This is a genomic window from Thalassospira sp. A40-3, from assembly GCF_015871485.1.
GTDB lineage: Bacteria > Pseudomonadota > Alphaproteobacteria > Rhodospirillales > Thalassospiraceae > Thalassospira > Thalassospira tepidiphila.
Map to the genome: position 1 here is coordinate 182,501 of NZ_CP065428.1, position 230,686 is coordinate 413,186.

Annotated in this window: 206 protein-coding genes, 3 tRNA genes, 2 rRNA genes and 2 riboswitches (2 of these 213 cut by a window edge); of the genes, 81 read left to right on the plus strand and 130 right to left on the minus strand. The window is 55.6% G+C overall.

The features are described from left to right. The 6 genes from IT893_RS00810 to IT893_RS00835 all read left to right on the plus strand — a co-directional run. Nucleotides 1–31, plus strand: a tRNA-Ile gene (locus IT893_RS00810) (it extends 46 nt beyond the left edge of the window). A 55-nt stretch (nucleotides 32–86) separates the two neighbouring features. Next, nucleotides 87–162 (plus strand) — tRNA-Ala (locus tag IT893_RS00815). A gap of 382 nt (nucleotides 163–544) precedes the next feature. Next, a 23S ribosomal RNA gene (locus tag IT893_RS00820) occupies nucleotides 545–3,290 on the plus strand. Nucleotides 3,291–3,427: 137 nt separating this feature from the next. After that, nucleotides 3,428–3,542: ribosomal RNA gene (rrf, locus tag IT893_RS00825) — 5S ribosomal RNA — on the plus strand. Between the two features lie 107 nt (nucleotides 3,543–3,649). Beyond that, nucleotides 3,650–3,726 (plus strand) — tRNA-Met (locus IT893_RS00830). 383 nt (nucleotides 3,727–4,109) lie between these two features. After that, nucleotides 4,110–5,087 (plus strand): MBL fold metallo-hydrolase, encoded by a 978-nt coding sequence (locus IT893_RS00835; protein WP_197146529.1) that lies wholly within the window; start codon nucleotides 4,110–4,112, stop codon nucleotides 5,085–5,087. A gap of 75 nt (nucleotides 5,088–5,162) precedes the next feature. Here IT893_RS00835 and IT893_RS00840 read toward each other — a convergent pair whose 3' ends face one another. From IT893_RS00840 to IT893_RS00855, 4 genes are all read right to left on the minus strand, one after another. Continuing rightward, the gene (locus tag IT893_RS00840; RefSeq protein WP_197146530.1) at nucleotides 5,163–7,724 is read right to left on the minus strand and encodes an FAD-dependent oxidoreductase; all 2,562 of its coding nucleotides are present in this window, start codon (nucleotides 7,722–7,724) and stop codon (nucleotides 5,163–5,165) included. 94 nt (nucleotides 7,725–7,818) lie between these two features. Continuing rightward, nucleotides 7,819–8,676 carry a formyltetrahydrofolate deformylase gene (gene purU, locus IT893_RS00845; protein ID WP_008889668.1) on the minus strand — a complete coding sequence of 286 codons (858 nt, stop codon included), beginning with the start codon at nucleotides 8,674–8,676 and terminating at the stop codon, nucleotides 7,819–7,821. A gap of 35 nt (nucleotides 8,677–8,711) precedes the next feature. Next, nucleotides 8,712–9,647: an electron transfer flavoprotein subunit alpha/FixB family protein gene (locus IT893_RS00850; protein WP_197146531.1), complete on the minus strand. Its 936-nt coding sequence runs from the start codon at nucleotides 9,645–9,647 to the stop codon at nucleotides 8,712–8,714. Between the two features lie 20 nt (nucleotides 9,648–9,667). After that, nucleotides 9,668–10,417: an electron transfer flavoprotein subunit beta/FixA family protein gene (locus tag IT893_RS00855; protein ID WP_197147624.1), complete on the minus strand. Its 750-nt coding sequence runs from the start codon at nucleotides 10,415–10,417 to the stop codon at nucleotides 9,668–9,670. Nucleotides 10,418–10,834: 417 nt separating this feature from the next. Between IT893_RS00855 and IT893_RS00860 the strand changes: the two genes are divergently transcribed. After that, on the plus strand, nucleotides 10,835–11,884 hold the full coding sequence (locus IT893_RS00860; RefSeq protein WP_063089291.1) for a GlxA family transcriptional regulator: 1,050 nt from the start codon (nucleotides 10,835–10,837) through the stop codon (nucleotides 11,882–11,884). A gap of 73 nt (nucleotides 11,885–11,957) precedes the next feature. Here IT893_RS00860 and IT893_RS00865 read toward each other — a convergent pair whose 3' ends face one another. Together IT893_RS00865 and IT893_RS00870 are read right to left on the minus strand one after the other, a co-directional pair. Continuing rightward, nucleotides 11,958–13,091: a hybrid-cluster NAD(P)-dependent oxidoreductase gene (locus tag IT893_RS00865; RefSeq protein ID WP_197146532.1), complete on the minus strand. Its 1,134-nt coding sequence runs from the start codon at nucleotides 13,089–13,091 to the stop codon at nucleotides 11,958–11,960. Beyond that, complete coding sequence (locus tag IT893_RS00870) at nucleotides 13,088–14,359, minus strand: SRPBCC family protein (RefSeq protein ID WP_197146533.1); 1,272 nt, start codon at nucleotides 14,357–14,359, stop codon at nucleotides 13,088–13,090. The genes IT893_RS00865 and IT893_RS00870 overlap by 4 nt, the downstream gene beginning before the upstream one ends. Nucleotides 14,360–15,017: 658 nt before the next feature. Here IT893_RS00870 and IT893_RS00875 point away from each other — a divergent pair. Beyond that, on the plus strand, nucleotides 15,018–15,950 hold the full coding sequence (locus IT893_RS00875; RefSeq protein ID WP_197146534.1) for an L-lactate dehydrogenase: 933 nt from the start codon (nucleotides 15,018–15,020) through the stop codon (nucleotides 15,948–15,950). A 9-nt stretch (nucleotides 15,951–15,959) separates the two neighbouring features. Here the strand turns inward: IT893_RS00875 and IT893_RS00880 are convergent, their stop codons facing one another. Next, complete coding sequence (locus IT893_RS00880) at nucleotides 15,960–16,997, minus strand: GlxA family transcriptional regulator (RefSeq protein ID WP_197146535.1); 1,038 nt, start codon at nucleotides 16,995–16,997, stop codon at nucleotides 15,960–15,962. 13 nt (nucleotides 16,998–17,010) lie between these two features. Here IT893_RS00880 and IT893_RS00885 point away from each other — a divergent pair, with 13 nt between their 5' ends. The 4 genes from IT893_RS00885 to IT893_RS00900 all read left to right on the plus strand — a co-directional run bounded on the left by IT893_RS00885 (nucleotide 17,011) and on the right by IT893_RS00900 (nucleotide 22,519). Further along, nucleotides 17,011–17,958 carry a 3-keto-5-aminohexanoate cleavage protein gene (locus IT893_RS00885; protein ID WP_252724030.1) on the plus strand — a complete coding sequence of 316 codons (948 nt, stop codon included), beginning with the start codon at nucleotides 17,011–17,013 and terminating at the stop codon, nucleotides 17,956–17,958. Then, nucleotides 17,958–19,409 (plus strand): carnitine 3-dehydrogenase, encoded by a 1,452-nt coding sequence (locus IT893_RS00890; RefSeq protein WP_197146536.1) that lies wholly within the window; start codon nucleotides 17,958–17,960, stop codon nucleotides 19,407–19,409. Before IT893_RS00885 ends, IT893_RS00890 begins: the two co-directional genes overlap by 1 nt. A gap of 127 nt (nucleotides 19,410–19,536) precedes the next feature. Further along, on the plus strand, nucleotides 19,537–20,481 hold the full coding sequence (locus IT893_RS00895) for an alpha/beta hydrolase (RefSeq protein WP_157097750.1): 945 nt from the start codon (nucleotides 19,537–19,539) through the stop codon (nucleotides 20,479–20,481). Between the two features lie 214 nt (nucleotides 20,482–20,695). Further along, on the plus strand, nucleotides 20,696–22,519 hold the full coding sequence (locus IT893_RS00900) for an autotransporter outer membrane beta-barrel domain-containing protein (RefSeq protein ID WP_197146537.1): 1,824 nt from the start codon (nucleotides 20,696–20,698) through the stop codon (nucleotides 22,517–22,519). 81 nt (nucleotides 22,520–22,600) lie between these two features. Here IT893_RS00900 and IT893_RS00905 read toward each other — a convergent pair whose 3' ends face one another. From IT893_RS00905 to IT893_RS00925, 5 genes are all read right to left on the minus strand, one after another. After that, a complete protein-coding gene (locus tag IT893_RS00905) occupies nucleotides 22,601–24,607 on the minus strand; it encodes a CocE/NonD family hydrolase (RefSeq protein WP_197146538.1) in 2,007 nt (668 codons plus the stop codon). Between the two features lie 92 nt (nucleotides 24,608–24,699). Beyond that, a complete protein-coding gene (locus IT893_RS00910) occupies nucleotides 24,700–26,331 on the minus strand; it encodes an ABC transporter ATP-binding protein (RefSeq protein WP_008889681.1) in 1,632 nt (543 codons plus the stop codon). Further along, nucleotides 26,324–27,151 carry an ABC transporter permease gene (locus tag IT893_RS00915; protein ID WP_008889682.1) on the minus strand — a complete coding sequence of 276 codons (828 nt, stop codon included), beginning with the start codon at nucleotides 27,149–27,151 and terminating at the stop codon, nucleotides 26,324–26,326. The genes IT893_RS00910 and IT893_RS00915 overlap by 8 nt, the downstream gene beginning before the upstream one ends. Then, a complete protein-coding gene (locus IT893_RS00920; RefSeq protein WP_008889683.1) occupies nucleotides 27,148–28,155 on the minus strand; it encodes an ABC transporter permease in 1,008 nt (335 codons plus the stop codon). Before IT893_RS00920 ends, IT893_RS00915 begins: the two co-directional genes overlap by 4 nt. Nucleotides 28,156–28,351: 196 nt before the next feature. Beyond that, nucleotides 28,352–29,941, minus strand: coding sequence for an ABC transporter substrate-binding protein (locus tag IT893_RS00925; protein WP_197146539.1), 1,590 nt, complete (start codon nucleotides 29,939–29,941; stop codon nucleotides 28,352–28,354). Nucleotides 29,942–30,801: 860 nt separating this feature from the next. Here IT893_RS00925 and IT893_RS00930 point away from each other — a divergent pair. Both IT893_RS00930 and IT893_RS00935 read left to right on the plus strand, forming a co-directional pair. Beyond that, nucleotides 30,802–31,215 carry a universal stress protein gene (locus IT893_RS00930; protein WP_063089282.1) on the plus strand — a complete coding sequence of 138 codons (414 nt, stop codon included), beginning with the start codon at nucleotides 30,802–30,804 and terminating at the stop codon, nucleotides 31,213–31,215. A 64-nt stretch (nucleotides 31,216–31,279) separates the two neighbouring features. Beyond that, nucleotides 31,280–32,950 (plus strand): BCCT family transporter, encoded by a 1,671-nt coding sequence (locus tag IT893_RS00935; protein WP_008889687.1) that lies wholly within the window; start codon nucleotides 31,280–31,282, stop codon nucleotides 32,948–32,950. A gap of 134 nt (nucleotides 32,951–33,084) precedes the next feature. Here the strand turns inward: IT893_RS00935 and IT893_RS00940 are convergent, their stop codons facing one another. Then, nucleotides 33,085–33,543 carry an META domain-containing protein gene (locus IT893_RS00940; protein WP_197146540.1) on the minus strand — a complete coding sequence of 153 codons (459 nt, stop codon included), beginning with the start codon at nucleotides 33,541–33,543 and terminating at the stop codon, nucleotides 33,085–33,087. 233 nt (nucleotides 33,544–33,776) lie between these two features. Here IT893_RS00940 and IT893_RS00945 point away from each other — a divergent pair, with 233 nt between their 5' ends. The 6 genes from IT893_RS00945 to IT893_RS00970 all read left to right on the plus strand — a co-directional run bounded on the left by IT893_RS00945 (nucleotide 33,777) and on the right by IT893_RS00970 (nucleotide 39,337). After that, on the plus strand, nucleotides 33,777–34,772 hold the full coding sequence (locus IT893_RS00945; protein WP_252724031.1) for an Ldh family oxidoreductase: 996 nt from the start codon (nucleotides 33,777–33,779) through the stop codon (nucleotides 34,770–34,772). A gap of 304 nt (nucleotides 34,773–35,076) precedes the next feature. Further along, nucleotides 35,077–35,922, plus strand: a complete 846-nt coding sequence (gene phnC, locus IT893_RS00950) for a phosphonate ABC transporter ATP-binding protein (RefSeq protein ID WP_008889690.1) — start codon at nucleotides 35,077–35,079, stop codon at nucleotides 35,920–35,922. A 70-nt stretch (nucleotides 35,923–35,992) separates the two neighbouring features. Beyond that, on the plus strand, nucleotides 35,993–37,009 hold the full coding sequence (phnD, locus tag IT893_RS00955) for a phosphonate ABC transporter substrate-binding protein (protein ID WP_008889691.1): 1,017 nt from the start codon (nucleotides 35,993–35,995) through the stop codon (nucleotides 37,007–37,009). A 68-nt stretch (nucleotides 37,010–37,077) separates the two neighbouring features. Next, the gene (gene phnE / locus IT893_RS00960; protein ID WP_008889692.1) at nucleotides 37,078–37,890 is read left to right on the plus strand and encodes a phosphonate ABC transporter, permease protein PhnE; all 813 of its coding nucleotides are present in this window, start codon (nucleotides 37,078–37,080) and stop codon (nucleotides 37,888–37,890) included. A gap of 2 nt (nucleotides 37,891–37,892) precedes the next feature. After that, nucleotides 37,893–38,540 (plus strand): chloramphenicol acetyltransferase, encoded by a 648-nt coding sequence (locus IT893_RS00965; RefSeq protein ID WP_197146542.1) that lies wholly within the window; start codon nucleotides 37,893–37,895, stop codon nucleotides 38,538–38,540. Nucleotides 38,541–38,569: 29 nt separating this feature from the next. Further along, entirely contained in the window at nucleotides 38,570–39,337 is a 768-nt protein-coding gene (locus IT893_RS00970; protein ID WP_252724032.1) for a DUF1045 domain-containing protein, read from the plus strand. 48 nt (nucleotides 39,338–39,385) lie between these two features. Here IT893_RS00970 and phnN read toward each other — a convergent pair whose 3' ends face one another. Genes phnN through phnG form a run of 8 tightly spaced genes read right to left on the minus strand, consistent with a single transcriptional unit; the run spans nucleotide 39,386 to nucleotide 45,817 of the window. Next, complete coding sequence (gene phnN / locus IT893_RS00975; RefSeq protein ID WP_197146543.1) at nucleotides 39,386–39,946, minus strand: phosphonate metabolism protein/1,5-bisphosphokinase (PRPP-forming) PhnN; 561 nt, start codon at nucleotides 39,944–39,946, stop codon at nucleotides 39,386–39,388. Between the two features lie 41 nt (nucleotides 39,947–39,987). Then, nucleotides 39,988–41,130, minus strand: a complete 1,143-nt coding sequence (locus IT893_RS00980; protein ID WP_197146544.1) for an alpha-D-ribose 1-methylphosphonate 5-triphosphate diphosphatase — start codon at nucleotides 41,128–41,130, stop codon at nucleotides 39,988–39,990. Then, a complete protein-coding gene (gene phnL / locus IT893_RS00985) occupies nucleotides 41,123–41,827 on the minus strand; it encodes a phosphonate C-P lyase system protein PhnL (protein WP_215907634.1) in 705 nt (234 codons plus the stop codon). Before phnL ends, IT893_RS00980 begins: the two co-directional genes overlap by 8 nt. Before the next feature lie 14 nt (nucleotides 41,828–41,841). Then, nucleotides 41,842–42,615 (minus strand): phosphonate C-P lyase system protein PhnK, encoded by a 774-nt coding sequence (gene phnK / locus IT893_RS00990; protein WP_197147628.1) that lies wholly within the window; start codon nucleotides 42,613–42,615, stop codon nucleotides 41,842–41,844. 8 nt (nucleotides 42,616–42,623) lie between these two features. After that, nucleotides 42,624–43,550 carry an alpha-D-ribose 1-methylphosphonate 5-phosphate C-P-lyase PhnJ gene (locus tag IT893_RS00995; RefSeq protein WP_197146545.1) on the minus strand — a complete coding sequence of 309 codons (927 nt, stop codon included), beginning with the start codon at nucleotides 43,548–43,550 and terminating at the stop codon, nucleotides 42,624–42,626. A gap of 4 nt (nucleotides 43,551–43,554) precedes the next feature. Then, nucleotides 43,555–44,688 carry a carbon-phosphorus lyase complex subunit PhnI gene (locus IT893_RS01000; protein WP_064781256.1) on the minus strand — a complete coding sequence of 378 codons (1,134 nt, stop codon included), beginning with the start codon at nucleotides 44,686–44,688 and terminating at the stop codon, nucleotides 43,555–43,557. Between the two features lie 2 nt (nucleotides 44,689–44,690). Then, nucleotides 44,691–45,320 (minus strand): phosphonate C-P lyase system protein PhnH, encoded by a 630-nt coding sequence (gene phnH, locus IT893_RS01005; RefSeq protein WP_197146546.1) that lies wholly within the window; start codon nucleotides 45,318–45,320, stop codon nucleotides 44,691–44,693. Further along, the gene (gene phnG / locus IT893_RS01010) at nucleotides 45,317–45,817 is read right to left on the minus strand and encodes a phosphonate C-P lyase system protein PhnG (RefSeq protein ID WP_197146547.1); all 501 of its coding nucleotides are present in this window, start codon (nucleotides 45,815–45,817) and stop codon (nucleotides 45,317–45,319) included. Before phnG ends, phnH begins: the two co-directional genes overlap by 4 nt. Before the next feature lie 133 nt (nucleotides 45,818–45,950). Here phnG and phnF point away from each other — a divergent pair, with 133 nt between their 5' ends. Continuing rightward, on the plus strand, nucleotides 45,951–46,664 hold the full coding sequence (phnF, locus tag IT893_RS01015; RefSeq protein WP_008889703.1) for a phosphonate metabolism transcriptional regulator PhnF: 714 nt from the start codon (nucleotides 45,951–45,953) through the stop codon (nucleotides 46,662–46,664). Between the two features lie 25 nt (nucleotides 46,665–46,689). Here phnF and IT893_RS01020 read toward each other — a convergent pair whose 3' ends face one another. Further along, nucleotides 46,690–47,325: a trimeric intracellular cation channel family protein gene (locus tag IT893_RS01020; protein WP_063089269.1), complete on the minus strand. Its 636-nt coding sequence runs from the start codon at nucleotides 47,323–47,325 to the stop codon at nucleotides 46,690–46,692. Beyond that, nucleotides 47,322–48,302 carry a LysR family transcriptional regulator gene (locus tag IT893_RS01025; RefSeq protein WP_197146548.1) on the minus strand — a complete coding sequence of 327 codons (981 nt, stop codon included), beginning with the start codon at nucleotides 48,300–48,302 and terminating at the stop codon, nucleotides 47,322–47,324. The genes IT893_RS01020 and IT893_RS01025 overlap by 4 nt, the downstream gene beginning before the upstream one ends. Nucleotides 48,303–48,406: 104 nt before the next feature. On the opposite strand from IT893_RS01025, the gene pcaH reads away from it, so the two are divergent. The 4 genes from pcaH to map all read left to right on the plus strand — a co-directional run bounded on the left by pcaH (nucleotide 48,407) and on the right by map (nucleotide 52,416). Next, on the plus strand, nucleotides 48,407–49,120 hold the full coding sequence (gene pcaH, locus IT893_RS01030) for a protocatechuate 3,4-dioxygenase subunit beta (protein ID WP_120225792.1): 714 nt from the start codon (nucleotides 48,407–48,409) through the stop codon (nucleotides 49,118–49,120). A gap of 3 nt (nucleotides 49,121–49,123) precedes the next feature. Next, nucleotides 49,124–49,753, plus strand: a complete 630-nt coding sequence (gene pcaG, locus IT893_RS01035; protein ID WP_197146549.1) for a protocatechuate 3,4-dioxygenase subunit alpha — start codon at nucleotides 49,124–49,126, stop codon at nucleotides 49,751–49,753. 194 nt (nucleotides 49,754–49,947) lie between these two features. Continuing rightward, on the plus strand, nucleotides 49,948–51,618 hold the full coding sequence (locus tag IT893_RS01040) for a GGDEF domain-containing protein (RefSeq protein WP_197146550.1): 1,671 nt from the start codon (nucleotides 49,948–49,950) through the stop codon (nucleotides 51,616–51,618). A 48-nt stretch (nucleotides 51,619–51,666) separates the two neighbouring features. Further along, nucleotides 51,667–52,416: a type I methionyl aminopeptidase gene (map, locus tag IT893_RS01045; protein WP_064781250.1), complete on the plus strand. Its 750-nt coding sequence runs from the start codon at nucleotides 51,667–51,669 to the stop codon at nucleotides 52,414–52,416. Nucleotides 52,417–52,526: 110 nt separating this feature from the next. Here map and IT893_RS01050 read toward each other — a convergent pair whose 3' ends face one another. Both IT893_RS01050 and IT893_RS01055 read right to left on the minus strand, forming a co-directional pair. Then, nucleotides 52,527–54,719, minus strand: a complete 2,193-nt coding sequence (locus IT893_RS01050) for a malate synthase G (protein ID WP_197146551.1) — start codon at nucleotides 54,717–54,719, stop codon at nucleotides 52,527–52,529. Nucleotides 54,720–54,923: 204 nt separating this feature from the next. Beyond that, nucleotides 54,924–56,339 carry an MFS transporter gene (locus IT893_RS01055; RefSeq protein WP_197146552.1) on the minus strand — a complete coding sequence of 472 codons (1,416 nt, stop codon included), beginning with the start codon at nucleotides 56,337–56,339 and terminating at the stop codon, nucleotides 54,924–54,926. A 443-nt stretch (nucleotides 56,340–56,782) separates the two neighbouring features. Here IT893_RS01055 and IT893_RS01060 point away from each other — a divergent pair, with 443 nt between their 5' ends. Together IT893_RS01060 and IT893_RS01065 are read left to right on the plus strand one after the other, a co-directional pair. Beyond that, complete coding sequence (locus tag IT893_RS01060) at nucleotides 56,783–57,736, plus strand: TAXI family TRAP transporter solute-binding subunit (RefSeq protein WP_252724134.1); 954 nt, start codon at nucleotides 56,783–56,785, stop codon at nucleotides 57,734–57,736. A gap of 74 nt (nucleotides 57,737–57,810) precedes the next feature. Beyond that, a complete protein-coding gene (locus IT893_RS01065; RefSeq protein WP_197146554.1) occupies nucleotides 57,811–59,577 on the plus strand; it encodes a TRAP transporter fused permease subunit in 1,767 nt (588 codons plus the stop codon). A gap of 68 nt (nucleotides 59,578–59,645) precedes the next feature. Here the strand turns inward: IT893_RS01065 and IT893_RS01070 are convergent, their stop codons facing one another. The 4 genes from IT893_RS01070 to IT893_RS01085 form a co-directional block, all read right to left on the minus strand. Further along, nucleotides 59,646–59,837, minus strand: a complete 192-nt coding sequence (locus IT893_RS01070) for a PLDc N-terminal domain-containing protein (protein ID WP_008889714.1) — start codon at nucleotides 59,835–59,837, stop codon at nucleotides 59,646–59,648. A 121-nt stretch (nucleotides 59,838–59,958) separates the two neighbouring features. After that, the gene (locus tag IT893_RS01075) at nucleotides 59,959–61,143 is read right to left on the minus strand and encodes an NAD(P)/FAD-dependent oxidoreductase (protein WP_252724033.1); all 1,185 of its coding nucleotides are present in this window, start codon (nucleotides 61,141–61,143) and stop codon (nucleotides 59,959–59,961) included. Between the two features lie 82 nt (nucleotides 61,144–61,225). Continuing rightward, on the minus strand, nucleotides 61,226–62,332 hold the full coding sequence (locus IT893_RS01080) for a GGDEF domain-containing protein (RefSeq protein ID WP_252724034.1): 1,107 nt from the start codon (nucleotides 62,330–62,332) through the stop codon (nucleotides 61,226–61,228). A gap of 156 nt (nucleotides 62,333–62,488) precedes the next feature. Next, nucleotides 62,489–63,505 (minus strand): GGDEF domain-containing protein, encoded by a 1,017-nt coding sequence (locus IT893_RS01085; RefSeq protein ID WP_197146556.1) that lies wholly within the window; start codon nucleotides 63,503–63,505, stop codon nucleotides 62,489–62,491. A 208-nt stretch (nucleotides 63,506–63,713) separates the two neighbouring features. Here IT893_RS01085 and IT893_RS01090 point away from each other — a divergent pair, with 208 nt between their 5' ends. Then, complete coding sequence (locus tag IT893_RS01090) at nucleotides 63,714–64,673, plus strand: hypothetical protein (RefSeq protein WP_197146557.1); 960 nt, start codon at nucleotides 63,714–63,716, stop codon at nucleotides 64,671–64,673. Between the two features lie 80 nt (nucleotides 64,674–64,753). Here the strand turns inward: IT893_RS01090 and IT893_RS01095 are convergent, their stop codons facing one another. Next, a complete protein-coding gene (locus IT893_RS01095; protein WP_008889719.1) occupies nucleotides 64,754–65,431 on the minus strand; it encodes a D-lyxose/D-mannose family sugar isomerase in 678 nt (225 codons plus the stop codon). A gap of 236 nt (nucleotides 65,432–65,667) precedes the next feature. Here IT893_RS01095 and IT893_RS01100 point away from each other — a divergent pair, with 236 nt between their 5' ends. Genes IT893_RS01100 through IT893_RS01110 form a run of 3 tightly spaced genes read left to right on the plus strand, consistent with a single transcriptional unit; the run spans nucleotide 65,668 to nucleotide 68,087 of the window. Beyond that, entirely contained in the window at nucleotides 65,668–66,402 is a 735-nt protein-coding gene (locus IT893_RS01100) for an SIMPL domain-containing protein (RefSeq protein WP_197146558.1), read from the plus strand. 48 nt (nucleotides 66,403–66,450) lie between these two features. Then, nucleotides 66,451–67,194, plus strand: coding sequence for an rRNA large subunit pseudouridine synthase E (locus IT893_RS01105; RefSeq protein ID WP_252724035.1), 744 nt, complete (start codon nucleotides 66,451–66,453; stop codon nucleotides 67,192–67,194). A gap of 5 nt (nucleotides 67,195–67,199) precedes the next feature. Continuing rightward, the gene (locus tag IT893_RS01110) at nucleotides 67,200–68,087 is read left to right on the plus strand and encodes a 23S rRNA (adenine(2030)-N(6))-methyltransferase RlmJ (protein WP_197146560.1); all 888 of its coding nucleotides are present in this window, start codon (nucleotides 67,200–67,202) and stop codon (nucleotides 68,085–68,087) included. A 79-nt stretch (nucleotides 68,088–68,166) separates the two neighbouring features. Here the strand turns inward: IT893_RS01110 and IT893_RS01115 are convergent, their stop codons facing one another. Both IT893_RS01115 and IT893_RS01120 read right to left on the minus strand, forming a co-directional pair. After that, on the minus strand, nucleotides 68,167–68,871 hold the full coding sequence (locus tag IT893_RS01115; protein WP_063089256.1) for a ChrR family anti-sigma-E factor: 705 nt from the start codon (nucleotides 68,869–68,871) through the stop codon (nucleotides 68,167–68,169). Next, the gene (locus IT893_RS01120) at nucleotides 68,868–69,458 is read right to left on the minus strand and encodes a sigma-70 family RNA polymerase sigma factor (RefSeq protein WP_063089255.1); all 591 of its coding nucleotides are present in this window, start codon (nucleotides 69,456–69,458) and stop codon (nucleotides 68,868–68,870) included. Before IT893_RS01120 ends, IT893_RS01115 begins: the two co-directional genes overlap by 4 nt. A gap of 224 nt (nucleotides 69,459–69,682) precedes the next feature. On the opposite strand from IT893_RS01120, the gene IT893_RS01125 reads away from it, so the two are divergent. From IT893_RS01125 to IT893_RS01145, 5 genes are all read left to right on the plus strand, one after another. Then, a complete protein-coding gene (locus IT893_RS01125) occupies nucleotides 69,683–71,026 on the plus strand; it encodes an NAD(P)/FAD-dependent oxidoreductase (RefSeq protein WP_197146561.1) in 1,344 nt (447 codons plus the stop codon). Next, the gene (locus IT893_RS01130; protein ID WP_197146562.1) at nucleotides 71,023–71,856 is read left to right on the plus strand and encodes a DUF1365 domain-containing protein; all 834 of its coding nucleotides are present in this window, start codon (nucleotides 71,023–71,025) and stop codon (nucleotides 71,854–71,856) included. Before IT893_RS01125 ends, IT893_RS01130 begins: the two co-directional genes overlap by 4 nt. A gap of 5 nt (nucleotides 71,857–71,861) precedes the next feature. After that, nucleotides 71,862–73,139 (plus strand): cyclopropane-fatty-acyl-phospholipid synthase family protein, encoded by a 1,278-nt coding sequence (locus IT893_RS01135; RefSeq protein ID WP_197146563.1) that lies wholly within the window; start codon nucleotides 71,862–71,864, stop codon nucleotides 73,137–73,139. After that, nucleotides 73,126–74,466, plus strand: a complete 1,341-nt coding sequence (locus tag IT893_RS01140; RefSeq protein WP_197146564.1) for an MFS transporter — start codon at nucleotides 73,126–73,128, stop codon at nucleotides 74,464–74,466. The genes IT893_RS01135 and IT893_RS01140 overlap by 14 nt, the downstream gene beginning before the upstream one ends. A gap of 87 nt (nucleotides 74,467–74,553) precedes the next feature. Further along, nucleotides 74,554–75,045, plus strand: coding sequence for a DUF3833 domain-containing protein (locus IT893_RS01145; RefSeq protein WP_008889729.1), 492 nt, complete (start codon nucleotides 74,554–74,556; stop codon nucleotides 75,043–75,045). Here IT893_RS01145 and IT893_RS01150 read toward each other — a convergent pair. From IT893_RS01150 to IT893_RS01160, 3 genes are read right to left on the minus strand one after another with little or no spacing between them, the layout of a single operon-like run. Further along, entirely contained in the window at nucleotides 75,008–75,454 is a 447-nt protein-coding gene (locus IT893_RS01150) for a nuclear transport factor 2 family protein (protein WP_197146565.1), read from the minus strand. The two genes, IT893_RS01145 and IT893_RS01150, sit on opposite strands and share 38 nt — an antisense overlap. A 2-nt stretch (nucleotides 75,455–75,456) precedes the next feature. Continuing rightward, nucleotides 75,457–76,218: an SDR family oxidoreductase gene (locus tag IT893_RS01155; RefSeq protein ID WP_063089249.1), complete on the minus strand. Its 762-nt coding sequence runs from the start codon at nucleotides 76,216–76,218 to the stop codon at nucleotides 75,457–75,459. Beyond that, nucleotides 76,215–77,021 (minus strand): DUF6134 family protein, encoded by an 807-nt coding sequence (locus IT893_RS01160; protein ID WP_252724036.1) that lies wholly within the window; start codon nucleotides 77,019–77,021, stop codon nucleotides 76,215–76,217. Before IT893_RS01160 ends, IT893_RS01155 begins: the two co-directional genes overlap by 4 nt. A gap of 137 nt (nucleotides 77,022–77,158) precedes the next feature. On the opposite strand from IT893_RS01160, the gene IT893_RS01165 reads away from it, so the two are divergent. Then, nucleotides 77,159–77,962: an RluA family pseudouridine synthase gene (locus IT893_RS01165; protein ID WP_197146566.1), complete on the plus strand. Its 804-nt coding sequence runs from the start codon at nucleotides 77,159–77,161 to the stop codon at nucleotides 77,960–77,962. Here IT893_RS01165 and IT893_RS01170 read toward each other — a convergent pair. The 10 genes from IT893_RS01170 to IT893_RS01215 form a co-directional block, all read right to left on the minus strand. After that, nucleotides 77,909–78,835 (minus strand): AEC family transporter, encoded by a 927-nt coding sequence (locus tag IT893_RS01170; RefSeq protein WP_064781233.1) that lies wholly within the window; start codon nucleotides 78,833–78,835, stop codon nucleotides 77,909–77,911. The genes IT893_RS01165 and IT893_RS01170 overlap by 54 nt on opposite strands. Nucleotides 78,836–78,891: 56 nt before the next feature. Next, on the minus strand, nucleotides 78,892–79,338 hold the full coding sequence (locus tag IT893_RS01175; RefSeq protein ID WP_197146567.1) for a methylglyoxal synthase: 447 nt from the start codon (nucleotides 79,336–79,338) through the stop codon (nucleotides 78,892–78,894). Nucleotides 79,339–79,527: 189 nt separating this feature from the next. Then, nucleotides 79,528–80,934 carry a dihydrolipoyl dehydrogenase gene (gene lpdA / locus IT893_RS01180; protein WP_064781232.1) on the minus strand — a complete coding sequence of 469 codons (1,407 nt, stop codon included), beginning with the start codon at nucleotides 80,932–80,934 and terminating at the stop codon, nucleotides 79,528–79,530. Between the two features lie 24 nt (nucleotides 80,935–80,958). Continuing rightward, entirely contained in the window at nucleotides 80,959–82,233 is a 1,275-nt protein-coding gene (odhB, locus tag IT893_RS01185; protein WP_063089369.1) for a 2-oxoglutarate dehydrogenase complex dihydrolipoyllysine-residue succinyltransferase, read from the minus strand. Between the two features lie 105 nt (nucleotides 82,234–82,338). Next, the gene (locus IT893_RS01190) at nucleotides 82,339–85,251 is read right to left on the minus strand and encodes a 2-oxoglutarate dehydrogenase E1 component (protein ID WP_008889738.1); all 2,913 of its coding nucleotides are present in this window, start codon (nucleotides 85,249–85,251) and stop codon (nucleotides 82,339–82,341) included. Between the two features lie 70 nt (nucleotides 85,252–85,321). Beyond that, entirely contained in the window at nucleotides 85,322–86,197 is an 876-nt protein-coding gene (sucD, locus tag IT893_RS01195) for a succinate--CoA ligase subunit alpha (RefSeq protein WP_008889739.1), read from the minus strand. Between the two features lie 2 nt (nucleotides 86,198–86,199). Further along, nucleotides 86,200–87,429: an ADP-forming succinate--CoA ligase subunit beta gene (gene sucC / locus IT893_RS01200; protein WP_255356213.1), complete on the minus strand. Its 1,230-nt coding sequence runs from the start codon at nucleotides 87,427–87,429 to the stop codon at nucleotides 86,200–86,202. A 140-nt stretch (nucleotides 87,430–87,569) separates the two neighbouring features. After that, a complete protein-coding gene (mdh, locus tag IT893_RS01205) occupies nucleotides 87,570–88,520 on the minus strand; it encodes a malate dehydrogenase (RefSeq protein ID WP_008889741.1) in 951 nt (316 codons plus the stop codon). 631 nt (nucleotides 88,521–89,151) lie between these two features. Next, entirely contained in the window at nucleotides 89,152–90,279 is a 1,128-nt protein-coding gene (gene zapE / locus IT893_RS01210) for a cell division protein ZapE (RefSeq protein WP_064781230.1), read from the minus strand. Between the two features lie 97 nt (nucleotides 90,280–90,376). Then, the gene (locus tag IT893_RS01215; protein ID WP_008889743.1) at nucleotides 90,377–91,366 is read right to left on the minus strand and encodes a CorA family divalent cation transporter; all 990 of its coding nucleotides are present in this window, start codon (nucleotides 91,364–91,366) and stop codon (nucleotides 90,377–90,379) included. Nucleotides 91,367–91,585: 219 nt separating this feature from the next. Between IT893_RS01215 and IT893_RS01220 the strand changes: the two genes are divergently transcribed. Next, nucleotides 91,586–94,204: a mechanosensitive ion channel domain-containing protein gene (locus tag IT893_RS01220; RefSeq protein ID WP_197146568.1), complete on the plus strand. Its 2,619-nt coding sequence runs from the start codon at nucleotides 91,586–91,588 to the stop codon at nucleotides 94,202–94,204. 37 nt (nucleotides 94,205–94,241) lie between these two features. Here IT893_RS01220 and IT893_RS01225 read toward each other — a convergent pair whose 3' ends face one another. The 4 genes from IT893_RS01225 to nadA all read right to left on the minus strand — a co-directional run bounded on the left by IT893_RS01225 (nucleotide 94,242) and on the right by nadA (nucleotide 97,577). Then, nucleotides 94,242–95,075, minus strand: a complete 834-nt coding sequence (locus IT893_RS01225; RefSeq protein WP_197146569.1) for an isocitrate lyase/phosphoenolpyruvate mutase family protein — start codon at nucleotides 95,073–95,075, stop codon at nucleotides 94,242–94,244. A 129-nt stretch (nucleotides 95,076–95,204) separates the two neighbouring features. Further along, on the minus strand, nucleotides 95,205–95,630 hold the full coding sequence (locus IT893_RS01230) for an NUDIX domain-containing protein (protein ID WP_252724037.1): 426 nt from the start codon (nucleotides 95,628–95,630) through the stop codon (nucleotides 95,205–95,207). 6 nt (nucleotides 95,631–95,636) lie between these two features. Continuing rightward, entirely contained in the window at nucleotides 95,637–96,476 is an 840-nt protein-coding gene (nadC, locus tag IT893_RS01235; protein ID WP_197146570.1) for a carboxylating nicotinate-nucleotide diphosphorylase, read from the minus strand. A gap of 78 nt (nucleotides 96,477–96,554) precedes the next feature. After that, nucleotides 96,555–97,577 (minus strand): quinolinate synthase NadA, encoded by a 1,023-nt coding sequence (nadA, locus tag IT893_RS01240; protein ID WP_008889748.1) that lies wholly within the window; start codon nucleotides 97,575–97,577, stop codon nucleotides 96,555–96,557. 474 nt (nucleotides 97,578–98,051) lie between these two features. Between nadA and IT893_RS01245 the strand changes: the two genes are divergently transcribed. Continuing rightward, nucleotides 98,052–98,378 carry a hypothetical protein gene (locus tag IT893_RS01245; protein WP_008889749.1) on the plus strand — a complete coding sequence of 109 codons (327 nt, stop codon included), beginning with the start codon at nucleotides 98,052–98,054 and terminating at the stop codon, nucleotides 98,376–98,378. 185 nt (nucleotides 98,379–98,563) lie between these two features. Beyond that, nucleotides 98,564–98,803, plus strand: a complete 240-nt coding sequence (locus IT893_RS01250) for a hypothetical protein (RefSeq protein ID WP_252724038.1) — start codon at nucleotides 98,564–98,566, stop codon at nucleotides 98,801–98,803. A 31-nt stretch (nucleotides 98,804–98,834) separates the two neighbouring features. Here the strand turns inward: IT893_RS01250 and IT893_RS01255 are convergent, their stop codons facing one another. The 7 genes from IT893_RS01255 to fsa form a co-directional block, all read right to left on the minus strand. Beyond that, entirely contained in the window at nucleotides 98,835–100,223 is a 1,389-nt protein-coding gene (locus IT893_RS01255; protein ID WP_197146571.1) for a glutamine synthetase family protein, read from the minus strand. A 68-nt stretch (nucleotides 100,224–100,291) separates the two neighbouring features. Next, nucleotides 100,292–100,783, minus strand: coding sequence for a class I SAM-dependent methyltransferase (locus IT893_RS01260; protein ID WP_197146572.1), 492 nt, complete (start codon nucleotides 100,781–100,783; stop codon nucleotides 100,292–100,294). A gap of 96 nt (nucleotides 100,784–100,879) precedes the next feature. Next, complete coding sequence (locus tag IT893_RS01265) at nucleotides 100,880–101,485, minus strand: glutathione S-transferase family protein (RefSeq protein ID WP_197146573.1); 606 nt, start codon at nucleotides 101,483–101,485, stop codon at nucleotides 100,880–100,882. Between the two features lie 86 nt (nucleotides 101,486–101,571). Continuing rightward, nucleotides 101,572–101,877, minus strand: coding sequence for a YrhK family protein (locus IT893_RS01270; RefSeq protein WP_197146574.1), 306 nt, complete (start codon nucleotides 101,875–101,877; stop codon nucleotides 101,572–101,574). An 86-nt stretch (nucleotides 101,878–101,963) separates the two neighbouring features. Then, complete coding sequence (locus IT893_RS01275) at nucleotides 101,964–102,914, minus strand: tyrosine recombinase XerC (protein ID WP_197146575.1); 951 nt, start codon at nucleotides 102,912–102,914, stop codon at nucleotides 101,964–101,966. Then, on the minus strand, nucleotides 102,893–103,582 hold the full coding sequence (locus IT893_RS01280; RefSeq protein ID WP_008889756.1) for a DUF484 family protein: 690 nt from the start codon (nucleotides 103,580–103,582) through the stop codon (nucleotides 102,893–102,895). Before IT893_RS01280 ends, IT893_RS01275 begins: the two co-directional genes overlap by 22 nt. A gap of 128 nt (nucleotides 103,583–103,710) precedes the next feature. Beyond that, entirely contained in the window at nucleotides 103,711–104,367 is a 657-nt protein-coding gene (fsa, locus tag IT893_RS01285; protein ID WP_008889757.1) for a fructose-6-phosphate aldolase, read from the minus strand. A 170-nt stretch (nucleotides 104,368–104,537) separates the two neighbouring features. Between fsa and IT893_RS01290 the strand changes: the two genes are divergently transcribed. Next, on the plus strand, nucleotides 104,538–106,769 hold the full coding sequence (locus IT893_RS01290; protein ID WP_197146576.1) for a primosomal protein N': 2,232 nt from the start codon (nucleotides 104,538–104,540) through the stop codon (nucleotides 106,767–106,769). A 26-nt stretch (nucleotides 106,770–106,795) separates the two neighbouring features. Here IT893_RS01290 and IT893_RS01295 read toward each other — a convergent pair whose 3' ends face one another. Then, nucleotides 106,796–107,623 carry an ABC transporter substrate-binding protein gene (locus tag IT893_RS01295; RefSeq protein WP_197146577.1) on the minus strand — a complete coding sequence of 276 codons (828 nt, stop codon included), beginning with the start codon at nucleotides 107,621–107,623 and terminating at the stop codon, nucleotides 106,796–106,798. 73 nt (nucleotides 107,624–107,696) lie between these two features. Here IT893_RS01295 and IT893_RS01300 point away from each other — a divergent pair, with 73 nt between their 5' ends. The 6 genes from IT893_RS01300 to atpC all read left to right on the plus strand — a co-directional run bounded on the left by IT893_RS01300 (nucleotide 107,697) and on the right by atpC (nucleotide 113,400). Then, nucleotides 107,697–108,014, plus strand: a complete 318-nt coding sequence (locus IT893_RS01300) for a MazG nucleotide pyrophosphohydrolase domain-containing protein (protein WP_197146578.1) — start codon at nucleotides 107,697–107,699, stop codon at nucleotides 108,012–108,014. Nucleotides 108,015–108,472: 458 nt separating this feature from the next. Then, nucleotides 108,473–109,030, plus strand: coding sequence for a F0F1 ATP synthase subunit delta (locus IT893_RS01305; RefSeq protein WP_040823053.1), 558 nt, complete (start codon nucleotides 108,473–108,475; stop codon nucleotides 109,028–109,030). Next, nucleotides 109,030–110,562 (plus strand): F0F1 ATP synthase subunit alpha, encoded by a 1,533-nt coding sequence (gene atpA, locus IT893_RS01310; protein WP_008889762.1) that lies wholly within the window; start codon nucleotides 109,030–109,032, stop codon nucleotides 110,560–110,562. The genes IT893_RS01305 and atpA overlap by 1 nt, the downstream gene beginning before the upstream one ends. Before the next feature lie 30 nt (nucleotides 110,563–110,592). Further along, nucleotides 110,593–111,483 (plus strand): F0F1 ATP synthase subunit gamma, encoded by an 891-nt coding sequence (locus tag IT893_RS01315; RefSeq protein ID WP_008889763.1) that lies wholly within the window; start codon nucleotides 110,593–110,595, stop codon nucleotides 111,481–111,483. Nucleotides 111,484–111,535: 52 nt separating this feature from the next. After that, complete coding sequence (gene atpD, locus IT893_RS01320) at nucleotides 111,536–112,954, plus strand: F0F1 ATP synthase subunit beta (protein ID WP_008889764.1); 1,419 nt, start codon at nucleotides 111,536–111,538, stop codon at nucleotides 112,952–112,954. A 41-nt stretch (nucleotides 112,955–112,995) separates the two neighbouring features. Beyond that, a complete protein-coding gene (gene atpC, locus IT893_RS01325) occupies nucleotides 112,996–113,400 on the plus strand; it encodes an ATP synthase F1 subunit epsilon (RefSeq protein ID WP_008889765.1) in 405 nt (134 codons plus the stop codon). 102 nt (nucleotides 113,401–113,502) lie between these two features. Here atpC and IT893_RS01330 read toward each other — a convergent pair whose 3' ends face one another. From IT893_RS01330 to IT893_RS01345, 4 genes are all read right to left on the minus strand, one after another. Then, entirely contained in the window at nucleotides 113,503–116,085 is a 2,583-nt protein-coding gene (locus IT893_RS01330) for an ABC transporter permease (RefSeq protein WP_197146579.1), read from the minus strand. Nucleotides 116,086–116,106: 21 nt separating this feature from the next. Beyond that, complete coding sequence (locus IT893_RS01335) at nucleotides 116,107–116,553, minus strand: response regulator (RefSeq protein WP_008889767.1); 447 nt, start codon at nucleotides 116,551–116,553, stop codon at nucleotides 116,107–116,109. Nucleotides 116,554–116,875: 322 nt separating this feature from the next. Then, nucleotides 116,876–118,138, minus strand: coding sequence for a c-type cytochrome biogenesis protein CcmI (gene ccmI, locus IT893_RS01340; protein ID WP_197146580.1), 1,263 nt, complete (start codon nucleotides 118,136–118,138; stop codon nucleotides 116,876–116,878). A 23-nt stretch (nucleotides 118,139–118,161) separates the two neighbouring features. Further along, nucleotides 118,162–120,144 (minus strand): heme lyase CcmF/NrfE family subunit, encoded by a 1,983-nt coding sequence (locus IT893_RS01345; RefSeq protein ID WP_197146581.1) that lies wholly within the window; start codon nucleotides 120,142–120,144, stop codon nucleotides 118,162–118,164. Between the two features lie 224 nt (nucleotides 120,145–120,368). Here IT893_RS01345 and IT893_RS01350 point away from each other — a divergent pair, with 224 nt between their 5' ends. Beyond that, nucleotides 120,369–121,388: a cation diffusion facilitator family transporter gene (locus IT893_RS01350; RefSeq protein WP_008889770.1), complete on the plus strand. Its 1,020-nt coding sequence runs from the start codon at nucleotides 120,369–120,371 to the stop codon at nucleotides 121,386–121,388. A gap of 97 nt (nucleotides 121,389–121,485) precedes the next feature. Here the strand turns inward: IT893_RS01350 and IT893_RS01355 are convergent, their stop codons facing one another. From IT893_RS01355 to IT893_RS01375, 5 genes are all read right to left on the minus strand, one after another. Beyond that, nucleotides 121,486–122,256, minus strand: coding sequence for a PhoH family protein (locus tag IT893_RS01355; protein ID WP_008889771.1), 771 nt, complete (start codon nucleotides 122,254–122,256; stop codon nucleotides 121,486–121,488). A 340-nt stretch (nucleotides 122,257–122,596) separates the two neighbouring features. Beyond that, nucleotides 122,597–123,823: an organoarsenical effux MFS transporter ArsJ gene (arsJ, locus tag IT893_RS01360; protein ID WP_197146582.1), complete on the minus strand. Its 1,227-nt coding sequence runs from the start codon at nucleotides 123,821–123,823 to the stop codon at nucleotides 122,597–122,599. A 4-nt stretch (nucleotides 123,824–123,827) separates the two neighbouring features. After that, the gene (locus tag IT893_RS01365) at nucleotides 123,828–124,853 is read right to left on the minus strand and encodes an ArsJ-associated glyceraldehyde-3-phosphate dehydrogenase (protein ID WP_197146583.1); all 1,026 of its coding nucleotides are present in this window, start codon (nucleotides 124,851–124,853) and stop codon (nucleotides 123,828–123,830) included. A 12-nt stretch (nucleotides 124,854–124,865) separates the two neighbouring features. After that, a complete protein-coding gene (gene arsB / locus IT893_RS01370; RefSeq protein ID WP_197146584.1) occupies nucleotides 124,866–125,897 on the minus strand; it encodes an ACR3 family arsenite efflux transporter in 1,032 nt (343 codons plus the stop codon). Beyond that, nucleotides 125,898–126,242, minus strand: coding sequence for a helix-turn-helix transcriptional regulator (locus tag IT893_RS01375; RefSeq protein WP_197146585.1), 345 nt, complete (start codon nucleotides 126,240–126,242; stop codon nucleotides 125,898–125,900). 161 nt (nucleotides 126,243–126,403) lie between these two features. On the opposite strand from IT893_RS01375, the gene IT893_RS01380 reads away from it, so the two are divergent. The 3 genes from IT893_RS01380 (at nucleotide 126,404) to IT893_RS01390 (ending at nucleotide 129,514) form a co-directional block, all read left to right on the plus strand. Continuing rightward, on the plus strand, nucleotides 126,404–126,727 hold the full coding sequence (locus tag IT893_RS01380) for a helix-turn-helix transcriptional regulator (RefSeq protein ID WP_008889776.1): 324 nt from the start codon (nucleotides 126,404–126,406) through the stop codon (nucleotides 126,725–126,727). A gap of 50 nt (nucleotides 126,728–126,777) precedes the next feature. Beyond that, on the plus strand, nucleotides 126,778–127,815 hold the full coding sequence (locus IT893_RS01385) for a permease (RefSeq protein WP_008889777.1): 1,038 nt from the start codon (nucleotides 126,778–126,780) through the stop codon (nucleotides 127,813–127,815). A 103-nt stretch (nucleotides 127,816–127,918) separates the two neighbouring features. Further along, nucleotides 127,919–129,514, plus strand: a complete 1,596-nt coding sequence (locus IT893_RS01390) for a peptide chain release factor 3 (protein WP_008889778.1) — start codon at nucleotides 127,919–127,921, stop codon at nucleotides 129,512–129,514. A 76-nt stretch (nucleotides 129,515–129,590) separates the two neighbouring features. Here the strand turns inward: IT893_RS01390 and IT893_RS01395 are convergent, their stop codons facing one another. From IT893_RS01395 to IT893_RS01405, 3 genes are all read right to left on the minus strand, one after another. Next, nucleotides 129,591–129,920: an AzlD family protein gene (locus IT893_RS01395; protein WP_197146586.1), complete on the minus strand. Its 330-nt coding sequence runs from the start codon at nucleotides 129,918–129,920 to the stop codon at nucleotides 129,591–129,593. After that, nucleotides 129,917–130,774: an AzlC family ABC transporter permease gene (locus IT893_RS01400; RefSeq protein ID WP_197146587.1), complete on the minus strand. Its 858-nt coding sequence runs from the start codon at nucleotides 130,772–130,774 to the stop codon at nucleotides 129,917–129,919. The genes IT893_RS01395 and IT893_RS01400 overlap by 4 nt, the downstream gene beginning before the upstream one ends. A 173-nt stretch (nucleotides 130,775–130,947) precedes the next feature. Continuing rightward, nucleotides 130,948–131,856: a LysR family transcriptional regulator gene (locus IT893_RS01405; protein ID WP_197146588.1), complete on the minus strand. Its 909-nt coding sequence runs from the start codon at nucleotides 131,854–131,856 to the stop codon at nucleotides 130,948–130,950. Between the two features lie 166 nt (nucleotides 131,857–132,022). On the opposite strand from IT893_RS01405, the gene speB reads away from it, so the two are divergent. Continuing rightward, nucleotides 132,023–133,078 carry an agmatinase gene (gene speB / locus IT893_RS01410; RefSeq protein ID WP_197146589.1) on the plus strand — a complete coding sequence of 352 codons (1,056 nt, stop codon included), beginning with the start codon at nucleotides 132,023–132,025 and terminating at the stop codon, nucleotides 133,076–133,078. A 66-nt stretch (nucleotides 133,079–133,144) separates the two neighbouring features. Here speB and IT893_RS01415 read toward each other — a convergent pair whose 3' ends face one another. Both IT893_RS01415 and IT893_RS01420 read right to left on the minus strand, forming a co-directional pair. After that, nucleotides 133,145–134,053, minus strand: a complete 909-nt coding sequence (locus IT893_RS01415; protein WP_008889783.1) for an AraC family transcriptional regulator — start codon at nucleotides 134,051–134,053, stop codon at nucleotides 133,145–133,147. A 46-nt stretch (nucleotides 134,054–134,099) separates the two neighbouring features. Then, a complete protein-coding gene (locus IT893_RS01420; protein WP_197146590.1) occupies nucleotides 134,100–134,336 on the minus strand; it encodes a hypothetical protein in 237 nt (78 codons plus the stop codon). 88 nt (nucleotides 134,337–134,424) lie between these two features. On the opposite strand from IT893_RS01420, the gene IT893_RS01425 reads away from it, so the two are divergent. The 6 genes from IT893_RS01425 to IT893_RS01450 all read left to right on the plus strand — a co-directional run bounded on the left by IT893_RS01425 (nucleotide 134,425) and on the right by IT893_RS01450 (nucleotide 144,572). After that, nucleotides 134,425–136,536: a methyl-accepting chemotaxis protein gene (locus IT893_RS01425; protein WP_197146591.1), complete on the plus strand. Its 2,112-nt coding sequence runs from the start codon at nucleotides 134,425–134,427 to the stop codon at nucleotides 136,534–136,536. A gap of 343 nt (nucleotides 136,537–136,879) precedes the next feature. After that, nucleotides 136,880–138,049 (plus strand): efflux RND transporter periplasmic adaptor subunit, encoded by a 1,170-nt coding sequence (locus tag IT893_RS01430; protein ID WP_197146592.1) that lies wholly within the window; start codon nucleotides 136,880–136,882, stop codon nucleotides 138,047–138,049. 2 nt (nucleotides 138,050–138,051) lie between these two features. After that, a complete protein-coding gene (locus tag IT893_RS01435) occupies nucleotides 138,052–141,243 on the plus strand; it encodes an efflux RND transporter permease subunit (protein WP_197146593.1) in 3,192 nt (1,063 codons plus the stop codon). Nucleotide 141,244: 1 nt separating this feature from the next. Further along, a complete protein-coding gene (locus IT893_RS01440) occupies nucleotides 141,245–142,696 on the plus strand; it encodes an efflux transporter outer membrane subunit (RefSeq protein ID WP_197146594.1) in 1,452 nt (483 codons plus the stop codon). A 95-nt stretch (nucleotides 142,697–142,791) separates the two neighbouring features. After that, entirely contained in the window at nucleotides 142,792–143,403 is a 612-nt protein-coding gene (locus IT893_RS01445) for an alpha-ketoglutarate-dependent dioxygenase AlkB (protein ID WP_197146595.1), read from the plus strand. A 116-nt stretch (nucleotides 143,404–143,519) separates the two neighbouring features. Beyond that, the gene (locus tag IT893_RS01450) at nucleotides 143,520–144,572 is read left to right on the plus strand and encodes a LacI family DNA-binding transcriptional regulator (protein WP_197146596.1); all 1,053 of its coding nucleotides are present in this window, start codon (nucleotides 143,520–143,522) and stop codon (nucleotides 144,570–144,572) included. Here IT893_RS01450 and IT893_RS01455 read toward each other — a convergent pair. After that, nucleotides 144,554–145,156 (minus strand): DNA-3-methyladenine glycosylase I, encoded by a 603-nt coding sequence (locus tag IT893_RS01455; RefSeq protein ID WP_215907635.1) that lies wholly within the window; start codon nucleotides 145,154–145,156, stop codon nucleotides 144,554–144,556. The two genes, IT893_RS01450 and IT893_RS01455, sit on opposite strands and share 19 nt — an antisense overlap. A 278-nt stretch (nucleotides 145,157–145,434) precedes the next feature. Here IT893_RS01455 and IT893_RS01460 point away from each other — a divergent pair, with 278 nt between their 5' ends. The 3 genes from IT893_RS01460 to folD are packed head-to-tail and all read left to right on the plus strand — an operon-like array spanning nucleotide 145,435 to nucleotide 146,997. Next, on the plus strand, nucleotides 145,435–145,731 hold the full coding sequence (locus IT893_RS01460) for a YggT family protein (protein WP_008889791.1): 297 nt from the start codon (nucleotides 145,435–145,437) through the stop codon (nucleotides 145,729–145,731). Between the two features lie 37 nt (nucleotides 145,732–145,768). Beyond that, nucleotides 145,769–146,101 carry a DUF167 family protein gene (locus IT893_RS01465; protein WP_197146597.1) on the plus strand — a complete coding sequence of 111 codons (333 nt, stop codon included), beginning with the start codon at nucleotides 145,769–145,771 and terminating at the stop codon, nucleotides 146,099–146,101. Then, nucleotides 146,098–146,997, plus strand: coding sequence for a bifunctional methylenetetrahydrofolate dehydrogenase/methenyltetrahydrofolate cyclohydrolase FolD (folD, locus tag IT893_RS01470; protein WP_197146598.1), 900 nt, complete (start codon nucleotides 146,098–146,100; stop codon nucleotides 146,995–146,997). The genes IT893_RS01465 and folD overlap by 4 nt, the downstream gene beginning before the upstream one ends. A 57-nt stretch (nucleotides 146,998–147,054) precedes the next feature. Here the strand turns inward: folD and IT893_RS01475 are convergent, their stop codons facing one another. Further along, nucleotides 147,055–148,977: an SLC13 family permease gene (locus IT893_RS01475; RefSeq protein WP_197146599.1), complete on the minus strand. Its 1,923-nt coding sequence runs from the start codon at nucleotides 148,975–148,977 to the stop codon at nucleotides 147,055–147,057. A 175-nt stretch (nucleotides 148,978–149,152) separates the two neighbouring features. Between IT893_RS01475 and IT893_RS01480 the strand changes: the two genes are divergently transcribed. Next, on the plus strand, nucleotides 149,153–150,397 hold the full coding sequence (locus IT893_RS01480; protein WP_197146600.1) for a winged helix-turn-helix domain-containing protein: 1,245 nt from the start codon (nucleotides 149,153–149,155) through the stop codon (nucleotides 150,395–150,397). Nucleotides 150,398–150,500: 103 nt separating this feature from the next. Here the strand turns inward: IT893_RS01480 and IT893_RS01485 are convergent, their stop codons facing one another. From IT893_RS01485 to IT893_RS01515, 7 genes are all read right to left on the minus strand, one after another. Next, complete coding sequence (locus IT893_RS01485; protein WP_008889797.1) at nucleotides 150,501–151,271, minus strand: SDR family NAD(P)-dependent oxidoreductase; 771 nt, start codon at nucleotides 151,269–151,271, stop codon at nucleotides 150,501–150,503. Between the two features lie 78 nt (nucleotides 151,272–151,349). Beyond that, nucleotides 151,350–152,357 (minus strand): ABC transporter ATP-binding protein, encoded by a 1,008-nt coding sequence (locus IT893_RS01490; protein WP_063089204.1) that lies wholly within the window; start codon nucleotides 152,355–152,357, stop codon nucleotides 151,350–151,352. A 39-nt stretch (nucleotides 152,358–152,396) separates the two neighbouring features. After that, a complete protein-coding gene (locus IT893_RS01495) occupies nucleotides 152,397–153,227 on the minus strand; it encodes a carbohydrate ABC transporter permease (protein ID WP_008889799.1) in 831 nt (276 codons plus the stop codon). Between the two features lie 9 nt (nucleotides 153,228–153,236). Then, the gene (locus tag IT893_RS01500; RefSeq protein WP_008889800.1) at nucleotides 153,237–154,109 is read right to left on the minus strand and encodes a carbohydrate ABC transporter permease; all 873 of its coding nucleotides are present in this window, start codon (nucleotides 154,107–154,109) and stop codon (nucleotides 153,237–153,239) included. 150 nt (nucleotides 154,110–154,259) lie between these two features. Continuing rightward, complete coding sequence (locus IT893_RS01505; RefSeq protein WP_040823061.1) at nucleotides 154,260–155,570, minus strand: sugar ABC transporter substrate-binding protein; 1,311 nt, start codon at nucleotides 155,568–155,570, stop codon at nucleotides 154,260–154,262. 198 nt (nucleotides 155,571–155,768) lie between these two features. Continuing rightward, entirely contained in the window at nucleotides 155,769–156,719 is a 951-nt protein-coding gene (locus IT893_RS01510; RefSeq protein WP_063089203.1) for a sugar-binding transcriptional regulator, read from the minus strand. 189 nt (nucleotides 156,720–156,908) lie between these two features. Then, nucleotides 156,909–157,931: an aspartate-semialdehyde dehydrogenase gene (locus tag IT893_RS01515; protein ID WP_197146601.1), complete on the minus strand. Its 1,023-nt coding sequence runs from the start codon at nucleotides 157,929–157,931 to the stop codon at nucleotides 156,909–156,911. A 702-nt stretch (nucleotides 157,932–158,633) separates the two neighbouring features. Here IT893_RS01515 and IT893_RS01520 point away from each other — a divergent pair. The 4 genes from IT893_RS01520 (at nucleotide 158,634) to sigJ (ending at nucleotide 162,098) form a co-directional block, all read left to right on the plus strand. Further along, nucleotides 158,634–159,869, plus strand: coding sequence for a cyclopropane-fatty-acyl-phospholipid synthase family protein (locus IT893_RS01520; protein WP_252724039.1), 1,236 nt, complete (start codon nucleotides 158,634–158,636; stop codon nucleotides 159,867–159,869). A gap of 244 nt (nucleotides 159,870–160,113) precedes the next feature. After that, entirely contained in the window at nucleotides 160,114–160,524 is a 411-nt protein-coding gene (locus IT893_RS01525; RefSeq protein ID WP_197146602.1) for a hypothetical protein, read from the plus strand. Nucleotides 160,525–160,657: 133 nt separating this feature from the next. Further along, nucleotides 160,658–161,092 (plus strand): carboxymuconolactone decarboxylase family protein, encoded by a 435-nt coding sequence (locus IT893_RS01530; protein WP_197146603.1) that lies wholly within the window; start codon nucleotides 160,658–160,660, stop codon nucleotides 161,090–161,092. Beyond that, nucleotides 161,085–162,098: an RNA polymerase sigma factor SigJ gene (sigJ, locus tag IT893_RS01535; RefSeq protein ID WP_256430789.1), complete on the plus strand. Its 1,014-nt coding sequence runs from the start codon at nucleotides 161,085–161,087 to the stop codon at nucleotides 162,096–162,098. Before IT893_RS01530 ends, sigJ begins: the two co-directional genes overlap by 8 nt. A 56-nt stretch (nucleotides 162,099–162,154) precedes the next feature. On the opposite strand, the gene leuB is transcribed toward sigJ, so the two are convergent. From leuB to ccoN, 20 genes are all read right to left on the minus strand, one after another. Beyond that, nucleotides 162,155–163,258 carry a 3-isopropylmalate dehydrogenase gene (gene leuB, locus IT893_RS01540; RefSeq protein WP_008889808.1) on the minus strand — a complete coding sequence of 368 codons (1,104 nt, stop codon included), beginning with the start codon at nucleotides 163,256–163,258 and terminating at the stop codon, nucleotides 162,155–162,157. A gap of 90 nt (nucleotides 163,259–163,348) precedes the next feature. Then, a complete protein-coding gene (leuD, locus tag IT893_RS01545; protein ID WP_197146604.1) occupies nucleotides 163,349–163,960 on the minus strand; it encodes a 3-isopropylmalate dehydratase small subunit in 612 nt (203 codons plus the stop codon). Nucleotides 163,961–163,964: 4 nt separating this feature from the next. Next, nucleotides 163,965–164,153, minus strand: a complete 189-nt coding sequence (locus tag IT893_RS01550) for a hypothetical protein (RefSeq protein WP_008889810.1) — start codon at nucleotides 164,151–164,153, stop codon at nucleotides 163,965–163,967. Between the two features lie 12 nt (nucleotides 164,154–164,165). Then, on the minus strand, nucleotides 164,166–165,572 hold the full coding sequence (leuC, locus tag IT893_RS01555) for a 3-isopropylmalate dehydratase large subunit (protein ID WP_008889811.1): 1,407 nt from the start codon (nucleotides 165,570–165,572) through the stop codon (nucleotides 164,166–164,168). Nucleotides 165,573–166,117: 545 nt separating this feature from the next. Further along, complete coding sequence (gene rplS, locus IT893_RS01560) at nucleotides 166,118–166,522, minus strand: 50S ribosomal protein L19 (protein ID WP_008889812.1); 405 nt, start codon at nucleotides 166,520–166,522, stop codon at nucleotides 166,118–166,120. Nucleotides 166,523–166,525: 3 nt separating this feature from the next. Further along, nucleotides 166,526–167,242 carry a tRNA (guanosine(37)-N1)-methyltransferase TrmD gene (gene trmD, locus IT893_RS01565; protein WP_008889813.1) on the minus strand — a complete coding sequence of 239 codons (717 nt, stop codon included), beginning with the start codon at nucleotides 167,240–167,242 and terminating at the stop codon, nucleotides 166,526–166,528. Between the two features lie 3 nt (nucleotides 167,243–167,245). Further along, the gene (gene rimM, locus IT893_RS01570) at nucleotides 167,246–167,920 is read right to left on the minus strand and encodes a ribosome maturation factor RimM (RefSeq protein ID WP_063089191.1); all 675 of its coding nucleotides are present in this window, start codon (nucleotides 167,918–167,920) and stop codon (nucleotides 167,246–167,248) included. Between the two features lie 47 nt (nucleotides 167,921–167,967). Beyond that, nucleotides 167,968–168,381: a 30S ribosomal protein S16 gene (gene rpsP, locus IT893_RS01575; protein ID WP_008889815.1), complete on the minus strand. Its 414-nt coding sequence runs from the start codon at nucleotides 168,379–168,381 to the stop codon at nucleotides 167,968–167,970. A 149-nt stretch (nucleotides 168,382–168,530) separates the two neighbouring features. Beyond that, nucleotides 168,531–170,018: a signal recognition particle protein gene (ffh, locus tag IT893_RS01580; RefSeq protein ID WP_063089190.1), complete on the minus strand. Its 1,488-nt coding sequence runs from the start codon at nucleotides 170,016–170,018 to the stop codon at nucleotides 168,531–168,533. Nucleotides 170,019–170,283: 265 nt separating this feature from the next. Continuing rightward, nucleotides 170,284–171,141 carry a pantoate--beta-alanine ligase gene (panC, locus tag IT893_RS01585; RefSeq protein ID WP_197146605.1) on the minus strand — a complete coding sequence of 286 codons (858 nt, stop codon included), beginning with the start codon at nucleotides 171,139–171,141 and terminating at the stop codon, nucleotides 170,284–170,286. A gap of 45 nt (nucleotides 171,142–171,186) precedes the next feature. Next, a complete protein-coding gene (panB, locus tag IT893_RS01590; protein WP_008889818.1) occupies nucleotides 171,187–172,032 on the minus strand; it encodes a 3-methyl-2-oxobutanoate hydroxymethyltransferase in 846 nt (281 codons plus the stop codon). 213 nt (nucleotides 172,033–172,245) lie between these two features. Further along, entirely contained in the window at nucleotides 172,246–172,944 is a 699-nt protein-coding gene (locus IT893_RS01595) for a cyclic nucleotide-binding domain-containing protein (RefSeq protein WP_197146606.1), read from the minus strand. A gap of 79 nt (nucleotides 172,945–173,023) precedes the next feature. Then, nucleotides 173,024–173,212, minus strand: a complete 189-nt coding sequence (gene ccoS, locus IT893_RS01600; protein ID WP_197146607.1) for a cbb3-type cytochrome oxidase assembly protein CcoS — start codon at nucleotides 173,210–173,212, stop codon at nucleotides 173,024–173,026. Nucleotides 173,213–173,216: 4 nt separating this feature from the next. Further along, nucleotides 173,217–175,589 carry a heavy metal translocating P-type ATPase metal-binding domain-containing protein gene (locus IT893_RS01605; RefSeq protein WP_252724041.1) on the minus strand — a complete coding sequence of 791 codons (2,373 nt, stop codon included), beginning with the start codon at nucleotides 175,587–175,589 and terminating at the stop codon, nucleotides 173,217–173,219. A gap of 47 nt (nucleotides 175,590–175,636) precedes the next feature. Further along, on the minus strand, nucleotides 175,637–176,155 hold the full coding sequence (locus IT893_RS01610) for a FixH family protein (RefSeq protein ID WP_197146609.1): 519 nt from the start codon (nucleotides 176,153–176,155) through the stop codon (nucleotides 175,637–175,639). Nucleotides 176,156–176,187: 32 nt separating this feature from the next. Further along, nucleotides 176,188–177,693 (minus strand): cytochrome c oxidase accessory protein CcoG, encoded by a 1,506-nt coding sequence (gene ccoG / locus IT893_RS01615; protein WP_197146610.1) that lies wholly within the window; start codon nucleotides 177,691–177,693, stop codon nucleotides 176,188–176,190. Between the two features lie 300 nt (nucleotides 177,694–177,993). Beyond that, nucleotides 177,994–178,866, minus strand: a complete 873-nt coding sequence (ccoP, locus tag IT893_RS01620; RefSeq protein ID WP_064781177.1) for a cytochrome-c oxidase, cbb3-type subunit III — start codon at nucleotides 178,864–178,866, stop codon at nucleotides 177,994–177,996. Nucleotides 178,867–178,881: 15 nt separating this feature from the next. Then, a complete protein-coding gene (locus IT893_RS01625; protein WP_008889825.1) occupies nucleotides 178,882–179,043 on the minus strand; it encodes a cbb3-type cytochrome c oxidase subunit 3 in 162 nt (53 codons plus the stop codon). A 15-nt stretch (nucleotides 179,044–179,058) separates the two neighbouring features. Next, nucleotides 179,059–179,790, minus strand: a complete 732-nt coding sequence (ccoO, locus tag IT893_RS01630) for a cytochrome-c oxidase, cbb3-type subunit II (RefSeq protein WP_008889826.1) — start codon at nucleotides 179,788–179,790, stop codon at nucleotides 179,059–179,061. Nucleotides 179,791–179,804: 14 nt separating this feature from the next. Continuing rightward, nucleotides 179,805–181,262, minus strand: coding sequence for a cytochrome-c oxidase, cbb3-type subunit I (gene ccoN / locus IT893_RS01635; RefSeq protein WP_008889827.1), 1,458 nt, complete (start codon nucleotides 181,260–181,262; stop codon nucleotides 179,805–179,807). Nucleotides 181,263–181,680: 418 nt separating this feature from the next. Here ccoN and IT893_RS01640 point away from each other — a divergent pair, with 418 nt between their 5' ends. The 3 genes from IT893_RS01640 (at nucleotide 181,681) to pgk (ending at nucleotide 184,481) form a co-directional block, all read left to right on the plus strand. Further along, entirely contained in the window at nucleotides 181,681–182,187 is a 507-nt protein-coding gene (locus IT893_RS01640; protein ID WP_197146611.1) for a hypothetical protein, read from the plus strand. Between the two features lie 100 nt (nucleotides 182,188–182,287). After that, nucleotides 182,288–183,133 carry a diaminopimelate epimerase gene (dapF, locus tag IT893_RS01645; protein ID WP_197146612.1) on the plus strand — a complete coding sequence of 282 codons (846 nt, stop codon included), beginning with the start codon at nucleotides 182,288–182,290 and terminating at the stop codon, nucleotides 183,131–183,133. Nucleotides 183,134–183,284: 151 nt separating this feature from the next. Continuing rightward, entirely contained in the window at nucleotides 183,285–184,481 is a 1,197-nt protein-coding gene (gene pgk / locus IT893_RS01650) for a phosphoglycerate kinase (protein WP_197146613.1), read from the plus strand. Nucleotides 184,482–184,556: 75 nt separating this feature from the next. Here the strand turns inward: pgk and IT893_RS01655 are convergent, their stop codons facing one another. The 10 genes from IT893_RS01655 to gpmI form a co-directional block, all read right to left on the minus strand. Further along, nucleotides 184,557–185,543, minus strand: a complete 987-nt coding sequence (locus tag IT893_RS01655; RefSeq protein ID WP_197146614.1) for a squalene/phytoene synthase family protein — start codon at nucleotides 185,541–185,543, stop codon at nucleotides 184,557–184,559. A gap of 118 nt (nucleotides 185,544–185,661) precedes the next feature. Next, on the minus strand, nucleotides 185,662–186,276 hold the full coding sequence (locus tag IT893_RS01660) for a hypothetical protein (RefSeq protein ID WP_157097741.1): 615 nt from the start codon (nucleotides 186,274–186,276) through the stop codon (nucleotides 185,662–185,664). Between the two features lie 280 nt (nucleotides 186,277–186,556). Beyond that, nucleotides 186,557–187,402, minus strand: coding sequence for an alpha/beta fold hydrolase (locus IT893_RS01665; protein WP_197146615.1), 846 nt, complete (start codon nucleotides 187,400–187,402; stop codon nucleotides 186,557–186,559). A gap of 36 nt (nucleotides 187,403–187,438) precedes the next feature. Next, entirely contained in the window at nucleotides 187,439–188,245 is an 807-nt protein-coding gene (locus IT893_RS01670; RefSeq protein WP_063089173.1) for a methyltransferase domain-containing protein, read from the minus strand. A gap of 120 nt (nucleotides 188,246–188,365) precedes the next feature. Further along, the gene (locus IT893_RS01675; protein WP_008889835.1) at nucleotides 188,366–188,554 is read right to left on the minus strand and encodes a hypothetical protein; all 189 of its coding nucleotides are present in this window, start codon (nucleotides 188,552–188,554) and stop codon (nucleotides 188,366–188,368) included. A 78-nt stretch (nucleotides 188,555–188,632) separates the two neighbouring features. Beyond that, complete coding sequence (locus IT893_RS01680; RefSeq protein WP_008889836.1) at nucleotides 188,633–189,160, minus strand: RNA pyrophosphohydrolase; 528 nt, start codon at nucleotides 189,158–189,160, stop codon at nucleotides 188,633–188,635. 42 nt (nucleotides 189,161–189,202) lie between these two features. Continuing rightward, nucleotides 189,203–190,783 (minus strand): divergent polysaccharide deacetylase family protein, encoded by a 1,581-nt coding sequence (locus tag IT893_RS01685; RefSeq protein WP_252724042.1) that lies wholly within the window; start codon nucleotides 190,781–190,783, stop codon nucleotides 189,203–189,205. 34 nt (nucleotides 190,784–190,817) lie between these two features. Continuing rightward, nucleotides 190,818–192,119: a S41 family peptidase gene (locus tag IT893_RS01690; RefSeq protein WP_064781166.1), complete on the minus strand. Its 1,302-nt coding sequence runs from the start codon at nucleotides 192,117–192,119 to the stop codon at nucleotides 190,818–190,820. Next, nucleotides 192,116–193,459 (minus strand): murein hydrolase activator EnvC, encoded by a 1,344-nt coding sequence (locus IT893_RS01695; protein WP_252724043.1) that lies wholly within the window; start codon nucleotides 193,457–193,459, stop codon nucleotides 192,116–192,118. Before IT893_RS01695 ends, IT893_RS01690 begins: the two co-directional genes overlap by 4 nt. Continuing rightward, the gene (gpmI, locus tag IT893_RS01700) at nucleotides 193,449–195,041 is read right to left on the minus strand and encodes a 2,3-bisphosphoglycerate-independent phosphoglycerate mutase (RefSeq protein WP_197146617.1); all 1,593 of its coding nucleotides are present in this window, start codon (nucleotides 195,039–195,041) and stop codon (nucleotides 193,449–193,451) included. Before gpmI ends, IT893_RS01695 begins: the two co-directional genes overlap by 11 nt. Before the next feature lie 273 nt (nucleotides 195,042–195,314). Continuing rightward, nucleotides 195,315–195,420, plus strand: a riboswitch (glycine riboswitch). 2 nt (nucleotides 195,421–195,422) lie between these two features. After that, nucleotides 195,423–195,544, plus strand: a riboswitch (glycine riboswitch). A gap of 69 nt (nucleotides 195,545–195,613) precedes the next feature. Here gpmI and IT893_RS01705 point away from each other — a divergent pair. Together IT893_RS01705 and IT893_RS01710 are read left to right on the plus strand one after the other, a co-directional pair. Further along, nucleotides 195,614–197,053, plus strand: coding sequence for an L-serine ammonia-lyase (locus IT893_RS01705; protein WP_252724044.1), 1,440 nt, complete (start codon nucleotides 195,614–195,616; stop codon nucleotides 197,051–197,053). Nucleotides 197,054–197,215: 162 nt separating this feature from the next. Continuing rightward, nucleotides 197,216–197,749: a dihydrofolate reductase family protein gene (locus IT893_RS01710; protein ID WP_120225715.1), complete on the plus strand. Its 534-nt coding sequence runs from the start codon at nucleotides 197,216–197,218 to the stop codon at nucleotides 197,747–197,749. Between the two features lie 82 nt (nucleotides 197,750–197,831). On the opposite strand, the gene fabG is transcribed toward IT893_RS01710, so the two are convergent. Continuing rightward, nucleotides 197,832–198,611, minus strand: a complete 780-nt coding sequence (gene fabG / locus IT893_RS01715) for a 3-oxoacyl-ACP reductase FabG (RefSeq protein ID WP_197146618.1) — start codon at nucleotides 198,609–198,611, stop codon at nucleotides 197,832–197,834. Nucleotides 198,612–198,864: 253 nt separating this feature from the next. On the opposite strand from fabG, the gene IT893_RS01720 reads away from it, so the two are divergent. Both IT893_RS01720 and IT893_RS01725 read left to right on the plus strand, forming a co-directional pair. Then, nucleotides 198,865–199,866, plus strand: a complete 1,002-nt coding sequence (locus IT893_RS01720; RefSeq protein WP_197146619.1) for a phosphotransferase enzyme family protein — start codon at nucleotides 198,865–198,867, stop codon at nucleotides 199,864–199,866. After that, entirely contained in the window at nucleotides 199,863–201,197 is a 1,335-nt protein-coding gene (locus IT893_RS01725; protein ID WP_197146620.1) for an aspartate aminotransferase family protein, read from the plus strand. Before IT893_RS01720 ends, IT893_RS01725 begins: the two co-directional genes overlap by 4 nt. Nucleotides 201,198–201,220: 23 nt before the next feature. On the opposite strand, the gene IT893_RS01730 is transcribed toward IT893_RS01725, so the two are convergent. From IT893_RS01730 to IT893_RS01760, 7 genes are all read right to left on the minus strand, one after another. Beyond that, the gene (locus IT893_RS01730) at nucleotides 201,221–201,994 is read right to left on the minus strand and encodes a DeoR/GlpR family DNA-binding transcription regulator (RefSeq protein ID WP_064781160.1); all 774 of its coding nucleotides are present in this window, start codon (nucleotides 201,992–201,994) and stop codon (nucleotides 201,221–201,223) included. A 53-nt stretch (nucleotides 201,995–202,047) separates the two neighbouring features. Next, on the minus strand, nucleotides 202,048–203,856 hold the full coding sequence (locus IT893_RS01735) for a methyl-accepting chemotaxis protein (protein ID WP_197146621.1): 1,809 nt from the start codon (nucleotides 203,854–203,856) through the stop codon (nucleotides 202,048–202,050). 204 nt (nucleotides 203,857–204,060) lie between these two features. Beyond that, nucleotides 204,061–205,824: a methyl-accepting chemotaxis protein gene (locus IT893_RS01740; RefSeq protein ID WP_197146622.1), complete on the minus strand. Its 1,764-nt coding sequence runs from the start codon at nucleotides 205,822–205,824 to the stop codon at nucleotides 204,061–204,063. 214 nt (nucleotides 205,825–206,038) lie between these two features. Beyond that, nucleotides 206,039–206,497, minus strand: a complete 459-nt coding sequence (rlmH, locus tag IT893_RS01745; RefSeq protein WP_120225710.1) for a 23S rRNA (pseudouridine(1915)-N(3))-methyltransferase RlmH — start codon at nucleotides 206,495–206,497, stop codon at nucleotides 206,039–206,041. A gap of 80 nt (nucleotides 206,498–206,577) precedes the next feature. After that, complete coding sequence (rsfS, locus tag IT893_RS01750; protein ID WP_051007601.1) at nucleotides 206,578–206,967, minus strand: ribosome silencing factor; 390 nt, start codon at nucleotides 206,965–206,967, stop codon at nucleotides 206,578–206,580. Between the two features lie 55 nt (nucleotides 206,968–207,022). Beyond that, nucleotides 207,023–207,631, minus strand: a complete 609-nt coding sequence (locus tag IT893_RS01755; RefSeq protein ID WP_040823073.1) for a nicotinate-nucleotide adenylyltransferase — start codon at nucleotides 207,629–207,631, stop codon at nucleotides 207,023–207,025. Continuing rightward, nucleotides 207,628–208,914 carry a glutamate-5-semialdehyde dehydrogenase gene (locus IT893_RS01760; RefSeq protein ID WP_197146623.1) on the minus strand — a complete coding sequence of 429 codons (1,287 nt, stop codon included), beginning with the start codon at nucleotides 208,912–208,914 and terminating at the stop codon, nucleotides 207,628–207,630. The genes IT893_RS01755 and IT893_RS01760 overlap by 4 nt, the downstream gene beginning before the upstream one ends. A 251-nt stretch (nucleotides 208,915–209,165) precedes the next feature. Here IT893_RS01760 and IT893_RS01765 point away from each other — a divergent pair, with 251 nt between their 5' ends. Beyond that, nucleotides 209,166–211,040: an ABC transporter ATP-binding protein/permease gene (locus IT893_RS01765; protein ID WP_120225848.1), complete on the plus strand. Its 1,875-nt coding sequence runs from the start codon at nucleotides 209,166–209,168 to the stop codon at nucleotides 211,038–211,040. A 43-nt stretch (nucleotides 211,041–211,083) separates the two neighbouring features. On the opposite strand, the gene IT893_RS01770 is transcribed toward IT893_RS01765, so the two are convergent. Further along, nucleotides 211,084–212,040, minus strand: a complete 957-nt coding sequence (locus tag IT893_RS01770; protein WP_197146624.1) for an AEC family transporter — start codon at nucleotides 212,038–212,040, stop codon at nucleotides 211,084–211,086. A gap of 100 nt (nucleotides 212,041–212,140) precedes the next feature. Here IT893_RS01770 and IT893_RS01775 point away from each other — a divergent pair, with 100 nt between their 5' ends. Further along, nucleotides 212,141–212,740 carry a DUF4269 domain-containing protein gene (locus tag IT893_RS01775; protein WP_197146625.1) on the plus strand — a complete coding sequence of 200 codons (600 nt, stop codon included), beginning with the start codon at nucleotides 212,141–212,143 and terminating at the stop codon, nucleotides 212,738–212,740. On the opposite strand, the gene IT893_RS01780 is transcribed toward IT893_RS01775, so the two are convergent. Then, the gene (locus tag IT893_RS01780; RefSeq protein ID WP_197146626.1) at nucleotides 212,737–213,186 is read right to left on the minus strand and encodes an MOSC domain-containing protein; all 450 of its coding nucleotides are present in this window, start codon (nucleotides 213,184–213,186) and stop codon (nucleotides 212,737–212,739) included. The two genes, IT893_RS01775 and IT893_RS01780, sit on opposite strands and share 4 nt — an antisense overlap. Next, on the minus strand, nucleotides 213,187–214,833 hold the full coding sequence (nadB, locus tag IT893_RS01785) for an L-aspartate oxidase (RefSeq protein WP_252724045.1): 1,647 nt from the start codon (nucleotides 214,831–214,833) through the stop codon (nucleotides 213,187–213,189). It lies immediately after the preceding gene. Nucleotides 214,834–215,070: 237 nt separating this feature from the next. Here nadB and IT893_RS01790 point away from each other — a divergent pair, with 237 nt between their 5' ends. Then, complete coding sequence (locus IT893_RS01790) at nucleotides 215,071–215,517, plus strand: GFA family protein (protein WP_197146628.1); 447 nt, start codon at nucleotides 215,071–215,073, stop codon at nucleotides 215,515–215,517. Here IT893_RS01790 and IT893_RS01795 read toward each other — a convergent pair. The 8 genes from IT893_RS01795 to IT893_RS01830 form a co-directional block, all read right to left on the minus strand. Continuing rightward, nucleotides 215,508–216,482, minus strand: coding sequence for an SAM-dependent methyltransferase (locus IT893_RS01795; RefSeq protein WP_371810686.1), 975 nt, complete (start codon nucleotides 216,480–216,482; stop codon nucleotides 215,508–215,510). The two genes, IT893_RS01790 and IT893_RS01795, sit on opposite strands and share 10 nt — an antisense overlap. A 94-nt stretch (nucleotides 216,483–216,576) precedes the next feature. Then, nucleotides 216,577–217,878 (minus strand): esterase-like activity of phytase family protein, encoded by a 1,302-nt coding sequence (locus IT893_RS01800; RefSeq protein ID WP_197146629.1) that lies wholly within the window; start codon nucleotides 217,876–217,878, stop codon nucleotides 216,577–216,579. Between the two features lie 166 nt (nucleotides 217,879–218,044). Further along, the gene (locus IT893_RS01805) at nucleotides 218,045–218,650 is read right to left on the minus strand and encodes a flavin reductase family protein (protein WP_197146630.1); all 606 of its coding nucleotides are present in this window, start codon (nucleotides 218,648–218,650) and stop codon (nucleotides 218,045–218,047) included. 78 nt (nucleotides 218,651–218,728) lie between these two features. Next, nucleotides 218,729–220,018 carry an amidohydrolase family protein gene (locus tag IT893_RS01810; RefSeq protein ID WP_197146631.1) on the minus strand — a complete coding sequence of 430 codons (1,290 nt, stop codon included), beginning with the start codon at nucleotides 220,016–220,018 and terminating at the stop codon, nucleotides 218,729–218,731. Between the two features lie 48 nt (nucleotides 220,019–220,066). Continuing rightward, the gene (locus IT893_RS01815) at nucleotides 220,067–221,008 is read right to left on the minus strand and encodes an ABC transporter permease (protein WP_062955907.1); all 942 of its coding nucleotides are present in this window, start codon (nucleotides 221,006–221,008) and stop codon (nucleotides 220,067–220,069) included. A gap of 11 nt (nucleotides 221,009–221,019) precedes the next feature. Then, complete coding sequence (locus IT893_RS01820; RefSeq protein ID WP_197146632.1) at nucleotides 221,020–222,090, minus strand: ABC transporter permease; 1,071 nt, start codon at nucleotides 222,088–222,090, stop codon at nucleotides 221,020–221,022. Then, on the minus strand, nucleotides 222,087–223,703 hold the full coding sequence (locus tag IT893_RS01825; RefSeq protein WP_197146633.1) for an ABC transporter ATP-binding protein: 1,617 nt from the start codon (nucleotides 223,701–223,703) through the stop codon (nucleotides 222,087–222,089). The genes IT893_RS01820 and IT893_RS01825 overlap by 4 nt, the downstream gene beginning before the upstream one ends. Before the next feature lie 131 nt (nucleotides 223,704–223,834). Continuing rightward, a complete protein-coding gene (locus tag IT893_RS01830; RefSeq protein ID WP_197146634.1) occupies nucleotides 223,835–224,842 on the minus strand; it encodes a BMP family protein in 1,008 nt (335 codons plus the stop codon). Nucleotides 224,843–225,319: 477 nt separating this feature from the next. Here IT893_RS01830 and IT893_RS01835 point away from each other — a divergent pair, with 477 nt between their 5' ends. Both IT893_RS01835 and IT893_RS01840 read left to right on the plus strand, forming a co-directional pair. Then, nucleotides 225,320–226,420, plus strand: a complete 1,101-nt coding sequence (locus IT893_RS01835) for a site-specific DNA-methyltransferase (RefSeq protein WP_063089153.1) — start codon at nucleotides 225,320–225,322, stop codon at nucleotides 226,418–226,420. A 141-nt stretch (nucleotides 226,421–226,561) separates the two neighbouring features. Continuing rightward, nucleotides 226,562–226,771: a hypothetical protein gene (locus IT893_RS01840; RefSeq protein ID WP_252724046.1), complete on the plus strand. Its 210-nt coding sequence runs from the start codon at nucleotides 226,562–226,564 to the stop codon at nucleotides 226,769–226,771. Nucleotides 226,772–226,865: 94 nt separating this feature from the next. Here IT893_RS01840 and mutY read toward each other — a convergent pair whose 3' ends face one another. Then, nucleotides 226,866–227,903, minus strand: coding sequence for an A/G-specific adenine glycosylase (gene mutY, locus IT893_RS01845; RefSeq protein WP_252724047.1), 1,038 nt, complete (start codon nucleotides 227,901–227,903; stop codon nucleotides 226,866–226,868). 119 nt (nucleotides 227,904–228,022) lie between these two features. On the opposite strand from mutY, the gene IT893_RS01850 reads away from it, so the two are divergent. From IT893_RS01850 to smc, 3 genes are all read left to right on the plus strand, one after another. Beyond that, nucleotides 228,023–228,634, plus strand: a complete 612-nt coding sequence (locus tag IT893_RS01850) for a DUF721 domain-containing protein (RefSeq protein WP_063089150.1) — start codon at nucleotides 228,023–228,025, stop codon at nucleotides 228,632–228,634. A gap of 232 nt (nucleotides 228,635–228,866) precedes the next feature. Then, nucleotides 228,867–229,463 carry a thioredoxin domain-containing protein gene (locus IT893_RS01855; RefSeq protein ID WP_197146637.1) on the plus strand — a complete coding sequence of 199 codons (597 nt, stop codon included), beginning with the start codon at nucleotides 228,867–228,869 and terminating at the stop codon, nucleotides 229,461–229,463. A 73-nt stretch (nucleotides 229,464–229,536) separates the two neighbouring features. Beyond that, on the plus strand, nucleotides 229,537–230,686 hold the start of the coding sequence (smc, locus tag IT893_RS01860) for a chromosome segregation protein SMC (protein WP_197146638.1). It continues 2,384 nt past the right edge of the window; 1,150 of the gene's 3,534 nt are visible here — the first part of the coding sequence; the start codon lies at nucleotides 229,537–229,539; its stop codon lies off the right edge, out of view.

Consider the following 230,686-nt stretch of genomic DNA (forward strand, 5'->3'; position numbering starts at 1 on the left):
GTCAGAAGTTCAACTCTTCTCAGGCCCACCACTTACAGTGTGTGTCGAAGTACCAACGACTGACTTACAGAGATCCTTCAGAGACTGGGGGTGTAGCTCAGTTGGGAGAGCGCCTGCTTTGCAAGCAGGAGGTCATCGGTTCGATCCCGTTCACCTCCACCAATTCTTTGGTGAAGCGCGCCGCAAAGCGGCTGCGAGAACAGTTGGACGATGAACGTTATCGAATAGTCGACGGTGCCACATGGCAGAGCAGTTGTTTTAGACACTGCGCGCCGGGTTGGCCCTCTTAAATGAGAACGTTGGCGGCGCGCTCTGAATGCCGGATGGCATTCAGTGAGCAAAAAGGGGTTTGGAAGATACGAGATATCTGGCTCGAGAGAGTTAGATGACGAGATGTTTGACATTGTGAATAGGGAATATGAAGAGAACGGATCTTTCCGTTGTGATTTTTTTCGCAACGAAAGAACGTGATCGCGAACTAGTTGTGATGTGGTTTTGCAGGTTTTACCCCTGCGCAAGCCGCAGAACAGTTAGCTGAGGGATCTCTCAAGCATAATAAGGGCATCTGGTGGATGCCTTGGCGTCAAGAGGCGATGAAAGACGTGGCACTCTGCGATAAGCTACGGTGAGCCGAGAGCAGGCTTTGACCCGTAGATTTCTGAATGGGGAAACCCCACCCAATAGGGTGATCCTGTCGTGAATACATAGCGGCAGGAGGCGAACCCGGTGAACTGAAACATCTCAGTAACCGGAGGAAAGGACATCAACCGAGACTTCGCTAGTAGCGGCGAGCGAACGCGAACCAGGCCAGTGGCTTATGCATAAGAACCGGAACGATCTGGAAAGGTCGGCCATAGTGGGTGATAGCCCCGTACGGGTAGAAATTGCATAAGTCCTCGAGTAGGGCGGGACACGTGAAATCCTGTCTGAACATGGGGGGACCACCCTCCAAGCCTAAGTACTCCTTGACGACCGATAGTGTACCAGTACCGTGAGGGAAAGGTGAAAAGCACCCCGATAAGGGGAGTGAAATAGTTCCTGAAACCGGATGCCTACAAGCAGTTGGAGCCTCTTTATGGGGTGACAGCGTACCTCTTGCATAATGGGTCAGCGAGTTAGTCTTACAAGCAAGCTTAAGCCGATAGGTGTAGGCGCAGCGAAAGCGAGTCTTAATAGGGCGATTGAGTTTGTGGGATTAGACCCGAAACCAGGTGATCTAGCCATGAGCAGGTTGAAGGTGATGTAACAGTCACTGGAGGACCGAACCCACGTCTGTTGAAAAAGACGGGGATGACTTGTGGTTAGGGGTGAAAGGCCAATCAAACCTGGAGATAGCTGGTTCTCCGCGAAATCTATTTAGGTAGAGCGTCAGACGAATACCATCGGGGGTAGAGCACTGAATGGGCTAGGGGGCCTTACCGGCTTACCAAACCTAATCAAACTCCGAATACCGATGAGTACTATCTGGCAGACAGACTACGGGTGCTAAGGTCCGTGGTCGAGAGGGAAACAGCCCAGACCGCCAGTTAAGGTCCCAAAGTTGTGGCTAAGTGGGAAAGGATGTAGGACGGCCAAGACAACCAGGACGTTGGCTTAGAAGCAGCCATCGTTTAAAGAAAGCGTAACAGCTCACTGGTCTAAATAAGCTGTCCCGCGCCGAAGATGTACCGGGGCTCAAGCCACACACCGAAACTGCGGACTTGTTCTTTGAACAAGTGGTAGCGGAGCGTTCCGTAAGCCTGTGAAGGTGTGCCGTAAGGCATGCTGGAGGTATCGGAAGCGAGAATGCTGACATGAGTAGCGATAAAGGGAGTGAGAACCTCCCTCGCCGAAAGCCCAAGGGTTCCTGCGCAAGGCCAATCCGCGCAGGGTGAGTCGGCCCCTAAGACGAGGCAGAAATGCGTAGTCGATGGGAAACAGGTTAATATTCCTGTACCCGTGAGAAGTGACGGCCTCTGGAAGTAGTTTTTCCTTATTGGATTGGAGAAGCTGCCAAGGAGGTCCAGGAAATAACTCTCACATATGGACCGTACCCCAAACCGACACAGGTGGGCAGGTTGAATATACCAAGGCGCTTGAGAGAATGGTGTTGAAGGAACTCGGCAAATTGCCCCCGTAACTTCGGGAGAAGGGGGCCCACCGTGAAGGCAACTTTACGGTGGGGGCACAGACTAGGGGGTGGCGACTGTTTACTAAAAACACAGGGCTCTGCGAAGTCGCAAGACGACGTATAGGGTCTGACGCCTGCCCGGTGCCGGAAGGTTAAGAGGAGATGTGCAAGCATTGAATTGAAGCCCCGGTAAACGGCGGCCGTAACTATAACGGTCCTAAGGTAGCGAAATTCCTTGTCGGGTAAGTTCCGACCTGCACGAATGGCGTAACGACTTCCCCACTGTCTCCAACACCAACTCAGCGAAATTGAATTCTCCGTGAAGATGCGGAGTACCCGCGGTCAGACGGAAAGACCCCGTGCACCTTTACTACAGCTTTGCAGTGGTATCAGGATGTGAATGTGCAGAATAGGTGGGAGGCTTTGAAGCCATGGCGCCAGCCATGGTGGAGCCACCTTTGAGATACCACCCTTTTGCTTCCTGATATCTAACCGAGGTCCGTTATCCGGATCCGGGACCCTGCATGGCGGGTAGTTTGACTGGGGCGGTCGCCTCCCAAAGAGTAACGGAGGCGCGCGATGGTAGGCTCAGGCTGGTCGGACATCAGCTTAAGAGTGCAATGGCAAAAGCCTGCCTGACTGCGAGACTGACAAGTCGAGCAGAGACGAAAGTCGGTCATAGTGATCCGGTGGTCCCGCGTGGAAGGGCCATCGCTCAACGGATAAAAGGTACGCCGGGATAACAGGCTGATACTCCCCAAGAGTCCACATCGACGGGAGTGTTTGGCACCTCGATGTCGGCTCATCACATCCTGGGGCTGGAGCAGGTCCCAAGGGTTTGGCTGTTCGCCAATTAAAGTGGTACGTGAGCTGGGTTTAGAACGTCGTGAGACAGTTCGGTCCCTATCTGCCGTGGGCGTAGGATACTTGAGAAGAGCTGTCCCTAGTACGAGAGGACCGGGATGGACGCACCTCTGGTGTACCGGTTGTTCCGCCAGGAGCATCGCCGGGTAGCTAAGTGCGGAAGGGATAACCGCTGAAAGCATCTAAGCGGGAAGCCCCCTTCAAGACTAGGTATCCCTATCAGATCCCTGGAAGACCACCAGGTTGATAGGCTGGGTGTGGAAGCGTGGCAACACGTGAAGCTAACCAGTACTAATTGATCGATCGGCTTGATTGATCCCTCTTGCTACTGATCTGCATATGACTTGCGCAGCGGTAAAACCAGCAAGACCAATACGTCACAACAATAAATAGTTCGCAACTCAACATCACGATCTTACAAAGATCTCCGATCTCTTCGCTGTGTTTGGACGGCCCGGTGGCCATAGCGGCCGGGAACCACCTGATCCCATCCCGAACTCAGAAGTGAAACCAGCCTGCGCCGATGGTACTTTGTCTTAAGGCACGGGAGAGTAGGTCACCGCCGGGCCTTCCAAATACAGCAACTCATATTCCCTATAAACACACCCAAACATCCAACGCCGCATCATCCCAGACGCGGCGTTATCTGTTTAAACAACAGAATACACCCACTGACGCGGGGTGGAGCAGCCCGGTAGCTCGTCAGGCTCATAACCTGAAGGTCGCAGGTTCAAATCCTGCCCCCGCAACCAACATTAATAAAGCTCGCCCTTGTGGCGGGCTTTTTTAATGTTCGATTATCGGGTGCATATGGATTGGAACATCGCAAACAGGCCTATGCCTGTTTGCAGGTTCTTTGCGTAGGCCATAGGCCGGAGCTGAGCGAGCAAAGCGAGCGCTAATCCTGCCCCCGCAACCAATAAAAAAACCCTGCCCCCTTCGGCGGCAGGGTTTTTTATTGCCCGGAGAGTCAGTCTTGGGCCGCCACCGTCTTCCGCTGAACAATGCCAGGTTGCAAGGCGAATTATGTTAGGATCGTGTCGGTCGGGTGCAGGGCGCAAATCCGATGCCCTATTTGCACGTATTAAAGTCAGCGGATCAAAACTCAATGTGATGAAACAGTGGAGGACAGATCATGAAGACGCGTGGAAAATGGGGTGGATTTGCTGCGGGGTTGATTACCGCAGCATTGGTCATCGGTGCATCGGCGAAGGCCCAGACTGTTAAAGTGACCCCGCTTGGCGCGGTTGATGGCGAGTTCTGCCCGCTTGACCGGGCGATGATTTTCGAAGATCCGGATGGTACCCGTATTCTTTACGACACCGGTCGAACGGTGGCCGGGCCATACGACGCGCGATTGGGCGAGATTGATGCGGTATTGCTTAGCCATATGCATGGGGACCACCTTGGTGACCGTCATATCGAGGCGGTGAATGCAACGGAATGCGGCAAGCCATCCTTCCCGGTTGATGTCCGGTCCGTGTCGAACACGGTTCAGATTGCACATGCCAAGGATGCGCTGATCGTAACCGGTAGCGAAATGCCCGGTATTCTGGGACGTAAACTTGAAAGTATCGGGGGTGATCCGGACAAGTCCGTTCTGGTGCGTTTCGGGGCTTCGCGTATGGTCGGTGGTGTGAGCATCACCACGGTTCCGGCGGTGCACAGCAACGGTGTGTCTGGAGACTTCCTGGGTGGGCCGTTGGGCGAGATGCTTAAATCTTCCGGGGTGACGGCGTATGCGGGGCCGCCGACCGGTTATGTCCTGACGTTCTCGAACGGGTTGTCCGTCTATCTGTCAGGTGATACCGGCATCACGGCCGAACAGGATGCTGTGGTGCGCGGTCATTACGGTGCGAAGCTGGTGGTGATGAATATCGGTGATACCTACACCACCGGCCCGACAGAAGCCGCCTATGTGATCAATAACCTGATCATGCCGGCATCGGTTATTCCATCGCACGCCAATGAATGGGCAACGGATGGCGGTAATGTGCGTTCCGGCACCCGGACAGAGGCCTTTATCAACGCAGTGAGTGTTCCAGCCCATGTTCCGTTGAGTGGCAAGACCATGGAATTCGACAGCGCCGGGGTCTGTTCAGCCGGTTGTTAAGCCTTGATCGGTTCGAATATGAAAAAAGGGCGGGAATTTCCCCGCCCTTTTCTGTTCGTATGGCGCGTACGCGATTTAGCTGCGCGGCTTAAGGTTTTCCGGATCGTAGATCGGTTTGTAGCCGATGCCGTAAACTTCGACCGGATAGATCTCGTCCATATAAGACACGTTGAGTCTGCGACCTTCTTGGCAATAGTCCCATGGCAGGTAGGCAAGGGCGATGTTTTTGCCGATGCTTGGACCAAAGGCGATCGAGGTGGTGAAGGAACGACGGCCCAATTCATCAATCAGGGTTTTGCCAGTTTCCGGATCCATTACCGGCAGACGCCCGACCGGATAACGGGCAACACCACTGGCATCAACGTTATCGGTCATGATCAGCGTGCAGAGCATGGCCGGTTGATGATCGCGTTCGCGATATTCGACATGCTTTGCCTTGCCGCGGAAGTCGGCTTCCTTGACCTTGGGGCGGGCAAGGTCGGCTTCAAGCAGGTTGTACTGGGTGTGCAGGTCTGCGTTCTGCAGGCGCAGTGACTTTTCCAGACGGCGTGAGTTGGCATAGGTTTCAACACCGACGGCCAGAACGCCAATGCCGCGCAACGCATCCCAGACAGCCAGGCCGTCTTCATAACGCATGTGAAGTTCCCAGCCCTGTTCGCCGACGTAGGAAATGCGGAAGGCCGAGACGGTCTTGCCGGCAATCTTGATCTGACGGATGGCGGCAAACGGGAAGTTTTCCACATTGAGCGCCTCGGGGTCTTCGACAACCTTTTTAAGGTTTTCACGCGCGTTCGGACCCCAGATGCCGATGGTGGTGAAATCTTCGGTCACATCGGTGATCGTGACATCCCAACCCTTATCCTGGGCGGTGCGGCGCATATAGGTCAGGTCACGCGGGCCAGCATCGGCACCATTGACGAGACGGCAGCGGTCTTCCATGCGGAAAACGGTGAAGTCGGCACGCACCATGCCTTCGTCATCAAGCATGTGGGTATAGATACCCTTGCCGATATTGGCATCCCCACCGATCTTCGCAGCACAAAGCCATTCCATCAGTTCGACGTGATCGGGGCCGGAAATGTCGGTCATGTGGAAATGCGACAGGTTGATGATGCCGCAATCGTCGCTCATGGCCAGTTGTTCTGCGTTCGATACGCGCCAGAAGTGGCGGTTGTCCCATTCATGTTCACGGACCGGCACGCGATCGGCGTATTTTTCAAGCAGGTGCTCGTTGGCGGCATAGCCATGTGCACGTTCCCAGCCGCCCAGTTCCATGAAGTAACCGCCAAGTTCGACTTCGCGCTCGTAGAACGGCGAACGACGAATACCACGGGCATTGGCGAACGGCTCGCGCGGGTGGACCGGCGGGTTGTAGATCTTTTTTGCCGTTTCATAGCAACGGTCGTGGATATACTGTTCATTCAGCTGGAACTTGTTAAAGCGCGAGAAATCGACCGAGGCGTGGTCGATGTGCGTGCGGCCATGGGTCATCCAGTCGGCAATCAGTTTGCCCATGCCCGGTCCGTCTTTAATCCAGATGCCAACCGCATACCAAAGGCCACGCAGGTTCTGGCTTTCACCCATCGATGGGCCGCCGTCGGCCGAGGACTGCAACAGGCCGTTGAACGAGTGGCTTTCGTTAAAGCCAAGCTCGGTCAGGATCGGGGTCAGTTCCATGGCGCGTTCAAGCGGTTCCATGACGTCTTCAAGCTCAAGGTCGCGCTGCGACGGGGACAGACGTGCCTGATCCTTTTCAAGGATGTCGCGCGGATGGACCAGACGCGGGTTTTCCTCATAGTAGTAACCCCATTCGATCTGGCCACCCTCAGTGCTTTTGGGGTCGCCGGTGTCGCGCATATAGGCCGAGTTGCCCTGGTCACGCAGCAACGGATAACCGATTTCAACACCGGTGCCTTCGAACTGGTTGTACGGCCCGAAGAAGGTCAGCGGATGATCAACCGGCATGACGGGAAGGTCTTCGCCGGCCATTTCCGCGATCAGACGGCCCCAGAGACCCGCACAGACAACAACATAATCGGCATGGATCGTGCCGCGTTCGGTGACGACACCCTTGATGCGGCCATCTTCGGTGATCAGTTCAAGCGCCGAGGTGTTGGAGAAGATCTTGAGCTTGCCAGATGCAACGCCCTGATCGATCAGTTTGCCAGCAACGGTTTGGGAGCGCGGAATAACAAGACCGGCATCCGGGTCCCACATCGCACCCATGATCTGGTCTTCTTCGAGAAGCGGGAATTTTTCCTTGGCCTCAGCGGCCGAAATGATTTTGACGTTGGTGCCAAATGCCTTGCCGGAGTCAACGCGGCGTTTGAGTTCGCCCATGCGTTCGTGATCACCAACACGTGCGACTTCCAGACCACCGATGCGCGCGTAATGGCCCATCTTTTCATAGAAATCCATGGAATACATGGTGGTCCAGGTGGTCAGCTGATCATGGCTGGTGGCATAGCAGAAGTCGGATGCGTGTGCCGTCGAGCCGATATCTGTCGGAATGCCCGATTTGTCGATGCCGACAATATCATCCCAGCCATTTTCGATCAGGTGATGCGCCACCGAGGAACCAACAATACCCCCGAGACCGACGATGACGACTTTGGCCTTGCTTGGAAATGCGCTCATTTCTCTCAATCCTTCTTTCCGAGATGTTTGTCAGTGCTCGGCATGGCGAAAACGCGTCAGGGACCGGTCAAAGCCGGCCCCTTTGCGAAGTTTACTACAAAGTGAAGACAACCGTTCGGTGATCGTTAAGCATCACCCTGCCTTCAAGATGGTATTTGACGGCGCGGGCGAGAACCCGGGATTCGATATCGCGGCCAGCCGCGACGAAATCGTCTGCGGACATGGCGTGGTTCACACGTTCGGTTTCCTGTTCAATGATCGGGCCTTCATCAAGATCCGGCGTGACATAGTGTGCGGTCGCCCCGATCAGTTTCACCCCGCGCTCGTAAGCCTGATGATAGGGCTTTGCCCCCTTGAAGCTTGGCAGGAACGAGTGGTGAATGTTGATGATCATGCCATAGAACTGGCTGGAAAGCTCGTTGGTCAGGACCTGCATGTAGCGCGCAAGGACCACCAGTTCAGACTTGGTTTCCTTGATCAGGTCAGCAAGCTTGGCTTCCTGTTCAGCCTTGTTTTCCTTGTTCACCGGCCAGTGGTAGAAGGGAATGCCTTCCTGATCGGCGACCTTGCGGGCATCTTCGTGGTTCGAAACGATAGCCGCAACTTCGGCGTCGAGCCAGCCGACCTTGATTTGGTAAAGAAGGTGCAGCATCGCATGGTCAAATTTCGAAACCATGATGATGATTCTCGGACGGCGTGCAACTTCATCAATCTTGAGCTTCAGGTTAAAACGATCCACCGCCGGGTTCAGCGACAGGGCAACAGATTCCTTGTCGATATCTGCCGGTGTGATGATCGCAACACGCAGGAAGAACTTGTTGGTGTGGCGGTCCCAGAACTGGTTGGACTCGGCGATATTCGCACCGCGCGTGGCCAGAGCAGAGGTAACGGTCGCAACGATGCCCGGCTGATCATCACAGGCAACACGAAGGATATAAGAGGTATCATTCACTGGTTTGGTTCCGTCTTGATGTCTCGTGTTGAATGTTAAAGCTGGTTTTCCAGCTGCGGCAGGATTTCAAACAGATCACCGACAATGCCGTAATCTGCGACCTGGAAGATCGGCGCTTCTTCATCGGTATTAATGGCAACGATGATCTTGGAATCTTTCATACCCGCCAAATGCTGGATCGCACCGGAAATACCACATGCGATATATAGGTCGGGTGCAACGACTTTACCCGTCTGACCAACCTGAAGGTCATTAGGGGCATAGCCCGCATCGACAGCCGCACGCGATGCACCAACAGCAGCACCAAGTTTGTCGGCCAGTGGCGTGATGACGGATTTGAACTTGTCTTCCGAACCAAGGGCACGGCCACCGGAAACAATAATCTTGGCAGAACCCAGTTCCGGCCGATCATTTTCCGACAGAATGTTTTCAAGGAAGGAAGATTTGCCGCTATTTGCACTTCCGGCATCAACCGGCTTGATTTCGGCGGTGCTTTCGCCGGCCTCGGCCGCGCCAAAGCTTGAGGTGCGGATGGTGAGCACTTTCTTGGCGCCTGTGCTTTGCACCACTTCGATGGCGTTGCCGGCATAGATCGGGCGTTTGAAAGTATCGGCGTCGACAACTTCCATGACCTCGGACACCTGCATGACATCAAGCAGGGCAGCAACGCGCGGCAGGATGTTTTTGCCGTTCGCCGTAGCCGCGGCAACGATGGTGTCATAGTCACCCGCAAGCGAGACGATCAGGTCAGCAGCATTTTCGGCAAGATGGTTTGCCAGTGCGTCGCTATCGGCAACCAGAACACTGCGAATACCAGAAAGCTTGGATGCCTGTTCGGCAACGGCACCAACGCTAGCACCCGCGACGAGAATATCAATGTCGCCGCCGATCTGGGTTGCAGCACTCAGGGCCTTTGCGGTCTGTTCGGACAAGGTGGCGTTATCGTGTTCGGCAAAAAGAAGAATAGCCATGATTTCAATCTCCGCCTGGGTCAGATGACGCCAGCTTCATTCTTGAGTTTGTCGGTGAGTTCGGCAACATCGGCAACCTTGATGCCCGCCTTGCGCGTTGCCGGTTCTTCAACCCGGATCAGGCGCAGACGCGGGGCAACGGTAACGCCAAAGTCAGCGGCGGTTTTGCTATCAAGCGGCTTTTTCTTTGCCTTCATGATATTGGGAAGCGACGCATAGCGCGGCTCGTTGAGGCGAAGGTCGGCGGTGACAATTGCCGGCAGGCTGACGCTGATGGCCTGAAGACCGCCATCCACCTCGCGGGTTACCTTGGCGTGATCAGCTGAGAGTTCCAGCTTGGAGGCGAAAGTTGCCTGTGACCAGCCAAGCAGGGCCGAAAGCATCTGCCCGGTCTGGTTGGCATCGTCGTCAATCGCCTGTTTGCCCAGAATGACAAGGCCGGGTTCCTCGGCGTTCACAACACCTTTGAGGATTTTTGCGACGTCAAGCGGCTCAACCGGACCATCAACCGTGACCAGGATCGCGCGATCAGCACCCATGGCAAGGGCGGTGCGCAGGGTTTCCTGTGCCTGTGCCGGACCAATCGAAACGGCGACGATTTCGTCAGCCTGACCGGATTCCTTAAGGCGAATGGCTTCTTCAACCGCGATCTCGTCGAAGGGGTTCATCGACATTTTGACATTGGCAAGGTCGACACCGGAACCGTCCGCCTTGACGCGGATTTTCACGTTGTAGTCGACGACCCGTTTGACCGGTACGAGAACCTTCATCATTTCCCTCTCTGACGAAATCCGGATCAAACAAGTTTTTGGTCCGGGGTGGGTGCCTATTGCAGCAACCCGATTTAAGTTTCAAAGACTGGAAGCGTTACGCGATGCGACACTACCGGAGGCGATATTGAGCGTGGTGCAATTCTGGATGCCGAGTTTCCGGGGTCGGGGCAATTTTGACAGGTTTCTGGCGATCGTTTCGGGGCGCGAATGTACTGTTTGCCGATTTTGGCATCCTGATCGCAATCCGATTGTTGATTCTGCCGTGACCCTGTGTTTCTCTTGCTTAGCCGACATACCCTTCGGTATCATGAAAAGTAATCTGGCGACTTTTTGCGCCAAAAAATAGAATGTTTGCGTCAAAGTGAGATTACCGCTACGACAAAGCCGGTAACCTTGTCTGTATCGGAGGAACCGATGCTCAAGAAGCCTGAAGCACGTGCCCAGACTGCACCGCGTTTAACCGTCGGTTTTATCCTCGCAAAACGCTTTACGTTGTGCGCCTTTGCCAACTTTGTCGATGTTTTGCGCCTTGCAGCAGACGAAGGTGATCGCAGTCGTCCGATCCTGTGTAAATGGACGGTTTTGTCGGACACGATGGACCCGATCACATCAAGTAGCGGGATCGCGGTGCAGCCCAAGGAACGCTTGGGCGATCCACGGCGGTTCAATTATATCGTGGTTGTTGGCGGGCTGATGGATGACGCCGAAAAGCTGAGCCCCGCCTATCAGAAATTCCTGCATGAGGCGGCCGAAGCCGGGGTGCCGCTTGTCGGTGTTTGCACCGGGGTCTTTATGCTGCATGAGGCCGGGCTTCTTGACGGGTATCGTTGCTGTGTAAGTTGGTTCCATCATTCCGAAGTGGTCGAGCAGTTCGAAGGGCTTGATCCGGTTACCGAGCAGATTTTTGTGGTCGACCGTGACCGGTTGACTTGTTCTGGCGGGGTTAGCTCAGCACATCTGGCGGCCTATCTGGTCGATAAGCATGTCGGGCGAGCACAGGCGAACAAAAGCCTGCATATCATGATCATTGATGATGCGCTTCAGGCGGAAAAGCCACAGCCGGGCATTCCACTGGATTTGAAAACGCAGGATCAGATCGTGCAGCGCGCACTTTTGATCATGCAGCAAAATATCGATATGCCGATTTCCGTGCAGGAAATTGCGCGTCGCATGGGCAACAGCAAACGCCAGATCGAACGGCATTTCAGGATGGCTTTGGATACATCGCCCCAGGTGGCGTTCCTTAATATCCGGCTTGATCTGGCCCAGCACCTGATCGAAAAAAGCGACAAGTCTGTCGCCCAGATAGCAGTTGATTGCGGCTTTTGTGATTCTTCGCACCTTAGCCGGATGTTCCGCCGTCGTTATGGTTGTACACCACAGGCCCTGCGTCGCCCGATCCCGGATTCACTGGCCACAAGTGCGATGGTCGAAGACGCACCGCAGCTTGAGGCCGGCGCATAAGAAACGAAAACGCCCTGCTTACTGTGATGGCAAGCAGGGCGTTTGAATTGGTGCGATTAAGATCGCAGAGATATCACATCTCGACCTCGACATCGGAAAGCGGGGTCGAGCAGCAAATCAGGATCTTGCCCTGATCAATTTCGCGCTGACGGATACCGCCACCATGGTTCATGTCGACTTCACCGGAAACCAGTTTGGATTTGCAGGTGCCGCAAATGCCACGCTGACAGGATGACATCGGCATCAGGCCGGCTTCCTTGGCGGCCGACAGAATGGTCATACCCGGGCTGCATTCAACCACGTGGCCGGTCTTGCTGAAGCTGACGCGGAAGGTTTGCTCGCTGATTTCTGGTGCGACGGAGGCGTGTTCTTCGAACGTGCCCGCAGTTTCGGCGCCGAAATCAAAGCTTTCCTCGTAGTACTTGCCCATGTCGAAGCCAGCTTCTTCGAGCATGTGACGCACACCCTCCATGAAGCGGGCAGGGCCGCAGCAAAATACCTTGCGATCCTTGAAGTCGGGCGACATCAGCGACAGCATGGGCAGGCTCAGGCGGCCGGTATACCCGGTCCACTGATGGCTGGCAGACGCGCTGTCGCACGTCAGTGCCACCTTCAGGGTCGGGTTCTGTGCAGCCAGCAGGGCAAGCTCGTCACGGAAAATCAGATCAGACGGCGTACGTGCCGCATGAACGAAATGAAGGTCGGTCGGTTCGGACAGGTCACAGGCGGTACGTGTCATCGACATCATCGGTGTGATGCCGCTGCCAGCCGAAATGAACAACAGCTTTTCTTCGCCCGTGGCATCAGTAGTGAATTCGCCGCCCGGACCGGAAACGTTGATTTCCTTGCCCGGAAGCATGTTGTCATGCAGCCAGTTCGACCCCGGGCCACCCGGAACCCGTTTGACCGTAATTTCAAGACGGTATGGACGCGCTGCCGAAGCCGAGATCGTGTAACAACGGGTAATCATGCCATCGACCGGCAGTTCGAACGTCATGAACTGGCCGGGGTAGAAACGAAACGCGCGCGGTTCACGTGCGGAAAAGACAAAGGTCTTTACGTCGTGCGTTTCCTGACGCACCTGACGGCAAACAAGGACGTCGTCATTTTCCGGGTCCCAAAGCGGGACCCGGGTAACTTCGGTCAGAATTTCTTCGACCGGGGCCTGATCGCCCTTGTTGCTGTCGGTGGTATTCTTGTCGGTCATTCTGCGGCAATCCCGGCTTTGGTCGTTGCGAAGTGATCTTCCAGACGCTTGATATACCAGTCACAGAATGCTTCGACATGCGGTTCGGTAAACTTGGAATAGGGGCCCGGTTCGTATGCAGGTTGTTCGCTGCCAATCTGGGCAAGACGCACAAGGTCTGCATCCTGCTGGTTGGTCATGTTCCACACATGGGTGAGGTTATCAAGCGTGTAATCCTCGTTCTCATGCGCGTCCTTGTGAACCAGCCAGGTGGTCCGGACCAGCGTTTTGTTCGGTGCCAGCGGCAGGACAGAGAAGGTCACGACATGATCAGCCATGAAGTGGTGCCATGAGTTCGGATGTGTCCAGAAGCTGAGCCCGCCAAGTTTGGCATCGGTGAAATTGCCAAGCAGTTTCTTGGAGGCCGATTTTGTATCAAGGGTGTGTGATTCCCCTTCACGCATCAGCGGCAGGCGCATGGTGCGGAAACCAGTCACGCTCGACAATTGATCCTGTTCGGCAGACGGCAGACCGCATGCTTCCCAGCGGGCATGATCATTGGCGATGGTCTGGGTATATTTCGCAACGTCTTCGGAGCGGCGCTGATCAAGTTCATCAGGTGAGAAACCGAAACCGAATTCTGACAGCGGCACGGTCAACTGCGGATGGTTGCCTTCGCAGTGATAGCACTCGCGGTTGTTTTCCATGGTCAGCTTCCAGTTTCCTTCCTCGATCAGTTCGGAAACGTGGGCCACCTTGCAATTGGCAATGTCATGCGGTGCAAGATAGGGTTCCATGACCTTGGCCATTTCCTCGATATCGGCAGGCGCATCCTTGGCAAGACAGATAAAGATCAGGCCTGCAATGGAACGCACATGAACCGATTTGAGACCATGACAGGATTTGTCAAAGCCCGATCCCATGTGCTCAGCAAGGATAAGGTCGCCATCCTCGTTGTAGGTCCAGCCATGATAACGGCAGACGATATTGCCAATTGTGGTTTGGCGTTCGTCGATCAGTTTCGCACCGCGGTGACGGCAAACGTTATGGAAGGCACGAATGCCCATATCATCGCCACGCAGGATCAGGATCGAGGCCCCGCCGATCTCAACCGTGATGCAATCGCCCGGCTCGGGCAGTTCCGGCTCTACGCCAACAAAGATCCAGTGCTGGCCAAAGATCGCTTCCATATCCAGATCCAGAATGTCCTGATCGCTGTAGAACGGCGCTTCAAGGCTTTTGAATGTCTGGCGGCGGGCGACGAGTTTTTGAATGTCAGAAGAATGCATGGTCGGATACCTCGGCTTCTCTCAATGGTATCTGGATGGAATCCTGTGCATGGCTAGCCGTTTGCATCAGGGCGTAAGCATATCACCGATCACATTCGTCGGTGTACAGACAATTGAAACCGGTTGTTTCCGGCCTCGGGCTTATTTCCTGGACGTCTTCAGTGGCTATCTGCGCGCGAGAAAGTTGGTATAGCCGAGGTAACTGACAGTTTTGCATCCGCACAAAATGTGATGGTGCTGAACGCAGGAAACCGTTTGCCGCAAAACCATGGTGGTTGGCACGATTGGTATTCGCACCCAAAAGCGAATACGAACATGGTTTCACGTACAATGTACGTGCCGGTTTGCGGGCCGTCAGTTGCACCCAAAGTCTCCCTCTACTCCGCCGGCAGGTAACCTGCTCTTTGGCACGCCCACGGTAAAGAGTGAGCGATCAGAAAATCTATTTCTAAATGAGGTCGCTAAGGGAGAAAGCATAAGTCAATTGGGCAGTAGTTTTGCGACGCAGTTATCTTTGTCGGGCACACGATACCGGCTAGGTGGCCTTTGTCTGGAGAAATTTCAATGTGCAACAGCAGTTTTCCTCGCTTTTTTTGACGTCAATCGACCGCAATGGCATCATCATGACAACAGACCGTGAAAATTGGGGATTCGGGTGATGAAAGTCGGCATTGTCGGGGCCGGAATGGTCGGAAGTTCGGCGGGCTATGCGCTTGCCGTCATGGGACTCGCAAGTTCGGTGGTTCTGGTTGATCAGAACCACGATCTGGCCGTCGCCCAAGCCGAAGACATTGCGCACGCAGTGCCCTTTCTATCCTCAACAATTGTCGAGGCGGCTGATTATGTCGGTCTTGCCGGGGCATCGGTGATCATCCTTGCCGCCGGGGTCAGTCAGAAACCCGGTGAAAGCAGGCTGGCTTTGCTGGAACGAAACGCCGCCGTTTTCAAGGACGTGGTCGGCAATGTTCTTGCTGTGGCGCCTGACGCAATTCTCCTGATTGCGTCGAACCCGGTTGATATCATGACCCAAATTACGCAACGGATTTCCGGGCTGCCTGCCAACCGCGTGATCGGTTCGGGGACGATCCTTGATACTGCCCGTTTCCGCAGTCTTTTGGGGCGGCATCTGGGCATTTCGCCGCAATCGGTTCATGCCTATGTCCTTGGCGAACATGGCGACAGCGAAGTTCTGGCCTGGTCGAACGCCAAGGTGGGATCGCTTTCACTGGCCGATATTGCTGCCCAAGTTGGTTCTCCGATTACAGAGCATGTGCGTGCCACCATTGATGATGGCGTGCGCAACGCGGCCTATAAAATCATCAAGGGCAAAGGGGCGACCTATTACGGGATCGGGGCCGGATTGGCGCGGATCATCAAGGCGATTGCACAGGATCAGCATGACGTTCTGACCGTATCGTGTGTGACACACGAAATTGTCGGGGTCAAGGATGTTGCCCTGTCCATTCCCCGCGTGGTCGGGGCGCAAGGGATTGAGACCGATCTGATGCCTGAGCTTGTCAGTGCAGAGCGTGACGGCCTTGAAAAAAGTGCACAGCTTTTGAAGGACAGTGTTGAGTCAATCCGGCTGTAACATGGTCTGTTATGTGCCTACGGCGGCAGCAGGTCGACGTTTGCTGCGCATCGCGCGTAATGTCGTGCCAAAGGCCTGCGCATAGGCCCGGCTGAGTGCCGCGTGGCTTTTGAACCCGGTTTGAAGCGCGATGTCGGCAAGCTTCATGTCGGTGGATCGTGCCAGATCACGGGCCCGGCCAAGACGCAGCATTTGATAATACTTCCCCGGTGCCATCTGCAAATTGTCCTGAAAGGCGCGATCCAGACTGCGCAGGGAACACCCGGCGTGGGTCGCAATGGATTTAAGCGCAACCGGCGTTTCGATATGGGCGATCATTTCGGCAACCGCACGCCGGACATGATCCGCGCCCGGACCGTGCAATCGGTCTGCGCCGCGTGCTGATATATTGGGGTCGCCGTGCCTCTGATGGCGGGCGTCATAGACAAACAGATTGCTGACATCAAAGGCAACCGCTGGCCCATATTGCCGCGCAAGGATGTGCAGCATCATTTCCATGACGGTTGAAGCACCCCCGGATGTGATCATCTTGCCGTCTTCGACAAAGCGATCAGTCAATACGGTGACATCGGGGAACTGTTCACGGAACTGATCAAGTTCCTGCCAATGGATGGTTGCCGATTTTCCCGCCAACATGTTGCACGATGCCAGCAACCAGGCGGCGGTATCGACACCAATCACCGTGCGCGCATGTTGCGCAGCATTTTGCAGGCGGGCACGGGTGCGCGACGACAAATGATGCCGCATGTCATAACCCGAAATCACCACAAGATAATCGATATGTGTCGGGTCAGGGATGGCATTGAGGGCTGCCTTCGGCGTGATGACAAGATCACTGGAACTGGTCGCCGGTGATCCATCGATCGTGCAGATATCCCAGCTGATTTGTAGCCCGTTTGGAAGACCTGCGGCCGCGCGTAACGGTTCCAGCGCACTGGCCAGAACCAGATTGGAAAAACCGTCAAACAGGACAAAGACAAATCGGTGATGCGGGTGTGGCATGATCAGAAAAGTAAATGACGGAATATGTAAAATCAATATCGGCAATCGAGATATCCTGATGGCAGAGAATGATTGCAAAAACAGTGAGGCCATCATGCCGCTTTCGATGAACAAGGAAGTCTTCATTACCGCCGCCGTGACCGGTTCAGGCGGCACGCAGGACAAATCCCCGCATGTGCCAAGATCCCCCGAACAGATCGCCAATAGCGCAATTGACGCGGCCAAGGCCGGGGCGGCCGTGGTGCATTGCCATGTGCGTGATCCCGAAACCGGGGCATCGTCACGTGATTTGAAATATTACCGCGAACTGACCGAACGGGTGCGGGCAGCCGATGTCGATGTTGTTCTGAACCTGACCGCTGGCATGGGTGGCGATATCGTCTTTGGCTCGACCGAGGCACCGCTTCCGGTCAATGAAGGCGCGACCGATATGATCGGCGCGTCCGAGCGGATGGCGCATATTGCTGATTGCCTGCCCGAGATTTGCACCCTTGATTGCGGCACCATGAACTTTGCCGAGGCCGATTATGTCATGACCAACACGCCGGGCATGCTGCGCGCCATGGGACAGATGATGACCGACCTTGGCGTCAAGCCCGAGATCGAGGCGTTTGATACCGGCCATCTGTGGTTTGCCAAACAACTGGTGTCCGAAGGCATTCTTGAAAGCCCGGCGCTGGTGCAGCTTTGCATGGGCATTCCGTGGGGTGCGCCAAATGACCTTAATACCTTTATGGCGATGGTGAATAATGTACCGTCCGACTGGAATTGGTCGGCCTTTTCCATCGGGCGCGATCAGATGCCCTATGTTGCGGCATCGGTTCTGGCCGGGGGCAATGTTCGGGTAGGTCTGGAAGACAATATCTACCTGTCGAAAGGGGTGCTTGCCACCAATGCCCAGCTGGTTGAACGCGCGGTTGGTATTGTTGAGGGCATGGGTGCCACCGTGATTGGCCCGGATGCGGTCCGCAAGAAGCTTGGCCTGACCAAGCGGGAGCCACGCTAATGTCCACGAGCTCAAACAAAAAGGCCGCCATCATTGGCGGTGGTGTCATTGGTGGCGGCTGGGTCGCGCGGTTTTTGCTAAATGGCTGGGATGTGGCGGTTTTCGATCCGGATCCGCAGGCCGAACGCAAGATCAACGAAGTTCTGGCAAACGCACGCCGAAGCTTGCCCGCACTTTATGATCGCTCCTTGCCAGACGAGGGCAAACTGACCTTCCATGACGATATGGCAAAGGCCGTGTCTGGGGCGGAATGGATTCAGGAAAGCGTGCCGGAGCAACTTGCGCTTAAGCACAAGATCCTTGCACAAATTCAGGCCCATGCCCCGTCGGATTGCCTGATCGGGTCATCGACGTCGGGCTTTAAGCCAAGCGAGTTGCAGCAAGGATCAATCAAACCCGAACAGATCGTTGTCGCGCATCCATTCAACCCGGTTTATTTGCTGCCCTTGATCGAAGTCGTGCCGTCTGCCGCGACCGACGCTGCGACGCTTGAAGCCGGCTGTGACGTGTTGCGCTCTGTCGGGCTGAAGCCACTTGTCGTGCGCAAGGAAATTGATGCGCATATTGCCGACCGTTTGCTTGAGGCTGTCTGGCGCGAAGGGCTGTGGCTTGTTCATGACGAGGTCGCGACGACCGAGGAAATTGATGACGCCATCCGGTATGGCTTTGGCCTTCGCTGGGCCCAGATGGGCTTGTTTGAAACCTATCGCATTGCGGGGGGCGAGGCCGGGATGGAACATTTCATCGGGCAGTTTGGACCGGCCCTTAAATGGCCGTGGACGAAACTGATGGATGTGCCGGAACTGACCCCGGAATTGACCGCGCGTATTGCGCAGCAATCAGATGATCAGTCCGGTCATATGAGCATCCGTGACCTTGAACGCCTGCGCGATGACAACCTTGTTGGCATGATGCGTGCGCTTAAGAAATCGGGCAGTGGTGCCGGCGGCACGATCAATGATCACGAAGCGTCGCTTCCCGAACCGATGCCGATCAACGATCTTCCGGTAACCGGTGATCGCCAGATCCCGCAAAGCTGGACGGATTATAACGGGCATATGAACGAAGCCCATTATGTTGAGGTCAGTTCACAGGCAAGCGACCGCTTCATGGAATTGGTCGGGGCGGATGCAAATTATATTGCCAGTGGGGGCAGCTATTTCACGGTTGAAACCCATGTCTGCTACCTGCACGAAATCAGTGCAGGCGACCATATCCGTGTGACCACCCAACTGATCAAGGGCGAAGGCAAGAAACTTCATCTTTTCCATCGCCTGCTCAATGATGAGGGTGCGGTTGCGGCAACGATTGAGACCATGTTGTTGCATGTGGACCTTAAAACCCGTCGCACATCCGAGCCTGGTGGCGTGGTGGCAACCAATTTGGCAGAAATGGCAAAACGTCATGCAAGCCTGCCCAAGCCAGATCAGCTTGGTCGTGCAATCGGTTAGTCTAAACGTACGATCCGTTTTGCGTGGAACCAGTTCACAATAACGCTGTGTGATGCCCCTGCAGTCTTTAACTGCGGGGGCATCCGCGTTAGGTTGATCTATCACGTCTTTGACCAAGGATCCGTTGATGGCCAATTCCGATCAGGTTTCCCCCGAAGTGACCTATGACCCGATGCCAGAGGAAGAAGGCATTCGTGCCTTTATCGCCAAATGCGACGGGTTCTATCCGCCCGACGCGGTGGCGGCATCAATCGAACAGCAACGCAGCTGGTACGATGCGCTCTGTGCTGAATTTGCCTTTCCGCATCCCGAAGGCATGCAGGTCGAAGATGACGTGATTGCCGATGTACCGGTGCGCCATTACCGCCCGGCCGATTGCACATCAAACCACAAGATCGTCTATATGCATGGCGGTGGCTTTGTAGTTGGTTCGCGCGACAGCCACGATGCGATTTGTGCGGAAATATCCGAGGCGGCAAAAGCCGAACTGATCGCAATTGATTACCGTCTTGCGCCGGAACATATCTGGCCCGCCCAGCACGAAGATTGCCATCGGGTGACCCAAAGCATCCTGGCATCGGGCAAGAAGATTGTGCTGGTGGGCGACAGTGCGGGTGGCATGCTGGCCGCCGGGATCGCGGTTCGGGCCCGTGAAGAAGGCTTTGGTAACCGCGTCTTGGGGCAGGCATTGATCTATCCGGCCCTTGGCGGTGACTTGAACTGGCCAAGCTATGGCCAGATGGCCAATGCGCCGGGCTTAAGCACCGATGACGTGATTTACTATCGTGATGTGCTGAAGGCACCGATGGATGATCCGTTTGCCCATGCGCTTTCTGTTGATGATCTGCGTGGGCTTCCACCAACCTTTATCACGGCGGCCTATTTTGATCCGCTGCGCGATGATGGGCGCGAATATACCGCCCGCCTTGCCCGTGCGGGCATTTCCGTTCAATACCGTGAAGAGCCGCAAATGATCCATGGCTGGCTGCGGGCCAGGCATATGAGCCCGGGGGCGAAAGCAGCATTCGGGCATCTGTGCAAAGCCATTTCGGACATGCTGGAAACCCCCTAACAGGCCGATTACACCATCTTGGGCCGAAGATGCATACCCGATCAAAAAGAAGCGATACAGGGCGGACAGTTTGCGCGTGCGGGAACCGCGCGTCGTTCGTTATGACCGATAAGATGTTGATCCCAATAAAACTTTGAGTTTATAAGATTCTTATGCAACTCAGTTTTGTCTGCGATTAAGCAGTTTGGGTGCGTAATGGTTCGGGGGGACCTGCATGATCAAATTTGCGAAACTGCAATCATCGCTGCTTTTGGCGATGACCGTCTTTTGCAGCGTTATGATCGGTGATTGGCGTGACGGATTTGCGGCAACGACGACAATCACCTGTTCGGTGGCGGGGTTTAATCCCTCTCAGCCGAACACTCTGCAATACGATCACAGTGCGGGCACCTGCACCCTGACAGCAAATACGATTTCACCCAGCAGCGCCCAATTCGATATCGTCTTCTTCAATCAGATCGGCGGTCCAGAACAGTTCCGAATCGGTACAGGTGCAGCGCATAGTGATACGGCGCATAAAGGCTGTTCCATGGGGAGCTTTACCGCCGCAGCAGGTGCCAACTGCTCTAGCAACCGGTCAGCAGACGGCACCGAAACGGCGACGGTTTTAATTGACGGTGAAAACGGGTCGACGATCCGAATGACCCTCTCCTATACCCTCGCCGGCGGCTTTGGAAACAATTTCACCTACAATAGCGGATCGGTCACAATCACGACTACTGACGCGGCGTCCTCGGAGAGCTCGGCCGCGGCCCGGCGCGCGGTTCAGGGTTCAGTGACGCGGTCTCAATCCGTGATCATCGGACAGAATTTTGGGTCGCGCGTGGCAAATGTGGCAGCTGGCCCATCCGTTGGAACGGTGCCAGCCAATGCCCCGTCGACACAGCAATTCGGCTTTGCTTCTTCGAGCTTGTTCGATGATCCGATGGAAAAGAAAACGCGCACTAACGGAACAACCGTACGCGGACTGGCGATGCTTGCATCCTTTGATACGTCGCGCGTTCTGTCTGCAGCAGAAACATCGGATACACCGACGGATGGAATTGGACAACGCACTTTCATATCAGGCGAAAGTCCGATTACGCTTTGGGGTCACGGGTCCTTTACCGATGTCGAGAACACACGCAACAAAACAAACGAAGACAATCGGTTCGATGGCAGCGTCTGGGGATATAATCTTGGTGCAGACTACCGGTTGTCGCCCGCACTCGTAGCTGGTCTGTCTGTTGGCTATGCCCAGACAGATATTACGACGACCTTTGAAACCGGCACGTATGACGAGGATACCTGGAGCCTTTCCCCCTATGTCATCTACACGCCATCCGATAATCTAATCTTCTCTGCCATCGCGGGCTATGCGTTTGGCGATGTGACCAAGAGCCGCAATACAAGCGTGACAGGCAATACTGACAGCCAGAGCTGGTATATGCAGGTCGATGTCCGCCAAACTTTCCAGCCGATCGCAGATAGCCCGCTCCGCGTGACAGGTGGGCTTGGTGCGTTGACGTCGCGAAATACGCTTGCTGCCTACACCGAAAGTGACGGCAACCGGGTCGAGGAATCCGCAGTTAATACCGTTCAGTTAAAGCCGAATGCCGAGCTGGCTTATTCTTTCCAGATAAGCGAGACATCTCTGACCCCATATGTGAAAGCGGGCTATATTCACGATTTTACCGACCAGACCAACGGCGATGCTGGGGCCTTTGACCTTGGCGGTGGTGTGCGGTTTGCCTCGGTCGGGACAGGTCTGTCGGGGGCAGTCGAGGGCTCCCGCGTGGTCGGGCGTGATGACTACAGCGAATATACGCTGAGCGGTTTGGTTGCTTATGGCATTTCGTTTAGCGGTCGGGACGGAAGCTTTGCCGGAACGGCGTCGCCTTATGTCGGTACCAGCCTGTCTGATAGCGGGACACCTGAAATATCCGCTGGCGCAACGCTGACCGACCTTGATGAAAGATTTTCCAGCAAACTGGATTTCTCCGGCGATCCGGCCACACGCAGCGCTGATATTCTGATCACGCTTGATCTGAAGTTCTGAGTTTTGCGCGATGCTGTTCGCACCATGATCGACCAATTATAAGAAAAGGGCCGGATAACCGGCCCTTTTTCGTGCAGATGGTTACATGAAGTTTCGGGGAATGGTCTTTTCCCAAGTCTTTTCAAAAACCTGTTCACTGCCCTCATAGCCAATCACCCAGGCCGACAGATACCAATTGTCGCGGTCACATGTCAGTTCCGCGTGGCAATCAGTTCGCACCGACCAGTCATCACGTTCCAGATCACAGGTCCAGGCCGCTTCACCCTTAACCGAAGTCGGATCAAGCGGATTGATCGTCCAGGTTTCGCTGCGCACTTGTCGGGTCGACAGGCGCGAATCAGGATGTTCATGAAGACCGGTATCTTCATAGATGCGATAGCGGGTTTCGTTATGCGTCAGATTGCGTTGAACACTCCGTTCTGTCCGGCCCGGTTTGTGTTCGATATATTTCGGCAGCGGATCGGGATTGTCCGGTTCCTTGACCTCAATCTTCTCGTGCGCGCCGAGCAACGGCAGATCAAAAGCAATAGAAGATGGTGATACAGTCAGTCCCGCGTCAAAGGGTGCTGGCAGGATCATCGGCCAATAGGATGTCGACAGTGCAAGCCGCATGCGGTGACCCAGCTTGAAACGATAGCCGCAGGCATCAAGCACAAGCGTGACGGTGACTTTCTGACCGCGCGGCATCGGTTTGGGATCGTTATAATTGGCTTCAAGATCACGATGGGCAAGGTTCAGAACCCCGAACGATACGCGGGTTGCCGTACCATCAGGATGCACATCGACCAGACGTGCGCACAGGTTCGACCAGTCTGCATCGCATTCGACATCAAGACGCAAAACCGGACGGCCCAGAAGGTCAATCTCGGCCTCTAGCGGTGCGGTTTCAAAGACCAGTGATCCGGCGTCATCCGGACGCTGATCAATGGCCATTTCGGCATCGGGTTTCAGCGTGAAATATTCGCCCGATGCGGTTCCGGTATCGAGTGGTGATTTCAAATAGATGTCTGCAGCAGGGGCACTTTCGTCACCTGCCTCGAAGGCGAGCCTGCCGTCATTGACATAGACGGTCTTGGTTTCGGGCTGCGTCCATGTGTCCTTGGCGATCCAGAAGCCCGGATCAAAATCGCGGTGCGGGGCCGGTTTGGGGCCATCAAGGATATAGGCGCGCATCTGCGGCAGCTCGTCGATGCCGTTATCATCACCCCGCAGCCACTTGTTCCACCATTTGATGGCTTCGCCCGTGAAGTCGGCACGCGGCTTTGGCCAGGCGAAATGCGGGTATTTATGTACCCACGGGCCGATCAGGGCCTTCGCGCGATCGGGCATGCCTTCAATCGCGCGCATTGGCGTGTTGCGATAGCCATCAGCCCATCCGGCCAGAACCATCGACGGGATTTTGACGGCATCAAAATCCTCGCAGATCGAGGCATGCTTCCAGAATTCATCGCGGGTCTGGTGTTGAAGCCATTCTTCCAAAAAGAACGGTTCTTCCTTCAGGCGGTGCAGCCACATTGCCCGCCAGTCATCACCCACCAATGCCGGGTCAGGTGAGCGTGACTGATAGGCGAGCATTGTGCCGGCCCATGACAGTTGTGCACCCAAATGACAGCCATTTTTGTAATGAATATCGTCGTTATAGCGGTCGACCGTTGATGCGATGGAAATCACCGCCTTGAGCGCAGGCGGATTAAGAGCAGCAACCTGCAGGCAGTTAAATCCGCCCCAGGAAATCCCCATCATACCGACCGATCCGTTACACCACGGCTGATCTGCAATCCATGCAATCAGCTCACACGCATTGGCCAGTTCAAGTTCGGTATATTCTCCGTCAATCACACCGTCTGATTCACCCGATCCGCGAATATCAATCCGCACGCCGGCAATGCCGGCCTTGGCAAATTCGGGATAGGTCGACTCATCACGTGCACAGGTCCCATCGCCCTTGCGATAGGGCAGAAATTCAAACACCGCCGGAACCGGGTCGTTTTCAGCATTTTCGGGCATCCACATGCGGGCAGCCAATCGGGTGCCGTCTGCGATGGTGATAAAGGTGTTTTCAATAACGGTGAAATTTCGGTCGGACATATTGGGGCGTGGTCCTTTGGAGTGGTTATGTGGGGCTTACTCAAAAAGGCGGCCCATGATCCGGGCCGCCTTTTTTTGTTTTCGCACGGTTTTTAGTGACCGGCACTTTCCATTTTGCGCGTGGCCAGAACTTTTTCCAGCCAGCCGAGTTCCATTTCCGGCACCGACTTCAAAAGAAGGTCGGTGTAATCGTCAAATGGCGGGTTCAGGACCTCGGAGCGTGGGCCGAAATCGACCAGCTTGCCCTGCAGCATCACCGCAACAGAATCGGCAATTGCGCGCACAATTGCGATGTCATGGGTGATGAACAGATAGGACACCTGACGTTCTTTCTGCAGACGTAAAAGCAGGTCAAGAATGCCTTCGGCCACCAGCGGATCAAGGGCCGAGGTCGGCTCGTCACACAGGATCAGTTCTGGCTGTGCGGCCAGGGCACGCGCGATCGCCACACGTTGCTTTTGTCCACCGGAAAGTTCGGCCGGATAGCGGTCATAGAAGGCTTCGCCCATCTCGATTTCATCAAGAAGTTTGATGACTTCCTTTTTGCGTTCCGCACCACGCTTGCCGAAATAGAATTGCAACGGACGACCGATGATCTGCCCGACGGTCTGGCGCGGGTTCATCGCGGTATCCGCCATTTGATAGATCAACTGGATACGTCGCAAATGATCGCGTGACCGGTCCTTTTGGGCGTTGGACAGTTCCTCGTCACCGAATGTGACGCTGCCCTGGAATGGGGGCAGCAAACCGGTGATGACGCGGGCCAGTGTCGATTTACCCGAACCGGATTCCCCCACCACAGCCAGTGTCTGGCCACGCGGCACATGCAGCGATACGTCATGAAGAACCTGAACCCCGTTGCCATAGGCCGCCGAAATGTTTTCAACTTTCAGCAACGCATCGGACTGGTCACGGGCTTCGGTCTGTTTGGTCTGACGCACATTGACAAGCGCCTTGGTATATTCCTGACGCGGGTTTTCAATGATCTGCTGGACCGGGCCATATTCGACGGTTTCACCATTGCGCAGAACCATGATGTCATCGGAAATCTGGGCGACAACGGCCAGATCATGGGTGATGTAAAGGGCGGCGGTGCCGGTCATTTCAATCGCATTCTTGATCGCGGCCAGAACATCAATCTGGGTGGTCACGTCAAGGGCGGTGGTCGGTTCGTCAAAGACAATCAGTTCCGGTTTGGAACACAGTGCCATGGCGGTCATGGCACGCTGCAACTGGCCGCCCGATACCTGATGCGGGAACCGGTTGCCGAAATTCTTGGGGTCAGGAAGACCCAGAATTTCAAACAGATAGTCGGCCCGTTTGCGGGCCTCATCCCGGCTCATCAGGCCGTGTTCGACCGTGGCTTCAATCACCTGATCGCCCAGTTTGTGCGCCGGGTTAAACGATGCCGCAGCCGATTGGGCTACGTAACAGACACGGGCCCCACGGATCTTGCGGATCCCCTTTTTATCAAGCGGCAGGATGTCCTGGCCATCAAGCAGGACTTCACCGCCGGTGATGCGCACACCACCCCGGCCATAGGCCAGTGCCGCAAGGCCGATGGTGGATTTACCCGCACCGGATTCCCCGATCAGGCCAAGGACCTTGCCCTTTTGCAAATCAAAGGACACACCATGGACAATTTCGATATCCATCGGGGCTTCACCCGGCGGGAAGATGGTCGCGCCAATGCGCAGATCGCGTACCGATAAAAGATCAGACATCGCCGCGGCCTCCTTTCAGGCTGGAAGTACGTTTCAGCAACCAGTCGACAACCATGTTGACACAGACAGCAAGGGCCGCAATCGCGCCACCCGGAATAAGGGCGGCCTGAATGCCAAAGATGATGCCGTCCTTGTTGTCCTTGACCATGCCACCCCAGTCGGCGGCGGGCGGTTGAATGCCAAGACCCAGGAAGGAAAGTGTCGACAGGAACAGGATCGAAAACGCGAAACGCAGCCCGAATTCCGCCAGAAGCGGCGAAAGTGTATTAGGCAGAATTTCACGGAAGATGATCCACATCCGGCCTTCACCCCGCAGTTTGGCGGCCTCGACAAATTCCATCACCGCAACATCAAGAGCCACCGCACGGCCCAGACGATAAACACGCGTTGAGTCGAGAATGGCCATCACGGCAATCAGGATGAAGATGTTTTGCGGCAGGACCGCCAGTACCACGAGGGCGAAGATCAGGGTCGGGATCGACATCATCAAATCGTTCAGGCGCGACAGTCCCTGATCAATCGGACCGCCGGAAACAGCGGCCGTGAAGCTCAGGAAAATGCCGATTGAAAACGACAGGATCGATGCCGCAAGCGACACAAACAGGGTTGTCTGTGCACCGTAAATCAGCCGTGACAGAAGATCACGACCCAGGTTATCGGTGCCCAGAAGATAAAGATCACTGGCCGGTTCCCAAACACCCGCAACAATTTCGCGTTCCCCATAGGGCGCGATGAGCGGGGCAAAGACAGCACAGCCAAAAGCAAACAGAATGCCCAGAATTCCGATCCAGGCGGTCAGCGGGATTTCACGTAATCTCATCGCGGATGCCTCAGTCTCGGATTGGCGACAATGGCGACGATATCGGCCACCATATTGAGCAGGATATAGACCGCCGCAAAGATAAGCCCGCAGGCCTGCACGACGGGCATGTCACGTACCGTCACGGCATCAACCATATACTGGCCCATGCCGGGATAGACGAAGACAACTTCGACCACGACAACACCGACCACCAGATAGGCAAGGTTCAGCGCAACCACGTTGACAATCGGGGCGATTGCGTTGGGGGCCGCGTGTTTGACGATCGCCTTGAAGGCGCCAAGGCCTTTCAGCTCGGCCGTTTCCATGTAGGCCGATGACATCACACTGATGATGGCCGCACGGGTCATGCGCATCATATGTGCGAGTACCACCATCACCAGCGTTGCCGTCGGCAGGGCAATGGCGGCCAGTCGTTCTGACCAGCTCATATTGTCATAGACCGTGGACGGGAAGGTCGCGACCCCCATCTGAACGGCAAAGAACACAATCAGGATATAGCCGATGAAGAATTCCGGCAGGGAGATCGCGGCAAGCGACAGAACGTTGATCACGCGATCAGGAATACGGTTGCGATAGTGAACCGCGACCATGCCAAGCCCAACCGCAAGCGGGACCGAAATTGCCGCGGCGAAGAACGCAAGAAACAGCGAGTTGCCAAGGCGCTTGGTGATTTGTTCGGTCACCGGCGCACCACTGGCCCAGCTGTTGCCAAAGTCACCTTGAACTACGCCGCCAAGCCATTCGAAATAGCGCGTGGTAATCGGGCGATCCAGGCCAAGGTCGGCGCGGATATTGGCAATCGCCTGCGGTGTTGCAGACTGACCAAGATAGGTTTCGGCAAAATCGCCCGGAAGGGCTTCGACTCCGGCAAAAATCAGAATTGATACAGCCCAGAGCAACAACAAACTCAAACCCAGACGTTCGGCAATCAACACCGATAGCGGATGGGTTTCTTTCAGTCTGTGTCGCGTGGCTCGTACGCCGGCCAAGGGATTGGCCATGAACACATACTCCCCCTTAATGGCCTGAACGGAAATTCAAGACGGGTGGGACGGCAAAGGATAATTTGCCTCCATCTGGAAATTTCGATCAGACCATGTGTCAAACAAACAGGCGAACAACAAGACGGGGACCACGGTCAAACCAACCGTGATCCCGCAAGTCTTCAATCATCGGGATGCAATGCACCCCGGTTGATTAGCTGTTGATCCACAAACGTGTCGCAACATAACCGTTCGACATGTCGTTCCCGATGTCATCGACAAATCCGGAAACGTTGGTTGTGGTTGCGTTCACGAAGTCATTGAACATCGGCAGGATAAGACCACCGGTGTCACGGACCATCAGTGCCATGTCGTGATACATTTCCTTACGCTTGGCCTGATCAAGTTCAGCACGCGCTTCGAGAAGGATCTTGTCGAAGTCGGTGTTGAAGAAGCGGGTGTCGTTCCAGTCAGCACTCGACAGATAGGCCGTCGAGTACATCTGGTCCTGGGTCGGACGACCACCCCAGTAAGAGGTCGAGAACGGCTGAACGTTCCAGACGTTCGACCAGTAGCCGTCGCCCGGTTCACGTTTGATCTCGATATCGATCCCGGCCTTTTTCGCGGTTTCCTGATAGAGAACCGCCGCATCGACAGCACCTGGGAAGGCGACGTCGGACGTGCGCAGAAGAACCGAACCGTCATGGGCGGACTTCTTGAAGTGGAAGGCCGCCTTGTCCGGATCATAGGAACGCTGTTCGATGCCTTCCGGGAACAGGGCATAGGTTTCGTTGATCGGGAAGTCATTGCCGACCTTGCCGTAACCGCCAAGGATCTTTTCGACCATGGTTTCGCGGTCCATCGCATATTTCAGCGCCAGACGCAGGTCGTTATTGTCAAACGGTGCGGTGTTGCAATGCATGATGAAGACATAGTGGCCACGGCCCGAAGTGGTCTGAATTTCGACATTCGGTGCACGTTTCAGAAGGCCAACGGTCTTGGGATCAACGCGGTTGATGAAGTGAACCTGACCCGATGACAGGGCTGCCATACGTGCGGTCGCATCGTTCATCACGATCATTTCGACGGAATCAACAAAGCCGCGATCGGTGCGCCAGTCGTTTTCGTTTTTCACAAACGTTGCGCGCACGCCGGCTTCGAAGTTGTCGATCTTGAACGGACCGGTACCGATACCGGCATTCGGGTTATCGTAACCGCCACCCGGCTGGATCACGAGGTGATAGTCGCTCAGCAGCAGCGGAAGATCAGCGTTGCCTTCCGAAAGCGTCAGAACAAGATCGCCGCCCTTGTTTTCGATGCCCTTGATCGATCCCAGAACACCCAGTGCGCCGGACTCGGACTTTTCGTCGGTGTGGCGGTTCAGGGTTTTGACAACATCGTCGATGGTCAGTTCGGAGCCGTCATGGAATTCGACACCCTTGCGGATTTTGAACGTCCAGACAGATGCGTCGGCATTCGGTTCCCAGGACTCAGCAAGCGACGGGACGGCAAGGCCGCTGGTCGGGTGCGATTCAACCAGGGTGTCGCCCCAGTTACGGTTCATGGCAAAGGTGAATTGCGAAGAGGATTTTGCCGGATCAATAACGTCGGTCGAAGCCCCGCCCTGAAGGCCAAGTTTCAGATGGCCGCCGCGCTTTGGTTCCTGTGCCATGGCAGCCTTGCCATAGAGGCTTGTGGCAGCGGCAAGGGTCAGGCCGGCGGCCATCGAACGGCCGATGAATTCACGACGGTTCATTTCAGATGCTGTGACGCGTGACGCGAAATACTTGATAGGGTCAGTCATCCCTGTTCCTTCTCTGATGCTTTTGATTTTGCTGAATTATTTAAATGGTGTGGCAGATCCTACCCGCGATTTGGTTGTGCTTGGTTGTGCAGGTTGGGGTGTCGTTCAGACACAAACGGGCATGCAGCATGAAGATGTGCTGTTGCGCCATGGCACCGTTATTGCGCAGTTGATCAACTCCCCCGTTGGCCACAATAATTTTCCCTTTCGGGTATGTGCACGGCCATGGATGCCTGTCTTTCACAAGACGGATCCAGCAAATATGTCCATTCAGAACTTATGGTGTTCTGATCTGGAGGCACATGTTGTGTGGGACAGACAGTGCACAAATCGCGCACATCGTGACACGAGTTTGGGGGCTTCATCAAGCCAAGTGCGCATGGACGTGCGATTTTTCGGCATCCGGGGATAGAGTTTCACCATCCGAAACTCTCTGAAAAATAGAATAGAAATCCGATGGATTTTGCCAAGAAACGCCTTGCCAATTAAGGGGTTTACGGGTGGAAAAGCTGATGGGTTGGATAGGCCGATTTTGATCGAGAAAAAATTTTTAAAATTTTCAAGTTCGAACATCGAAAATTCGCTTAAAGGCACCGGATGTTCTGTTTGGAAACCTGAAAAATAATCATTTGGCGATTCGACTTTAGGCGCAGTTTCCCAATGTGGTCAGGTCAATTTTCGGCAACGAGTACTGTCAAATTGTGTGCCGGAATTTTACAGCAAATATTGCAGCATTGCTTGTGTGCACATTCGAAAGCCCGTTTTTGATTTTGCTGACCGTCAATGTTAGGTTCTTTTCGCTGCCCTGATATTTCGTGAAACCACGGACTTCAGGGGTGGTGCACATAACGGAGGAATGAATGTATCAGAAGATGCTCGTGCCTGTCGATTTGGCCCACGTTGAAAAATTGGATAAAGCAATTAAAACGGCGGTCGATCTAGCCAAGCATTACAAGGCCGAGATAAGCCTTCTAGGTGTCGGTACCAATACGCCGTCATCGGTGGCACATACGCCAAAGGAATTTGAACAGAAACTTCAGGCGTTCGCCGAGGATCTGGCGTCCAAGCATGGTGTAAGCACCAAGGCGGTCGCGCATATTTCGCATGATCCGGCAGTGGATCTCAGCAAGGAACTTGTCGCCAAGGCCGACGAGCTTGGTGCCGACGTCATTGTCATGGCATCGCACGTGCCCGGTATTGCCGACCACATTTTTGCGTCTCATGGCGGATATGTCGCGTCACACTCGGATCTTTCTGTATTCCTCGTGCGTTAGAGGATGCGGACGAACCTTTACGGCTAGGGGTAGCTGTATATTCATTTAACCTAGGGAGTTTCAAATGGGGTCTGAAGCTGACACGGGCATTGAAAGCCCGGACGGTGCAGCGAACCCGATTGATACAGAATATGAAATCGGGCAAGACAATATCCAAGCAGAGATCGGGCCATTTGGACTGGATGTCCATAACCCGGTCTTTCTGATTTCGGGTCTTGCAATTGTTGCATTCGTCTTTCTCACCCTGGCCTTTCAGGAAAGTGTCGGGCCGATGTTCAACGACCTGCGTGGTTGGCTGACATCATCGCTTGACTGGTTCTTCCTGTCTGCTGCCAACGTATTTGTCGTGTTGTGTCTGTTTCTGATTGTCTCGCCGCTTGGCCGTGTGCGCCTTGGCGGTGCGGATGCAACACCGGATTATTCCTATGCGGGCTGGTTTGCCATGCTGTTTGCTGCCGGCATGGGCATCGGTCTTATGTTCTATGGTGTGTCAGAACCTATTTCGCACTTCACATCCTCGATGGGTGGAATTGCTGTCGGTGAAGATGGTCTTCGCACCGACTGGGCGCCGCTTGGTGCGGCCGCCGGTGATGCCGATGCTGCATTTGATCTTGGCATGGCTGCAACCATCTTCCACTGGGGTCTTCACCCATGGGCGATCTATGCCACTGTCGCACTGGCACTGGCACTGTTTTCCTTTAACAAGGGCCTGCCGCTGACCATTCGTTCGATCTTCTATCCGATCTTTGGCGAACGTGTGTGGGGCTGGACCGGTCACCTGATTGATATTCTGGCGGTGTTCGCGACCCTGTTTGGTCTTGCAACTTCGCTTGGTTTCGGTGCGGAACAGGCCAATGCCGGGCTTGATTACCTGTTTGGCATTTCGGTTTCCGATACATCGAAGGTTTTCCTGATTGTCGGGATTACCGGTGTTGCACTTATTTCGGTGCTAGCGGGTCTTGATGCCGGGGTGAAGCGTCTGTCGGAAATCAACATGATCCTTGCAGCACTTCTGTTGCTGTTTGTGGTTCTGGTTGGTCCGACGATGGAAATCATCACCGGTTTCTTCTCGAGCCTGCTGTCATATGCGCAATATCTTCCGGCACTTTCAAACCCGGTCGGTCGTGAAGACGCCAACTTCAGTCAGGGCTGGACGTCCTTCTATTGGGCGTGGTGGATTTCCTGGTCACCGTTTGTCGGCATGTTCATTGCGCGTGTTTCGCGTGGTCGTACCGTGCGTGAATTCATCACCTGCGTTCTGATTATTCCGTCGCTGGTGTGTGTTCTGTGGATGACGGCCTTTGGCGGCACCGCGGTGCATATGGTAACCGAAGGCGTTACCGCGATTGCCGAAGCAGGTCTTCCGATTAAACTGTTCACCATGCTTGATCAGCTTCCGCTGCAAGCCATTACATCCTTTATCGGGATCGTTCTGGTGATCGTGTTCTTCGTGACCTCGTCTGACTCTGGCTCGCTTGTGATTGATACCATCACCGCAGGCGGCAAGGTCGATGCACCGGTCCCGCAGCGCGTCTTCTGGTGCACCTTCGAAGGTCTGGTTGCGATTGCATTGCTGCTGGGTGGTGGCCTTGGATCATTGCAGGCGATGGCGGTTTCGACCGGCTTCCCGTTTGCGATTGTCCTTCTGATGGCCTGCTATTCGATTATCCAGGGTCTGCGGACCGAACCCAAGGCCGTCGGTGCCAATTCCGAGGCGACGGTCAGCAAGGACTAGAATATCGACATATGCGTATCTCGCCGCTTGGCGGTAATTATACCTGGTCAAAGGAAAGGGGCGCCAACGGGTGCCCCTTTTTCATTTCGCGCAAGCATGGTGCGTCTGGCGGTATGTTGACGATGCCGATGTGCTTATTGTGCGGCGGCTGTCAGCTCGATAACCGTGTTGCCATCATTGTCCTTAAGAACAAGACGCCCATCAACAACGTCCCAGCTGCTGACCAGGACGAATGCGCCGCTAAAGGCATTTTCGATCTGCATGGCGTTGTCGGCGATACACATCTTTCGTGTCATGGCGAGCTGCGCGACGCCCAGTGACGATCCCGCCTGTTCGTAACTGCCGGAATACTGATTGCAGCCTGCATTGCCCGACACCATGCCATCGCTGGAAAATGTCGCGGTCGCCATGACAGGTGGTGTCGGCGAAAGGGTACTGTTGCCATCAATGACCTGCACCAGTTGCCATTCCTGATCGGTTACACTTGCCCAGTCTGGTGTCATGTTGCCTGTGGATGCGGTGCCGCAGGCCGCAAGTGATGCCAACGCAACCAACGCCAAAGGCAAGACGATCCTGTGTTTAACCTGACGCATATCTGAATTCCTGTAATGCTTGCGCGGCTGCCGCGCGATCCTGTCATTCGCAAATTCTGGTGATGGTATCATATTTTCAAAGTCGTTTGCGCCAAAGGCGCTTCTGGTCGCAACCAAAACAGCTTTGCGCGCAGGGATGGCTTGTGGCTATGTTACGGATCCTGCAGGCGCATGATCCTTGCGCCCGTTTTCCGGTTCCAAAGCCCCACTTTGAAAATCAAGGTTACCTGACGATGAAGATTTCCGTGAAAGATGCCCACGCACTTGTGTGCGAAACTTTGATGCGTTGCAATGTGCGGGCAGACAATGCGGCCTCGATCGCAACGGCACTTGTGACGGCCGAGGCATCCGGACAAGGGGGGCACGGTTTTCGTCGCGTACCGGCCTATAGCGCGCAGGCAAAGGTCGGCAAGGTTGATGGCATGATCAGCCCGATCTTTGAAAAGCCGACACCTGGCGTTTTGCGCATTGATGCGCAGCATGGATTTGCCTATCCGGCACTGGATCTGATGATGGATCACTTGCCCGACATGGCCCGCACCCAGGGTATTGCGATTGCCGCAATCCACAGATCGCATCATGCGGGGGTGATGGGTCTTACGGTCGAACGTCTGGCGGAAAAGGGATTGGCGGCGATGATGTTTGCCAATGCCCCGGCGGCGATGGCGGCATGGGGTGGCCGACGTCCGATGTTTGGCACAAACCCGATTGCCTTTGGCGTGCCGGTCGGGGATGCCGGTGATCCGATCATCATCGACCTTGCCCTGTCAAAGGTTGCGCGCGGCAAGATCATGGCCGCCAAACAAAAGGGTGTCGCCATTCCAGATGACTGGGCGCTTGATGTGGATGGCAATCCGACCACCGATGCGATCAAAGCCATTGATGGCACGATGATCCCGGCCGGTGGGGTCAAGGGCGCGGCACTTGCCATGATGGTGGAACTTCTTGCGGCTGGTCTTACCGGTGCACAGTTCGGTCACCAGTCTTCGTCACTTTTTGATGACAAAGGTGCGCCGCCTGCGCTTGGACAACTGATCATTGCCATTGATCCCAAGGCAACCGGCGGTGTCGGTGTAATGGATCACCTTGCCTATATTGCCAACGAGATTGCCGCAGAAGAAGGCGTGCGTCTGCCCGGGCGTCGCGGCAAGCAGGCACGCGCACTTGCCGAAGCGGAGGGCCTTGAGATCGAAGACGATGTCATGGAGACCATCAGTCAAATTAAATAAATTTCACGATCGCTCCGTCGGCGGCGGTGTCAAAATCGTTAATGCAGAATGTTTGACTGTTCTGTATTTTTAAGAAATGGCATTCATCAGACAAATACATGCCGGAAATTTTAAAAATGTTACAGAAATAACGTCGGAATTACCGGTGAATACTTCAACGAATTCTTGATGTATAGACAAGTTTAATTGTTGTCGGGGCAATATGCTCTGCGTAATCATCGAACTGTAACATCAGTGTCACCGTAGAGTCGCGGTTTGTGCGTAGCTTCTTCATCCAGCGAAACACATTCAGGCGACTCTTTTGATGCTGGTTGTAGATATCTCTGGACTGAACAAAAGCTTTACCCGTGACAAGCGTGCGCTCAGCGGCGTCAAACTGCAGGTGCGGGAAGGCGAGATGGTGGCGCTGATTGGCGCATCGGGTTCGGGTAAATCCACACTGATCCGTCATATTGCCGGTTTGCTGCGCGGGGATCGCGATGGCGGCAAGATTGTCGTGTTTGGCGAAACCATTCAGGAAAATGGCAAGATTTCACGCGGTGCCCGCAAGGTGCGCTCCGAGATTGGTGTTGTTTTCCAGCAGTTCAATCTAGTTAGCCGTCTTTCGGTTCTGACCAACGTCCTGATGGGGCTTTTGGGCCGTGTGCCGGCATGGCGCGGGTCGCTTGGTCTGTTTACCAAAACCGAAAAGATGCGCGCCATGAGCGCGCTTCACCGTGTTGGCATTGATGCCCATGCGTCGAAAAAGGCGCGGAACCTTTCAGGTGGTCAGCAACAGCGCGCGGCGATTGCGCGCACCATTACCCAGGGTGCCCGACTTATTCTTGCCGACGAGCCGATTGCATCGCTTGATCCGGCATCGTCCCGCAAGGTGATGAACACGCTTGATCGCGTAAACCGCGAAGACAACGTCACCGTCATCGTATCGCTTCATCAGGTTGATTACGCAAAAGACTACTGCAAACGCACCATCGCCATGCGCGATGGTGAAGTCGTTTTTGACGGACCGTCAAGCGAACTGACGCCGCAATTCCTTCAGGAACTTTACGGCGAACATTCTTCCGAACTTTTTGCCGATGGTGCGGCAAAGGCCGCAGAGCCCGTTACACGGCCCATCGCAGAAAAGGACCTGGCTGTCGCAACAAGCTAGCCGGGCCAGTTGTCATGACTGCCTTACCTTCTCGAAACATGTCGAAATCTATTCTGACAGGGGACTTCTTATGAACGTTAAGACAATCGCATCCGCAGCATTTGCGGCCACGATGCTGGCATCCGTCGTTGCCAAGGCCGATGTTGAATTCAAGCCACTCGAACAGGATCCGGAAACCATCGTTTTCGGTATCATTTCGACCGAATCTACTTCCAACCTCAAAGCTCAGTGGCAGCCGCTGATCGATGACATGGAAGAAGCACTTGGCAAAGACGTCGAGGCATTCTTTGCACCGGATTATGCCGGCATCATCGAAGGCATGCGTTTTGGCAAGGTTCACGTTGGCTGGTTTGGTAACAAGTCGGCAATGGAAGCTGTTGACCGCGCCGGTGGCGAAGTCTTCGTTCAGACCTCCAAATCCGATGGTTCGAACGGTTACTACTCCCACATCATCACCCAGGCTGATAACGACAAGGTCAAAACCCTTGAAGACATGCTGAAATGTGATGGTTCGCTGAACTTCGGTATCGGTGATCCGAACTCGACCTCGGGCTTCCTGGTTCCGTCCTATTATGTCTTCGCGAAAAACGGCGTTGACCCGAAGGAATGCTTCAAGACCGTTCGTAACGCCAACCACGAAACCAACCTGATGGCGACTGCCAACAAGCAGGTTGATGTTGCTGCCAACAACTCCGAGCAGCTTGGCCGTACCAAAATGAACAAGCCGGAAATCACGGACAAGGTCAAAGTCATCTGGACCTCGCCGCTGATCCCGTCTGACCCGATGGTTTACCGTAAAGACCTGTCGCGCGAACTGAAATCCGAAATCAAGGCATTCTTTCTTGGTTACGGTCGTTTCGGTGATGTTGAAAGCGCCAAGGAAGTTCTTGCCAACAACTCCGATGGCATGGGTCTTTTCATGGAAAGCTCGAACGCGCAGCTTTACCCGATCCGTCAGCTGGCCCTGTTCAAGGACAAGCTGAAAATCCAGAACACCGAAGAGCTTTCTGCTGAAGAAAAAGCAGAACGTGTTGCCGAGATCGACAAGAAACTTGCTGAACTCGACATCCTGGTTGCCTACCAGTAACCGACTTTTCGACAGGGAGTGCATCAAAGGTGCGCTCCCTGTTTGCTTTTAATTCCGGGATTTGAACGATGAACAGCAGCATTTCTTCGACATCATCTGTCGCAACGGAGCTTCCGCCGCGTGACCTTAAGCGGTCGGCATCAAGCTTCCTGCTTTGGGCGATCATCCTTGGACTTCTGGCCATGTCGTGGGAGGGGGCAGATATGCGCCCGATGGCGCTGTTTGAAAACAGCGGCAACATGGTCGACTTCGCCGAGGGCTTCTTCCCGCCCGACTTCCTGATGTGGAAGATGTATGTCGCAGAAATGTGGATCACCATCCAGATTGCGATCTGGGGCACAGCGCTTTCAATCGTTTGCTCGATCCCGTTTGGCATTCTTTCTTCTGAAAATATCGTCCCTGTCTGGGTCTATCAGCCGGTCCGTCGCCTGATGGATTCCTTCCGCGCGATCAACGAAATGGTCTTTGCCATGTTGTTCGTTGTTGCGGTCGGGCTTGGCCCGTTTGCCGGTGTCCTGGCCCTTTGGATTCACACCACGGGCGTTCTGGCCAAACTGTTTTCCGAGGCAGTCGAAGCAATTGATCCCGAACCGGTCGAAGGCATTCGTGCAACGGGGGCCAATGCGCTTCAGGAAGTCATCTTTGGCGTGATCCCGCAGGTCTTGCCGTTGTGGATTTCCTATTCGCTCTATCGTTTCGAGAGCAATGTGCGTTCGGCGACTGTGCTGGGCATTGTCGGGGCCGGTGGTATCGGCATGGTGCTGTGGGAATATATCCGTGGCTTCTATTACGCGGAAACAGCCGCCGTCATGATCATCATCATTATTTCGGTCAGCCTGCTTGATATGGTGTCCCAGCGTCTGCGTAAACTGGTGACCTGATCATGGCTTTCAACATTACGCAGGCCAAACCGGCAATGAAGGCATTGTCGGAACAGCCCACGATTGACCAAACAGCGATTGTCGTTGATTGCGAAATGGGGATCTGGACCGAAGTCGGTGCACGTACCTCGATGCGCGAAACGAAAATGGATGACTATTCCTATGTCGTGAATGACAGCGAAATCATCTATTCCGATATCGGCAAGTTCGTGAACATCGCTGCCCATACCCGGATCAACCCGGGACAGCATCCGATGGATCGGGCGTCGATGCATCATTTCCAGTATCGCTCCGGCGCCTATGAACTGGGCGAAGATGATCCGGCGTTCTTTGACTGGCGTCGCGAAAAACGCGTGCGTCTGGAACATGATGTCTGGATCGGGCACGGCGCGATTGTGCAGGGTGGTGTAACCATCGGCATCGGATCGGTCGTTGGGTCCGGTGCGGTGGTCACCAAGGATGTCGCGCCTTACACGATTGTGACAGGCATTCCGGCAGTCCCCCTGCGCCCCCGGTTTGAGGCAGACATCGTCGATGCGCTTCTGCGTATTCGCTGGTGGGACTGGTCGCACAAAATGCTGCGCGAAAGGTTGCAGGATTTCCGAACGCTTCCGGTGCGTGACTTTTGCCTGAAATACGATACGGTTTAACCGATCAACATTTCCCAATGATTTGATGGATGCCGAAGGTTAAGCTGCTGACCTTTGGCGTTTCTCGCCACGTCACCCGTTTCCAGAGTTCACTCATGACCGACCAATATCAACGCTACGCGCTTTATTATGCGCCAGAACCGCAAAGCGCGTTGGGGCAGTTTGGCAATGCCTGGCTGGGGCGTGATCCGGAAACCGGAAACCAGTTGGCCCGTCCAAGTGTTGCTGGCCTGACAGAGGCCGAGATTGTTGCGGCAACCACGTCGCCGAGCCGATACGGCTTTCATGGTACCCTGAAACCGCCATTCGCACTGCCAAGCGGCATGGATCGTGGCGGTCTGGAAGAAGCCGTTTCGCGCCTGTGCAAAACGATTGCGCCGGTAGCGTGCGGACATCTGGTCTTAAAGGCGATTGGTCGTTTTCTGGCCCTTGTTCCGACCGAACCCGTCGCAGAATTGGCCGATCTTGCGGCAACACTGGTGCGCGAACTCGATGACTTTCGCCAGCCCGAAGACGAAGCGGCAATGAACAAGCGCCGTGCTAGCGGCCTGACGGATCGGCAGGAAGCCTATCTTGTGCGCTGGGGCTATCCCTATGTCATGGAAGAATTCCGCTTCCATCTGACATTGACCAATAAACTGTCAGACGATCAGATCGATCCCTTCAAAACTGCCCTGTCCGGCTTGGTCGCGCCGCTATGTCAGGAACCATTTTCCGTTCGCGAAGTCTGTCTTTTTGGTGATCCGGGTGACCAGAAACCGTTCAGATTGCTGAAACGTTTTCCGTTGGCAGGATAAAAATGCTGCGCTTTTAAGGTGCAGCATTTTTGGGTGATTGAAGTTGCCTCAGGCGCGGTTTGCAATTGGCTGTGGCATTTCAATTGCGTGGATGAAGCGCGCGATGCCGGTTTCAAGATCGGCATCATTATCAACATGAACAACATGATCGCCCACAACCTGATAGGCGGATGCGCGCGCAAGCCGGCGTTCGATATCAAGGGCATCTTCACGCCCACGGGCTTCAAGCCTTTTGCGCAATGCCTCGCTGCTGGCGCGGATGCTGATCACCCGGACGTTGTTTTGCCCGACAAGGGTACAGGCATCGCCAATGACGCTGCGCGATACATTGACGATGACGGTTTTGCCGGCCTCGACCTCGCCAAGAACATAGCGCGGGATGCCGTAGCCCAGATCATGGGCCATCCAGCTCAGCAGGAACGCCCCCTGACGTGCCATTTGCCCGAAATCTTCGGGCCGGACGGGGATGTGTGTTTCTCCGACCGATCCGGCCGGGCGGGTGATGCAGCGCCGTGGAAAGCAGAACTGCTTGTCATCAGCCAGTCTTTCGCGCGCTGCATCGAGAAGGGTGTCCTTGCCGACGCCACTTGGGCCGACGACAAGGACCAAAAGTCCATATCCTGATCTGCAATTATGTGCAGGCTCCCCGGTCATGACACCCGCACGCCTTCGCGCCAGACGCCGCGTACAATCGGATGATGCGGAGAATGATGTACACGGATCAGATCACCACGTTTGCCAACCGCGATCTCGCCCCGATCATCAAGACCGACCTGGGTCGCCGGATTAAGCGACACGGTGCGAATAGCACGTGGCAGATCGTAGCCTTCGAACTCGTCAAACAGCTTCATCGCGCCGTGCAAAAGACTGTGCGGGACATAGTCGCTTGATATGATGTCGAGATAGCCGTGCTTTGCCAGTTCGCCTGCGGCAACATTACCGCTATGCGATCCGCCGCGCACAAGGTTCGGGCCCCCCATCATCACACCAAGCCCACCTTCATGCGATGCCTTGGCAGCCTCAAGCGTGGTGGGGAATTCGGCGACTGTCATTTTGTCTGCAACCGCATCTGCGACGTGTTCGGCGGTTGCGTCATCGTGGCTTGCGAGTGCCAGGCCCTTGGCATGGGCCTGTTCGACCACATGACGGCGATGCTTTTCGGAATAAAGCTCTGCATCGCGACGGCGCGTGGCGATGAATTTGCGCATTTCCTCGTCGTTCAGGCCGTATTTGCCCTGATAGTAGGTGTAATAGGCATCAAGGCTGACGAACTGGCGCTGACCCGGTGTGTGATCCATCACCGAAAGCATGCTGACCAGTGGCAGGTCGATCAATTGACCAAGGGCCTCGACCATGCCGGGGAATGATGTTTCGCAGCGCAGATGCAGTTTATGGTCCGCACGCAGCAATTCATTTTCCAGCGCGTGTTCAAGGGCTTTGACCGATTCAATCAGTCTGACAATGCGTTCCGACCCTTCATTGACGTCACCGATGGATACTGCATCAAACACGGTGGTGATCCCGGCACTGGCGACCTGGTTGTCGTGCGCGACAACGGCGGCTGTCGCCGGCCAGCGGGTCTTGGGGCGCGGGGTCAGATGTTTGTCGAGGTTGTCGGTATGGAGCTCGACCAGGCCCGGTATTAGGTAATCGCCACCCATGTCCTCTGCCCCTGGCAGGTTCGATGGACGATCGGAAATATCGCTGATCTTGCCGTCCTTGACCTGCACGGCACCATCAATGACTTCGTTGGCCAGAACGAGTTTGGCATTGGTAAAAATCTGTTCAGTCATTGGCCCCAACTTTAAACGAAGTCACATCAAACGACCCGGTGCAGACGGCATCACGGGTTTCATGGTCATGGAAAATACCGGCAATCGCGGCCCCACGGCTTTTGGCTTCTTCAATCAGCGCCAGAACTGTGGCGCGATTTTGGGCGTCAAGCGATGCGGTCGGTTCATCAAGTAGCATGATCGGATAATCGGCAATAAAGCCACGCGCAATATTCACGCGCTGCTGTTCCCCGCCTGAAAAGGTCAGCGGCGAAAGCTGCCATAGACGTTCGGGAATGCGAAGACGGGTTAAAAGATCACGTGCCTTGTCGGTGGCGGTCTTGCGATCCGTGCCAAGGGCCACCAGCGGTTCGGCAACGATATCAAGGGTTGGCACACGCGGGATCACGCGGAGGAACTGCGAAACATAGCCCAGGGTGCGCTTGCGGATCTCAAGGATCGAATGCGGGCTGGCGGTTGTGATATCCAGCCAGTCGCCATCATGGAACACCTTGATGGAGCCCTGAGAGCATGTGTAATTGGCATAAAGCATGCGCATAAAGGTACTTTTCCCCGAACCGGATTCACCGGTCAGCGCGATGCAATCGCCAGCCGAAAGCATGAATTCAACACCTTCGAAAACCGGGATGGTCACGCTGCCCTGTGTGTGCAGGGTAAAGCTTTTGGCGACGTTTTGAGCATGAAGCATTTCAGACATTTTCTTCGCCCCGGTCAGTTTTGCAGAATGGAAGAAACAAGCAGCTGGGTATAGGGATGCTGCGGGTCATCAAGAACCTGATCGGTCAGGCCATGTTCAATGACCTTGCCCTGTTGCATCACCATCAGCCGGTGCGAAAGAAGTCGTGCCACTGCCAAATCGTGGGTGACGATGATCACCGCAAGATTAAGGTCGTGAACCAGCCCGCGCAGCAGATCGAGCAATCTGGCCTGAACGGAAACATCAAGCCCACCCGTGGGTTCGTCCATAAAGACGAGGCGCGGGCTGGTTACGAGGTTGCGGGCAATCTGCAAACGTTGCTGCATGCCGCCCGAAAAGGTCGATGGCAGATCATCAAGGCGCTCTGACGCGATTTCAACCTTGCCAAGCCAGCTGTCCGCATTGCTGCGGATGTTGCCGTAATGACGGTCACCAATCGCCATCAGTCGTTCGCCAATATTGGCTCCGGCACTGACATTCATGCGCAGACCATCACGCGGGTTCTGATGCACAAAGGCCCAATCGGTGCGCATCAAAAGGCGACGCTGGGCTTCGGACATTTGATACACATCGCGCACGCCATCAATGCGGGTCTGATATTCAACCGTCCCGTTGGTCGGTTCCTGCTGGGCGGAAATGCTGCGCAGCAAAGTGGACTTGCCAGATCCGGACTCGCCAACGATGCCAAGAACTTCACCGGGGCGGAGTTCAAAGCTGACATCCTTGCAGCCAACCCGGTCGCCATACATCATGGTCAGGTTGTCCACGCGCAGAAGTGGTTCGTTCATCTTGGTCATTATTCTGCTGCCTTTTCGTGATCTGCGCTACCTAGGGGTTGGTCATGATTTTGCGGTCCGCGATGGCCGGCTTCCTGTCGTTCCGCGCAGTAATCGGTGTCCGAGCAGACAAACATTCTGTTACCCTGATCATCGAGGATGACTTCATCAAGGTAACTGTCGCGCGCACCGCACATGCCGCATTCGTCTTCCCAGGTCTGAACTTCGAACGGATGGTCTTCGAAATCGAGGCTTTTGACCTTGGTGTAGGGCGGCAGGGCATAGATGCGCTTTTCGCGACCAGCCCCGAAAAGCTGAAGGGCCGCCATATTGTTCATTTTCGGATTGTCGAACTTTGGTGTCGGCGACGGATCCATCACATAGCGATCATCGACCATCACCGGATAGGCATAGGTCGTCGCGATATGACCATGGCGTGAGATATCTTCATAAAGCTTCACATGCATCAGGCCGTATTCTTCAAGCGCGTGCATCTTGCGCGTTTCGGTCTCGCGCGGCTCAAGGAAGCGCAGCGGTTCGGGGATTGGCACCTGATAGACAAGAACCTGATCTTCGCGCAGTTCCTTTTCCGGAATGCGGTGGCGGGTCTGAATGATCGATGCCTCGGCGGTCTTTTCCGTGGTGGCCACCTGTGCGGTCTTGGCAAAGAATTGGCGGATGGAAACCGCGTTGGTGGTGTCATCTGCCCCCTGGTCAATGACCTTAAGCGTATCATTCGGGCCGATTACGGCGGCCGTTACCTGAACGCCGCCCGTGCCCCAGCCATAAGGCATCGGCATTTCGCGCCCGGCAAACGGCACCTGATAGCCGGGGATCGCCACGGCCTTAAGCAGGGCGCGCCGGATCATGCGTTTGGTCTGTTCATCAAGATAGGCAAAGTTATAGTCCGGTGCCCCGTCGGCCGGATTTTTGACAGTTTGTTCCATGGGATTACTCCGCGGCCTCGGGTTGGGATGTGCCATTCTCAGCTTCGGCTTTCGCCAGACGTTCTTCGACCTCGGCGCGCATGCGACGCACCAGTTCAAGTTCGCCCTGGAAATCGACATAGTGTGGCAGCTTGATATGTTCGACAAAGCCGGTGGACTGGACATTGTCGCTATGTTCCATCACGAACTCGCTGTCCTGTGCAGGGCCCATGATCTGTTCGCCCATTTCATTGGCGCGCATGGCACGGTCGACCAGCGCCATCGAAATGGCCTTGCGCTCGTTCTGACCAAACACAAGGCCATAGCCACGGGTGAATTGCGGCAGCTTGGTTTTTGATCCCTTGAACTTGTTGACCGTCTCGCACTCGGTCAGTTCGATGTCACCGATATCAATCGCAAAGCCGAGTTCTTCGGGCTCGATCTCGACCGAAACGGTGCCATAGCGGATCTCGCCGACAAAGGCGTGGCTGTTGGCATAGCCGCGCTGGGTTGAATAACCCAGTGCCAGAACAAATCCCTCATCCCCGCGCGACAGGTTCTGCAAACGTAAATCCCGTCCGGCCGGGAACTTGACCGGCTCACGGGTCAAATCGGCAACCGGGGCATTTTCATCGACCGGAACCGGTTCATCCTGAATAAGACCTTCATAGTTCAGGATGTCATCCAAAACGCGTGGCATATTCTCATCGATCGGATTTTCACCACTTGGTGCCTCGGTCGGTGCCTCGCCATTGGCCATCAGGGTGAAATCCAGCAGGCGATGCGTGTAGTCAAAGGTCGGGCCCAAGATCTGTCCGCCGGGCAAGTCCTTGAAGGTTGCCGAAATGCGACGTGAAACATCCATCTCGGCGGTTTTGATCGGTTTGGAAAAGGCAAAACGCGGCAGCGTCGTGCGATAGGCGCGCATCAAAAAGATCGCTTCAATCAAATCACCACGGGCCTGCTTGATGGCAAGGGCGGCCAGATCGCGATCATAAAGTGACCCTTCGGCCATGACGCGGGTGACGGATAGCGACAGTTGCTGTTCGATCTGATCAGTTTCGATTTCGGCAATGGTCTTGTCGCCGCGGCGCTGCTCGGCCAGAAGCTTGTGTGCATTGTTGATGGCGCGTTCGCCACCTTTTACTGCAACATACATGATTAATTGACCTCGATCCGGGTGGTGCGCGACAGGGCGGCGATCTGGGTGTCGCTTGCGAAAATCACATCAACGCCGCACGGAAACAGGTGATGGTTTTCTGCGCGCCATGCATGGAAGCTTGCGGGCAGGGGCAGGCCCTCGATGCATAGGTTGTGCGTATCCTTGATGCCCGGCCCCTGAAGGGTCATGGACGGGCGATCTGAAATCTCATCGACCATCAGGATCAGGGTTGCCGATTGATCAGGATATTCCGCATTGCCAACGGCAAGATCGGTGACAAAGGACAGATCATCGGAAATGCGCGCAACCGCAAAATCGGCCTGTTTGACATCCGTGCTGAGCGGGCAACCGCAATGGAATTTCAAATGATCGCCGGCGGCCTTGGTCGCGCAACTTGGCGATAGCCAGATGGTCGTATCCATATCTGCCATGGCAAGAAGCGTTGCAGTGGCGGCTTTGTTCAGGCCATCGGGTGCGGAAACACTGACCGGCAGATCATAAATGCGACCGGGCCGCGACATCGCATCCAACAGGGCTCGGAAGACAGCGTTTGAATCAAATGCCGCATGGTCAAAACCGGGCAGCAATTCACTTGTCTGGGCGAGGGTTGATTGGGGTTGGGGCGTCATTCGTCTTCTCCGCGGACAAGGGTGAAGAAATCAACTTTGGTGGCGGCAACCTTGCGGGCATGATCGCGTTTGGCCGCGGCCTGTTCGGCGGCCAGGGTGTCGATGAAATCGCCTGCCGATCCGTCGCGCAACATCACCGCATCAAACAGGGCGGCATATTGCGCCTGAATACGATCACGTCCCTTGACGTAGGAATGCCCGACAGTGCCGTCTGACAGCGTGACGGCACAACGCGTCACGGTCATTTCACCAAGGTTAAACCGCTGCCCGGCACCACCAGCGCGGCCGCGGACCATCACCATGCCGATTTGCGGTTCGCGCAGGTGCGTCCAGCTTTCACTGCCATGATTTTCCGACCATTCGGTTTCAAGGCGTGCACGGGATGTGCGGGCCAGAACCGACATCCATTTTTGGCGCGCGGCAATATGCGGATCGGTGGGGGTGTCTGCATTCCGGTTTTGATCTGTCCGGGCATTCGGGGCGGGGTGCGCCGTCATCAAACTGATCCCTTTTCAACTTATGTCGACAAATTCAAAATTTGTCTAGACGTCTATACCTATTGACGTTATAAGACGATCCGGAGCCAAAGGCAAAGGTCTTGCGGTGAAAGTTTTGTGAACGGGGAATGCAATGGATTGGGAACCGGGCCTATCTATTTGGAAGCAAATAGAAAAGCAGCTTCTGGCTGATATCTCTGACGGCGTTTTCACACCCGGCGAAAAGATGCCGACCGAGATGGAATTGGTCCGGCGCTTTGGGGTGAATCGCCATACGGTGCGCCGCGCCATGGCCGCACTTGTCGATTCCAATGTTGTCCGTGTCGAACAGGGGCGCGGGGCTTTTGTTCAGGAACAGATCCTTGACTACCCGCTTGGTTCCAAAACCCGGTTCTCGCAGATCGTATCGGGCCGTCATCGATTGCCCGACAAACGCCTGATCTCGTCCGAGGTCCTTAAAGCCAATTCGACCATCGCGCAGTTCCTGGATGTCAAACCGGGCACGCGGGTGATCGAGCTGTTTTCGGTATCCGAGGCCGATGGTGTACCGCTTGCGGTTGCGACAAGTTATCTTCCCGCCGCGCGCTTTGACGGCATTGTCGAGATATTTGTCGAAACCAAATCGCTTACGGAGGCCTTCAAGCGCTTCGGGATTGATGATTACACACGAAAGACCACGCGCATTTCGGCAACGCTTCCGTCATCACGTGTTGCCAACCTGCTTAAACAGGCGCGCAATCGACCTGTGATTTCGACGGAAAGCGTCGATGTTGATTCCGCAGGCGCGCCAATCGAATATGGTGTGACCGCCTTTTCAAGCGATCGGGTTCAGTTGATCGTCGAGTAGGGAATGGGACAGCGGGTGTGCTGCCCTAGTATTCCCGACCCGGACGGGCCCTGTAGACCGGGAAGCTTAGCTTGAACTTGATCGCACATGCCCGCATCAGGAATGCGGCAAAGAACGCAATCACGGCAATCGGTCCGCGCGGCAAATCAAGGATCGCTGTTCCAATCACATAGATCCCCGCTCCGACCAGTGCACAGGTGATATAAATCTCCGGGCGCAGGATCAGCGGGATTTCGTTACAGACAACATCACGCACCATCCCGCCAAAGGTGGCCGTGATCATGCCCAGAACGATTGCGACCAACGGGGATACGCCCAGATTAAGGCCGATGGCCGCCCCGGTGACCCCGAACATCGCCAGTCCGAGCGCATCCAGCCACAGCAAGGCGACATAGCGTCGTTCAACCAGATGGGCTGTGAAGTATGTGATGACGGCAGCCCCGATGCAGGTCACAAGCCAGGTGGTGTCTCGTATCCAGAAAACTGGTGTTGCCCCGGTAATGACATCGCGCACAGTACCGCCGCCGATGCCGGTAAAGGTCGCAATCAGGACAAATCCGACCATGTCCATCTGACGACGGGATGCCTCAAGCGCGCCGGTAATCGCAAAAACGGCGACCCCTGCCAGTTCAAGCCAATAGATGATTTCAGTAATCGTCATGATGTCCTTTGCGGGGCCTGCCCGTGATCTGTGGGTTGCGAAACGGGGTGTTCTATCGGCATTCGCAATCTGGTTGCGGCAACATCTTCAAGCTGTTCACGTAACCAGAGATGCGATGGATCATGTTGATAGCGTTGGTGCCAACACATGAAAATAGGAAGATCAAGCGTGCCCTTTTTTAGACCCGCGAGCGGCATCGGCGCACGGGTAAAATCACGCAGCGCATGTTTTTGGAGAAGGCTTGGCAAGGTTGCGATCATATTACTTCCGCGCAGGAATTCGGCAATGGCGGTAAAGTTCGGTACCCGCAAAACGATGTTGCGCTCAACACCCTGATTTTCAAGCATGTCGTCAAACTCAAGCGTGCGGTTATTGCCATAGCGCACCGTGATATGGCGCGCGGATAGATAATCGTCATCGCTTTGTGGGGCGTCGCGCATATCCGGATCATAAAACACCATGTAATGATCTGTCAGAAGACGCTTTTGCACGATATCCACACCTTCGGGTGGACGCGGCGAAATCAGAAGGTCGCAATGATTTTCGCGCAACAAGGCCGGTCCGGGCAGAAGAGACGGCACCACCGTCATCCGGATATTGGCAAGCGCGCCTTCCAGATTGCGAAACAGCGTTGGTAACAAAAGATCACGCTGCAGATCGTTGGCGGCAATGGTCAGGCTCATGGATGCGCCATCGGGCTCGAAATGCGCACCACTGGCAAAGGCCTGCATCTGATCAAGAAGAAACCGCGCCTGTTCGGCCAGTTTTTGCGCATGCGCGGTCGCCACGATCCCGCGCCCGGATTTGGTGAAAAGCGGATCGCGCATGATCCGGCGCAATTTTGTCAGGTTATGACTGACCGCAGATTGCGTCACGCCAAGCCGTTCGGCCGCGGCTGTGACCGACCCTTCTTCCAGAACGGCCAGAAACAGACGCAGCGCATGGCCGTCCAGTTCCAAATGATCAAAATTGCTCATGAATAAGATGATAAATGATGCATTTATTTTATGCAATTGGCCGCGCAGGATGCGTTTAACGCGGACATTCAACAGTCCGGAGCATCATCTGCGGAGGAAAAATCATGGAATTCTATCAGCGTGACAGAACGCTGCAGCCAGCAGGTTACACCCCGATCTACAAGACATCGGTTGCGCGGTCACCGCGCCAGTCGCTTTTGTCCCTTCAAGGATCCCTGTCGGAAATTACTGGTCCGGTCTTTGGTCAGAACGAACTGGGGCCGCTTGATAACGACCTGATCCGCAACTATGCCAAGGATGGCGATCCGATTGGCGAACGCATCATCGTTCATGGTCGGGTTCTGGATGAAAACAACCGTCCAGTCCCCAACACGCTGGTCGAATTCTGGCAGGCCAACGCTGGCGGACGCTATCGCCACAAAAAAGATACCTACCTTGCACCAATTGATCCGAACTTTGGCGGCTGTGGCCGCGCGCTGACCGATGAAAACGGTTACTACTTTTTCCGCACCATCAAGCCGGGTCCGTATCCATGGCGCAACTACGTCAACAGCTGGCGTCCGGCCCATATCCATTTTTCGGTATTCGGTTCCGGCTTTGCCCAGCGCCTGATCACCCAGATGTATTTCGAAGGCGATCCACTGATCAAGGAATGTCCGATTGTGCATGTCATCCCGGACGAAGATGCGATCAACCGCCTGATTGCACCAATTGATCTCAAGGGCTCAGTGCCGCTTGACACCATTGCCTACAAGTTCGACATCGTTCTGCGCGGCCGTCGTTCGACCCTGTTTGAAAACCGTCTGGAAGGAAACTGATCCATGGTGCAAAGCCTTGATTATCTCAAAGAAACTGCCTCCCAGACGGCGGGCCCCTATGTCCATATCGGGCTCATTCCCAATCAGGCCGGATTTGACATTTTTGAAAACAACTTCACCAACGTTCTTGCCGATGAAAACACCCGTGGGGAACGGATCATCATCGAAGGGCGGGTGGTTGATGGTACCGGAACGCCACTGCGTGATGCGCTGCTTGAAATCTGGCAGGCCAATGCAGACGGGCGTTATAACCACGAACTTGACCGTCAGAATTCTGGCAAGGTTGATGAGGATTTCCGCGGTTGGGGGCGGACGGGAACGGATTTCGATACCGCTGTCTATCGCTTTGAAACCATCAAGCCAGGCATGGTGTCCGGTCGCAATGGCAAAGACATGGCGCCGCATATCAACTTCTGGATCGTGGCACGTGGTATCAATATCGGGCTGGACACCCGGATGTATTTCGCCGACGAACAAGATGCGAATGCGGCTGATCCTGTTCTGAACCTGATCGAACAGAAAACCCGTCGCAAGACACTGATTGCTGATCGTGATGACAGCGGATCGATCCCGGTCTACCGGTTTGACATCGTCTTGCAGGGTGATGGCGAAACCGTTTTTTTTGACATCTAACAGCGCGTAAAACTGTAGGGGTAATGCGGCGACCGCCTTTTGCGGTTGCCGCATTTTTGTTCAATCAACTACTTAAAAAGCCGTCTGCTGATTCTTATATTCACGTTGATAAAAGCGGTGTGGTAAAACAACCGCTGCTGAGGGTTTCAAAATCAACAAAAAGACCCCGGTGATAGAGAGTGAGAGGATCAGCCTTGAACAAGTTGTTACAGGTCGGAATCCGCGTGCAAGTAGCTCTGGCAACAGCGCTGCTGCTGGTTGGCCTGACGGTACTGATGAGCTTTGTGATCGGAAAGCGATCCGGTACTGATCTGCAAAAGCAGATTGGTCTGGGCGTTTCTGATATTGCCCGTCAGATGGCTGATGAGCTTGACCGTACCATGTGGACCCACCGTGGCGAGGTTTCGGTCCTAAGCACGCTCTCTGTCCTGCAAGAGCTCGAAGATACCCAACAGATTTCAAGTATCGTCAATCGCCTAAGTCGAGAAATCCCGATCTTTACCTGGATAGGTGTGCTTGATCGCGACGGGACGGTGGTTGCGTCGACGAATGACTTGTTGCTCGGGGCTAATATCGCGCAGCGTCCGGTATTTCAGTATGGCAAGAACGGACAGTTCATCGGTGATGTTCATGACGCGAAACTGCTGGCTGAAAAATTCCCGCTTTATAACGGGGAGCCGATCCAGTTTGTCGATATTGCCGTTCCCCTGTTCAATAAAAACGATCAGTTCACCGGTGTATTTGCCACCCATCTGAGTTGGGAATGGGCCGATAATGTCCGCAAAACACTTTTTGCCGGGCAGGGGATCCATCGGGATGTCGATATATTTGTCGTATCTGCCGATGGCACCGTTCTTTTGGGGGCGGATGGGGCGCTGGTCGGATCATCGCTTGAACTTGATGCTCTGCAGCAGGCGCAGCGCAACAATATCGGATGGAAGATCAGCACTTGGCCGGATGGCGCAGAATATCTGACGGGCTATGCCCCGGCCGACGGTCATCTTGATTATGCCGGTCTGAACTGGTCAATCCTGGTGCGTCAGCCCGTCGAAGAGGCGCTTGAGCCGGTTTATGTCCTGCGCCGTGACATTATGGCGTGGGGGTTGGCGTTAAGTATCATCTCCAGCGTGATTGCGTGGTGGGGGGCTGGTTTCTTTGTTGGACCGATCGGCAAGATGGCCCGTTCGATCGAGGCGATGAAACGTGGCGAGATTGAACGTCTGCCCGACTTTGATGGCGCAAGAGAAATCAAGATCCTGTCAAACAGCCTCAATGCCTTGCTGGCTAAGCTCACGGAAAAGGACGCGGCCCTTGGCCAGATGGAACACATTGCCCATCACGATAACCTGACTGGGCTTGGCAACCGTCTGGCACTTGATGTCTATTTCGAACATGCCCTTGCCCATGCTGATCGCCACAAGACCCAGCTTGCGGTCATGATGCTTGATCTTGATGATTTTAAACCGATCAATGACAAGTTCGGTCATTCAGCTGGCGATGATGTCCTGCGCGAGGTCGCAAAACGGTTGCGCCGTTGTGTGCGCGGTGGCGATCTGGTTGTGCGTCTGGGCGGTGACGAGATGGTGGTGGTGTGTCATGTCGGAACGAGTGGCGAGGGTGAAGCCACAATGTTGGCCGAACGGATATTGAACGACATCCAGATGCCCTTCATTACCGGCGGCAATCGGGTTTCCATTCACATGAGCATCGGCATTGCCCTTTGTCCGGTGCATGGCAAGACCATCGATGTGCTTCTCGATCAGGCAGATGATGCGCTTTATGCTGCCAAGGCGCGTGGCAAGAACTGTTATGTGCTTGCGTCTGATGATGGTGAGCCGTCCGGCAGCAAGTCGTCGCTGGCATGAGATGCGGGTTTTCTTGACTTTGTCTCAGGGCATCGCAATAAGCATTTCATGACAATTTCATCCGAAAAAGAACTCGAACAATTGCGCAAGATCGGGCGAATCTGTGCCCGTGCGCGAGATGTCATGGGGGCGGCCATCGTCCCGGGGATCACAACCGCCGAGCTTGATGATATCGGCCGCAAGGTTCTTGAGGATGCCGGTGCGGTGTCCGCCCCGGAAAGCGAATACAAGTTCCCCGGTGCGACCTGTATCAGTGTGAATGATGCGGTTGCGCATGGTATTCCCGGTGATCTGGTTCTGGCCGATGGCGATCTGGTCAATATCGATGTTTCGGCATCCCTTGATGGCTATTTTTCCGATACCGGTGCCAGCTTCATCTGCGGCACGGCAAAGCCCGAAATCGCCAAGCTTTGCGAAGACGGCAAGAAAGCCATGTGGGCTGGTATCAAGGTGGTGCGCGACAAGGCGCCTATTCGCGAGATCGGGCTTAAGATCGAAATGTTCGCCCGCAAGGGTGGCTATACCCTGATCCGCAATCTTGCCAGCCACGGTATTGGCAAGTCGCTGCATGAACATCCCCACACCATCCCGACCTGGGATGACCCCAAGGAACGCCGCGCCCTTAAAAAGGGGCAGGTGATTACCATCGAACCGTTTCTGTCACGTGGCGCGAAATGGGCCCTTGATAGCGAAGATGGCTGGACGCTGTATGCTGATACTGGGGACGCAACCGTGCAGTACGAGCACACCCTTGTTGTCACCGAAAAGGGCTATGAAATCATGACGCTGGGGAACTGATCCCGTTTAAAATGTTGCAGTTTATGCTGCAGCATTTCTTGCAACATAAAAGCCGCCCGAATGTGTCGGGCGGCTTTTGTTTTGTGTGTGTTTGATATGTGGTGTCGCGATTACGAACCGTATTTTGCCTTGGCTTCACGGCGGCGCGCATGCAGGACCGGTTCAGTGTAGCCGTTTGGCTGTTCGCGACCCTTGAAGACCAGATCACAGGCGGCCGCAAAGGCGATGCTGTCATCGAAGTTCGGGGCCATGTTGCGATAGGTCGGGTCACCGGCATTCTGTTTGTCGACGACGGCGGCCATGCGTTTCATGGTTTCCATCACCTGTTCTTCGCTGCACAGGCCATGATGGAGCCAGTTGGCGATATGCTGGCTTGAAATACGAAGCGTCGCGCGGTCTTCCATCAGGCCAACATCATTGATGTCTGGCACCTTCGAACAGCCGATCCCGCTGTCGATCCAGCGCACAACATAACCCAGAATGCCCTGGGCATTGTTATCAAGTTCTTCCTGGATTTCGCTTGGCATCGGTTTGATGTCACCCAGACGCGGGATCGCCAGAATGTCATCAAGGCTTGCGCGTTCGCGTTTGCCAATCTCGTCCTGAACCGCGCGGACATCAACCTGATGATAGTGGATGGCGTGCAGGGTTGCTGCCGTCGGTGACGGAACCCAGGCGCATTTCGCACCGGCCTTGGGATGGCCGATCTTGGCTTCCATCATTTCGGCCATGCGGTCCGGTTTGGCCCACATGCCTTTGCCGATCTGGGCAACGCCCTTCATGCCGCATTCAAGACCGATATCGACGTTCCAGTTTTCATAAGCCGCGATCCAGTACTGGTCTTTCATCGCTTCCTTGCGGACCATCGGACCAGCTTCCATGCTGGTATGGATTTCATCACCGGTACGGTCAAGGAAGCCGGTATTGATAAAGACCACGCGGTCCTTGGCGGCACGGATGCATTCCTTGAGGTTGACCGTGGTGCGGCGTTCCTCATCCATGATGCCGACCTTAAGGGTATGTTCGGGCAGATCAATCGCCTTTTCGACAAAGGCAAACAGATCGTTGGTCAGCGTGACTTCTTCGGGGCCGTGCATTTTCGGCTTCACGATATAGACGCTGCCATGGCGGGAGTTCGAAAGTTCGTTATTGCCGATCACATCATGCTTGGCGATCAGGCTGGTGACCATGGCATCAAGGAAGCCTTCCGGGACTTCGTCGCCATTGGCATCAAGCACCGCGTCTGTGGTCATCAGGTGACCGACATTACGGATCAGCATCAGGCTGCGGCCCGGCAGGACAACTTCAGTCCCGTCAAAGCCCTGATAGGTCCGGTCCGGGTTCAGACGACGGGTGATCGTCTTGCCACCTTTTTCAAATTTTTCTTCAAGCGTGCCTTTCATCAGGCCAAGCCAGTTGCGATAGGCAACGGTCTTGTCCTCGGCATCAACGGCGGCAATCGAATCTTCGCAATCCTGAATGGTGCTGACAGCAGATTCCAAAATGACATCGCACACGCCCGCGGCATGTTCCTTGCCAATCGGATGCGTCGGATCAATGTGGATTTCGATATGCAGGCTGTGACGACGCAGCAGGACATCGGTCAGCTTGCCGTCCTTTTCGTTATACCCGATGAACTGAGAGGGCAGCTCAAGTGCGGTTTCGCTGCCATCAGACAGGGTGACAACCAGCGTCCACCAGCCTGATGCGTCTTCGCGCACTTCGTATTTCGTAGCATCGGCATGGTTGCCGGTTGCAAGCGGGGCGGCTTCATCAAGGAAGTTCGCGGCATAAGCCACAACCGCAGCACCGCGTTTCGGATTGAATGACTTGGTCTTTTCCTTGCCGTCGGCTTCGTCGATCACATCGGTGCCATACAGCGCATCATAAAGGCTGCCCCAGCGCGCATTGGCCGCATTAAGCGCATAGCGCGCGTTCATCACCGGCACGACAAGCTGCGGGCCTGCCACCCGGCCAATCTCCGGATCGACATGGGTGGTGGTGATATAGAAATCATCGCCTTCGGGCAGAAGATAACCAATCTCGGTCAGGAATTCCTTGTAGGCGGCCGGGTCGCGTGGCTGATCCTGACGCGACAGATGCCAGTGGTCGATCTTGGCCTGCAATTCGTCGCGCTTTGCCAGCAGCGCCTTGTTGCGTGGTCCAAGTTCAGTGACGAGCTTTTCAAAGGATGCCCAGAACTGATCGGAACTGATCCCGGTTCCCGGAATGACTTCGTTGGCCACCAGATCGTGCAGCACTTTTGCAATCTGAAGTCCGCCTTCTTGGATGCGTTGGGTCATGTTTTCTCTCACCAGACTTGGAACTGTTTCGGGCGATTAATATGGCTTTGCCGACGAACACATAAAGCGCGGCAAAGGCAACTCGCCTATCGTTGGTTCACAACATATGGGTTGAAGCAGGCCCGGGTCCACAGCCGGTTTCAAAATTGCGGGATGTTTTCCGCATTATGGAAGCCTGATCATTCTGCCCCAATCGACAGACATTCACATCTTCTTGTCTGCATTCGGATCTGTCGTGCCGTCGCTGTCTGCTGGTGGCACCTGTCCAATGTCGTCGGGATGTGCCGTGCCATCCGGGGTCAGCACATCTTGCAGATCATGGGGGTCCATTGGTTTTGTTTCATTATCTGGCTCTTTGCTGTCGTCTTCGTCATTGAGACTGATGTCGTCCGTAATCGGTGACAGCTCAAACGCCATTGGCGTGGTGCGGGGCACGGCAACGAACTGACCCTGTTCCTCGATCGAGATACGACGGCCAAAGCCAGCGCGGTACGTTGCAAAGCTCGCAACGCAAATGCCAACGATTGAAAACAGGACCGGCAAGGCCCATGGGCCGAAATAACCGATTGCACTGGATCCCAGAATTGGACCAAACGCAGCAGACCCGCCATAAATGATCAGAAGACCACCAGACGCAGGAACAATATCCTCCGGCTCAAGATAGTCATTCACATAGGCCACAGCCAGGCCGTAAACCGGCATGATGAACACGCCCGTGATCCCGCCCCAGACTGTCAGATTGTCGCGGACAAGATCCGGCGCAACCAGCGGGAAAAATCCACAGATCGCAAGCCCGGTCAGAACGAAAATCATCACATATTGGCGCGGCACCATGTCCGAAATCTTGCCGATCGGAAATTGCATGATCATGCCGCCCAGAATGACGAAGAACATGAAATAGGCGATCTCATTGGTCGCAAGTCCGAGGTCAGCCGCGAAAACCGGCCCGACACCATAAACCGCCCCCGAAAGCACACCTGCACCCGATGCGGCAACGAAGCCCAGCGGCGAAATCTTGTAAAGACGGCGGAATGTCATGCGTTCACCGCTGACCGCAGACGGCGGTGGCTGACGGGTCAGGGCAAGCGGAACAAGCGACAGCGACAGCAGGACAGAAGCCACCGTAAACAGCTCGAAACTGCTAACTGGGGCACCATTGAGCAACAGCTGACCAATCGCCAGCCCGCCAAGCGAAACCGTCATGTAAATCGCAATCGTCCCACCGCGCGATGTATTGTCCGCCTGCGCGTTCAGCCAGCTTTCAATCACCAGATACAGGCCCGAAACGCACAAGCCGGTCATGATGCGAAACAGCGACCAGGTAATCGGATCAACCAGAACGGCATGTAAAAGTGTGATGGCCGACGCGGCCGATGCCAGTGCGGCAAACGTCCGGATGTGGCCGACCCGGTTGACAAGGCTCGCCCCCCAGATGATGCCGGCAACGAACCCGATATAATAGGATGCCATGATGATACCGGTATAGACCGGCGCAAATCCCTCGGCGGATGCACGCAGTGCAAGCAGCGATGATTGCAGAGATGCCCCACTATTCAGCGCAAACGCGGCGAACAGCGTTGCAGACAGTGCAATAATAAGGGCGACCGGCGAACGCGGCATGGCATCCTCGTTTGAGTTTCAATCAGGCAGGCACCCTGCGGCAAGGGGATCGACCGTGTCAATCCTTACAAGCCCTTGGTACACAAGGGGAATAGTGCATTTTGTGTTTAACACCACGGCGCACAAGAAGTTCCGCAAAAATTATGAACCTTCTTTAATCCCGCTTGGCCCACGCGCATAGTGCCGGTTTCGCGCAACTGATATGTGTAAAGCGGCTTTACTTGGCGCCTAAGCAGGCTTTGTTCGGTGAAAATCGCACAAGCAGCTTGACCTTGGGGGTGTTGATGCTTTCTATGGACCGAAATCAGACGCAATTTGCCAAAATTCCCGCGATCCGGGGTTGGATTTTGCGTTTCGCCACCAGACTTCAGGTTCATTGATGATAATCGGCATTCAAGCCAACTGATGAACCGACCATACAAGGGGAGGAAACCTTGAAAATTGTGCGCACACTCGGTGTGATTGCCGCCGGTATGATGGCCTTGTCCGTGGCGAATGCCGCGCAGGCTGAAACCCGCGTCACCCTGAAATCGGCCAAGGCCGCGTCATCCTATTACCAGATGGCCGCCCAGTTTGCCGAGGCGATGAAAACCGGTACCGATGGCGATATCATCGTCACGGTCGAGGAAAGCCAGGGTTCGGTTCAGAACGTCATGGAAGCCATGGTGCGTCCGGGCAATTATGTCTTCACCTCCCCGCCCGGTCTCGTAAGCCTGGCACAGAACGGCAAAGGCCCGTTCGACGGACGTCCGACCGAAAAGTTTGCCGAAGTCCGCGCCCTGTTCCCGATCCCGTCGCTGACCATGCATTTCGTGATGCGTGCTGATTCCGGTGCGACCAGCTTTGCCGATCTCGAAGGCAAGACCATTCTGCTTGGCAAGGGATCCTTTGGCGCGCGTGAAGGTGAAAAATACCTTCAGCTGTTTGGTCTTGAAGGCAAGGTCGATCTGGCCGATGCCGAACTGTCCAATGCGGTGGCCGCCCTTAAAAACGGTCAGATTGATGGCTTTGTGACCGCTGGTTCCTGGCCTGCCCCGAACGTGATCGAGGCCGCGGCAGGAACCGACGTCATTGTTCTGTCGCTGTCCGAAGATCAGCTTGCCGAGACCAAGCGTGACAAAACCGTCATCCCGGCCGGGACCTATAACGGTCAGGAAGAAGACATCACCACTGCATCGCTTTCGGTTGTTGCCTTTGCCACCACCCAAATGGATGCCGATACGGCTTATGCGCTGACCAAAACCTTCTGGGAGCAGAAGGCGAAAATGGGTGAAAGCTCTTCATGGTGGAACGGTGTCAGCCCGGAAATGCTTGCCAACATCACGGGCAAAATGCATCCCGGTGCGCTGCGTTACTATGACGAAGTCGGGTTTTCCATCCGCGACGATCAGCGCTAAGTGCTGATCAGACAACATGTTCAAGGCCCGGCAGTTTTGCCGGGCCGTTTCTTGTCAAACAAGCCATTTAGATTATGTCAGCCACCACTCGTCCCTTCTGGATCGCCCTTGGCGCCGTTTCAATTGCCTTTCACCTGTGGCTGATTTTTTCAGGATTGGTTCCCAATCTTGTTAGCCGCCCGATCCACATGGCGCTTGCCCTGCCTTGGGCGCTGATCTTTGTTGCCAAAACCCGTGCACAGAAAATCTCTGGCATCGTCCTGACGCTGATTGGTCTGATTGCGTGCGGTTGGATCGTTGCCAATCATCAGACGCTTGGCGATCAATACGGTTTCCTGATGGGCAATAGCCAGATCATGCTGGCAGCGGCGTTATTACTGATTGTGCTTGAAATGGCACGTCGGGCAATCGGCTGGCCGTTGCCGACGGTGGCGGCAATTGCACTGCTCTATGCGCTGTTCGGGCAACATATTCCGGGCGAGTTTGGCCATGCCGGGCTGCCAGTTGAAAGTATGCTGGGCACCCTGACCATCGCCGAGGGCGGCCTTTGGGGCAGCCTGACGGGCGTGTCGGTCAATATCGTCGCGATCTTCGTTATTTTCGGGGCGGTTTTGAATGGCGGCGAGGCCGGTCAGGGCTTTATGAATGTCGCAGGTGCCGCCGCCGGTCGGCTTAAGGGCGGGGCGGCGAAGGTTTCCGTCGTGTCGTCCGCGCTGTTTGGCTCGATATCGGGGTCTGCATCTGCGAACGTGGCCTCGACCGGGGCGATTACCCTGCCTGCCATGACCAAGCTTGGTTACCCCAAACGTCTGGCGGCTGCGGTTGAGGCCGTAGCATCCAGTGGCGGGCAGATCATGCCACCACTGATGGGGGCAGGGGCGTTTGTCATGGTGGAACTTACCGGCAAGCCTTATGTCGACATCATGGTTGCCGCCATCTTGCCAGCCGTCCTTTACTTCCTTGCCGTCTGGGTTGGCATCAATGCCTTTGCCATGCGCTATGACCTTCCCGGTGTGCCAAAGGAAGATCGCCCGAACCTGCGTTCGGTTGTAATCACATCGGCCTTCTTCCTGGTGCCATTTACCATTTTGCTTTGGGGCATGTTTGGCGGTGGTTATACGCCGCAATATGCCGCCTGTCTGGCGCTTTTGGCGGGGGCGGCGTTGCTGCTGCTTGATGCGGATCTGACGGTTGATTTGCCGCGCAGCAAGCAAAGGTTCGCCGATGTCTGCCTTAATGCCGGGCGTCAGGTGGCAATGATCGGTTCGATCATCTTGTGCGCGTCGATCGTTATCGGCGTTCTCGGCCTGACCGGACTTGGTGTGAAGATCACCTCGCTACTGATTTCCGGATCGGGTGGGATGTTGTGGCCAGCTCTTTTGCTGACTGCACTTGCCTGTCTGATCCTTGGCATGGAAGTCCCGACCACGGCGGCCTATGTGATTTGTGTTTCGGTCGCCGGACCAGCGTTGATAGAGCTGGGGCTTGAACCGCTTCAGGCGCATCTGTTTGTGTTCTGGTTTGCGCTGTTATCGACGATTACGCCGCCGGTTTGCGGGGCGGTGTTCATTGCCGCGGGCATGGTCGAGGAAAACTGGCTCAAGGTCGCCGGAACAGCAATGGCGCTTGGCATCGGGCTTTATATCGTGCCACTGGCGATGATTGCCAACAGCACGCTGATCGAACTTGGCAGCGATCCGGTTTGGGCGATCATCGCCGGGCTTAAGGTCGCGGTGGGGCTGACGGCCATTTCATATGGCCTGATCGCGCCCAGACCTGTCTGGCAGCGGATCGGGATGGTTGCACTTGGTGGTGCTGTAATTTTTGCTGCGGGTGTTTAGAACCACGAAAAAGGCCGACAGTTTCCTGTCGGCCTTTTTCGTCATTGAGGGAAATGATTTAACCGGTTTTAAGCGGTCGCGCGTCCGCTGCGCGGGCCAGCAAAGAACCAGATAATCAGGCCAAGGACCGGCAGGACAACAACAAGTACTGTCCACAATACTTTTGCACCGGTGCTTGCACCGCTGCCCATGATATTCACGATTGCCCAGATATCGGCAATCAGGACGAGAAGTCCGATAATTCCACCATATTCAAGCATGTTCCAACCTCACATTTGTTGCTGCGGTATCTGTACCGCGCTTACAACTCAAACGATTGGTTTTCTCGTTTGTTCCCGCACTGAATTCAATCAGTGCATCAGGCGGGTTCGGAAGGGCAGTTTAAACCACCTGTCCGGCAGACCAGCCCGATGACCATGCCCACTGGAAATTGAAGCCGCCAAGATGGCCCGTGACATCAACCACTTCACCAATGAAATAAAGGCCGGGTACGTCACGTGCTTCCATTGTTTTCGATGACAGGGCATTGGTGTCGACACCGCCAACCGTGACCTCGGCCGTGCGATACCCCTCGGTGCCGCTTGGTGTCAGGGCCCATTGATTGACATCCATCGCCAATTTGCGCAGTGCCTTGTCACCGGTTTCGCCAATCGGGCGATCAAGGCCATGGGTGGCAGCAATCATCTGGGCAAGCCGGTTTGGCAAGATGCGTGACAGAACCGTGTGCACCGCCTGTTTCGGGTTTTCACCCTTGGCGGTTTTCAAAAGATCGAACGCGTCTTCTTCCGGGTTGAGGTTTACCGTAATGCTGTCGCCTTCGTTCCAATAGGATGAAATCTGCAGGATCGACGGGCCGGAAAGGCCACGATGGGTGAACAGCAAACCTTCGCGGAATTGCTTTTTATTGCATTGAACGATGGCATCAACAGATATCCCCGAAAGTTCACCGGTACGCGCACGCAGATCCGGATCAAAAACAAACGGCACAAGTGCGGCACGGGTCGGAATGACATTAATGCCGAACTGACGTGCGATCTGATAGCCAAAGCCGGTGGCACCGATTTTCGGGATCGACAGGCCGCCACATGCGACCACAAGGGATGCACAGGTCCATTGCGCGCCCGTGCGCGTGGTGACATCAAAGCCGTCATCATCGCGTTTGATGATGTTTGAAATCTCGGTGTTAAGCTTGATCGTCACATCGGCGGCATCGCATTCATCAAGCAACATATCGATGATCTGAAAGGACGATTCATCGCAGAAAAGTTGGCCGAGTGTCTTTTCATGCCAAGCGATATTGTGGCGGTTCACCAGATCAATGAAATCTTGCTGCGTATAGCGTTTAAGTGCCGAAACACAGAACCGCTTGTTTTCCGAAATGAAGTTTTCCGGGCTGGTGTGGATATTGGTAAAGTTGCAGCGCCCACCACCGGAAATGCGAATTTTTTCCGCCGGTTTGGTCGAATGATCAACCACCACGACGGTTCTTCCGCGTTTTCCTGCTTCAATCGCGCACATCAGGCCGGCCGCACCCGCCCCGATGACAAGAACATCAATCTTTTTCAAGCCCGTCAGATCCATTCATGTGAATTTCGGACCTGCTTATACGTCGAAAACGTGGCCTTGTCAGTGCCAGTGGCGCAAATACCTATTCGGCGGCAATGCCTCTGGAGCTCGGGGGTTTTAGGTCCCCGCGTTTGCCGGTGGTTTTGGATTGTTCGATCTGTTGTTCGCTTGCAACCTGATTGCGGCCGTTTTCCTTGGCGAAGTAAAGCGCCCTGTCGGCTCGCTCAATCAATTTGGCGGCCGGTTCGCCGGGCCGGAATTCAGCCACCCCGATTGACGCCGTCGCCTTGCTGATGATCGTCTTGCCGCTTTTGGTCACGACCTTGTGGCTTTCGATATATTGACGCAGTTTGTTGCCAAACAACACGGCATTGCCAAGCGACGTGCTAGGCAGGATGATTGCGAATTCCTCGCCGCCATAGCGGGCCGCAGTATCCTGGCCTTTGATGTTGCGTTTGAGCGATTCTGCCATCAACCGGATCACCTGATCGCCGACCTGATGGCCATAGGTGTCGTTGAACTTTTTGAAGTGATCAATATCAAGAAGCAGAAGGCAAAGCGGTTGACCGTCTTCCATGGCATGCATCATGCCATCGCGCAGTTGCATATCGAATGCCTTGCGATTGGCAATGCCGGTCAGCCCGTCGGTCATGGCTTCGCGTTTCAGGTTTTCCATATCTTCGCGCAGACGGTTGATTTCCGACGAACTGTTCGTCAACCGGCTTTCAAGGCTGCGGTTGACGCCCTCCATCTCGCGGGTGGCGCCCAGCAGGGTATGAAGTGCCTGTTCAAGATTGCTGAGGTTGCGGTTCTTGTCCCCGACATAGGAGCAGAAATGATCAAGCGCCTTTTTGTATTTCCGTGTGTCGACGCCGACCTTGTTCACAGTATCAAGGATGCTGCCCAACTGCGCGCGCAAGTCGTTTGAAATGCGTTCGATGATTTCGTTTTCGCGCTTGTCGCTGAAGAAACGGGTATGGAGCTCTTCGCACTGTGCTTCATCAAATTCGCGATGGTTGCTGCGCAGAATATCGATCGTGCGGCAAAGATCGAAGTTCGTCTGCGCGACATAGGTAAAAAACAGCTGGAAATTGTCCGGATGCGAAACCACACCCAACTCTGCCATCAGTTTGTGGGCAGCGTTGCTGTGCTGTTGAGCTGTTCTGTGATTAAACCCGTACGCGCTCATCAATTGCCTGCAGTAGAATTATGTCGCCATAAGTTTCTGCGACATCCTATGCAAACGCATATGCGAAAGGTTTGATTTAAATCATCGAATCTCCCGTAATCCGGGCGATTTTTGATTTCACATGATAAAACAGGTCAATTTTGAAGGGGCGGATGCTTATGCGCTTTCTGCGCGATTGATCGGCTGGGTCAGAAGGTCATTCTGGTTCATCACGCAGTTTCGACCATTCGCCTTGGCAAGATAAAGCGCCTGGTCGGCACGATCTATCACGCGGGTCAGGGGTTCACCAAGTTGATACGTCGCAACCCCGACAGATGCCGTGATCCGCCCCAGATCTTCGTTGCGGTTGAAACTTCTCAGATGAAGAGACTCGATTGATGCGCGAATGTTTTCCGCGACCCGCATGGCGTCCGTAAGCGTCGTGGCCGGAAGAACGACGGCAAACTCCTCACCGCCATAACGCGCGGTGGTGTCGCGTCCCTTGACATTCTGTTGCAGGGTCTTGGCCAATGTCCTGATGACTTGGTCGCCAGCTTGATGACCATGTTTGTCGTTGACCCGTTTGAAATGATCGATGTCGATCAAAAGGATGCTCAGGGACTCACCCCGTTCCATCGTTGTCATCGCCGCGTCGCGGAGGCTTTCGTCAAAGGCCTTGCGATTGGCAATCCCCGTGAGCCCATCTGTGTGGGCTTCGCGTTTCATTTCCTCAAGATCAAGAAGCAGCTGGGTGACTTCGACCGGTGCCGGATCGGCATCGTTCACGCCTTTCGCACTTTGTTGTGCGTTGGCCCGGTTTTCCATCCCCAAAAGATCGTGGGCAGCATCTCTGAGTTCGGCAGTACTGATAACTTCCTTGCCTTTTGCCAGTCGATCAATCAGATCGGAAACCTGCCGGTGCATATCATGGGACATGGTTTCACGCAGAAGCTCTGCCCGACTGGGCTCGATAAACCGCTGATAAAGCTCGTGGCATTTGACATCATCCAACGCACGCTTGTTGCCGCGCAGAATATCAATCAGCGCAACAAGGTCATCGTTTGATTTTTCGACATAGGCAAAGAACACAGCATAATTGATCGGGTTTGCACTCAAACCCAATTCATTGATCAATTCCAGCGCTTCGCGCGACAGCGCGTATGACCGCTGCCGGTATTGTTCTTGCTGAGGCATTCCTGGGAACCTGAAGGAGTGATATCGTCGGATGTAAAGGCACTTCTTTAAGTCTGGGCCGCGCATTTCGCACACGCAGTATATCAGCTTTCCCACATGCGCGTACAGAGCGCAGCGGTTGTAGTTTTATTGGTTTGTTCACGTCTGCGCCCTAGTCTGCCTTTGTCAGGAAACGGCTTCGATCCGGAAAAGAAAACGGGATAAAAAGATGCAGAAACTATCGGCTTTGATGGCTGCTGTCGTGGTGGCGTTGGGCTTTGTTTTGTCAGGTGACGTTGCAAACGCCCAGACAACCGGCTCATCAGACCAGACGACGGTCAATGGTCAGGTCACAGACAGTACGACCGATGTTCCGTCGATCGACTATCGTCCCCTGTCGGCCGAGGAACGGTCCAACATGCCGCCTCTGATGGAACGCTATGTACTTGATGAGTTGAAAAACCTGCGTACGGAAATGCAGGGCATGCGTGCCGAATTGCTGCGCGAAGTTGTTAACCGGCAGCTTGAAGCCATCGACAAGGCGATTTCCTATTCATCGAACACCGTGACTTACTTCTTTTATTTCGTGGCGGCCGTCGGTGCGCTTTTGACCATGTTGGGATGGCAGTCTCTGCGCGAATTGAAATCAAGTGTGCGCAATCTGGCCAATACCGAACTGCAACGTTTGTCGCAGGAATTCGAAGGGCGGCTTACCTCGCTTGAAAACGAACTGCTGTTGAAATCCAAACTGATCAACGAGCATCAGCACGAGATAGAACGCACCCAGACCATTCATGCCCTGTGGCTGCAAGCCAACCAGCTCAGCAATCCGCGGGCAAAGATCGAAACCTATGACAAGATCCTCGAACTCGCACCCGGTGATCCGGAAGTCATGGCCTACAAGGCGGATGCTGCCTTACAGCTCGGGGATCGTGACTGGGCACTTAGCCTGTGCAATCGGCTATTGGCCGAGGCCCCCGAAAACGCCAACGGTTATTATCAGCGTGCCTGTGCCAATGCCGGCCTTGGTTTCAAGGAAGCCGCCCTTGCTGACCTGCAACGTGCTGTTGAATTGTCCGATACCATGCGCCAGCCCGCCTGGATCGAGGAAGAATTCGAGCCGCTGCGTGACATGCCGGAATTCACCCAGATTCTCGGCAAAAAGGAAGACCTGCCGCCAGCTGAGTAACTTGGGAAATTCAAGTCACATACGAAAAAGCCCTGCAGAATTGCTGCAGGGCTTTTTTATATCCGGGTATTTGCAGTCGCTTAGCTGCTTGGCAGTTCGTTCCACAGCGGGTGGATCGGTGCGACGTCTTCCTCGATCTTGGTAAAGCGCGCATCGCAATCAAAGAAGTAGTTGTCGGTCAGATCGTCATTGACCTGCGACACTTCGCCCACGATCACCGGACCCTTGCCCTCTTCGCCATAGAAGCGGTGGATCAGCGTACGCGGCAGGGTCACACTTTGACCCGGTTCCAGAACAACCTTGCCACCAGCGGGCAGGATGTTGAGTTTGCCGTCAGTGCGGACACGGACTTCGTTTTCGCGGTCCATCTGGCCATCTTCGGTCAGGTTGCACAGCTCGATCACCAGGTTGCCGCCGCCACGTACAATGATGTCTTCCATTTTGACCTTGTGGTAGTGCCACGGGCATTCCTGATTCTCGCCAACGATCATGATCTTTTCGGCATATGGCACTTCGCCCGGCTGGCGCAGGATACCGTTGCGCAGGCAAAACAGGATCAGGCCGCGCTTCTCAAAATTGCCTTCGCCGTAATCGGTGACATCCCAGCCCATCTGATGGTTGCGGCACCATTTTGCCAGATCAGGTTCGGCTTCCCATTGCGCCGGGCTGTAATGGGCCCATTCTGGCAGTTTGAATGCGATGGATGCATAAAGTTCCTTGGCATGCTCGATACAGGCATTGATTTCAGAACGCAGCATGGTTGACCTCTTGTGGCATTTGGCATGATTGATTGGGCCGGGTTTTACCACGCCCGAATGGTGAATGCGATAGTTTTTGAATGCATTCAATGCATTTCGATTTCACACTGCGGGTCTTGGCGGTTTCCATCACAAGCTGCCCCGCAATCGCCGTTTTTCAGCGCAATACAGTGAAAATCATACAGTGTGATATCATGTTTGCGATATCGCCCGAAACCGGACAGGGGAACTGCATCATGTCGCAATCATCGGGATTTGCCAAAGTTGTCGCGGCAATCGTTGTCGCCGGGGGGCTGACCGCATCGGGCTGGCTGGTCGGAACCGGCATTGAAAACATGCGTGCCCTTGATCGCTATGTCACGGTCAAGGGACTGGCCGAACGCGATGTAAAGGCCGACAAGGCCGTCTGGCCGATTACCTATGTCGCGACTGATGATGTGCTGCAAAATGCACAGGCCAAGATTGATGCCGACACCAACATGTTGTTTGAATTTCTTGCCAGCCACGGCATTGGTCGCGAAGCGACAGAGCTGCAAAACCTGCAGGTAACCGATCAACTTGCCCAGTCCTATCGGTCCGGGCCGATTGAAAGTCGCTATATCGTCAATCAGACCATTCAGGTCCGCACCGATGATGTTGATGCGGTGGTTGCCGCGTCACAGGATATCGGTAAACTTTTGCAGGGTGGTGTTGTTCTGGGCGGGCAGGGCTATAACCCCGGGCCGAGTTATCTGTTCACCGGTCTTAACGATATCAAACCGGAAATGATCGCGGCTGCCACCGCCAATGCCCGCGAAGCAGCCCAGCAATTTGCCGCGGATTCCGGCGGTGAGCTTGGCGGTATACGCCGTGCGACACAGGGCCTGTTTCAGATACTGGCCGCCGATGGCGCACCCAACATGATGGAAGCCAACCAGATCAACAAGACCGTGCGGGTGGTCACCACCATGGAATATCTCATCCGCGATTAGGGGCTGAACTGAGTTGACAGCCTCGTCAAAGCTGGTTTTATGCGCGCCATGGCGCAACTGATCCTGTTTAACAAACCCTATGGCGTTTTGACCCAGTTCACCGACCGTGAAAACGGTCGGGCGACCTTGGCCGACTATATCGATCTGCCCGGCGTTTATGCCGCCGGCAGGCTTGATCGTGATAGCGAGGGTTTGTTGCTTCTGACCGATAACGGGCCGCTGAACGCCCAGATCGCCCATCCGAAATTCAAGAAACCCAAAACATATCTGGTGCAGGTCGATGGCGAACCCACTGACGCCGCACTTGATGCCCTGCGCCGCGGGGTAGAGCTTAAAGACGGCATGACCTTGCCCGCCAAGGTCCGGCGGATCGATGAGCCGGCCGGGCTTTGGGAACGTGATCCGCCGGTGCGTTATCGCAAGGCGATCCCGACAAGCTGGATCGAACTGACTATTACCGAGGGCAAAAATCGCCAGGTACGCCGCATGACCGCCGCCGTCGGTTTTCCGACCTTGCGTCTGATCCGGCATGCCATCGGGGACTGGACGCTCGATGGTTTGGCGCCCGGCGAATGGAAGGTGATCGAGGTCGATGCACCGCCTGCCACCCATCGCAGGCTATCCCCCGGATCGGCCAAGCCGCCGCGCCGTAATCAGGTGCCCGATGTTACCAATGCGCCCAATACCGACGACAAAGCCAATATCGCGCGTGAAGGCGCAAAGGCGGGTAAAGGTCACCGCAAGGGCGGGTATAAACCTGCACGTCACCGTTCGCGCCCGAAGAAAGGATAGCCGCCATGCTAAGTTACCTGCACGGCTTCCATGCCGGGAATTTTGCCGACATGCACAAGCATGCGGCCCTTTGGCTGGTGCTTGAACATTTGCGCAATAAGAACAAACCGTTCTGCGTGATTGATACCCATGCCGGATCGGGCTGGTATGACCTTGGCAGTGAACAGGCCGCCAAAACCGGCGAGTGGAAAGACGGTTATGCGCGCGCCAAGGACGGTGCCAATGCACCCGAAATGCTGCAGCATTTCTTAAACTATGTCGCCGCGTTTGATCCGGTCGCCAAGGGTCGCGATTATGGGGTACGCGAAGGCGATGATTACCAAGGTCCGTTTTACCCGGGATCACCGTTTATTATCCGCGATATGCTGCGCGACGATGATGAACTGGTCCTTATGGAACTTCATCCGCGTGAACATGAAATGCTTCATCACAGGGTCAAGCGTGATGCACGCATTCATCTGCACAAACGCGATGGCTATGAGGGTGTTGTCGCCATGATGCCGCCCGCCATCCGCCGCGGACTGGTTCTGATGGATCCAAGCTATGATGTGAAGCAGGATTATCAAAAGGCCGCCAAGGCAATCCGCGAAGCCTGGGAAAAATGGCCAACCGCGACTTTCATGCTGTGGTACCCGATCCTGTTGGACGGGTTTGATGACGACCTTCGCAAATCGTTTTCCGCGATCAAGGCATCGGGTGGCGTTCTATGTGCCGAACTTGCTACTGATCAGGGTGGTGCCAAGGGTCGCATGCGTGGTACCGGCCTTCTGGTCATCAATCCACCGTGGCAGTTTGATCAGCAACTTGGCGATATCGGAAACTGGCTTGCGAAAACCTGCAAACTGCCTGGGCCCGCAAACCATCAGATGCGCTGGCTGATGCCCGCCGCATAGACCCGCTGCAAAGAAAAGAGGCCCCGAAGGCGTGTTGCCAGCGGGGCCTCGATGCGTTGGGACGCATTGGTAACGGGTATCAGATGCCAAAGAATGGCTGCAGCAATTTTGGCAGCAGACGGTTGAACTTCATTGGCGCATCGGTTGCGATCAAGCAGATGCATTCCTCGGCGGTATCAGCAATCGGTTGATGATCAACGTCATCATCAAGGTCTGCCACGTCACCGGCCCGGAACCGCCCGATCTCGTCGATATAGGATCCTTTGATCAACAGGGTCATTTCATGACCATGGTGCCCGTGATCGGGGATCGAAACACCCGGCGCGATCTTCATCAGGCGCACGGTGCCCTTGCTTTCGATGGATTTCAGCTGGAAATGCTTCACGCCCGGTGCAAGTGATTTCCAAGGAATATCATCAAGCGACATCACATCGTCAGGCAGCAAATCGGCAAGCGGTCTTGGCAGGGCGCTCATGGCGCTGCCGGTAATGCTTTCACCGACCGCAACGCGACGCAATGACGGCAATTCTTGCGCAACGATGTTTTCGTTCGCTGTTTCACGTTCAAGCATCGCCATGACGTGATCAAGCGAATGATCCGCCATCGACATGCTGTTCGTGGTTTCAAGCGCGGCACCGCCCATGGTTTCGTACCCACTGACCTTGTCCCGGCAATGCGGGCACACGGTCATGTGGGTTGCGACCAGAAGCTCCATCGCTTGCGACAGCGAACCACTGGCATATTCCATCAATGTCTGATCGGTTGGATGATGCTTAATGTTCATGCGACACCTTCCAGTCCGCCACGCAACTTGCCAAGCGCAAGCCGCAAACGGGACTTCACAGTTCCCAGCGGGATATCAAGACGCTCGGCAATTTCACTGTGTGAGCAATCTTCGAAAAACGACAATTCAACAACTACCTTTTGGTCGGCGGGTAATTCTTCCATTGCAGCTTTGACAAGGACGGCCTCCTGGTCGCGATTGACTACGTCATCTGCCAGCGGATCTTCGTCGACAATCAAAGTCGGGTCGGAATCATCTACCTCGATATGTTTGCGTTGCCGGAACCGGTCAATCCGAAGGTTCCTGGCGATGGTAAAAATCCACGTACTGGCGGCTGCCTTCGCAGGATCAAACAGGTGCGCTTTGCGCCAGACCTGCATCATTGCTTCCTGTGCCATTTCCTCGGCGGTCTCGGGATTACCGCCAAACCGGAACATGTAAGCTTTAACGCGCGGGGCAAAATGCGCAAACAATCGCGCAAATGCTTCCCGGTCGCGTGTCGCTGCGACGGAAACAATCCAATCGGCACATCTTTTCGCTTCGACCGGATCGGCTGGCCCGGTGCGTCGTGGTGTGGTGCCGCTCATTTTTGTTTCAGGTCCCTGTTGGGGCCGCGCCAGAATTGTGTTCATCATGCAATTCCTACGTCGGCCACGTTCATTCGGATCAAATAAAAATGTATGTTTCCTACCAGACACTTACAATCTGTTCAGGCAAACAAATCCAAAATAATCCGAGTGATCCGCGAATTACAGATCCGCGTACTCATATAAATAATGTCACACACTAACAGTAAGCGGGCCGCGCCGATATGAACATTGTCACCCCGGGAAAACTCAATATCGCCGTTGTCGGGTCTGGAATATCTGGCTTGTCTGCTGCCTGGCTGCTGAGCCAGTCACACAACGTGACGCTTTATGAAAAGGATGATCGCGCAGGCGGTCATTCCAACACGGTCGATGCCGGGCAAACCCCGGTCGATACCGGTTTCATTGTCTATAACACCCGATGCTACCCCAACCTTTGTGCGCTGTTTGATCATTTGGGCGTTGAAACAACCCCGACAGACATGTCCTTTGCGGCTTCAATGGATGAGGGCGGTCTGGAATACGGTGGTGGCGATCTTTCCGCTCTGTTTGCCCAAAAACGCAACCTGTTCCGTCCGCGCTTCTGGAAAATGGTGCGCGATATCCTGCGCTTCTATCGCGAAGCCCCAGCGGCCCTTGAAGATCGCACGGCTGAGCATATCAGCCTTGGCGATTACCTGCGCGACAATGGCTATTCCAAATCCTTTATCAATGACCATCTGCTGCCGATGGGCGCGGCTATTTGGTCGACGCCGGTCGATACCATGATGGCCTATCCACTGGCGGCGTTCGTTCGGTTTTGCCAGAACCACGGCCTGTTGCAGATCAAGGATCGCCCGCAATGGCGCACCGTGGTTGGTGGATCACGTGAATATGTGAAACGCATGACAGCACAGATTTCCGGCGGTGTGGTTCTTGACCGTGCCATTGCCAAGGTCGGCAAGACCGCATCCGGTGGCGCGTTTGTCGAGGACCGCTATGGCAAGCGTGAAGAATATGATCACGTCGTTCTGGCCTGCCATGGTGATCAGGCGCTGGCGTTGCAGGAAACACCCGACCCGCGCACTGCCGAACTGCTTTCGGCGTTCAAATACGAGCGCAATCTGGCGATCCTGCACAATGACGCCAGCCTGATGCCAAAAACCGAGAAGGTCTGGTCAAGCTGGAACTATTTGGCCGAAGATCATGACGGCGAACAGAAAGTCTGTGTGACCTACTGGATGAACCGCCTGCAGCATCTTGATCCGGGGCAGCCGCTTTTCGTGACCTTGAACCCGCCACGCCATCCGGCAGAGGGCAGTGTGATCAGATCCTTCCTGTATGATCATCCGCTGTTTGATGCGGGCGCAATGGCCGCACAAAAGGAACTCTGGTCGATCCAGGGAGTGGATAACCTTTGGTATTGCGGCAGTTACTTTGGCTATGGCTTCCATGAAGATGGCATTCAATCGGGCCTTGCGGTGGCCGAGGCCCTTGGCAATGTGCGACGCCCGTGGAATGTCGAAAATGAAAGCGGCCGTATCCATGTTGGCGAAACCGCCCGTTCGCAATCAAGCGAGGCTGCATGACACGTCCTGTTGCGACAAAACCGGCATCGGCCCTGTTTGAAGGGGTGGTCACGCATCATCGTTTGCGTCCGAAAAAGCACAAACTGCGCTATCGGGTGTTTTCCTTCCTGCTTGATCTCGACGAGATTGATGGTCTTGCCGCCAAATTGAAACTGTTCAGTCGCAATCGCTTTAACCTGTTTTCATTCCATGACCGCGATCACGCCGATGGGGGTGCCACCGATTTGCGCACCCGGTTGGAGGCAATTCTGAGTGATCACGGGCTTGGTGATTGCGCGGACAAAATACGGCTGTTGTGCTATCCGCGCTTGCTAGGTTTTGTGTTCAATCCGCTCTCGGTTTATTTCTGCCATCGTGCTGACGGATCGGTGGGCGCGGTTCTGTATGAGGTCTCGAACACCTTCGGGGATCGGCACAGTTACCTGATCCCGGTCAGCGAAGGCGCACTTGATGACAAGAACGTGCTGCGCCAGTCCTGTGCGAAGGGTTTTTACGTCTCACCCTTCATCGATATGGTCGCGGACTATCATTTCCGCATTCGCATGCCAGATGAAAATGTCGCGGTTGCCATTCGCGAAACCGACGCAAAAGGTCTGTTTTTGAATGCTGCCTTTGTTGGTGATCGAACCGAACTTTCCGACCGTAAACTTTTAGGAGCCTTCATTCGATACCCGCTGATGACCCTAAAGGTCGTGGCTGGTATCCACTGGGAGGCGCTCCATCTTTGGCGCAAGGGTATGACATTCCATAAACGACCAGCACCGCCAGAGCAGCCTGTAACCTATGTGCTGGAAGCCGGGACAGCAGCGGCCCAATCAGGGAAGAGATAAAAACAATGCCAAACCGCAATCGTAATGCATCCGTTTCCGCCTTTTCACTGCGTGACCGCATTCTGCCGATGCTGGGCAGCATGACCGGCAGCCGCAGCCTTCTAAAGGCGATGCTCAAGCGCGTTCTGGCGCATCTACATTACGGTCGTTTGACCATTGTTTTGCCCGATGACGACACCCTGCATTTTTCTGGCGAACACGAAACCAATCTGCGCGCGGCCATCCATATCCATGACTGGCAGGCGATCCGCAAACTGGCCACGGGCGGGGATGTTGCCTTTGCCGAGGCCTATATGGATGGCAGTTGGAGCAGCCCGGATCTGACGCATCTGATGCACTTTGCCATGCACAATGAAACGATCGTGCGGGCCCGTCTGGCGGCAGGATTTCTGGCACGCACGGTGGCGCGGATCGGACATCTGCGCAACGCCAATACGCTTGAAGGATCAAAGCGCAACATTGCCTATCACTATGACCTCGGCAATGATTTCTATCGTGCCTGGCTTGATCCCAGCATGACCTATTCGTCGGGCCTGTATACCGCGCCCGACATGTCCCTGGATGCGGCGCAATCTGCGAAATATGAACGTATTTGCGAACTTGCCGAACTGAAATCAGGCGAAGATGTGCTGGAAGTCGGATGCGGCTGGGGCGGCTTTGCCGAACTTGCAGCCGGCAAGTATCGTTGCAATGTCACCGGTCTGACCCTGTCGAATGAACAACACGCCTTTGCGCGCGAACGCCTTTTGATGCAGGGACTTATCGACCGAACCGAAATCGTTCTACGCGATTACCGCCATGAAGAAGGCCAGTACGACAAGATTGTCTCGATCGAAATGTTCGAGGCGGTCGGTGAAGAACATTGGCCAACCTATTTCGAGATGATCCGCAAACGCCTGAAGCCGGGCGGCAAGGCAGTATTGCAAATCATCACGATTGATGATGACCGGTTTGAAACCTATCGCCGCGGGGCGGATTTCATTCAACGCTACATCTTCCCGGGCGGCATGTTACCATCGCCAACTGCGCTTTCTGCGGCGGTTAATACCGCCGGGCTTGAACTGCGTCATTCGGAATTTTTCGGCAAATCCTATGCCCGCACACTCGCCGAATGGCAGCGCAGCTTCCAGCATGCATGGGATGGCATTGCCAAGCAGGGATTTGATCTGCGTTTCAAACGCATGTGGGAATACTACCTTGCCTACTGCGAAACCGGATTTGATCAGGGTTCCATCGATGTCGGGCTGTTCGTGATCGAACATCGCGAAAATGCGACAGGCTGAATACCCCACCCGTATTTCGGTTCTTTACGCGCTACCGGCGATGGCAGCAGCCGTACCGACCATTCCGGCCTATGTGTTGTTGCCAAGCTATTATGGCGATGACCTTGGCCTTGGGTTGGCGATCACGGGTGTTGTTTTGTTGCTGGTCCGCATGATCGATATGCTGACCGACCCCGTGGTTGGTTGGCTTTCCGACAAGACCGGCAATCGCAAAATCTGGACTGGTGCCGGGGCGGTGATTGCCGGTATCGGGCTTTGGTATCTGTTCAGCCCGCCATCCCAACCGAGCGCGTTATATCTCCTCATCTGGGCAAGTGTGCTGTTTCTCGGCTGGACGATGTTTCAGGTGCCCTATCTTGCTTGGGGGGCGGATCTTTCGGGCGATTATAAAAAACGCACAACGCTTACCGCCCTTCGTGAAGGGGCGGGCTTGATCGGGATTGTATTGGCCGGGGCCATTCCGGTGCTGATCAATGCGCCGGATCGCGCAGCCGAAATTCAAACCCTTGCCACCGTGACACTGACACTGGGGGCTGTATTTGTTGCCCTTCTGGTCTGGAAGGTACCCGATCCGGTTGCGCAACATAAACGCACAAGCCGATCCAGCTTTGGCAGAAGAAACCTTTGGGCAACTTTACGCCTTGGCGCCCGAAGCCTGCGTGACAATGGTCTTTTCATGCGCTTGCTTGCGGCATGGATGATCAATGGTCTGGCAGCCGGATTTCCGGCCGTGTGTTTTCCGTTGTTTGTGCGCTATTACCTCGAACTTGATCAGGACAGCGAAAATATTCTGATCCTGCTTTATTTTGCCGCGGCGATCATTGCCATTCCGCTTTGGGTTGTGATGGCCGGCCGCATTGGCAAGCACCGCGTCTGGTGTTTTGCCATGGTGATGGCGATTGTCGCCTTTGCCTTTGTGCCGATCCTTGATGCCGGGGATTTCGGTGCCTTTGCGGTCATATGCCTTGTTACCGGGGCGGCACTGGGCGCGGATCTGGCTTTGCCACCCGCCATTCAGGCCGATGTCGATGACTGGGATCGTTACCGGTTTGGGGTGCGCCGCACCGGGCTTTTATTTGCCCTTTGGAACATGACCAACAAGCTTGCCATGGCGCTAGCCGCCGGGATTGCCTTTCCGATATTAGGGGCATTTGGCCTGACCGACGGAGGAGGGGAAAAAACTGGCGCATTGGTTGTGCTGGTTTTGATCTATGCGGTGATCCCCATCGTATTGAAGGCAGGAGCAATCGGGATGATGTGGCGCTTTCCGTTGGACAGCACGCATCAGGTTGCCATTCGTCGGCGCCTTTCACGCCGCAATGATTGATCTTGGGATTGTCAGGACAGGAGAAAATCGATGCTGCGGAACTTCATGGCGCTGTGTGTTTTGGTACTATTAGCCGGATGTGGGTCGATGAAACCGCAGGATTTTGCGCAAAAAGAACCCCGCTTCGACGTGTTTGACTATTTCGAAGGCGACAGCCGGGCTTGGGGAATTTTCGAAGATCGTTTCGGAACCCTGCGTCGTCAGTTCACCGTCGAAATAACGGGAACCGTTGAAGATGGTGTTCTGACACTTGAAGAAGACTTTATCTATGACGACGGCGAAACAGACCGCCGTGTCTGGAAAATCAGCAAAACCGACGAACACAGCTATGAAGGGCTTGCGGACGATATCGTTGGCAAGGCGATTGGCAGTCAGTACGGCAATGCCCTGAACTGGTCTTATGACATGGATCTTAAGGTCGGTGATGGTGCCTGGCGGGTGACGTTCGACGACTGGATGTTCCTGCAACCCGATGGGGTTCTGGTCAACCGGGCACGGGTCAAGAAATGGGGCTTTGAGATCGGCGAAGTAACGCTGTTTTTCACAAAGACCCAACGCGTCGCGCAAGCCGCTGAATAAACCAGCGCAGTACCGGGATTTTGGCATAAAAGTTCTGGCCGGAATCCCAGTGGTCAAAATGCGATGCCAGGCGCGTGCCATCGTCGTTAAACGTCACCTCTGACATGCCGGTAAATTCCCAGTTGCCGATCACCTTTACCCGCGCACTAAAGCGCCAGCGTAAAAATCCGCGATCCCGATCGATCGCACGGTGGGTAACGATAAAGCGCGGATGCTCCGCATCGGTAAACGCCTTGGCAAGATAGGGACAAACGGCGTCTGGACCCCTAACGGTCGTGAACGGGTCGCAAAAGACGAAATCGTCTGTCACCAGTTCCTTTAACTGATCAACCGTCTCAAGCGACAGTTTCTCGTAATAGTCTGCGTAAGTCGCCAGCAACTGGCGCTTGGCGTCGGTGATGTTGTTCATGATCAGAGCAGCTTACGCATCAGTTTGAAGAAAATCGGATACGGCAGAATTTGCGTCAGCTTCAATTGCCGCACAAATGGGGGCGGGAAGGCAATCTCGAATTTGTCACTGCCGCAAAGCCCGCGATAGATGTAATCAGCGGCCTGTTCCGGTTCGAGCAGATAGGGCATTTCAAAATCGTTCTTGTCAGTCAGCCGCGTTTTTACAAATCCCGGATTGATCACACGCAGCAAAACGCCACTGCCGCTCAGTTCGGTATGCAGCGATTCACACAGATTGATCAGGGCAGCCTTTGTCGGGCCATAGGCCGCGGCATTGGGCAGGCCGCGATATCCTGCCACCGATGCCATAACGGCAATCTCGCCTGATTTGCGCGCGCGCATCTTGTTCAAAAGCGGCTCCAGGCAATTGACGATGCCCATGTAATTGGTATCGACGTGACTGCGGATGGTGGCGGCTGAAAACGCACTCAGCTTCATCGGGGAATAGATACCAGCTGCCAAAACAACCAGGTCAGGCAGGCCAAACTGCTTTTCAACCTTGGCAATTGCACCATTCACCGCATTTGTATCGGTAATATCGACCGGAACCGGGGTTAAACCTGGCATTTCAGCGGCAAGTTCATCGAGTTTGTCGGAATTTCGCGCCGAAATGATGATTTTTTGCGCGGGCGATGTCGGGTTTTCATGGAGTTTGCGTGCCAATGCGGCACCAATCCCTGAAGACGCCCCGATAATCCAGATGGTCTGGAAGTGCTTTTTCATTCCTCATCCTTTTGCGCGGTTTGCGTCGCGCAATTCATGCAACGATATGTGATCTGCGATCCGTCGCGTGCCGAGAAGGCAAGACCGACCCAGCGGCCGTCGGCATCATACCATGCGGTGGTTTCAAGTTCGCCGTCATAGGTGAAACGGGTGGCGCGCAACGTGCCGTTGGTTGTTTGCAGCGTTTCCGGCTCGTTTGCGCTGATTTCGACCGCGTTTGACTTGCCGGTAATGGTATTAAGAACCGCTTTGCTGCCCAAGACACCGCAATGCCAGTGATCGGTCGGGAAAATCCCGTTTGGCAATGCCTGATCCCCCTCTGGGCCACTGACAACGAGTGTGCCCTGCGCATCAGGTTTGGCGACCACCTCTGTCTTGTCACCATCATCATCTACCCGCACCGAAAGGGCGGCCAGGCGGTCACCCTGCCACAGGCTTTCGGATCGATAGTCAAAGCTGTAGGCATTAAACCCCAAGAAGCTGATATCGATATTGCTTTGGGCAACCACCTGCAGGCCATCACGTCCCTGATTGAACCGCACAACATGGCTCCCAACCGGGGAGTCATTGCGCCTGATCTGAAAGCGAAGCTCATTGCCATATCGCCGGATCGCATCAAATTCGCGGCACGTTTCCGGGCCATCGAACGCCTCGGAAAGGCGCGCTTGCTCGACGGGTGTGGCGTCGGGCTGCGTTGATGATTGTGGATCGGCTGCAAAGGCATTGGAAGACAGCGCGATACCGCCCGCGACGGCGCAGGCGCCAAACAGCGATTTGACCGGATATGCCATGGATGTCTTCATGATTGATACCAAAGCCAGGTTGAAAAACTAATACTCCCTTCTTGTTACGCACTGGCGTGATCTGCGGATCAAACGTCATGATCATTGCCCGCAAAGGTCTGATGGGGTAAGCAGGGGCTCACGGGCCAGGACCCGAAATGAAAGGCCACGCCATGCCCCATCCGATTGCAGACGACCTGATCGCGCATGTTCTGCACCGCGATTCAAACATCATTGTTCTGAACAAGCCACCCGGGCTGGCCTCGCATGGTGGGCCGAAAACCTATTTTCATGTTGATGCCTATCTGCCGGATCTGAAATTCGGCATTCAGCCTGAACCGACACTTGCACACCGTCTGGACCGGGACACCGCCGGCTGTCTGTTGCTGTGCCGTCATCCGAAATCGTCAAAAAAGATCACCCGCCTGTTCACCGAAAAGAAAATCGGCAAGTCCTATTGGGCGGTGGTCCGCGGTGCGATGGAAGATGATCATGGCTTTATTGATGCGCCGATTGGCAAGATCAATGATGAAAGCGGCTGGACCATGCTGGTGCATGAAGATGGTCAGCCGTCAAAAACTGAATATACCGTGCTGGGCCGTGGCAAGGATGCGGACGGCAAGGACATCACCTGGCTGGAGCTTGTCCCGCATACCGGGCGGACCCATCAGTTGCGTGTGCATCTTGATCATGTCGGGCACCCGGTGATTGGCGATCCGTTTTATGGCCGTGGCGATGAACCGCCGGTCTTTGGTGCGCCGCCGACCCTGATGTTGCTATCGCGCCAGATCATCGTTCCGTTCCATGCCGACCGCGATCCGGTGATTGTCGATGCCCCGCCGCCCGAACTGATGCGCCCGGGGCTCGAAGCGTGCGGTTACGTCGGCGAATACGCCGCGCATGCAAGCTCAATTGATGCTCAATACACCGGCGATGACAGCGACGCTGAAGGCGGAGAGTAACGTCTCCAGCGTGATGATCGATGCCATTGCTTCCGGGTCGCCATTGAGTTGGCGCGCCAGGATATAGGCATTGCCCGCACATGGCATGCCGGCATAAAGAACCCCCATCGCCAGAACCATGCCATCGACACCGGCAAGATACAGGCAGACGCCGGTGATAACCGGTAAAACCGCAAGCTTGATGGTGGTGGCAAGGGCAATCGCGCCCACGGCCTTTTTATCCATCACAAAGCGCAAACCCGCACCGACCGAAAGCAGGCTGAGCGGCAGGGCGGCTGTCTTGAACAGGGCGGCGGTATTTTCAATTGGCAACGGAACGTGAATATTACTCACATTCAGGATGGCGCCAGCCCCGGCGGCAATAATGATCGGGTTTTTCAGAACGCCTGCAATGATCCGCTTAAGGTTGCTTTTGCCACTGCTAAAGGCGCTTAGAACCACAACGCCCAGCATGTTGGTGGCAATCACCATCACCGCAACAAAGATGATGGCAAGCGCCAATCCCTCGGCCCCGTAAAGCGCATCGGCAACCGCCAGCAGGACATAACTGTTGTAACGTACCGAGCCCTGAAAGATGGATGTGAACAGCGGCGTGTCCCGCGTGATCACCGGACGCAGCAAAAGCAGGGCCGCTGAAAGCCCCAGTGTCGCAGCAAGTGTGACACCAACGGCGGTGCCTGCATGGCCGCTGGAAAAATCGGCGCGATAAATCTCGACGATCAGAAGCGATGGCAGCAAAAGATAATAGGTCAGCCGATCAATCCCGGCCCAGATATCGGCGGTTTTAATCAGGAAATGCTTTAAGGCCGCGCCAACCAGAATGGCGGCAAAGATCGGAAAGATCGCGGCGATGACATCATAGGCGAGCTGCATGGCGTGTGGGGCGCTCCGGCGCAGAAAACGTCTTGTTGGGCCGTTTGGGGTGGCGGCTAAACCTTACGGTTGCTGTAATCGGCAAAGACCTGTTCGGGGGAATGGTCGCGATATTGTTCGCAGATTTCCTCGAACTTCGGATTGCTGATTAAAAGGTCCGCCGTGCTTTGATTGCACGCAATCGGCACTTCATACATGTTGGCCAGCCGGATCAGGGCGCGGACATCGACATCGTGGGGTTGGGGTGTCATTGGGTCGGTAAAAAAGAACATGGCTTGTAATTCGCCGTGCGCAATCATCGAACCCAATTGCTGATCGCCGCCAAACGGGCCGCTTTTAAGCGGATGGACATCCAGTTCAGTAAACCGTTCCTGCAATACGCGACCGGTGGTGCCGGTGGCAAAGATGCGCATGTTGGCGAATACATCCTTGTGTTTTTCCAGCCAGTCAGCCATTTCGCGTTTGCGACGGTCGTGGGCAACAACGCCAACAGACAGCACCATTTTCATTCTCCGGGCCAGTAAACAGGTTTTGTCATACTAATCCCCAAAGACCCCCAGCGTCACCTGCCAAAAGTCTGACAATTCCACAAACTTCATAAAATGTAGGCACTTAGGCGTTTCTGGTGGCCAAAACAAAACGGCCGCCCCAAGTGAATGGGACGGCCGTTTGCAGATCAGAGAACTGATCAATTACATGTGGATTGCACGTTTGTCCGCGTCCAGCGCTGCTTCCTTGACGGACTCGCCAAGGGCAGGGTGGGCGTGGCAGGTGCGCGCGATGTCTTCGGCAGAAGCGCCGTATTCCATCGCCAGAACCACTTCGGCAATCAAATCGCCCGCCGCCGGGCCGACAATATGCGCGCCGACAACACGGTGCGTTTTCTTGTCTTCGATGATTTTGACAAAGCCCTCGGTGCTTTCCATTGCCTTGGCGCGACCGTTTGCGGTGAAGGGGAATTTGCCGACTTTGTAGTCTGCGCCTTCTTCCTTCAGCTGCTCTTCGGTTTTGCCAACAGCGGCAACTTCCGGCCAGGTGTAAACAACACCCGGGACCTTGCCGTAATCGACATGGCCTTCTTCGCCCGCCAACATTTCTGCCAGGGCAACGCCGTCTTCCTCAGCCTTGTGGGCCAGCATCGGACCGACGATGGTATCGCCAATCGCAAAGATGCCGCCAACATTGGTCTGGAAATGCTCGTCGGTTTTGACACGACCACGATCGTCGAGTTCAACACCGACAGCGTCCAGGCCAAGGCCCTTGGTGTACGGACGGCGACCAATCGCCACCAGAACCACATCGGCTTTGAGTTCTTCTGCATCGCCGCCCTTGGACGGTTCAACAGTCAGGGTCACGCCAGACTTGGTTGTCTTGGCACCGGTAACCTTGTGGCCGAGTTTGAATTCAAGACCCTGCTTGGCAAAGATGCGCTGGGTCTGTTTGACCAGCTCGCCATCCATGCCCGGCAGAATGCGGTCAAGATATTCAACAACGGTGACTTCGGCACCCAGACGACGCCAGACGGAACCCAGTTCCAGACCGATCACGCCCGCACCGATGACAACCATCTTTTTCGGCACTTTCGGAAGAACCAGTGCGCCGGTCGAGGAGACGATTTTTTCTTCGTCAATTTCAACACCCGGCAGCGGGGTGACTTCCGAACCCGTCGCGATGACGATGTTCTTGGCATTCAGGGTTTCTTCGCCGCCATCCAGAAGGGCAACCTTGACCGAGGTCGGCGAGGTGATTTCACCGGCACCTTTGACATAGGTAACCTTGTTCTTCTTGAACAGGAACTCGATGCCTTTGACATTGCTGTCAACGACCTTGTCCTTGCGGGCCATCATCTTTTCGATGTTGACCTTCGGCTTGGAGACTTCGATGCCGTGGGTATCGAAATGCTCGGTCGCTTCTTCGAACAGGTGCGAGGAATGCAGCAGGGCCTTGGACGGAATGCAGCCTACATTGAGGCAGGTACCGCCAAGTGCGCCGCGTTTTTCAACGCAGGCGACTTTAAGGCCAAGCTGTGCGGCGCGGATGGCGCAAACATAACCGCCAGGACCGCCACCGATCACGACAACGTCGTAGTTCTCACTCATGAGTTCTTTGATCCTTTTGTCTGATCAGATATCGAGCAGGATGCGTTCCGGGTTCTCGATGCATTCCTTAACGCGTACCAGGAAGGAAACGGCTTCGCGGCCGTCAATGATACGGTGGTCATAGGAAAGGGCGAGATACATCATCGGACGAATTTCGACTTTACCGTCGATTGCGACCGGACGCATCTGGGTCTTGTGCATGCCAAGAATACCGGACTGCGGCGCGTTCAGGATCGGGGATGACAGAAGGGAACCGAAGACACCACCGTTGGAGATGGTGAAGGAACCACCGGTCATTTCATCCATGCCCAGTTTGCCGTCACGTGCACGCTTGCCGAAATCGACAATGGTGCTTTCCAGATCCGCAAAGGTTTTTTCCTCTGCCGAACGGATGACCGGAACAACCAGACCCTGCGGGGTACCAACGGCAACGCCGATATCGCAGTAGTTTTTATAGATGAAGCTGTTGCCATCGATCTCGGCATTGACAGCCGGCCATTCTTTGAGCGCCGTGGTGCAGGCTTTGATGAAGAAGGACATGAAGCCAAGCTTCACACCGTGTTTCTTCTCGAAACCGTCTTTGTACTTGTTACGGCAAGCCAGAAGGTTGGTCATGTCCACTTCGTTATAAGTGGTCAGCATGGCCGCGGTGTTCTGGGCTTCTTTCAGGCGGCGCGCAATGGTCTGGCGCAGCTTGGACATTTTGACACGCTCTTCACCGTCACGCAGTTCACGTTCCGGTTTCGGTGCTGCCGGGGCGCTCGGTGCCGGGGCAGCAGCGCGCGAAGCAGATCCGCCGCCTTCAAGGAAGTTCAGAACATCGCCCTTGGTCAGGCGGCCGTCTTTGCCCGTTGCCGGGATTTTGGACGGATCAAGGTTCTTGTCTTCGACCAGTTTGCGAACAGCCGGTGCCAGCGGATGATCGCTGTTTGACGCGGTCGTTTCTGCCGGGGCAGCAGCCGGGGCTGCTTTCGGCTCTTCTTTCTTGGCCGGAGCTTCTTCTTTTTTCGCGGCCGGGGCTTCTTCCTTGGCCGGTTCATCAGAAGCAGCGGCGCCTTCGGCACCTTCGTTGATGTGCGCGATCAGCGCGCCAACTTCAACTTCGTCGCCTTCACCAACGACCAGCTCGGCAATCGCGCCAGCAACCGGGGAGTTGACTTCGACGGTGACCTTGTCGGTCTCAAGTTCGACAATTGGTTCATCGGCTGCAACAGCGTCACCGACTTTTTTGTACCATTTTGCCACCGTGGCTTCAGATACAGACTCGCCCAGTGCGGGAACTTTAACTTCAGTCGCCATTTTTTCCTCGACCGTTTTTTCAATCAGGCAGTGTGGGTCTGCCAGCATACGAATGAAATCTAAATGAACGTGGCGGACGGGCGATTTCTCGCCCGTCCGGTAAAGTTATTTTACGCTAAGTGCCGCGTCGACCAGCTCAGCCTGCTCGCGCAGGTGGGCTTTCAGAAGGCCCGTTGCCGGCGAAGCAGATGCTGCGCGACCGACATAAACCGGACGACCTGCCTTGTGCTTGATGCTGGCAAGCGTTGCCTCGATCCGGCGATCAACGAAGAACCAGGAACCCATGTTTTCCGATTCTTCCTGACACCAGACGACATCAGCATTCGGGTATTTGGCCAGTTCCGTTGCCAGTTCTTTTTCCGGCCACGGATAAAGCTGTTCGACACGCACAAGCGCAACATCTTCGATGCCACGGTTTTCGCGTTCGGCAAGCAGATCGTAATAGACCTTGCCCGACGACAGAACGACGCGTTTGACCTTCTTGTCGTCAACCAGCTTAGCGGTTTCGCTGATCACAGGCAGGAATGTTGTGCCCGTCGCAAAGTCGGACAGGTTCGACACGCACTGTTTGTGACGCAGAAGCGATTTCGGCGTCATCAGGATCAGCGGCTTACGGAATGAGCGACGGATCTGACGGCGCAGGATGTGGTAATAGTTTGCCGGCGTCGTGCAGTTCGCCACCTGCATGTTGTTTTCACCACAAAGCTGCAGGTAACGTTCCAGACGTGCGGAACTGTGTTCCGGACCCTGGCCTTCGTAACCGTGCGGCAGCAGCATTACCAGACCCGACATACGCAGCCATTTGGCTTCGCCCGAGCTGATGAACTGGTCAATGATGACCTGTGCACCGTTGGCAAAATCACCGAACTGGGCTTCCCAGAGAACCAGCGAATGCGGTTCTGCAAGGGTGATGCCATATTCGAAGCCAAGAACACCTGCTTCGGACAGGGGCGAGTTGAGAACTTCAAGCTCGGCCTGACCGGTACGGATGTTGTTGAGCGGGGTGTATTTTGCTTCGGTGGTCTGATCGATCAGCTTGGCATGACGCTGCGAGAACGTACCACGCTGGCAATCCTGACCCGACAGACGAACCGGTGTGCCTTCGCACATCAGGGTTCCGAATGCCAGGGCCTCGGCGGTTGCCCAATCAATCCCTTCGCCGGTTTCAAACATCTTGGCTTTGGCCTTCAACTGACGAAGGATTTTGCGGTTGATGTCAAAGTCACTCGGCGGGGTCGAAAGCGCTCGGCCGACTTCCTGCAGCAGGTCGTTTTCAACGCCGGTTTTACCGATCCAGTCGGCATCGTCACCATGAGAGGATGCAAGACCCGACCATTTGCCTTCAAGCCAGTCAGCTTTGTTCGGACGGTAGTTTTCCGATGCCTTGAACTCTTCATCAAGGTAGTCCTGGAACGACTTGTCCAGTTCCTTGATGCGTTCTTCGCTCAGAAGACCTTCCTTGACCAGCTGCTGGGCATAGATGTCCTTGGTGGTCGGGTGTTTGCCGATCACGTCGTACATCTTTGGCTGGGTGAATGCCGGCTCGTCGCTTTCGTTGTGGCCAAAGCGGCGATAGCAGAACATGTCGATAACGACGTCCTGCTTGAATTCCTGGCGGAATTCGGTCGCGATGCGGGCCGCATGAACCACAGCTTCGGGATCGTCGCCATTGACGTGCAGGATCGGAGCCTGAACGACCTTGGCAATGTCCGAGCAATAAGGCGAAGAACGGGAATCGGTCGGTTTGGTCGTGAAACCGATCTGGTTGTTGACCACAAAGTGGATCGTACCACCGGTACGGTAGCCTTTGAGGTGCGACAGATCGAAGGTTTCCGCCACAAGACCCTGACCGGCAAAGGCCGCATCACCGTGCAGGAGGATACCCATAACCTGCTCGCGATTGGTGTCTTTGCGCTGGGCCTGCTTGGCGCGGACCTTACCAAGAACAACCGTGTTCACTGCTTCGAGGTGCGACGGGTTTGCCGTCAGCGACAGGTGAACAACGTTGCCGTCAAATTCACGGTCGGCGGAGGTACCAAGGTGATATTTAACGTCACCCGAGCCCATCACGTCGTCCGGCTTGGACGGGTTGCCCATGAATTCCGAGAAGATCGCCTGGAACGGCTTGCTCATGACGTTGGCAAGAACGTTCAGACGACCACGGTGCGGCATGCCGAACACAACCTCGCGGATGCCAAGCTGGCTACCGCGTTTGAGGATCTGTTCAAGTGCCGGCATCAGGGCTTCGCCACCATCAATACCGAAACGCTTGGTGCCGACATATTTGGTGTGAAGATAGTTTTCGAAACCTTCGGCTTCGATCAGACGCTCAAGGATGGCTTCCTTGCCACGGGTGGTGAACTGCGTCTGGTTGCCGATGCTTTCGATACGCTGCTGAATCCAGGATTTCTGTTCAGGTTCCTGGATATGCATGAATTCGATACCGATCGACCCGCAATAGGTTTTGCGTGCCAGCGAGACGATCTGACGGATGGTCGCGGTTTCAAGGCCAAGAACATTGGCGATGAAGATCGGACGATCCATGTCGGCTTCGGTAAAGCCATAGGTCTTCGGATCAAGTTCCGGATGCGGTTCACGCGGTGCAAGGCCCAGCGGATCCAGGTTCGCTTCAAGATGGCCGCGTACCCGGAAGGAGCGGATCAGCATCAGAGCGCGAATGGAATCATTGGCGGCAGCGCGGATGGCATCAGAATTTACCTGACCAGCCGTGGGTGCTGCATGAGGTGCCGGTGCATAGCCCATCTGGGCCGGGCGTTCGGCATGCCCCTGTGAGACGTCGTATCCCTCCATGCCGCCAACAACCTTGGTTTCCCGTGGCTGCCAGCTCGGCCCGCGCATTTCTGCGAGGATTTCGGAGGCGTCGTCCTGCAACCCGTCAAAAAACTCAGCCCAGCTCTGGTCAACCGCAGACGGGCTTTCCAGATACCGGGCATAAAGTTCAGCGATGTAGGTTGCGTTCGACTCGTTCAGAATCGTGTCGAGATCTTGAGGTTTCATTTGTGGTCTTGGAAGGCATGGTCCCCAAGAAGGACCACGCCCCCCCTTGCCTTTCCTCTGACTACCCAGATTAGCCCTTCAAAGCCTTCAGCATGGTCGAGCCGAGGCTTGCCGGGGAATCGGCAACAAGAACGCCAGCACTGCGCATGGCTTCCATTTTCGCATCGGCCGTACCTTTGCCACCGGAAATGATCGCACCGGCATGGCCCATGCGTTTACCCGGAGGTGCGGTAACACCGGCGATGAAGCCGGCAACCGGTTTCTTGACTTTGGAAGCCTGCAGGAATTCACATGCTTCTTCCTCGGCCGAGCCGCCGATTTCACCGATCATGATGATGCCTTCGGTTTCCGGATCCTTCAGGAACAGGTCGAGGCAGTCGATGAAGTTGGTGCCGTTGACCGGGTCGCCACCAATACCGATACAGGTCGACTGACCAAGGCCAGCGGCCGTGGTCTGTGCAACTGCTTCGTAGGTGAGCGTACCGGAACGCGAAACGATACCGATTTTACCACGGCGGTGAATGTGACCCGGCATGATGCCGATCTTGCATTCGTCCGGGGTAATGATACCCGGGCAGTTCGGGCCGATCAGGCGGGTCGACGAACCGTCGAGTGCGCGCTTGACGCGGACCATGTCAGCAACCGGAATACCTTCGGTGATGCAGACAGCCAGCTCGACTTTGGCGTCGATGGCTTCAAGGATTGCATCTGCTGCGAAGGGCGGCGGAACATAGATAACCGAGGCATTGGCACCGGTGACATGTACCGCTTCTTCAACAGTGTTGAAAACCGGCAGGTCAAGGTGCTTGGTGCCGCCTTTACCCGGGGTAACACCGCCAACCATTTTGGTGCCGTATGCCAGTGCCTGTTCGCTGTGGAAAGTACCCTGCGAACCAGTGAAACCCTGGCAGATAACTTTGGTGTTTTTATCGACGAGAACAGCCATAGTTACGCGGCCTCCTTCACAGCTTTGACCACCTTCTCGGCGGCATCGGCAAGGTTGTCAGCCGAAACAATCGGCAGACCCGATTCTTCGAGGATCTTCTTGCCAAGTTCGACATTGGTACCTTCAAGGCGAACGACCAGCGGGACGTTCAGGCTGACTTCGCGGGCTGCTGCCACAACGCCGTCTGCAATCACGTCACAACGCATGATGCCACCAAAGATGTTGACCAGGATGCCTTCGACATTCGGATCCGACAGGATCAGCTTGAAGGCGGTGGTCACGCGTTCTTTGGTTGCGCCGCCACCAACGTCAAGGAAGTTAGCCGGTGCGCCACCATACAGCTTGATGATGTCCATGGTTGCCATGGCAAGGCCTGCGCCGTTAACCATGCAGCCGATGGTGCCATCGAGCTTGATGTAGTTGAGGCTGTGTTTTGCAGCTTCGAGTTCTGCCGGGTTTTCTTCGTCTTCGTCACGCAGCTCTTCGATGTCCGGATGACGGAACAGCGCGTTGTCGTCGAAGTTCATTTTGCAATCAAGCGCAATGATGTCGCCGTCGCCGGTAACAACCAGCGGGTTGATTTCAACCATGGCAGCATCGGTGTCGAGGAAACACTGGTACATCGCGGTCATGAATTTGACAGCTTTGGAAACCTGCTTGCCTTCGAGGCCGAGTGCAAACGCCAGTTTGCGACCGTGGAAGCCAGAGAAACCAGCAGCCGGATCGATCTCGACAGTGACGATCTTTTCCGGGGTTGCTTCTGCAACTTCTTCAATGTCCATGCCGCCTTCGGTCGACGCCATGAAGATCACGCGCGAGCAAGCGCGGTCGACGAGAACCGAAAGATACAGTTCGCGTGCGATATCGCAGCCTTCTTCGATGTAAACGCGTTTGACTTCTTTGCCATCCGGGCCGGTCTGGTGGGTAACCAGCGTGGAGCCGAGCATCTGTTCGGCATTGGTGCCGACTTCTTCCGGGCTCTTGACGACGCGAACGCCGCCTTTGTCACCTGCCTTGGCTTCCTTGAAGGTGCCTTTACCGCGGCCACCTGCATGGATCTGGGATTTTACCACGTAAACCGGGCCAGCCTGGGACTGGGCAGCTTCGATGGCTTCCTGAGCGGTATATGCAACCTTGCCGTTCGGCACGGTCACACCGTATTTGCGAAGAATTTCTTTCGCCTGGTACTCATGAATATTCATGTTCGGTCGCTTTCTTGCCTTCCGTACGATTTCCGGTGGGTCAGAAATCTGGATTTCAATGTCCCTGTAACGAGCGGGAGGGACTTTGTTAAGAGGCCGCGATCATTGAAGTTTGAATAACAACAATGATTGAAAAACGGGCCGGTCACTGACCAGCCCGTTTCGCGTTCTTAGAGCATGCCCTTTGCAGCTTCGACGAGGCCGCGAACAGCGTTCACGGAGTTGTCGAAGTTTGCTTTTTCGGACTCATCAAGATTGATCTCGACGATGCGTTCTACACCGTTGGCACCCAGAACAACCGGGACACCAACATAAAGACCGTCAACACCGTATTCGCCGCTCAGGTAAGCAGCAACCGGCATGACGCGCTTCTGGTCTTTGAGGTAGCTTTCCGCCATCGCGATTGCCGAAGCAGCCGGGGCGTAAAAAGCAGAACCGGTTTTCAGCAGGGCAACGATTTCGGCGCCACCGTCACGGGTGCGCTGCACGATCTCGTCGATCTTTTCCTGCGTGGTCCAGCCCATTTTGATCAGATCCGGAACCGGGATACCGGCAACGGTCGAATAACGGATCGACGGGACCATGGTATCGCCGTGGCCGCCAAGGACAAAGGCGGTAACGTCTTTGACCGAGACGTTGAATTCTTCTGCGAGGAAGTAACGGAAACGGGCCGAGTCCAGAACGCCAGCCATGCCGACAACTTTCTTCGGATCGAATCCGGTTGCCTGCTGCATCACCCAAACCATCGCATCAAGCGGGTTGGTAATGACGATGACGAACGCGTTCGGAGCGTGTTCCTTGATGCCCTGACCAACCTGGGTCATGACTTTGGTGTTGATACCAATCAGGTCATCGCGGCTCATGCCCGGCTTGCGAGCAACACCGGCGGTGACGATGACGACATCAGCGCCTGCGATGTCTTTGTAGTCACTGGTACCCTTGAGGTCGGCATCAAACATGTCGACGGGGGAGGATTCAGCAATGTCGAGCGACTTGCCCTGTGGCATGCCATCAACGATGTCGAAAAGGACGACGTCGCCAAGCTCTTTGAGACCGACGAGGTGAGCAAGCGTGCCACCAATATTGCCGGCACCGACGAGCGCGATCTTGTTGCGGGCCATTCCGTTACCTTCTTCCCTATTGCGCTTCCTGGGGGTCGAAACTCAACTTGGGAGCGCGATTGAAAATTTAAACCTGCGAACGCGAAATAATCGTTCGTAAACACCGAGTGTCGTAAACTGAATCGCCACGAATGACAAGGGGAAACCCCACTGTTTTTACGAGGAAAACCGCCGCTTCGCGGTTTATTGCAACTATGGTCTAAACGCTTAAAAACCATTCACGTTGCAGATGCGAACATGGGCTAGTGCGCAGCAAAACCAAAGCTGGTTTACGATTGCGGCCTGCCTAAATGAAAGGCAGTGCGCCCCTTTGCTGCGAATTCGTGCGTATGAACAGGATTACACTGGCGCAGCATTGCAGGAAACGGCCATCAGCCATGCGGTCGGGACGGGGGCGTGAAATCCAATATATGACGATTTTTGCGTGAAGCATCGTTTCCCCTGCGTCAAACGCAAGAATCGCGCGATGATAAGCGCTCATATGGCGAATAATTGCGACGATTTTAAAGTGACGTGTATGGAGTCGTTTTCCACAGGCTGCGCTGGCGCTGGCAGGGCGTCCGAAAACGGCACCACAAAGGTGGGATCACAACTGCCGTTATGATCCGCCATTCTGGCGTTTTGAAAGCCGTCAGGTCAGGTGCGCCATATCGAGATATTCCTGACTGCGCATTTCGGTCATGCGCGACACTGTGCGCTGGAATTCGAATGAGTAATCACCATCGGTATAGATCTCGGTCGGGTCACACTCAATCGCACAGATCAGCTTGGTTTTGTGTTCGTACATCGCATCAACAAGGGTCCCGAACCGTTTCGCCCAGTCGCGGCGCGAGTCCGGCAGTTTCGGGATGAAGTCGATGACGATTGTGTGGAAATGCGTCGCGAGCGCGATGTAATCCCCCGGGCCCAGCGGACGGGTGCACAGTTCTTCAAAGCTGAACTTGGCAACCCCGGCACCAGCAGCACTGATTTCGATCTTGCGTCCCTTGACGGTCAGGCTGTCGGGCGCGACGCGTGCGCCTTCGGTCAGGGTGGCAAACATCTCGTCAATCCGCTTGGATGCCTGTTCGCGGGATATCGGATACAGGAATACCTCGGCGGCCGTCAGATTGCGCATGCGGTAATCGGTCGGGCTCGCCAGTTCCAGCACATCAAGCTTCTGCTTGATCATGTCGATGAAGGGCAGGAAGTTCTGGCGTTGCAGGCCATCCTTATACAGATCATCCGGCACGCGGTTCGATGTGGTGACAATCACGACCCCATGATCAAACAACTGTTCAAACAGACGGCCGAGGATCATGGCATCGGTGATGTCGGTTACCTGCATCTCGTCAAAGCACAGCAACCAGGCATCGTTTGCAAGGTCTTTGGCAATCGGCGGGATCGGGTCGGCATCGTCCTTTTTCTTGGTCTGGCGATAGCGGTGCATGCGTTCATGCACATCCTGCATGAAGTCATGGAAATGAACGCGACGCTTTTTTTCAATGTCGATGGTTTCATAGAAGAGATCCATCAACATGGATTTGCCGCGACCAACCTCGCCGTAAATGTAAAGTCCTGATGGCGGGGTCGGTTCATCGCGCCGACGGGTCAGGCCAAACCGTTCGCGCCAGCCGCCTGTACCGGTCGACGGCTCATAGTTGATCAGCGCGTTTTTCAGGCTTTGGAGTTTTTCCGCACAGAGTTCCTGCATCGGATCGTGGGACAGCTCACCAGCAGTGATTTTCGCGCGATAACGTGAAAGCGGGCCGTCGGTCATCAACAAATCTCGAATGCAGTGAAAGGAATCAGGACTGTGAGATTGTCATAGCTCCAAGTTGCATCGCATTGCAACAAGACGGTTTGCATTGCTGCCATCAGATCAGGCGCATCTTTTTAAACAGCCAGATTTCAAACGCGGTTATTACCGCCAGAATGATCGACACCCCAAGGAACCCATACGGGCTGTCAGTTGCCGGAACACCGCCGACATTGATCCCCAAAAGGCCAGTGACGAAACTGATCGGCAGGAACAGACCGGCAATCACGGTAAGCCAATACATCGTGCGGTTCATCTGTTCGCTTTCGAGCGCCATCAGGTTTTCATTCACGATCTGAATGCGTTCGCGCAGGGAATCAAATTCCTCGACCAGACGGACGGTTTTATCGGTCAGTGCGCGGGCGCGGCGTTTGAACCGCTTGTCAGACCAGACCGGTTTTTGTTCGACATAATGCGCCAGCGCATCGCGTTGCGGTCCCAGATGCCGGCGCAGGCGCGACAGCCGATGGCGAATGTCCGATCCGCGTTTGCGCAGGGCAAGGGTTTTGCCCTCGGCCACGGTTTCCTGATCGTCCTCGATCGCCTCGACATCTTCTTCCATGCCGCGCACGACATTTTCGACCCGAAAGGCAAGCCGTTCGGCCACGGTCAAGACGAAATCATCAACGCTGTTGGGGGCCTTGTGGTCGGCAATGGCGGCCCGCATGTCATCAAACGCCTTAAGCGGCTGGTTGCGCAGCGTGATCACCATGTTGTTCGTGACCCAGAAACGCACCGAAATCATATCGGCCGGATCATTTTCCGCGTTCAGGTTCACTCCGCGCAGATTAAGCGAATAGCCCGGATCATAGAAAAACACCGCTGGACGCGTGCCGCGGGTCGAAAGCGTGTCGGTGATAGTTGCATCAATGCCGGCAACCGTAATCAGCCAGTCGCGCACCCCGTCGCCCATCCAGTCCAGATGCACCCAAAGATAATTTCCTTCTGCAATCGGCGGCAGGCCCGATTGCAGGGCGTCCCATCCAACCGGTTGTGCGGTGCCATCCGGGGCAATTTCAAAGGCATTGATCAGCGCGGTTTTGCTCATCGCAGGGCTCCTTGGCTGACTGCGGTCATGCAGGTCAGGGACGGGGTCATCATCACGTCACAATGACAACGGAACGAAACGTTAGATGATTCGTTACTGTTCTCAGTGTAGGGTTCGGTTCTGTGACCAAGTATCAGGCCAACCTGTTTACAAAACGCGAAAAACACTCAAGAAACGGAAGCCGGGCAGCGCTTCGGGCATCAATATGGATCATCAGGCATGACATCAGTTCGTCAGGTAATCGCAAGTCTTGCAATCTGTCTGTTTGCAATGACGGTCTCTTTCGGTTTGGCGGCACAACCAAACGAACCGCGCCCTGACTCTGTGCAGAAGATCGAACTGGAAAATGCACAGAACCGTATTGCGGACTGGGAAGCGACGCTTGATGCGATTGAAGAATCGATTTCCGGCGAAGAAATTTCCGGGCGCGTGATCTCCGATGGCCGCGACCGGATCGAAACCATCCAGCTTGCCATTAACGAGCTGCGCGGTCGGGCCGATGAACGCCTGCAGCGGTTTGAAGCCGCCCTTGGCAAACTTGGCGAGCCCCCGGCAGAGGGCGAGGAAGAAGTCCCCGAGGTCGCCCGTGAACGTGATCGGATCGGACAGGACATCGCGCGGGTTGGCGGTGTGCTCAAACAGCTTGAACTGGTCAATTTCCGCGCAAGCGAGCTGTCTGACCAGTTGTCTGGCTTGGCGCGTGAACGCTTTACCCGGCGTGTTTTGGGCCGGGTGGATGTGCCGTTTGATCCGGTTGTCTGGTTTGAAGCCTGGCGTGAAATCGTCAAGCTGCCCAGCATGGTGCAGGCACGCTATTCCAACCTTGAACTCGAAGGGGACGTCGCCGATCAGCTGTCCGAGGTGGCCCCCGGCCTTGTTTTCCTGACCTTCATCGTGATCGCCGCCCTGATTGGTGGCGAGGTGGTCGTGCTGCGCTATATGCCAGCACGTTGGAACACTGTGCCTGACGAAGACCGCGTATCACTGATATCGGGAACGCGGTTCCTGTTTACCGCCTTGGTGCCGGGCATCGCCCTTTTGATCGCCTATGGAATACTTGAATCGCGCGATGCGCTTCTGAGCGGTGCGATGGGTGATTTTGTTCTGCAATGCTTTGCGGCTGCCTTGTTCCTGTTGTTTGTCGGGGCCGCGGTGCGCAGTGTGCATTCACCGTTTGCGCCCACATTGCGACGCTCGGGTACAACGCCAAGGGGGGCGCGGGTTGTCGGGTTCTGTTCGCTGGCAGTGGCAGTGATTTTTGCCTTTGACATGGTGCTGTTGCAAGGGGCGACGACCCTTGGAACGTCGCTTGATATCGCGCTTGTGCAAAGCATCTCGAACGTGCTGGTGATTTCGGTTTTGCTGTTTGTCTGCTCGCTTGGGGTGTTCTGGCAACATGACGAACGCGACCGTCACGAAATCTGGTCAAAGATCGAACGCCGGTCGCGCCGTGGCCTTAAGGTTATCGCGATCATGATGCCGGTGCTGATGTTGCTGGGCTATGTCGCCCTGGCACGCTTCATCCTTGAAAACCTGATGATGGCGCTGGCGTTTTTGACCTGTTACTGGCTGCTGCGCGGTTATTGCCGGGCTTTGATGCATACCTACTTGGTGCGCCCGGAAAGCAGTGAGGACAGCAATGTCAGCGATGCGGTGCATGGAACGCTTTATTTCTGGCTGCGGGTTCTGATCGATGTGGTGATGTTTTCCATCGCCGTGCCGGTCGCGGTGATGATCTTTACCGACATTGCCTGGGCTGATCTTATTTTGGCGGTTCAGCAGGCCTTTATCGGCATTCAGGTCGGCGGCATTCATTTCTCGCTGCGCTCCATCATGCTGGCGGCCTTGATGTTTGTCATCGTGCTGGCGGTGATGCGCTTCTTCCAGCGCATGCTGAGCACGCGGGTGCTGCCCAACACCAAGCTTGATCAGGGGCTGCAACATTCGGTTTCGGCGATCTTTGGCTATGCCGGGATCTGTCTTGCCATCTTGCTTGCGGTTTCGGCCGCCGGGCTGGACTTGTCCAACCTTGCCATCATCGCCGGTGCCATTTCGGTTGGTATCGGTTTTGGCATGCAAAGCATTGTGAACAACTTTGTCTCCGGCCTGATCCTTTTGGTCGAACGCCCGATCAAGGTCGGCGACTGGATTGTCGTCGGCGCCGATCAGGGGTTTGTAAAGGACATCCGGGTGCGCGCGACCGAGATCGAAACCTTTGACCGGTCTTCGGTCGTCATCCCGAACTCCGAACTGATTTCCAACCGGGTTCTGAACTGGACGCTTAAGGAGCGTTCGGGCCGCGGCATCATCAAGATAGGTGTGTCTTACGGATCGGATGTCGACAAGGTTCGCGAGATCCTGTTGGAAATGGCCGACAAGCGCCGCGAGATTTTGACCTATCCGGCACCGCAGGTGGTGTTCATGGATTTCGGGGCCAGTTCGCTTGATTTCGAACTGCGTTATTTCCTGCGCGATATTGGCGATGTGATAGCGGTGGCAAGCTCGATCCGCTTTGAACTTGTCCAGCGCTTCCGCGATGAGGGCATCGAAATTCCGTTCCCGCAGCGTGACCTGAACCTGCGTGATATCGATAAGCTGACCGATGCCATCCGTGACGCTGGCAAAGGGGCGCCAAAGAAGGTCGAGAAGGCCGAGCCTGAGGAACCCGAAACGTCAGAAGACAAAGCAGAAGATACATCCCCGAACACCGACGATGGCGGAGCGGATCAAAAAGCTGCCCCGCCGTCTGCGACCAAGGATGTTTCGCGCGATCGCGATGCGCCTGGCCGTGAAATTCCCGATGCAGGCGGCAGTCCTGACGGGGATGCGCCGCGCTAGGGCGTGTGTTCAGTCTGCTGTTTTAATCTGCCTGTCTCTATTGGGCTTTGTGGGTTTGTCCGGTGAAAAATTCTTCAAGCTCGGCAAAGCCCATGGCCTGGTCGGAAAAACCGAATGTGCCCGTGTCGATCATTTCACGCGATGCTTTGACAAAGGCGCCATAGGCAAGGCGGGCAAGTGCTGATCCGACGCTGATCCTTTTTGCGCCCGCCTCCGCCAGTTCAGTCAGGCTGAACGTGTTTCCGGGCATGCCCATAACGACATTCACCGGTTTGCTCAGCGATGCGCAAACCGTGCGGATCGTTTCAAGATCATACAAGCCCGGCGCATAAAGAACATCCGCCCCCGCCTTTTCAAAGGCCTGAAGGCGCTTGATCGTGTCGTCAAGGTCAGGGCGTCCCCACAGGAAGTTCTCGCACCGTGCGGTCAGGACAAAATCATGGGGCAAGGCTGATCGGGCTTCGACAGCAGCCTGAATGCGTTCAACAGCAAGCGAAAAATCATAGATCGGGTTTGCCCGGTCCCCTGTGTGATCTTCAAGCGAACAGCCCGCCAGGCCGATTGACGCTGCGACCGAAATCGTTTCAGCCGCGCTTTCCGGACTATCGCCCATCCCTTTTTCAAGATCGGCCGTGACGGGAAGTGGTGTGGCCGAAACCAGTGCCTGGCAATGCTTGAACGTATTTTCGGGTGATGTCTTGCCCTCTGCAACGCCAAGGGAAAATGCCATGCCCGCACTTGTCGTTGCCAAGGCGCGAAAACCGAGTGCGGCAAGAATTCTGGCAGTTCCGATATCCCATGGATTGGGAATGATGAATGCACCGGGTTCTTCGTGAAGCGCCCGAAACAATGCCCCTTTGTCCTGCGTCATGTTCTGATCCCTTTGTGCAAAACCGCAAGTCATGCTTACCACAAAAGAATGGAACATAACAAGAACATTTGGAGCGATGGTCACAACCGCAAGGTACTGCCGGTTGGCAACATAGCGTTGATCAGATGATCAAATATCGAAAAGGGCAGCGGTGATCTTTTGCCCCATCGGGGCCATCAGGTGGCGTTCACGCGGCGACAGCCACCTGAGTTCGGCGATTTCGCGTTCGGGTGCAAGGGTTCCGCAATAATAGCCGGTAAAGCAGGTCATGCGCACAATCGCCCCTTCGGGCAGGTTGTGGCCCTGTCCGGCAAACGTGCCCAACTGGCGGAGCGTGCCGGGGATCAGATCGACGCCGAGTTCTTCCTTGATTTCGCGTTTGATGGCTTCGCGCGCGGTTTCGCCCGGATCAATCTTGCCGCCGGGCAAATAGAACCGGTCGCGGCCGTGGCTGCGGACCGACAGGATGTTTTCGCCGTCGCGCAAGATCCAGTTGGCGGTTTCGATCACCTTGATCAAGGCTGGGTCTGTGGTGCTATGACTGCTTGCGCGCATGGGGCCTCACAGGATTGCGACATCAAGTCCAATATCAACGGCCGGTGCGGATTGGGTAATCCGCCCGACGGAAACATAATCGACCCCGGTTGCGGCAATTGCACCGATGGTCTGGAGGTTTACACCCCCGGATGCCTCAGTCTTGCAGCGACCAGCGACAATGGCAACCGCTTCGCGCAACATATCCGGGCCCATGTTATCAAGCAGGATGATGTCTGCGCCAGCTTCGGTGGCTTCTTTGACCTGATCAAGTGTGTCACATTCGACCTCGATCTTTGGCAGGTTGGCGGCCCGGGCGGCCTCGACACATTTGGTGATCGATCCGACAACGCCAATATGGTTGTCCTTGATCATCACCCCGTCATAAAGACCCATGCGGTGGTTTTGCGCGCCACCCATGCGGGTTGCGTACTTTTCCAGTTTGCGCCAACCCGGCAGTGTCTTGCGGGTATCAAGCAGTTTGGCGTTTGTTTCGCCCATCGCCGCGACATAGCTGCGCGTGGTCGTGGCAATGCCTGAGAGATGTTGAAGCGTGTTAAGGGCTGTGCGTTCAGCCGTCAGGATGCCGCGCGCATTGCCTTCGACCACGGCCAGAATGTCTTTGGCCGCAATCGCATCCCCATCTTCGCAGCGCTTTTCGATCTTGGCATCCGGGACCAGCTTGCGAAAACAATCAAGGGCGATATCAAGCCCGGCGACAACGATATCCTCGCGCGTTTCAAGCGCGACGCGCAGGCGCGCATCGGCGGGGATGACATTGTCCGATGTGATGTCACCGGTGCCGATATCCTCGGCAAAGGAACGATCAATGAATTCCGCGATTTCGGCTTGGGTCAGGACGGTCATGATGGTGGGCTGCTTTGAATTCTGATGGGGGATGGCAAACAGCCCCGCAAAATTTGCGGGGCTGTGAGGTTGGCTGGCTTACGCCGCGTCGTCCTTTTTGACCGGAATGTTCTTTGACATTTCCAGCATGCGTTCAAGCGGCTTGACCGCTGCGACGCGCAGGTCTTCGGGCATGACAATCTGCGGGCCGTTATTGACCAGGCACAGATACAGCTTTTCAAGCGTATTAAGTTCCATGAACGGGCAGTTGTTGCACGCACATGACCCGTCCGCACCCGGCACCGGAATGAATTCCTTGTGCGGGGCTGCTTTTTCCATCTGGTGGATGATGTGCGGTTCGGTCGCGATCAGGTATTTCTGATCCGGGCCGTTAATTACATATTCCAGAATGGCCCGGGTTGAGCCGATGTGATCGGCATGTTTGAGAATACCGTCATGGCATTCCGGGTGGGCTGCGATCTTGGCATCCGGGTTCTGGGTCTTGAGGCGGATCAATTCACGCTCGGAAAACTGTTCATGCACAATGCACGAGCCATTCCAAAGCGTCATGTCACGACCGGTTTTTTTGGCAAGATAGGAACCAAGATGGCGGTCAGGCGCCCAAAGGATCGGCTTGTCGAGCGGGATCTGATCAATGATCTCGGCCGCATTCGACGAGGTCACGATAATGTCCGACGCTGCCTTCACCTCGGCCGAGCAGTTGATATAAGTGATCGACACGTGATCCGGGTGCTGTTCGCGGAATTTGCGGAACGGTTCGGGCTGACACGAATCTTCGAGCGAGCAACCGGCCTTGGAGTCCGGCAGCAAAACAGTCTTGTTCGGGCTGAGGATTTTGGCAACCTCAGCCATGAAGCGCACGCCACAGAACACGATGACATCGGCATCGGTTTCGGCTGCCTTGCGCGACAGGTCCAGACTATCGCCAACAAAGTCGGCAAGGTCCTGAATTTCCCCATCCTGATAGTAATGGGCCAGAATGATCGCGTTCTTTTCCTTTTTCAGGCGCTGAATCTCAGCTTCCAGATCAAGGGTGGGATCAATCTGCATTTCCGACATTGCGTCAGCAGAAGCCTCGGCAATGGTGATCATTTCATTCATGGCGTCGTCTCATCTCGCCTGTTTGCAAGCCGGAGATAAGTCGCGGGGCCCGGCATTGCAAGTTAATGACAGTTTGAAACCTGAATATCGCCATTGCGACGGGATGGCAAGGAATAGGCGGCATACGTCCGATATTGATTGGGGCTGACGGCTGCTGAGCCAGAAAATGGAACGGAATTATCTGAGTTACTAAATGAATCCGGTGTCTTTGATCGGTGAATTAAATTTCACCATTTTATTTGAACGTATAAATAAAAAATAATTACGTTGTAAATTAACCAAAAATATTCATATGCTTGACGCTGCAAATATTTTTTGATTCTCAAATTTCCAATATTTTATTGGCCTGGGCACTTTTGTCCGTTGTTAATCCGAAAACTTTGATCTGTCTGTAACCTGAGTCAGTGTCCGACGGCGGGAATGGTCCCGATCGTTTGGCCTGTCCAACGCGCATTCCGGCGCAAGGAGCCTTTTTTGACCAATCGTACCACTTCGAGAATTCTGAATTTCACACGTCCGTTCAGCATGCGTGGCCTTGCAGAAGTCCTTCCGGCCGGATCCTACAAGGTGATTACCGAAGAAACCCAGGATGAAAAGCTGACATACCCGACATGGCAGTGGGTTTCGACGCAGATTCACCTCAATACGAACTCAGACCGCCCGGACACTTCACGGGTCCTCAGTGTCGAGCCCCGCGATCTTGAAGTCGCATATCTCCGCGATCAGAAAACCATGGATGCCCGCCCGCAAGTGGCCTTCTCGGCGCGCAAATCAAACAACCGTGCAAAGCGCGCGTCCTAGCGCTGCACGCTGCCGATAGTCCTGGTCAGAGCAATCTGACCAGACGGCACTTACATCTGAAAACCCCATATATTCCCGTTTATTAGCCGATCTTGCCGGAGTGACCTTCTGTTTCATGACAGGGTTGCAGAATGGGAAGTTTGCCTTGGCCCCAGATGCGCCCATAACATCCATAACTGCTGCAAATGAAAGTCTTTGTTATGGATTGGGTTCCGATCGCCTTTGGCACGTTCAAGGTTGTCGCACTGCTGACCGCGATGTTCTTCGCCATCAAGTGGCATTACGACCAAGGTCAAAAGTACGGAAGACAGGCGGTCCTGCGCGCCAGCGCCAAGATCACCGGCGTCTTCGTGCTTGCACTCTTGGTCGTGGGGGGCATCACCCTGGCACTTAGTAACTTCCTTGGTTTGGACCTAAGTTACTGATCGCTGTCGCACCGCCCCCGCAGATAGGGGATCAGACGGAAAACCCGTAATATTCCCACTCTGCCGCCGAAACCTTCAGTGCCATCTGTTCGTATTCGGCCTGTTTGATTTTGGTGAATGCGGTGTGGAACCGATCGCCGAGCGTGCGCTTGTTGAACTCGGACGCGGCAAACTGATCAATCGCCTCAAGCCAATGACGCGGCAGATCGTTTGGTGCCTTTGCCTCGCCGATTTCATCTTCACATGGTTTGCCCGGATCCACTTTACCCTCGATCCCGTCAAGGGCAGCACCCAAGGTCACAGCCGCGACCAGATAAGGGTTGGCATCAACCCCGGCAATACGGTGTTCAAAATGGCGGGTTTTGCCCGGTGTGCCGGGCACACGCAAGGCCACAGTGCGGTTTTCAACACCCCAGTCATCAGAGGCCGGTGAATACATCGCCGATGCAAACCGCCGCCAGGAATTCATGAATGGGGCCAGCAACAGCATGGTTTCGCCAATCGTGCCGCGAATGCCGCCAATCGCGTTGAGCATCAAGGGGCTTAGTGATCCATCCGCCTGATCGGCAAACAGGTTATTGCCATCTTGGCCTGCAAGCGACAGGTGCAAATGCATGCCCGATCCGGCTTCGTTGCCGAACGGCTTGGGCATAAACACCGCTTCCTTGCCAAAACGCCGTGCCACGGTGCGGATCAGGCGTTTGGCGATGATGACGTCATCGGCCGCGCGCATCAGATCGCGATAGCGGATGGTCATTTCATACTGGCCCGGACCATATTCCGAAATCAGCGTTTCCAGCGTCAGGTCCAGATGCTTGGCACCCTCATAGACCGCATCAAAAAGCGGCGACATCTCGTCAATTTCATCGACCGACATGGTGTTGCGCAATTTGCTGCGCCGTTTGGTGATGGCATAGGATGCCGGGTGATACAGGCCCTGGGCATCCGGGGTCTGATCGACAAGATAAAATTCAAGTTCGAACGCACCCATCGGATAGAAGCCAAGATTTTCCGCCCGTTTGACCTGTGCGCCGAAAACATTGCGCGGATCAACGTCATGCGGCGCGCCGTCTTCTTCATACATGGCAATCAAAAGCTGCCCGCGGCCGGTATGGGGCAGATAGCCAAGCGTGCCCGGCACTGGCCAGCACCGGCAATCGCCGCCGCCGCCAGTCTGGACAAGGCCGCAATCATCAACATCCTCGCCACTGACATCCTGCCCGAACAAGGAGCTTGGCAAGCCGCGCCCGGATTTATAGATGCCTTCAAGTTCGTGACGGCGGATCGTCTTGCCCCGGCCAATGCCGTGAAAGTCGGTCAGGATGATGTCGATGGCTTCGACATCAGGATATTTGGCCAGAAAGTCCTGTGCTTCGGACAATTGACTTCCACTGGGCGATGGGGCGTTTGCGGTGGCCACGGCACGATTTCCTAAGATGCTGACAGGGCTCTGCGGGAACAGAACCAATTCCAAAACTGGGCGCGATATTAGCCCTGATAACGACGGAAGAAATAGCGATCTTTTGGAACGCCTTCGGGCAGCGGTTCGGCAATCGTGCCCGGCACATCGATTTTCTGGTCCGATGCCACAATGGCACCCTTGATCAAGGCTGGCGGCAGGGTTGATCCGATAAAGGACGCGATCTTGGCATTCAGCGCCTCGTCCCCGGTGCCGACATCGGAATGGACAAGCGCGACCTTGCCTTTGAAACGTTCGACCGCCTTGGGCAGGGTTTCAAAGATATCGCCAAGGAACAAATGGTCATCATCGGGGATGCATTTCGGGTGCGCGGCGATCTGCCGGTCAAAGACGAAAATCTCGCGGTCGGGCATAATTTCGCGCAGGTGATCAAACGTACGCCCGTTGCCAAGCCCGACTTCAAGCACGATGCCGTCATGATCCTTGATCATTTCTGCTGCCGCATTCAGGCAATCGCGTTGGGCTTGAAGGCGGCGAATAACGCTGTTCAGACGGGACATTGTGCAAAAGGCTCCGGGTTTTTTTTAGTGGCTAAGCACTTGATTTAAAAGCGTTGCCCTTTGGCGCAATCAGCATCGAGCCAAAGGGCATCAGTCTCAGGCGACAAACTTGGTGGCCTCAAAGGCCGGGACGCGTGCGTCAAAGGTTTCAAGCCACGCAACCAGCGTCGGATAGCTTTCACGCCATTTGCCCTCAAAGCGCAGATCAAGATAGCCCAGCGCACAGGCAATCGCGACATGGCCAATCGTCAGGTCACCTTCAAGTGACGGGGCATTGGCACTCAGATGATCAAGGGATCGTTTGACCTTGTCCGCCTGATAGGACAGCCAATCGCCATGGCGTTTTTCTTCCGGGCGCATGCGGCTTTCATAGACCTGCAGGATGGATGCATCGACAATGCCGTCGCCCAGCGCCTGAAACGTAAGGGCCTCCCAACGTGCGTCGCTTTCGGTGGGATGCAGGCTGGTGCCATCGACCTGCGCATCAAGATATTCACAGATCACGCGGCTATCGAAAATCTTGCGACCGTCCTCAAGGATCAGGATCGGAATTTTACCCAGCGGGTTTTGCTGGCGCAGGGTATCTGCCGGGTCGTTGGTGTTGGAATCTTCAACCGTCAGCTGGTCATAAATACCAAGCATCTTGGCAACGATTTTGACTTTCCGGCCAAACGGTGACGGGCCACTCGAACGCAATATCATGGTTTTCCTCCGGGCATATCAGGTGTTTGCCCGCAGTCTAATGGCGAAAGGTGATCGCTAGGAACCGAAATTTTGCGAAAAGATTTTCAAGACCCGGCGCGGTTGCCGGCATAACCCGGCTCAGCCCTATCGCGTTGCCCCTCGTCACCCAGTCCGGCCAGATGCAATTCACGGGCAAGCCGCACGGCAGGCCGACCGGCAAAGAACACCGATCCAATGATAAACAGCCACGTTCCCGCCTTGACCGTTGCATCATCAAGAAACAACACACTGCCTACGATAAACAGGACGGCCGCCAAAAGGTCGATGACCGAATAGGCAATTTCATAGGCGCTGTAAATCTGGCGATGGCGCGGGCTGGCGTCAAAGCGGCGGGATCGAAATAGCTTCATCACTGGATCTCTTTCGCGGAGCTGTGTCTGGGCATCCAACGCCTGAGCGCGCAAAACGGTTCCGATGCGTGTTCTGGCGGTGGGGTCTAGCGCCGGGCGCGCGGATGGGTGCCGTTATAGACCGCCATCAATTGTTCGGTATCCACGGCCGTATAGCGCTGGGTCGTTGAAAGCGATGCATGGCCGAGCAAGTCCTGAATGGTGCGCAAATCGCCACCCCCGGCCAAAAGGTGCGTCGCAAACGAATGGCGCAGCGCATGCGGGGTGGCGGTATCGGGCAGGTTCAGAAGTTCGCGGACCTTGCGCATTTCACGCTGGGCGACTTGTGCCACAAGCCGATTGCCGCGTGCGCCCAGAAACAGGGGATCATCACCATCGGGCGCAAACGGGCAGATGCGGACATAATCCTCGATCGCGTCGCGCACGATAGGCAGAACCGGCACGAGGCGCTGCTTGTTGCCTTTACCGGTGATCACCATCGAATCCCCGGTCGGGCGTTGATTGGCATTCAGATCAAGCGCCTCTGAAATACGCAGGCCGCAACCATACAGCAGGGTGAAAAGGGCGAGGTTACGTTTGCCAAGCCACGGCTCATCCTGCCAGGCATCAGCATTTTCGAGCACGGCCATGGCATCATCGGGGGCCAGCGGTTTGGGCGTTGATTGCGGCAGGCGGGGGTTGCGGATCGACTGCACGGCGGCGTTTTGACCGCGCCCGGATCGTTCAAGAAATCGGTAAAAATTACGAAGCGAGGATAGCGCACGCGCGGTCGACGTCTTGGCCATGCCATCCATGCTGCGGCGCGCCAGCCAGCTCCGAAAATCGCGCGGGTTCAGGCGCAAAAGATCCTTAAGCGTCGGTGTGTCACCCAGATGATCCTTGATGAAACCCAGAAAGGCATAAAGATCGGCCAGATAGTTGTCGGTCGTGTGGTTGGACGCGCGACGCTCATTGGCAAGCCAGCCACGCCAGTCGGCAATGGCGTCGCGTACATCCTGTGGCAGGGTGATGGCGGTCAGACCGTTTGGGTCAGCCATCGACGCACACCAAATTCGATAACTGATGCCAGGAACATGATCAGGTCATTGGCCTGTGCCGGGCTGAAATAATCCGGTTCCTTGACGCCAAAGGCAACAAGCCCGACCGGATCGCCATAAAATGGTGCCAGGCGCACAATTGCCGCAGACCGGATTTCAGATGCCTTCGGGCCAAAAATCGCTTCGTCACCGGCATCATCTGGCAACAGCCAGACATCGTGCTCGTCACCCAGAACCTGATCAACGGCACCGACAACAAGACGACGCACCCGGCCATCACAGCTTGGGACCGGGGCCTCTTTGCATTCTTCAAAGCACAGCGCAATGGCATCAAGATCAAGAAGCTCTGGCACAAGGTCCTGAAGTGCCTCGACAAAGGTTTCAAATCCGCGTGCATTCAAAAGTGCCAGAACCGCACGGTGGATGCGGCTTTGGGTTTCGAGATTGGATTTGGAAATATTGATCAGTTCGCTGGTCGCACCGCGCAGCTTTTCACGTTCATCGCGCAGGCGCGCAACGACATATTGCTGCATGTCGGCAACGCCATTGCCCAGTTCACGCATCGGCAAATCAAGACTTTCAAGCAAGTCCGGGCGCGTAGTGAAGAATTCAGGATGTTCGGCAAGGTAGTCCGCCACATCGTCGGCGCGCAAAGCTGTCTTTTCCATCGGTTCCGGCTTGAAAAGTGAGAAACAAAAAACCCGGCTGCCACAATGCGGGCTGCCGGGTTAAATGCATGTTAAAAACCACGCGCGATGCGGGTTTTTATATGTTTGTCGCGATCAGCGATCCAAAATCAGAGGATCGACTGGCCGGTTTTTTCCCAATCGGCGAGGAAGGCTTCAAGGCCCTTATCGGTCAGCGGGTGTTTGGTCAACTGACCAAGAACCTGCGGCGGGATGGTGACAACGTCAGCACCGAGACGGGCCGAGTCGACGACATGCTGCGGGCCACGTGCCGAAGCAACAAGCACTTCGGTCGTCCAGTTCGGGTAGTTGCCATAAACATCAACGATGTCGGCAATCAGCTGCATACCATCCGAGGAAATGTCATCCAGACGGCCAACGAACGGCGAAACATAGGTCGCACCTGCTTTGGCAGCCAGGATAGCCTGACCAACCGAGAAGCAAAGGGTTACGTTGGTCTGAATGCCTTCGTCGGTGAAGGTACGGCAAGCCTTGAGGCCATCAGCAGTCAGCGGTAGCTTCACGACGACATTGTCGGCGATTTTGGCAAGCTTGCGGCCTTCGGCAACCATGGTTTCGTAGTCGGTCGCAGCAACTTCTGCGCTGACCGGACCGTCAACAACTTCACAAATTTCCTTGATCAGTTCGAGAAACGGTCGGCCAGACTTTGCTACCAGCGAGGGGTTGGTGGTGACACCGTCCACGAGGCCGGACATGGCCAGTTCGCGGATTGCGTCGATGTCAGCGGTATCGATGAAAAACTTCATTGGAATTCCTGTTTAGGACCTGTTGTTCAATGATGCGGTTAGCTGCTAGGTTCTGGATCATCTGATGACGGAACCAGATCCTTGCTGTGGGACCGTTTGTTTCTGTGCCCATTGTCTGGCGTTCCTGAAACGGCTCGGTCTGATGGGCAACCTCACGGGGTTTATAATATATGCGTGCCGCAAAGGCCACCTCTGGAAATTTGTTTGCGAATGATCCGGCCTTTGAGGTAACCGCCCAGACCGTGAGCGTCCTGCCGCCGCTGCCTTTGGCCGGGCCATATGACTATCTGGTACCCGAGGGCGTCTCTGTTGCACCCGGCGATTTCGTTGAAATTCCCCTCGGCCGTCAAACCCAGCGCGGTGTCGTCTGGGGCGATGCCAAGGGCGATGTTGATCCCGCCAAGCTGCGCGAAATTTTCGGTGTTTTGCCCACCCCGCCAATGGCGGATGTCACCCGCAAATTCATTGATTGGGTTTCGGCCTATACCATGGCGCCGCAAGGGGCGGTGTTGCGCATGGCGATGAGCGTGCCAGATGCGCTTGAGGCCCCCAAACCGATCTTTCGATTTACCCTAAATCCGGAATTTGACGCGGCAAGCTTGCGCATGACGCCGCCGCGCAAACGCGTTCTGGCGTTTCTGGCCGATCATCCGCCGATGGAGCAGGGCGATATCCTGCGCGAAACCGGTGCCGGGGCGAGTGTGATCAAGGGGCTGGTCGACGCTGGCGCTGTGCAGCGCCTGATGGTCACACCGCCATCGCCGTTTGAGGCGCCTGATCTTGATATTCCGCGACCGGATTTGTCAGCCGAACAGAACGAGGCCGCTGACGCGCTCTGCGCGCGCCTTGATGACGGTGGTTTTTCCTGCACGCTTCTGGATGGTGTGACCGGGTCGGGCAAGACAGAAGTTTATTTTGAGCCGGTCCGTGCCGCACTGGCACAGGGCAAGCAGGTTGTGGTCCTGTTGCCGGAAATCGCACTTTCGGCCCAGTGGCTGCAACGTTTCCGCGACCGGTTCGGTGTTGAACCCGCCCTTTGGCATTCCGAAGTCGGGCAGGCCAGGCGTCGTGATACCTGGCGCGCAGTGGCCGATGGATCAGCCAAGCTGGTTGTCGGGGCCAGGTCGGCCCTTTTCCTGCCCTATCATGATCTCGGCCTGATCGTGGTCGACGAGGAACACGAACACGCGTTCAAGCAGGAAGATGGCGTGATGTATCATGCCCGCGACATGGCGGTAACGCGCGCGCATCTCGGCAACATTCCTATTGTTCTGGCGTCCGCGACCCCGTCGCTTGAAACTTTGGCCAATGTTGAAGCCGGGCGCTATCAGCATGTTCAACTTGGCAGTCGTCATGGTGTGGCGGTGTTGCCAAGTGTCGAGATCATCGATATCCGCCAGGACAAACCCCAACGCAATCGCTGGATCACGCCGACGCTCAAAAAACGGCTGGCAGAAACCTTTGCCAATGGCGAACAGGCGATGCTGTTCCTGAACCGGCGGGGTTATGCACCGCTTACCCTATGTCGGGCCTGTGGTCATCGGTTCCAGTGCCCGAACTGCACAGCCTGGCTGGTTGAACATCGGGCATGGGGCAAATTGCAATGCCATCATTGCGGCTATCAGGCCAAGGCCCCGGATGCCTGCCCGTCCTGCGGGGCGGAGGGCAAACTGGCCCCCTGTGGTCCGGGTGTAGAACGCCTGTATGAAGAGGCGGTTGAGACTTTTCCCGATATCCGGGTCGAGGTCGCGACATCCGATAACATCATGGGGCCCAAGGCCGCGGCACAGCTGATTGATCGCGTGCATAATCACGAAGTCGACCTTTTGATCGGCACGCAGATTTTGGCCAAGGGCTATCACTTCCCGATGCTGACACTTGTTGGGGTGGTTGACGCCGATCTTGGCTTGGCCGGCGGCGATTTACGTGCGGCGGAGCGCAGCTATCAATTGCTAACCCAGGTGGCGGGTCGTGCGGGCCGTGGTGATCGCCCCGGTACGGTGATGCTGCAAACCGCCGATCCGGCCAACCGCGTGATCAAGGCAATTGCCGCCGGTGATCGTGATGCCTTTAACGAGGTTGAGCTATCCCAACGTATGACCCATGGCATGCCACCACACGGTCGGCTGGCCGCCCTTATTATCAGTGGCAAAAAGGAAAGCGAGGTCGATGAGGCCGCCTGGCGCATTGGCCGGGTCGCGCCGCGCGGTGATGGGCTGATGGTTCTGGGCCCGGCACCCGCACCTTTGTCGCTTTTGCGCGGGCGTTATCGTCGACGCTTCATGATCCGGGCCGACAAGTCTGTTAAGATGCAGGCACTGATCCATGATTGGCTGTCAAAGGTCAAAACGCCGGGCAGTGTCCGCGTGCAGGTCGATATCGACCCCTACAGCTTTATGTAAGTCGGGATTGTTTTTTGTCGTGTCGCTTATTGCGAATATTGTGACTGCCACCAGTCATACCCGTCCGGTCCAAGGTATCGTTCAAAGATACGAAGCAACCGGCCATCTTCGCGCATTTCGCGGATGATTTCGTCATACCGGCTCAGGAACGCTTCCTTGTCGGGATAATCGGACGCCTTGGAAAACACATTATAATAGGGCGCACGACGCAGTGGTGGATACAGGAAGGCGATCTTGTTGCGATAGCGATTCTGCAGACTGTCATAAATGGTGTTGAGGTAATTGACCGGTACCGCGTCAAACCGGTTTTGCAGCAACATCGGGATCAGAAGGTCACTGCGGGCCACTGTCTGGATATCAAGACCCGAATTCCAGAAGGCGCTGGTATAGGAATAGTCGGCCGCCGCCCCGATCCGCACCCGTGCGAGATCGGAAAATTCCTCAAACCGGATTTTTTCTTTGTCCTCGGCCCGGATTGCAAATCGCCAATCCAGCAGCAGATGCGCCTCATTGGGATATAGCAGGAATTCGGCGCGCTCGTCATTCATCGAAAGCGTCAGGACGATGTCCGAGTTGCCGTTGCGGGCGTTGTGCAGCAAACGGCTGCCATTATCGACAAACCGGAACACATAATCCCGGATTCCCATGGTGCGCAGCACCTCGGTCATGATGTCGATATCGATGCCCATGGGGTCTTCATGGCCAACCCATTTTAGCGGGGCTTCTTCAAGACCCTCGATCACAAGGGTGCGGGCCGAAGGGCTTTTCCACGATAACAGGATCAGGCACACTGCTGCACAAAGGCAAATTCCCAGTTCAAGGAAGCTTTGTTTTCGTGCCGTTGGCGTCTTCATTGTCGTTCCTGTTGTCCTGAAAACGGCGCAGGTGCATCTGCTGTCATATTATATTTAAGGAGTTAATTTGATAATGCTTTGTGAAAGTAATAACGAATCATCTGAAAATCAGCGCAGCATGTGCGATTGGGCAGAGCAGACATTTGGCCCGGTCAGTGATCCGGCATCACTCGTAGACCGAGCCCTTCTGGAAATGCAGGAACTTGGCGAAGCAGTTCAGGATCGCGACATCAGCGAGATCGGCAAAGAAGCCGCCGATGTTCTGATTTTGCTGTATCGGCTGGCAGATCAGTTCGAACTCGATCTTGATCAGGAAGTTCAGGCCAAGATGGCGATCAATCGATCAAGAACCTGGGTATCAAAGGGCGATGGCACAGGATCACACGTCTGAAAACATCGATGTCACTTGATTTAATGTGATGATACCTCTCGATGATCCGGGAACCAGATGGCTCTACTGGGCCACCTCAAGTCTCGATCAGGTGTGAAGTTGGTTACAGTTTTGATCGGTTTATCCCGATAATCGCAGCCAGGATAAAAACCAACTCTGTGCAATTCGGGGATTCGTCGCGTGAATCAGGATTTCATTAACCTTGCGAGCTCATCCCCAACCAGAGGCATCTTATTAAATAGTTGTAAGCCTGCCTTAAAAATGGGCGATTTCGGGGTGTTTTGGCCGAACTTTGCCAAAGAATGGAAAAGAGGGCGCAATTGCGCTTGCGCGGGGGTTGCCCACTCAAAGGACATGTGATACCAAACGCTCGCTTCCCGGAAGGAAACCCTTTCGGGGGATCATTTTTTTATACGTATCCGAGTCGTTCTCATAACCAGAATTGAGGGCTTTCACCGGTGTCCCAAAATACTGCCGCGACCGGGCTCCAAGGGCGCTACGCCACAGCACTATTTGACTTGGCCAACTCGGCCAACCAGCTTGATGCTGTCAAAAGCGATCTTGAATTGCTCGACCAGGCCATCGCAACCAGCGATGACCTCCGGAATGTACTCCGCAGTCCCGTGATTTCCCGGGACGTGCAGGCCAAGGCGATGGCGGCTCTTCTGGACAAGCTTGGCGTTTCCGAGTTGACCAAGAAGACCGTAGGGCTTCTGTCTCAGAAGCGTCGTCTGTTTGCCCTGCCGGATGTCATTGATTCCTACCTTTCCATGCTCTCGGCTCACAAGGGCGAAGTTACCGCACAGGTGACCTCGGCTTCCGAGCTGAAAAAAGAGCAAATCGAAGCCGTTACCGGCGCTCTCAAAGAAGTTGTCGGCGCCACTGTAAAAGTGGACCTTAAAGTTGATCCGGCTGTTCTTGGCGGTCTTGTCGTCAAGGTCGGTTCCCGGGTTTTTGATGCCTCGCTTCGTACTAAACTGCAGAAGCTCGAGCTCGCTATGAAAGGGGTTGCGTGATGGAAATCCGCGCCGCGGAAATCTCCGCTATTCTTAAGGATCAGATTGCCAATTTTGGTGCTGAAGCCGAAGTTGCCGAAGTCGGTCAGGTTCTGTCTGTCGGTGACGGTATTGCCCGTGTTTACGGTCTGGACAACGTCCAGGCTGGTGAACTCGTTGACTTCCCGGGTGGCATTAAGGGCATGGCCCTTAACCTCGAAGAAGACAACGTTGGTGTCGTGATCTTCGGTTCTGACCGTTCGATCAAGGAAGGTGACCAGGTTAAACGTACTGGCGCCATCGTTGACGTTCCGGTTGGTAAAGAACTTCTTGGTCGCGTTGTTGACGGTCTGGGTAACCCGATCGACGGCAAAGGCGAACTGGGTGCAAAAGAACGTCGCCTTGCTGACGTCAAGGCACCGGGCATCATCCCGCGTAAATCGGTTCACGAGCCGGTACAGACCGGTATCAAGTCGATTGACTCGCTGATCCCGATTGGCCGTGGCCAGCGTGAGCTGATCATTGGTGACCGTCAGACCGGTAAAACCGCCATCATCGTTGACACCATTCTGAACCAGAAGCCGGTGAACGATGCAGCGAAATCCGACAGCGACAAGATGTTCTCCATCTATGTTGCCGTTGGTCAGAAACGTTCGACCGTTGCACAGGTTGTTAAGGTCCTTGAAGAGCGCGGCGCGATGGAAAACACCATCATTGTTGCTGCGACCGCATCCGACCCGGCACCGATGCAGTTCATCGCACCGTTCGTTGCTTGCGCAATGGGTGAGTACTTCCGTGACAACGGCATGCACGCAACCATCTTCTATGATGATCTGTCCAAGCAGGCTGTTGCTTATCGTCAGATGTCGCTGCTGCTTCGCCGCCCGCCGGGACGTGAAGCATTCCCGGGTGACGTCTTCTATCTGCACTCCCGTCTGCTGGAACGTGCGGCAAAGATGAATGACGAAAACGGCGCTGGCTCGCTGACCGCACTTCCGGTTATTGAAACCCAGGGTAACGACGTTTCGGCGTTTATTCCGACCAACGTGATCTCGATCACCGACGGTCAGATCTTCCTTGAAACCGACCTGTTCTACAAAGGCGTACGCCCGGCTGTGAACGTTGGTCTGTCGGTTTCGCGTGTTGGTTCGTCCGCACAGATCAAAGCGATGAAGCAGGTTGCTGGCTCGATCAAGCTGGAACTCGCTCAGTATCGTGAGATGGAAGCATTCGCACAGTTCGCATCGGATCTTGATCCGGCAACCCAGAAACTTCTGGCCCGTGGTGCACGTCTGACCGAGCTGCTCAAGCAGCCGCAGTACTCGCCGCTCAAGGTCGAAGAGCAGGTTGTTGTGATCTATGCTGGTGTTAAAGGCTATCTCGACAGCATTCCGGTGAACAAGGTTCGCGCCTTCGAAGAACAGTACCTGTCCGAAATTCGTTCGGCTGGCGCTGATATCCTCGATGCGATCCGCACCGAGAAAGTTCTGTCTGATGACAGCGAAGCCAAGCTTAAAGCGTTCCTCGACAAGTTCGCGAAAACCTTCGCGTAAGACTGAAACTTAGGCGAAGGAGGAAACGCAATGGCTAGTTTGAAGGATCTGCGCTCGCGCATTGCCAGCGTCAAATCGACGAGGAAGATTACCTCGGCGATGAAGATGGTGGCAGCCTCCAAGCTCCGTCGTGCACAGGATGCAGCGGAAGCAGCCCGTCCCTATGCTGAACGCATGGGGACGATGCTGGGCCGTCTTGCAACTGCCGTCGGCAGCAATGAAGGGGCGCCAAAGCTTCTGGCCGGTACCGGTAAGGATGATGTGCATCTGCTCGTCGTCTTCACCGCGGACCGTGGCCTTTGCGGTGGTTTTAACGCATCGATCGTCAAAGCAACCCGTCTGAAAGCCAAAGCCCTGCAGGCTGAAGGCAAGACGGTGAAGCTGATCTGTGTTGGCCGCAAGGGTGCAGATGCGCTCAAGCGTGAATTTGGTGACAATATTGTCGCCCGGTATACTGGCATCGAAGGCAAGAAGGGGATTGATTTCTCTTCGGCAACCGAGGTGGCAGACAAGGTTCTGGCGCTCTACGACGAAGGCGAATTCGACGTTTGCACGATCTTCTACAACAAGTTCGTGTCCGCGATTTCGCAGGTGGCAACCGCTCAGCAGCTGATCCCGTTCACGGGTGAAGAAGCAGACGAGCAGGAAGAAGCAACTGGTTCTTCTGCGGTTTACGAATACGAACCGTCCGAAGAAGCCATTCTGGCTGATTTGCTGCCGCGTAACGTTGGCGTCCAGATTTTCGGTGCAATGCTTGAAAGCAGCGCATCTGAACACGGTGCGCGTATGTCCGCGATGGATAACGCAACCCGCAATGCCGGCGATATGATCGACCGACTGAGCATCCAGTACAACCGCTCACGTCAGGCTCAGATCACCAATGAACTGATTGAAATCATTTCCGGCGCCGAGGCTTTGTAAGCGGGTCGCAGGAAGTTAACGGATAGCTTTGTCCGAGCAGGAGACAATAACTATGGCGAACAAGAAGGCGGGGAAAATTTCCCAGGTAATGGGCGCCGTCGTCGACGTTAAATTCGACGGCGATCTGCCTCCCATTCTGAATGCGCTGCATGTTGACAACAACGGTCAGCGTCTGGTTCTTGAAGTTGCACAGCACCTTGGTGAAAATGCGGTCCGTACGATCGCAATGGACACCACCGAAGGTCTGCAGCGCGGTCAGGAAGTCACCGACACCGGTGACGCGATCTCGGTTCCGGTTGGTCCGGAAACCCTTGGTCGTATTCTGAACGTTATCGGTGAGCCGGTTGACGAACGTGGTCCGGTTAATGCAGCCAAGACCTCTCCGATCCACCGTGAAGCACCTGACTTCATCGACCAGTCCACCGAAACCGAAATCCTTGTGACCGGCATTAAGGTTATCGACCTTATCGCGCCGTACACCAAGGGTGGTAAAATTGGTCTGTTCGGTGGTGCGGGCGTTGGTAAAACCGTCCTTATCATGGAACTGATCAACAACGTGGCAAAAGGCCACGGTGGTTACTCGGTCTTTGCTGGTGTTGGTGAACGTACCCGTGAAGGTAACGACCTCTATCACGAAATGATGGAATCGGGCGTTATCAACCCGGAAGGCGAATCCAAAGCTGCACTGGTCTATGGCCAGATGAACGAACCCCCGGGAGCACGTGCACGTGTTGCTCTGACCGGTCTGACCCTTGCGGAATACTTCCGTGATGAAGAAGGCCAGGACGTTCTGTTCTTCGTCGATAACATCTTCCGCTTTACCCAGGCTGGTTCGGAAGTGTCGGCACTTCTCGGTCGTATCCCGTCTGCTGTGGGTTATCAGCCGACGCTGGCAACCGACATGGGTGCGCTGCAGGAACGTATTACCTCGACCAAAAAAGGTTCCATTACCTCGGTTCAGGCAATTTACGTCCCGGCCGATGACTTGACTGACCCGGCACCGGCAACCTCGTTTGCCCACCTTGACGCAACCACCACGCTGAACCGTCAGATTGCCGAGCTCGGCATCTACCCGGCAGTTGACCCGCTCGACTCCACTTCGCGTGCTCTGGATCCGGGCGTCATTGGTCAGGAACACTACGAGACCGCGCGTGAAGTTCAGCGTGTTCTTCAGACCTACAAAGGTCTGCAGGACATCATCGCCATCCTCGGCATGGACGAGCTTTCGGAAGAAGACAAACTGGTTGTGGCACGTGCCCGTAAGATCCAGCGTTTCCTTTCGCAGCCGTTCCACGTTGCAGAAGTCTTCACCGGTACTCCGGGCGTGTTCGTTCAGCTCGAAGACACCATCAAGGCTTTCAAAGCGATCTGCGCTGGTGAATATGACCACATGCCGGAACAGGCATTCTACATGGTCGGCACCATCGAAGAAGCCATCGAAAAAGCCAAGAAGATGGCCGAAGCTGCCTAAGGCAGCTTTGGTCCCCCTCCGGCTAAGGAGCGAGGATTGTCATGACTGATACGACTGTACTGGAACTTGTTTCACCGTCTGCCCTGCTCAAATCCGAGCCGGTCGAGATGGTCGTTGTTCCGGGCACGGACGGGAATTTTGGTGTTCTGCCCAAGCATGCGCCGATGATCTCGACCATTCGTCCGGGTGTCATCGACATCTATGCAGGTGGTAAGGTTTCCGAACGTATCTTCGTTGCTGGCGGTGTTGCCGAGGTTAATCCCGAGCGTTGCACCATTCTGGCAGAAGAAGCGGTTCCGGTTTCCGATTTGAAAGCTGACGAAGCACAGGCCCGTCTTGAAGAGGCTCAGGCCGCTCTCAAGTCTGCCGAGACTGCACACGACAAAGCCAATGCCGAGCGCGCGCTCGACATTGCCCGTGCACAGATCCAGGCCCTGAGCAACTAAGCCTGCTTTCAGAAAATCATTTAAAAAAGGCCGTCCTGATGGGGCGGCCTTTTTTGTTGTCTGATCTGGCTTTGGGTCGTTTTGGGGCTTTCGGCATTCGGCCTAACCGCGCCAACCTGTCTGCGCGCGCAAACTTGCGGCCTGCAAAATCCAGCCACCACCAAACCCAAGCACCACGATCATACCAAATGCTGTTGCGATCATAGGTCCGGCGAGTGCCGCGACCTGTGCGAGATCAATCGTGCCGATGGCCTGTGCGGCGATAATTGCAATTCCGCTGCCTGCCATCAGCCCGACCAGTCCACTGATTGTAACCATCAGTCCGGTTTCAAGCGCCCCCGTTTGGGTGATTTGACGCGGCCGAATACCAAGGGCGCGCAGCATGGCTAGTGTCTCTGTCTGGCGCTGGCGCAGCGCAATCAGCCCGCAAATAATCACCAGAACCGCGCCAAGGGTGGCAAGGGTGGTGATCGCGAGCAGCCCTGCCGCCACGCCGTCAAACAAGCGGGTCAGTTTTGCCAGAACGTCGTTAACGAAAATCACCGGGATATCGCGATGGGTCTCAAGGATCGGGGCCATTGATGCCCTTGCATCCATCGTATCGTTAAGCTGCACAGCACTGATCACCCCATGGTCAAAGGCCGGCGACATTGGCGACAGCACAATCGGGAAATCAAGGTCAAGCCGTGTCCAGTCAATCTGACGCAGATTGGCAATGCGGACGTTATGGGGCTTTCCCATGATATTGACCGTCAGGCTGTCCGCCACCGCCGCACCGATTGCCTGTGCGACACCGGCGTCAAGGGATGCGAGCCCTTCGTTAACGCTCTCTGGGGACCACCACTGGCCATCTGTAAGCGTGCTTTGGCTCATGTTTGCTGTCGGACGATCCGTCCATGACATGCCCCGGTCGCCGCGCAGGAACCAATGATAGCGCCGTGGTACTTGGGCCTGCGTCAATGGCACGCCGTTCAGATGCGTGACCCGACCATGCAGAAACGGCATCTGGGTGATGCTTTGAACACCATCAGCGCGCAGGACATCTGCCTGAAAGGCGTCTTGTGCGGTTGGCGGGATATCGAAAAACACCACATTCGGGGTCTGGGACGGCAACACCGATTTCAAATGCTGACCCGCCAAGCTGCCAAACAGAATAACAGCGGTCAGACATGCCATCGCCAGACCAAAGGACGCGGTGATGGTCACGGTCGGCGCGGAAGGCCGGGCGATATTGCGCAATGCCAGACGAAGGGTGGGGGACAGGCGATGTGGTGTTGATAACCTTCCGGCGATGGCCCGGATTATCCGCCCGAGACCGACAAAAAGAACCTGGCACCCGACAAGAACCGCCAACAAGACAAGCGAAAACCAGCCAAGGTCAATCAGGGCACTGGCAATGCCAAGCAAGCAGCCTGCAATGAGGGCCTTTATGATTATGAGCTTGGTCCAACGGCGTTTTAAGGGGCTTTGCGTTTCACGTTGATCCTGATGGCGAAACAGGCAGGCCGGCGAAGCTTCACTGGCGTCGCGGATAGGGTTGATAGAAACAAGGGCAACAAAGCCGAAAACAAAGCCCGCAATCATGGGGATATTCTCGAAAGTTGGCCGTACGTCAAAGCCAAGCATTTCGGCGAACAACGGACCAAGCACCGCGCCCGCGATTACAGTCAAAACAACCGCGATCAGGATGGCGAAGCCAGTAATAAGTCCCATTTGCCAGATAATGCTGGCGGCAACTTCCTGTGGCCGGGCGCCCAGACTGCGCAGGGTCGCAAAGCGCGGACGTCGCGTGGCAAGGTCGGCTGTCAGGGCATTTCGGATGGCACTTGTCGCGATGGCAAAGATCGCAATTCCCATCAGGCTGACGAAGGCAGATGCGAAATCCCCGATGCGTTCGAGCCCGGGGACGCCGTCCGCGGCACTGACAATCCGCCATCCGCTATCTGGAAATCGGCCTTCGATGGCAGCAATAATCTGATCCGGCGATCGCGTGTTATTCGGTGGCAGTTTGATCCGCAAATACCAATAAACCTGCTTGCCCGGTGCCAAAAGTGGGCTGTTGCGATACGCGTTGAGCCCGACAATCACGCGGGGACCAAGCGAGAATAGCCTGAATTTGCGTTCGGGCTCAGCGGCGATGCGCGCGCGGATCTGATAAGGCTGACCCCCAAGATAAAGAGTATCGCCAACTCTGTACCCGCCCTCTTCAACCAGTTCGGGGCCAACAACAATGCCGGGAGTGCCATCGCTGGTGCCAAGGGCTTCCGAAAGGGGAATGTCTGGCGACAGTGCCAGATGACCAAAAAGCGGATAGGCGGCATCAACCGCCTTCAGTTCGGAAAGTACGGCCGTTTGATTATTGGATGGCTGGACCATCACCCTTTGTTCGATTGTCAGGCTGAGTGTGCCAAGCGTTTCAAGGAAAGCAATTTCATCAATCCTCGGTGCCCGGTGAAACAGGCGCAGCGAGATATCCCCGCCGATGGTCTGTTGTGCCGACTGGCGCAACCCATCGCGAACCGACTGGGTCAGACTGACGGTCAGGACCAGAATGGTCGCGGCAAAGACAAGGGTGGCAAACAGGGTGGCAATGCCGATACCGGGCTTGCGCAATTCACGCAGCGCAATCCTAAGGCTCGTCGGGATGGACTGGGATGCTAAAAGCAGAGATGTCGGGCGGCGCACGGCAGTCTCTCTGGCAGGGGGTTACGGCGTGGGGGTCAACGCCAGTCCCAGCCAGAAGGATTCGATCATTTTCATCAGTTCGATGAATTCTGTCACATCAACCGGTTTGCGCAAATAACAGTTTGCCCCGGCGGCATAGCACAGATCAACGTCGTGCTCGGCACCGGATGTTGTCAGAACGATTACCGGAATGGATGCGCAATTGGGATCATTGCGGATATCGCGCAACATTTCGCGGCCATCCTTGCGCGGCATATTGAGATCCAGAAGAATCAGGCGTGGGCGCGGTGAATTGCGATACGGACCATCTTGCTGCAAAAACTGCAGTGCGGTCATCGCATCCTTTACGTGATGCAATTCAACCGGTTGTTTGAATTCCCGAAGTGCTTCGCGCACCAGGCGCGCATCACCAGGATTATCTTCAATCAACAACAGGTTGTTTATTGAACCGTTCTTTTGATCCGGCATGCTGATCCGCTATCCTTAGGGATGAGCTTTTGGTGCGCATGGTCATCCCTGATCTTTTGTTTTGTGAGCCTGTCAATATATTGATCCTAAAGAAAAAGATGGCCCCCACCATCGAAAGGTATTCTTTGGAATCACATATATGATGTATTTCTTATCTATCCTTAAGTCTTAATTTCATACCTCAGCACGAAGTTCAATTCAATAAGACTTCAGTAAAGTTGCAGATATTATCCGACTGTATGGGATATAATGGTTCAAAAGTGCAGGGAAAAGAGTTTCTGCAAAACAATTTTTATCGGCAATATTACCGATAAATGCCTGCTCAGTTCGCCGAGATGCCGATTTCTTGTACCAGCGAGTCGAATCGGGCAATCAGCTCCGGCTGGTCGGCAAACACCGTGCTGGCCTTCTCGAACGCCGCCTTGGCATCGTCTTCCCGGCCCAGCACCATATAGGCCTGCATCAGGCGGGCCCACCCGTCGGGATTGTTCGGCTCAGCCTCCAGCCGTTCGGCCAATCCATTGACCATCGACATGATCATTTGCTGCTGCTCTTCAGGTGTCATTTCCTGCGCGGCGGCGATGTCTTCCTGACTTGGGCCGGGGGAGTTGTTTTCGGCAATGTTCAGGCGTCCTTCAATGTCGATCCCCTGGGCAAGGGCGGCTTCATTGATCCGGCCAACCACCATCGGCAACCACGGGGCATCGCCCGGGGCACCATTGGCAAGCGCGATCCAGCGATCAACCGCCGCACCGACATTGCCTTCCTGTGCATCGGCAAGGCCAAGATAAAACTGGATGCGCGGATCGGTACTGTCGGTTTTTTCGGCTTCGCGCAGCACGCCACGGGCTGCTGTGTTGATTTGGCCATTATTGCTGCGGATCAGGCTTTCGGCATACATGGCCAGATAGTCACCGTCGCGTCCCGACCGTTTGACGGTTTCAAGAAACGCGGTTTGCGCTTCTTCCGGGCGGCCAAGCGCCATCAGGCTGGCACCCAGCAATTCCCAAGCCCGCAGATCATCTGGATTTTCCAGAAGCCTTTGCGACAGATCGCTAACGGCACGATTAAGCACCGACTGGCGGTCTTCATCCGCGGTCTGGGCCATGCGCACGGCATTGATTTCATCGGTGCGGCTGGTGATCGGGCGGTCTGGCATGGTCGGATTGCCAAGATCAAGATAAAGCCCGAACCCGCCTGCAATGAACAGCACAATAAAACCGGCGGCAATGGCCCGGACGGGTTTGTTTGCCGATGTCTGCGCGATGGTGTCAGTGGGCTGTTGCTTTTTGATGCGCTGATCGGCCGCCAGAATACGACGCTGAACTTCGGTGCGCGTCGCATCGGCCTGCTCGGCGCTTAGAACCCCGCGTTCAATATCACGGTCAATCTCGGAAAGCTGATCACGATAAACCGCAAGGTCGCGCGAAAGCTCGTTTTCCGGGCTGCCATCTTCAAGCTCCGATGCGGACGGCGCATCGCTTGCCTCATCCGACGCCGCTTTACGACTGCCGCCAAAAATCGGCCACAGAATGAACCCCGCAAGCAGCAGGGTAATCGCGCCAAGAACAATCCAGATGGTCATTATTTAGGTATCCTGTCCTTGGCTTATTCTGCGGGCACTGCTTTGGCGGCAGTTTTGTGGGAACGGGTTGGTGCCCCGATGCGATAACGACGATCCGAAAGCGACATCAAACCGCCAAACACCATGACAAGCCCGCCAAACCACATCCATGGGATCAGCGGTTTGACGTAAAACCGCGTGATCCATTTGCCACTTTCATCCTGATCGCCGATGACGGCATAGATATCGCCGGTGAAGCTTGATTGAATGCCGGCCTCGGTGGTTGGCATGCCTTCGACCGTATAGACGCGTTTTTCCGGTGTCAGGACAACGGTGCGTTCGCCCGGTGTGGTGATGGTGATTTCCGCTTCGCGGGCGGCATAGTTCGGCCCCTGATATTCGCGGATGCCAGACAGGATAAAGGTATGCCCGGCAAGTTCGGTGCTTTCGCCGACGGCAAGTGACTGAACGGCTTCCTCGGTCCAGGCCTGTGATCCGGTGATACCGGCCACCACGATTGCCACACCGGCATGGGCCAGCATCGTGCCGTGGGCCGAGCGCGGCAGATTGCGCATGCGGCGCAGGCTGGTGCCAATTGGCTCGCGGAACAATTTGATCCGGCCCGACCATTCAAGGATCGATCCGACAAACAGCCAGGCTGCAAGCCCCATCCCGAACAGGGCAAAGGCCGGGCCACCCGAAAGCCAAAGTGTCACCAGCACGACAACGGCGGCAACCGCAAGGGCGATCTTGAGCTTGTTAAACACGCCCAGAAGGTCGGCACGTTTCCACGGCATCAATGGCCCAAAAGCCATCGCGACAATCACCGGCGTGATGATCGGAACGAAGGTCGCATTAAAGAACGGTGCCCCGACCGAGATTTTCTCGCCAGTCAGGGTTTCAAGCAGCAACGGATAAAGCGTGCCGAGCAACACCATGGCGGCGGCAATCGACAAAAGGACATTGTTAAAAATAAGCGCCCCTTCGCGCGAAATCGGCTGAAACAGCCCGCCGCCCTTCAATGTCGGTGCCCGCCAGGCATAAAGTGTTAGCGACCCGCCAACCGCAATGAACAGCAGGAACAGGATAAACACCCCGCGCGTCGGATCGGTGGCAAAGGCATGCACCGAGGTCAGAGCACCCGACCGCACAAGAAACGTCCCCAGAAGCGAGAAGGAAAACGCCAGGATCGCCAGAAAGATGGTCCAGCTTTTCAGTGCGTCACGCTTTTCCACTACGATGGCCGAATGCAAAAGCGCAGTCCCCGCAAGCCATGGCATGAAGGATGCGTTTTCGACCGGGTCCCAGAACCACCAGCCACCCCAGCCAAGCTCGTAATAGGCCCACCAGGAACCAAGCCCGATGCCAGCGGTCAAAAAGACCCAGGCTGCCAGTGTCCAGGGGCGCACCCAACGTGCCCAGGCCGGATCAACCCGGCCTTCAATAAGGGCTGCGACTGCAAAGGCAAAGGCGACTGAAAACCCGACATAGCCGAGATAAAGGAACGGCGGATGAATGGCGATGCCCGGGTCCTGCAACAGCGGGTTCATGCCTTCCCCATCCAGCGGCGGGTTCAAGACGCGCTCAAACGGGTTCGAGGTCAGAACAATAAACAGGATAAAGCCAGCCCCGATCAGCCCCATCACACCCAGCACACGGGCCAGCAGGGTAGGCGGAAGATTGCGGCCAAATGCCGCAACCGCGCCACCAAACAGGGTCAGGATCAGCACCCAAAGCAGCATCGATCCTTCGTGATTGGCCCAAACACCGGTGATCTTGTAGATCATCGGTTTGGAGGTGTGGCTGTTAGCCAGAACGTTAAGGACCGAGAAGTCGGAACTGACATAGGCATAGGTCAGCGCAAGGAAACTCGCCGCGACCAGTGCAAAGCATGCCAAAGCCAACCGTGGTGCGACGGCCAGAAGTGCGGCGTCACGCCGCGATGCCGCCAGAAACGGTACGGTGGATTGGGCCACTGCCATCACCAATGACAGTATCAGCGCGTAATGTCCGATCTCTACAATCATATTATCGTTTCTCGTCCCTAGCAGGCTTTACAGTATCAATTATGTGCCCGGATGCGACATATAATCCCTTTAAAAAGGCTTGGAAACCTTGCGGAATATCAAATATGCGCTATTTGCTGCCCTAGGACGGGCGAAAATATGGCAATAGACATTACATATTGTACGCAAACAGGCTATAAAACGGTGGTCAGTAAGCGTATTGGTAGGCCAGAGGTTGACAACTGATGAGTCAATGTCCCGTCATTGACATAGCACAGAAAGAGACTTGGGCGCGTCGTGCAACGACGGCCTCCATTGTCATTGCTGCGACACTGATCCTGATCAAGGCTGTCGGCTGGTTTCTGACCGATTCCGTCAGCCTTCTATCTTCGATGATTGATAGCATGCTTGACGTTGGTACCTCTGTGATCAACTTCATGGCGGTGCGGTCGGCCTGGCGTCCGGCGGATTACGATCACCGGTTTGGCCATGGCAAGGCAGAACCGCTTGCCGGTCTGTTCCAGTCTGCCTTCATGATTGGGGCTGCGATCCTGGTTCTGGCAGAGGCGGCATCGCGCATCACCGAACCCATGCCGATTTCCTTTGCCGTCGAAGGCCTTTGGATCATGGGCGTTTCGCTGATCATGACCATTGGCCTGGTTTTGCTTCAACGCAAGGCGGTGCGGATTTCAGGCTCCGCCGCAGTCGAGGCGGACTCGCTTCATTACAGCAGCGATATCCTGTCCAATCTGGCGGTGATGATTGCCCTGTTTGGCGGGATGTCGGGCCTTGCCTGGGCCGATCCGGCGATTGGTGGACTGGTTGCGATCTTCCTGCTGTATTCCGCGGTCAAGGTTGGTCGGACCTCGGTCAAGGTTTTGATGGATGCGGAACTACCCGAATCTGATAGCCAGCGCATCATCGAACTGACCATGAAAAACCCCGATGTCATCGGTATCCACCGTCTGCGGACCCGGTCATCGGGCGTGCATCGCTTTGCCGAGATCGAATTGATCATGGATGGCGGCATGCTGATGCGCGAATCGCACACCATCTGTCATCAGGTGATGGACAGCATCCGTGCCGAATATCCTGATCTCGATATCACCATCCATCCCGAACCGCCCGAAGACATCCATCTTGATGAATTCAGCGGCTATACCGAGGATCCGGAATTCTGGCACACCGGCCGCGCCAAACGTGCCGGGCAGCACGACATCCCGGTCAATAACAGTGGCGGCGAAGTCGCGGCCATGGGGCGCTAGGCGCCAGCCGGTTTCACAGATGACCACAAAAAATGGCGGACCCTTTCGGGCCCGCCTTTGTTTTATGCAGTGTTTTTGCAGTTTGCTGTGTTGAAACCTAAAGAACGGTCAACATACTTGCGACCAGCGGGTGACGGACGATGTCCTTGTCACGCAGCTGGACGCAGGCGACATCCTCGACATTTTCAAGACGTTCGGACATTTCCGAAAGACCCGACATTTCCGGCAGAAGGTCGGTCTGGTCCGGGTCGCCGGTCAGGATCATGGTGGAGTTCCAGCCAAGGCGGGTGACCAGCATCTTAAGCTGTCCGTATGTGCAGTTCTGCGCCTCGTCGATCACCACAAAGGCGTTGTTGAGCGTGCGACCCCGCATATAGCCGATCGGTGCAATTTCGATCGTGCCATCGGAGATATAAGTCTTAAGTCGCTTCGCCCCCAGACGATCGTTGAGCGCATCATAAAGCGGGCGCAGATACGGTGCCATTTTGGCTTCGACGTCGCCTGGCAGGAAGCCGATATTTTCCCCGGCCTCAACTGCCGGGCGGGCCAGAACAATGCGGGCGATGTCGCCGTTATCAAGGGCTTCGACCGCCTTGGAGACGGCGATATAGGTCTTGCCGGTGCCGGCCGGGCCAAGGGCCATGACCAGATTGTAATTGTCGATGGCATCCATCAGGGCTGCCTGGTTTTCACTTTTCGGGCGGATGTTGCGGCGGTAGCTTTGATCGCGTTGTCCTTTCTGTTCTGTTCCGGTCTGATCCGACCCGCCAAGCGGGTGCCAATCAGCATTGTTTTCATCAAACAGTTCATGAACATTGTTATTAGACTGCTGCGGACGGTTACGACGACGTGCTGCGCGCTTACCCATGACAATCACCTCAACAAAGTGGCCAAAAAAGCAAAACGCGCCATTCCGTTATGGAAAGGCGCGCATTCAATTTTCATCTCGCGATGGAAGTGGCGGTAGGAGTTTCCGCCGGTCACAGCATGTTGCATGTGCGATCCGGGGGGCGAAAATTCTCGGTTTAAGACGCTTTTTCGCGGCACTCGGGAACTCCTCCTGCGGTCCAGTTATTGACCGTTAATTGGAATCGTACCCCTATATGCAGTGCCTTGTCACGGCTTTTTGCGCGATTAAAGTTTCATGAATTCGCTTTATGAGTCTTTTCAGGTATTTATCCCGCATCTGCGAAGGAAGTTTTTTCCAATCAACCGTGCGTTGGTGTTGCTGAGCGCGATGGCAGGGCGCTACTGATCACCCAGGCGAGCGTTAAAAACGCGATTGATGTCACAAGGCATCCGACCAACCCGCCATAAAGATAGGCCACCCCCGAAAGCACCGTTCCGGTCAAACGCCCGATGGCGTTCGACATATAATAAAACCCGACATTCATAGCGACCTTGTCGCCCTCGGCATAGGCAAGGATCAGGTAGGAATGCAGCGATGAATTGATCGCAAAGACAATCCCGAACACCAGCAACCCACCCAGAACGGCAAGTTCCGGGGCGAAGTTCTGTGTGATGGCGATGGCAATAGCAGCAGACACGGCAATAAGGGCGGCGATCCAGATTTGCGCAGTTCGGCCATCGGGTTCACGGGTTTTCGCACGCAGCATCTTCGGTGCAATGGCCTGAATAAAGCCATATCCGATCACCCAAAGCGCCATGTAACTGCCGACCTCAATATGGCCCCAGCCAAGCTCTGACGCCAGAAACACCGGAAGGCCCACGACAAACCAGATATCGCGCGATCCAAACAAAAACAGCCGGGCGGCGGACAGCACATTGATCTTGCGATCACGCGAAAAGACATCGCGAAATTTCGGCTTCATCGCACCTGCCGGGCCTGCCATCGCAGAGCCGAGCGATATCGCAACCGCCACAAGTGTCAGCGCAAGGCCCGCTGCCATCGCCAGAAGCGCACCGGAAAAGCCAAGCCAGGACAGCAACGCACCACCCATGAAAAAGCCCACACCCTTAAGCGCGTTCTTCGATCCGGTCAAAAGTGCGACCCAGCGGAAAAGTGCCCCTTCGGCATGGGCCGGGACCAAAACCTTGATCGCCGATTTGCTCGACATCTTGGTCAGATCCTTGGCCACCCCCGATGCCGCCTGAAGCCCCATGACATAGGCGACCGAAATCGCCGGAAGCCAATCGGGGTTGGTAAATGATAGTGCGGTCAGCGATGCAATTTGCAATGCCAACCCGGCAAAAAGGGTAAAGCGCAATCCGCGTGCCTGGGCCAGCCATCCACCGACCAGATTGGTGACGATGCCTGCCACTTCGTACAGGATGAACAACAACGCGATTTCAAATGCCGAATAGCCCAGCGCATGAAAGTGCAACAGCACCAACATACGAAGCGCCCCGTCGGTCAGGGTAAAGCCCCAATAGGCCCCGGTGACCAGCGCATAGTTGCGGATTGCGGCCGACATTTTGCTATTTCCCCAACAGGTGTTGCGCGACTTTGGCCGCCAAATCCGCCATCCGGCAGACATATCCCCATTCATTGTCATACCAGGCCAGGATTTTGACCTGCCGCTTGTCGATCACCATCGTTGATCCGGCATCGATAATCGAAGACCGGCTGTCATTAAGGTAGTCGGCACTGACCAGCGGGCGTTCTTCATAGCCAAGAATACCGGCAAGATAGGTTTCAGATGCCTCGCGCATCAGGCGATTGACGGTCTCATTATCGGTGTCTTCTGCGACTTCAAAGACACAATCGGTCAGCGACGCATTCAGCAACGGGACACGCACGGCAATACCGTTCAGCTTGCCCTTGAGTTCCGGGTAAATCATCGTGATTGCGGTCGCCGAGCCGGTGCTGGTCGGGATAAGCGATTGCAGGCACGACCGCGCACGACGCAAATCCTTGTGCGGCAGATCAACAATCGTCTGGGTGTTGGTCACATCATGAATGGTGGTGATCGATCCATGCACGATGCCAAGTTTCTCATGCATGACCTTGACCACCGGTGCCAGACAGTTGGTCGTGCAGCTCGCCGCGGTCAAAAGGTGATGCTGCGTTGGGTCATAAAGATCATCATTCACGCCATAGACGATATTAAGCGCACCTTCTTTGACCGGGGCGGCAACGATGACCTTTTTAACCCCCTGATCAAAATAGGACTTCAATGTCTCGGGCGTTTTGAACTTGCCGGTGCATTCCAGAACAATGTCGCATCCCATGCCGACCCAATCGGTCTCGCCGGGGGTGGCATTTTCGCTAAAACTGATCTTGTGCGTCTGATCGATGACCACATAATCATCGATGCAGGCAACACCATTACCCCAGCGGCCATGGACCGAATCAAATTCCAGCAAGTGGGCCGCGGTAACCGCCCCGCCCTTGATTTCGTTGATATGGACAAATTCAAGGTCCGGGTGACCCCATCCTGCGCGCAGAACCAGACGGCCCATGCGGCCAAAACCATTGATGCCAATGCGGATTTTGCGGCTCATATCAGGGCTCCGTTAGTTTGCAATTTTTGATGGAGTGAACCAGCCACGGGTGCGGTTGGCAATGGCGACAAGCGACAGCATCACCGGCACTTCGACCAGCACACCAACCACGGTGGCAAGGGCCGCCCCCGATGAAAAGCCAAACAACCCGATGGCGGTCGCCACAGCCAGTTCAAAGAAGTTCGAGGCCCCGATCATCGAAGACGGGGCGGCGATTTTATGCTCCACACCCAGCACCTTGTTGGCGACATAGGCGATGGCGGCGATGAAGTAGGTCTGCAAAATGATCGGCACCGCCAGAAGGGCAATGATCATCGGCTGGGCAATGATCTGCTGCCCCTGAAAGGCAAACAGCAGAACCAGCGTGCTAAGCAACGCAATCATCGATACGGGTTTAAGCCTGGCATCAAAGCTATTGAATGCCGCGACCCCGCCTTTCATGACGCGGTTTCGGATGATCTGGCCGACAATCACTGGAATAACGATAAACGCCACAACCGAAATGGTCAGCGTTTCCCAAGGAATGGTGATCGCCGAAATGCCCAGCAACAAGGCCACAATCGGCGCAAAGGCAAAGATCATGATCGTGTCATTAAGTGCTACCTGGGTCAGCGTAAAGTTCGCATCCCCCTTGGTCAGGTGTGACCAGACAAACACCATCGCCGTGCAGGGGGCTGCCCCCAACAGGATAAGACCGGCGATATAGCTTTCGATTTGTGACTCGGGCAAAAGCGGGCGGAACAGAAAGCCGATAAACAACCAGCCAAGGGCTGCCATGGTAAACGGTTTGATCAGCCAATTCACACCAAGCGTGACACCGATCCCGCGCCATTGCCGACCGACTTCGAGAAGCGCACCAAAATCTACCTTCATCAACATTGGCACAATCATCAACCAGATCAGAACCGTCACCGGCAGATTGATCTCATAGACGGTCAGATTGCCAATCGCCTGAAACACGCCGGGGAACATCTCGCCCAAGACGATGCCGACCACGATGCTGACAGCAACCCAGATGGTCAGAAAACGTTCGAAAATACCCATCTAGCAGCATCCTTTTTTATCGACGGTGGCAGAACGGCTTGGCAGCCCGCACAGTTCGGGGTGCCCCTGACAGCAGTCATCTGCAAGAAACCCCAGAAGATCGCGCATGGCATCGGGAACGATCCGGTAAATGATCGACCGGCCTTCGCGGGTGCTGGTAATCAGCCCGGCCTGACTAAGTGTGGTCAGGTGTGATGACATGGTGTTGTGCGGAATGGATATCTGCCGGGCCAGTTCGCCCGCGGCAATACCGTCATTCCCGGCCCGGACCAGCAAGCGGAATGCTGCCAGTCTGTGTTCCTGTGCCAAGGCGCCAAGGGCGCTGATTGCGTGTTTTGTTTCCATATGTCGGGAAATATCGACATATATTGGCGCTGGCAAGTGACATTTGTATTGCAGTGGTGGTCATGCCCAAGTGCGACGTCAAAAAGGATATTTGAATCAGCCAGATGTGGGAGCTGCAGAAAATGTATTTAAATAACTAGAAATATAGTTATAATGACCGCATGAGTGAAAAAACCATTGCACCGGCCTTTGCCGCACTGGGCCACGAAGCCCGTCTGAAAATCTATCGTCTGCTGGTCAAGGCCGGGGACGAGGGGCTTAATATTGGCGATATCGGGCGGGTGCTTGGCCTTCCGGCATCAACCCTTTCCCATCATCTCGGCACCTTGGTTCAGGCTGGTCTGGTCAAACAGGAAAAACTGGGGCGCGAAACCCGTAATCGGGCTGATTTCGATGTTATGCGCGATCTTGTCGGCTTCATCACCGATGAATGTTGCAGCGGTGTCGATCTTGATGCCGCCCATCAAACGGAAAAGGCCTGCTAGGTCGGGCATTTTTTTTGGATCAATATAACTAATTTTCTAGGGATATAGATATGAGTGCCCTGACATTTCAATTGCGCCGCATCGGCACTTCTGCCCGACAAACAGACCGGGTTTTGCTGGCATCCTGCATCATCCTTGCTGCGATCTTTATCTTTGACGCGCCGCAATTTGTCCCAAGTTTGCAGTTCACGGCTGAGTCCTTTGTTAGCACGGCACCGTTTCTGGTGCTCTCAATCGGCATTGCCGCCTACGCGACGGCAACCGGGGCCGATAACCTGATTTCGCGCGCCTTTGCCGGGCGGCCTGTGCGGATGGTGTTTACCGCGGCCGCCTTCGGGGCACTGTCGCCCTTTTGCTCCTGCGGGGTGATCCCGCTGATTGCGGCCCTGCTTGCCATGGGGGTGCCGTTGGCACCGGTCATGGCATTTTGGCTGGCAAGTCCGGTGATTGACCCGGCGATGTTTGTTCTGACCGCGGGCACGCTTGGGACCGAATTCGCGGTGATTAAAATGATCTCGGCGATTGGTCTTGGTTTGATGGGCGGCTTTGTCACCCTATGGCTGGGCTCGCGGGGCTTCCTTTCTGATCCGTTGCGTGACGGGGTGGGAAATGGTGGCTGCGGCGGGGCCAAGGTCCGTTCACACAAGGCGGTTGTCTGGAAGTTCTGGCGCGATGATGAACGGATCAAAAAGTTCAGATCGTCCGCGATTGCCAACATGCTCTTTTTGGGCAAGTGGATCGCCTTTGCCTTCCTGCTTGAAAGCATCATGGTCGCCTATGTCCCGGCTGAAAGTGTCAGTGGATTGCTTGGTGGTGACGGGATTGGCCCGATTGCCATTGCCACCCTTGTCGGGGTTCCGGCCTATTTGAATGGCTATGCCGCCCTTCCGATCATGGAAGGCCTGATTGCGCAGGGCATGCAATCGGGGGCGGCGATGGCGTTTCTGGTGGCCGGCGGGGTATCGTCCATCCCGGCGGCGATTGCCGTTTTTGCGCTGGTCAAAAAGCCGGTCTTTGCGCTGTATCTGGTTTATGCGCTGGTCGGTTCGTTCGCAATTGGCGTTATTTCGCAAGCCTGGCTGGGTTAAACCGCCCGCTTCATGTCCGATATGATGATTTCACGGTGGCAATGACGTTAAAAATCGCTACATTGCGCGCCAAGAAATTCATATCGGATTAAAGTTGATAACCATGTCGATGATTGACAAGCAGGTATCGCGTCGCCGTACCTTCGCTATCATTGCCCACCCGGATGCGGGTAAAACCACCCTGACCGAAAAACTGCTTCTTTTCGGGGGTGCCATCCAGATGGCTGGTGCAGTGAAGGCGAAAAAGGAACAAAAGGGTGCCCGTTCGGACTTCATGAAGATCGAACAGGATCGCGGTATTTCCGTGTCCTCTGCGGTTATGACGTTCGAGTTCGAAGAAAATATCTTCAACCTGCTTGATACGCCGGGCCACGAAGACTTTTCCGAAGATACCTATCGCGTGCTGACCGCCGTTGACTCGGCTGTCATGGTGATTGACGGCGCGAAGGGCATCGAGGCCCAGACGCGCAAGCTGTTTGAGGTTTGCCGTCTGCGTGACGTGCCGATCACGACGTTCGTTAACAAGCTTGACCGCGAAGCACGGGATTCGTTCGAACTGATCGATCAGATCGAACAGGATCTTGCCCTTGATGTGTCGCCGGTTACCTGGCCGATTGGCTCGGGCCGTGATTTCCATGGTTGTTATGATCTGGTCAATGATCAGCTTCTGTTCATGGAAAAAGGCGGCAATGTCGTCAAGGAAGCCATTCCGATCAAGGGGCTTGATGATCCAAAGCTTGATGAACTGATCCCGGATTACCTTCTGGAAAAGCTGCGTGAAGAAGTCGAAATGGTGCGCGAAATCTGCCCGCCATTTGATTTGCAAAGCTACCGCGAAGGCCATCTGACCCCGGTCTTCTTTGGGTCGGCGGTCAATAACTTTGGCGTGCGTGAATTGTTGCGCGGCATTGGCGAAATCGCACCGACCCCGCGCCCGCAAGAAGCGGCAACGCGCCTAGTCGAAGCGGTGGAGCCAAAGGTCGCCGGCTTCGTGTTCAAGGTACAAGCCAACATCGACCCGAACCACCGTGACCGTATTGCGTTTATTCGTCTGTGCTCGGGCCATTTCAAACGCGGCATGAAGCTTAAGCATGTGCGTGCAGGCAAACTGATGGCCGTGCATAACCCGATGCTGTTCTTTGCCAATGAACGTGACATTGCCGAAGAAGCCTGGCCGGGCGATATCATCGGTATTCCAAACCACGGCACCTTGCGCATTGGCGATACCCTGACCGAGGGCGAAGATCTTCGCTTCCGTGGGGTTCCGGCCTTTGCACCGGAATTGCTCCAGAAAGTCCGCCTTGATGATCCGCTGAAGGGCAAGCACCTTCAGCGCGCGCTTGAACAGCTCGCCGAAGAAGGTGCATCCCAGGTCTTCAAGCCGATGATGGGTGCGGACTGGATCGTTGGCGTGGTCGGACAGCTTCAGTTCGAGGTTCTGAAAGAACGCATCTCGGCCGAATACGGCATCAAGGTGCATTTCGAACCGACGCCTGCCTATGCCGCCCGCTGGGTGGTGGGCGATGATCCGCTTGAAATCAAGAAATTCCGGGATGCCAACCAGTCCGCCCTGTTTGAAGACCATGACGAAACACTGGTCTTCATCGCGCGCAACGCCTGGCATCTTGAAACCACACAACGTGACTGGCCGAACCTCAAATTCGAAGCCACCCGCGAACAGAACCTGATTGCTGCGTAACTTTCGCACGCAGCCAAACGCAAAAAGCCGCCTTCATCCGAGGGCGGCTTTTTCTTTGTGTGTCTTCGGCGGTTGTCTAGTTGCCGATAAAATACCGGCCCACACCGACCAGAACCATACCAACCGCCATGGCAGCAAACAGGTTGCGCGCAAGCGCCATGGTAATCACGGTGGCCGCCGCCCCGGCAATGCCGATGGCCCCTGCCGAAAGCGCGCTTGGTACCCAGACGGAAATCAAAACCGCACCGGGCAGGCGTTCCAGCACATGCGCCCAGCGGCCATGTTGCGGCAAACGGTCCGCCATCAAAAGCCCGCCCAGACGCATGCCATAGGTCACAGCCGCCATGCCAAGGATGGTCAGAACGGCCTCAAGGCTGAAACTTGTCAGATCGGGGAATTGGGTCATTGGCCCGTCTCCATTGCAGTCTCCGTTGCAGGTTTGGCGGCGTTTGTGCCTTCGGGTGCGCCATAGGCATCCCGGCCTTCAACGGCAAATTCGACCTCAAGGCTGTCATCATCCATGTCTTCGCGCCAAGTCAGGGCGGCGACAAGGACACCGGCACCCGCACCGGCCAGGATCGACCAGGTACCGGGCAAAGTGTAATGGCCAATGACCGATCCGATCGCGGCGGCAATCCATGGCAAAAGGTCAACCTTGCCCTTCCACATGCCAATGGTCAGTGCGGCAAAGACGGCGGTAAAAGCGAAATCAAGCGCATAAACCTCCGGGTCGGGAATACCGCCGCCCAGAAGGTAGCCAACCGTATTGCCGGTAGCCCAGACCACGCCCAGGAAAATCCCCCCACCCAGCAAAAAGCCGGGATTGGCCAAATCCTTTTGCGTCATCGACACGGCCCAGTTTTCATCGGCCACCATATGCATGCCGGTCACCTTGACCCACAGCGGACGACCGCGAAACACCGGTCGCAGCGACGCCCCGATCAGGATATAGCGCATATTGATCACCGCCGTTGCGATGATGATGGTCGCACTCGGAATGGTTTCGCGCCAAAGATCGACCGACACGAACTGTGCCGATCCGGCAAATACAGCGAGGCTCATGAACAACAGCTCGCCAAGTGACAAGCCGCGCTGCGCGGCCAGCACACCAAGCACCGCACCAAAGATAATGGTGCTGGGCAAAAGCGGCAGGCAGGCAAGGGCACCGCGCCGGATGGTATCCGCGTCGAAATGCCCTGTATGGGACTGGTTTTGGGTCTGGTTCTCGGTCTGAATTTCGGTCTGCCCGGGGCGTGACATTTCCGACGTTTCCTGTGGTTGTTGGTGCCGGTTCGTTTTGGCGACCGGCACTTTCATGGGCGTAAACGGGTGGGCGAGGAGCCATCATTTCAGGCGCCATACTGCCCGATATCAAATAGGCGGTATTGGACGATATTGCTATCGGTTGTTGGTGTCGGTTTTGGGCCTGCGGCTCAGGCTCGTTCGGTGGCGAAATCGGCGATCAGCATATCAAGGAACAGCTTGGTGATCGGATCGGGTTGCTTGCTGTCATCAAGGCTTGCCTGAAAGGTGACTTTGACCTTCAACCGATCCGGCAGCACCATGCGCATGCGCCCGGCCTCGACAAACTGCTTGGCGTAATGTTCGGGCAAATAGCCCAAAAAGGCGCCAGACAGGATCAGGCGTGCCTCGGCCTCCATGTCCGAGACGGTCGCATGCGGGCGCGAAATCGCGAATTCCTTCAAATCCCGCCCCAGCCAGGATTTGCGGCCGATCAGGCGATAACGCCGGATTTCATCAATATCGATGTCCGCATCATCCAGCGCAAAAAGCGGATGGTCTGACCCGCAATAGAACCGGTGGATCTCGTCATAAAGCGGGATATAGCGCAGACCCAGCACGGTCTTTGGGAAGCTGCAAATACCGATCTGGATATTGTCGGTCACCACTTCGCGCAGCAGGTCATTGGGCGGATAAGTCACGACATTCAGTGTCACATCCGGCGCGCGTTCCATAAACCGCGCAATGGTTTTTTCGATCCGCCGTGCTCCCGGATCGGTGATGGTGTTGTCGGTCAGGCCAATGGTCAGTGTGCCGCTTAGCTTGTCACGCAGCGCCCGCATCTTGGTTTCATATTGCGCGACCGATTTGAACAGCCGGTGGGCTTCTTCAAACACCACCTGGCCTTCGCGTGTCAGGGCAAAACCACCCCGCCCGCGTTTGCAAAGCGTGAAGCCAAGCCGTGTTTCAAGGGCGGTGACATAGCTTGAAATTGTTGAAAGTGACAGATTGAGATCACTTTGCGCCGCGGCAAAACCCCCGGCCTCGACAATGGTCAGGAAGATACGCAAAAGCTTGAGATCGGCCTGTTCCGTGATCATCGGGCGGGGTCCATGGGTAAGGGGTCATTACTTTGAGGATTGCCAAAGTAAAGTTCAGAAATACGTGATTTTTAACTGCCGCGCAATTTGATCTGATCGGGCCAACAAAAACATCCGGCCATTGGTTCAGATTTTATCGAACCGATGTGCCACTTCAGGAGGTCCCATGTTCACCGACGACAAGCTTGCAAAACTGCGTGAAAAATACAGCAACGCCAAGGGTGCCGACATCTTTGATCCGCATTTCCGCGAAGTGGCGGCATCGCAGTTTTCCGAAAGTGGCGGGCGCAAATGGCCGTTTGCCGGGGTGCCGACTTTCCTTGATGCGCCGTTTTTTGCTGATGCCGAGCGCGAGAATTTTGCGGACCTCGACATCGCACTCGTCGGGGTGCCGATGGATCTTGGGGTGAGTAACCGTGCCGGTGCGCGTCTTGGCCCGCGGGCGGTGCGTAATATCGAACGCATCGGTCCGTATGAACATGTCCTTCGCATGGTGCCCGGTGCGATGGCGCGCATTGCCGATATTGGCGATGTCCCGTTCCGCAGCCGCTATTCGCTTGAAAGCTGCCACGAAGATATCGAGGCCTACTTCAGCAAGATTGTCGGCGCTGGCGTCATTCCGATTGCGGTCGGCGGTGATCATTCGATCAGCTATTCGATCCAGAAGGCGGTGGGCAAGGATCGCCCGGTTGGCATGATCCATCTTGATGCCCATTGCGACACCTGCGGTGCCTATGACGGTTCGCGCTTCCATCATGGCGGCCCGTTCCGTGAAGCGGTTATGGATGGCGTCCTTGATCCCGAACGCACCATCCAGATCGGTATTCGCGGTGCGTCAGAATATGTCTGGGAATTCTCCTATGACAGCGGCATGACCGTGATCCACGCCGAAGAAGTGCCGAAAATGGGCATTGATGCCGTAATCGCCAAGGCCCATGAAGTGGTCGGAGATGGCCCGGTTTATCTGTCCTTTGATGTTGATTGCCTCGATCCGTCCTTCGCACCAGGCACCGGCACGCCGGAAGTCGGTGGCCTTACCTCGCGCGAGGCATTGGCGATCCTGCGCGGGCTCAAGGGGCTTGATTTTGTCGGTGCGGATGTTGTCGAAGTCGCCCCGCAATATGATGCCACCACCAACACCGCCCATATCGCCGCACAGGTCCTGTTCGAAGAACTGTGTCTGGTGGTCGATGCGATGAAGCGCCGCGACGCTGGCGCGTAAATACAACTGATGTCGCCTGCCCAAGCTAAGCGTGTGACGGGCAGGCGATGTCGATTTTGTGCCCGATTAGGGATCAAGACTTGCGATAAACGCGCCGGGGCTGACACCCCACATGGCCTTGAAATGCCGGTTCAGGTGGCTTTGATCGGCAAAGCCGGTGGCCGCGGCCGCATCGGCAATGCTCGCCCCGTCAAACAGCAACCGCTTGGCACGCCGTAACCGCATATGATTGAAATAGGTATGCGGCGGAAGCCCGGTTGCCGCCCGGAACACGCGCAGCAAATGAAACCGGCTGAGCCCGGTAATCATCGCAAGATCATCAAGCGATATATTGGCATCCAGATGTGCCGCCATATAGTCAATCACCGCCCGAACACGTTTGTCCTCTGACCCCGGCTGATACAGATAGGGCGGGGCATCGGCATGGCGCAGCGCAAGCCGGGCGGCACTGTATAGAAGCTGACTGTCGCGTTCCAACAAGCTGTTGCTGCCGTTGCTGCCATCGTCATTCGGGCGAAACAGGCGGTGCAGCCCTTGCAGTTGCAAATGCAATTCCGGGTCGTTGACGACACAGGAGCCAAAAAACGGCAGGCCACTGTTTTTGGGCGAAAGCTCCGTCACCAGATCGCCAAACACCTTCGGGTCGATGAACATGATCTGGTATTGATAGCCATCATCGGATGCCGGGCTGCCATCATGCACTTGCATCGGGTTCATCATCAAAAGCTGCCCCCGCGCGGCGACATAATTTGTCCCGCGGGTCGTAAACCGCTCCGCCCCGTTCAGGACAGTGCCAAACGCGTAATAGTCGTGGCTGTGTTTTGGGAAAGAGAAATTCTTGTAATCGGCTTCGAACATATCAATGCCGTCGGCTGCCCGCCAGTGGCGGGCAATCTCGCGGGGGCGGCCGGTCGCCGGTCGCGATGACGTCTGGCGACGCTGGGCTGCCGTGTTCTGTCGCGCAGCACTGTTCATAAGGCCATTATAACGCCAAGGGCGGATGCCAGCTTGTACAATATTGTCATCGTGACATTTTAGTTGGCATCATTCCAAAAAAATCGCCGGAGGCCCGAGCAACCTTGCGGCGGAGGGTCGAGTCGCGGTTGATTTTTGGAAATCTGCCGCTTTGAAGCCCTTCGAAACGGATAATGACCTTCGGCCAATTGTATAATGCGATGTTCATATGAACATTTTCGGGTGGCCGGAATGTTGTTTTGCGCAGCGCAAATGACCATCCGGCACCTTGTTTGATCGACAAATGCGGGTTTCATCCAACTGTTACAAAACCGCGCCCTGCACACATGTATGAATCGCGCCAAACGTAAATTTTGCTGTTTGGATGTCCCATGTTTCTTGATCGCATTCGTATCGGATCGCGCATCTTCGCCGGTTTCTTTGTTCTGGTTGTTCTGCTGGTTGGCCTGTCTGCCCTGTCATCAACATATCTTCTGGGCTTTGGCGCACATGCAGACCGCATTGCCAAAAGTACTGGTCTGGTCGGGCTTGCCAATGACTATGCACTGCGTCTGGAACGTCTTTCCAACCAGGTTCTGTTGTTTGCCCAGACGGTTGATCCGCTTGACCGCGAAGGCATCACCACCATGCGCGAGGCGGCCGAGCAAAGCGGTGCCACCCTTGTCACCCAACTGCGTCAAAACGGCGATAGTGATCGCGCAGATGCACTTGAAAGCCTTAGTGCCGATTACATCGCAACGCTGGAGCCCCTTGTGCTGCGGGCTGAAAACCTGTCGGCGGCATCGGAAACCATGCTGCTTGGCGCCAATCAGCTTGGCAAATCCGCAAGCCAGCTTGAAGATTTCATCGCCAAACGCGATCCGGTGATCGCCGAGAAATATGCAGACAAGCTTGGCGCGGCCAACTTGGCTGCCATCGTCAATTCCCTGCAATTCCCGATCCTGCGTACCGCGGACTCACTTGATGCCGCCCGCACGCAGACCTCGGCCCTGACCGATCTTCAGGAAGAAATCAAAGCGTCCTTTGACGGTCTGACGCGCAACGAGAAAAAACTTTTCTCCTACGCGATCCGCGACAATGACTTGCTAAAACAGGGTGCCAACCAGCTCGAAGCCTCCATCGCCGGGTTCCGTCAATCGATGGATGACTTCAAATCGGCCGTCCGTGAAGTCCAGACCATCACTCAGAATATCCGAACAGACGCCATGACCAATCAAACTGCCCTGGTCGAGGCCGCCCATAATCAGTCGGAAAACTCGGCCCTGACCAACATCGTGGTTGCCGCCATCGGGGTTCTGATTGCCGTCGCCCTTGCCCTTGGCATCGCGATCAGCATCCTGCGTCCGCTGCGTCGGGTAAATGGTGACATGACGCGGCTCAGTGAAAACGACACCGATATCGCGCTTGCCGATATCAAGCGCCGCGATGAATTCGGGGCGATGTCACGGACCGTTGCGATCTTCCGCGAAAACGCGCTTAAGATCGAAAAAATGGCCGAGGAACGCATCACGCTTCAGCGCATCGAGGAAGAAAAACGACGTGCATCGCTTGGCGCGATGGCCGAAACGATTGAGGGCGAGACCACCGGTCTTGTCAAATCGGTCAATCATCAGGTGACCCGCATGCGCGAAGCCGTGGTCGAGGTCGCGGCCGCCGCCGAACGCGTCACCGGACAAACCGAAACCGCAACCAGTGCCGCACACGACAGCCAGTCGCATTCCAATGCCATCGGCGATGCTGCCAACCGTCTGCGCGAAGCCATCGTCTCGATCGCCAACCGCGTCGAACATCAACGTGAAATCGCGCAAAGTGCTGTCGGCTCGACCGAGGAATCGGCAAAGGCCGTCGATGACCTGCGCGAAGTTGCCACCAGCATCGAACAGATTGTCGACCTGATCCGGGGCATCGCCGGGCAAACCAACATGCTGGCTCTGAATGCCACCATCGAGGCCGCTCGTGCGGGGGATGCTGGCAAGGGCTTTGCCGTGGTCGCGGCAGAGGTCAAAAACCTTGCTAGCCAGACCGAACGCGCGACCGAACAGATCACCGAACATGTCAACGCCATGGGCGCTGTTACCGATCGCTGTGTTGCCTCGATGGAGGATGTCGGGGTCACGGTTCGTTCGATGATGTCGATTTCCGAAGAGGTCGCAGGCGATGTTGAACATCAACGCCGCGAGACCGAGGAAATTACCGGTGCCATCGCCCTTGCCGGCGATGCGGTGCGCAATGTTGCGACTGCCATCGGTGCAGTATCCGAAGATATCGAAGTCACCCGCAAGCTCAGCCTTGATCTTAATCGTCGTGCCGACGAGGTTGACCGCAATGTGACCGAGCTCACAGCATCCCTTGACCGTGCGGTGGCGTCCGCGGCAGGCAACGAAGACGCAGATGCTGATGACGACAACGCCAACGACACCACCAGATGGCACGATGACAATCTGGTGGTCTTCCCGCAAACGCAACAGCGCGGTGCCGCCTGATTTGTCGGCATCAGCCCGCCGTTTCACTGCTAAAATTCAAAATTGAACAACAAAGGCCTGCACACCGTATAGAGGGTGTGCAGGCCTAATGCATTTGCTCAGTGCTATCGGCGCAAAACGCAGGATTTGTCAGCAGTTAAGATACAAACTGCGACGTTTCTGATACACTTTTTGTGTGGTTCTCACTGGCGGGTTGCAATATCGTTCGGGGCAACGGTATTTCATCAAAAGCATAAAGCCTACTATTCGGTACTGAATTGAAATACCGGCACTTTCCCGGCGCGGGAACAGTGTCATTTGCAGTAAGGTTGTTTGGTCAGCCCGACTTGGAAGTATCAATGTGATGGCGCGTAAATCAACGCTTCTGATCGCAGGTGTTGCACTGATTGTTGTTGCGGCCTCTGCCTATATCTTTGCCAAAGACGACATCACGGCGTTAATTGCGCCCGATGCGCAACCCGCAAGCACGGCACAGCGCGGCGGTGGCGGCGAACGCAGTCTTCCGGTCATTGCCGAATATGCCAGCCTGATGGATGAAAAGACCGTTGTCGAAGCGGTCGGCACGGGCAAATCGGCCCTGGGCGTTTCGATCTATCCAGCCGTGTCGGGCGAAGTTGCAGATGTGCTTGTACGCGCCGGTGACAAGGTGACCGAGGGACAGGTTCTTGTCATCCTGGACTCTGATCGCGAACGCCTTGCCCGCGATCTTGCTGCTGTTCAGGCCCGCGATGCCGAACAACTTCTTGCCCGCTATGAAAAGGCCCGTCCGCTGGGTGCCGTTGCCGAAAGCGAAGTCGACAGTGCCCGCACCGCCCTGGCCGAGGCCCGCATTGCCCTTGATCAGGCAGAGGTCAATCTGGCCGATCGGACCATTCTGGCCCCGTTTGATGGCATCGTCGGCATTCCGCAGGTTGAGGCTGGCGACCGTGTTGACAGCTCCACAGCCATCGTAACGCTTGATAATATCGATAGCATTCTGGTCGATTTCGAAGTTGCCGAAACACGGTTTGATAATGTCCGTCCCGGCCAGTCTGTCCGGGTCGAAACCTGGAGCCTGCCGGGCGAGGAATTCACCGGTGTGGTTGAGTCTATTGGCAGCCGTATCGATCCCGAAAGCCGCACCTTTGCCGTGCGCGCCCGGGTGCCAAACCCCAATAGTCGCCTGCTCGCCGGGATGTCCTTTGCGGTTTATGTCGACATCGAAGGCAAACAATACCCCGCTGTTGCCGAAATCTCGGTCCTGTGGGGTGATGAAGGCACCTATGTCTGGCGGATCGGCGATGAAGACAAGGTCTCGCGCGTTCCCGTCCGTGTTGTGAAACGGACCAATGGCCGGATCCTTCTGGATGGCGGGATTGAAGAGGGTGATCTGGTCGTGGTCGAGGGCGTCTTGCGTCTGCGTCCGGGCCGGACTGTTTCGGCAACCATTCGCGGTGATAACCCCGCGCCTGAAAATGCGCCGTCGGATGCGGGCGGCGTTGCCACCCGCGAAGGCGCTGGCGAGGGGTCCTGATCATGACGACAGGAACCGAAAATCACGATCATAACGATCTTGCGTCACTCAGTATCCGACGCCCTGTTCTGATCAGTGTGGTGTCCATGCTGATCATCCTGGCCGGTCTTGCCGCGATGCTGGGGGTCGAAATTCGCGAACTGCCCAATGTCGACCGCCCGACCATCACCGTGACCGCCGACTATGACGGGGCATCGCCGGAAACGGTCGATTCCGAAGTCACCGGGATCATCGAAAGTGCGGCATCGCGCGTCAGTGGCATCAAGGAAATCAGTTCGCAAAGCGAAGAAGCCAATGCCCGCATTCGCATCGAATTCTACCCAGATGTTGAAATCAACGATGCCGCCAGCGACATCCGCGAAGCCATCAGCCGTGCGGAACGCAGCCTGCCCGACGGGGTGGAAAACGTCCGCGTGGTCAAGGCCGATGCCGATGCCAGTGCGATCATGCGCATTGCGGTTGTCAGCAACAGCCTGACCGAGGAAGAACTCGCCAACATCGTCGAAGACCAGATCAGCCCGTCCTTGCTGTCTGTGCCCGGAGTGGCCGAGGTCGGGGTTAACGGGGATCGCGAACGCGTTTTGCATGTGCGCATCGACCCGCTCCGCATGGCAAGTTATGGCCTGTCGGTTCAGGATGTGGCCGACCTTCTGCGAACCGCCCAGTTTGATATTCCCGCCGGCAGTTTTGAATCATCCGATCAGAAATTGTTTGTTCGTGCCGATGCATCCGTTTGGGAGGTCGACAGACTGAACCAGATGCTGGTGCGCGACGGTGTCCAGATGGGCGACGTTGCCGATATCTATTACGGCCCGGACGATGCAACATCCTATGTGCGACTGAATGGTCGCACGGTGATCGGGCTGAGTATTACCCGTCAGGCACAATCCAACACGATTGCGATTTCCAATGGCGTGCGCGATGTCGTTGAACGCCTCAACGAGCAATATGACGATCTTGATGTGTTCGTGAACTCCGATGACGCGGTCTTTATCGAAGGCGCGCTGTGGGAAGTAATCTTTAGTCTCGGTCTTGCCATCGCGATTGTGATCGGGGTGCTTTATCTGTTCCTCAGATCCTTTACCGCGACGCTGATCCCGACCATCACCATTCCGATTGCCCTGATCGGTACGGTTGCCGCCATCTGGGCGATGGGCTTTTCGATCAACATCCTGACCCTTTTGGCGCTGGTTCTGGCAACCGGCATGATTGTCGATGACGCGATTGTTGTGCTTGAAAACATTCAACGCCGCCGTCATCAGGGGCTTGGGTCGATGGCCGCGGCAGTGCTCGGCTCGCGCCAAGTGTTCTTTGCCGTGATCGCCACCACGCTGACACTGATTTCGGTGTTCGTTCCGATTTCTTTCCTGCCAAGCACGGCGGGGCGTCTGTTCCGTGAATTCGGTTTTGTGCTGGCCTTTGCGGTGGTGGTGTCATCCTTTGTCGCACTGTCGCTGTGTCCGATGCTGGCATCGCGCCTGAAACATATCGATCCGCATGATGGCAAGGCCGACGACGCCCCCAACATGCTGGAGCGTTTCGGCTTCTTCTGCGCCGGGATTTATCGCCGCATTCTCGAAGCCGCCCTTGGCAGCCCGATCATTACCGTAATGATTTGTGTCGTTGCCGGTGGGCTTGCCTTTGGCGTCTATACCAACGTTACGCAGGAATTGCTGCCCGATGAGGATCGCGGACGTATTCTTGTTTCCATGCGGGGTCCGGACGGGGTCGGCATCGACTATATGGACCGTCAGGTCGAGGCGGTTGAAGACATCCTGCGCCCGGTGGTCGAGGCGGGGGATGCCTATAACATCTACACCATTGTTGGCCTGTGGGATCCGAACCGCGCCCTTGTGATCGCCCCGCTAAAACCGTGGGAAGAACGGTCCCGCTCGCAGCAGGAAATTACCGCGTCGATCCGCGGGGATCTGAATGCCCTTCCGGGTGTGCAGGCCTATGTCTGGCAGCCCAACAGTCTGGGTTTGCGCGGCGGTACGGGCGAGGGACTTGAATTTGCCCTGACCGGGACAAGCTATCGCACGCTGGCCGAAAATGCCCGCGTCATGCAGCAGGAGATCGAGGCGAACTATCCCGGCCTCACCGGCCTTCGGGTATCCTATCAAACCACCCAGCCGCAGCTTCTGGTCAATATTGATCGCAAGCGCGCCTTTGATCTCGGTATCCCGATCGAAGAACTTGATACCACGCTGCGTGCGATGATCGAAGGATACGAAGTCACCGAAATCAATGTCGATGACCAGAACGTCCCGATCAAGCTGCGCAGTGCGTTGGGCAGCATCAATGACCCGTCGGACCTTGAAAATCTGTTTGTCACCGGCACCAATGGTCGCATCCTGCCGCTGTCTTCTGTCATCACCTTGACCGAAGAAGCCGTCGCCTCCGAACTTGAACGCGAAGGGCAGCAACGCGCCGTCACCATTTCGGCCAATCTGGCACCGGGCTATACCCTGGCCGAGGCGGTCGCGGATGTGAACACGGTTGGCGATCAGTTGCTGCCACCCGGTGTCGGCATCCTGTTCCTTGGCAATGCCGCCGCCCTTGGTGAAACCGCCAATGATGTACAGATCACCTTCCTGATTGCCGTCCTTGTCGTGTTGTTGGTTCTGGCCGCCCAGTTCGAAAGCTTTACCTCCGCGCTTGTAGTGGTGTTGACCGTGCCGTTTGGTTTGGCGGCGGCGATCTATGCGCTGGAGCTGAGTGGCACCTCAATCAATATCTACAGCCAGATCGGGCTTGTGATGCTGGTCGGGTTGATGGCCAAGAACGGGATTCTGGTTGTCGAATTCGCCGATCAGCTCCGTGATGCCGGTAAATCCGTGCGCGATGCCGTGCATGATGCCGCAATGGTCCGTCTGCGCCCGATCATGATGACCATGATTTCCACTGTTCTGGGCGGCTTGCCGCTCGTCCTTGGCACTGGTGCCGGGGCAGAGGCACGTGCAGCCATCGGCTGGGTGGTGTTTGGCGGTCTTGGCTTTGCCACGGTCTTTACATTGTTCCTGACCCCGGTGCTTTATCTGTTGTTGGCCCCCTTGGTGTCGGCCCGTGCCGATGGTGGCAAGAAACTGCAATCGCAACTGCGCGCTGCCGAAGCCATTCCCGATCATGGCGAGGCGGCATCACATGTCGCGGCGGAGCCCGGAAGTGGCGGTCTTCAAGGAAGTGCGAAATAATATGAATAATCCTCACATTTCTGCGATTTCGGGAATTGCCCTTCTGCTCGCACTGGCCGGGTGTCAGTCTGTCGGGCCGGATTATACCGCGCCGAATTTCGATCTTGTCGGCGCCTATACCCCGGAAATCCCGGTGATTGCCGCCAATCAAAGCAAACAGGACCGCTGGTGGGAAAGCACCACCGACCCGGTTTTAAATGGTCTGATTAATGAAGGGGTCGAAAACAATATCGATCTTCAGATCGCAATCAGTCGCATCCGTGCGGCTGCGGCGACTGCACGTGGCGTTGCCGGGGCGAATGGGCCGCAGGTTGGCGCATCGGTCAACGGATCGGCCAGCCGGTCGACCTCCAGCCGCGCCAATGGTGATCAGGTGACCGATATGGGCTATGGTGCTGGCATTGATTTGTCCTGGACCGCCGATATCTGGGGCGGTCAAACCCGCGAGGAAGAAGTCGCCGAGGCGGATTACCTGCAGCAGGTCTATCTGCGTGAAGACGTCTATCGCACCATGATCGCCGACATTATCCGAAACTATATCGAACTGCGCGGGGCGCAGCGGCGTCTCGCCCTTTTGCGGGACTCGCTTGATCTGCAACGCCAGACCAGCAACATCGTGCAGGTCCGTTTACAAACCGGCCTCGGGTCCGAGCTTGATCTGTCACGGGCACGCGCCGAGGTCGCCGATCTTGAGGCAACAGTTCCGATCCTGCAAACCACGATTGACCGGTCGATCAACGCGATTTCCATTCTGGTTGGCGCACAGCCGGGCACCCATCGCGACCTGTTGCTTGATGCATCACCACTGCCCGAATTTCAAAGCAGCCCGCCAATTGGCATCCCGGCCGATTTGCTGCGCCGCCGGCCAGATGTCCGTGCGGCCGAGCTGGCGCTGATTTCCGCGACCTCGCAAATCGGGGTGGAAACCGCAACGCTGTATCCGGAATTGACCCTTGATGGGTCCTTGGCGCTTGGTGTGACCGGCTATGGTACCGGCCCGATCGTCCGCACCGCCATGGCGGCCATCGGCGCTTTGATTGATGCGACCCTTTATGATGGCGGCGAACGGCGTGCGAATATCACCGTTGCCGAGGAAGAGGCAGAACAAGCTTTCCTCACCTATCGCCAAACACTTCTGAGCGCGATTGAGGAAGTCGAAAGTGCGATTTACGGCTATGTCGGGGCGGTGGCACAGCGCGATTCCCTGATCGCATCGGTGCAATATCACCGCGATGCCTTTGAACAGTCACGCGTGCGCTACGTACAGGGCCTGTCGGACTTCCTCGATGTACTCGATTCCCAGCGCAGCCTGACCACTTCGCTGCAATCATTGGCCGATTCCGAAACCGATCTGGAACTTGAAACCATCAATCTCTATAGCGCGGCGGGCTTAAGTGTTGAGGATGTCGAACGCTATGCCAACGAGGCTGGCGTGACCTTGGTAAACGGCTAGAACCTGTTGCGGCAAATCACATATCAGCAAACTGTGGCTTGAGTTTCGGCGCCGTTCATCCTAGGTCTTTGGCAATCTGCATTCCGGGGAAAACCATGACCGGCGATCTGTTTGCCAATGAACCACCACGCAACCTTTTGCCCTTTGATGGCGAAGTGTTGTTGCTGCGTGACATCATGGATGTTGATGAAGCCGACAAAACCTTTGCCCGGCTGCAAAGCAACATCGTCTGGCAACAGGAAATCGCCAAACTCCACGGCAAGGAAATCCCGGTCCCGCGTCTGACCGCCTGGTATGGCGAAGTCGCCTATCGCTATAGCGGGGTGTATCACCCGGCTAGCCCGTTTCCCTCTATCGTTGCCCCTTTGCGCAGCTTGGCCGAAGAACTGGCAGGGGCGCACTTTAACACCGTGTTGCTCAACCAGTATCGCGATGGGCGCGATAGCGTTTCCTGGCACGCCGATGACGAGGAAGTGCTCGGCGAAAACCCGGTGATTGCCAGCCTGACCTTCGGGCAGGAACGCCGGTTTCATTTCCGCCACAAGAAAACCGGTGATCGCCTCAGCATTGATCTGCCGCATAACTCGGCTCTGATCATGTCAGGTGCGACACAGCATTGCTGGCTGCATCAATTGCCCAAAACCGCCCGGCAGGTCGGCCCGCGGATCAACCTGACCTTCCGCAATACCCGCCCCGAAAGCCGATAAACGATCATATCCTGACGCGGTAATGCGTTCTGGTAGTATCGTGCTGGTTCTGGCTATAGTGTCGGCAATTCAACTGGGTAAAGATCACACACGACAGTTTCGGGGATAAGGCACGCATGGCAAAACGCGTAAAACTTCTGGATGTCGCCAAGGCGGCCGGGGTTTCGCAAGGGACAGCCTCCAATGCGTTTGGCAAGCCTGATCTGGTCCGCCCGGAAGTCCGCGAACGCATCTTTGAAGCCGCGCGCGAACTGGGTTATCGCGGGCCGCATGTCATGGCGCGCATGCTCCGCACCGGCAAGGCGGGGGCGCTTGGTGTCGTGTTTCCCGACAATCTTGAATATGCCTTTACCGATCCGGTGGCGATTGAATTGCTGCGCGGGATCGGGCGCGAATGCGCGCGCCACGGCGTCAATGTCATGATCATTTCGGCCGAAAACCCCGAACAGGCGATTGCCGCGGTCAATAATGCCGCGGTCGATGCCTTTCTGGTGCATTGCTATTCCGATAATAACGACATCATCGCGGCCATCCAGCGCCGCAACCAGCCGCTGATCAGCATCGATACCGACATTGCCGGTGCAGCGGGGACTGTGGTGCTTGATGACTTCGCGGCGGCGAAAAATGCGGCCCGGCATTTGCTTGATTGCGGCGCCTCGAAATTCGCCATTCTGTCGCTGCAGGCAACCGAGCACGATCATTTCGGCCCGATGAGCCCCAACCGTCTGGGGGCCGCCAGCCACCGGGTGGTGCGCGAACGGCTGGCGGGGTATCACGCGGCGCTTGAAGCGGCCGGCATTGCGGCCAGTGATGTTGTGCATATCGAATGCGACAACCAGTCCGAACAAAGCGCGCAAATGACGACAGCGCTCCTGTCAAACCATCCCGAAATCAACGGCATTCTCGCCATGTCGGACGTGATTGCCATCGGCGCAATTGACGCTGCGCGTGCCATCGGGCGCAACGTGCCGGGCGATCTTAAGGTCATTGGCATTGATGGTATTGTCGCTGGCGAACGCACCGACCCGCCACTCACCACCATGCATCAGGATTCGGTGGAAAAAGGAAGGCTTGCTGCCGAAATGGCGCTGTCCGATGAACCGGGCAAAACCATCACCCTGCAAACCAGCCTGTTGCTGCGCGGGTCTACTCAGGAAAGCTCGGGGTAACGGTAACAGTCGGTGGTGTGGTCCATCACGATGCCGGTGGCTTGCAGGAAGGAATAGATGATCGTGGTGCCGACGAACTTCATGCCGCGTTTTTTCAGATCCTTCGAGATTTTGTCACTAAGGTCGGTCGAGACTGGTACGTCTGACATGCTTGTCCAGTGATTGATCACAGGCATTCCTCCTACAAATGACCAGATGTAGGAATCGAAGCTTTCGAACTCTTTTTGGATCGCGATGAATGTTTGCGCATTTTGAATAGACGCCGCGACTTTTAATTTATTTCGAATAATCCCGGGATCGGTCAGAAGGGCTTCCTGCTTGGCCGCGTCATAGGCCGCGACCTTGTTCACATCGAAATTGTCATAAGCCGCGCGATAGGTATCCCGCCTTGCCAGAATGGTCAGCCAGCTCAAACCCGCCTGCGCCCCTTCAAGGATCAGCATTTCAAAGAAATGTCGATCATCATGCACCGGCACACCCCATTCCGTGTCGTGATACTCGACATAGAACGGCTTGTCGGCATGGCTCAGGGCCCAGCCGCAGCGCGGGTGGTGCTGGTGGCGCAGGTGATCTTGGTTCTGCATGCTAAATCCTCCTTGTGGCGTGCGCATTCTGGCCGTGGAGCATGCGAACCCGCAAGGTGTAATCGGGGTGCGCCTGACATCTCCTGACAGTTTCTGGCAGGCGTTTTGGCAAGCCGGTTGGTGAGCATGATCACAAAGCGATGAAAACTTCCCCTCATTTGCGGCAAAATCAACGCTGTGTGCTTGCGTTGGGGGCAATTGCCGACTAGGTTTTGCTGCGTGCAAACATCTTTCCGGGCCCAAAGCATCCGTGCGCCCGGCGATTGTAAGGAGCGGCGATGCTGGCGATTTTTTGGCTTATTGACACTGTGGTGGGTATCTACATTTTCATGCTGATTGCATCTGCAATCCTGTCATGGCTTGTGGCGTTCAACGTGATCAATACCAGCAACCGGTTTGTTTATTTGGTTGGTGATTTCCTCTATCGGGTTACCGAACCGGTATTGCGCCCGATCCGGCGGATCATGCCCGATCTTGGCGGCATTGATATCTCGCCGATCATCCTGATCCTGATTTTGCAGTTCGCCAACATGCTGATCCAGACCGATGTCCGGATGGCGCTTGTCGGCTATTGATGTCTCATTTCGCCTAGTAAAATGTCTCATTTAGACAATGTCTGATCCCTCGCCCGTGTTACGGTCCGAGCCATCAGGGGTTCGGCTGTTTGTTCGGTTAACACCAAAAGCATCGCGGAACGCGATTGGCGATGTGGTGGCCGACGCTGACGGGCAGCAGTGGCTTAAGGTATCGGTGACGGCCGTGCCGGAAAACGGCAAGGCTAATCAGGCGCTGATAAAACTTTTGGCAAAAGCGGCCAAATGTCCTAAATCGTCGGTCAGGATTGTTTCCGGGCAAACTGATCGCACCAAAACGCTGCTGATCGACGGAAATCCCGAAGAGCTGATGGCGAAAATATCCCAACTCACGGGGCGGACAGACATATGAGTGACGCGAAAATCATCGACGGCAAGGCATTCGCAGCCAAACTGCGCACTGACATCACAGCCGAAGTATCAAAGCTTAAATCCGAACATGGCGTAACACCGGGTCTGGCCGTCATTCTGGTCGGCGAAGACCCCGCCAGTCAGGTTTATGTGCGCAACAAGGGCAAACAGACCCTTGAATGCGGCATGAATTCCTATGAGCACAAGCTTCCGGCGGAAACCAGCGAGGCAGACCTTCTGGCGCTGATCGCCAAGCTGAATGCCGATGAAAATGTCCATGGCATTCTCTGTCAGCTTCCCGTGCCCAAGCACATCAACGAGCAGGCCATTCTGGCCGCCATCGACCCGGCCAAGGATGTTGACGGCTTCCACGTTGTGAATGCCGGCGCACTGGCGACGGGCGGCGAAGGTTTCGCGCCTTGCACGCCGTATGGCTGCCTGATGTTGCTCAAAGATACCCTTGGGGATTTGTCGGGCAAACGTGCCGTCGTGGTGGGCCGTTCAAACATCGTTGGCAAGCCGATGGCGCAGCTTTTACTCAAGGAAAGCTGCACGGTCACCATCGCGCATTCGCGCACCCGCGACCTTCCCGAAGAAGTCCGTCGTGCTGATATCGTGGTTGCCGCCGTTGGCCGCCCGAACATGGTCAAGGGCGACTGGATCGCCCCGGGTGCCACCGTGATTGATGTTGGCATCAACCGCGTTGAAGGTGCTGAAGGCAAAATGAAGCTGGTCGGTGATGTCGAGTTTGAAACCGCCTCCAAGGTCGCCGGTGCCATCACCCCGGTCCCGGGCGGTGTCGGCCCGATGACCATTGCGTGTCTTCTGAACAACACCCTGATTTCTGCTTGCCGTGCCAACGGCCTTGATGTGCCGAACCTTGGCTTTGATAGCTAAGCGACAGGCGTCAGCAACATTACAGAGGGCAGCCATTGGCTGCCCTTTTATTTTGACTTAAAGCGGCCAGACCCACAGCAGCATCGGCACGCCAACTGCAACCACGATGATTTCAATCGGTAGGCCGAGGCGCCAGTAGTCGCTAAAGCGGAAGCCGCCGGGGCCGAGGATGAGGGTGTTGTTCTGATGGCCGATGGGGGTCAGGAACGCACAGGAGGCGCCAATCGCGACTGCCATCAGGAACGGGTCGGAGCTGGCATCGAGTTGGGCGGCGCTGCCAATTGCAATCGGGCACATGACGGCGGCGGTGGCGGCATTGTTCATGAAGTCCGAGAGCGTCATGGTGACAATAAGGATCAGGGCAAGGGCAACTGGCGCGCTTCCTTGTGCGACGGTATCGAGCAGGAAGCGCGCAATCAGATCGGCACTGCCAGTACTTTCCATGGCGTTGGCGACCGGGATCAGGGCGGCCAGCAACACCACCACCGGCCAGTCGACCGCATCATAAAGGGTGCGCGGCGAGACCACCCCCATCAGCAAAGTGGCAAGTACGCCCAGTGCGAAGGAAATGGCAGCGGGCAGAATGCCAAAGGCCGCAAGCGCAATGGCAACGGCCATGATGGCGGTGGCCTTGAAGGCCTGTGTCTTGTCGCCAAGGTTGAGCGACCGTTCGGCCAGTGGGGCGCAGCCCAGGCGATTGCCGAATTCGTTAATGGCCGCAGGCGTGCCTTGCATCAAAAGCACGTCCCCGGCCTGCATTTTCATGGTGCGCAAGCGTGACATCGAACGGTGTCCCTGACGGGACAGGGCCAGCAAGTTGATGCCATAGCGGCTGCGGATGCGGATATCGGCCGCAGATCGCCCGATGAAGGAGGCGTTCGGCAGGACCACGACCTCGATCAGGGAGATATCGTCTGACTGAAGGGCCGTTTTCTTTGTATCAGAGTCCTTTTTCTCCGATTTGGAGGTGTCATCCTTTTCGGCGTCAGCCTTTGGTGCGTCACCAGATTTTTCGGCTGCCTTTTGCGCCTTTTGGGCTCGGACCTGTTCCTTGGCTTCTTCCTTTTGTTCGGCGTTGGCTTCTTCGCTGCGCAGTTCGGCTTCCAGGGTCAGCTCAAGACCAGACAGGGCACTTGCCAGTCCTTCGGGTTCGGCTTCGATCAGCAGAATGTCGTCCTGTTGCAGTTCACGATAGGGGCTTGGTGCCGGAATGCGGCGTTCGTTGCGGATCAGGCCAATCACCTGCGCGTCCGACTTTTCAAGCTCGTCATTGATGTCGCGCATGAACATGCCGATGGCCTTGCTGCCCTCGGTAATGCGGGCCTCGGTCAAATAGGATCCGGTCTCGAACCCTTCGGCCCCGGCGCGTTGGCGGGTCGGCACCAGAAAACGGCCCAACAGAATAACAAACAGCAGTCCGGCAAGGGCGATGGCAACGCCGACCGGGCTGTAATCAAACATCGAAAATCCTGCCCCGTTTACTTCGGCCCGAAAGCCCGAAACGATCAGGTTGGGGGGCGTGCCGATAAGTGTTGTCATGCCGCCAAGGATCGAGCCAAATGCCAGCGGCATGAGGATTTTGCCCGGTGGCAGGTCCTGTTTGTTGGCGATTTGCAGGGCAATCGGCATCAAAAGGGCCAGTGCCCCGACATTGTTCATGAAGGCTGAGAGGATGGCGGCCAGAAGGCTGAGCGCTGCCATGGTGACAAACGGCCCGGCCGATTGCGGCAGGACGGTACGCGACAGGGTATCAACCGCCCCCGACCTTTGCAGGGCGGAAGACAAGATCAGGATACAGGCGACCGTGATCACGGCCGGATGGCCAAATCCGACAAAGGCCCCGTCGGTCGGAACCAAACCCAGAACCACACAAACCAGAAGGGATGCCATGGCCACCATATCATGGCGCCAGCGCCCCCATAAAAACAGCACGACGGTGCCAAGCAGCACGGCCAGAATCATGATTTGCGGGGTGCTCATTCGGGCTGTCCTGTTTGTTGGGGCGCTTTTGTCGCGATCAGGATTGAAGCCTATGAGGGCGGCGATGCGCGGTCAAGTTCGTCCGCGCGAACGACCGCAAAATCATCCTGCCAGAATTGTCAGGAGCATGTGTTAGCATGCACCTGTTTTTATTTGATTTTCCAAGTGTGTCCTGATGCCGATTGACAGTGCTGCCACCCCGTCCCCGACCGTTTCGATATCAGCCAAACAGGCGCGTAATCTGGCCCTTGTCGGGCAAGGATTTTCCGCCAATCCCGACCGGGATGTGACCAAGCGCCAGATCCTTAGAACCATCCGGGCGACCAACATGTTGCAGGTCGACAGTGTCAATGTCCTGACACGGGCGCATTACATGCCGATCTTTTCGCGGTTGGGCGTTTATGACCCGAAGATGCTTGATGAAATGGTCTGGGGGACGGCGCGCCAGCGCAAGCTGTTTGAATATTGGGGCCATGAAGCATCGATGATCCCGGTTGAGGATTATCCGCTTTATCGTTGGCGGATGCGCGATGCCGAGCGGGGCATGGGCACGTGGGGACGGATCGCACGGGTTCAACGCGAACAACCCGACCTGATTGACAACATCCTGCGCCATATTGACCAAGAGGGCGCGGTCGCGGCCAGTTCCCTTGAGACCGAGGGGCGTAGTAGCGAGAAATGGTGGGGTTGGTCGAATACCAAAACCGCGATGGAATATCTGTTCTGGAGCGGGCAGGTGATGGCGCGCAAACGGCGTAGCAGTTTTGAGCGCGAATATGATTTGCCGCATCGGATCATTGGCGATGCGGCAAATGAACCCGACCGCGATCGGCAGGATGCGATGTGCGATCTTATCTGTCAGGGGATTGCCGCCATGGGGGTTGCCGCCGAGATTGATCTGCGTAAATATTTCCGTCTGCCAACCGATGAAACCAAGGCCTGTCTGGCGCGACTGGTCGAAGAGGGCCGGTTGTTGCAGGCCGACGTCGAAGACTGGAAACAGCCGGGCTATCTGTGCCCGAAGGTCAATCCGCGGTCACGTGCCAAGCCGACATGCCTGATGGTGCCGTTTGATCCGGTGATGTGGGAACGTGATCGGGTGGAGCGGATATTTGGCTTTAACTACCGGATCGAGATTTATGTTCCGGCCGAGAAACGCCAGTACGGCTATTACGTTTTGCCATTCATGTTAAATGGCGAATTTGTAGCCCGGGTGGATTTGAAATCAGATCGGCAGGCCGGGGTGCTTAGGGTGCAGAGTGCGCATCTTGAAGACCATGTGAGGGCCTCCGATGTTGCCGGACCGTTGATGGAAAACCTGCACCGCTTGGCCGTCTTTCTGGGACTGGGCGGGGTCGAAGTGATGCCCGCAAATGACTTTTCAAAGTATCTAGGCTCAGTGCCCTACCAGTTTGCGTAAAAGGTAAACGGGGCGCAGGTCCCACATCCGCGCCCCGTTTATCCGTCGAACTGGCTGACCACAAAAGCTTCAGGACAATGTGGTCATATTGTTTCACCTGGCCTTACCAGCAGGTGTAACCCCCATCTGCCAGAACGATGGACCCGGTCATCAGGCTGGAAGCATCAGATGCAAGGAACAGGACAACCGATCCGATTTCTTCGGTCAGGCCAAGACGGGCCATCGGAGTGCCGTTGATCCATGCGTCATACATTTCCGGCTTGGATTTTACGAATTCGTTGAGCGGGGTTGCGATATAGGTCGGTGCGACGGCATTGACGCGCACGCCACGGTTGCCCCATTCGGCCGCCAGCGACTTGGTCAGGTGATGGACCGCTGCCTTGGAGGCGTTGTAATAGGCCTGTTCCTGCGGCTTGTTGACGATGAAGCCGGACATGGAACCGACATTGACGATGACGCCGTTTTTCTTTTCAAGCATCTGCTTGCCGAATTCACGGCAGCACCAGAAGGTGCCGTTCAGGTTGACGTCAATGACATTGAGCCAATGTTCATCGGTGACGGTTTCTGCCGGGGTTTCCGAACGTGCGATACCGGCATTGTTGACCAGGATATCAACGCCGCCCTGCTTGGCCATCTTTTCGGCACTTGCACGGACCTGATCGGTGTTGGTGACATCCATGATGTCGATATCAGCCGAATAACCTTTGGATTTCAGGTAATCGCGGCCTTCTTCGGCAACACCTTCGCTGATGTCACCGATGATGACATGGGCGCCGGCCTCTGCCAGAGCTTCGCAGCAGGACAGGCCGATGGCACGACCGCCGCCAGTGACATAGGCCCGACGGCCCGTAAGATCGAACTTTTTCAGATACATTTTGGACTCACAAGTGGCTTGGTTGGTAAGACGGGATCGCAATGTTTGTGGGACATCGCGATCCGGTTTTTGCACGTATCAGGATTTGGCCAGCGCCAGCCCTTGGGCATCAAAGCGGTGGATGCGATCCTGTTCCGGGGTCAGGAAAATCTTGTCATGTTCGCCAAGCGGGATTTCCCCGGTGGCACGGACCGTCATCGGACCGAGACCGTCGGCTTCGACATGAAGATATGTTTCGGCACCAAGGTGTTCGGCGATCTTGACTGTTGCCGGGATTTCACCCTTTTCGGTGCTGACCGCGAAGTGTTCCGGGCGAATGCCGATTTCGTGGCAATCGTATTTTTTAGCAAGCTCCCCGCCCAGGAAGTTCATCTTCGGTGACCCGATAAAGCCTGCGACAAACTTGTTTGTCGGGTTGTTGTAAAGTTCCATCGGCTTGCCGACCTGTTCAACACGGCCCGCCTGAAGGACCACGATCTTGTCGGCCATGGTCATGGCTTCGACCTGATCGTGGGTCACGTAGATCATGGTGGTTTTCAGTTCCTGATGCAGACCTGTGATTTCAAGCCGCATGTTCACACGAAGCGCCGCATCAAGGTTGGAAAGCGGTTCGTCAAACAGGAAGGCTGCCGGGTTACGGACAATCGCACGCCCAATGGCAACACGTTGACGTTGACCACCCGAAAGTGCGCCCGGGCGACGTTCAAGATAGTCGGTCAGGTTCAGGATCTTGGCCGCAGACTGGACTTTCTCTTCGATAACTTCCTTGCTTTCGCCTGCCATTTTCAGGCCAAAGGCAATGTTGTTATAGACGGTCATATGCGGGTAAAGCGCATAGGACTGAAAGACCATGGACAGGCCGCGTTTGGCCGGGGCCTCGTTGGCGACATCGGTTCCGTTGATCAGGATTTTGCCATCGGTGACGTCTTCAAGGCCTGCAATCAGTCGCAGAAGCGTTGATTTGCCACAGCCCGACGGACCGACGAAAACCACGAATTCACCGTCATTGATATCAAGATCGACACCGGGAATAACATCGAGTGTGCCGAAGGTTTTCTTGACTTTTTCCAGTCGGATAGCACCCATTTTGGTGTTCCTTCTTTCCAGATTGCTATCAGGCTGCGGTTACTTGACCGCGCCGAATGTCAGACCACGAACCAGCTGTTTCTGAGAGAACCAGCCAATCACGAGAATTGGGGCAACCGCGAGCGTCGATGCGGCTGAAAGCTTCGCCCAGAACAGGCCCTCGGGGCTTGAATAGGAGGCGATGAAGGCTGTCAGGGGGGCTGCATCGGACGTTGTCAGGTTGAGCGTCCAGAAGGCTTCGTTCCATGCCAGAATGATGTTTAGCAGCATGGTCGATGCGATGCCGGGAACCGCCATGGGCAACAGCACAAAGATGATTTCCTTGGGCAGGGTTGCGCCATCCATGCGGGCCGCTTCGAGGATGTCGGTCGGGATTTCCTTAAAGTAGGTGTAGAGCATCCAGACCATGATCGGCAGGTTCATCAAGAACAGAACCATGATCAGACCAAAGCGGGTATCGAGCAGTCCCCAATCGCGGAACACCAGATAGATCGGGACCAGAACGCCGACCGGCGGCATCATCTTGGTCGACAGCATCCACAAAAGGGCGTCCTTGGTCCGCTTGGTCGGGTTAAAGGCCATTGCCCATGCGCAGGTCACGGCAAAGACCAGACCCACCAGGGTGGAGCCGACAGCCAAGATCACCGAGTTCATGGCGAACTTGAAATAGTTCGAGCGTTGCTGGACCTCGGCATAGTTTTCCAGTGTCCAGTCGAACGAGATGAAGCTCGGCGGGATGGAGACCGCTTCGAGTTCGGTCTTGAAGCTGGTCAGCACCATCCAGAAGATCGGGAAGAAGATCAGAAGACCCACGATCCACGCGAAGACCGAGAAGCTGACATAGCCAAGGGGTGTTTGTTTGCTTTCCATGTCGTGCCCCTATTTGTCCAGGTTCTTGCCGATGAGGCGGATCAGGAAGATCGCCACGATATTGGCCAGAATGACCGCGACAATGCCGCCGGCAGATGCGCCACCAACATCGAACTGCAACAGCGCCTGCGTATAAACGAGGAAGGCGATGTTGGTCGTTGCCAGGCCCGGACCACCACCAGTGGTGACAAAGATCTCGGCAAAGACGGTAAGCAGGAAGATGGTTTCGATCAGAACGACCACCGTGATCGCACGGCTAAGATGCGGCAGGGTGATATAGAAGAAGATCGCGACCGGACCGGCACCGTCCATCTGGGCGGCTTCTTTTTGATCGCGGTCAAGCGATTGCAGGGCAGTCAACAGGATCAAAACGGCAAAGGGCAACCATTGCCAGGACACCATGATGATGATCGAGGTCAGCGGTGCATTGGTAAACCAGTCAATCGCGGGCAGCCCGAACAGGCTGGCGATCCAGGCAAACATGCCTGACACCGGATCCATCAAAAGGTTCTTCCAGACCAGCGCATTCACGGTCGGCATGATGAAGAACGGTGCAATCACCAGCAGGCGCAAGACACCGCGCCCGAAGATCGGCTGATCAAGCATGAGACCCAGAAGGATGCCACCCACCACCGTGATGACCAGAACAGACCCGACCAGCAAAAGAGTGTTGGTAAGGGACGCGAAGAATGCCGGATCTGTCAGGAAGAATTCGTAGTTAAGTGTACCGATCCACTCTTCCATTCCTGGCGACAACAGGTTGTAGCGCAGGAAGGAGAAGTAAATCGTCATGCCCAGCGGGACGGCCATCCACAAGAACAGGACGATGATCGACGGTGCGGACATGATACGCCCGGTAAGGGTCGAGGCCCGTGTCGACATGATGTGCTCCCCGAAATTGTCGTTTCGATCCGTGACTTTAAGGGAAAAAAAGGGTGGTGTGTTTTGCAACCACCACCCAAGTTTCTCTCAGGTCAAGGAGGTTCAGACCGGACGTCGCATCAAGGACGGAAGTCCGGTCTGGGTAGTGTATCAGTAGTAACCGGCCTTGCGCATGGTGCGATCAGTGCTGGACTGAGCGGCCGAAAGGGCCTCTTCAACACTCATCTGACCTGCAAGGGCTGCGGAGAACTGCTGACCGACCGTGGTGCCGATACCCTGGAATTCAGGGATTGCAGCGAACTGAACACCAACATACGGCTTCGGTTCCAGGGTCGAGTTGATCGGGTCTGCGCTGTCGATCGCCAGAAGGGTCTCGTCTGCGAACGGTGCCGCTTCAAGATATTTCGGGTTCTGATAAAGCGACATACGGGTGCCCGGCGGTACGTTTGCCCAACCTTCTTTGGAGGCAACCAGTTCCAGATAGGCTTTCGAGGTCGCCCAGGAGATGAACTTCTGAGCTGCTTCTACTTTCTGGGAACCCATCGGAATGCCAAGGTTCCAAGCCCAGAGCCAGTTGGCGCCGGTGCAGGTTACAGCGCACGGAGCTTCGGTGAAGCCGACCTTGTCTGCAACTTTGGATTCTTTGGGGTTGGTCACGAAGGATGCTGCAACGGTGGCGTCAATCCACATGCCGCATTTGCCGGAGTTGAACAGCGAAAGGTTTTCGTTAAAGCCGTTCGAGGTCGCACCGGGAGGACCGTAGTTACCAAGGACGTTGGTATACATGTCGAGGGCATTTTTCCACTCGGCACTGTCGAAGGTCGGGTTCCAGTTCTCGTCGAACAGGCGTGCACCAAAGGCATTGCCCATGGTGGTGATCAGCGCCATGTTTTCACCCCAGCCGGCCTTGCCACGCAGGCAGATGCCATAGACACCTTCGTCAGGCTTGTGGAGTTTCTTGGCGATTTCAAGGGTCTGGTCCCAGGTCAGGCGGCCGTTGATTTCGATACCGGCAGCTTCGAACAGGTCGGTGCGGTACATCATCATCGAGCTTTCGCCGTAGAACGGTGCAGCATAAAGCTGGCCATCGTTGGAAACGGCAGAGCGGATCGCAGGCATCAGGTCATCGACGTCATAGTCGGAACCAAGATTATCGAGCGGTGCGAGCCAGCCTTTTTCAGCCCAGATCGGCACTTCGTAGGTCCCAATGGTCATGACGTCATACTGACCGCCTTTGGTGGCGATGTCAGTGGTAACGCGCTGACGCAGGGTGTTTTCCTCAAGCGTGACCCACTCAAGGGAAATGTCAGGATTCTTGGAGGTGAAATCATCCGTCAGCTTCTGCATGCGGATCATGTCACCGTTGTTGACGGTAGCGATGGTCAGTTTCGTTTCGGCATTGGCGTGTGCAACACCGCCTGCCAGCAGCGCACAAAGCGCTACTCCCATTACGCGTTTCATATTTCCTCCCAAAGGACTATTTACCCGCTGAGCAACTTCGGTTGCCCACATTGATCATTTGTTCAGGTAATGAGCATTCACTCAATTTCGCCATTGCTTGTCAAACAAAATCGTTTTTGCGGCGCACAAAGAAACGCCCTGCCGATATGGGTGGCAGGGCGCAGAACTATTTGCTGTGTGGGTGAAAAATGCCGCGTGCTAGCGCAGCAAACTTTCCGCAGTGGCTTCGTCGGTGATCAGCGTTGAAATCAATTGACCCCGCATCGCACCGCGAATCGCGGCAACCTTTTTCGCACCCTTGGCGACCGCAATGGTGTTGGTTGCGGGCTGGACAGCCGGCGCGCTGGTGACACAGTGGTTGACCGGGTGATCAAGGATATTGCCGTCCTGATCAAACGACCAACTGATCACTTCGCCGATGCCACCACTTTCGCGCAGCGACACCAGCTCGTCTTTCGAGATAAAGCCGTCAATATGCAGCGGTGCATCATCGCCCAGATGCCCGACCCCGATAAAGCGGATGTCGGCCTCGCGCGCGAGCTTGAGGATATTGTCCATCGGGGGCTGTTGCTGCATGCGTTCGCGCATCTGTGGATCGGCGATGATCACCGGGATCGGCAGCGGGTAATGCGGCGCACGGGTGCGGTCGGCAAGATCGGTCACCGCATCATAGAAACTCGCCGCCCCGTCATGGGCGATGGTGCCGACCAAGGAGACGATCTTGTGATGATAGGCATCAATACGCCCGATTTCATCGACCATGGCGCGCATGGCGCGCCCGGTACCAAGCGCAATGATCTTTGGTTCGGTGGAATGAAGCGCACGTTCGAGATAGTTTGCCGCCGCCTGCGCCATGCCAAACATCGCATCGGGTGCCGCCGGATCGGTTGGCACCACATCGCAACCGGCAATGCCATAGGTCTCGCAGATCGCCTTGCCCAGTTCCATGCAACGCGCAATCGGGTGATCAAGGCGAACCTTTACCAGCCCCTCACTGACGGCAGCAGACACCAGACGCTGTGCGGTCGGGCGTGACACGCCAAGCTTCTGGGCGATTTCATCTTGCGTGTTGCCAGCACAGTAATAAAGCCAGCCGGCGCGGGCTGCTTCATCGAGGCGGGCCGCTTCCTTGCGGGTGCGTTTGACCATCTCATTCCCCGGACTTTTTGATCCGTTGCCAAAAGGCGAACAGGTATTTTTTGCTTTTGAAAATTTGTCTTCTTTTTCCCTAGCGCCTTTTTTTGCCTCTGACCAGCATCTTGCCGGGATATGGAACGACAAAACCCGCCCATGACAGGCGGGTTTTGGTTGAAATCTGTCGCGGATCCAAGGGATCGGTTATTTCTTTGGCAGGAATTCTGCGACCAGTTTCTCGGCAATCTGAACCGCGTTCAGGGCTGCACCCTTACGCAGGTTGTCGCCAACACACCAAAGCGACAGGCCGTTTGCGACGGTCGGGTCCTTGCGCACGCGCGAGACAAAGACATTGTCCTCGCCCTGGACTTCCTGCGGGGTGACATAGCCTTCGTCCTGACGGTAATCGACAACCGAAACGCCAGGGAAGTTCTTCATCGCCTTGCGGGCTTCTTCGACCGTGATCGGGTTTTCAAACTCGATATTGACCGCTTCGCCATGGCCGACAAAGACCGGGACGCGCACGCAGGTGGCGTGGACTGCGATTTCCGGCGCAAGGATTTTGCGGGTCTCGACCGACATTTTCCATTCTTCGCGGGTTGCGCCATCATCCATGAAATTGTCGATATGCGGGATGACGTTAAAGGCGATCTGTTTGGTGAATTCCTCCTTCTTGGGCGGATCATTCACATAGATGCCTTTGGTCTGGTTAAACAGCTCGTCCATCGCGGCACGACCGGCACCCGACACCGACTGATAGGTCGCAACAACGATACGTTTGATCGTGGCAATGTCATGAAGCGGCTTAAGGGCCAGAACCATCTGAATGGTTGAGCAGTTCGGGTTGGCGATGATGTTCTTTTTGGCGTATCCGGCCAGCGCATCGCCATTGACCTCGGGCACGACCAGCGGAACGCCCGGTTCCATGCGCCAATAGCTGGAATTGTCGATGACAACGCAGCCTGCTTCGGCGGCCTTCGGCGCTAGTTTCTTGGCGGTTTCACCACCGGCCGAGAACAGGGCGATATCGGCCTTTGAAAAATCAAAGGTTGCGGCATCGAGAACACTGATCTCGTCATCTTCGCCATAGCCCACGGTGCGCCCGATGGATTTCGACGATGCCAGCGCAAAGATTTCGTCTGCCGGGAATTTGCGTTCGGCAAGGGTGTTAAGCATCTCGCGCCCGACATTTCCGGTCGCGCCGACAACGGCGATTTTGTAGCCCATCAGGGTGCCTCTTTCAGTCTTGTCGGCATGGTGGTCACAACGGTGCCGAAACGGGAAAACCCCGTGCGACAACGGATGACGCAGCGACCATGCCTTTGGGTAATGTCTGATAATCTGCGGCGAGATGTAAGGGTTTCTCGGCGATTGCGCAAGCATGTCGTTGCCAATGTGATCATGATTACTACTTGAGATCGCAGAAAAATCTGGCAGAATTACCAAAGGGGTTCATGTAGCGAACCTGAAATCAGAAACGTTTTGCATCTTGCCAGGTTGATTTCTGAATTTCTGCCTGGTTGGCGTCCACGCCACCGATGTGACCACCTGACGATCCTCCGGACGGCCAGACAAAACGATCCTGATCACGGGTTCATTACAGATATGCGGTGTTGCCGCATATGGGGCGATCACTAGGGTCAGGACCCATTAATTTGGTTTGAATGGTTTACCGGATTTGTGCGGATACGCGGAGGAAAACCGCAGGACGATATACATCCTTCAAGGTTTTACGACAAAGTAGCCCGTGCAAATCCGGTTAATCCGAAGGACAGACGTTATATATGCAAACTCCGGCGTCAAATCCCTTGCGCGGGATGCCAACCCGCTCTGCGGCATTTTCCTTGGATTTCACAAATATAACGTCTGCCATTCAAATCAAATTAATGGGTCCTGGCCCTATCCCGACTTTTGAAAAAAGGACGGCCAATGACGTACCCGATGAGTTTGGATTGGACACAGAAAAAGGTTCTCGATTTCTTTCGGGAACATGTTACGCGCGGGACTTTGGTATTCCGTGTGGATGACAAGCACGAAATCGTGCTGGGAGATGGGTCAGAACCGCGGGCGGGTATGACCGTCCCGGATTGGACCAACACACTTAAAATGGCGCTGAGCCCGGACCCGGGCTTTGGCGAGGCCTTCATGCATGGCGGGTTCGACCTTGTGAACTGCGAGATGGAGGACCTGATCAAGGTGCTGCGTCTTAATTTCGAAGGCGGACATTCGACCAGCGGGTTTGGCAGCTTTATTGAGAAGCTGCAGGCGCTGAAATTCCAGATCGGACAGTTCACGTCGGTCCGGGCCGCGTCGCACCGCGTGCGCCATCACTATGATATCGGCAATGATCTTTACACCCGGTTCCTTGATCCGGAGATGCAATATTCATGTGCGTTCTGGGATGATGGGGCCCAGACCCTTGAAGAAGCCCAGCATCGCAAAATGAGCCTGACCACCCAGCGCCTCAAGATCAATGAGCCGGGCCTGCGCGTGGTCGATATCGGGTGTGGCTGGGGCGGGTTAAGCCGCTTTATCCACCGTGAAACCGGGGCGGAAGTGCATGGCATCACGCTTTCGACCGAACAATATAACTGGGCGCAGGAAAAACGTTCCGAGATGGGCGGCAATATGAAGGCGGGACTTGATTACCACCTGCTGGATTATCGGCTGTTTGCCGATGCCAACGCCGGGAAGTATGACCGGGTGGTATCGGTCGGCATGTTTGAGCATGTCGGTCGTCATCAGTTCAAAACCTATTTCGAAAAGGTCAGTGAGCTGCTTAAGGCTGGTGGGCGGGCTGTGATCCATACCATCATCAAACCGCGGGCTGAGTTTACATCGCCATGGATTGATAAATATATCTTCCCGGGCGGGTACATTCCGGCGGTACACGAAGTGATCGAGGCCGCCGAACATGCCAACCTGACGGTAGAGGCCTCAAACTTCCATGCCGGTCGCAACTATGCCCAGACGCTGATTGCGTGGCGCGATCGGTTCCGTAAAGTCGCCGATGAACTTGATCCGGAAAAGTACGACGAAGAATTCAAACGTATGTGGGAGTTTTATCTGGCCGGATGCATCAATGCCTTTGACGCGGGCGAGGGCGGAGGCGGCATGCGGGTCGGCCAGTTCGTCTTTACCAAGCCGGGCTTTGAATATGCCTGAGGGTCGCAATGATAGAGGGCGGGGAGCGATGGTTTCCCGCCCTGTTTGTTTTCTGCCTGCTGCTTCCCATATTCAATAAAGAGCCGTGCGACCCTGTTGCGGTGAAATGCACCGCATGACTGCAAATCAAAATCAAAACAAAGAAGATCAAAGACGTGCCTTCAAACCAAGCCACATCGCGTGATGGACCGGCACGACAGATGTGAAAAGCGACATACCGGTCATTCTGTCGGGAGGAAACGACATGTTTGAAATGATCAGCCGGGATGACGCCAATCATCAGACGCAAAAGGATAGCGCGCCGCATATCGGACGGCCAGAGGACTATGTCCGGGCCCTGGCCGAAATTGAAATGTCGAGCTGCGAACGAGATATGCTGCGCGCGCACGCCAAAGCGCCGGGGCGCACAATTACCGGGCTGAAGCTGGCCGAGACGGTCGGGCATTTCGGATGCCGCATCGGGAATAAGAAGTATGGCCGGCTTGCCGCCAAGATCGCGGCCGCAGCAGACCTTCCGATGTGCAAGAGTGATGTCAGTGATTATCTGGCGGCGATATTCACCCTTGCCGAGGGAACGCAAAGTGATGGTGAGGACTGGACATGGGTGATGCATGACAATGTCGCCCGCGCACTTGAGGATGCGGGCATCGTCTGAAATCCCAGATTGCTGATTTCATAAATTTCGAATTTTAAGGGCGTGTCGTGTAACGCGGGCCGCCCGTGTTTCGTCCTTGTGGGCAGAGGGGGATTTTTCCCCGTTATTCCTCGTGTCACCAAGGAGAATTGCCATGTCCCGCTTTGCCTTTCATGAAGTCAGCCCGAAACTGTTCCAGGCCCAATTTGACCTTGCCACCAAGCTTGGCGAAAACCCGCTGATTGCGCCGGTGCTGCGTGATCTTATTGAATGTCGGGTATCGCAGATCAATGGCTGTGCCTATTGCGTTCGGATGCATTCGGACAGCTTTGCCAAACATGGCGGCGATCCGGTCAAGCTTGCGATGTTGCCGGTTTGGCAGAGTGCCGAAGGGTTCAGCGCGGCAGAGCGTGCGGCACTGGCATGGGCCGAATGCCTGACCCGGGCGGAATGCCAAGTCACGATTTCGAAATGTCATCGCGTGCTTCTTGATCATTTCGAGGAAGCCGAGATTTCGGAGCTGACCTGCATCATTGCCACGATGAATGCATGGAACCGGTTGGGCATTGCGCAGCATGAATTTGCGTGATCGTCGCAAGCTTCCTGACGGAGGCGTAAAAACCCCTTACAATCGGAGACACACAGCGATACGGGATTTCCCCTTACCGCTTCACGCGTTTGGTGGGACATCTGTGGCAGATCGGATTTTTGAACAACACAGGGCACGGTTGACCGCGTTGGCTTATCGTATGCTGGGCAGTCACGCCGATGCCGAAGATGCGGTTCAGGATGTCTGGTTGCGGTGGCGCAATCAGGATCATGAGACGATCAATGACGCCACCGGCTGGCTTGTCCGGGTGTGCAGCAATATCTGCCTCGATGTTTTGAAATCAGCCCGCCGCCAGCGCGAAAACTATGTCGGTCACTGGCTGCCTGAACCGTGGTTGCCGCCCGAACAACCCAAAGCCGAAACCCAGCTGATCGAACAGGACGGCCTTGGGCAGGCTTATATGTTGATGCTTGAACGCTTGGCCCCGGTGGAGCGTGTTGCGCTTGTGCTGCATGAAGTTTTTGATTGGATGCATGACGATATCGCCCCCCTGATCGAACGCACCCCGAATAATACCCGTCAGATCCTGTTCCGCGCCCGACGCAAGATGCAGCGCGACAGTGATCGCGATGCGACGCCCGAACCGAATGCAACGGCCTGTGATCGGGATCGTCTGAATGCGTTTGTCACTGCCATCGGGACGAGTGACGTTGGCCGGTTGCTAGATCTTCTGGCACCTGATGTGATTTTGCATTCCGATGGTGGCGGCAAGGCGTTGGCGACGGCCAATCCGCTGTTTGGTGCAGATCATGTGTCGCGGTTCTTTCTTGGTGTCTGGGGCAAGCGCAGCCCGGGTGAGCGTATCTTTGGCGTCACGATCAAGGATCAATGCTGGATCCTTCTGGCCGAAGACGGTGTTGTGGCAACCGCACTCTGCGCGACCGAACGTGATGGGAAGATTGTTGATCTGTTTGTTCATCGAAACCCGGACAAACTGGCGCTGTTTTCCGGCATTCTTGCCGACGCCGTCGAGATTGCCCATTAATGCAAAAAGGCCGGATCAATATCCGGCCTTTTTAATATCGGGATCGCTTGAAACGATCAGACGAGCTTGTCGAGTTCGCTGATCAGCGACTCACCCATAACCGTGGTCGAAACCTTGGCCATGCCCGGCTGCATGATGTCTGCAGTACGCAGGCCGCCCTTAAGGACGTTCTGTACCGCGTCTTCGATCAGGGTGGCATCGTCGCCCATATCAAACGAATAACGCAGCATCATGGCGAAGGACAGGATGGTTGCCAGCGGGTTGGCGATGTCCTGACCAGCGATGTCCGGGGCGGAGCCGTGTACCGGCTCGTAAAGGGCCTTGCGCGCACCGTTTGCGTCGGCCGCACCAAGGGACGCAGACGGCAACATGCCAAGCGATCCGGTCAGCATGGCGGCACAATCGGAAAGAATGTCGCCAAACATGTTGGTGGTGACCATCACGTCAAACTGTTTCGGGTTACGCACAAGCTGCATGGCGGCGTTATCGACATACATGTGGCTCAGTTCGACTTCCGGGAAGTCCTTGGCAACACGTTCGACAACTTCGCGCCACAGAACGGTGGATTCCAGAACGTTGGCCTTATCGACAGAGCACAGGCGCTTGTTACGTTTCATCGCCATGTCAAAGGCGACGCGCGCGATGCGTTCGACTTCCGGCTCGGAATAGACCAGCGTGTTGAAGCCGTGACGGACACCGTCGCGTTCTTCGATGCCGCGCGGCTGACCGAAATAGATGCCACCGGTCAGTTCACGCAGGATCATGATATCAAGACCCTTAACGACGTCTTCCTTGAGCGTTGATGCACCAACAAGGGCGTCAAACACCAGCGCCGGACGCAGGTTGGCAAACAGGCCCATTTCCTTACGGATTTTGAGCAAGCCACGTTCCGGTTTGATGTCGAACGGCATGTCGTCCCATTTCGGACCACCAACAGCACCCAGCAGAACAGCGTCGGCTGCCATGGCATCCGCAAGCGTTTCGTCGGTCAGCGGGTTTTTATGGGCATCAATGGATGCGCCGCCGATCAGACCTTCGGTGATTTCGAAATTCACGCTGCGCTTTTTCGCCATCCAGTCCATGACGCGCTGAACCTGACGCATGACTTCCGGGCCAATTCCATCGCCCGGCAGCATCAGTACTTTTTTGGTGGTGCTCATAAATGCTTCCTTCCCAGATTTTTGGGGCCGCTCACCCCGTAACGATCAGAAAACGGGCGGCAAACCGATGTTTGCCGCCCGTTTTTGCAATTACAGCGACAGCCAGGGCTGCGATGCAGCGCGCGTGGCTTCGAAATCGTTGATGGCATCGGCCTTCTGCAGGGTCAGGCCAATGTCGTCGAGACCATTCAGCAGGCAATGCTTGCGGAATTCTTCGACTTCAAACTTGATACAGCCGCCGTCCGGACCGGTGATTTCCTGATTTTCAAGATCAACCGTGACGGTGGCATTGGCACCGCGTTCGGCATCGGCCATCAGTTTGTCGACATCTTCCTGCGGCAGACGGATCGGAAGGATGCCGTTCTTAAAGCAGTTGTTATAGAAAATGTCGGCAAAGCTTGGTGCGATCACGCAGCGAATGCCGAAATCAAGCAGCGACCAGGGTGCATGTTCACGCGACGAGCCACAGCCGAAATTGTCACCCGATACGAGGATTTTGGCATTGCGATAGGCCGGTTTGTTCAGAACGAAATCCGGAATTTCGTTACCGTTATCGTCGTAACGCATTTCATCAAACAGGTTCTTGCCAAGGCCCGAACGTTTGATGGTTTTGAGGAACTGTTTGGGAATGATCATGTCGGTATCGACATTGATCATCGGCAGCGGTGCTGCAACACCGGTGAGCTTGGTGAATTTTTCCATTATCTTATCCCTTGCTTCCAGTTTCCCAGGCCAGACCGAGTGCTTCGATCAATTCTTCGGTCGCGTCGAGTTCCTGGGCCACGAAGTCCGGCAGGTTGATGCCGGTCAGTTGCGGCAGGAGGTGCTCAAGCACCGGTGCGCGGCCCAGACGAGGGGCACTTTCGCGGAAATTGATCAATGTGTGATCGGCCATGGGGAACCTTCCTTAACCGAGTTTGCGAATGTCGGTCAGATGACCGGTGATCGCAGCCGCAGCTGCCATGGCCGGGCTGACGAGGTGGGTACGACCACCACGGCCCTGACGGCCTTCGAAGTTACGGTTCGAGGTCGAAGCGCAACGCTCGCCCGGGGCCAGACGGTCCGGGTTCATCGCCAGACACATCGAGCAGCCCGGCTCGCGCCAGTCAAAGCCTGCTTCGATGAAGATCTCATGCAGGCCTTCTGCCTCTGCCTGTTCTTTCACAAGTCCGGAACCCGGAACGATCATGGCATTGACGGTTTCGGCAACCTTGCGGCCCTTGGCGACTTCGGCAACAGCACGCAGGTCTTCGATGCGACCGTTGGTGCACGAACCGATAAAGACGCGGTCGATCTTGATTTCCTCGATCGGGGTGCCGGCGGTCAGGCCCATATATTCCAGCGAACGGGCAATGGCCTTTTGCTTGCCGGCATCCTTGCCGTCAGAGGGGAACGGAACGGTGCCGGTAACCGGAACGACGTCTTCCGGGCTGGTGCCCCAAGTCACCTGCGGGACGATTTCGGCGGCATCGATTTCGACAATCTTGTCGTAATGTGCGCCTTCGTCAGACGGCAGGGTCTTCCAGTATTCAACAGCCTGCTCGAACGCGGCACCTTTCGGGGCCATCGGGCGGCCCTTGATATATTCAAAGGTTTTTTCGTCCGGGGCGATCAGGCCAGCGCGTGCGCCGCCTTCGATCGACATGTTGCAGACCGTCATGCGGCCTTCAACCGACAGCGAACGGATGGCCGAGCCAGCATATTCGATGACATAGCCGGTACCGCCAGCAGTGCCGATACGACCGATGATCGCAAGGGTGATGTCCTTGGCGGTCACACCCGGATGCAGATCGCCTTCGACCTTGACCAGCATGTTTTTGGCCGGTTTCTGAACCAGCGTCTGGGTGGCCAGCACGTGTTCAACTTCGGACGTACCGATACCAAATGCCAGCGCGCCAAATGCGCCGTGGGTCGAGGTGTGGCTGTCACCGCAAACCATGGTCACGCCAGGAAGGGTAAAGCCTTCTTCCGGGCCGACGATGTGCACGATGCCCTGACGGAGATCGTTCATCGGGAAATAGTGAATGCCGGTGTCTTTGGCGTTCTGGTCAAGGGTTTCAACCTGAATGCGGCTGTCTTCTTCCTTGATGCCTTCGGAACGGTCAGAGGTCGGAACGTTGTGATCCGGCACAGCGAGCGTCAATTCCGGATGGCGCACTTTGCGGCCCGAATTGCGCAGACCTTCGAAGGCCTGCGGGCTGGTCACTTCGTGGACGAGATGACGGTCAATATAAAGCAGGCAGGTACCATCATCCTGCGTGTCGACCACATGGCTTTCCCAAATCTTGTCAAAAAGGGTTTTAGGTTGACCCATCTCGACCTCCTCATAATACATCGATCTTTTGAGCAGCAACGATCAAGCCGCTGGGTGCGGTTCTGAATGGGACGAAGATTGCTGCGATACCTGCTTTTGACGGCGGGTGGGGCTTGGCGTTTCTCCGGCGCAACCGGCTTTATCCGGTTTGCGAAATTTTATTATCCAGAACCACGCGGGTTTGTTCGTTTTTGCCGCGGGAGTGCCTTTATACACGCCGCCTTCCAAATCGCAAGGTATCGGGCGCGTGTTTTTGGATGGTGCACGCTTTTAAATAGAGTACGTCATTTTACAGCATCCTATAGTAGCCAAATCAGCGTTTAACAATGTAGGTAAGGGATATCTGATATAATGAAAGCTGATAAATTTATCGTCGGATTTCTGCGGGACTGCATTGTTTGAGGTTAAATCCGGCGATTCGCTATAATGCAACCAATGAGTGTATTACGCTGTTTGTGGTCTCGCTGCGGCCGAGGAACTGAAACGAAAACGGGCCCACCCGAAGGTGAGCCCGTCTTTGTTCTGATGCTGAAAACAGCGAAGAATTACTTCTTCTTGCGTTCTTCGGCGGTCAGTTTGCCTTTGTGGCCGGTGGTCTGCTCGGCGATACGTGCAGATTTACCGGTACGGCCACGAAGGTAGTAGAGTTTCGCGCGACGTACGTCACCGCGGCGAACGACTTCGATTTTGTCGATGGCCGGGGAGTACGACTGGAAGATACGCTCAACGCCTTCGCCCGATGCGATTTTACGCACGGTGAAGGAAGAGTTCAGGCCGCGGTTCTTACGCGCAATGCATACGCCTTCGAACTGCTGGATACGCTCACGGGTACCTTCAACGACTTTCAGGTGTACACGGACGGTATCACCTGCATCGAATTCCGGAACTTCGCGCTGCGCAACGATTTTGTCGAGCTGCTCTTTCTCGAGCTGCTGGATGATGTTGGTCATGGTTTAACCCTCTTTGATGTTCCCGTTTGCCACGTACCGGTCCCAAAGGTCCGGGCGTCGCGCGCGGGTAATTTCTTCTGCCTGAGCATGCCGCCAGGCTTGTACCTTGGCATGATGTCCGGAAAGCAAGATCTCCGGCACTTCACGCCCGTTCCAGTTGGCCGGGCGCGTGTAATGCGGATATTCAAGCAACCCGGTTTCAAAGCTTTCCTCGTCGACAGACTCGGTCTTGTTGACCGTTCCCTCGATGAGGCGAATGCACGATTCAATCAGGACCATGGCCGGCAGTTCGCCGCCCATGAGGATGTAATCACCGATGCTGATTTCCTCGGCCTCGTGTTCATCCAGAACCCGTTGGTCGATACCTTCGTAACGACCGCAAAGCAGGATGGCACCCGGGCCTGCTGCCAATTCGCGGCAGCGTTTCTGGTTCAGCACTTTTCCCCGCGGGCTGAGATAAATCAGCGGCAACTGCGGTGCAGAGCCACGCAATTCACGCAGGGCGGCGTCGACAATATCCGGGCGCATGACCATGCCGGCCCCGCCCCCGAAGGGATTGTCGTCTACAGTGCGGTGGCGGTCGGTTGCATGATCGCGGATGTCTTTGACATCAAGCGACCAGATCCCGTTTTCAAGCGCCTTGCCAGCCAAAGACTGACCAAGCACACCCGGAAACATTTCCGGGAACAGGGTTGCAACTTTTGCCTGCCACACAGACATCGATCAGGCCTCCTTCCCGCTGCCGGTCGCGGTTTCCGCGCCTACTGCATCGGCAGTAACGGCATCAGAATCGCGGTCGGCCTGAGAGTCCTTGCGGGGTTTGTTCGGACGACGGTTACGATTACCGGGTCCGTCCTCATCCTGCAGTAGCCCCTCGGGCGGATTTACCACCATCTTGCGTTCCGAAAGAATGACCTCGGGCACGACTTCCTTGGTGAAGGGAAGAACAACAACCTTGTTCTTGGCTTCTTCGAGCGCGACTTCGATTACGTCGCCAGCGCCAAAATCAGCCACACCCCGTACGGTGCCAAAAACCGAACCATCAATGTGGAACGCTTTCAGACCGACAAGGTCAGCAAGGTAGAATTCATCTTCTTCAACCGTGTCAGGCAGTGCAGCACGCGGTACATGCAGCTTGGTGCCCCGCAGCCGTTCGGCAGCGTCCCGGTCGTCCACACCTTCGATCTTGGCGATCAGCTGGTCGCGGACATGTCCGACAGGAGACAGCTTGTATTTCACGCGTCCCTTGGCGTCGAACAACGGGCCGTAACCGACAAGGTTATCCGGATCGACGGTATAGCTTTTGACGCGCACGGCACCACGCACCCCGTGCGGGGCGGTGATCATGCCGACGCAGACATAAGCTTCGTCGTTTTTGGATTTGCGGGTATCAGCCATTTCGGTTCACAAGTTTCCGGTATCTGATCAAAGCGTGCCTTCAGCGATTACTCGCCTGCAGCTTCTTCTTCAGCAGGTGCTGCTGCTTCGGCAGCGGCTTCCGCAGCAGCGGCAGCAGCAGCTTCGGCTTTCTCAGCTTTCTCACGAAGACGTTCCTGAGCTTTCGCTTTCGGAGCAGACTTCTGCGGCTGTTCGGTCGGTTTGAACGCGTCAGCCAGGCCAGCTTTGCCCAGGAAACGTGCAACACGATCGGTCGGCTGTGCGCCAACGGACAGCCAGTATTTGATGCGCTCTTCTTTGAAGGTAACGCGGTTGTCAGCATCCTTCGGGAGCATCGGGTCGTAGGTACCGACGCGCTCGATGAAGCTGCCGTCACGCGGGGCACGAACGTCAGCAACTACGATACGGTAGTACGGACGCTTCTTGGCACCGCCACGGGAAAGACGAATCTTGACAGCCATTCGGATAAGTTCCTTTCAGCTTGGGTTTGTAGTCTTCTAAATCATGACCCCGAGGGGCCTATTCACTTGGTCTTTGATCCGGCTTTGTGGGCCGGTTTTGGTTCCTAAGAGGAATTCTTGAAGAACCCATTTCAGAACCGGGGGCTTGGCTATTTCTTTTTGCCGAACCCCGGGAATCCCGGAGGCAAGCCACCGCCGCCTCCCAATCCCGGCAACCCGGGCGGCAAACCGCCCCCGCCACCGGTAAATCCTTTTGGCAAGTTGTTGAGGTCGGGCATATCGCCGCCCTCAAGCATTGCCGGGTCCATTTTCGGCATGCCGCCAAACAGACCCTTTTTGCCCATCTTGCCCATCTTTTTGATCATGGTGGACATGGTCTGGTACTGCTTCAGAAGCTTGTTCACGTCCTGAACGCTCAGACCACAGCCCGCGGCAATACGCTTTTTGCGCGATGCCTTGATCAGGGCCGGGTTTTCACGTTCTTTCGGCGTCATCGACAGGATGATCGCTTCCTGGTGGGTCAGAAGTTTGGGATCAAGCTTGGTCTGCGACATCTGTTTTTTCAGCGCGCCCATGCCCGGCAGCATCCCCATGATGCCGGAAAGATCACCCATTTTCTGAAGCTGTTTGAGCTGTGCCAGAAGATCGTTCAGGTCAAACTGACCCTTGCGCAGCTTCTTGGCCATTTTCTCGGCGTCTTCGGCCTTGATGTTTTCGGCAGCCTTTTCAACCAGGCTGACAACATCGCCCATGCCAAGAATACGGTTGGCGATACGATCGGGATGGAAGGCTTCCATCTCGTCGATTTTTTCGCCGATACCGATCATCTTGATCGGGCAGCCGGTGATCTGACGCATCGAAAGGGCGGCACCACCGCGCGCATCACCATCAACACGGGTCAGAACGATACCGGTGATGCCGACCTTGTCGGCAAATTCCTTGGCAACGTTGACCGAGTCCTGACCGGTCATCGCATCGGTAACCAGAAGGGTCTCTACCGGGTTGACGGCATCACGGATCTGGGCGACTTCGCTCATCAGTTCCATGTCGATATGCAGACGACCGGCGGTATCAAGGATGACCGCGTCATAGCCTTCCTTGCGGCCGGTATCCATCGCACGTTTGGCAATCGAAACTGGTTTTTCGCCCATGACGATCGGCAGAATGCCAAGACCGTTATCGTCGGCCAGCACTTTCAGCTGCTGCTGGGCGGCCGGACGATAGATATCAAGCGATGCCAGAAGGACTTTCTTGTTGCGCTTTTTGGTCAGGTTCAGCGCGATCTTGGCGGAACTGGTGGTTTTACCTGAACCCTGCAGACCGACCATCAGGATCGGAACCGGCGGGGTGGAAGCGAGATTGATTTCCTCGCCTTCGCCCAGCATGTTTTTCAGTTCGTCATGGACGATCTTAACGACCATCTGGCCCGGCGTGACCGAACGCAGAACATCGGCACCAACTGCACGTTCGGTGGCGTTGGAAATAAAGGTTTTAACGACCGGAAGTGCCACGTCCGCCTCAAGCAGGGCGACGCGTACTTCGCGCATGGCCTCCTTGACGTCGGATTCTTTCAGCGCGCCACGTTTGCGCAGCTTATCGAGAACCCCGCCAAGGCGATCGCTTAGTCCTTCAAACATTCCAAATCCCGTCTGTGTTGCTGGTGTTTCCACCGTGTGCGCACAAAAAACTAAAACCCAGTGCTCGAAACTCGAGGACTGGGGGAGTCACCTCTTGGGCGACCTTTGGTGGGGAGGGTTTATTGGATCAGGGGGTGGGAGTCAAGCGCAATCGGGCGCAAAAGCGCGTTATTCTGCGCTTTTCATCCAGTTTGCTGCGCAATCGGCGATTCCGCCACTCTGCCCGGGTGTTTAACCGGCAGTCATGCCCGGATCATGCCCAGAATTACGCAGGCTCAATCGCGTGATTGTCAATCAGACGTGCCTTGCCCAGCCGGGCAGCAACAAAGATTCGGGCCGGTTTTGTTACCGTATCGCTGATCAGTTCCAGCGTTTCGGCATCGCGGACTTCAAGGTAATCAATCGGATCAAACCCGGCAGAAAGGATATCTTCGCGCCCCTTGGCCAGAAGCGGGCCAAGTTCGGCACCTCTGGCGGCCTTGGCAGTGATGTCGCCCAATACCTTGTTGAGTGTCGGGGCAATCGCACGTTCGTCAGGTGTCAGGTAGCGGTTGCGCGATGACATCGCCAGACCGTCATCTTCGCGCAGGATTTTGGCGCCGATAATCTCGACCGGGATGTTCAGATCTGCGCTGAAACGCCGGATGACCATCAGTTGCTGGTAGTCTTTCTGTCCGAAAATCGCACAATCGGGCAGGGCCTGAAGCAGTAGTTTGGTAACAACCTGTGCCACGCCATCAAAGTGGCCGGGGCGGGCCGCCCCACACAGCACATTGGTCATCGCACCATCGACAGAAACCTTGGTGGCAAAGCCGTCGGGATACATTTCCTCGACCGAGGGGGCAAAGCACAGCTCGACCCCGGCGTCACCCAGCAGTTTCTGATCGGCGGGCAGGGTGCGGGGATAGGCGCCGAAATCCTCGTTGGGCGCAAACTGGGTCGGATTGACGAAGATCGAAACGATCACCCGGTCTGCGTGTTCACGGGCAAGGTGTGTCAGGCTGATATGGCCATCATGAAGCGCGCCCATGGTCGGAACCAGGGCGACACGCAGGCCTTCGGCGCGCCAGTTGGCAACAGTCGCGCGCAGATCAGCGACAGTGTGAACAGTCGTAAGGGACATCGTTTTCGTCGTATCGAAGATTGCAGAAAATCGCGGCGGTCTGGATCAGACCGCGCGCAACTTACCTTTTTTCGCTAACCCAAAGCAATGTTCATCCGTCGGGAACTGACGGGTGCGCACTTCGTCGGCATATTGGCCGACGGCCTCGGATACCGCATCGCCAAGATTGGCGTAGCGTTTGACGAATTTCGGCGTGAAGTCGGAAAACAGACCAAGGATGTCTTCGGTGACCAGAACCTGCCCATCGCAGGCGACCGAGGCACCAATGCCGATGGTCGGGATGTCGATGGCCTCGGTGATCTGCCGTGCAACCGGCTCAACTGTGCCTTCGACGACAACCGAAAAGGCGCCGGCCTTGGCAACCGCCTTGGCATCTGCAAGGGTTTTGCGTGCGGTTTCTTCGTCACGGCCTTGGCTTTTGAAGCCACCCATGGTGTTGACCTGCTGGGGCATCAGGCCGATATGGGCCATGACCGGCACGCCGCGCATGGTCAGAAATTCGATGGTTTCGGCAAGTTCGGCACCGCCTTCAAGCTTAACAGCGGCACAGCCGGTTTCAGCCAGAATGTGGGATGCCGTGCGAAATGCCTGTTCCTTGGATTCCTGATAGCTGCCAAAGGGCAGGTCAACAACAACGCAGGCATTCTTTGACCCGCGCATCACGGCCTTGCCATGGTTGACCATCATATCGACGGTCACGGCAAGCGTGCTTTCCATGCCATAAACAACCATGCCCAGTGAATCGCCGACCAGAAGCAGGTCGCAATGTTCATCAAGGCGTTGCGCCATCGGCGCGGTATAGGCCGTCAGGCAGACAATCGGATCTTTGCCCTTGCGGGCACGGAGTTCAGGGACGGAGGTCCGGCCCATCTTTTTGCTGGTGGCACTCATGACGTTTCTCCCCCGGTACAACCGGATTTCGCTGCCCGATCTTTGTCGAGCGTGCGGTCATGTTTACAATATCATGACCGTGATCGGGAAACCTTTTTTGCAATCGCGAAATAGGCAATTCGGCCAATAATCGGGATTCCGGGCGTGGTTTGGCGGATCGTTCGAAGGATCTGCACCATAAAATGCTATTGGCCGATTACAGGCACGCAGAAATCACAGACCTTCGGCAAGATCTTCAAGCATGTCTAGACCGACCGTCTCGATATGGCGGTTATCCTTGAGTGTAATCGTTGCTTCCTTGCGCAACTGGGTCAGAGTGCGTGACACGGTTTCAATGGTCAGACCCAGATAGTCGGCAATGTCGGAACGGCTCATGGGCACGTTGATGGTCTCGCTGCTTTCGCCGCGATGTTCCTGACGGCGGGCCAGCATCAACAGGAAGGATGCGACCTTTTCCTTGGCGGTTTTGCGGCCAAGCAGAAGCATCTGATCCTGGGCTGCGGCCAGTTCATCGACCGCCATGCCCAGCATGCGTTTTTCAAGATGCGGAAACTTGTCGAACAGTTTTTCCAGCTTCTGGCGCGGGAACCGACATGCGGTTACCGGTTCAATCGCCTCGGCGGTGTAGCTGTAATTGGCATTCAGTGCGAGGCCAAGAAAATCCCCTGCAAACAGGAAACCTGTGATCTGGCGGCGGCCATCGCCAAGCAATTTATACAGCTTTACAGAGCCGGATGTGACGTTGAAGACGTAGTCTGCGTCTTCTGCCTCGTGGAAAATCGTCGTGTGCGGGTCATAATGCGCATGCGTAAGCAATTGACGCAGCTGATCATGTTCATCGCCATGCAATGCGGAGCAAAAAGTTAAGTCCTTGATAGAACAGGCGTCGCAGATTTGGGGGCGGACTGCCATCGCAGACTCCGATGCTGGTGACCCGGTAGGCGAATTGAAAACAAATCTATCCGATGAGATAGCCCTGTTTCAAGCAGTTCTAACGTTTGCCTTGCTGGAACTTCTTTGAGTCCCCCGGAGGCGTGACTTCGTCGTCATCAAACAAAATACGATTTGCCGCACCTTCCATATCGTCAAACTGCCCGGAACGCAACGACCACAAGAAGGCCCCAAGGCCCAGAAGACCCAGAAACAATGCAATCGGGATCAGGAGAAGGAGGTTGCTCATGGCATTATATCCCTGCCTGCTGCGACAACGTGGTCGCGGGTTTGACGCCGACCCCGTCAGACTTGCCTGATTTTGCGTGTAAACGCAAGGCATTGGCGATCACAATCAGGGATGAGGATGACATGGCGATTGCCGCAAAAAGCGGGGTGACAAACCCTGATACCGCCAGTGGAATGGTGATCACGTTATAGGCAAAGGACAGGGCAAAATTTTGACGCACAAGTCGATCAGCCTTGCGCGCGACATCAATTGCCTCGATCACGGCGCCAAGCCGATCACCCTGAAACACGATATCGGCCGCATTCTGCGAAATTTCAGCAGCCGTCGCCGGGGACATTGATGCATGGGCGGCGGCAAGGGCCGGTGCGTCGTTGATGCCATCGCCGACCATCAAATCATGGTTGCCGCGATCAGCGCGGGCCTGAATATGGTTGGCCTTTTCGGTTGGCGACATCCGTGCCATCCAGCTGGTAATGCCAAGTGTTTCGGCAAGCTGGCGCACGGTGCTTTCGCGGTCACCCGACAACAGGGTCATTTCAAAGCCACGCGTGCGCAGGGTGTCGATCACTTCGGGTGCGTCGCTGCGCATCGTATCGCGGAAGACAAACCGGGTCGGGGCAATGCCGGGTTCAGACAGCCACAATTCCGGTCCGGTAATATCGGACGGCACATCGGCGTTTTCAGCAACATTGCAGAAGGCACGACAGCCAAGCCGGATCGGACCGGCGGGACCCTGCATCATCAGGCCAAGGCCCGCTTGTTCGGTAACATTGGTTTGCGGGGTCACGTTTCCGGCGGCACGCACCAATGCGCGGGACAACGGATGGTTACTGTTGGCTGCCATGCCAGCGGCAAGCATCAGTTTGTCTTGCTGTGGTTCGCCGACCAGTTCGGGTTTGCCCGTGGTCAGTGTGCCGGTTTTATCGAAAATGATGCCGGTAATCTTGGTCAGTCGTTCAAGGGCGGTTGCCGATTTGACAAGAATACCCGCACGCAACAGACGCCCTGTCGCAATCACCTGAACCACCGGAACCGCAAGCGCCAGCGCGCAAGGGCAGGTAATGATCAGAACGGCGATGGCGTTCATCAGTGCATCCTGCCAGCCAATCCCGCCAATCAGCCACCAGCCGATAAAGGTCGCCAGCGACAAGGTATGCACAACCGGCGCGTAGGCCTTTGCCACCCGATCAGCAATGGCGACATATCTGGCACGGCCCTGTTCGGCATTTTCCATCAGGCGCACGATTTCGGACAGCAACGTATTGCCACCGGTTGCGGTGACTTCGATACGAAGCGGGGCGGAAATATTGGTGGTTCCTGCAAATACGGTGGTGCTAGGACGGGTCAGAACGGGGATGCTTTCACCGGTGATGATGCTGGTATCGACATCGGATTGGCCGTCGATCACCTTGCCGTCGATGCCGATCCGCTCACCGGCCGCAGCCAGAACGATCATGCCCGGTGTGGCCTTTTGCGGTGCGATCAGACGCCGCGTGCCATCAGGTTCAATCACGGTGATCGAGCGGGCATTCAGCGACAGAAGATGTTCAGCCGCCGAGCGTGCCTGTCCACGTGCGCGACCATCAAGGTACCGTCCGATCAGCAGGAAGAACAAAAGGGTAATCGCACTGTCGAAATAGGCATGCGGTTCGCCGCGAACGGTTTGTGCCAAACTCATACCCAGCGCCAGAATGACGCCCAGACTGATCGGCACATCCATATTGACCCGGCGATTGCGAATGGCGCCAAGGGCGGATCGATAAAACGGCAATCCGGCATAGGCCGCGGCTGGCAGCGCGATCAGGGCCGATATCCAGTGAAACAGATCGCGGGTCGCCCCGCCCATGCCCTGAAAATATCCGGCCCAGACCGAGACCGACAGCAACATCACGTTGCCTGCTGCAAACCCGGCAACCGCCAGACAGCGCAGCAATTCCTTGTTGCGTGATGTTGTTGCCTGTTCAAGGGCGGTCGGATCAAACGGGATCAGGCGATAGCCCATCTGCATCACGGGGCGAATGATGTCTTCGATATCGGAAACATCGCCCTGCCAGCTCAGGCGCAGGCGGCGTGTCGTCATGTTGACGCGGGCCTGCAATACGGCACTGTTTCGCTGCAGCAGGGTTTCGATCAGCCAGACACAGGCCGCACAATGGATGCCATCGACCATCAGGTTCAGATGATGATGACCGTCGGTATCGGTGCTGGCCAGTTCGGTGAAATCAAAGCTTGCGATTTCGTCTTCGTCCGGGCGAAGGGCCCGGACCTTGGGATCGATTGCGCGCCGGTTGTAATAGGATGTCAGCCCCATTTCGCCCAATAGCTCATAGGCGCCAGAACACCCGGCACAACAAAAGTCTGGTGCGGCAGGTGACATGGCTGTCACCGGCTCGCCACAATGGCGACAGGGCTGAAGGGCGACGTTCATGGATTTACGACGACATACTCGACAGTTTGATAATCATCGCCCATCGCGTTGGCGATGGTGCGCAATTGCCAACGACCATAAACCGGGAAGGCAGCACTTGCACGATATTCACCCGGTGCTATTTCGGCCATCGCGATGGTGGTATCCAGATCGTCACGGTCTGCCCGCGACATCACAATGGACATTTTCGCCCCGGTGATCGGGTTGGAATCTTTGTCGCGGAACAGGACGGTGATGGTGCCGTTTTGATCAATGACACCATCGACGCTAAGCTTGCTGCGCCAGCCCAGTTCTTCCTGACGGGCAGCACCGGAAATGGCCGCGTTATAATTGTTGCCCTCTTCGAAGGCATGCTTGGTCACAAGGCCATTCCAGCTGGTCATCGAAAACGTGATCAGCGAAATGTTGGCAATCAGCATGATGGCGAAGCCGCCGACAAAATACCACGGAATCCAGCGATCCGACTTGCGCGGGCCATTCTGATCTGTGGAAGGTGATGTCATCTGCATTGCCATATCTTGTCTCCTGAACTGAAACGCTTTTGCGATCAGCGGTCGTTTTCCGGACCGGCGAACACTGTATCATATGTTTCGGTGTTACCGGTTTCCTTATCGGTCACCGTGAATTCAAATGGTGTCGATTTACCATCAAGTGTTTGAGGATCCGCTGCCACAAAGACACGGAAACTGCCGACCCGGTCCGGGGCCACATCAAGATCATAGGTGCCGTCCTGGTTCGGGGTCAGGCCGATGATCTGGAAATCAGTTGCGTCAATTCCGTCAAGCGACAGAACATAGGTTTTTTCGGCCTGTTCCTTGTTGAGAACCTTAAGGGTATAGCCGTTGCGCACGTCACCATCAGACAGGGCAACGAACAGCGGGTTACGGTCGCGCAGGACATTGAGCTCAAGCACCGAACGGTTGGCCAGACCAAACATCATCACGGATGCGACGAGCACCAGAAGCACCGCATAGAATATCGTTCTGGGGCGAATGATGCGCACACGTGTGGCTTTGCCCTGGGCGCGAAGCTGACTGTTCTGGACCGAGTCGAAGCGAACCAGATCGCGCGGGAAGCCGACCTTGTCCATCATCTCGTTGCAGGCATCGATGCACAGCCCACAGCCAATGCACTCCATTTGCAAGCCATCGCGGATATCAATGCCGGTCGGGCAAACATTCACGCAGGCGTGGCAGTCGATGCAGTGGCCGGTTTCGGGCACTTCGCCGCGCATAAGGTTTTTACGTTTGATCGGACCACGTGTTTCACCGCGCCAGCTTTCATAGGTGACGATCATGCTTTCATCATCAAGCATGGCGGACTGGAAGCGTGGCCAAGGGCACATATAGGTGCAAACCTGTTCACGTGCCCAGCCTGCCAGAAGGTAGGTCGAGCCCGTCAGAAATGCGATGGTGACATAGGTTCCAAAGGTGGCATTGGCGGTGAAGATATCGACCATCACGGTCGGGGCATCGTGGAAATAAAGGACAAATGCACCACCGGTCGCCATGGAAATGACGATCCAGGCCAGATGCGTTGCACTGATTTTCCAGATTTTTTCCAGCGTCCATTTCGATTTGTCGAGGCGGACACGCGCATTGCGGTCGCCCTGGATATAGCGTTCAACCAGCATGAACAGATCCGTCCACACCGTTTGCGGGCAGGCATAGCCGCACCAGATACGCCCAAACAGCGACGTTGCAAGGAACAAGCCGACAGCGGCCATGATCAGGATGCCGGTGATGTAATAGACTTCCTGTGGCCAGATTTCGATGAAGAAGAAATAGGCACGCCCCAGATCCATATCGATCAGAACGGCCTGATCCGGTGCACTCGGCCCACGGTCCCAGCGCAGCCATGGCACGACCCAGTAAATGCCCAAAAGTGCAATCAGCGCAAACCACTTCAGGTTCCGGAAACGTCCTGAGACGCGCTTCGGATAGACTTTGTCGCGCTTTTTATAAAGCGGGACTTCATCATAATCGCCTTCGTCGACGATGTGCGGGACGTTTTTGGGTTCGATATCTGGTTGCTGCAAAGTGGACATGGCCATGTTCGCTACCTGGTTGTTGCTCTGAACCTTGCGACTGCTCTCTGTGCGGGGCGAACCCGCCAGTCGCTTTGAAGGTTGGTCTGTCAGGAGAACGTGGGTTTCTGGCAGCTTTACAGAGCAAACTCTAATTATTCAAATCTCAGGCAGAAAATACGAGAGACCCGGCTTGCACACCATGACACATGTCAATTTGTTAGCCGATATTGGTATGAATTGTTGTGGGTGAGCTGCCCGGCAAAGAAAAAGGCCCGCGATTACAAATCACGGGCCTTTTTGAAAAAGTTGTATTTGAACGCGGACTTACTGGCCGCCACCGAGCGAGTGGACATAAACCGTCAGCATTTTGATGGTTTCTTCGTCCAGACGGCCTTCCCATGCCGGCATGACGCCGCGACGGGAATTCATGACCGTTTCGGTGATGGTTTCTTTCGAACCACCATAGAGCCAGATGGCGTCTGTCAGGTTCGGTGCACCGAGATCCTGAATGCCTTTGGCATCGTCACCGTGGCAAGAAGCGCAGTTTTCCTCAAAGACCACCGCACCGCGATCAGCCGCAGCGGCGTCAGTTGCACGGTCCGTGAAGGACAGAACATATTGAACCACATCTTCGATCTGGTCGCGTTCAAGCAGTTCGTCACGCCCAAATGCCGGCATATCATTGAAGCGGGTATCTTCATTGGCATCCCAGCGCACACCGACATGCAGTGTCTGGTTGATGGCATCAAGCGTCCCGCCCCAAAGCCACGCATCGTCCTGAAGCGACGGGAAGCCCGGGTTACCCGAACCACCGGTGCCATGGCACGGTGCGCAGTTATCGGCGAAAACGGCCTTGCCGCCAGCCATGGAGAAGTTCAGAAGTTCGCTGTCATTGGCGATTTCCGATACATCCAGGGCAGCCAGACGTTCCATGTAAGGTGCACGTTCGGCCGCAACACTGGCCATGGTTTCGTGCAGTTCGGTACGGTTGGTGGTGCCAAACATACCTTTGAGATAGTCATTGGCAGTCGGCCAGGACGGGTAAACCACCCAGTAACCAACAGACCAGATGACGGTGATCCAGAAGACATAGACCCACCAGGACGGCAGCGGAGTATTCAGTTCCTTGATGCCATCCCATTCATGACCGGTGGTATCTGTGCCGGATACCTGATCTTTCTCGACTTTTGTCGACATTGCTCTGTTCTCCCCTCAATCCTGATCCCGGAAGGGGATCTGCGCATGCGATTCCATGTCCTTGTTGCGCTTTTTGCTTGGCCACATGACCCAGGCAATAATCGCGCCGAACAGCAGCATCAGCCACAGACCCCACAGAGGGCGGAAAAAGTCAGCGAGTTGCGTAAAGAATTCCATGACGATCCCCTTGCATTAGCGCAGGTTCATCTGCGGGTTGTAGGTGGTGAAGTCGACCATCCGGCCCAGGACCTGCAGGTACGCAACAAGCGCATCCATTTCGGTCAATTCTGCCGGGTTGCCGTCAAAGTCACCTGTTGCCGCATTCGGATAGCGCGCGAGGAAATCATCGTCATAGGCCGCATCCTCGCTGGCCTGCAGATACAGGTCTGCCTTGGCTGCCTCGATCATCTCGTCTGTGTAGGGGACACCTACCATCTTGAGGGTCTCGAGATGTGCCTGAGCGTCATCGAAATTCAGTTTGCGTTCCGCCAGGAACGGATAACCCGGCATGATCGATTCCGGCACAACAGCGCGCGGGTCAATCAGGTGGGCCACATGCCATGCGTTGGAATATTTTCCGCCGACACGTGCCAGATCCGGACCGGTTCGTTTTGACCCCCACTGGAACGGATGGTCATACATCGATTCTGCTGCAAGGCTGTAATGGCCATAACGTTCGACCTCGTCACGGAACGGACGGATCTGCTGGGAATGGCAATTATAGCAACCTTCACGGAGATAGATGTTACGACCGGCCTGTTCGAGTGGCGAATAGGGACGGACACCTTCCACTTTCTCAATGGTCTGTTCCATCGTGAACAACGGTACAATTTCAACGATACCGCCGATGATGATGGTCAGGAAAATACCAAGGATCAGAAAGAAGACGTTCTTTTCTACGATATGGTGTTTTTTAAGAAGCATCTCTGGTTCCCCCCTTATTCGGCTGCAACGGGTGCAGGTGTGCCGATTGGTGCTTCGTTACGGAGGTCACCCTTGATGGTCTTGTAGATGTTCCAGACCATCAGCAGCGAACCCAGCAAGAACAGCAGGCCACCGGTTGCACGAATGATGTAGTAGGGATGCATTGCCTCGACAGTTTCGATGAAGGAATACTGCAGGAAGCCAAGGTCGTCATAGGCGCGCCACATCAGGCCCTGCATGATCCCCGAAACCCACATCGAGGTGATGTAAAGAACGATCCCGATGGTACCGAGCCAGAAGTGATGAGCCACAAGGCGCATCGAATACAGGCGTTCACGGTGCCAAAGGACCGGGATCAGGAAGTAGATCGCACCGAACGATACGAAGGCAACCCAGCCAAGCGCACCGGAATGCACGTGACCAATGGTCCAGTCGGTATAGTGCGACAGGCCGTTGACCGCCTTGATCGACATGACCGGGCCTTCGAAGGTCGACATGCCGTAGAAACCGACAGCCGCCACCATGAAGCGCAGAACCGGATCCGTGCGCAGTTTGTCCCAGGCGCCCGAAAGCGTCATCAGACCGTTGATCATCCCGCCCCATGACGGCATCCACAGCATGATCGAGAAGGTCATGCCAAGGGTCTGTGCCCAATCCGGAAGTGCGGTGTAGTGCAGGTGGTGCGGACCAGCCCAGATATACAGGAAGATCAGCGCCCAGAAGTGGATGATCGACAGGCGATAGGAATAAACCGGACGTTCGGCACGTTTCGGAATGAAGTAGTACATCATGCCGAGGAAGCCAGCCGTCAGGAAGAAGCCCACAGCGTTATGGCCGTACCACCACTGGGTCAATGCATCCTGTACGCCCGAGAACATCGAATAGGACTTCGTGCCCATGAACGAGACCGGAATGGCAAGGTTGTTGCCAAGATGGAGCATCGCAATGGTCACGATAAAGGCCAGATAGAACCAGTTCGCGACATAAATGTGCGGCTCGGTACGTTTCAAAAGGGTGCCGACAAACATTGCCAGATAGCAAACCCAGACGATCGTGATCCAGATATCAACGAACCATTCCGGTTCGGCATATTCACGACCCTGGGTCACACCGGTAACATAACCGATGGCCGCCATCACGATGAACAGCTGGTACCCCCAGAACACGAACGCCGGAAGTGCGCGACCGCCATAAAGCGGTGCGCGGCAGGTGCGCTGCACGACATAGAATGACGTTGCCAGAAGCGCGTTACCGCCAAAGGCAAAGATCACTGCCGAGGTGTGCAGCGGACGCAGGCGTCCGAAGTTCAGAAATTCTGTATCAAAATTGAGAACCGGAAATGCGAGCTGCCATGCAATGACATCGCCCACCAAAAATCCGACTACTCCCCAAAATACGGTCGCAAGTGCGGCCCAGCGCACAACGTCCATATTATAATTGACAGCAACTGAAGGCGATGCTGCCTGTGCCATGCTCCCCTGGCTCATGCTTGACTCCCGTTCAAGGTGGTCGGGTGAACTGCCCAAAACCCTCTCGGGCAGTTTCAAAAGTCCCGATGAACCGACGACCTTCTTGATCTTCGGTCCACCTGCACAAAAAGCCCCACCCAAAATGCACCTTGTCTGAAAGTCAGGGCGCGTTATTCCGGGCGAGGTTTCCCAATTCGTTCGGCGAGTATGCGGACAGTTCATCCAAAAGCCATTGACCTACGTCAATCTCGGCTTGCAAACCCGTCAGAAATTCAATCGGCGGAAACGTATTGGCCCTTCGGCTGGGTACTTCTGTACTGGCTGTGTTTATGCGCGCCAAACCCTCAAAAGGTGTTGATGCACATCAAGGTGGGGCCGATTTATTTGCGGCATGATCTGCTAAATTCCAGAGGGCAGGATCATGTCAGAAGCCTACAAGTCACTTCCACTTACAGCACAGACAGCGGATATGACATATCCGCTGGTTCAGATGTTGAAAGTCGACATGTCTTTTGACCGTTGGCGTGCATTCGTCGATCAGTATTGCATGCCGGTTAACAAGGAGTCAGTTGGTGCAGGCACCGACGGTGATGACATCCTCTGGCAACGTGAGCGCGGCATCATCGTGATCGCCAACGAGCGCGGCTATATCCACGGACTGTTTTCGTATTATGTCCGTGATGACATGACCGATGGCGTTGTCTTGCATGTCGACAATGTGATGGCGGTTGAAATCGTATCCGGCGACTATGTCCTTGATGCGATGCGCGATGCCATGAGCCGTTTGGCGCGGGTGCATGATTGCCGCAACGTCTATGTTTCGCTTGGTGAACTTGATGAACGTCTGAGGGGATATTTTTCCCGGGCCGGATATGCACCAAGCAAGGTGCGCTATTGCGCACCAGCAAGCCCGCGCTTGACGGCCTAGAGTTCAATCCAAGTCTGACCTTTTCCGATTTGATAAAACGCCCGCTCTGTCGGGAATTCCAACTGTGGACGCCTTGCGCAATCAGGATTATAAGGCGGGTATGAACGGTATTCCTTTTGTCAAAATGCATGGTTTGGGAAATGATTTCGTTGTCCTTGACGGACGACGTGATCCTGCTGTGCTTGATCTTGATGACGCGACCGCTGCCCGTATTGCCGATCGCAAGACCGGGGTTGGTTGCGATCAGTTGATCGTCATCGAACCGGCCCGGGATGATCTGGCCGATGCCTTCATGCGCATCCGTAACAATGATGGCGGCGAGGTACAGGCGTGTGGCAATGCGACCCGCTGTGTGGCCAATATCGTCATGGGCGAACTTGGCCGCAAAGACGTGATCATTGAAACCGTTGTCGGTTTGCTGGATGCCAATGGTCTGGCTGATGGCCGTGTCACGGTTGATATGGGGCAGGTCAAACTCGATTGGCGTGACATTCCGCTGGCCGAGGCGGTCGATACCAACCATATTCCGCTTTCACTCGGTCCGCTTTCAGATGCGGTGGGTGTCAATGTTGGTAATCCGCATGGTGTTTTCTTTGTTGATGATGCCGAGTCCATTGATATCGAAAAATTCGGCCCGGTGCTTGAACATCATGAAATGTTCCCGGAACGCGCCAATATCGAAGTTTGCAGCATCATTGATGAAAACAAGATCCGCATGCGCGTTTGGGAACGCGGTGTCGGCGTGACCCGTGCATGCGGGACGGGCGCCTGTGCGGCTGGTGTTGCGGCGGCACGCCGCGGCCTGACTGGTCGCAAGGTCGAAGTGATCCTTGATGGCGGGCCACTGACCATTGAATGGCTGCCCGATGATCATGTATTGATGACCGGCCCGGTCGCGACAAGTTTTTCTGGCTTTTTGCACGCGTCCCTTCTGGGAAACCATTGATCAGGTTTTCCTGATTGGTCTTTTGACCGGTTTGATCTGGCCTTGCGTCGGATGAGGTGATCGGGCAAAACAAGGCGCATCAGGATTTGGTTCAATCCATGTCGGGACACCCAATCCCGTCTTTTGTGAAACTCAAAAGCAGGTTCAGATAATGGCTGACTTCAATACGCTTGACGGTGTCAATGTCGCTGGCAAGCGCGTTTTGCTGCGCGCTGATCTTAACGTTCCGATGAAGGATGGTGTTGTTGGCGATACGACTCGTATCGACCGCACCGTACCGGGCCTGATCGAACTGGCGGATGCCGGGGCGAAACTGGTTGTGATTACGCATTTCGGTCGACCCAAAGGTGCGCGCGTCCCGGAAATGAGCCTGAAACCGGTTGCCGATGCCCTTGCCAAGCAGCTTGGCCGTCCGGTGAAGTTTGCGGATGACTGCATCGGTGACGCGGCGGCAAGCGTGGTCAACAGCCTGAAAGATGGCGAAATCGCCCTTCTTGAAAACCTGCGTTACCACGCCGAAGAAGAAAAGAACGACCCGGCCTTTGTCACTGAGTTGGCAAAGCTTGGCGATATGTATGTCAATGACGCGTTTTCCTGTGCGCACCGTGCGCACGCCTCGACCGAGGGTCTGGCACGCGCGCTTCCGGCCTATGCCGGTCGTTTGATGCAGGCTGAACTCGAAGCGCTTGGCAATGCGCTGGAGGCACCAAAACATCCGGTGATGGCGATTGTTGGCGGTGCAAAGATTTCCACCAAGCTTGATCTTCTGGGTAACCTTGTTGCCAAGGTCGATCAACTGGTGATTGGCGGTGGCATGGCCAACACCTTCCTGGCAGCAAAGGGTGTCAATGTTGGCAAGTCACTGTGCGAGCATGACCTGCTTGATACCGCGCGCGAGATTTTCAAAAAGGCCGAAGCTGCCGATTGCGAAATCGTCCTGCCGGTCGATGGTCTGGTGGCGAAGGAATTTGCCGCCAATGCGCCGCATGATGTTTGTGACATCAACGACGTCGCTGCCGATGGCATGATCCTTGATGCCGGTCCGGCAACCATCGAAGACCTGAACAAGCGTCTCGAGACTTGTGAAACGCTGGTCTGGAACGGCCCGTTGGGTGCGTTTGAAATTACCCCGTTTGACACCGCAACCGTTTCGGTCGCCCAGCATGCAGCAGAACTGACCAAGGCTGGCAAGCTTCTGTCGGTTGCAGGCGGTGGCGACACTGTCGCGGCCCTGCGTCATGCCGATTCTGATCAGGCATTTTCATATGTCTCGACCGCAGGTGGTGCGTTCCTGGAATGGCTAGAAGGCAAAACCCTTCCGGGTGTGGCGGCCCTTCGTGCCAGCTAAGCCATTTGATTTTGGCACAAAACAACAAACCCCGCCAACTTGGCGGGGTTTTCTTTTGCGGCGCGTTTAGGAAGCCTAGTCCTTTTTGACGTCAGGCAGGCTGTTTTGGGCCGTGCTTTGCATGATTTCATCGCGTTCGGTCAGGAAGCCTGCATAGCCGTTTTCCATCATGGCTCCGCCCAGTTCGATATAGACGGTGAACAGGCGCGACAAGGTATCGGCCTCGTCCGTATCCAGAACCGACAACAATTCACCCGATCTGGCTTGCCCGGTTTCGAAATGCTCCCAGGCATGTTCGAGCAGGATTTTACCGAGATAATCGAGATCACCATATTTGCCCTGACCGATGGCATTACGGATTTCACCAAGGGTGATGTCGGCAGCGATCAGGACTTCTGCGGGGATGGTGACAAGGCGGTCGGGGCCTTTGATGTCTTCGGGCAGGTCGCGCAGAATGTGGATGATATAGCAAAAGATCGCCATGTCCCGCGCGTGATACAGCGGTGGGTTGGTCAGTGGCGAGGTATAGCCGATCTCTGCGTCATACCGGGCGGACAACAGATAGACAAAAATCGATGCCGGTGCCGCGGTTGCCCCTTCGCAATAGGCGATAAAATCTTCCCATTCGTCCATCGGTTCTTCGGCGATGTCACGATGAAGCGCGTCTGCCAATTCGATCCATGGATCTGCGGGAAGGTCGCTGCGTCCCAACGTCAGGCGCAGGGCCTGATAGACCTCAGCCGACAAAGGGCCGTTTTCGGGCAGCGGATTATCCAGATCTGCCTTGGCGGCGATGACCTGTGCTTGCCATTGATGAATGGTTTGCAGGACAAATTCGCGTTGGGCATCGCGCTCGGCATCAGGAAGTTCAAGGAAACCGTCATCGACGATATCGTCGATCACACGCATCGAAGCATAGGCTGCCAGAAAGAAACGCTGCCGTTCGGGCGAAAGGCGCATTGCGGCACGATACAGATTGGCATTCTTTGCGGCTGCCAGTTCGTTGCAGGCATCGAATGGTGGTCCAAGTACAGCGTGTTCAGGAGGGAGCGAATGGCTCATGCGTGTCTGGATGTCCCGTTGGTTTGCTTTCAAACAGTCATACAGCACTGCCAGCGCTGCGCAACATCCGAATTGGGAATTGTCAGGGGCACTGGCATACGGGTGCGCAACCGCATGATCAGAACTGGATCCGGTATCTGGCCGTCAGCCCCAACATGGCATCAATGCCATCAAGTAGACCGTCACTGGGGCTCGTTGTGGTCAAATCACGTGAAACCGAGCCATGCAGGCCGATCCAGATATCTTCGAGCGGCATGTAAGACAGTGAGCCGGCAAGTCCGGCATCGTTGGTCAAGCCTGTGCCGGTAAAGCCGAACCTTGGACGCGCACGATGTTGCATACCGAATGCATCGGTCTGGTAAACACCAAAATTGCCCGGTGTCGCGGCATCAAGATCAACGAACGGTCCGACGGTAAAACCAACATCAGGGGACGGTGAATAGCCAAAGCCGATTTGGGCATTCATGCCGTGATCAGAACGCGGCGTACCACCGAATTCAAGCCAGTACTGTGCCGGATTGTGAGGATCTGTTGCATCGGGACCAAGTGTCAGGCCATAGCGTGCCGACGGGGTAAAGCTGCGATCAAAGCCGGTTGGGTTTGAGGATGAAATACCGCCGGGGCCAAATGCGCTGCCGCCCGGGATCAACGTAACGCCGGTTTGCGATGTTGGTTCAGTTTGGAGCGATTGGGCAAAAGCCGAGGGGTTCTGAACCAGACCCGCATGCAGCAAAGCCGTCAGAAATATCCATATCCGGTGTCTTTTTGCCCAATTTGGCCAATGCAGCTTTTTCATGTCGCCTGTGCCCACAGGTGATCAAACAACCACAGCAATCGAGGCAACAGCCAGACTGCGTCCTTTGCCGGACGCTTGAATGGTTTGATTTTGTCGGTCCCAACCAACAACCGTTGAACCCTTGCTGCGTTCTTGGCGCGTAGCAAACTTCATCGGGTTCTTGACGGACGGGGTTTTCCGGCGTGACTTGATCCTGCGATTTACCGGGGATTGCCGGTCAGGATGTGCTCGTGCTCAGAAAGTCCCGAATTGCGTCGATTTGCGCTTTATCATTTAAGTGGGGTGCGTGCCCGCAGTTCGCCACTGCAAAAACCGGCATTTGTGGTTTTTTCTGTTTCATTTTATCGACGATGGATTTCGGAATCAGATCGGACTGTTCGCCACTGATCAGCATGACGGGACAGGGCAGGGCTTCAAATTCGGCCCAGGCATCAAAGTTATCAATATGTTCGGCAAAAACCCGCATCACTTGCGGGTCGTAATGCATCATGAAATTGCCATTGGGCAGGCGACGTACGGAACGTGATGCCAAAAAGGCCCATGTCGCATCATCGGCCACGCCGAAGGAGGCATAAACCAGACGAACAAGCTGTTCGACCTCGTTGATGGTTTCAAATTCCGGGGATGCCCCGACATAGGATTTGATGCGCGCAACCGCGGCAGGATCAAGTTCGGGGCCAATGTCGTTAAGCACCAGCCGTTCGATGCGTCCGGCGACTTCGGTTGTGGCATAAAGGCCAATCAACCCACCCATGGATGTGCCGATCCAGTCGCAGGTATCAATGTTGAAATGATCGAGCAGTTCAAACATCTGGGCGACATAGAAGGGCACGGTGTATTCCGTGTCCGGATCGCTGGCCCAACCGGAAAATCCCCGCCCGATCATTGATGGGCAAAGAACATAGTATTTGTCGGTAAAATGCGGTGCGACATGGTCAAAGTCATCAGCCAGACGCGCCAGCCCGTGCATCATTAGAAGCGGTCGATTGGCCGGATTTCCCCAAGCCCTGACATGGACTTCATAGCCACAGCATTTGACGAAATGTTCGCGAAAATCGGCCATGGTATGCTCCTTGTCAGGGATGTGTTGTTCGGATCGTCAGGCGGACTTCTTGCGGGCGATCATGAACAGGCGATTGAAAGGAAACAGGGTACGTCCGTCATCGCGTGACGGATAGACCTGATTAAGCCGTTCCTTGTATTTCGCAGTGAATTTTGCGCGCGCTTCATCATCGGGCAGGGCATCCATGACGGGACGCAGGATGGTTGAACTGGTCCAGTTATAGACCGCATCTGGCCCGGTCAGCACGTGGCAATATTGCGTTTGCCAAAGGTCGACTTCATCACATGCAGGTGTCAACACATCGAAATAATCACCCGGGCGCATGATGCGGGCCGCATGCATCGCGGTTGCCACTTCCTTGCGCCAGTCCATCCCGGCTTCGCCAATCAACTGGTGGCTGGGTGCCAGGAAATTGTTGGGCACCTGAATGGCGATAATGCCGCCGGGGCGAAGATGTTCGAGAAGGCGCGGAAACAGCTTTGAGTGATCGGGTACCCAGTGCAGGGCCGCATTGGAAAACAGCAGATCAACCGGCGCGTCCGGTTGCCAGTCGGCGATGTCGGCCTTTTGCCAGGTGATGTTTTCATCCCGCTTGCGCGCGGTTTCAAGCATCTCGTCTGACGAATCAACACCTGTGATACGCGGTCCGTCAGGATCGCTTGAACCATATGCATCGGCAAGTATGGCTGTTACTGAACCCGGGCCACAGCCAAGGTCGACAATATGACGGGGTGAAAACCCGCTTGCCGGTTTGGGCAAACGCGAAATCAGATCGATGGCAGGTCGCAGGCGTTCATTGCCAAACAAACCGTAACGGGCAGGATCCCAGTGTGTATTGCTCATGGGAAAGTCTTATCGCGTTTCGGATGTCATTTGAAGCATCGAGGAGAGGTGCCGACAAAAACAAGCGCCCCAGACCAGAGGTTGGGGCGCAGAAATCCGATGATACATCAAAAGCAGCGATCAGTGATCGGACGCTTCAAGCTGGTCATAATGGCCCTTGATCAGATGGAACATGAACAGCACGGCACCAATGAACATCGCAAGCCCGACGAAGTAGGAATAACCGTCCTGCGAACCTGACGCGTAAAACAGGCCGAAAAGACCGACCACGATGGTCAGAACACCAAAGATCAACCGATCCATACCCATGTTGGAACTCCTCTAAGCCGAATGTTTGTTATTCAAATTTATCGAAAACTGTACTGCGATCAAACCGCAAACATCGTCTTATGCCTGACCCTTTTCCCGAATTCTTTGCGGTATGTCATGAAACTCGGCAGCAATTTGTAAATAAACCGGCCTTTTGAACGGCACAATAAGGTCCGGCAGGGTTGCCAGATCGTTCCAGCGCCAACTGTCAAATTCCGGATCCGGGACATCAATATTGATGTGTTTGTCCTTGCCGGTAAAGCGCATGGCGAACCATTTCTGTTTCTGGCCGCGATACTTACCCTTGAAGGCCTTGCCGATCAGGTGTTCGGGCAGGTCATAGGTCAGCCAGTTAGGCGTTTCGGAAATGATTTCAGCCTTGTCGGTGCCGATTTCTTCCTTGAGTTCGCGCATGGCGGCTTCAATCGGCGTTTCGCCGTCATCAATGCCGCCTTGCGGCAGTTGCCAAGCGCCTTCAAACCCGAAACGGTTGCCCATCCAGACCAATCCGTCTGCGTTAAACAGGGCAATACCGACGCATGGCCGATAAGGAAGATCATCTGCCGTGACTTTGTCTGCGTTCGGGGTGTCGGACTTCTTTGCCATGACTGCTCCTGACTGACAGGGCCGGGGTACCGGCATCTGTCATTAGTTCTCGATTGTGTTGGCGGGTTCGTCGGGCTCCGCCAGATCGGCAGGTTCCGAAAGTGCTTCTTCCTGCTCTGCCTGTTCTGCCATGACCTCACGTTCGCGTTCCTCGGCTTCAAGGCGGGCGGCCTCTGCCTCGTCGGCAGATTGCGGCGTGACCTGCTGGCCTGATACGGCACTGACCGGGACCAGAACAACGCCCTGACGTTTCAGGCGGAAGGCCCAGTTGCGCAGTCGCTGGATCGTCACCGGATAGGATTGCGCAATCCCGACGGCTACGCCATTGCGTTTGGCGATCTCGACCAGTTCGGCCAGCCGCCTGTCGATGTGGCGGCGGCTTGGCGTGTCATCAATGATGACATTGCTGATCGCATTCGGTGTTCCGTCATTTGCTGCCAGTTGCGCGCCATAACTGGCGACACCGCTTCCGGTGCCTTCGACATACATAAGGCCAGTACGCGAAATGAATTCGATCACCGGGCGAATGGCACTATCTAGGCTACCAAATTTCGATCCCTGACGACTGACCAGGCCGGCATAGCCCGGGAAACGTGCCAGCAACCATTCCAGACGGACAAGGTTCTCTCCCTCTGACAGGGATGTCAAAAGTGCGCGCGGTCCGGGATCTGACAGCGGGAAGTCAGCAGGTTCCATCGGAAGTTCAAGGAAGACCTCGTGGCCCATGGCGCGTGCTTCGCGGGCAACTGTTTGCAGATCGCGGGCATAGGGCGAAATCGCCAGTGAAATGTTAAGCGGCAGATCATTGATGGCCGCGTCGGTGCGTTCTTCGTTCAGGCCAACACCGGTCAGCATAACCGCGACAACCGGGGTTCCTTCGGGCAGTTCGAACGGGCGTTTGTAGGCTTCAAACGGTGTGGTGCCATCATCGCCGATGCGCGGGATACGGCCAAAACTGCCTTCCTCGTCAAGACCGGGCAGCGGGGCCGGGCGTAAGGGATCGGGTTCGATCGGTTCGTCAAACGATCCTTCTTCCTCGATCAGGGCGGCGAGTTCTTCGGGTGTCGGGGCACCATCACCGGTGCCATCGGTTGCCCCCGGTGTTCCGATCAGGTCGGAAACGCCATCAAGGTTGCCGGCAATGTCTTCGGCCGACTGGCCTTGGCCATTTGCACCGTTGGCAGCCTCCATCGCGGCGCGATCGCGATCCTGAATGTCCTTAACACCGCGCGCGATTTCTTCTTGCAGTTCGCGTTCGGTGCCCGGAACCGTGATCGTGGCTTCCGGCCCGCCAGCATGAAACAGCCGCCAGCCGGTTTCCGGATCAAGTACCGGGATCATCGCGACCGCTGTTGCGCAAAACGGCGACAGGAACAGGGTAATGATCAGCAGTTTAGAAAGCCAGCTACGCCGGGATTTCGGCCGCTTTGGCATTCGTTTGAACTGGACTTCGATCGGCAGTTCATTAAAGGGCAAGTCATCGAGATTGACGTTGTCTTCACCGTCGTCGGCGTCAGTCATCCCGTCGCCAAGGTCGTCGGCCAAATCACTGACCATGTCCTCGTCGATGTAACCGTTCTTTTTCTTTCGGAACGGCAGGGAATTTAGGATTTTCCTGAACACGCGCAACTAGTCTCTCACGATGCCGGGTCCAACCTTACCCATTCGGACGCGGGCCAAACAGCGAAATACCCCGGATCATGTCAAGCGCACGCGACAGCTGATAATCATCAATCGCCAGCTGTTCGGCCTCGTCACGGCGGGAATTTGCATCCTGTTCCGCATCTGTGATGCCTTCGTCCTCGTTACGAAGGGCGCCACTAAGCGATGCTTCGGAGCGACGGGTATCCGCCTCGATGCTTTCGACACGTGCCTGCGGAACGATGATGTCCGGCACAATGCCGACTTCCTGAATGGACTTGCCTGACGGCGTGTAATACCGCGCCGTGGTCAGACGAAGTGCCACGTTTCCGGGCATCGGAAGGATGGTCTGGACCGACCCCTTGCCGAAGCTTCGCGTACCCATAATGACCGCACGGCGATGATCCTGAAGGGCGCCTGCGACAATTTCGGATGCCGAGGCAGAACCATCATTGATCAGAACCACAATCGGCAAACCTTCGCTGAGGTCACCGCTACGTGCATTGTAACGTTCGGTGTTTTCGGTATCACGCGGACGGGTCGATACGATTTCACCCTTATCAAGGAAGGCATCGGAAACCGAGATCGCCTGATCAAGCAAACCGCCCGGGTTGTTGCGCAGGTCGATCACCAGTCCCTTGATTTCCGGGCCGATTTCTTCGCGCATGTCAGCAATGGCGCGCTGCAGGCCGCTGGCGGTCTGTTCGTTGAATTTGGTGATACGGATATAGCCGATATCGTCTTTCGGTTCGGCGCGGACCGACTGGATCTTAATCACCGCACGGGTCAGGGTGACATCGAACGGTGCCTGTTCACCCTTGCGGATGATGGTCAGGACGATGTCGGTATTGACCTTGCCGCGCATCATCTCGACCGCATCATTCAGCGTCATGCCGCGAATGGCGGTGCCATCGATATGCGTAATGAAGTCGCCCGGCTGAAGGCCAGCCTTTTCGGCGGGTGTGTCATAGATCGGCGCGATGACTTTGACAAAGCCGTCTTCCATGGTGACTTCGATGCCAAGGCCACCGAATTCGCCGCGGGTATCAACCTGCATTTCCTCGAAATTATCCATATTCAGATATGAGGAATGCGGATCAAGCGATGTCAGCATGCCGTTAATGGCCGCTTCAATCAGTTTTTTGTCATCGACGTCTTCGACATATTTGCTTTTGACCTGTTCGAACACATCGCCAAACAGGTTGAGCAGCCGATAGGTCTCAGCCGAGGAGGTTGAAGATTGCGCCAAAACTGGCGACGCAAGGCCGATAGTCATGCCGGTCGCGAGTGCGAGTACTGCCAATCGTGAGGTTTTCATCCACTTACCTTGCCGTTTTTCGAGGCCAGCCATGGAAGCGGATTGATTGCTTCCCCGTTCTGGCGCATCTCCAGATATAGTTTTGGCGAAGTTTCACCCATAATACCAACAGGTTCGCCCGCCAATAGATATTGTCCTACCACACTGTCCAGCCGATCAAAACCGGCGATAAGGCTATGGTATCCTTCGCCGTGTTCGATAATCAAGAGCCGGCCATACCCGCGGAAGGGGCCGGCAAAGACAACTTTGCCGTCAAAAGGTGAGACAACCTGCGCATTTGCGCGTGTGCTGATCTCAATTCCCTTGGACCTGTTTACGGTCAAACCATCCGGGCCGCGTGATTTTTCACCAAAAAGTGTAACCACTTTACCACTGGCGGGCATGCGGAGGTTGCCCTGTGCCAGTGTGATCGAACTGCCAACAGCGAATTCTTCGTCACTTGTGTCAGTACCACCGGTATTCCCCGCATCAGATTTGCTTTCGGGCGGCGGTGGCGGTGTGTTTTTGGCAATTGTTGTCGCACCAAGCGTGTCTGCATCCGGTTCGGTACGTGTCGCAACACGAACTTCCGGGCGGGCGCGCGGGCGTGGCAGCCCTTCAGCACGATTTTCCAGATTGCGCAAAAGCTCGCCCAGCGATTTGGCTTCATCGGCAAGTGCACTTACCGCCTTGGCGGCTTCTTCGGCCTCGGCCTCTGTCTGGGCGCGCAGGCGGCGCTTTTCATCCAGAAGGGCGGCAAGGGATGCGCGTTCTTGTTGCAATTCCTGGGTGGCAGCGGCCAATTCGCTACGACGATTGCGAATATCTTCGCGCAGCGTGGCAATCTCGCCTAGTTCCTTGCGCAGATCGCGGGCGTGCTGTTCGACACCGGGCAGGGCGGCCTTAAGCAATACCGCCGAACGCAACGTATCCTGCGGCGATGTTGGCAGGGCAATGACCGCTTCGGGCGGGGTGGTCGACAGGCGCTGCAGGGCCATCAGGATGCGGGCATATTGCCCGGCCTTGTCTTCAAGGCTGGTGGCGGCGACCTTTTCACGTGCTTCAAGCGTTTCGAGCTGATCTTCCAGTTCGGTCAGCGTCGTTTCAAGGCGCTGGGTGCGTCTGGCGACAGATATCGCCTCGGACTGAAGGGCTTGTTCCTCGGTCCAGAGTTCCCGTGATTTGCGTGACAGGAACTCTTCCTGTTTTTGCTGTTCGGAAAGCTGGTTTTCAAGTTGATCAAGTTGCTGATCAACCTTTTGCAGCGATTGGGCAAAAGAAGGCGCAGCCCCGCCTGCAGCAAAAACCGCAAAAGCGATCAGCGCAGGCAGGGCGATCTCATAAGCTAACTTAGCTCGCAAGAAGCGCGTCATTCTGTTTCAGGCCCTTAAGCAAGGGTTTACCAGTCATTTCTGCCGGTTGCGGCACGCCAAGCAATTGCAGCAAGGTCGGTGCGACATCGGCCAAACGACCATCTTCCAATGTTACCCCTTCCGGACCGTTAACAAGGATGGTCGGAACGAGATTAAGTGTATGTGCCGTGTGCGGTTCGCCGGTTTCCGGATCGACCATCACTTCGCAGTTGCCGTGATCAGCGGTGACAAAGGCAACGCCACCGACCGACTTGATCGCGTCAATCACTTTGCCAAGGCAGGTATCAACCGCCTCTGCGGCCTTCATCGCGGCTTCAAGGATGCCGCTATGGCCGACCATGTCCGGGTTGGCAAAGTTCAGGATGATGGTGTCGTATTTTTCCGACTTGATGGCAGCGACCAGTTTTTCGGTCACTTCCGGTGCCGACATTTCCGGCTGCAGGTCATAGGTCGCGACTTTGGGGGAGGCGACCAGAATGCGGTCCTCGCCCTCGAATACCTGTTCTTCGCCGCCGTTAAAGAAGAACGAAACATGCGGGTATTTTTCGGTCTCGGCGATGCGAAGCTGCTTCATGCCGGCCTTGGATACCACTTCGCCAAAGATGTTTGGCAGGGTCTGCGGCGGATAGATCGCATCCATGTATTTGGCATGTTCGGACGAATATTCGACCATCCCGGCCTGAACGGCGAACTTGATCGGCGTGCCGCGATCAAAGCCGTCAAATTCCGGTGCGCAGAGGGCGGCAAGGATTTCACGTGCGCGGTCCGCCCGGAAATTAGTCATCAGAAGGCCGTCGCCGTCCTTGATGCCATCATAATCGCCAATCACGGTCGGCAGAACAAATTCATCGGTCGTACCGGCTTCATAGGCGTTGGCAATCGCGGCCTCCGCACTTTCTGCGCTGCGGCCATCGGCGTAATTCTTGCCCTGAACCATCGTGAAATAGGCCTGGCTTACGCGTTCCCAACGGTTGTCGCGGTCCATGGCGTAATAACGGCCGGTGACTGTGGCGATTTCAACATTGGCATCACCGATCAGGGCGCGGAATTTCTCAAGGAACTTGGCGGCACTTTTCGGTGCGGTATCACGGCCATCAAGATAGGCGTGAATTTTTACCGGCACACCGGCACCTGCAATGATCTTGGCCAGGGCCGCCATGTGGGCCTGATGGGAATGCACCCCGCCTTCGGACAGAAGACCCGCGATATGGCAAACGCCATTGGAATCGGAAAGTTTGGCGATGATCTTTTTGACGGTGTCGGTATTGGCGATGGTGCCGGTTTTGACGGCCTCGTCAATTTTGGGCAGTTCCTGCATGACCACACGGCCAGCACCGAGGTTCATGTGACCGACTTCCGAGTTGCCCATCTGACCTTCGGGCAGGCCAACATCCAGACCGCAGGCCTTAAGAAACCCGGTCGGATTGTTGGCGTAAAGGTCATCCCAGACAGGCGTGTTGGCAAGGGCGACAGCGTTGTCCTTGCTTTCTTCGCGATAACCCCAGCCGTCCAGAATGCACAGCACCACAGGGCGCGGGCGCTTTACGGAATTCGATACAGTCACGTTCATAAACCCCACAGATAAAGGAAAAGGCTGAATGTCCCGTAAATATGGTGACTTACGGGCTCTTTCGCCATCAATCCCGCCATGCGGACAGGGTGGGTCAGTCTTCGCGCACGACGGGTACATCAATTACCCGGGCAATTTAGCACGATTACCGTTGCTTAACAGCATCTGCCGCAGAAAATTTTGCAGATGCAAACCAGTTCTTTTGACAGTGTCTAAAGACGCAGATAGTGTTCAATCTGACGGTGAACCTCTGAGGTGGCAGAAATGTTATCTCGCACCGTGACGGGAGAGTTCGGATATCACGCGATTTGCATGATGTGCGGCGCCGAAGGAGCAATGCCTCATAAACACTCTCAGGCAGATGGACCGTCACGGAAGAGGCTCTGGAGAGAGAAACCAAAAAGCGCCTGGGAGAAAGCGCTGGTCAGGTTTCCACCGAAGGATGAACGCCCCAAGCCGATCTTGATCGGGCAGGGCGGATAATCTCAGGTCAAGGGACAGAGGGGGCAAAAACACCGGTTCGTAAACAGCGCGAAAACAAGCGCGTTATTGAGCCGTGAAGGAGGCCCTTGATGACAAATCCCGCGACCGATCCCTCTTCGGGATCGCAAAAGAAATCCCAACATGACGTCAACCTGTCGGTTGTTGACCTTTACACAATCGGTATCGGTCCTTCGAGTTCGCATACGGTTGGCCCGATGCGCGCGGGATATCGTTTCTGCCTTGAGCTTGAGGCGCGCAATCTTTTACAAAAGTCCGGCAGTGTCGTGGTTGATCTTTATGGATCGCTTGCCCTGACCGGCAAGGGGCACGCAACCGATACCGCGGTGATCATGGGCCTGAATGGAAAGCGCCCGCGCAATATCGATCCTGATGATATTGTGCCGACTGTGAAGGCGATTGATGAAACCAGCCAGTTGCAGCTTTACGGGCAGTATCCGGTTGCCTTTAACCGCGATACCAATCTGGTGTTTCATTTCACCGAAACCCTGCCGCAGCATCCCAATGGCATGCGCATTACCGCCTTTGACCGCGATGGCGTGAAAATCCATACCCAGGAATATTTCTCGGTCGGGGGTGGCTTTATCGTATCCAGTGACGATCACGGTGCGGAATATTCCGGCGATAACATCACCTTGCCATTTCCGTTTTCGTCCGCCGACGAACTGATGGAAATCTGCAAGCGCGAAGGGCGCTCCATCGCGGAAATCATGATGGAGAATGAACAAAGCTGGCGCAGCTCCGATGAAACCATCGCCTTTGTTGATCGCGTTCATGACGCGATGATGAGCTGCATTGACCGTGGCATCCGCACTGACGGTATCTTGCCCGGTGGCCTGAATGTCAAACGTCGGGCATCGAACCTTTACAAGGAACTGACCGAAAAGCCCGAAGCTGGCCTGCGTGATCCGCTGACGGTGATTGACTGGGTCAATCTTTATGCCCTTGCCGTGAACGAAGAAAATGCCGCAGGCGGTCGGGTTGTGACCGCACCGACCAACGGGGCCGCAGGCGTTATTCCCGCCGTTCTGCGTTATTACGAAAAGTTCGGTGCCAACGCCAATCAGCACAAAATTCGTGAATTCCTTTTAACTGCGGCGGCCATCGGGTCGATCTATAAAAAGCGCGCCTCAATCTCGGCGGCCGAAGTTGGCTGTCAGGGCGAGGTCGGGGTTGCCTGTTCAATGGCGGCTGGCGCGCTGTGTGCCGTGCTGGGCGGAACGCCCGAACAGGTCGAAAACGCCGCCGAGATCGGTATGGAACATAACCTTGGCCTGACCTGCGATCCGATTGGCGGTCTGGTGCAGGTGCCCTGCATCGAACGCAACACCATGGGTGCGGTCAAGGCGATCAATGCTGCACGTCTGGCATTGCGCGGTGACGGCCAGCATACCGTTTCGCTTGATAAGGTGATCGAGACCATGCGCCAGACGGGACTCGACATGCAAAGCAAGTACAAGGAAACCAGCCAGGGCGGTCTTGCGGTCAATGTCAACGTGGTGGAGTGCTGATCCCAACTCTTAAGAATAGGGCAGAAAACCGGGCTTTCTGGCATCTGCAATGTAAATTAGACGGTTTTCTGCTTTTGTTTCTTGCGACTTGCGGTTGGTGTTTTGCTATGATTTGCCGACTAAAAATAGGGGCAAAGACCCCAATATCGGTTGGACATAGACATGAGCAAAAAACTGTTCCGCATTTACATCGCGGTCAGTCTGGATGGCTTCATTGCGCGTGCTAATGGTGCGGTGGACTGGTTGGGGGAATATGACCCGGCCGAGTTCGGCTTTGACGACTTTCTGGACTCCGTCGGTACGCTGATCATCGGGCGAAACACCTTTGATCAGGTGATGGAATTTGGCGACTGGCCCTATGAGGCCCGCCGCACAATCGTTTTGACTTCCCGCGATCTGCCCAAAGATCGGCCTGCCAATACCGAGGCCTATGGCGGGAGTATCATCGAACTGGTCGATCAATTGCGCGACCGGCGGTCGGCGGATGGTGACATCTGGGTCGTCGGCGGGGGCAGTGTGGTGACACAGTTCCTGTTTGGCGGGTTTGCCGATCAGCTTGATATCTTTACGATCCCGGAAGTGCTGGGGTCCGGCATTTCATTGTTCGGGCGCGATGCCGGGGGGATCAAACCCCGTCTTCTGGCGTCCGAGCGCTACAATTCCGGTGTCGTGCGCAGCCAGTACGGTTTGGCCTAAACCCGAAAAAAAACCAAAGCCCGCATCTGGTGAACCGGATGCGGGCTTTGTCGTTCTATGCCGTTTTGCGCGGGGTGAGGGCTCAGATCTCTTCAAGTGCCTCAAGCGATTCCGGCAGGATCTGACCGCCATCGACCACGATCTGCTGGCCGGTGATATAGGCCGCTTCATCGGATGCAAAGAACAGGGCGGCATTGGCGATATCCTCGACACTGCCCAGACGTTTCAGCGGGATCGAGTTCGCCATCGAGCTCAGATAATCCTCACCAAGATCGGCCAGGCCCTCTGTCATGATATTGCCGGGCATGACGGCATTGATGGTCGTGTTATAGCGCGACAGTTCCATGGCTGCGGTTTTGATAAAGCCAAGCTGGCCGGCCTTTGAAGCGCCGTAATGTGACCAGCCCGGATAGCCCGTCACCGGCCCGGTAATCGAGGATGTAATCACCACGCGCCCCTTGCCGGATTTTTCGAAATTGGAGATGCAGGCCTTTACGCACAGGAAGCTGCTTTTAAGGTTGGTTGACATCACCTGATCCCAGTCATCAGCCGTCATATCGATCATCTTGATCTGCGGAAAGATACCGGCATTGGCACAAAGGATATCAATCCCGCCAAAGGTTTTGGCCGTGTATTCCGCCAGTGCAGAGACCTGATCAAAATCCGAAACATCACACAGGAACATGTCGGCGGTGCCGCCGGTAGCCTCGATTTCATCGACGGTGGTTGCCGCGTCCTTTTCGGTGCGGGCCGCGATCATGACCTTTGCCCCCTTGCTAGCAAATACCTTGGCGATGCCCTTGCCAATGCCCTTGGAGCCACCGGTGACGATGACGCTTTTGCCTGAAATCGAAGTCAGCATGGTTGATCCTTTCGTGAAGTCATGGGGTAATGCGCCTGCACCAGCTTTATTCTGCGCTGCGGATTGCCGGTTCCCTGATTGTGCGCTGCGTTATGTTTTCTTGATGATTGGTCGAAATATTCCGTGATGCAACAAAAAATGTTGCAAGTTACACATTTTGTGCCGCATTATTCACAAAATGGCACCGAGGCCGCCCGGAAACGGCGCTAATACCCGTTTCGGGCGGTCATGAGAAAGCGACAGGAGGCATCGGTTGGGCGGCATTTACGATGACAACATGATTGATGTCCTGAAAGAGGGCGCGGTTTCGGTCCTGCCGGGTTGGGGCATGGGCGAAGACAACGATGTGTCGCTTCTGACCGTTTCGGAAAATGCGACCTTTCTGGCAACTGATCCCGACAGTGGTGCGAAGCTGATCTTGCGGGTGCATCGGCCGGACTATCACACGCGGGCGGAAATTGAATCCGAACTGGCCTGGATCAATGCCCTGCGGGCTAGTGATATCGTCGATACCCCCAAGCCGCGCCTGCGCAGTGACGGATCATTGGTCGCCGAATTTGATCACGGCGGGGTTAGTCGTCATGTGGTCGCCTTCGATTTCATGAGCGGCGAGGAACCCTCTGCCGACGAGGCATTGGTCGATGGGTTCTTCAAACTTGGGGCGATCAGTGCGCGTCTGCATGGACATGCCCGGCAATGGACGCGTTCGGTCAATTTCGTGCGCAAAAGCTGGACGTTTGATACCACCCTGGGGGCCAACCCGCATTGGGGCGACTGGCGCGCGGCCCCCGGGCTTGATGCCAATGGTTTGGCCTTGCTGGAACGGCTTTGTGTGCATCTTGATCAGAAGCTGGCAGCCTTTGGCATGGGCAATGATTGCTATGGCCTGATCCATGCGGATCTGCGTTTGGCAAATCTTCTGGTCGATGGTGACCGGTTGGGGGTGATCGATTTCGATGATTGTGGCTTTGGCTGGTTTGGCTATGACTTTGCCGCCGCCATCAGCTTTATCGAGCTTGATCCGATTGTCCCGGCACTCAAGGAAGCCTGGATTGAAGGGTACCGAACTGTCGCGCCGTTTTCGGTCAGCGATGCGGCGATGCTTGATAGCTTTGTGATGCTGCGTCGCCTGCTTTTGACAGCATGGATTGCGAGCCACCCGGAAACACCGACCGCGCAGGAAATGGGCACGGGCTTTACCGCAGGCACCCTGCAAATGGCGCAGGATTATCTGACAGCCGAGGGCGCGAAATGAAGCCTGTGCGCCCCATCCTTGATATGAACGCCTATGACGGCAAAACCTCCTTTGGCCGACCCCCAGCCGGCGATGATCTTTTGTCGCGGCGGACCCGGAACTTTGGGGCGGCATCGGTGCTGTTTTACCGTGATCCGATTGAAATGGTGTCGGGTTCTGGCTGCTGGATGACGGCGGCGGACGGAACGAGCTATCTTGATTTTTATAACAATGTGCCCTCGGTCGGGCATTGCCATCCGCGCGTGGTCTCGGCCATGGCTGATCAGGCCGCGAAGCTTAATATCAACAGTCGTTATCTGCATCAGACGACCGAGGAATATCTTGATCGGCTCAAGGCGACATTCCCCGATTACCTTGAAAATATCGTTCTGACCTGCAGCGGCAGTGAAGCCAATGATCTTGCGCTGCGCATTGCCGAGCGGGCAACAGGTGCCAGCGGCTTTATCGTGACCGAGTCCGCCTATCACGGCAATACGCGTGCTGTGACAGACATTTCACCATCAGCACTCAAACGCGGCAATCTGCCCGATCATGTCATTGCCGTTCCGGCCCCAAGCAAGTTGATTTATGGCGATGATGTTGCCGCCGGTTTTGCCGACGAGGTCAACAAGGCAGCCCTTGTTTTGCAGGATCGCGGTTACGGGGTCGCGGCCCTGATTGCGGACAGCATTTTTTCAAGCGACGGCGTGTTTTCCAATCCGCGCGGGTTTTTGCGGTTGGCGGTGGCGGTTGTCCATCGTGCTGGCGGGCTGTTTATCGCTGATGAAGTGCAGCCGGGCTTTGCGCGCACCGGTGATGCCTTTTGGGGTTTTGCCCGCCATGATGTCGAACCCGATATCGTCAGCATGGGCAAACCGATGGGCAATGGTTTCCCGATGGCGGGCATTGCGGTACGCCCGGAATTGCTCAGCGCGTTTTGCGATGATGTCGGTTATTTCAACACCTTTGCCGCAAGCCCGGTGGCCTCGGCAACGGGATTGGCCGTTTTGAATGTCATTCGTGATGAAGAGTTGCAGGCCAACGCCGCCCTTTGTGGCAAGTCATTGCGCGAAGGTTTGCTACATCTGGCCGATATTGATGACCGGATCACGGATGTGCGTGGTGCCGGCTTGTTCATCGGTGTAGATCTGTCCCCCGATGGTGATCCTGCCAACCCTAGCGGGCAACTGGTCAGTGACATCATCAATGCCATGCGCGAGAACCGGGTTCTGATCGGGGCGGCCGGGAAATTCGGCCAGACATTGAAAATCCGCCCGCCGCTTTGCCTGAAATCGTCCGAGGTCGATTTCTTTATCGAGGCACTGGCGAAGTCGCTGCGCGCCTGTCGCTAAGCGCCTGGACTGCGATTTCGGGATCAGTTACGCGTCGCGGCCTTGATCATACAGCCACCGGCACGGATGGTTTCATCAAGAACCCCCATCGGGCTCTCATCAGTGACCAGAACATCGACCGACGTCCAGTCGCAATAGCGCGCCGGGAAGGCCTGATTGAACTTGGTGTGATCGGCAACGATCATGCTCCGCGTCGCGCGTTCCATCATGACGGAATAGACATCCGCCGCCTCGATCAGGGCATCACTTGCCCCGTCACCGTCAAGGCCACTGGCACCCAATATGGCCCATTCCACCCGATAGTTTTCAAGAAAACGCACGGTCTGCGCGCCATGCATCGCACCTTCCTGTGCGTGATAAAGGCCGGGCGCCATGATCACCCGGATTGTCGGGTTGATGGCAAGCACGGTGGCAACGCCAAACGAATGGGTGATGACGGTGAGATCCGTCATGGTTACCGCCAATCGTTTGGCGACATGAACCGTCGTGGCCCCGGATCCGATCATGATATGGCGCGCGCCGGCCAGAACCGGCACGGATTGTTTGGCGATGCTTTCGCGTTCGGCAATGTGAAGCTGATGGCGTTCATTCAGGCCCGGCTCGCTGGCCTGACGGCGGACAGCACCGCCATAGGTGCGATTAATCAGCCCTTGCGACGTCAATTCGTCAAAGTCGCGTCGAATGGTTTCATTCGAGACATTCAAACGTTCGGCCAGATCCGCGATCCGCAATGACGGTTCGAGGTCCAGTTCGCCAAGAATGCGTTGTTGTCGAAGGGATTTCTTGTTTGCTGCCATGACGCGATGATAGTGCCCGGACCATCATCGCGCCAGCCGTTTTAAGCAATCCGTCAATCGGAATTAAGCCCGTATTTACGGCAATGGGCGTGGTAGCTGCTGGCAAGTTCATCGGCCCCGATCAGATTACCGGCTTCGTCCTTGTAGGTCAGATGATGTTCAATCGGCTGACCCTGCCAGAGCTTTTCGATCTCGGCCCGTTTGGGCGTCTTGCGGAAATCGGCAATGAAGTCGTTGATCGCACAAAGCAACGGATAGGACGCCGGTTCGGCTGCGACCGCTGCAACATAGAAGAACGGGTGCGGCAGGATCGGTTTGGGCAGGACTTCCAGACGGCCATGCCAAGGGCTTTGCGGGTTTTTCGACGCCCAGTAAAACACCGGATGGTCGCCGGCAAAGGCATCAATCGCCCCGTCTGCAACAGCGTCATGCACGCGCGAAATATCGCCATAGGCGATCATGTTCGAAAGCTTGGCAATGCCGCCGGGCTTGTTTTCATTATCCGCCCAGCGAAGACCGACATCTTCCAGTACGGCAAGGGCAGCGGGGTCATTAACCGTGCCCAGTACCTTGCCGTCAAGATCGGCAATCGTATTGATTGATGTGTTGTCCGGACGGCGGATCAGCGAAAAGTTCAGATAGGTGTAGGTATCTGAAAACGCGACACCCTTATAGAAATCACTTGGTGGCAAGGCGCACCAGACAACATCGGCGGGCGGTTGTCCGGCCTTTTTGCCAACAAACAGAAGCTCGGTCAAAAGATCCCACGGATGTTCAATGAACTCGCACTCAACGCCGATGGATTTGGCAAAGGCCTCGGCATAGTCGATATCAATGCCATGCAGCGGGCCACCTTTTTGCGGGCGGAACGATGCCCCGACCAGTGCCGGGTCAATGGCGATACGGATTTTACCGCGCGCCTTGATGTCGGCAAGGCGGTCATAGGCCGGATCTTCGGGAATGTAACTGGCGGCCAGAAACTGCGAAAGCTTGGTCGATACGTTTGCTGTATCGGTGGTGCAGTTTGAAAGTTTGGCGATTTCGCCGGATGCCCAGCTTACTTTGCTGCGTGTGCGGGCCGATGAGTCTTTGCTGGCATCGAGCAGTTCAAACACGACCTGGTTATGGCCGCTGATATGTTCAAGGCGTCCCGACATCTGGGCAAAGCGATCCTTGAGCCCGCCCAGCGCCTCTTCGATTTCACCGCCTAGGCTATCAAGGTCATTGCCGATATTGCCCATGCTTTCGCGCAAGGATTTGGTGACATCGGACAGATCAATCAGATCTACGGCCTCGTTCGTGCGCTGCATGGTGCTTTGCGCCAGATTACCAACTTCCTTGGCCACCACGGCAAAGCCGCGGCCATGGTCACCGGCGCGGGCGGCCTCGATCGTGGCGTTAAGGGCGAGCAACTTGATCCCCTTGCCGATATCTTCAATTGCACTCAGAACCTTTGCCGCACCTTCGGCCTTGGTTTCCAGATCCTGACTGATCTTTTCAAGATCGCCACGAATGGCATCGGTTTTCGACGAGACCGTTGCACGCGTGCTTTCCTGTACGTCGTTGGCGGTATGGGTGCTTTCTTCGATTTCGCGGCGCGTTTGGTCAAGGCCGGTGCGCAGATTGTTGGATCGCACATCGATCTCGCGCATCAGGCTGTCTTGGGTTTCACCCGCCGTATTGGCGAATTTCAGAAGATTTTCAATGTAATCAAGGGCCGTGGAAATACCGCGCATCAGCCCGTCAAGTTGGTCGGCTTGTGGTGGTGGGGTATCCGCCTGCATGGGCTGAATGTCTGATGATTGTTGCGGCTCGTCCTGATCGACCAGGTCCGCACGCGGCGCCAAGATGGTTTCTTCCATTTTTCAAAGCCTCACCACTGCCACTGAATTTTGTGAATTTTTATTTCTTACAAGGAAAATCTATCGTCGGGTGGAAAATGTTGCAAGGCAGCATATTATGAAAGTTGATAACAGGTGCTGTGATGCCTTGAAGTTGCAATGCTTTTCAAATCTTGCAGGGCGCCTTGCACAGGCACACCAGAATTTTGTGTTGCGTTGCAATGCCTAGTGCTCAGCAATGCCGAACTTGCGGCAATGAGCGTGATACAGGGTTGCCAATTCATCGGCCCCGATCAGGTTTCCGGCCTCGTCCTTGTAGGTCAGGTGATGTTCAAGCGCCTGGCCCTGCCACAGTTTTTCGATGTCGGCGCGCGCAGACGTGCCACGGAATTCGGCAATGAATGCGTTGATCGCACACAGCAATTTCCAGGATGCCGGTTCGGCGGCCACGGCGGCAGTATAGTAATAAGGCAATGGCAGGATATTACCCGGCAGGACTTCAATACGGCCATGCCATGGGCTTTCCGGGTTATTTGCCGCCCAGTGGAAGATCGGCTGATCAACCGCAAAGGCATCAACAGCCCCGTCGGCCAAGGCATCATGCAGGCGTGTCTGGTCGCTGTAGGCAATCAGGTTGGAAAGCTTGGCGATGCCGCCCGGCTTGCTTTCATTATCCGCCCAGCGCAGCCCCTGTTCTTCAAGAACCTGAAACGCCACCGGATCGTTGATGATGCCCAACACCTTGCCATCAAGATCAGAAAGGCGATTGGTCGCCGTATTTCCGGCCCGCCGACAAAGCGCGAAGTTGAGATACGTGTAGGTATCAGAATAAGCGACACCCTTGTAAAAGTCGCTGGGGGGCAGGGCGCTCCAGACCACATCGGCGGTCGGTGCGCCGGGCTTTGCGCCCACAAAAAGAAGCTCTGTCAGAAGATCCCAGGGATGTTCAACAAATTCACATTCAACGCCCAGCCACTTGGCAAGTGCCCTTGCGTAATCGGCATCAAGGCCACGCAGCGGATCATTTGGCTTCAGGCGGAATGACAGCCCGACAAAGGCCGGTTCAATGGCAATGCGGATTTTGCCGCGCGCCTTGATATCGGCCAGTCGGTCATATGTCGGATCATCATGCAGGTGATGGGACTTCAAAAACTGTGCAAGGTTGTCTTGCGCCAGTGCCGCATCCGAAAGGCTTGTGCTCAGCGCCTTGGTGTCATTATGGGCCCAGGTGACCTTGCCGCGTGTGCGGGCCGATGCATCCTTGCTGCCCGCCAGCAATTCAAACACCACCTGATTGTGCTCGGAAATATCAGATAGCCGTTCTGACATGTTGGCAAAGCGTTCCTGAAGGGTGGTAAGCGACCCTTCGATTTCATTGCCAAGGCTATCAAGGTCATTACCGATACTGGCCATGCTTTCGCGCAGCGCCTTGGTGACATCCGAAAGATCAATCAGATCGACCGCCTCGTGGGTGCGCTGCATGGTGCTTTGCGCAAGGTTGCCGACTTCCTTGGCAACAACGGCAAATCCACGGCCATGATCACCGGCACGCGCGGCCTCGATCGCGGCGTTAAGGGCCAAAAGCTTGATTCCCTTGCCGATATCCTCAATCGCGCTCAGGACCTTGTTCGCACCTTCGGCCTTGGTTTCCAGTTCGGCGCTGATGCGTTCAAGGTCGGTTCGGATGGCGTCGGTCTTTGCGGCCACCGTGGCGCGGGTGGCTTCCTGAACATCATGGGCAACAGATGTGCTGTTTTCGATCTCACGCCCGGTATCATCCAGACCGGCACGCAGATTGTTTGACCGCACGTCGATTTCGCGCATCAGGCTGTCTTGGGTTTCGCCCGCCGTATTGGCAAATTCCAGAAGATGCTGGATGTAATCCAGTGCGGTGGAGATCCCGCGCATCAGGTCTTCGATGCCAGCATTGGTTTGGGCGACCTTGCGCGCAGTTTCGCCGTCCTGCGTAGCCAAAACAGTTTGTTCCATATTCAACGCCTTACCATTACCCAAGAGTCATTTTTTGATTTTGGGAATATTTTTTTCTTGTGGGGAATGTTAGCGACGCTGTTTGTATGTTGCAAGGCAGCATGGGCTAAAACGAGAAAATATCTTTATTTTCTCGGGCATAAGCTGAGCAACGGTATAGGGTGCCTTGCACTGCAGGTAGGGTCTGTCCCTATCTTTATGCCGCGATGCGGTATTACTCGCGGTGATAGGGATGGTTGGTCTGAATGGCGTGGGCGCGAAACAGCTGTTCGGCAATTAGGGCGCGGACCAGCATATGGGGCCATGTGGCCTTGCCCAGCGACCAAAGCGTATTGGCCCGTGATTTCAGGGCTGCGCCATGCCCGTCCGCCCCGCCAATGGCAAAGGCGATATTGCCGGCATATTGATCCATCCAGCCTTCAAGCTTTTGCGAAAACTCGATCGATCCATATTCCTTGCCGCGCTCATCGAGCGCGATCAGGAAGGCATTTTCCGGAATGACGCCAAGCAGGAGATCCGCTTCGCGGTCTTTAAGCTGATTGGGGGGGAGTTTCTTTTTTTCTTCGACTTCGCGCAGCACGAAGGGCCAGCGCAGTCGGGCAGCGTAATGGTCAAAAAGATCTTTCTCGGGGCCGGCTTTCATCCGTCCCACCGCAGCAAGGGTGATTTGCATGTCGTCGATCCAGACCGTTACGCAAGATACCTGTTTGGCGCCGTTACCCGCCTTGGGCAGGCGCCAAACAGCGCGGGCTGTTAGTACAGCCGCGCTGCCTGCTGTTTCAGAGCCGGGTTTTCAACGCCCCACATCTCTTCGATGTTGTAAAAGGCACGAACTTCCGGACGGAAAAGATGAACGATGACATCGCCCGTATCGACCAGAACCCAGTCACCCTGTTCCTTGCCTTCGGCCAATGCACGGCCCTGACCGGCATCCTTGATGGCTTCGACAAGGTGTTCAGCCATGGATGCGACCCGGCGCGATGACGAGCCGGTTGCGATGATCATGTGATCGGCAAGGGAGGTTTTATCGGTCAGATCAATGGTAACAAGGTCTTCGGCCTTGTCATCTTCGAGCGTTCTCTGGATCAGCGAAAGCATTTCGCCGGAGGTCAGAGTCTGTTTTGCGGTACCTATGGTCGCCACCTTAATGTTTCGCGCGAAGGCCGGACTTTACCGGCCAAATACATCGCTGCGATGCTTACACCTGCCATCTGCCTTCGGCGCGAATTGCGGTCGAAGAGGCCGGATGGCGCTTGATTGGCAGGTATACCCAGGCCGGAACATCCAGATCGGCCAGCAAACCCGCCCTGTCCATGGGAATGCGCCAGCGTTCCATACGGCGCGCGGCGGTCCCGGACAATGCCTTGTTAGAATACCCTTCACGGTCGAGAACCGCAATGGGAGCACGTAAAATCAACCTTTCCCACCATTTCCATTTATGGAACTGGGCCAGGTTGTCTGCTCCCATCAGCCAAACGAACTTTGTTCGGGTAAAACGGCGTTGCAAGGCTGCAAGAGTGTCGGCCGTATAGCGGGTTCCAAGCTCGGTTTCAATTGCAGAAACAACAATGCGGGGATGCTTTGCCATCATCAGTGCCGAATCAAAGCGGTCGGCAAGGTCCGCCATGCCGGTCGATGACTTAAGCGGGTTTTGCGGCGACACCAGCCACCAGACCGCATCAAGCTGTAGGCGTTTCAACGCTTCGAGCGATATATGAAGGTGACCTTCATGGGCGGGATTGAACGACCCGCCCAACAGGCCGACCCGTGGTGGGGCCGCATGTGATCTGGGGGCAGATGACGTCATGGACGGGTCTGACCGTTACCACGAACAATGTATTTATAGCTGGTCAGCTGTTCGACTCCGACCGGGCCACGTGCATGCAGCTTGCCGGTCGAAATGCCGATCTCGGCCCCCATGCCAAATTCGCCACCATCTGCAAACTGGGTCGATGCGTTAACGATGACGATCCCGGAATCCACCCCATTGAGGAAGGTGGCCGATGCGGTGGCGTTTTCGGCAACGATGGCATCGGTATGGTGCGATCCAAACGTGTTGATGTGATCAACCGCCTCTTGCACGCCCGACACAACCTTGATCGACACAATCGCATCAAGATATTCGGTGACCCAATCGTCGGCCGTGGCCGGTTTGATGCGGCCATCAATCGCCTGCGCGGTTTCATCCCCGCGAAGTTCGCATCCCTTGGCAACCAGTGCCTCGGAAATGCGGGGCAACAGACGGCCTGCGACCGAACTATCGATCAGGATGGTTTCCGTCGCGCCACAAATCCCGACGCGGCGCATCTTGGCATTGACGACAATGTCGACCGCCTTTTGCGGATCGGCACTGGCATGGACATAGGTGTGGCAAAGCCCTTCCAGATGCTTGAACAGCGGAATACGGCTCTCATCCGTGATGCGCGCAATCAGCGACTTACCTCCGCGCGGGACGATGACATCGATGTAATCCGACAGTTTCAGCATCTCGCCAACTGCGGCACGATCCGTTACCGGGATCATCTGAAGGGCATTTTCGGGAAGGCCTGCTTCCCGGATGCCAGCCACCATGCAGTCAAAGATCGCACGCGATGAGTGGAAGCTTTCAGACCCACCACGGAGGATGGCGGCATTACCCGATTTGATGCACATCGCACCGGCATCGGCCGTCACGTTCGGGCGGCTTTCATAAATGATGCCAATCACGCCAAGCGGGACGGATACGCGCGCGATATCAAGGCCGTTATGTTCCGGGCTCCAACGCGCCAGCTCACGACCGACAGGATCGGGCAGCTCGGCAACGGCCTCAATACCCTTGGCAATACCTTCGATGCGATCAGAATCCAGTGCCAGACGGTCCAGCAAGGCTGCCGTCAGGCCCTTGGCGCGACCGGCTTCCATGTCCTTTGCGTTGGCGGCAAGGATGGTATCTGCGTTTTCGCGCAGTTTGGCGGCTGCGGCCTTAAGGGCAGCTTCCTTTGGCTCGGCCGGGACCTGTGCGAGTTCGAGTGCCGCCTTGCGGGCCTTGATTCCCATATCGCGCATCAGTGCTGCGATATCCTGGCTTTCGATACTGGCAAGCGCCGTCATGGTCCTGGTTCCGTTCCTGTCATTCTGGCCAGTGCAAAACGCACTTGGCCAATTGTTCTGAGATTTTATCAACAAATTGGCAAAATAGACATCAAACCGGCTATCTGCAATGTCCTTGAATGGACAAAGCGCGCTGAATGCTTGCCAAATAGTGCGTAGCGGTCCATCTGTTGATGACACAAAGAGATGACATGCCGTGCACATACCGCAATGCTGCCCGGTTGCTGATTGGGGATAAGGTTTTGAAAAATATGGGTTCCGATCAACCGACTGCGCGTGCAGAGTTCGGCGTTGTGAAGACGTTCCTACCCTATTTGTGGCCGCGCGGCGAGTTTGAGCTCAAGGTACGTGTTGTTCTGGCTCTGCTTTTTCTGGTCGGGGCCAAGGTGGCAAACGTCTATATCCCGGTGCTGTACAAATACGCGGTCGATGCGCTTGGTGGTGGCGACAAGGCTGGTGATGCGGCGGCAAACGCTGCCCAGTCGGGATCAACAGATACCACAGCCCTGATTGTTGTGCCGGTAGCATTGATCGTCGGCTATGGGCTTGTGCGGATTCTGGTTTCGGCCTTTGGCGAGATGCGCGATGCGGTCTTTGCCAAGGTGGCCCAGCGCGCCATTCGCAGATCCGCGCTGAGCGTTTTTGAGCACCTGCATGGATTATCCCTGCGCTTCCATCTGGATCGTCAGATGGGCGGGCTTTCGCGCGCGATTGAACGTGGGGTGAAGGGCATTGAATTTCTTTTGTCCTTCATGCTGTTTAACATCCTGCCGACTTTGCTTGAGATATTCATGGTCTCGATCATCCTGTGGGCGCTTTATGATGTCTGGTTTGCGCTGATCACCTTTACCACCATCGTGATCTATATCGTCTTCACACTGGTGGTGACCGAATGGCGCATGAAGTTCCGGCGCGAAATGAACAAGCGCGATGACGAGGCCAATACCAAGGCCATCGACAGTCTGATCAACTACGAAACCGTCAAATATTTCAACAACGAAGCCCATGAATCCACCCGGTATGACAAGGCGCTGCGGGGCTATGAAGTTGCGGCTGTGCAGTCGCAAGTCTCGCTTTCCAAGCTCAATGTCGGGCAGGGTGCGATCATTGCCGTCGGCCTTGTTCTGAACATGCTGCTGGCCGCCCAAGGGGTTAAGGACGGCACCATGACGGTCGGTGACTTCGTTCTGGTGAATACCTATTTGCTGCAACTTTACATGCCGCTCAACTTCCTTGGGTTTGTCTATCGCCAGATCAAGCAGTCGCTGACCGATATGGAACGCATGTTCTCGCTTCTCGATGTCGAAAAGGAAGTCGAAGACAAGGCGGGTGCCAAAAGCCTTGCCTGTGATGCGGCAACCGTCCGGTTTGAAGATGTGCATTTCTCCTATAACCCGGATCGCAAGATCCTTAAGGGGGTCAGCTTTGAAGTGCCAGCTGGCAAAACCGTTGCCGTGGTCGGGCCAAGCGGGGCGGGCAAATCGACCCTGACGCGGCTGATGTTCCGGTTTTATGATGTGTCGGGTGGCAAGATCACGATTGATGGTCAGGATATCCGTGACGTCACACAGAATTCGCTTCGTCGCGAAATTGGCATCGTACCGCAGGATACCGTCCTGTTTAACGATACCATTGCCTACAACATTTCCTATGGCCGTCCCGGTTCGGAACAGGGCGAGATCGAAAATGTCGCCAAGCTTGCCAGCATCGACGGATTTATCGCAGGCCTTCCCGAAGGCTTCAAAACCATGGTTGGCGAACGTGGCCTGAAACTTTCGGGCGGTGAAAAGCAACGCGTGTCGATTGCGCGCATGTTGCTCAAACGTCCGAAAATCATGATCTTTGACGAAGCCACGTCCGCCCTTGATACCCGCACCGAAAAGGATATCCAGCAGGCGCTTCGTGAAGTGTCGCGCGGGCACACGACCCTGATTATTGCGCACCGACTGTCCACCGTGATTGACGCCGATGAAATCATCGTGCTGCGCGATGGACAGGTGGCCGAACGTGGCCGCCATCAGGAATTGCTGGATCGTGATGGCCTGTATGCCGAGATGTGGGCCCAGCAACAGGAAATCCGCCAGGCCGAGGAAATCCTCGCCCACGCGGGTGAAATTCCAGGCTGATTTTTCTGGGGGCAGATTTGAAGCTGTGGTTTCGGGCGGTTGCCTAAGGCAATGGCCCGAATACCGCGGTGCTATCAAGCAACCAAAGCGCCGTGCTGATGGTGATAAAGGACAGCGATGTGGCTGCCATCAGGGATGCCGCGCCCATTGCTTCGTGCCCGTAGCGCTGACAATAGATCGGGTAGACGCTCAACATCGGTGCACAGGCATAACCGACAGCAGCGATCTTCATCACCGGATCAAGATCGGGGACAAGTCCCAGCAAAAGGAAAATGATCAACGGGTGCAGCACAAGTTTGCCAAACACGATGCGCGCCATGTCAAACCGCAAACCGCGCAGTTTGAGCCCAACAAGCCCGCCACCGATGACAAACAGCGCCACTGGCCCAGAGGCCGATGCCAGCATATCAATCACCGAAAAGATCGGACCGGGCAACGTGATCCCGGAGATCGAAAAGCTCATCCCGATCACAATGGCGACAATGATTGGATTGCGTGCAAGCCGGGTAAAGGTCTTGCGCAGAATTTGCCAACGACTGGTGCCCTCAGCCTCGGCACTATCGCCCAGGATCAGGGTCAGTGGCGTGATCACCAGATTTTCGATGATAAAGCAAAGTGCCAGTGCAATACCCGCCGTCGGACCAAGCAGCTGCAGAACAATCGGATAGCCGATAAAGCCGCTGTTGGACATCGACATGCCCATACCCTGCAGGGCGGCATTCTGTTGGCTTTTCTTGGCGATCAATCGGGCAAAGAAATAGCCCAGCGCGAACACGATCAAGGACCCGCTGCCATATGCCGCCAGATAGTTGGTGTCGAACACCTTATTGATGTCATGGGCAATCAACGTGCGGATCAAAAGGCACGGCAAGGCAAAGTTGATCACAAATGCCCCCATGCCACGTGCGACCGTTTGCGCAACGATGTTGCGATAGACAGCGATATAGCCAATGGCGATGATCAGGAATATCGGCAATGTAACGGCAAGGATATCAAGCATCTGGGCCAGAGGCTTTCATTGTGGTAAGGCCTTCATCAGCTAGCCCCCTATTGGCCCAAGGTCAAGAAACAGAATGATTTCAAAAAAGAACCATACGGTAATGGATTGGCCAGAAGGACTGGATGGCAATAGCTTTTCCGGGGTGACCCGGCTTGCGAATGCGTCTCCACGTGGCGCACGCGCGGCCGAAATTCTTGACCGTCACCGGCTACTTGATTGTTTGGCGGTGTATGAGCCCGAGGTTGTCGGGACCTTGCCGCTTGCGATTGATACGCTGGATTCTGACATTGATATCCTGTGCAACGCCCCTGATTTGACGGCGTTCTCTGAACTCTCAGACCGGGTGTTTGGTCATTTTGACGGTTATCGTCTTCACAAGCGTCCTGCAACCCGCCATGTCGCGGCAGCATCGGTTGTCCGATTTGAGTGTGACGGACTGCCTGTCGAAATCTTTGCCACCGATTGTCCGACACGCTCGCAATACGGTTTTGTCCATATGCTGTTCGAGGCGAGGATACTATGTGTGATGGGCGATGAATTTGCCCGCGAGGTCAGGGCGCTGAAGCAGTCAGGCATCAAGACCGAACCGGCCTTTGCCAGACTTCTGGGATTGTCCGGCGACCCGTATATTGAACTGGCTGAACTTGTCAGCCTTTCGCCACCACAGCTTTGCCAACTACTTGGTGTTGGTGGAAACTAGGTGTTCTCAGTCACCGGATCACCGACGGTCATTGTGCCACCCGTGATCACGCGACAGGTCACACCACCCCGCCAGTCTGGTCTCAAAGCTTCTTGCAGTCCCATGGCAACCGCATCCATGCGATTGCACGGGTCTGTTTCGCCGGTAATTTCAAACACCACGTCACCGATTGAGAGTTTGCTGCCTTTGCTGCGTGGCAAGGCAATCCCGCGGACAAAAAGGTTGGCGCGGCGTTCGGTCCAGTGAATGTCATCTCGACCGATTTCGTGGCATGCCGTCTGCCAGTCTTCTTCGGCCAGAATGGTGACCTGACGTCGGCGCAGCTTGCCGCGAAAATCTCCGTCGATACCAAGTTCGGTTGTGACTGCGACGCTTTCAAGGCTTTCCATCGGGGCGCGCGGGCGTGCCTTGCGCGCGATACCTACAAGTTCGGCTTTATCGACCATTCAGGTTTTCCATTGACCGGAGATCACCCAGCGACCTGCGAAGTTTTCCGGCACCAGAATGGTCTGGCGCGGCGTGCCACTTTCATCAAGATCAGGGTAATCGGTGGTGTAATGCAGCCCCCGACTTTCGCGCCGCCACAGGGCAGATTGAATGATCAGCTTGGCAACGACCGACAGGTTACGCAGTTCCAGAAGGTCATTGGTGACACGGAAATTGCCGTAATATTCATCGATTTCCGATAACAGCAAATCCACCCGGTGCTGGGCGCGTTGCATGCGCTTGGTGGTGCGGACAATGCCGACAAAGTCCCACATCACGTTGCGCAGCTGTTCCCAGTTATGGGCAACAATGACTTCTTCGTCTGAATCGGTGATGCCGGTTTCATCCCAGTCCGGGATCGGTTTGAAAAGATCCTCGACCGGCAGGGCTTCGATAATGTCCTTTGCCGCGGCCTCGCCAAACACAAGGCATTCCAGAAGCGAGTTCGATGCCAGTCGGTTTGCACCATGCAAACCGGTGCCTGCACATTCACCAATGGCATAAAGCCCGGTCAGATCGGTACGCCCGCGCAGATCGGTCAGAACCCCGCCACAGGTATAATGGGCTGCCGGAACAACCGGGATCGGTTGTTGGGTCATATCGATGCCGTAGCTCAGGCAATTTTCATAGATGGTCGGGAAGTGTTCCTTGATGAAATCTGTCCCCTTGTGGGTGATATCAAGGTAAACACAATCTGCACCAAGACGTTTGAGTTCATGGTCAATCGCGCGTGCAACGATATCACGCGGGGCCAGTTCGCCACGTTCATCAAACCGGTCCATGAAGCGTGTGCCATCAGGCAGCAAAAGCTTGCCGCCTTCACCACGTACGGCTTCGGAAATCAGGAAGGATTTGGCTTGCGGATGATACAGGCACGTCGGATGGAACTGGCTGAATTCCATGTTCATCACACGGCAACCGGCACGCCATGCCATGGCAATACCATCGCCCGTTGACCCGTCCGGGTTTGAGGTAAACCGGTAAACCTTGCTCGCCCCGCCGGTGGCAAGGATCACGGTGCGCGCATTGAATGACTTGACCTTTCCGGTGCCAAGATCAAGCGCATAGGCCCCGATGCAGCGGCGACCTTCGCCACCGAACTTGCGATCAGTCACCAGATCAATCGCCAGATAGTTTTCAAAAACATCAATGTTCGGATGATTGACCGCCTGCCCCTGAAGCGTCGTCTGAACCGCACGCCCGGTGGCATCTGCCGCGTGCACAATGCGGCGATGACTGTGACCGCCTTCGCGGGTCAGGTGGAACGGCTGATTGTTATCGCCATTGGGGTCGCGGGTCAGTTGAATGCCAAGTTCATCAAGCCAGGCAATTGCCTTTGGCGCATTGGTGGCGACGAATTCGACGGTTTCGCGTTTGCAAAGGTCGGCGCCTGCCACCAGCGTATCACGAACGTGGTTTTCGATGCTGTCGGCGGCATCAAGCACAGCGGCAATACCGCCTTGTGCCCAGTTGGTCGATCCATCATCGATCTTTCCCTTGGAAAGAACGGCAACTTTTACATGCGGGGCAAGTTTGAGTGCCGTGGACAAACCGGCAGCACCACTACCGATAATAAGCACATCATACTGGAAAGAGTTTTCGGACATTTTTTCCCATCGCTTTCGGGCGGTGCCAGATGGCGGAAACTGGCGCGGTGGCGTCAACATCGGGCTCCGAACAGAGGCGCAGAATAGGACTGCTTTTAGCCAATCTCAAACATATTTGTCTGAAATGGTGTGATGATTTCTGTCTGCCTGTGTCAGATTTATTGCGCGTTGCTTGCAAATGGCCGCCAACCAGACAGATTAAGAAGGACCACCCAACACCAACTAGGGGAGTTTGCTGTGGGCAATTCTGCGCACAAGGAGACGGTTTATCGCGGTGGATGTCATTGCGGCGATGTCCGTTATGAAGTTCACGGGCCGGTTGACGATGCGGTGATGTGTCACTGCGAACTGTGTCGCAAGCTGCACGGACATGTCAGCTCTTATGCCCGCTTTGACCGCCATCATCTGAAACTGGCCAAGGATGACGGGCTGCGGTGGTATCGCATGTCCGATAAAACCGATCGCGGATTTTGCAAGGAATGCGGCACCGCCCTGTTCTGGCGCCCTGTGCGCAACGACAATATGGCACTGATGCCCGGAACTCTTGATGATACAAAGGGTATGACCACAGTCGGGCAGATTTATTGCGCAGATAAAGGGGATTATTATCCGCTTGATCCGGCAATTCCCCAACATGATCAATCAGACAAGGCCGACAATGCTGCCGTTGCCGATCAATCCTGATCGGTAACGCCGGGCACCTTCATCCAGGTCAGTTCGTGCTTGTTGTTATACAGATGCACGACCTTTGATCCGGGGATATCGGCAAACTCGGTGATTGCGGAATAGTCCGTATCGCCCTGCAATTTGATGGTGCAGATGAAATTGGTCGCCATCCCGGCATCCATCCACTGATTGACCAGTGTAAACAGTCGATCCGGATAGCAAATGACGTCCGAGCACAGCCAGTCAATATAGCCGATTTCTTCCGGGTTGAGGCCAAAGGCACTTTCCTGACGGAAATCCACACGCGGCAGATTGGCGATCTTGGCATCAAGACGCGCCTTGTCGATGGAAATGACGTCGGTACCAAATTCATGCAAAACCCAGGTCCAGCCGCCCGGGCTTCCGCCCAGATCCATGGTGCGATCACCGGCCTGCGGATAGGCGCCAACCCGGGTGAATGCCTCCCACAGTTTAAGGTAGGCACGGTTGGGTGGGGTGACCTTGTCTTCTTCAAACTCGACCTCGCCGTTTTTCCACGGGCTGGAACAATCGGCCGATGCAATGATGGTATCGGGATCAATCAGAGTCCATGAACCAAGCGGTGCGGTCGGGGCGGGTTCACCAAACACCTGACGCTTGGCAGACACATGGGGCAGATGCCCTTCGATCAGCTTGGCGCGCGAAAAATGGTCAAACTTGAACAGGGCCCAGTTGCGCTGATTGAATTTCAGGATTTTGGCCGCACCCTTGATCGACGGGATGGCAATGCGCACCGGATTGCGCCAGACATTCTGCGCCCAGAATACGCGCCGTTCCGGACCGGGGGCGAACATCAACCGGTCATGGCGTTCACTGACGTCACCAAGTTCGGCTTCAAGTTGATCCTCAAAGCCGACAGGGGCGAGGTAGCCGGTGGCATCCATTGGCTCGATTACGGCATCAACGCCGTCCGGGGTATCGAATGTCTGTGTGTTTTCCATCATGGGCCTGCTTTTACGCGGTTTTGACCCAATAAAAAAGCGGGAAAGCTGCATGACAGCTTTCCCGCCTGTGATTGTCGAGAAGTAAGACGACAGATCAGAATTTGTCAGCCTGAACCAGACCGTCGATCAGGATAACCTTGGTCGGATCGCCCTTGATGCCAAAGTCATTGTCGTTGATCATCGCAAGTGCACCGTCGCCCATGATGGCAAGGCCTTCAAGCTTGTTCGGGGCTTCCGGGTAGTCCGCGCTGTCAAAACGAAGCGTCTTGGAAACCGGGGTGAGATTGATGCTGTCAAGATCGTTTTGCTGTTCCAAAGTCGGACTGGTCGACATGTCATCCCATCGGGTGGCAAGGATGTTGGTTGCCCCTTCAAGTTCGACTTCATGCAGCTTCGTGGTCTTGTCAGTGCGTTCAAGCACCAGAAGACGGTCATTGCCAAGGGCGAGAACTTCGGAAATGCGCGGTGCGTTCTGTTTCTTGGACGGATCATTTCGGAAGCTCTGCGGGTCATCCAGCTGATAGATATATTCCCCGCGCAGTTTGGACGCTGCGCGATCATAAACGAACAGGCGGGTGTTCTTGGCCGCCTTGTAGGCATCGGCATTCGGGTTGGCCAGCGGATTCTGAACCATGAAGTAAAGCTTGGTTTCGTCCGGTGATACCGCCATGGATTCAATGCCGCGGTTGGTCTGACGCTTGACCAGAATGGCCGGAAGGCCACCGGTGACTTTATAAGCCGAACCTTCGAAATCCTTTTCCGAACCGGCCGGAACGATACGTTCGATAACGGTGCCATCCGCTGCCGCATGCAGGATCGACGGACCGTTTTCTTCACCAATCCAGTAGGACCCGTCAGATAGACGAATAATACCCTCGGCATCGATCGAGGAGACCGACTGTTCAAGCGGATGGCCATTGGCATCGACCGGCTTTTCGGTTTTGGCGACGGTCAGCTTGTTGGTCAGGCCGGTTAAAGGCACACCATTCTGATCCTTAAGCGTAATGACGTCCTTGACGTCAAAGCTGCCATCATCATTCAGGAAGATGGTATAGATCGAAGGCGAGTAATCCGGGGTCGGATAAACGCGGACTTTCTGCCCCTTGCAGACCTGATCGGCAGAAACACCAAGGACGGCTTCAACATCGCCACAGACAAAGTTCGGGCCACGGTCAGAAACGGCATAGAACATGTTGGCCGGATCGCCCGGGCGGCGGTATGCGCCAGAACCAAAGCCGACGGTAAGCGGGCGTGCCTTGCCTCCGTCAACCATGACGGTTGAAAGGTTGTTGATCGCACTTTTGGTTTCAAAAACCTTGGCTTCGCCTGCCATGGCAGAACCCGCCATCAGCATGGCGGTAACACCGAAAAGACCGGCTGCAAACGTCCGTTTCATCACTGGGAATTCCCCGAAAAATTTCACAAAAACACTTAGGCTCAAGCCCGCAATGTTCGGGCGAACTGTGTTCCTGTTCACATTAAGGGTTCTGTGTGACAGTTTGTTTGCACTTGAGCGTCGCTTTGATGAAACAAATCAGACGCTTGGCCAGGTTTGGGATGTACTACTTCCTGAAATCCTCGCGGCGGACCGTGAAGGTTTCCGAAACGCTGGCATATTCCTGATAGCCAAGCCGCGCGAGCGGCTCAAACAGTGTGATATCAACCATGCCATCGCGAATGATGTCATCATCGATATGCAGGCCAACGACGGTTCCAATCACCATCGCACACGGGCGTTCCGGATTGGCGCTTGGCAGGTCGACAATCTGGAACACTTCACATTCCATATGGATCGGCACACCCTTGATCAGATGCGGTTTGACGCATTTTGCCGGCAGCTTTTCCAGCCCGGCATATTCAAACTCATCTTCGCCCGGCGGCAGCGGGGCCGAGGAAAAATTAAGTTCTTTCAGCATCGCCTTCGGCGCAACGCCAACAACAAACTCGCCGGTATCGCGCGCATTGCGCAAACTGTCGACCGACCCGCCCGACGAAAACATTACCATCGGCGGATTGCCATGCACCGCATTGAAAAAGGAATAAGGCGCAAGGTTGGCCCGGCCTTCCTTGTCGAGTGTCGATACCCAGCCAATCGGACGCGGCGCCACACAGGCCTTGAACGGGTCATGTGGAAGATTGTGGGCGGTTTTTCCGGGCTCGTAAAACATCGGGACGTCCGTTCTGGTTGGCGGTGTCTTTTATCCGACTGCAAAAAGCAATCAGATCACTTGATCATGCGTCATATTTCATTGTCCCGGCGCGTATTCGTGTTCGCGTACATGATCCGGGCGGTCGGACAGATGCAGGCGTGTCTGCGCCATTGGCGTTTCGGCGATGATCTTGCCCCGGCGGATAACGAACAGGCGGTTGGCGCGCATGCGGATGGCCTCGATGGTGTCGCGGGCCTGCAGGATGACGAAATCGGCATTGTTGCCAACTTCAATCCCATACCCTTCAAGTCCCATGATCTTGGCGGGTTCTGTCGTGACCGCATCAAAGCAGGCGCGGATATCATCGCGTGACGTCATCTGGGCGACATGCAGCCCCATGGATGCGACTTCAAGCATGTCGCCAGAACCCATCGAATACCAGGGATCCATGACGCAATCATGACCGAAGGCCACCGTGAGCCCGGCCTTGCGCAATTCCGGCACACGGGTCATGCCGCGCCGCTTCGGATAGGTGTCATGACGGCCCTGAAGGGTGATGTTGATCAGCGGATTGGCAATGGCGGAAACCTCTGCCTCGGCCATCAGGGCGATCAGCTTGGAGACATAGTAATTATCCATCGAGTGCATGGATGTCAGGTGTGAGCCGGTCACCCGGCCCTGAAGCCCCAAACGCTGGGTTTCATAGGTCAGCATTTCGATATGACGCGATAGCGGATCATCAGATTCATCGCAATGCATATCGACCATAAGCCCGCGGTCCGCCGCCATTTCGCAAAGTTCTTTGATGCTTTGTGCACCATCGGCCATGGTGCGTTCGAAATGCGGAATGCCGCCCACAACATCGACACCCTTGTCCAGCGCACGGATGGTGTTTTCCTTGGCGGTCGGGCTGCGCAAATAACCATCCTGCGGGAAGGCCACCAGTTGCAGATCGATATAGGGTGCGACCTGTTTCTTGACTTCCAGCAACGCATCAACCGCCAGCAACCGGTCATCGCAAACATCGACATGGGTGCGGATGGCAAGCAGTCCTTTGGAGACCGCCAGATCGCAATATTTAAGCGCGCGCTCAATCACCGCTTCGGGGGTCAGAAGCGGTTTAAGCTCCCCCCACAGTGCGATGCCTTCAAGCAACGTGCCCGACTCATTCATGCGCGGCAGACCGAGTGACAGGGTCGCGTCCATGTGGAAATGGCTGTCGACAAAGGGCGGGCTGACCAGCATGTCACCACAATCAAGCACCTCAACCGAGGGCACATCGATATGTTCGGCAATCTCGATGATTTTGCCGTTCTGACACGCGATATCCACACCGGTTGGGCCATTGGCGATATTGGCGTTTTTCAGGATCAGATCGGGTTGCATGATGTCATCCTTGGTCTGGTGGTGGCAGTCATAGTTGTGGTGCTGTGCTTAACGCTGGCCCTTGAACCATGGCACAAGAAGCGCCTTGGGGTAATCGGCTTTGCGGGCGACAACAATAAGCGCAATGATCGACAGGATATAGGGCATCATCAGGAATACCTGCGATGGCAGGAATGCGCCGACCTCGGTCTGCAGGCGTACCTGAAACGCGTCAAATGCCCCAAACAGCAAAGCCCCGATCAATGCCTTGCCCGGTCGCCAGCTGGCAAACACGGTCAGCGCGATACAGACCCAGCCACGGCCATTGATCATGCCAAAGAAGAACGCATCAAAGGCCGACATGGTCAGGAAAGCCCCGCCCAATGCCATCAGTGATGATCCGACAACGACCGCACCAATGCGAAGGCCATAAACCGAAAGCCCCTGTGCCTCTACCGAGGACGGGTTGTCGCCAACCGCCCGGATCGCAAGACCAAGTGGCGTGCGATACAAAACCCAGCCAGTGACGAACACCAGCACAAGGGCCAGCATCGTCATCGCCGTTTGCGAAAACAGTGCCTGACCGATGAAGGGTAGGTCTGAAAGAAACGGGATATCAAGCGGACGGAACGGTTCGATGCGCGGCGGGGACGAAACATCGGGCAATGCCGTGCGATAGGTGAAATAGGACAGGCTGGTCGCAAGCAACGTCACCCCGATGCCTGACACATGCTGGCTGAGCCCCAGCGGCACAGTCAGGATCGCATGGATCAGGCCAAAGAAGCCACCCGCAAGGGCTGCAACCAATACACCGCCCCAAAGACCGGCACCTAGCCATACAGCCATCCAGCCCGCCATGGCACCGGCGGTAAAGATGCCCTCGATCCCAAGGTTAAGCACACCGGCGCGTTCGCAAATCAATGCGCCCAACACGCCAAAGATCAGCGGGGTCGCAATGCGAATGGCGGCTTCCCAGAAGCTGGCGGCAAGAAGAATATCAATGATTTCCATGGTCTTTCCCCTTAGCCCTGCGCCGATTTGCGATCAAAGTGAACCCTAAACCGGGTCAAGAACCCGCCGATCAAAACGCACAGCAACGCCATGGCAACGATCAGATCGGCGAGATAGCTTGAAACGCCAATTGCACGGCTCATGGAATCTGCACCGACAAAGACCGATGCAACAAACAACGCCGATGCAATTACGCCGATGGGTGACAGACGGGCAAGCATAGCGACCACAATTCCGGCATAGCCATATCCGGGCGACAGGTCAGTTGCGAGGTAACCACGCGTGCCAGCCACTTCCGATACCCCGGCAAGACCGGCCAAACCACCCGACAGGGCGGCAACAAGGATCATGGTTTTGGTCACCGAAATGCCGGAAAATTTGGCAGCTGCGGCATTTTCCCCCACTGCACGAATTTCAAAGCCCCATACCGTGCGTTTGACGAAAATCGCCAGCGCAATGGCCGAAACAAGTGCGATGAGAAGCCCGATATGTACCCGCATGCGTTCCAGAAGGGCCGGGAATGCTGCACTATCAATGATCGGTTCAGACTGCGGCCAGCCCATCGACATCGGGTCTTTAAGCGCCCCTTCGAGCATCATCTGGACGAACAGCAACACGATGAAATTCAAAAGCAGGGTGGTGACCACTTCATCGACGCCAAGGCGGGTTTTCAAAAGCGTCGGGCCAATCAGCATCAGCGCACCTGCAATCATGCCTGCGATGATCACAACCGGGATCATCACCCAGCTTGGCCCATCAATCACACCCGAACCAACGGCAACGGCGGCCATGGCCCCCATGTAGAGCTGGCCTTCAGCACCGATATTCCAAAGCTTGGCCCGGAATGCGATGGCGGCCGCAAGCCCAGTCAGGATCAGGGGCGTTGCGCGGGTCAGCATTTCCGAGGTCGAGAACACGGAGCCAAAGGCACCGCTGATCATAAGGCCATAGGCCTCAATGATCGGCGCACCGGCAAGGGCAAGCGGAATGGCGGCCAGAAGAATGGCAATCGTCGCGGCCAGAACCGGGACGCCATAAACCAGAAACGGGCCGGGATTGCTGCGGGGTTCAAAGCGGATCATGCCGTTTCTCCCGGATTGGTGGTCGTCGTGGCAGGAGGGGCATCGGGGGCATGCGAGGCGGCTTTTTGTCCGGCCATCATCAGGCCAAGTTCGGACCGATCAATGCTATCGGTTGGCATGGCGGGTGTAATATGCCCGGCATGGATCACCGCGATTTGGTCGGAAATGGTCAGAAGTTCATCAAGGTCTTCGGAAATCAGGATCACTGCGGCCCCGCCCTGGCGGGCTTCCAGCAATCGACGATGGACTTCGGATTGCGCGCCGACGTCAAGGCCGCGTGACGGCTGATTGGCAAGGATCAGCTTGGGCGACTTTTCCAGAACACGCGCCAGGATCAGTTTCTGGATATTGCCGCCGGACAACAGGCGCGCCGGGGCATCCGGGCCCGGGCAGCGCACATCATAATCGGCAATCGCATGTTCCGCACGTTTGCGGATGGCCTCGAAATCAAGGAAACCGAGTTTCTGGTATTCCGCGCTTCGGACATCCTCGATTGCGATGTTTTCAGCCACCGTCATTGATCCGACCATGCCGTCATGATGGCGGTCTTCCGGAATGCGTGCGATGCCGTTCTGCGCGAAGGTGTGGGCGTCGAATTTGGTGACTTTTTCGCCAAATATTTCGACTGTGCCGCGATCGGGTTTATCAAGCCCGGCGATAAGTTGCGCCAGCGCCGCCTGCCCATTGCCCGATACCCCGGCAATGCCAAGAATTTCGCCTTCCCGGGCGGTGACATTCACCCCATGCAGGGACCGGCGGGAATCACCGCGATCAATGGTCACATCGACAAGTGTGATGACGGGCTTTCCGGGCGCGCGCGGTGTACGGCGGCTGGCGGGAACTTCGCGACCGACCATCAGTTCGGCGATGGATTTATGGTTCGCATCGCTGGTTTTCATTTCGCCAACCTTGGCACCGCCGCGCAGGACCGCAATCCGGTGCGAAACAGCAAGAACTTCGGCCAGCTTGTGGGCGATGATGATCACCGCAAGGCCGGTTGCGGCAAGTTTGCGCAGGATGGCAAACAGGCTGTCGGCTTCTTGCGGTGTCAGAACGGCGGTGGGTTCATCAAGAACCAAAAGCCGCGCATTGCGATAAAGCGCCTTGAGGATTTCAACGCGCTGCTTTTCACCGACGGTCAATTTGTGCACTGGCTGATCAAGATCGACATTAAGCCCCGATCCGGCCATCAGTTCACCAAGCTTTGCGCGTGCGCTGCTGCGATCACGACGGAGCCTGAAAATAGGTTCGGTCCCAAGGACAATGTTATCAAGCCCGGTCAGGTTTTCGGCCAATGTGAAATGCTGGTGAACCATGCCGATCCCGGCATCAAGGGCAGCCTGCGGGGCGCCCGGTTCAAGCTGTTCAAGGTTACCATCGCGACCAGCGACCGTAACGGTGCCTTCGTCTGCGACATAGTGACCGAACAGAATATTCATCAAGGTGGTTTTACCCGCACCGTTTTCACCAAGAAGGGCAACGATTTCGCCCTTGTGAACGGTCAGGTCGATGGCGTTATTGGCAACGAGTGGGCCAAATCTTTTGGTGACACCTGCCAGCGACAGCAGCAGGTCTTGCGACGTTTCGGATGATGTGTGCGCAGCAGATGACATTCGGGTAATCCGTTTTGTTTTTATGCGTCACGCTGTGGGGCAGTGGGCGGCTTTGTGGTGGGTATGATGTCGTAAATGACAAAGGGCAGTTCGATTGTTTAACCGAACTGCCCAGTGATTTCAGCGAAATCTTACATTGATGATTTCGGTTCTTCGTCGTTTACGTCAACCGTGAAGGACCCATCAAGGATTTCAGCCTGTTTGACTTCGACTTCTTCAACCGTGCCGTCCGGCAGCAGTGCCGGATCGAGAACGACAGAACCGCCGCCATATTCCATGTAGCTGAACTTGCCGTAATCTTCGGCCTTGAATTCACCGGCTTTGACCGCCTCGATGGCATGGTCAATGGTGGCTTCCATGTGCCACAGGGCCGAACCCAGAATGGTGCCCGGATAATCAGCCGCGGTGTCGATCACGTTGCCAACGGCCAGAATGCCGCGTTCCTTGGCGGCATCGGAAACGCCAAAGCGTTCGGCATACATGATGTCCGCACCGCTATCAATCATGGCAAAGGCTGCTTCTTTGGCCTTGGGCGGGTCATACCAGCTGTTGATGAAGGTCACCATGAATTCGACATCCGGATTGACCGATTTGGCACCTGCCATGAAGGCATGCATCAGACGGTTCACTTCCGGGATGGCAAAACCGCCAACCATGCCGATCTTGTTGGTTTCGGTCGCCTTACCAGCCGCCATGCCGACAAGGTAGCTCGGCTCGTGGATGAAGTTATCAAAGACCGAGAAGTTTTCCCCGTCCGGGGCAAAGCTTGACCCCATCAGGAACGCGGTTTCCGGATAGTCGGCCGCAACCTTGCGCGCAGCACGTTCGACACCGAACACTTCACCAACGATCAGGTCTGAACCGTTTTCGGCATATTCGCGCATGACGCGCTCATAGTCGGTGTTGGCGACGTTTTCGGAAAACTCATAGGAAATATCGCCACGTGCTTCGGCGGCATTAAGCGCCTTGTGAATGCGCGATACCCACTGCTGTTCGACCGGAACGGTGTAGATTGCCGAAACCTTAAGCGGATCGGCGGCCTCGGCCGGTGCACCAAAGCCAAACGATACGACGGCGGCTGCGCCAGCGATGGCCGACAGCATGGCACGACGCGTTAGGCGGAAAGTACCAGACTTCATTTTTGTCCCCCTGCGGATTTATTGCCGTTATGCGAAACTCAACCTTTTGCATAGATTGTGGGCAGATTGTATACGCGATCACAAAAGAGGCAAAGCACCTTCTGTCCAAATGGTCAGTTTTCCACTCTTTGGTGTAAGTATTTGGGAATGCACGGGGTTTGGGGTGAATTAACGCGTGCAAATGGCAGGTTTCTGCGCAGCCAAAAGGTGATCGGTGGATATTCCGGTGCCGATTGGTGCTGTTTCGCGCAGGCCCGATACCCGAGTCCGGGCTGTATCAACCGTATTTGTGACCATGCGGTAGCAGGGGCAAAATCTTCCGGTTTTTCGGGCATAGCGGTTAAGATTGTCTAAACAGGTGACGCACTTTCTAACACAATGCGAATCCTTGAAAAATTTCGGAGTCGGTTAACTCTTTCATTAACTATTTCGGTTGATGCTTTCATCAAGATTTCAAGGGGGAACCTAGAAGGCATCATGACAAAAAAGACATCTTTACCACTTGATCAGGTGATGGTTGGCGATTGCATCGAGCTGATGAACAGCCTGCCGGAAAAATCCGTCGATCTGATTTTTGCCGATCCGCCCTATAACCTTCAGCTTGGTGGCGATCTTCTGCGCCCGAACAATTCCAAGGTCGACGCTGTTGACGATCATTGGGATCAGTTCGACAGCTTCCGTCACTATGACGAGTTCACCCGTGACTGGCTGACGGCGGCGCGCCGCGTGCTTAAGGACACCGGTGCGATCTGGGTGATCGGTTCGTATCACAACATTTATCGTGTTGGTAACATGCTCCAGGATATCGGGTATTGGATCCTCAATGATATCGTCTGGCGCAAAACCAACCCGATGCCGAACTTCCGCGGCAAGCGTTTCTGCAACGCGCACGAGACCCTTTTGTGGTGTTCCAAAAGCGAAGAGCAAAAGGCCATCACCTTTAACTACGAAGCGATGAAGCAGCTCAATGAAGGCCTGCAGATGCGCTCTGACTGGTTGATGCCGATTTGCTCTGGCTCGGAACGTCTTAAGGACGACAAGGGCAAGAAGGTCCATCCGACCCAGAAGCCCGAAGCATTGCTTCAGCGTGTTCTGATGGCGACCACCCGTCAGGGTGATGTGGTGCTTGATCCGTTCTTTGGCACCGGCACCACTGGTGCAGCCGCACGTCGTTTGGGCCGTCACTTCATCGGTCTGGAACGCGAAGAAAGCTATGCCGAGGCCGCGCGCGAACGCATTTCCAAGGTTCAGATGCTGGATGGCGACAGCCTTGAGCTGACCGAGTCGAAGCGTTCCCTGCCGCGTATCCCGTTTGGTGCGGTGATCGAACGTGGCCTGCTTTCGCCGGGCGACAAGATCTATGACAACCGGGGCAATGTTGCCGCCATGGTGCGTGCTGACGGCTCGATCAGTCATAAGGACAATGCCGGTTCGATCCACCAGATCGGTGCCCACGTTCAGGGCGCACAGGCTTGTAATGGTTGGACTTATTGGCATTATAAGTGCGATGGCCGACTGGTTTCGATCGACAATCTGCGCAGTCAGCTGCGTAAGGAAATGGGTCAGGTCCCCGCCTGATCCAAGCCGCAAAACTTCGGCTAAATCCTTGATGCCTAAAAGAACCGGCGTGGTTGCAAAACCCGCCGGTTTTGCTTTTGGGCAAAAATCTTGCTATATTCCGATCATCAAACTTATCCGCAAGGATAGATGGAGAAGAATATGCAAGCAGGTGCAGTAGGGGGTGCAGCATACGCACCCAACCCGGTACAAATTCAGCAGGCAGCCGCGCCAATTGCTGAAACGGGTAACAACGACCTGAATTCACCGCCGGCACAGCGGATCGAGCAAGCAGCAGAAACCGAAACGTCGCAGCAGGCAGCCCCGACCCCGGCAGAGGGCCGTGGACAGGTGATCGATATTTACGCCTGATCGCGCCGCGCGAGGTTCAAAAACAAAAAGGCCCGTGGTTCCGACCACGGGCCTTTTTAAATTGCGGTGCTTTCATTCGGCACAGCTATTTACTTCAGGCGGGCCCGTATTTCAGGGCATGACGGACGATCTTTTTCATGATGGTCGGCAGGGCAAAATCCGAAAGCCCGTCAATGGTTGTCCAACTACCGTCAAGTTTATCGGCCTGATCGCCAGGCAAGGTCGTGGCCAGCACGCTGACATTGAGATGAAAATGCGTGAAGGTATGACCAACCTTACCGTCAAGTTCCGACCAATTGGCGGATACCGGTGCTTCGGAAAGCATGACTTCATCGGGCGCGTCAATCGCGCGCCAGTCACTTCCGGGCACTTCATACAGGCCCCCCAGCAATCCCTTTTCCGGGCGGCGGCGCACCAGGATGCGGCCATCATCTTCGCGCCGGATCCAAAACGCATAGCCAACCCGGGTTGGTTTGGGTTCTTTTTTGCGTTTCTTGGGAAGGTCGGGCGCGATGCCTGATTTGCGACCTTCACAATCGGCTTGCCATGGGCAAATGCCGCATGCGGGATTGCGCGGTGTACAGACCGTCGCCCCAAGATCCATCAATGCCTGTGCATAATCGCCCGGGCGGTCGGATGGGGTCAGAGCAGCCGACTTTTCCTTGATTTCCGGTTTGACGTCGGGCAACGGCGTTTCCAGCGCAAACAGGCGTGAAATCACCCGTTCGATATTGCCATCCACCGGGCTTGCATGGCGGTTAAAGGCGATGGCGGCAACCGCGCAGGCGGTATAGGGGCCAATACCGGGCAGTTTCAGCAACCCTTCCTCGGTATCGGGAAAAACGCCGTCATATTCCGATGCGACAACCTTGGCGCATTTATGCAGGTTGCGCGCCCGTGCGTAATATCCCAGTCCCTGCCAGGCATGCAAAACATCATCAAGTTCGGCATTGGCAAGATCGGTCACGGTTGGCCAGCGTTTCAAGAACGCAGCAAAATACGGTCCCACCGTTTGCACAGTGGTTTGTTGCAGCATGATTTCGCTGAGCCAGACATGATAGGGATCTGGCGTATCGCCTGGTTCTGATCGCCAGGGCAGGGTGCGGTGATGGCGGTCGTACCACTCCAGCATGCTTGCTGCTAGGCGTTGGGTATCCTGATGGGTGAAATGCACGTCGATCCCGTGTTATGTTGTTTTGCGGACACAGACTTTTGGTCCGAAGGTATGCAGACCCTACGAAAGAAGCGGGCGTGAGCAAGAAAAAAGATAGTGTTGGTACGAAAAGTGGCTCGGTGATGGATCAGGCATCCAAATCCGTTGCGCCCAAAAAGAAGCAGGGCTTTGTCCCGCTGGGTAGCTCGGAACGTCGGATGGGCCTGCGTAATGTTGCACCGCTTGTTGGCAACCTGACCCGGCCGCTGGTGCGCAAGCGCGGCTTTTTCCAAACGGAAATCATCCTGCATTGGGCCGAGATCGTCGGACGTGATCTTGAACAATATACCATGCCGCTGAAATACAGCCCGCCGCCCAAGGAAAGCATGGCCGGTGGTACGTTGCTGATCCGGGTTGTCGGGCCGGTCGCCCTTGAGCTGCAACACCGCATGCCGCAGATCATCGAACGGGTGAACAGTTATTTTGGCTATCGCGCGATCAACAAGATCACGATGCTTCAGGGTGATATTTCACGGCCCGAACGTACCGTTCACCGCCCGACCGAGGTGCCCGAAGCCGACATCAGCCCAACCAGTCAGGCCGACCTCGAAAAGATCGAAGATCCGCATCTTCGCGAAGTTCTGACCCGCCTTGGTCGTCACATCGCTGGTGCAAGCGGCGGTTTGCGTCCGAAAACAGGCAAGAAATAACGCCCGAACGACCGTAACCCTGGGCGTTTGATAACTTGCCCAGCGGTCACGATCTGTTGTCTTGCGCGTCGTCGATAATCGAATCAGTTTCATGAAATGAACGATCACGGAGTTGCCGCAATTGCGCACCACTTTGGCGACTCGTTGGTGGCATAGCCGTTTTCGGGGGTGTGTTGACTCGCGCGCTGCAACAGGCTTGTAATCACAAAACTTTGTTTTAACGGAGGTTTCCTTGCTAAAGGCAGTTAAGTTTCTTGCTTGTGCGTTTTTGATGATGGTTGGGGTCGCAAGCACCCAACAGGCACAGGCAGTTGAATGGAAAGAGCATGTGCTGGGCGACGAAAATGCGCCGGTCGCGATGATTGAATATGCATCTTTGACCTGCCCGCATTGTGCGTCCTTCCACACCGAGGTTCTGCCTGAGATCAAGGAAAAGCTGATTGATACCGGCAAACTGAAACTGATCTTCCGCGACTATCCGCTGGATGGTGTTGCGCTGCGTGCGGCTGCAATCGCACAGTGCGCGGGCGAAGATCGTTATTTCGGTGTGCTTGGCATGCTGTTCAAATCGCAGATGACCTGGGCGCGTTCGCAGGACCCGATTGACAGCATCAAGGAAGTTGTCCGCTTTGCCGGCATGACCGGTGATGCGGTTGATGCCTGCATGGCCGATCAGGAACTGATTGACGGTATTGTCGGCTCACGCATGCGCGGCGAACAGGAATTCAACGTTAATTCCACGCCAAGCTTCGTTCTTGATGGCGACACCATTGCCGGTTCGCGTGATGCGGAATTCTTTATCGAAAAAGTCGAAGACCTTATCGACTAAATAAAACAATTCTGCCGGACACCGCATGCGTGGTGTCCGGCAACAAGGGACAGGGTCGGACCGGGGGACATGATTGGTCCAGTTTAAATCGCTAAAGCTGACGGGGTTCAAATCCTTCGTCGATTCAACAGATTTATTGGTTGAAGACGGGCTGACCGGTGTTGTCGGCCCGAACGGCTGTGGCAAATCCAATCTTGTCGAAGCATTGCGTTGGGTGATGGGCGAAACATCAGCCAAGCAGATGCGTGGCTCGGACATGTCCGACGTGATTTTTGGCGGCACATCAAGCCGTCCTGCTCGCAACGTCGCCGAAGTATCCGTCACCCTTGATAACAGCGAGCGCAAGGCGCCCGCGATGTTCAATGACTTTGACATGCTTGAAGTCACGCGCCGCATTGAACGTGGCGGTGGCTCGAACTATCGCGTCAATGGCAAGGATGTGCGTGCGCGTGATGTGCAATTGCTGTTTGCCGATGCCGCGACCGGTGCGCGGTCAAATGCCATGGTTTCCCAAGGTAAAATTGGTGCATTGATCGGGGCCAAACCGATCCAGCGTCGCCTGATCCTTGAAGAGGCCGCCGGCATTACCGGCCTGCATTCACGCCGCCACGAGGCGGAATTGCGCCTTAAGAACGCCGAACAAAATATGGAACGTCTTGAAGACGTTCTTTTGCAGCTTGATGGCCAGATTGCTTCCCTGCAAAAACAGGCAAGACAGGCCGAACGGTATCGCAAACTTTCCGAAAGTGTCCGCGAGACCGAGGCGCTGCTGTTTCACATCCGCTGGTCCGAAGCCCAAAAACGCCAGGAAGACGCACGTGAATTACTGGTCGCGGGCGAAAGTGCGGTACGTGATCTGACCTCGTCGGTGACCGAGGCGACCACGGTTCAGGCCCATGTGGCCGCAAGCCTGCCCGATCTTCGCAAAAAAGAGGCCGAGGCCGCCGCCGCCCTTCAACGTCTTTTGATCGAGCGCGAAGGTCTTGATAAGGACAAGGCCCAGATCGAAACCCAGATGGGCCAATTACGTGCCCGTATTCAGCAAATCGATGCCGACCTTGCGCGTGAGGCCGAATTGGCAAGTGATGCGCAAGGCGCGCTTGAAAAGCTCAAGAACGAGCGTGAAGAACTCCGCGAGGCCCAAGGCGGCGAAGATGACGCACTTGATGAAGCCCGCGAAATGGCATCCGAAAAGGCGTTGCGCGTCGAAGAACTGGAAGCCG

Coding starts and splice junctions, on each gene's coding strand:
- IT893_RS00835 (WP_197146529.1), top strand. CDS start 4,110: ATGAAGACGCGTGGAAAATGGGGTGGATTTGCTGCGGGGTTGATTACC.
- IT893_RS00840 (WP_197146530.1), bottom strand. CDS start 7,724: ATGAGCGCATTTCCAAGCAAGGCCAAAGTCGTCATCGTCGGTCTCGGG.
- IT893_RS00850 (WP_197146531.1), bottom strand. CDS start 9,647: ATGGCTATTCTTCTTTTTGCCGAACACGATAACGCCACCTTGTCCGAA.
- IT893_RS00855 (WP_197147624.1), bottom strand. CDS start 10,417: ATGAAGGTTCTCGTACCGGTCAAACGGGTCGTCGACTACAACGTGAAA.
- IT893_RS00860 (WP_063089291.1), top strand. CDS start 10,835: ATGCTCAAGAAGCCTGAAGCACGTGCCCAGACTGCACCGCGTTTAACC.
- IT893_RS00865 (WP_197146532.1), bottom strand. CDS start 13,091: ATGACCGACAAGAATACCACCGACAGCAACAAGGGCGATCAGGCCCCG.
- IT893_RS00870 (WP_197146533.1), bottom strand. CDS start 14,359: ATGCATTCTTCTGACATTCAAAAACTCGTCGCCCGCCGCCAGACATTC.
- IT893_RS00875 (WP_197146534.1), top strand. CDS start 15,018: ATGAAAGTCGGCATTGTCGGGGCCGGAATGGTCGGAAGTTCGGCGGGC.
- IT893_RS00885 (WP_252724030.1), top strand. CDS start 17,011: ATGGCAGAGAATGATTGCAAAAACAGTGAGGCCATCATGCCGCTTTCG.
- IT893_RS00890 (WP_197146536.1), top strand. CDS start 17,958: ATGTCCACGAGCTCAAACAAAAAGGCCGCCATCATTGGCGGTGGTGTC.
- IT893_RS00895 (WP_157097750.1), top strand. CDS start 19,537: ATGGCCAATTCCGATCAGGTTTCCCCCGAAGTGACCTATGACCCGATG.
- IT893_RS00900 (WP_197146537.1), top strand. CDS start 20,696: ATGATCAAATTTGCGAAACTGCAATCATCGCTGCTTTTGGCGATGACC.
- IT893_RS00905 (WP_197146538.1), bottom strand. CDS start 24,607: ATGTCCGACCGAAATTTCACCGTTATTGAAAACACCTTTATCACCATC.
- IT893_RS00910 (WP_008889681.1), bottom strand. CDS start 26,331: ATGTCTGATCTTTTATCGGTACGCGATCTGCGCATTGGCGCGACCATC.
- IT893_RS00915 (WP_008889682.1), bottom strand. CDS start 27,151: ATGAGATTACGTGAAATCCCGCTGACCGCCTGGATCGGAATTCTGGGC.
- IT893_RS00920 (WP_008889683.1), bottom strand. CDS start 28,155: ATGGCCAATCCCTTGGCCGGCGTACGAGCCACGCGACACAGACTGAAA.
- IT893_RS00925 (WP_197146539.1), bottom strand. CDS start 29,941: ATGACTGACCCTATCAAGTATTTCGCGTCACGCGTCACAGCATCTGAA.
- IT893_RS00930 (WP_063089282.1), top strand. CDS start 30,802: ATGTATCAGAAGATGCTCGTGCCTGTCGATTTGGCCCACGTTGAAAAA.
- IT893_RS00935 (WP_008889687.1), top strand. CDS start 31,280: ATGGGGTCTGAAGCTGACACGGGCATTGAAAGCCCGGACGGTGCAGCG.
- IT893_RS00940 (WP_197146540.1), bottom strand. CDS start 33,543: ATGCGTCAGGTTAAACACAGGATCGTCTTGCCTTTGGCGTTGGTTGCG.
- IT893_RS00945 (WP_252724031.1), top strand. CDS start 33,777: ATGAAGATTTCCGTGAAAGATGCCCACGCACTTGTGTGCGAAACTTTG.
- phnC (WP_008889690.1), top strand. CDS start 35,077: ATGCTGGTTGTAGATATCTCTGGACTGAACAAAAGCTTTACCCGTGAC.
- phnD (WP_008889691.1), top strand. CDS start 35,993: ATGAACGTTAAGACAATCGCATCCGCAGCATTTGCGGCCACGATGCTG.
- phnE (WP_008889692.1), top strand. CDS start 37,078: ATGAACAGCAGCATTTCTTCGACATCATCTGTCGCAACGGAGCTTCCG.
- IT893_RS00965 (WP_197146542.1), top strand. CDS start 37,893: ATGGCTTTCAACATTACGCAGGCCAAACCGGCAATGAAGGCATTGTCG.
- IT893_RS00970 (WP_252724032.1), top strand. CDS start 38,570: ATGCCGAAGGTTAAGCTGCTGACCTTTGGCGTTTCTCGCCACGTCACC.
- IT893_RS00980 (WP_197146544.1), bottom strand. CDS start 41,130: ATGACTGAACAGATTTTTACCAATGCCAAACTCGTTCTGGCCAACGAA.
- phnL (WP_215907634.1), bottom strand. CDS start 41,827: ATGTCTGAAATGCTTCATGCTCAAAACGTCGCCAAAAGCTTTACCCTG.
- phnK (WP_197147628.1), bottom strand. CDS start 42,615: ATGAACGAACCACTTCTGCGCGTGGACAACCTGACCATGATGTATGGC.
- IT893_RS00995 (WP_197146545.1), bottom strand. CDS start 43,550: ATGGAACAAACTGTCAAAAATCCGGCCGACGGGGCACCGGACTATAAC.
- IT893_RS01000 (WP_064781256.1), bottom strand. CDS start 44,688: ATGTATGTTGCAGTAAAAGGTGGCGAACGCGCCATCAACAATGCACAC.
- phnH (WP_197146546.1), bottom strand. CDS start 45,320: ATGACGCCCCAACCCCAATCAACCCTCGCCCAGACAAGTGAATTGCTG.
- phnG (WP_197146547.1), bottom strand. CDS start 45,817: ATGACGGCGCACCCCGCCCCGAATGCCCGGACAGATCAAAACCGGAAT.
- phnF (WP_008889703.1), top strand. CDS start 45,951: ATGGATTGGGAACCGGGCCTATCTATTTGGAAGCAAATAGAAAAGCAG.
- IT893_RS01020 (WP_063089269.1), bottom strand. CDS start 47,325: ATGACGATTACTGAAATCATCTATTGGCTTGAACTGGCAGGGGTCGCC.
- IT893_RS01025 (WP_197146548.1), bottom strand. CDS start 48,302: ATGAGCAATTTTGATCATTTGGAACTGGACGGCCATGCGCTGCGTCTG.
- pcaH (WP_120225792.1), top strand. CDS start 48,407: ATGGAATTCTATCAGCGTGACAGAACGCTGCAGCCAGCAGGTTACACC.
- pcaG (WP_197146549.1), top strand. CDS start 49,124: ATGGTGCAAAGCCTTGATTATCTCAAAGAAACTGCCTCCCAGACGGCG.
- map (WP_064781250.1), top strand. CDS start 51,667: ATGACAATTTCATCCGAAAAAGAACTCGAACAATTGCGCAAGATCGGG.
- IT893_RS01050 (WP_197146551.1), bottom strand. CDS start 54,719: ATGACCCAACGCATCCAAGAAGGCGGACTTCAGATTGCAAAAGTGCTG.
- IT893_RS01055 (WP_197146552.1), bottom strand. CDS start 56,339: ATGCCGCGTTCGCCGGTCGCCCTTATTATTGCACTGTCTGCAACGCTG.
- IT893_RS01065 (WP_197146554.1), top strand. CDS start 57,811: ATGTCAGCCACCACTCGTCCCTTCTGGATCGCCCTTGGCGCCGTTTCA.
- IT893_RS01070 (WP_008889714.1), bottom strand. CDS start 59,837: ATGCTTGAATATGGTGGAATTATCGGACTTCTCGTCCTGATTGCCGAT.
- IT893_RS01080 (WP_252724034.1), bottom strand. CDS start 62,332: ATGAGCGCGTACGGGTTTAATCACAGAACAGCTCAACAGCACAGCAAC.
- IT893_RS01085 (WP_197146556.1), bottom strand. CDS start 63,505: ATGCCTCAGCAAGAACAATACCGGCAGCGGTCATACGCGCTGTCGCGC.
- IT893_RS01090 (WP_197146557.1), top strand. CDS start 63,714: ATGCAGAAACTATCGGCTTTGATGGCTGCTGTCGTGGTGGCGTTGGGC.
- IT893_RS01095 (WP_008889719.1), bottom strand. CDS start 65,431: ATGCTGCGTTCTGAAATCAATGCCTGTATCGAGCATGCCAAGGAACTT.
- IT893_RS01100 (WP_197146558.1), top strand. CDS start 65,668: ATGTCGCAATCATCGGGATTTGCCAAAGTTGTCGCGGCAATCGTTGTC.
- IT893_RS01105 (WP_252724035.1), top strand. CDS start 66,451: ATGGCGCAACTGATCCTGTTTAACAAACCCTATGGCGTTTTGACCCAG.
- IT893_RS01110 (WP_197146560.1), top strand. CDS start 67,200: ATGCTAAGTTACCTGCACGGCTTCCATGCCGGGAATTTTGCCGACATG.
- IT893_RS01115 (WP_063089256.1), bottom strand. CDS start 68,871: ATGAACATTAAGCATCATCCAACCGATCAGACATTGATGGAATATGCC.
- IT893_RS01120 (WP_063089255.1), bottom strand. CDS start 69,458: ATGAGCGGCACCACACCACGACGCACCGGGCCAGCCGATCCGGTCGAA.
- IT893_RS01125 (WP_197146561.1), top strand. CDS start 69,683: ATGAACATTGTCACCCCGGGAAAACTCAATATCGCCGTTGTCGGGTCT.
- IT893_RS01130 (WP_197146562.1), top strand. CDS start 71,023: ATGACACGTCCTGTTGCGACAAAACCGGCATCGGCCCTGTTTGAAGGG.
- IT893_RS01135 (WP_197146563.1), top strand. CDS start 71,862: ATGCCAAACCGCAATCGTAATGCATCCGTTTCCGCCTTTTCACTGCGT.
- IT893_RS01140 (WP_197146564.1), top strand. CDS start 73,126: ATGCGACAGGCTGAATACCCCACCCGTATTTCGGTTCTTTACGCGCTA.
- IT893_RS01145 (WP_008889729.1), top strand. CDS start 74,554: ATGAAACCGCAGGATTTTGCGCAAAAAGAACCCCGCTTCGACGTGTTT.
- IT893_RS01150 (WP_197146565.1), bottom strand. CDS start 75,454: ATGAACAACATCACCGACGCCAAGCGCCAGTTGCTGGCGACTTACGCA.
- IT893_RS01155 (WP_063089249.1), bottom strand. CDS start 76,218: ATGAAAAAGCACTTCCAGACCATCTGGATTATCGGGGCGTCTTCAGGG.
- IT893_RS01160 (WP_252724036.1), bottom strand. CDS start 77,021: ATGAAGACATCCATGGCATATCCGGTCAAATCGCTGTTTGGCGCCTGC.
- IT893_RS01165 (WP_197146566.1), top strand. CDS start 77,159: ATGAAAGGCCACGCCATGCCCCATCCGATTGCAGACGACCTGATCGCG.
- IT893_RS01170 (WP_064781233.1), bottom strand. CDS start 78,835: ATGCAGCTCGCCTATGATGTCATCGCCGCGATCTTTCCGATCTTTGCC.
- IT893_RS01175 (WP_197146567.1), bottom strand. CDS start 79,338: ATGGTGCTGTCTGTTGGCGTTGTTGCCCACGACCGTCGCAAACGCGAA.
- lpdA (WP_064781232.1), bottom strand. CDS start 80,934: ATGAGTGAGAACTACGACGTTGTCGTGATCGGTGGCGGTCCTGGCGGT.
- odhB (WP_063089369.1), bottom strand. CDS start 82,233: ATGGCGACTGAAGTTAAAGTTCCCGCACTGGGCGAGTCTGTATCTGAA.
- IT893_RS01190 (WP_008889738.1), bottom strand. CDS start 85,251: ATGAAACCTCAAGATCTCGACACGATTCTGAACGAGTCGAACGCAACC.
- sucD (WP_008889739.1), bottom strand. CDS start 86,197: ATGGCTGTTCTCGTCGATAAAAACACCAAAGTTATCTGCCAGGGTTTC.
- mdh (WP_008889741.1), bottom strand. CDS start 88,520: ATGGCCCGCAACAAGATCGCGCTCGTCGGTGCCGGCAATATTGGTGGC.
- zapE (WP_064781230.1), bottom strand. CDS start 90,279: ATGACCGACGGCCCGCTTTCACGTTATCGCGCGAAAATCACTGCTGGT.
- IT893_RS01215 (WP_008889743.1), bottom strand. CDS start 91,366: ATGAGCAAAACCGCGCTGATCAATGCCTTTGAAATTGCCCCGGATGGC.
- IT893_RS01220 (WP_197146568.1), top strand. CDS start 91,586: ATGACATCAGTTCGTCAGGTAATCGCAAGTCTTGCAATCTGTCTGTTT.
- IT893_RS01225 (WP_197146569.1), bottom strand. CDS start 95,075: ATGACGCAGGACAAAGGGGCATTGTTTCGGGCGCTTCACGAAGAACCC.
- IT893_RS01230 (WP_252724037.1), bottom strand. CDS start 95,630: ATGCGCGCAAGCAGTCATAGCACCACAGACCCAGCCTTGATCAAGGTG.
- nadC (WP_197146570.1), bottom strand. CDS start 96,476: ATGACCGTCCTGACCCAAGCCGAAATCGCGGAATTCATTGATCGTTCC.
- nadA (WP_008889748.1), bottom strand. CDS start 97,577: ATGAATGAAATGATCACCATTGCCGAGGCTTCTGCTGACGCAATGTCG.
- IT893_RS01250 (WP_252724038.1), top strand. CDS start 98,564: ATGAAAGTCTTTGTTATGGATTGGGTTCCGATCGCCTTTGGCACGTTC.
- IT893_RS01260 (WP_197146572.1), bottom strand. CDS start 100,783: ATGTCCCGTCTGAACAGCGTTATTCGCCGCCTTCAAGCCCAACGCGAT.
- IT893_RS01265 (WP_197146573.1), bottom strand. CDS start 101,485: ATGATATTGCGTTCGAGTGGCCCGTCACCGTTTGGCCGGAAAGTCAAA.
- IT893_RS01270 (WP_197146574.1), bottom strand. CDS start 101,877: ATGAAGCTATTTCGATCCCGCCGCTTTGACGCCAGCCCGCGCCATCGC.
- IT893_RS01275 (WP_197146575.1), bottom strand. CDS start 102,914: ATGGCTGACCCAAACGGTCTGACCGCCATCACCCTGCCACAGGATGTA.
- IT893_RS01280 (WP_008889756.1), bottom strand. CDS start 103,582: ATGGAAAAGACAGCTTTGCGCGCCGACGATGTGGCGGACTACCTTGCC.
- fsa (WP_008889757.1), bottom strand. CDS start 104,367: ATGAAGTTTTTCATCGATACCGCTGACATCGACGCAATCCGCGAACTG.
- IT893_RS01290 (WP_197146576.1), top strand. CDS start 104,538: ATGCGTGCCGCAAAGGCCACCTCTGGAAATTTGTTTGCGAATGATCCG.
- IT893_RS01295 (WP_197146577.1), bottom strand. CDS start 107,623: ATGAAGACGCCAACGGCACGAAAACAAAGCTTCCTTGAACTGGGAATT.
- IT893_RS01300 (WP_197146578.1), top strand. CDS start 107,697: ATGCTTTGTGAAAGTAATAACGAATCATCTGAAAATCAGCGCAGCATG.
- atpA (WP_008889762.1), top strand. CDS start 109,030: ATGGAAATCCGCGCCGCGGAAATCTCCGCTATTCTTAAGGATCAGATT.
- IT893_RS01315 (WP_008889763.1), top strand. CDS start 110,593: ATGGCTAGTTTGAAGGATCTGCGCTCGCGCATTGCCAGCGTCAAATCG.
- atpD (WP_008889764.1), top strand. CDS start 111,536: ATGGCGAACAAGAAGGCGGGGAAAATTTCCCAGGTAATGGGCGCCGTC.
- atpC (WP_008889765.1), top strand. CDS start 112,996: ATGACTGATACGACTGTACTGGAACTTGTTTCACCGTCTGCCCTGCTC.
- IT893_RS01335 (WP_008889767.1), bottom strand. CDS start 116,553: ATGCCGGATCAAAAGAACGGTTCAATAAACAACCTGTTGTTGATTGAA.
- ccmI (WP_197146580.1), bottom strand. CDS start 118,138: ATGACCATCTGGATTGTTCTTGGCGCGATTACCCTGCTGCTTGCGGGG.
- IT893_RS01345 (WP_197146581.1), bottom strand. CDS start 120,144: ATGATTGTAGAGATCGGACATTACGCGCTGATACTGTCATTGGTGATG.
- IT893_RS01350 (WP_008889770.1), top strand. CDS start 120,369: ATGAGTCAATGTCCCGTCATTGACATAGCACAGAAAGAGACTTGGGCG.
- IT893_RS01355 (WP_008889771.1), bottom strand. CDS start 122,256: ATGGGTAAGCGCGCAGCACGTCGTCGTAACCGTCCGCAGCAGTCTAAT.
- arsJ (WP_197146582.1), bottom strand. CDS start 123,823: ATGTCGGCCGCAATCCGCAACTATGCGCTGGTCACCGGGGCCTATTGG.
- IT893_RS01365 (WP_197146583.1), bottom strand. CDS start 124,853: ATGAGCCGCAAAATCCGCATTGGCATCAATGGTTTTGGCCGCATGGGC.
- arsB (WP_197146584.1), bottom strand. CDS start 125,897: ATGGGTATTTTCGAACGTTTTCTGACCATCTGGGTTGCTGTCAGCATC.
- IT893_RS01375 (WP_197146585.1), bottom strand. CDS start 126,242: ATGGAAACAAAACACGCAATCAGCGCCCTTGGCGCCTTGGCACAGGAA.
- IT893_RS01380 (WP_008889776.1), top strand. CDS start 126,404: ATGAGTGAAAAAACCATTGCACCGGCCTTTGCCGCACTGGGCCACGAA.
- IT893_RS01385 (WP_008889777.1), top strand. CDS start 126,778: ATGAGTGCCCTGACATTTCAATTGCGCCGCATCGGCACTTCTGCCCGA.
- IT893_RS01390 (WP_008889778.1), top strand. CDS start 127,919: ATGTCGATGATTGACAAGCAGGTATCGCGTCGCCGTACCTTCGCTATC.
- IT893_RS01395 (WP_197146586.1), bottom strand. CDS start 129,920: ATGACCCAATTCCCCGATCTGACAAGTTTCAGCCTTGAGGCCGTTCTG.
- IT893_RS01400 (WP_197146587.1), bottom strand. CDS start 130,774: ATGTCACGCCCCGGGCAGACCGAAATTCAGACCGAGAACCAGACCCAA.
- IT893_RS01405 (WP_197146588.1), bottom strand. CDS start 131,856: ATGATCACGGAACAGGCCGATCTCAAGCTTTTGCGTATCTTCCTGACC.
- speB (WP_197146589.1), top strand. CDS start 132,023: ATGTTCACCGACGACAAGCTTGCAAAACTGCGTGAAAAATACAGCAAC.
- IT893_RS01415 (WP_008889783.1), bottom strand. CDS start 134,053: ATGAACAGTGCTGCGCGACAGAACACGGCAGCCCAGCGTCGCCAGACG.
- IT893_RS01425 (WP_197146591.1), top strand. CDS start 134,425: ATGTTTCTTGATCGCATTCGTATCGGATCGCGCATCTTCGCCGGTTTC.
- IT893_RS01430 (WP_197146592.1), top strand. CDS start 136,880: ATGGCGCGTAAATCAACGCTTCTGATCGCAGGTGTTGCACTGATTGTT.
- IT893_RS01435 (WP_197146593.1), top strand. CDS start 138,052: ATGACGACAGGAACCGAAAATCACGATCATAACGATCTTGCGTCACTC.
- IT893_RS01440 (WP_197146594.1), top strand. CDS start 141,245: ATGAATAATCCTCACATTTCTGCGATTTCGGGAATTGCCCTTCTGCTC.
- IT893_RS01445 (WP_197146595.1), top strand. CDS start 142,792: ATGACCGGCGATCTGTTTGCCAATGAACCACCACGCAACCTTTTGCCC.
- IT893_RS01450 (WP_197146596.1), top strand. CDS start 143,520: ATGGCAAAACGCGTAAAACTTCTGGATGTCGCCAAGGCGGCCGGGGTT.
- IT893_RS01455 (WP_215907635.1), bottom strand. CDS start 145,156: ATGCAGAACCAAGATCACCTGCGCCACCAGCACCACCCGCGCTGCGGC.
- IT893_RS01460 (WP_008889791.1), top strand. CDS start 145,435: ATGCTGGCGATTTTTTGGCTTATTGACACTGTGGTGGGTATCTACATT.
- IT893_RS01465 (WP_197146597.1), top strand. CDS start 145,769: ATGTCTGATCCCTCGCCCGTGTTACGGTCCGAGCCATCAGGGGTTCGG.
- folD (WP_197146598.1), top strand. CDS start 146,098: ATGAGTGACGCGAAAATCATCGACGGCAAGGCATTCGCAGCCAAACTG.
- IT893_RS01475 (WP_197146599.1), bottom strand. CDS start 148,977: ATGAGCACCCCGCAAATCATGATTCTGGCCGTGCTGCTTGGCACCGTC.
- IT893_RS01480 (WP_197146600.1), top strand. CDS start 149,153: ATGCCGATTGACAGTGCTGCCACCCCGTCCCCGACCGTTTCGATATCA.
- IT893_RS01485 (WP_008889797.1), bottom strand. CDS start 151,271: ATGTATCTGAAAAAGTTCGATCTTACGGGCCGTCGGGCCTATGTCACT.
- IT893_RS01490 (WP_063089204.1), bottom strand. CDS start 152,357: ATGGGTGCTATCCGACTGGAAAAAGTCAAGAAAACCTTCGGCACACTC.
- IT893_RS01495 (WP_008889799.1), bottom strand. CDS start 153,227: ATGGAAAGCAAACAAACACCCCTTGGCTATGTCAGCTTCTCGGTCTTC.
- IT893_RS01500 (WP_008889800.1), bottom strand. CDS start 154,109: ATGTCGACACGGGCCTCGACCCTTACCGGGCGTATCATGTCCGCACCG.
- IT893_RS01505 (WP_040823061.1), bottom strand. CDS start 155,570: ATGAAACGCGTAATGGGAGTAGCGCTTTGTGCGCTGCTGGCAGGCGGT.
- IT893_RS01510 (WP_063089203.1), bottom strand. CDS start 156,719: ATGGTCAAACGCACCCGCAAGGAAGCGGCCCGCCTCGATGAAGCAGCC.
- IT893_RS01515 (WP_197146601.1), bottom strand. CDS start 157,931: ATGGGCTACAAAATCGCCGTTGTCGGCGCGACCGGAAATGTCGGGCGC.
- IT893_RS01520 (WP_252724039.1), top strand. CDS start 158,634: ATGACGTACCCGATGAGTTTGGATTGGACACAGAAAAAGGTTCTCGAT.
- IT893_RS01525 (WP_197146602.1), top strand. CDS start 160,114: ATGTTTGAAATGATCAGCCGGGATGACGCCAATCATCAGACGCAAAAG.
- IT893_RS01530 (WP_197146603.1), top strand. CDS start 160,658: ATGTCCCGCTTTGCCTTTCATGAAGTCAGCCCGAAACTGTTCCAGGCC.
- leuB (WP_008889808.1), bottom strand. CDS start 163,258: ATGAGCACCACCAAAAAAGTACTGATGCTGCCGGGCGATGGAATTGGC.
- leuD (WP_197146604.1), bottom strand. CDS start 163,960: ATGGAAAAATTCACCAAGCTCACCGGTGTTGCAGCACCGCTGCCGATG.
- IT893_RS01550 (WP_008889810.1), bottom strand. CDS start 164,153: ATGGCCGATCACACATTGATCAATTTCCGCGAAAGTGCCCCTCGTCTG.
- leuC (WP_008889811.1), bottom strand. CDS start 165,572: ATGGGTCAACCTAAAACCCTTTTTGACAAGATTTGGGAAAGCCATGTG.
- rplS (WP_008889812.1), bottom strand. CDS start 166,522: ATGACCAACATCATCCAGCAGCTCGAGAAAGAGCAGCTCGACAAAATC.
- trmD (WP_008889813.1), bottom strand. CDS start 167,242: ATGTCTGTGTGGCAGGCAAAAGTTGCAACCCTGTTCCCGGAAATGTTT.
- rimM (WP_063089191.1), bottom strand. CDS start 167,920: ATGGCTGATACCCGCAAATCCAAAAACGACGAAGCTTATGTCTGCGTC.
- rpsP (WP_008889815.1), bottom strand. CDS start 168,381: ATGGCTGTCAAGATTCGTCTTTCCCGTGGCGGTGCCAAGAAGCGTCCG.
- ffh (WP_063089190.1), bottom strand. CDS start 170,018: ATGTTTGAAGGACTAAGCGATCGCCTTGGCGGGGTTCTCGATAAGCTG.
- panC (WP_197146605.1), bottom strand. CDS start 171,141: ATGTCCCTTACGACTGTTCACACTGTCGCTGATCTGCGCGCGACTGTT.
- panB (WP_008889818.1), bottom strand. CDS start 172,032: ATGAGTGCCACCAGCAAAAAGATGGGCCGGACCTCCGTCCCTGAACTC.
- IT893_RS01595 (WP_197146606.1), bottom strand. CDS start 172,944: ATGGCAGTCCGCCCCCAAATCTGCGACGCCTGTTCTATCAAGGACTTA.
- ccoS (WP_197146607.1), bottom strand. CDS start 173,212: ATGAGCAACCTCCTTCTCCTGATCCCGATTGCATTGTTTCTGGGTCTT.
- IT893_RS01605 (WP_252724041.1), bottom strand. CDS start 175,589: ATGTCACCTGCCGCACCAGACTTTTGTTGTGCCGGGTGTTCTGGCGCC.
- IT893_RS01610 (WP_197146609.1), bottom strand. CDS start 176,155: ATGGCAATGCAGATGACATCACCTTCCACAGATCAGAATGGCCCGCGC.
- ccoG (WP_197146610.1), bottom strand. CDS start 177,693: ATGGCCATGTCCACTTTGCAGCAACCAGATATCGAACCCAAAAACGTC.
- ccoP (WP_064781177.1), bottom strand. CDS start 178,866: ATGTCGACAAAAGTCGAGAAAGATCAGGTATCCGGCACAGATACCACC.
- IT893_RS01625 (WP_008889825.1), bottom strand. CDS start 179,043: ATGGAATTCTTTACGCAACTCGCTGACTTTTTCCGCCCTCTGTGGGGT.
- ccoO (WP_008889826.1), bottom strand. CDS start 179,790: ATGCTTCTTAAAAAACACCATATCGTAGAAAAGAACGTCTTCTTTCTG.
- ccoN (WP_008889827.1), bottom strand. CDS start 181,262: ATGGCACAGGCAGCATCGCCTTCAGTTGCTGTCAATTATAATATGGAC.
- IT893_RS01640 (WP_197146611.1), top strand. CDS start 181,681: ATGTCAGAAGCCTACAAGTCACTTCCACTTACAGCACAGACAGCGGAT.
- dapF (WP_197146612.1), top strand. CDS start 182,288: ATGAACGGTATTCCTTTTGTCAAAATGCATGGTTTGGGAAATGATTTC.
- pgk (WP_197146613.1), top strand. CDS start 183,285: ATGGCTGACTTCAATACGCTTGACGGTGTCAATGTCGCTGGCAAGCGC.
- IT893_RS01655 (WP_197146614.1), bottom strand. CDS start 185,543: ATGAGCCATTCGCTCCCTCCTGAACACGCTGTACTTGGACCACCATTC.
- IT893_RS01665 (WP_197146615.1), bottom strand. CDS start 187,402: ATGGCCGATTTTCGCGAACATTTCGTCAAATGCTGTGGCTATGAAGTC.
- IT893_RS01670 (WP_063089173.1), bottom strand. CDS start 188,245: ATGAGCAATACACACTGGGATCCTGCCCGTTACGGTTTGTTTGGCAAT.
- IT893_RS01675 (WP_008889835.1), bottom strand. CDS start 188,554: ATGGGTATGGATCGGTTGATCTTTGGTGTTCTGACCATCGTGGTCGGT.
- IT893_RS01680 (WP_008889836.1), bottom strand. CDS start 189,160: ATGGCAAAGAAGTCCGACACCCCGAACGCAGACAAAGTCACGGCAGAT.
- IT893_RS01690 (WP_064781166.1), bottom strand. CDS start 192,119: ATGAAAACCTCACGATTGGCAGTACTCGCACTCGCGACCGGCATGACT.
- gpmI (WP_197146617.1), bottom strand. CDS start 195,041: ATGAACGTGACTGTATCGAATTCCGTAAAGCGCCCGCGCCCTGTGGTG.
- IT893_RS01705 (WP_252724044.1), top strand. CDS start 195,614: ATGACAAATCCCGCGACCGATCCCTCTTCGGGATCGCAAAAGAAATCC.
- IT893_RS01710 (WP_120225715.1), top strand. CDS start 197,216: ATGAGCAAAAAACTGTTCCGCATTTACATCGCGGTCAGTCTGGATGGC.
- fabG (WP_197146618.1), bottom strand. CDS start 198,611: ATGCTGACTTCGATTTCAGGCAAAAGCGTCATCGTCACCGGTGGCTCC.
- IT893_RS01725 (WP_197146620.1), top strand. CDS start 199,863: ATGAAGCCTGTGCGCCCCATCCTTGATATGAACGCCTATGACGGCAAA.
- IT893_RS01730 (WP_064781160.1), bottom strand. CDS start 201,994: ATGGCAGCAAACAAGAAATCCCTTCGACAACAACGCATTCTTGGCGAA.
- IT893_RS01735 (WP_197146621.1), bottom strand. CDS start 203,856: ATGGAAGAAACCATCTTGGCGCCGCGTGCGGACCTGGTCGATCAGGAC.
- IT893_RS01740 (WP_197146622.1), bottom strand. CDS start 205,824: ATGGAACAAACTGTTTTGGCTACGCAGGACGGCGAAACTGCGCGCAAG.
- rlmH (WP_120225710.1), bottom strand. CDS start 206,497: ATGCAAATCACCCTTGCTGCGGTGGGACGGATGAAAGCCGGCCCCGAG.
- IT893_RS01755 (WP_040823073.1), bottom strand. CDS start 207,631: ATGACGTCATCTGCCCCCAGATCACATGCGGCCCCACCACGGGTCGGC.
- IT893_RS01760 (WP_197146623.1), bottom strand. CDS start 208,914: ATGACGGCGCTTGCCAGTATCGAAAGCCAGGATATCGCAGCACTGATG.
- IT893_RS01765 (WP_120225848.1), top strand. CDS start 209,166: ATGGGTTCCGATCAACCGACTGCGCGTGCAGAGTTCGGCGTTGTGAAG.
- IT893_RS01770 (WP_197146624.1), bottom strand. CDS start 212,040: ATGCTTGATATCCTTGCCGTTACATTGCCGATATTCCTGATCATCGCC.
- IT893_RS01775 (WP_197146625.1), top strand. CDS start 212,141: ATGGATTGGCCAGAAGGACTGGATGGCAATAGCTTTTCCGGGGTGACC.
- IT893_RS01780 (WP_197146626.1), bottom strand. CDS start 213,186: ATGGTCGATAAAGCCGAACTTGTAGGTATCGCGCGCAAGGCACGCCCG.
- nadB (WP_252724045.1), bottom strand. CDS start 214,833: ATGTCCGAAAACTCTTTCCAGTATGATGTGCTTATTATCGGTAGTGGT.
- IT893_RS01795 (WP_371810686.1), bottom strand. CDS start 216,482: ATGATGGAAAACACACAGACATTCGATACCCCGGACGGCGTTGATGCC.
- IT893_RS01800 (WP_197146629.1), bottom strand. CDS start 217,878: ATGAAACGGACGTTTGCAGCCGGTCTTTTCGGTGTTACCGCCATGCTG.
- IT893_RS01805 (WP_197146630.1), bottom strand. CDS start 218,650: ATGTTTTACGAGCCCGGAAAAACCGCCCACAATCTTCCACATGACCCG.
- IT893_RS01810 (WP_197146631.1), bottom strand. CDS start 220,018: ATGCAACCCGATCTGATCCTGAAAAACGCCAATATCGCCAATGGCCCA.
- IT893_RS01815 (WP_062955907.1), bottom strand. CDS start 221,008: ATGGAAATCATTGATATTCTTCTTGCCGCCAGCTTCTGGGAAGCCGCC.
- IT893_RS01820 (WP_197146632.1), bottom strand. CDS start 222,090: ATGATCCGCTTTGAACCCCGCAGCAATCCCGGCCCGTTTCTGGTTTAT.
- IT893_RS01825 (WP_197146633.1), bottom strand. CDS start 223,703: ATGTCATCTGCTGCGCACACATCATCCGAAACGTCGCAAGACCTGCTG.
- IT893_RS01830 (WP_197146634.1), bottom strand. CDS start 224,842: ATGAAGTCTGGTACTTTCCGCCTAACGCGTCGTGCCATGCTGTCGGCC.
- IT893_RS01835 (WP_063089153.1), top strand. CDS start 225,320: ATGACAAAAAAGACATCTTTACCACTTGATCAGGTGATGGTTGGCGAT.
- IT893_RS01840 (WP_252724046.1), top strand. CDS start 226,562: ATGCAAGCAGGTGCAGTAGGGGGTGCAGCATACGCACCCAACCCGGTA.
- mutY (WP_252724047.1), bottom strand. CDS start 227,903: ATGCTGGAGTGGTACGACCGCCATCACCGCACCCTGCCCTGGCGATCA.